The following is a 218813-nucleotide window of genomic DNA, read 5'->3' as shown; positions in this document are numbered from 1 at the left end:
CGGTCGTACGCCGAGTTCGTTGTACTCGACGAGACTGATTTCCTCGTCCTCCCAGGCCTCAATCTGGGTGTGGACTTCTGCGAGCAGACCGTGCAGGTGGATGAGTTCCTGCTTCTTCATGAGCAACCACGGCTTGAGACCGGAGGGATATAGTATTATCTTGAGTCACGTTAGCATCTGACTCCCTTAAACCGCCGATTATGGGGGTCTCAGCGGAAATTTCGTGTTCGACCGTTTTCAATTGGTTTGTTGTTTCGCCCCGTCGCTAGTGAACGACGGCCGAATATCACGAGTGGTTTATATAGCTATGTAGCCCGCGCGCCGAGCGTCGGTCGCGCGCGTCGGGGGGTCGTGAGAATTTTACGCCGCCGCGCGCGTACTGTCGCGCATGGACTACGACGACCAACTGGACCGCGCGCTCTCGGCGTCCCCGGATGTCGCGGAAGGCGACGACCGCTTCAGCGTCCCGGAGCCGACGGTCCGCCAGGAGGGGAACGTCACGGTCTACGAGAACTTCGCGGCGACCCACGACCGACTCGCCCGCGAGGCGACGCACGTCCTGAAGTTCTTCCAGACGGAGTTGGGCACGAGCGCCCAAATCGACGACCGCGGCCGCGCGCGCTTCACCGGCGAGTTCCGCCAGCGCCGCATCGCCGACGCGCTCGACGAGTACGTCGAGTCGTTCGTGCTGTGCAGCGAGTGCGGGTCTCCCGACACGAAGCTCACCACTCAGCGGGGTGCCGACGTGCTGAAGTGCGACGCGTGCGGCGCGCTCTCAGCGATTCCCGATCTGTAAAAACGAACGTCCGGCGGGGACAGCCCCGTCCGAGAGACGGGCGCTCTGTTCTCTCGCTACTCGAACTGCTTGAGCGTCTGGAGGTCGCGCTCCGTCCGCATGAACTCGGCCGTGCGCCGCGTCGCGCCACAGCTCTGACACGAGTAGTTGTCGCGGTGAGCGGGGAGTTCGGTCGGATTCGTCTCCCAGTCCTTTCCACACTCGGGGCACAACAGGCGGACGAACGCTTCAACCATACCCGGTATATGCTCCGGGAGCGCGGATAAATGTTGTTGCGTGATAGCACGGCCGAGAAAAAGCACGGCTCACGATGCGCCGCGCGCCCACCGATGGCTTACGCGAGCAGGGTGCCGTCTTGGACTTCGAGCAGCTCCTTGTACCGGTTGCGGATGGTGACCTCGGAGATGTCCGCGACCGTCGAGACCTCGCTTTGGGTTACCTTCTCGTTGGTGAGGAGGGCGGCGGCGTAGACGGCGGCGGCGGCGAGGCCGACCGGCGACTTGCCCGAGTGGATGCCGGTCTCCTTCGCGTCGCGGAGGAGCTGGCGGGCCTGTCGCTCGGCCTCGTCGGAGAGGCCGAGCTCGCTGGCGAACCGCGGGACGTACTGCTCGGGGTCGGCGGGCTTGATTTCGAGCTTCAGCTCGCGGACGATGTAGCGGTACGTCCGGGTGAGCTCCATCTTATCGACGCGCGAGACCTTCTCCAGCTCGTCGAGCGACCGGGGAGTTCCGGCCATCCGGGCCGACGCGTACAGCGCCGAGGTGGCGACGCCCTCGATGGAACGGCCCGGGAGCAGGTCGTCGTTGAGCGCGCGGCGGTAGATGACCGAGGCGGTCTCGCGGACGTTCTCGGGGAGGCCGAGCGCCGAGGCCATGCGGTCGATTTCACCGAGCGCCTGCTTGAGGTTGCGCTCCTTGGAGTCGCGGGTACGGAACCGCTCGTTCCACGTGCGGAGCCGCTGCATCTGCTCGCGCTGCCGCGGCGAGAGGGACTTGCCGTAGGCGTCTTTGTTCTGCCAGCCGATGTTGGTCGACAGCCCCTTGTCGTGCATCATCTTCGTCGTGGGCGCGCCGACGCGGGACTTGCTGTCGCGCTCGGCGGAGTCGAACGCGCGCCACTCGGGGCCGCGGTCGACCACGGTGTCCTCGACGACGAGGCCGCAGTCTTCGCAGATGGTCTCGCCGTGTTCCTCGTCGGTGACGAGGTGGCCGCTGCACTCGGGGCAGACCTGCGTTTCGTCCTGCTGCGTTTCGTCTCGCTCTGACTCGCGGGGACGGACGTCCCTGCTCTTTGCGTCGGCACTGTACGTTCGGGTGGTTATCGTGTCGCTCATGGTGGGGTGGAAGGCGCGGATACGTCTCGGCCGGGAAGACCTCAGAAGACGAAAGAATAATCCGGCTTGGACTGGCCTTACCAACAGTAAGTTCGAAAGCCTTATAAAGTTTTTGCCGCTACTGTGCGGGTGAATCGCACGATGTGGGCGCTTTGTCGTCACCTCGACAACGGGAATCGGGGTTCCGCGCGATTAATGGGATAGTATAGCTCTTTCGTCGCTCAGAGCCAGTGTTCCCGGCGGAAGTAGACGAGGAGGACCACGGAGACGAGCGCCATCCCGAGCATCGTCGCCGGGTAGCCGTAGGCCCAGCCGAGTTCGGGCATGTTGAACGCCGACGCGCCGGGGTCGAAGTTCATGCCGTAGATGCCGACGACGAGCGTGAGCGGGAGGATGATGGTCGCCACGACGGTGAGCGTCTTCATCACCTCGTTCGTCGACTGCGAGAGGGTGTTAAGGTAGATATCTCGCGCGCCGCGCGCGAGGTCGCGGTACGTCTCCGTCAGGTCGACCAACTCGACGAGGTGGTCGTACACGTCGCGGTAGTACTTCTCCGTCGCCTCGCGGACGTAGTCGGGGTCGCCGCGGGCGAGCACCCCGACGGCCTCGCGCGTCGGCCACACCGTCTTTCGGAACGACAGCAGGTCGCGCCGGACCGCGTTCAGCCCTTCGAGCACCTCCGGGTCGGGCCCCTCGAAGATGCTGTCCTCGATGAGCTCGATTTCCCCGCCGACCTCGTCCAACAGCCCGAAGTACTCGTCGACGATGCGGTCGATGACGCGATAGCCCACGTAGTCCGGCCCGAACCGGAGCATCCGCGGCTCTTCGCGCTCGATGGCGTTCCAGACGTAGTTTATCGGTTCCAACTCCCGGCGCGTCAGCGTCACGAGCCAGTCGTCACCGAAGCAGAGCCCCACGGGTCTGGTCTGGACCTCCTCTTCGAACACCTGCTCGCCGGCGCGGAGCGTCGCCATTCGGACGAGGACGAACGTGTACTCGTCGTACTCCTCGGTCTTCGGTCGGGCGTCGTTCCGCACGTCCTCGACCGAAAGCGAGTGGATGCCGAACGCCTCGGCGACGCGGTCGAACTCCTCGCCGGTCGTCGCGCGAACCCACGTCGTCCCGTCGGCGTCGCGCGCCGCGTCCAGCGCGGTCTCCTCGTAGGCCGACGCGCCGTCGTCGCGGTAGACGAGCGCCGAAATCACCGCACGTCACCCCCGATGGCCCAGAGCGTGATGCCGACCATGACGGCCGTCACCGAGAACGCCCGCCCCGGATAGGCGGCGAGGGTCCCGACGCCGTAGCCGACGACGCCGAGCGCCGTCACCGCGATACCTGCGGTCCGTACGCGAGTCATGGAACCACCGACCCGCGGCGACGAGAAAAAGGCTCCCCCGAGGCGACTCGCCAGAGCGACCTACGCTTCGGACGGGTGTTCGACCGAGCGAATCAGTTCCAAGACGTTCTCCTCCTCGCCGTCGAGCTGTTGGGGGTACAGCCCGATTGCGACGACGAAGTCCTCGTTGTGCTGGACCTTCGTCACGTGGACGTACACGTCGACTTCGTCCCCGCCGAACCGCGCGGTGGCGCTGTACTTCGTGACGTTGGCCGTCTGTCCGAGCATCTGGACGTTCCGCGAACTGACTTGGTCGACGTCGCTGAGGCCCTGATACCGGTTGTCGACGAGGCGGATGAGGTCGTCGTTCGAGTAGTCGCCGATGGGGCTCCGCGGCTGGCCGGCGACCTCGACCGCGGGCGTCGAGATGACGCTGAACGAACCGAGTTTGGCCTCGCCGAAGAAGCCGAGGTCAAGCGTCTTCTCGTACGTCGTGATGTGGTTGCTGGCGGCGATTTGACGCTCCTGTCCGCCGAACGAGAGCGTGCGGTTCACCGCGAACGTCTCGGTCCCGTTCGTCTCGTAGCCGGCGTTCCCGGCGACGGTCGCGTCCGCCGTGGCCGGCTCGGATTCGAACGTCAGCGTCTCCTCGCCGGTCAGAAAGCCGATACAACCGCTCGTGAGCACGAGTGCGGCGAGCGCGAGCACCGCGACTACGCGTCTGGAACTCATTGCCCCGCCATTTCCCCGCACCCGGCATAAGTTCGGTGGCCGGACGGGTCGGTCTTCGGCGCGGTGCGCGGTGCGGCCCGCGTCGAACGCTGCGGGTTTCGCCTCAGCCGTCGAGGTCCCGCGACTCGTTCTCGCGGCGAATCACGCGGCCGCTGTGGACGTAGTAGGCGGGCGCGACGAACGGGAGCGCGAACGCCGCGCCGAACCAGAGATGTCGGGACGCGCCCCAGTCGATGCCCTGTCCGCGGAGCGACCTGATATCGGCGCGAATCAGCCCCGCGTAGAAGACGTGGGTGACGAGGTAGACTGCGAACGCCGGTTCCGGCCCGATGTACAGCGAGACGACGGTGAACATGACGAAGCCGATGGCGTAGATGACCGGCAGCACCCCACGGTAGCGGCCGCGCGCCGGGCGCTGTTTCCGCTGTCGCTCGCGCTCGACCGCCGTCCCGCGGCGGTACTCGTCGGTGCTCATGTCGCTACGGTGTCCCCCGCGGGGAAAAAGTGGTTCGCTCAGCCGAGGTATTTGACCTCGACCTCGTGCGGGCCGTCGTCTGTCGGGAGCGCGACTGCCTCGCGGAGGTGGTCGCGGACCGCCGAGCGCCACGCTCGAACCGCCTCCGTGTGGCGCTCGTGGTGCGCTTCGACCTCGTACGGGTCCGGTCGCGTCTCGTCGGGTTCGGGGAACGCGGGGGCGTCGTCAGCGACGAAGACCCGCGGCTGGAGGTGTATCGGCTCGGGGTCGGCGTAGTCCGAGGCCTCGCCGCCGGTGCGGTGAATGCGCGCCCGCATCCGCCCGTAGAACGGCGGCGTGACGCGGAGGACGACGGGGTCGTCGCCTCTGCGGTTCGCCTCCAAGGCGGTCACGAGGTCGTCGGTCGTGACTGCGAGCGAGCGGACGGCGGTCGGGTCGGACGACCCGCGCGCGCCGTTCAATCTCCGGCGCGCCGGCGACTCGTCATCGACGTGGGCCGCAGTTCGCCGCTGCACTCGGGGCAGGTCGAACGGTACGACGCGGCGCTCACGGTCGTTTGACACTCACGACAGACGTACGAAGCGCGTTCCATCGAGCATTCGTACGAGATATGGTGTGTTAAAACTTACCACAGAACGACCGGACGGCGGCCCGCGCCCGCGGGTCCGTGCCCTTTTACCCGAACGGGGCGCAATCCGCCAGTATGACAGACGCATGGTTCGCCGGCGCGGACCCCGACGACCCCGAACCCGGGGCGACGCGAGTCCGAACGGGCAGCGCCTCCGCCCCCGCCGACTGGCCGGCCGAGGCCGTCGACGCCGGGTTCGCCGCCGACGAAAGCGATTACTACGCCAAACTCCGCTCGGCGACGCTCGCCGCCGCCAGCGAGGCCGTCGCGGAGCGCGAGCGCGCCGACGACGTGCAGCTCGCCCACGCCGTGCGCGCGATGGACGACGCCGAACGGACCGCGAACGAACTCGCCGAGCGGGTCGTCGAGTGGGCCGGCACGCTCTACGAGGAGGTTCCGCGCGGCCTCGACGGCGTCCGCGACATCGCCGCCCGCGAGCCGAAGACCGCCGCCGAAGAGCGCGTCGTCTCCTACGCCACCCGCGCGGTGGACCTGCTCGACGAGCGCGACGACCTCCGAGTGTTCATCGAGGAGCGCGCGCCCACGACCGTGCCGAACCTCGCCGAGATGGCCGGGCCGGTCCTCGCGGCGCGGCTCATCGCGCTGGCGGGCGGCCTCGAACCCCTCGCCAAGAAGCCGAGCGGGACGGTCCAAGTGCTCGGAGCCGAAGACGCCCTGTTCGCCCACCTGAAGGGCCGCGCCACGTCGCCCAAACACGGCGTTATCTTCACCCACGAGTACGTCCGCGGGACGCGCCCGGAAGACCGCGGGTCCGCCGCCCGCGCGCTCGCCGGGAAACTCGCTATCGCCGCCCGCGTCGACCACTACTCGGGCGACTACCGGCCGGACCTGCACGCCGAACTCACCGACCGGATGGAGACGATTCGCGCCCGCGCCGACGAGGGGGGCGACGAATGAGCGACGACAGTGGCCTCCCCGACGGCGTCGAACGCCGGACGTTCGGCGGCCGCGAGCGCCTCTCGACGCGGGGCGAACCGGTCTACGGCGAACCCGTCGATTCCGACGGCTGGCGCGCGTGGGACGCCGGACGTTCGAAGCTCGGCGCGATGCTCGAACTCGGCATGGACACGGGCCTCGTCGGCGGCGAGTCGGTGCTCTACCTCGGGGCCGCCTCGGGGACGACCGTCTCGCACGTCGCCGACTTCGCCGGGCCGACCTACGCCGTGGAGTTCGCGCCGCGACCCGTCCGCGACCTCGTCGGCGTCGCCGAGGACCGCGACAACCTCTTTCCGCTTCTGAAGGACGCGCGCGACCCCGACTCCTACGCGCACGTCGTCGAAGCCGGCATCGATTGCCTCGTCATGGACGTGGCGACCCGCGGGCAGGCGACCGTCGCCGTCCGCAACCGACAGTTCCTCGCGGACGACGGCCGACTCCTGATGGCCGTCAAGGCGCGCAGCGAGGACGTGACTGCGGAGCCGGACGACGTGTTCGACGACGTGGTCGCTGAACTCGACTCGGCGTACGAACTCCTCGAAACTGCCCGCCTCGACCGCTTCCACGCGGACCACCTCGGTATCGTCGCCCGGTCGAAGTAGGTCGCCGCCGCCGGCTGGCTCCCCGAATCACGGGGGTCGCCGCCGGTGTTGGGCGTCCGCGGAACCATTCGGTCGCTGTCACGTCGTCGGATTCGACCGGCGGCGGTCGTGCGACGCGTTCGCCGGCTCCCACGGTGTTTTTAATTCGGCGCAACTTACGCCGTTGCGATGGAACTAGGGTCGGCGGATGCCTTCGACCGAATGGGGACGCTCGGCGTCGAAGAGGAATTCTACATCGTCGATGCCGACGGCCGCCCCACCTCGGGTATCGACGACTTAGTCTACGGACCGGAACCTCCCGAACCGCTCGCCGGACGGCTCGACCACGAGCTGTTCCAGTTCACTATCGAGACGCAGACGCCGCTCATCGAGGACCCCGACGAGGCCGGCGCGGCCGTCGAGACGGTCCGCGAGGCGCTCGTCGACCACGCCGCGGCCCACGGCTACCGCATCGCCGCGGCCGGGCTCCACCCCGCCGCCAAGTGGCGCGAACTCGACCACGCGACCAAACCCCGGTATCAGGCGCAACTCGACCGGATTCAGTACCCGCAACACCGGAACACGACCGCCGGTCTCCACGTCCACGTCGGCGTCGACGACGCGGACAAGGCCGTCTGGGTCGCCAACGAACTCCGCTGGTATCTCGCGCCGCTCCTCGCGCTCTCTGCGAACTCTCCCTTCTGGAACGGCTTCGACACCGGTCTCGCCTCCGCCCGCGCCAAGGTGTTCGAGAACCTCCCGAACACCGGCATGCCGACCGCCTTCGGCGACTTCGAGGACTTCCAACGCTTCGAGCGCCGGATGGTCGAGTACGGCTCGATAGACGACCGGGGCGAACTCTGGTACGACGTGCGCCCCCACACCGGCCACGGGACGGTCGAAATCCGCACCCCCGACGCCCAGACCGACCCCGAACGCGTCACCGACTTCGTCGAGTACGTCCACGCGCTCGTGTTGGACCTCGCCGACCGCTACGAGGCCGGCGAGTCGGGAACGTCGGTCCGCCGAGAACTCCTCGACGAGAACAAGTGGCGCGCGACCCGCTACGGCCGGGACACGGACTTCATCGCCCCCGACTCCGAGGGCGTGGTGAGCCTCGACTCGTTCGTCGAAACCGAGTCCGACCGCCTCGGCGTCGACGGCCTCCGGTCGCTTCTCGACGCCGAATCCGGAACCGCCGTCCAGCGGCGGATTCACGAGGAATCCGGGCTCGACGGCCTGTGCGAACACCTGACGCTGGACTGAGTCGCACGCCGACGCGCGACAGGAAACATTTTTTAGCGCCCCAGTTTTGACCTTTGCCGTAGCACAAATGTCTGCGGACCAGAGCACAGAGGGGAGCGCGGAGTCGACGGACGAAGACGACTCGGGCGGCGCGGCCGACTGCGCCGTCTCCGAGTTCGACGACGGGTTGGTGGACCTGCTCGCGTGGATTCTCGATACCGAGACCCGCGCGCGAATCTACGTCCACCTCCGACAGCACCCACATTCGACGAGCGAGGAAGTCGCCGAGGGGACCGGCCTCTACCCCAGTACGGTTCGGGAGGCGCTGGCCGAGCTCGCGGACGACGAGACGGTCGAGCGCCGCAAGCGGAAGAGTTCCGGGGCGGGCAACAACCCCTACGAGTACGTCGCCATCGCGCCGAGCGACCTCGTGAAGGGCGTCTCCGGACAGGTGCAGGCGCAGTTGAACGCCGTGTTCAACCTCGACCGACACCTCGGCACCGACCGCTCCGACGAGACCGAACCGGTCACGATTACGGTCCGCGAGGAGTAGCGCGGCGTCCCGACTGCTGCGACGATTCGCGCACCCTCGGAGCCCCCGCTGGCCGCGGGCGTTGGGCCGTTAGGCTAACCCGACCCGCTTAAGTCGCGCCGTACCCACCCCGAGAGTATGCACGTCGCGTTGGGCGGGACGTTCGACCCTGTCCACGATGGACATCTCGCGCTGTTCGAGCGGGCGTTCGAATTGGGTGCTGTCACGGTCGGACTCACGAGCGACGAACTCGCGCCGAAGACGCGACACGTCGACCGCTACGTCCGGCCCTTCGACGACCGCAAGGCCGACCTCGAAGCCGAACTCCGACCGCTCGCCGAGGAGTACGACCACGAGTTCGAGGTCCGCGAACTCGACAAACCGACCGGCATCGCGACCGAGGAAGGCTTCGACGTGCTCATCGTCTCGCCCGAGACGCGGGGTGGCGGCGAGCGCGTCAACGAGATTCGCGAAGAAAAGGGCCTCAAACCCCTCCGTATCGAGGTCGTCGAACACGTCCCCGCCGAGGACGGCGAGCGCATCTCCTCGACGCGCATCGTCTCCGGGGAGATAGACCGCCACGGCAACCTCACGCCCGACCGCGAGGGCCGCGGTCGGACGCCCCCGAGCGACGAATAGTTTTCACGTTTACGGTCGTATCGCCGCCCATGCGACACCCGTTGTTCGCCAGCTTCGCCGTCGGCGTCGTCGCCGCCGTGCTCGTCGGCATCGCCGTCACCGAGGTGGCCTCGCGGTGGATATTCTTCTCGCTTTTCGTCGGTATTCCGGCCGGACTCGTCGCCGGCGTCGTCGCCACCGCGGTGACCTACGCGGTCCTGACTCGTCGGATGGCTCCCGCGCGCTCCTCGGAGTGAGCGCCTCCAAACTACCAGCTCGGCGGTCGGAAGCCGGCCTCCCGGAGGAGGTCCTTCCAGCGCTGTTGGATGCTGAGCCGCGAGACGTCCATCGACTCGGCGACGGCGGTCTGGGAGCGCTCCTCGCCGGCGATGAGCGCGCCGGCGTAGAGGCTGGCGGCGGCGACGGCCTGTTTGGAGCGCTCCTCGTCGGGCAACTGGGTGAGAAACATGTCCGAGGCGTACGAGCGGGCCTCGCTGCCGAGTTCGAGGCCGTCGGCGGCGGCGTCGATGCGGGCCAGCCACTCCCGGTTGTCTCGCTGGTCTCGGGCGCTGTACATGGTCGTCGTTGCGGCCGCGGGAGCATAATCCCCGCGGCGGGCGCTCGTGACGTTTATATATCGTTGCGGGAAATGTGCGGTCGAAGGGCGGGCGTCGCCCGATTGCGCGCGGGTAGCCAAGTGGCCAAAGGCGCAGCGCTTAGGACGCTGTGGTGTAGACCTTCGCAGGTTCGAACCCTGTCCCGCGCACTGAGCGAACGAAGTGAGCGAGGGAGCAGACAGGTTCGAACCCTACGAGACGAGCACCGCGAGTCTCGGCCCGGTTCGAACCCTGTCCCGCGCATTTTCTGTCCGACGCGGACGCGAACGGCGAAGCCGTGAGCGACAGCGAGGACGAAAATCGCCACGGAAGAGTTCGAATCAGGGAGCAACGCGGAGCGTTGCGACCGCGGTTCGAACCCTGTCCCGCGCGTTTCGCGTACTGGACAGTGCTATCCGTCTTCCGTGGCTGCGAACGTGACAGCGAGGAATATCCACCCGAGTGCCATGTAAACGACGAGTTCGAGTCGGAAATAGTCAGAGAGGCGAAAGGGACCCGGCGTAAACAGTGGGGTGTAAATCAGCGCCGAGAGGATGAGAGCGACCCCCGCGATAACAGCGAATCTCGCCGTAGTGTTCACGCCCGAGATACTGACAACTGTGCTATAAATTTGTCCCCGGTCGTATCCCGGAACTCGACGTAGTATCTTGATTCTACGGACTCAGACCCATCTCCGGAGAATTCAAACAGAACTACCGGAACTTCACGTACTCCCACTTCAACTTCCAATCCACTCTTAAATACCCCGCATACGTTCGGAGGAAACCTTACCGTCGTGGTGTCCAACTCCCCGACGAATGCCTGCGCAGTCACTCTACGCTCGCATCGGCGGCCGTGAGGCCGTCGAAGCAGTCGTCTCGGACTTCTACGACCGCGTCCTCGCGGACGATTCGGTCGCCCACTACTTCGACGACATCGACATGGTCGAACAGCGCGCCCATCAGGTCAAGTTCATCAGCGCCGTCGCGGGCGGTCCCGTCGAGTACGACGGGGCCGATATGCGGGCGGCCCACGACCACCTCGACCTCTCCGGTGAGGACTTCGACGCCATCGCCGAGCACCTCGCGGCCGCGCTCGACGAAAACGGCGTCGCCCCGGAAGACGCCGACGCGATTCTCGACGAAGTCGCCGCGCTCAGAGCCCCGATTCTGGGGCAGTAGGTCCCGTTCGACCCCCTTCCGGGAGACTCAGTCGCCGGTTTCGACCGGCCGAATCGCGCACGCCACGCGTCAGACGCGACACAACCCTTTTTCTCACCCGGTGTCTCTCTCCACCAATGGCGGCGTTATCCGAATTATTGGGCGACCTCGTGGCGGACGTCGATGGGTTGTTTCTGTTCACGCCGAGCAGCTCCCACTACGAGCAGTTCGCCGAGACGGACGTTCCGACGGTGGTCATCGCGCCGGAGAACACGGTCGAAGCAGAGACGTTCGTGGAGTTGCCCCTGCAGTTCCAGAACGTCAAAGACCGCATCCGCTTCGGCGTCGAAGGCGCGATGGAACAGAGCATCGTCGAGGCCGGCGACACCATCGCCTGCAACGTCGGCATCTTCGGCGGCGACCCGGACTCGCTCGTCCGCGTCCGCGTCGAGGAGAACATGCGGTCGGGCATCTACGACCTCTTTGCGAACTCGCGGGCGGACCCCGGCGTCATCCGCGATGTGTTCGAGGTGGCCATCGAACTGGGCAAGAAAGGGCAGAAAGGCGAACCCGTCGGCGCGCTGTTCATCGTCGGTGACGCGGGCAAGGTGATGAACAAGTCGCGGCCGCTGTCGTACAACCCCTTCGAGAAATCCCACGTCTACGTCGGCGACCCCATCGTCAACGTGATGCTCAAGGAGTTCTCGCGGCTCGACGGCGCGTTCGTCATCTCCGACTCGGGGAAAATCGTCTCGGCGTACCGCTACCTCGAACCCTCGGCGGAGGGCGTCGACATCCCGAAGGGGCTGGGCGCGCGCCACATGGCCGGCGGCGCTATCACCCGCGACACCAACGCCACGGCCATCGTCCTCTCGGAGTCCGACGGGCTCGTCCGGGCGTTCAAGGGCGGCAAGATGATTCTCGAAATCGACCCGGAGGCGTACTGAGATGCCGGGGTTCGCTTCGGCGTCCCTCATCCACTCGTCGGTCGGTTCCGCGTCCACAGCCGCACTCACATCCGCATCCGCATCCGCGTCCGCATCTACCGCCCCGCTTCAGACGGTCGGCGGCGTCGTCGACGACATCGTCAGAATCGCCGGCCTCCGGTTTCTCGGCGTGCTCGCCATCCTCCTCCTCGGGCTGGTGCTCGCGTACGTCGCGGGGACGCTCGTCCATCGGCTGCTCGTCAGCGTCGGCGTCCCGGAGGCTATCGAGGGGACCGCGTTCGAGCGGACCGCCCGCGACTTCGACACCTCGACGGTCGAAATCCTGTCGTGGCTGACGCGGTATTTCGTCCTCGGCATCAGCATCTTCGCCACCCTCTCGTTCGCCGGGGTCAACTACGCCGACCGGTTTTGGGGGCTCGTCATCGCCATCCTCCCGCAGTTGTTCATCGCCATTCTGGTCCTCATCATCGGGGTCGTCGTCGGCGACAAGGTCGAACTGCTCGTCGCCGAGCGACTCCGCGCGGTCAAACTCCCGCAGGTGAACATCCTCCCGGCGCTCGCGAAATACACCGTCTTCTTTCTCGCCACCCTCGTCGCGCTCTCGCAGGTCCGCGTCGCCACGCTCGCGCTCATCGTCCTCCTCGGGGCGTACCTGCTGGGACTCATCGTGTTCGGTGCCGTCGCGTTCCGCGACCTCCTTCGCTCGGGCGCGGCGGGGACGTATCTCCTGTTCACTCAACCGTACAGCATCGGCGACGAGATAGTCGTCGGCGAGGTTCGCGGCGTCGTCCAGGAGTTCGATATGTTCGTCACCCACGTCGAATCCGAGGATACGGAGTTCGTCATTCCGAACGCGCGCGTCCTCGACAAGGGCGTCGGGCGCGTTCGGTAGGCGCTCGGAACCGAGGCCACTGTCGTCGTTCGGACCGATTCCGTGCGGTTCGGTGCCGGGCCGGCGGTCGCCGCGTCTCGAACCGCCCACTACGACGACCGATTACTGCCCGTCGGTCTCGCCGCCGGACATGGGTCTCGCGGGCACGCCGGCGACCGTCTCGCCCGCGGGCACGTCGCGCGTGACGAGCGAGTTCGCCGCGACCTGCGCGCCCTCGCCGATGCGGACGCCCGGGAGAATCGTCGCCTTCGCGCCGATCATGGCGCGCTCGCCGACGACGACCTCGCCGGTTCGGTACTCGTCCTGCAAAAACTCGTGGCAGAGGATGACCGCGTCGTAGCCGATGATAGCGTCGTCTTCGATGGTGACGAGTTCCGGCCAGAACACGTCGGGCGTCGCTTCGAGGCCCCACGAGACGCCCGCGCCGACGGTGACGCCGATGCGTCTGAGCGCCCAGTTTCGAAGTTTGAGCGACGGCGCGATGCGCGCCACGAGGACGAACACGTAGTTGAGCATCACGCGCCAGACGGGTTTGGCGTCGGTCCAGTACTGCAACGAGTTCCGCGGGCCGGGCGTCGGGTGGTGCTGGATTCGGTCGTGTCGGCGGGCCTCCGCGTCCGCCGGTGCGGCATCGTCGTCGGTCACGTCCGCCGATTGGACCGCGGGGGTAAAAGCGCCCTCGGCGCGGGGGCGACGAGAGAAACAGAAACGCGGGGTCGCGGAACCGCGTCCCGCTTACTCGCCGCGGAGTTCGGCCATGTGGTCGATGCGGCGCTGGACGAGCGCCGCCGTGCCGATGTCGTGGCGGATGTGGAAGCCCTCGCCGGCGTCGGCGAGCGCGTCCTCCGCGAGTTCCTCAGCCTCGGTGATGCTGTCGGCGACGCCGACCACGGCGAACGACCGGGAGGTCGTCGTGTAGAGGCCGTCCTCGCGGTCGTCGACGCTCGCGTAGAACAGCAGCGCGCCGGCGTCCTCGTCCACTTCGACCGTGATTTCCGCGCCGGCCTCGGGGTCCGTCGGGTAGCCCTCGGGGACGGCGTACTTACAGACCGTGGCGGCCTCGGTGAAGTCGAGTTCCGGCAGGGATTCGCCCTCGCGGGCTGCGGTGAGCACGTCGATGAAGGGCGTTTCGAGGACCGGTAGGGTGTTCATCGCCTCGGGGTCACCGAAGCGGGCGTTGAACTCGATGACCTTCGGCCCCTCGGTCGTGAGCATGAACTGGCCGTAGAGGATGCCCTTGTACTCCGGCAGCGCCTCCACGACGGCCTCGATGACTTCGACGGCGGCCTCGTAGTCGCCGTCGGCCATGAACGGCAGGGAGGGAGACACGTCGGTGTAACTGCCCATGCCGCCGGTGTTCGGTCCCTCGTCGCCCTCGTAGGCGCGCTTGTGGTCCTGCACGGCGGGGCTGACGCGGAACTCGCCGTCGGCGACGAACGCCTGAATCGTGAACTCCTCGCCGACGAGGCGCTCTTCGAGGACGACGCGCTCGTAGTCCGAGTCGCGGAGGTACGCCTTCGCCTCCGCGGGCGTCACCTGGTCGCCGATGACCTTCACGCCCTTGCCGCCGGTGAGGCCCGCGGGCTTGACCGCGAGGTCGCCGTCGTAGTCGTCGATGTAGTCGCAGGCGGCCTCCATGTCGTCGAAGGTGGCGAAGTCGGGGTTGCCCGGAATCTCCTCGTCGCGCATGAACTGCCGCTGGAACGCCTTGTCCGTCTCGATGCGCGCCTCGGCGGCCTGCGGGCCGAAGGTGTAGATACCCGCCTCGTCGAGGGCGTCGGCGACGCCGGCCGCGAGGCCGGACTCGGGGCCGACGACCGCGAGCGTCGCGTCGACGGACTCGGCGTAGGCGACGATGTCCTCGGCGGCGGTCTCCGAAATCGTCTCGAAGCCCTCCGCGAGGGCGGCGATGCCGGGGTTTCGGTTGCTGGCGCAGGCGTACAGGTCGCAGTCGGGGGCCAGCGCGCGGGCAATCGCGTGCTCGCGGCCGCCGCCGCCGACGAGGAGGACGGTCTCGCTCATGGTCGCATACCATGCGCACGGGAGTGTAAAGATTGCTCTTTATCTTCGACGAAATAGGCACGATTGTGGTCATAGACGGTCGCCAGCGAGGGTGACTCGCCGTCCGACCCACACCCCGCGCCACACCCCGAGTCGGCCACGACGGCCGTCTCCACGCCGCTTTAGTTCCCGGAGCGCCGACTCCGACGCATGTCCGACCCGGTGGGACGCAACCGACTCGACGAGGAGCAGAGCCCGTACCTCCGCCAGCACGCCGACAACCCGGTCAACTGGCAGCCGTGGGACGAAACGGCCCTCGAAGCGGCCCGCGAGGCGGACAAGCCCATCTTTCTTTCAATCGGCTACTCGGCGTGCCACTGGTGTCACGTCATGGCCGACGAGAGCTTCTCGGACCCCGACATCGCCGAGGTGCTCAACGAGGAGTTCGTCCCGGTCAAAGTCGACCGCGAGGAGCGCCCCGACCTCGACCGCATCTACCAGACCATCTGCCAACAGGTCACCGGCGGCGGCGGCTGGCCGCTTTCGGTCTGGCTCACGCCCGAGGGCAAGCCCTTCTTCGTCGGCACGTACTTCCCACCCGAACCCCGCCGCGGCGCGCCCGGCTTCCGCGATGTCGTCGAGAGCTTCGCAGAGTCGTGGCGGACCGACCGCGACGAGATAGAAAACCGCGCCGAGCAGTGGACGAGCGCCATCACCGACCGACTGGAGGAGACGCCCGACGTTCCCGGCGAAGCCCCCGGCTCGGAAGTGCTCGACACGACCGTGCAGGCCGCGCTCCGCGGCGCCGACCGCGACCACGGCGGCTTCGGCGGCGACGGGCCGAAGTTCCCCCAACCCGGTCGCATCGACGCCCTGCTCCGCGGCTACGCCGTCTCCGGCCGCCGCGAAGCGCTCGACGTGGCGCGGCAGAGCCTCGACGCGATGGCCAACGGCGGCCTCCGCGACCACCTCGGCGGCGGCTTCCACCGCTACTGCGTCGACCGCGAGTGGACCGTCCCGCACTTCGAGAAGATGCTGTACGACCAGGCCGGCCTCGCCTCGCGGTATCTCGACGCCGCCCGACTCACCGGCAACGACTCGTACGCGACCGTCGCCGCCGAGACGTTCGAGTTCGTCCGCCGCGAACTCACCCACGACGACGGCGGCTTCTTCGCCACCCTCGACGCCCAGTCCGGCGGCGAGGAGGGGACCTTCTACGTCTGGACGCCCGACGACGTGCGCGACCTCCTCCCCGAACTCGACGCCGACCTCTTTTGCGACCGCTACGGCGTCACGCCCGGCGGCAACTTCGAGAACAAGACGACCGTCCTGAACGTCTCCGCGACGACCGCCGACCTCGCCGACGAGTACGACCTCGACGAGTCCGAGGTCGAGGACCGACTCGAAAAGGCACGGAAGGCGCTGTTCGCCGCCCGCGAGGGGCGCGAGCGCCCCGCCCGTGACGAGAAGGTGCTCGCCGGCTGGAACGGCCTGATGATTTCGGCGTTCGCGCAGGGGTCGGTCGTCCTCGAAGACGACTCGCTCGCGGCCGACGCCCGCCGCGCCCTCGACTTCGTGCGCGAGCGCCTCTGGGACGACGAGACCGAGACGCTCTCGCGGCGCGTGATGAACGGCGAGGTGAAAGGCGACGGCTACCTCGAAGACTACGCCTTCCTCGCGCGCGGCGCGTTCGACCTCTATCAGGCGACCGGCGACCTCGCGCCGCTCTCGTTCGCGCTCGACCTCGCGCGGGCGACCCGCCGCGAGTTCTACGACGCCGACGCGGGCACGCTCTACTTCACCCCCGAAAGCGGCGAGTCGCTCGTCACCCGCCCGCAGGAGCCGACCGACCAGTCCACGCCGTCGAGCCTCGGCGTCGCCACGTCGTTGTTCTTGGACCTCGAACAGTTCGCGCCCGACGCGGGGTTCGGCGAGGTCGCGGACGCGGTCCTCGGGTCGTTCGCCAACCGCGTCCGCGGCAGTCCGCTCGAACACGTCTCGCTCGCGCTCGCCGCCGAGAAGGCCGCCAGCGGCGTCCCCGAACTCACCGTCGCCGCCGACGAGGTTCCCGACGAGTGGCGCGCGACGCTCGCCTCGCGGTACTTCCCCGGTCTCGTCGTCTCCCGTCGCCCCGGCACCGACGAGGAACTCGACGCGTGGCTGGACGAACTCGGATTAGACGAGGCTCCGCCAATCTGGGCCGGCCGCGAGGCCGCCGACGGGGAGCCGACCGTCTACGCCTGCGAGAACTTCACCTGCTCCGCGCCGACCCACGACCTCGACGAGGCGCTGGCGTGGTTCACGGCGGGCGAAGGTGCGTAACGGCGGGAGCGACTGCGAGAGAATCGGCGTCGGCGCTCAGTTCGACAGTTCGTCCGCGAGGTAGACCGCAATCGGAACGTCCTCTTCTTCCACGAAGCGGGCGACCTCCTCGCCGTCGAGTTCGACGACGACCGTCGGGATGAGTTCGATGTCGTACTCCTCGACGAGCGGGCCGACCTTCGAGCCGTCGTCGGCCTTCTCGACGGGGTAGTGGTCGATTCGCTCGGCGGGGACGCCGGCGGCGTCGAGCGCCGCCGCGAAGTCGGGAAGCTGTCCGCGGCAGTCGCCGCACCAGTCGCCGCCCCAGACCTTGAACGTGTAGTCCGCGGCCGCGAGAGTGTCGACCACGTCGGGGTAGGACGCCGCGTCCCACGCGGGGTTCGGTTGCATCGTTTCGAGCGTCTCGGCTTCGGCCATGCGCCGGTGTACCGGCTGCGCGGATTTAACGGGTGCGCTCGCGGCGGGGCTCGCCGCCCGCGCTCGTCGCTGTCTCCCCCCGAGACGGTGGCCGTATCGTCCGCCTCCGCCAGTCGTTTAGTGTCGCACCGTCAACGGAGGGTCGATGGACGACAGTATCCTCGACGCTATCGGGTCGCCGCTGGTCCGCGTCGACTCCCCCGAGGGGTCGACGGTCGCGGCGAAGATAGAGTCGAAGAACCCGGGCGGGTCGGCGAAGGACCGCCCCGCGTTGGCGATGGTCGAGGCGGCCGAGGAGGCGGGCGACATCTCGCCGGGCGACCGCCTCGTCGAACCCACGTCCGGGAACACCGGTATCGGACTCGCGGTCGTCGCGGCGGCGAAGGGCTACGACCTGACCATCGTCATGCCGGACTCGATGTCGCCCGAGCGCCGCGAAATCATGCGCGCCTACGGGGCGACCATCGAGCTCGTCGACGGCGACATCTCCGCCGCGAAAGAGCGCGCGGACGAACTTGAAGCCGAGGGCATGTACCAGCTCCGACAGTTCGAGAACCCCGCCAACCCGGAGGCGCACTACCGGACGACCGCCGAGGAGGTTCTCGAACAGGTGGGCGACCGCCGCATCGACGCCCTCGTCGCCGGCATCGGCACCGGCGGCACGATTTCGGGCACCGGCCGCCGTCTCGTCGAGGAGTTCCCCTCGATGCGCGTCGTCGGCGTCGAACCCGCCGAGAGCGCCGTCCTCTCGGGCCGTGAGGTCGGAAACAACGACTTCCAGGGGATGGGCCCGGGCTTCGTCAGCCCCAACCTCGACACCGACCTCCTCGACGACGTGGAAATCGTCGAACTCGCGGACGCCGAGGCCGAGTGTCGCCGCCTCGCCCGCGAGGAAGGCATCCTCGTCGGCCAGTCGTCCGGCGCGTCGCTCCTCGCCGCCAAGCGCGTCGCCGAGCGGCTCGCCGCCCCCGACGCCGACGAGGAAGACCAGCCGCTCGTGGTGACGGTCTTCTGGGACTCCGGCGAGCGCTACATGTCGACCGGGATGTTCGACGCCGAAGAATAGCGGTCGCCCCGGGGCGGCGCTCACCGACCGAACTCGTCTTCGCCCACTCTGACGACGAGCGTTCGCTCCACGTCTCTGAGGTCGTAGTCGGGCACCGAGCCGTCGACCCGCGTCACGAACATCGGCTCGACGAGGCGGCCGTCTTCGACGCCGTAGATGGCGAGGTGGTCGCCCGTGTCCTCGGGCTGAACCTTCCCGTCTCGAATCCGTCGGGCGAGGTCGCGGGAGAGCCACTCGTCGGCCGAGACGGAGGGCTCGCGGACCAACGAGAAGTCGGCGAACCGGACGAGATACCAGTTGAGGTCGTTGAGAAGCGAGACGGCCGCGCCGAGACTCACCGTGTCGACCGAAAGCGAGTTGTCGAACGGTTCGGAGATATCGTAGGTCGAAAGCGCCGCGCGCGCGGTGTCGCGCGACAGCAGTTCGTACTGGAGGTGGACGTCCTCCGCGCCGACGATACAGACCTGCGTCACGTCGAGAGGGAGGGACCGGATTCGGTAAAGCGGTTCCGGTACTCAGGCGGTCGACTCCCACTCGGCGGCGCAGGACTCGTCGCAGAACACGACGCGCTCGCGTTCGAGCGTTATCTTGCCGGGCTTGTCGATGTCTCGTTCGAGGAGGACCTGGTAGTGCGCTTCGCTCATGTCGACGCGGGCGCGGCACGCCGCGCACCGCTCGACGGCGTCGCTCCAGTCGGTCCGCGACGCCCGGTGGCTGACGCGCCACTCGGGACCGGGGTGTCCGCGACCGGGATGCGATGTTTTCGACATGGGAGAACACTAGCGCTCACGGTAAATAAAGCCATTTTTGTGCAATTGTTCATTCGAAACGAATCTAAACGTTTGGAGAATCGTGACTGTGATGGTGGTTTGCACTGTTCGTGTGGGCGTCGGTACCGCACCTCGGAGGGGTCGCCCCGGCGTTCTTTCTCGCAGTCGGCCGTCGTCTCGCGTTCCCTCTCCCGCGCTCTCTCACTCACTCACTTACTCACTCACTCGCCGTCGGGCGAGACGACGACTCGCTCGCGGGCGGCCTCGACTGCGAGGTCGAACAAATCGTCGGGTTCCGCGGCCTCGACGGCCGACAGCGAGGCGTTCGTCTCGGGGAAACTCGGCGCGACGCGCTCGCAGCCGACGGGGAGCGTCGAGTCGTCGTAGGTGCCGAGGTCGCGGGCGGCCGCGACGATGTCGGTCTTGTCGCGGGTCAAAAGCGGGCGGTGGACGGGGTAGTCGACCGCGGCCTCGGTGACGGCGAGGTTCTCGCCGGTCTGACTCGACTTCTGACCGAGCGACTCGCCGGTCACGATTGAGTGGGCGTGCTCGTCGGTGGCGACCTCGGCGGCGATGGCGAGCATGGCGCGCCGCAGCGAGAGCATCCGGGTGTCATCGACGGACTCCATCAGTCGCTCGACCACGTCGCCGGCGGGGACGACGTGGACTCGCATGTCCGCGTTCGGGGCGCGGCGAGCGATGGTCCGCACCGTCTCGATGGCCCGCGCGCGGTGGTCAGCGCCGCCGTAGTCGCCCAAATCGACGTAGACGGGGACGATTTCGCAGCCCCGGCGCATCAGCTCCCACGTCGCCACCGGCGAGTCGATGCCGCCAGAGACGAGCGAGACGGCCCGCCCCTGCGTTCCGAGCGGGAGGCCGCCGGGGCCGTCGAACCGCCGGACGGAGAGATACGCCGTCTCCTCGCGGCACTCGATGCGGTAGGTCCGGTCGGGGTCGTCGAGGTCCACGGGCGCGCCGGTCGCCTCGACGACGGCGCTCCCGGCCTCGCGTTCGAGGTCGGAACTCGTGAACGCGTGTTGGTCGGCGTCGCCGACGCGGTCGGCGTCGACGGCGAACGCCGCCCCGTCGGGGTGGTCGGACGCGAGACTTCGACAGGCCGTGACGATGTCGTCGAGGACGGGGTCGCAGGCGACGCAGGGGCGCGCCCAGACGACGCCCGGCACCTCGGCGCAGGCGGCCGCGACGGCCTCGGCGTCGGCGGCGTCGCGGACGAGCAGGCGGGACCACTCCCGCTCGACGCGGCCCGGGAGCGAGCGGTCGTCGAGGACCGCCTGGAGGTTCGTCCGCAGTCTGGCCTCCATCTTCGCCCGGACGCTCGAACTCTTCGTGCCCACCTCGCCGTAGCCGACGAGGACGACGTGCGCCGTCTGATTCACGGTCGACGTTCTCCGCCGGCACCCTTCAGCGTCTCGTTTCGAGGGGCGTCCGCGCCCGACACGGCACGTCGCTCTCCGCTGCTATTAGTGTTATATATTTGTAAATAGTACAATTTACTGAACCGTAGACAGACGGCGAAACAATATAAACCGCTTAATAGATTTCACGCCGTTTTCGACTCGTACAACCACCGAACGACCCGTCGTCGCGCCCGACGCTTGCCCGACGTTCGCCCGACCCCACTCGATGCCCACTCGATGCCAATGACCGACGAGTTGCCAGCCGACATCGACCTCGCAGACCCGCAGTACTATCTCAACCGCGAGCTGAGCGAACTTGAGTTCCAGTCCCGCGTGCTCAACGAAGCGCTCGACGACCGGAACCCGCTTCTCGAACGGGTCCGATTTCTGTCCATCTTCACGAAGAACTTAGACGAGTTCTTCATGAAGCGCGTCGGCGGCCTGAAACAGCAGATAGACGCCGGCGTGACAGAGCGGACGACCGACGGCCGGACGCCCCTCAAGCAGTGGGAGGAGGCCATCGACAAGGCCCGGCCCATGTTCGAGCGACAGGCCGAGTGCTACCGCGAGGAGATTCGCCCGGCGCTCGCCGGGGAGGGCATCCACATCTGTGACTACGACGACCTGACGCCCGACCAGCGGGCGGAGATGCGGGACTACTTCGAACTCTCGGTGCTGCCGACGCTGACGCCCCTGTCGTTCGACCCGGCCCACCCGTTCCCGTTCATCTCGAACCTCTCGCTGTCGCTCGCGGTGGTCACCCGCGACGACGACGGCGACCAGACGTTCACCCGGGTGAAGATTCCGCAGAACCGCCCGCGGCTCGTCGAGGTCGAGACCGACGGCGACGAGGTCCGGTACGTCCTCTTGGAGGAGGTCATCCGCGCCAACCTCGACCTGCTGTTCCCGAACGTCGAGGTCGTCGACACCGCGGTGTTCAAGCTGACGCGAAACGCCGAGGTCCGCCGCAACGAGGAGGTCGCGGAGGACCTCATCGACATGATAGAGGAGGTGCTCGAACAGCGCCGCTTCGCCACCGTGGTCCGCCTCGAAATCGAGGCGGACGCGCCCGCGGCCGCGAGGGACCTCCTCGTCGAGCAGTTGGACCTCGACGACCGCGAGGTGTTCGAACTCCGCGGGCCGCTCGACTACCGCGAACTGATGGACCTCACCGACCTCGACCGCCCGGACCTCTCGCTGGAGTCGTGGACACCCCAGCCGCACCCGCGGTTTTCGGACCTCGACGCGGCCGACGCGGGGCTCGGCTCGGGCGCGTCGTCCCCCGAGGCGGCCGGCGACGACGGCGACACCATCTTCGACGCGATTCGCCGCAAAGACGTGCTGTTGCACCATCCGTACCACTCGTTCGGTGACACCGTCCAGCAGTTCCTCGACGCGGCCGCCAACGACCCCGACGTGTTGGCCATCAAGGCCGCCATCTACCGGACGGCCTCGGACTCGCAGGTCATCGAGGCGCTCATCGACGCCGCCGACAACGGCAAACAGGTCGCGGCGATGGTCGAGCTCAAAGCGCGGTTCGACGAGCAGAACAACCTCGAATGGGTCCGTCGCCTCGAAGAGGAGGGCATCCACGTCGCCTACGGAACCATCGGCCTCAAGACGCACACGAAGACCGCGCTCGTCGTCCGCGAGGAGGAAGACGGCGTCCGCCTCTACTCCCACGTCGCCACGGGGAACTACCACTCCGGGACCGCGAAGGGATACGTCGACCTCGGCGTCCTCACCGCCGACCGCGACATCGGGCAGGACCTCGTGAAGGTGTTCAACTTCTTCACCGGCCCCTCGCTCGACGAGGAGTTCCGGAAGCTCCTCATCGCGCCCGTGACGATGCGAAACGAGTTCACGAAGTGCATCCGGCGGGAGGCCGAACACGCCCGCGCCGGTCGCGACGCCCGCATCGTCGCCAAGATGAACGCCCTCGAAGACCCCGGCATCGTCGAGGAACTGTACGAGGCGTCGATGGCCGGCGTCGACATCGACCTGCTCGTCCGCGACATCTGTCGGCTCCGCCCCGGTCTGGAGGGCGTCTCGGAGACCGTCACGGTCCGGAGCGTCGTGGACCGCTTCCTCGAACACTCCCGCATCTTCTACTTCGAGAACGCGGGCGACCCCGACTACTACGTCGGTTCGGCGGACTGGATGACCCGCAACCTCGACAAGCGCGTGGAGGCCATCGCCCCCGTCGAAGACCCCGACATCCGCGAGCAGTTGCGGTTCGTCCTCGAACTCGGCTTCGCGGACAACCGGAAGGCGTGGGAGATGAACGCCGACGGCAGCTACGACCAGCGCGACCCCGGCGACGGCCACGAGATTAGCATGCAGAAGATTCTGATGGACCAGACGCTCGCGGCGTCGAACACGCCCGGCGTCCACCGCGGCATCTCGGCGTCGCATCCCGACGTGCCCGAGACGCTCCTCGTGGAGTCCGACCCGTCCGTGATGGCTCCCAGAGACGAGGCAGAGACGCAGGAAGGTGACGAGGACGAGAGCACCGACCCCGCCGTCGAATCGGGCGCGGGCGCGCCGACGAACGGCGACCCGCGGCACGTCCTCGACGATTTCCCCGAGAAGTGGTACGTGCCGAGCAGTCGGCACTACGAGTACGCGGTTCGGACGCCGGACGGCGACCGCGACTACCGGAAGACGGCCGAGGCGGCCGCGCGACTGGTCGAGAAGTACTACGGCGAGGAGTAGCGTCGTCGCCCGCGCCGGCGACGCGGCGGTCGGTGTTCTGTTTTGGTTTCGACCCGCCGCGAGGCGACGCCTCAGAACGTGCTGAGTTCGCCTTCGATGGTCCGGCGGGTGATGTCGGTCACGTTCGCGAGTTCGCGGTCGATGATGGCGATAACCTCGTCTTCGATGTCAGCGATGGTGACGCCGTCGTCCGTGATGACCTTCGCGTCGGCGACGTGGGGTTCGTCGATGGGGCGACCGATTTGCGAGAGCAGGCGGACCTGGAGGTCGCGGATGCCGTCGACCTCGTCGACGACCGTCTCGGCGATGTGGGTGGAAAGCAGGTTGTAAATCTTCCCGATGTGGTTGACGGGGTTCTTGCCGGAGGTCGCTTCCATGCTCATCGGGCGGTTCGGCGTGATGAGGCCGTTGGCGCGGTTGCCGCGGCCGACGGAGCCGTCGTCGCCCTGCTCGGCGGACGTGCCGGTCGTCGTGAGGTAGATGGAGCCTTCGTCGTAGTCGTCGGCGGTGTTGACCTCGACGTTGACCTCGCGGTCGGTGTAGTCGGTGGCGAGGTCGGAGACGAACTCGCGCACGTCGTCGACGGCGGCGACGTAGTCGTCGATGTCGTCGAGGTGTTTGTCGACCATCGCGGCGGCGACGGTCACGTCGATGACATCGCCCTCGCGTTTGCCCATGAGCTTGATGTCCTGTCCGAGTTCGGGGTGGTCGTCGCCGTAGGCCGGGCCGTTGAGGGCGCGCTCGGCTTCGAGGACGATTCGCTCCGTCTCGGTCAGGGGGGCGTGGCCGACGCCGAAACTCGTGTCGTTGGCCATCGGGACCTGCTGGGTCTCCTCGCCGAACACGTCCTGGAGGTCGCCGGAGCCCTCGCCGAGTTTCACGTCGACGATGATGTCGGTGCCCACGTCGAGCCCGGGGATGTTCTCGTTGAGGTACTCGCGGGCGGCCCGGAGCGCCGTCGAGTCGACGGGAATCTTCTCGCCGTCGTACTCCTTCGTGGCGCGGCCGACGATGAGGAGATAGATGGGCTCGATGACCTCGCCGCCGCCGAAGGCGGGCGCGGCCGTGCCGGCGACGAGCTGGGTCTCGTCGGTGTTGTAGTGCAGCACTTTGCCGACGCGGTCGAGATAGAGGTTCGAGAGGGCGCGGGAGACGCTCTCGGCGATGCCGTCGGAGATGGAGTCGGGGTGCCCGATACCCTTTCGCTCGACGATTTCGACCTCTTGGTCCTCGACCGCGCGCTTGTCGGCGGATTCGAGGCGGATATTTCGGTCGTTCATTGGCGGGACGTACCCGGCGGGCGGTTCTATAACTTGCGGAAACCTTTGGCCACACTCGTATTACCTGAGAGTATGCTCGGGCAGTATCTGCCGAGGTTGCGGACGCCCGCGGGGGTCGATAGTCCGTCTATTCTTCGGGCGACCCGAGCAGCATCCCGAGGTAGGAGGTCCGAATCTGGTCGTCGGGGTCGAGGCCGAGGTCCCGGAGGACGGCGAACGCCCCGTCGCGGGCGTCGTCGACGCCGGACTCGACTTCGATTTCGACCTCCACGAACTCGCCGAGTCCGGACACCGAATCGAGCGAGACGGTGTAGCCGTCGAGGGCGAACCGCTCGCGCTCTTTCTCGACGGTCGCGGCGGGTTCGAAGCCGACCGCCTCGCAGATAGCGTTCATCGTTTCACCGTCTTCGACGCCGGTCTCGTACTCCCGGCGGGTCTTCGACGACTCGTCCACGAGCGGTCCCTTGTAGGTGACGACGGTCTCCTCGTCGGCGAGTTCGCCGCCCTCGTAGCGCGACTCCCGGCGGAGTCGGAGCGCCTCGTCGGTCTCTGCGAAATCCCTGTGCGGGGCGTCGTAGTAGGTGTCCGTCTGGGCGACGCGGTTAACCTGTTCGCCCCCGGCCGCGTCGAGTCGCTCGCGAACCGCGCCGTGGTCCGCGCGGACCTTGACCTCGACTTCGTACATGGTCTCACGGGCGCGTCCGGAGGGCAAAAACCTCGGTGACTCGCGCCGGCGACCCCTCAACACTACGGCATTTGTTATCTTTTATCATGAAAGAACCCGTAGTATGACGGGAGTATGAGTCAAGAGACGCCGAACCCGGCTACCGCGGTCGAACAGCGCGCCGGCGAGACCGCCGACTACGACATCACGGGGAACGTCATCCTCACTGCGATGGCAAGCGGCTTCGTCGGGACGGTGTTGATGCTGCCCGTCCTCGTCGGCATCCCCGAACTCCTCGGTCTGTTTACGACCGAGCCGATTACGCGGTTCGCCGGTGTGGGGGCGTTCTTCGGCTACGAACCGACGCTCGCCCTCGGAGCGTTCCTCTTCGGCATCGGCGGGGTCGTCGTCCTCCCGGTGACGTTCGTCGTCGTCGGCGCGTTCCTCCCGCCGGAGTCACCGAAGTACCTCCGCGGCGTGTCGTTCGCGACGCTCTACTGGGTCGGGTTCGTGCCGGCGTTCTGGCCGCCCGCGGACGCGTTCGTCATCGCCTCGTTCCTCGTGTTCTCGCTTCTGGCTCACTGGGTGTACGGCCTCTCGCTCGGCTACCTGCTCGAACTGTTCGCGGACATCCCGCAACACGAAGTCTGACCGAGCGCCATGGCGGGTAGCGGCCGCCGCCACCCGTCCGCCGTCACTCGCCGTCGCCCGCGACTTCGCCCGTTTTCCACCCCGCCTTCGCCCCGCGAGCGACACGAATCGGCCGCTCGACACCATCTGCCCCGGCTTCTCCGAAACAATAATCATCACGAACGTTAATTATCTTATTTGGGTGGTGTTATCAATGGTCACGGAACTCGCACTGACGGCCGCGTTCCCGCTCCAGTCGGGGTTGGTTCCGCGGGGGACCCGCGCGTTCGTCTTCGAGAGCATCTTCGAGGTGTTCCTGCTCTTGGGGACGCTCGTGGGCGTCGTCGTCGTGGGGTATATGCTCTACAACGCGTACAAGTATCGCTCCGGCTCCGGAAACGGCCACATCGACGACGGGGACCGCCTCGTCCTCGGTGAACTCCCGTCGGGGAGCGGCGGGGGCCGAAAGCTGTTCACCTCGTTTTTCATGAGCATGGTCATCGTCGTCTCGCTGGTCTCGTGGACGTATCTGACGCTCCTGTACGTCGAGGAAGGCCCCGCCGACGACGAGTCGCTCGACGTGGCCGTCGAGGGCTACCAGTTCGGCTGGCGCTTTACCTACCCGAACGGCCACACCACCGACGGCGTGCTCCGTGTCCCCGCCGACCGGCCCGTCCGACTGACGATTACCACCGCGGACGTGTTCCACAACTTCGGCGTCACGGAGTTACGCGTCAAATCCGACGCCATCCCCGGTCAGGAGACGGAGACGTGGTTCACCGCCGACGAACCGGGGACGTACACCGCGCAGTGTTACGAACTCTGCGGGGCCGGCCACTCGTATATGTCCGCCGAGGTCGTCGTGATGCCGCCCGACGAGTACGAGGCGTGGTACGCGAACACGACCGCGGACAACGCGACCGCGGACAACGCGGCAGCGAACGAGTCGAGCGCCGATGAATCGGTCGCCGCGCGATCGAACCTCCGACCGGCGGTGGTTCCATGACCGACGCGTCTCCCGAACGGGACGCCGCGGCCGACGGCGGCCACGAGGTCGCTCGCGGCGGCGACGACCACGGCCACGACTTCCCCGGCACGGGGAGCATCAAGCGCTGGTTCGTCACGACGAACCACAAGGACGTGGGCATCCTCTACGTCGTCACGTCGCTTTTCTTCCTCGTGCTCGGCGGCGTCCTCGCGTGGCTGATGCGCATTCAACTGCTCGCTCCGCGCGCGCTCGGCGAGGGGATTCTCTCGCCCGTCGCGTACAATCAGGCCGTCTCGGCCCACGGGCTGTTGATGGTGTTTTGGTTCCTCTCGCCGTTCGCGTTCGGCTTCGCCAACTACGTCGTCCCGCTCCAACTCGGCGCGAAGGACCTCGCGTTCCCGCGGCTCAACGCGCTGTCGTACTGGCTCTACCTCTTTTCGGGCATCCTGTTCGGCGTCTCGTTCTTCCAAGGGGGGACGTTCTCCGGCGGGTGGACGATGTACGCCCCGCTGAACGTCCCGACGTTCACGCCGGACGTGGGGGCGTCGACGGCCGTCTTGGCGCTCGTGCTGTTCGTCGCCTCCGTCACCGTCTCGTCGGTCAACTTCCTGACGACGATGCACCGGATGCGCGCCGAGGGGCTGACGCTCCGGAACCTCCCGCTGTTCAGCTGGACGATTCTCCTGACCGCGTGGATGATGCTGTTCGCCTTCGCGGCGCTTCTGGCGGCGCTTCTGGTGCTCTCGTCGGACCGCCTGCTCGGGACGACCTACTTCGCCATGGAGTCGCCGGCGGGGGCGCTCCTGTGGACCCACCTGTTTTGGTTCTTCGGCCACCCCGAGGTGTACATCGTCTTCTTCCCGGCGCTCGGCGTCATGGCCGAGGTGTTCCAGACGTTCACCGGCCGCCGCATCGTCGGCCGCAAGTGGTTCATCCTCGCGATGGTGCTCGTCGCCATCCAGAGCTTCGCCGTCTGGATGCACCACATGTTCCTGACGAGCATCAACCTCCAGGTGAAGACGCTCTTTATGATTACCACCATCGGCATCTCCCTGCCGTTCGACCTGATGGTGTTCGCGCTCATCTACACGATGCTGAAGGGGAAGATACGCTTCACGACGCCGTTCCTGTTCGTCTTCGGGGCGCTCCTGCTGTTCATCATCGGCGGCATCACCGGCGTCTTCCTCGGCGCGGTCGTCCTCGACTACGAGTTCCGCGGCACCTACTGGGTCGTCGCCCACTTCCACTACGTGATGGTCGGCGGGGTGACGGCGCTCGTCGGCGGCCTCTACTACTGGTTCCCGAAGATGACCGGCCGGATGTACGACGAGTTCCTCGGCAAACTCCACTTCGCCGTCTACTTCGTCGGCTTCAATCTGCTGTACTTCCCGCTTTTCGTCGCGTGGGAGACGCCCCGGCGCGTGTTCGACTACGCGCCCGAACTCGCGCCGTGGCACCAGCTCGCCACCGTCGGCGGGTTCGTCCTCGGGCTGTCGTTTCTCATCATGTTCTACAACCTGTTCAAGAGCGCCTTCGCCGGCGACCCCGCGCCAGACAACCCGTGGGAGTACGCGACGACGGCCGAGTGGGCCGTCCCGTCGCCGCCGCCGCTGGAGAACTTCGACGGGACGCCGACCTACCGAAACGGACACCTCGAATTCCTCGACGCCGGCGAGGCCGCGCCGAGCGAGGACCGCTCTAGCGGGCCGACCGGCGCGGCCGTCTCCGACGGCGGCGTCACCGCGTCGGCAACGACGGCGGTCTCGTCCGCGCTCCCGACCGCCGAAGCGACCGAAGTCGAGGGGCCGAGCCACGCGAGCATCTGGCCGTTCGTCCTCTCCGCCGGCGCGTTCCTCGTCCTCCTCGGCCTCTCGCCGCTTCAGGACGCCGCGTTCCCCGCGGGGATGGTCGGGGCCGCCTACGCGACGACGGCCGTCGCGGGCGGCGTCGTCACCCTGGGGTCGCTCGTCGCCATGGGGCTCGAACCGTTCCACGGCCCGGTCTTCGAGGAGGGCGAGGCGTGGCCCTTCGCCGGCATCGACAACGGCAAGGTCGGGATGTGGATATTCCTCGCGTCCGACGTGGTGCTGTTCGGGGGCTTCATCGGGGCGTACGTGTTCACCCGCGTCGCCTTCGGCTGGACCGGCTGGGAGCCGATTCCGTCCGACCCGATTCCCGGACTCGTGAACACGTACATCCTGCTCACGAGCAGTTTCACGGTCGTCCTCGCGCTCGTCGCGGCCGAGAAGCGACACAAGTGGGGCCTCGTGACGAGTCTCGGGGCGACGTTCGTCCTCGGCATCGGCTTCCTCGTCAACAAGGGGCTGGAGTGGCAGCACCTGTTCCACGAGGGGCTGTGGCTCTCGACGAACGTCCGCGCCTCGACGTTCTTCCTCACGACCGGCCTGCACGCGGCCCACGTCATCGCGGGACTCGTCATCGCGCTGTACCTGACCGCGCGCGCCTGGCGGGGCGCGTACCTCGAAGACAGCCGCTCGGTGGAGTACTTCGGCCTCTACTGGCACTTCGTCGACATCGTTTGGCTGTTCCTGTTCCCGCTGTTCTACATCCTGTGAGGTGACAAAGATGGTATCAACGAAACTCTATACGGCGATTTACGTGGTGTTGTTCGTCTCGGCGACCGTCCAGGTGCTGGTCGAGTTCGCCGGGCTGAGTTACTGGCTGGCCTTCGGCGTCATCATGGTCCTGTCGGCCGCGAAGGCGGTGTTGGTCGCGGCGTACTTCCAGCACCTCCGGTTCGAGCCGCGGTCGCTGACGTATCTGGTCGGCATCGGCCTCGCGGCCGCGCTGGCGCTCACGCTCGCGGCGTCGTACTCGCTCCTCTGACCGTGCGAGCCGACTCCCATCCCCGCTGGCGCTCCCGCGAAACCCTCGTCGCGGTCGGCTACGCGCTCCTGTTTTCGGTCCCCGTCGGCGTCGGCGTGACCGTCATGATGACCCGCGTCGCCCCCGGCAGGCTCACAGACCCGCTCGTCGTCGGTCCGGGTCTCGTGCTCGCGGTGGCCGTCTTCGCGCTCGTCGTCGCCGCCGCGACGACCGGCGAGAACGCGGCCTAACTGGAACGTTGTTCGTCCCCTTCTGAGGCCCTGTGAATCCGTTAGAAACTGACAGAACCCGTGTGAGGCGGGAGGGTGTATCCAGCGAAGTATCTGTGATAACGGCGAGCGTCACGAGAGATGGTTCGGCCGGTAAGTAGGGTAGCGCCAACCTGAACGACCGGTCTCCGGTCGCGTGGAGAAGATTCATTGCTTCGTCGTCCGTGACCGCAATCTGTGTCTGAACAGCCCTCCAACACCGAACCGTCTCTTGGACTGGTCGTCCAGACCATCTTTGTTCTCGCGGTGGTAATCGGCATCCCCTCGGTGTTTGCGCTCGGTGGACGGCTCCGCTTTCTCGCCCTCGCGGCTGTCAGCATCTTGCTGCTCGCGGGCTTCCTCGTCGTCGGTTACCGTCACGCACGCCGACGGAAGTCCCTGCACCAACATGTCGCGTTCTTGGTGGTCTGGTTCGGCGGCATCGTTCTGGCGGACCGCCTTGCTCGCGTGGCGAGCGGTCGCCTCCCGGAGCCGGGTCCCTACCTCGTGGCGGTGGGCGTCACCCTCGGCGCGCTCTGGCTCGGTTCGCGACTCGCCTACGGTGGCGCACTCACGCAAGCGCTGTTTGGCTCCGACTGAGACCTCACGGTAGGCGGGTACGGGTCAGTCGAGGTGGAATCGCTCGCAACGTCTCACTTCGTGCCGTATTCGCGCACTCCATTCAGTCCGACCGCAGAACCCCATCCGTAACTGAGGGCTTCAACAGCGTCTTTCTTTCCGTCGCCGCACTCGCACGTACCTTCTTTGACTTCGGTGTGGTAACAGTACGCATGAATCGGACTACTGTCGCCCTCGTGGCCGCCTTCGGGGCCGTCGTCCTCGGACTCGCGATCCTCCTCGTCTCGGAGGCCGTCGGCGCGAGCGAATCGTTCGTCGTGGTCGGCGGCGTCGTCGCGCTGGCGGGCGTCGGCGTGCTCACCGGCGTCGTGATGCGTCTGCCTGACCCCGGCGAAGGCGAACACGGCGGCGACCATGCCTGAGCCTGAGCCCCGTCCGCACTCCTCTCACAGGCTAAAACCGACGACCGCGAGCAGGAACAGCGCCGTGAAGACCACGCCGAGCGCGCCGGCGACCTTCAGGTGATAGACGAACAGGTCTTCGGCTTCGGCCTCGACAGCGGCCTCGTACGCCGCGGTTTCGCCGTCGCTCAGGTCCTCGTGCGCGTCACCGACGTGGAGGTCACGGAGTCGCTCCCGGCGGAACGGGCGGTCGCAGTACGGACACGTCGCCGCCGCGGTCTCGCCGTCGGGGACGGCGGTTTCGGGGACGACGACGGATGCTTCGCGGCTCATCCCGTGACTCGCTCTGCGACTCATCCGGCGACACCTCCGACCGTCGGTTGGGCGACGACCCACAGGCTCGCCATCGTGTAGCCGACCGTGACGGCGACGAAGGGGTACTCGCTCCGGAGCGGTTGCAGGCGACCCGGAAAGAGGTCGAACGCGCGGGCGTGGGCGACCCACACCGAAAGCAGGTGGCCGAGGACGACGAACGCCAACTGGAGGCCGCTGAACCACGCCGGAACGGCCAGCACCGAGGGGTTCGCGGGCGGCGACAGCGGCGAGGCCGCGACCGCGACCAGCGCGGGCGCGAGGCCGACGACGTAGCCGAGGAAGTGCGCGAGGTGGTAGCCGGCGGCGATGGGGACCAACGCGGGCGCGAACCAGCCGGCGACGAAGCCGACGGTCACGTACGTGTCCGCGGTTCCGCGGGCGATTCTCGCGGCCAGTCGGTAGCCGCCGAGGAAGACGAGAAAGCCCGCGACGATTCCGACGAGGTTCGCGAGCCACGCGGGGACCGGAGCCGCGGCGGCGAGGACGCCCCCCCACGCGACGGTGACGACGAGGCCGTCGAACGTCGTCACCCAGAGGAGCGCGACGACGAACGCCACGTCGTCGGCGCCGAGTCGCTCGCGGCTGCGTGTCAGCCCCGCGCCGGGAACCGAAATCGAGAGGCCGCCGCCGTCGCCCCGCCGGACCGGCGCGAGCAGGCCGTACAATCGGAACACCCGCGCGACGGGGTCGGCGCGGCGGAACCACGCGTCGCCGTAGACGACCGCGCCGCCGACGGTGACGAGGCTGTACGCGACGACCACGACGGCGAGCGCCCGCGGGTTCGCCGCGAGCGGACTGACGACCTCCAGCCAGACGAGTCCGAGCAGACCGGCGACGCTGGGCCACGACCCGAGTCGGTCGGGGTAGGGCCGCGATAGCCTCCCTCCCGCCGCGAATCGACCCCGAAGCGCCGCGCCGAGCGTCCGCCACGGATTCACCAGCGGCCACGCGTTCCCGACGAGGTAGGCGGCCATCGTGAACCCGGCCCACCAGCCGACCCACACGAGCAGGACGCCGAGGTTGGCGATGCCGACGGGCGGCCCGAACAGCCCGAAGGCGACGACGAGGACGAGCGCGGCGACGCCGAGGAGCTTGAGCGCGGCCTCCGCGGTTGCGACGGCTCCGGCGAGCCCTCCGATACGGACGCCCGCGCGCTCGAAGGCGTCCAGCGTCTCGTCGTCGGTGACGAACGCCGACAGCAGAAAGGAGACGCAGACGACGCCGCCGCCGGAGACGACGACGAGCCAGAACGGGGCCGGGACCGAGCGGAGCGACCCGGCCAGCGAGCCGGCGTGCGCGAGCGCCGAAGTCGAAAAAGTGACCGAGGCGACCGCGAACGTGGCGAACCAGACTGCACCGCGCCGAACCGCGGAACCGACCATGCTTCCGGCGCGTCGGCTCATCGCCGCGCCCGCGCCGCCAGCGACGGTCCGAACGCGAGCAGGGCCACGGCGACGACGAACACCAACGTCGAGATGTCGACCGAGAGCGCCCGGAGCGCGCTCACGACGCCGGTGCCCCCGGCCGCGCCCGCGGTGAGGCCGCCGACGAGCGGGACGGTACAGCCGACACAGGAGACGAGTCCGAGCGCTCCCGAGAGCGCGCGCCTCGCCGCGTCGAGGACGGCGGCGTAGACGAGGTACGCGAGCGCGAGGGAGCCGGCGACGCGGTACGGGACGAACGTCGCGGAGACGGCGTCGCCGGCGTAGCCCACTCGCGGCCCCCAGCCCGGCGCGGCGAGCGAGAACTGCCAGCCGGTCGGATAGTGCGCGGCGGCGTGCCCGTGGCTCCCGCCGAAAAGCGCGACGAAGTCCACGGACACCAACCCGGCCAGCGCCGCGAGGACGAGGAAGTACGCGGCGGCGACCGCGCCGGCGACGACTCGCGCCCGGGCGCTCGCCCGCGGTGGCTCGGTCCAGAGGACGGCCGCCGCGCCGACGGTTATCCAGACGAACGGATAGAACAGGTACCGGAGGCTCTCGACGCGCTCCGGCGCGGCGGAGAGGTACGCCCCGACGGCGAGCGCCTCGACCCAGCAGAGCGCCGCGAGCCACCACAGCCGCGGCGCGTGCCGTGGGTCGAGTCGCCCCGCGTACGAGGTCGCCATCTCAGAGGAGGCCCACCAACCTGAGCGCGACGCCGACGACGAACAGCAGGCCGAGCACCCACGACCCGAGAAGCGCCGCCTGCGACCGCTCCAGCCCGCGCCCCCGCGCGGCGTGGTACGTCCCGTAGAACAGGTACGTGACCACGACGGTGAGCGTCCCGGCGACGAGCACCGGCCCCGCGGCGTCCGACACGCCCTCGGGGATGGTGCTGCCGCCGACGAACAGCACCGCAACCGCGCCGAAGCCGAGCGCCGCGAGGAGGAAGACGAGCGACAGCACCGTCGGGTCGTCGGCCCAGCGGCGCGCGGCGGTCCCGCTCCCGCGCTCGCGCTCGCTTTCGCCCGCGTTCCCCGACGATCCGCCACCGGTCGGCGTCGGAACGCTCGTGACGGAGTACTGTCGCCAACCGCGTCCGGTCAGAAACACGGTGAGCGCCAGCAGTGCGACGCCGAGGACGAACCCGAGGAACAAGCCAGTTTGTGCCATGTGAACACGCCTCGTTTTCTATAACTATCGACAATGATATAAGAGATTCGACCCCGCAGCGGCCCTCGGGGTCGAGTTCCCGGTCGTCGGCCGCCTCGAACGCGTCGCGACGGCGAAACGTGATTCTTAAGGGTCGCACGAGTCACGTAGCGTGTATGAGCGACGAACAGCAGGCGGAGGCCGAGCAGGTCGATGAAGAGGTCGAGTCCGGTATTCAGGACGGCGACTTCGTCCGCCTCGCGTACACGGTGCGAACGATCGAGGACGGCGACGTCGTCGACACGACGGACAAAGAAGTGGCCGAAGAGGCCGAGATCGACGTCGAGGGCTACGAGTTCGAGCCCCGCGTCGTCATCGTCGGTGCCGGCCACGTCTTCCCCGAGGTCGACGAGGCTCTCATCGGTGCCGAGGCGGGCGACGAGGACACCGTCGAGATTCCGGCGGTCGACGCCTTCGGCGAGTACGACGAGGACGAAGTGCGCACGGTCAGTGCCAACAAAATCGACGAGGACGACCGCTACCCCGGCGCGCAGGTCACTATCGACGGCGACCAGGGCCGTCTGGAGACCATCATCGGCGGTCGCGCCCGCGTCAACTTCAACCACCCCCTCGCCGGCGAGGACCTCGAATACGAGTACGAAGTGCTCGAACTCGTCGACGACCGCGAGGAGCAGGCCTCCGGCCTCCTCGGCATGTACCTCCAGCAGGCCCCCGAAGTCTGGATTCAGACGGACGAGGTCGAAGAGGAGCAGGTCGTCGAGTCCGACGACGACGAGGACGAAGACGCCGAACCCGAGACGGAGACCGTCACCGTCGAGAAGGACACGCTCTACATCGAGGCGACGCCGCAGATGACGATGAACCAGCAGTGGATGTTCTCCAAGCAGCAGATTGCGCAGGACATCATGCAGCGGCTGGACATCGACCGCGTCATCGTCCAGGAGACCATCGAGGGCGGCATGGGCGGCATGGGCGGCCTCGGCGGCATGATGGGCGGCGCGGGCGGCGCCGACATCGAAGAGGCAATCGAGGACGTCGACATCGACGCCGACGAACTCGCCGCGGAACTCGACGCCGACGAAGAGTAAGCGACTCCGCCGCCCTCGCCGTCCCGGCGAATCGGCGGCTTCTTGATACTCGCCTTCCGACCGCCTCGTAGCCATGGCTTCGCCAGACGACGCCGCGACGGACCAGTTCCGCGACCTCACAGACGTGAAAGTCGCGCTCGTCGCCGGGGTCTGCACCGTCGCACTGACGCTCTCGCTCGAATACGGCGCCGGTATCGAGGTGCCGTTCGTCTACCGCCTCTCGCCGCTCGCACCGTACTTCGCCTACGTCTTCTCCCGCGGCGCGGCGCTGTCCGCCCGAACGTGGATGGCGCTCATTGCGGTCGTCACGCTCGGCACGTTCGGCTTCTTCGTGTTCTAACCGCCCGCCGTCCGGCCTGATTTGACCCGGCTTGACCCGGCCCGACTCGCCGCCGATGCGACGCTCAGGCGATGTCGCGGCTGGTGTCGACGCTGACGCGCTCCGCGAGCCGGAGTTTGATGGTCTCGTCGAGCGCGCGGCCGCCGCGGAACTTAGGGACCGCGAGCCGATTGACGATTTCCGAGCCGTCTATCTTCGTGTCGAGGTCGAACACCACGTCGGCCATGTGTTCTGTCAGGTCGCGGTTGTCCGGGACCGACTCGCCTTTCAGCCCGTGGAGGACGGTCAGGCCGCGCGTGTTGACCATGTGGGTCTGGAGGTCGTTGAGGAACTTCCGGTAGCGGGCGCTCTCGTTGCGTTCGAGCACGTCCGCCACGTCGATGATGAGATTCGCGCCCTCCGGCAGGTCACGGACCAGGCTGTTCGCCGTGTCGAGCGGCGCGTCGCCGCCCACGTCGCGGACCGTGGGGGTTCCGGTCGGTCCGGGACTTCGGTCGAGCGCGTCGGAGACGGCCTCGGCGGAGCGAATCGTCGTCAGCCACAGCGTCCCTCGCGTGGTCGTCAGTTCGTGTAAAAACAGCTCTGACTGGCTGGCCGGGTCGGCGGCGAGGAGGACGATGCTCCCCGCGGGAATGCCCCCGCCCAGTTGGCGGTCGAGCACGTCGATTCCCGTCGCCAGTCGAGACATAACCGTGTGTAAGGGGGTCGCTCATATTACTTCTTCCCCGGTATCTTGTCGGCTATCCGACGGTACGCGGCCCGAACTGTCGGCCGAGTGAGTACTGGCGACGACTCCTCGGGAACGGTCCCGAGCACCGGCGCGCCCACGAGGTCGGACACCGCCTCGGGAGCCACTCGTGACCGAGATATGACACATCCGACGACCGGGGTGCCGAGCGCCCGCGCCATCGCGGCCGTCTTCGCCGCGTCGCGGAGCGCCGGCGCGCACAGCGGCGACACGACGACCACGCCGTCGGCGACGCGGAGCGGGACGGCGGCGTCGGGGCCGGCTCCCGCGGGACAGTCGACGACCGCGCGCCGCTCGTCGCCCGCGGCGGTTCGGAGCCACCGCTCGAAGGCGTCGTCGTCGGTCCCGGCGGGTGCCGGCAGCACGGAGACGGTCGAGTCGGTCGGATGCGACCGAACCGACGGCTCCCGTACGGGTGCGCCAGAGGCGGCGTCCACCGGTCGTCCGACGCCGGCCATCGTGTGGAGGTTCGGCATGTCCCTGTCGGCGTCGACGGCGAGCACCGGGCCGTCGAGCGCGCTCGCCAGTCCGAGGGTCGTCGTGGTCTTCCCGCTGCCGCCCTTGCCGCCCGCGATTGCCAACATAGCCGGGGTTGGCCCCGGCTTGGTACTTGAACCTGCGGCGAAAACGAGTCGAGCGAGCCGGGTCGAGCCGAACTTAGTCGTTACAGCAACCGCCGGCCTCGCCGCCGAAGTCGACCGCGAGCGGCTCCGAGATGGCCTCGTTAATCTTCTCTAACTCGCCGACGAGTTCGGCCTGCGCGAGGAGGTACTCCTCCATCACGGGCTCGGAGTGGAGCTCTTCCTGTGCCGCTTGGACCTTCCGGAGCCCCTCTTGGGTCGCTTCCCCCATCTGCCGGGACACGTTGAACTCCTCGCGAAGCTGGTTGAACTCCGTGATGAGCTCCTGCACGTCGTCGTCGGCTTCGACGGCGGCTTTCGCCTCCTCGTAGGCTTCGTACTTCGGATGGTCGGCGATGGCTTCGCCGAGTTCGCGCCCGAGTTCTTCGAGCCGCGTCGTCTGCGTGCTCATAGCCGCGCGTTGGGGTGCGAGCGGTTTCAACCTGCCGAACGGGGAAGGCAACGGTGCGAGCGTTTCGAGCGTCAGGCGCGCTCAGACGTGGGCGTCGACGAACGCGGCCACGTCCTGCAGTTCGTCCGGGCCGACGCCGTGGGGCGCGTTGTAGACGTTCGCCGTCACGTCAGCGCCGAGTTCGCGGAGGCGCTCGGCGGCGCGTTCGACCCGCGAAGTCGGGATGATCTGGTCCATCGACCCGCCGCCGACGAACACCGGTTTTCCCGCGATGCCGTCGGGGTCGAGGTCGGCGTGGGAGTCCGCGAGGTAGCCGTGGAGCGCGACGACCCACGCGTAGTCGTCGGGGTCGTCGAGGAGGAGCGACAGGCTGGTAATCGCGCCCTGACTGAAGCCGAGGAGGCCGATTCGGTCGGGGTCGATGTCGTACGCTTCGACCGCGCCGGCGATGGCCTCGCGGACGAGATTCCGCGAGCGTTCGAACTGCTCGGCGTGGGGTTGGCTCTCGTGGAGACCGCCCCCCGAGAGGTCGAGTTCGTACCAGGTGTAGCCGCCTTGCAGACGGTCGGGCGCGCGGAGGCTCACGACGTGGACGTGGTCGGGGAACTCCTGTGCGATAGACAGGAGGTCCTGTTCGTTCGAGCCGCGGCCGTGGAGCAAGACGACGGCGGGAGCCGGCCCGTCGCCCGGTTCCGACGGTTCGACGTGGACGTGTTCGAGGGGGATGTCCGACATGGACACCGGTAGGCCGCCGCGAGCCTTGAATCCCCGAGTGACGGGCGGGTAACCGGGTGACACCGTCGCGGGTGCCGCACCGCCGGTCGACTCGCGTGTGGGTGTGTGACGCTCGCTCGTGGGGAAGCGCGGTGGTTAAACGGCTCCGTCCGCAACGATGGGGCAATGAGCCAGGACGTCACCTCGGAGGGAGACCTTCGAAACACCGGGATGTCGCTCAAGCACGACCGGGAGTGGGACTACGAACTCGAACAGATCGTCGAAGCCATCGAGGAACGCGACGCCAAGCGCGTCGGCCTCCAGTTCCCCGAGGGGCTGAAGCGCCGCGGCCCGGCGGTCGCCGACGACCTCCGTCAGCTCTGCGACGACGACGTGACGTTCATGCTCTCCGGTCAGCCGTGTTACGGCGCGTGCGACCTCGACACCTACCTCATGCGCCGAACCGACGTGTTCGTCCACTTCGGCCACTCGCCGATGAAGGAGTCGGACAAAATCATCTACGTCCCGCTGTTCTCCAACGTCGACCCGTTCCCCATCATGGAGGACGCGCTCGACGACATCGAGGGCGACGAGGTCGGCCTCGTCACCACCGCCCAGCACATGAACCGCTTCGAGGACATGTGCGACTGGCTCGAAGAGCGCGGCTACACCGTCCAGACGCGCAAGGGCGATGACCGCCTCACCTACGAGGGACAGGTCCTCGGCTGCAACTACGCCTCCGCGGACATCCCGGCCGACGACGTGCTCTACGTCGGCGGCGGCAAGTTCCACCCGCTCGGCCTCGCGATGGAACACCCCGACAAGAACGTCGTCATCGCCGACCCCGTCAACAACGTCGTCACCATCGCGGACACGCGGAAGTTCATGAAACAGCGCTACGCCTCGGTCCACAAGGCGATGGACGCCGAGAAGTGGGGCGTCATCTTCTGTACGAAAATCGGTCAGGGCCGCATGGAAATCGCCGAGAAGATTCTGGAGGACAACGAGAACGCCTACCTCATCACGATGGACGAGGTGACGCCCGACCGGCTCCGGAACTTCGACATGGACGCGTTCGTCAACACCGGCTGCCCGCGCATCACGACCGACGACGGTCCGCGGTTCCACAAGCCGATGCTGACGCCCCAAGAGTACCGCATCGCCGTCGGCGACGAACCCCTCGACGCCCTCGAGTTCGACACGTTCCACGGTACCTGGTAAGCCGAGTAGCCGAGTCGCTCCACGACCCCCGTGAACGCCCCGCGCGACCCCGCCGCGTGTCGCGTCCTGTCTCGATGCTCTCGTCGCGCCTCGTCTCGGATATGTTCGATTTCTAGATTGTCGCCCCAGAATACCTATACGGGCCGCCCGTTCACGGACACGTATGGTCCCTCCACGAACACGAACTACCCTCCTGAGTCTGCTCAGCGTCCTCGCTCTCGCGGGAACCGCGGCCGCGCAGAACTTCGACTCCGCACCGCAGCTTTCACCGGTGTTCCGCGCCGGCGGGAGCTTCCTCATCGACCTCGTCGTCGGCGGCATCCTCGTCGCTGTGGCCCCAGCGTACACCAGAGACGCCATCGCCGAGATTCGAGACGACCCCGGCGGGTCGTTCCTCTGGGGCCTCGGCGTCAGCATCGGCGGCGTCATCGTACTCGTCCTCCTCGCAATCACCATCATCGGCCTCCTCGTGGCGATTCCGGGGTTCCTCGCGCTCGTCCTCCTCAGCATCGTCGGCGGCGCGGTCTCGACGGTCTTCCTCGGCTCGCTCGTCACCGGCACCGCCTCCGGCGGGTCGCCCCCGCTCGGCGTCTCGGTCGCGGTCGGCGCGCTCGTCGCGGCGATTCTGTCGCTCGTCCCCATCCTCGGTAGCGTCATCCTGTTCGTCGTCGACATGCTCGGCCTCGGCGTCGTCGGCCGCAACCTCGTCCGCTCGTGGACCTGACGCCGCGTCGGCGCGACTGACGGGCGGCTCTCACGAGCACCACAACATTCAGGGCACAGGTAGCGAATTGGTCAGACAGATGTCGACGACCCACCTCTCCGTTCTCGGACTCGACGTGCAGCGGGTCGTCACCCCGCTCGAAGCCGCTGTCGCCGACGCCGACCGGGTTCGGCTGGTCCGCGACGAGGCCGACCCCGAGCAGGGTCGCGACCCGGACGACTGCGCCCCCGGCGCGCCGCGCGCGAGCGCCCACGCCGCGAAAGCCGTCTCCGAACGGCTCGCGGGCCGGGGGACGCTCGACGAAGCGAGACTCCCCTTCACCGCGTCGTTCGAAGAACTGTACGCCGCGACGGCCGACCTGCTCCGCGAGGCCGCCGCGGACGGCGACGTGCAGGTGAACCTCGCCGGCGCGCCCCCGCAGGTCGCCGCCGCGTTCTACGCCGCGCGGACCGCCCTCGTCGACGGCGGCGAACTCGACCGCGGAACCGTCTCGCTCCTGACCATCCCCGCGACCGACCGCCCCGACCTCGCCGCTATCGACGACCTCCGGTCGCTCGTCGGTGATGTCGAGGCCGCCTCCGACGCGTTCGACGAGTTCCGCCGCGTCTCCGACGGCCCCGCGGCCGCGGCCGTCGCCCGCCCGCTCCGTATCGCCCTGTCGGACCTGCGCGACGCGCTCGCCGACGCCAGCGGGGAGTCCCGTCCGAACTCCCGCGCCGGCCGCACCGCGGGCGCTCGCGGGGCGCGCTCCGGCAGCGACTCGCCGCTCGGCGCGATGAGTTCCTACGTCGGCCGCGCCCGCGAACAGCTCGCGGACCTCGTCGAGTCCGAGGACCCCCGCCCGGACCCCGAAGACACTCGCGACCCGAACGCGGTCCTCGACGCGCTCGACGTGTGGCTCGACGGCGAGAGTCGCCTGCTCGCGTCGGTCGAAGACGACCCCCACGAACTGGTCGCCCGCTTCCGAACGAGCTGCGAGGCGCGCTTCGGGAAGTTCGAAGACCGAGCGACCGTCGAGCTGTTCGAGTCGCTCGACCGCTTCGAGGCGCACCTCGACGCCTACCTCGACGCTCGCTCGCAGCTTTCGGCCGCTGCCGGCCCGGTTGCCGAGCGGACGACCGAACTCTCCGAGCGGGCCGCCGAGGCCGCGACGAGCCTCTCGGCCCTCGACGATTCCGGTCCCGCAACGGGCGAGTCAGCCCTCGAACTCGACGGGCACGCGCTCTCGCCGCTGGGCGACCTCGAAGCGGCGGTGCTGTCCGTCCTCGCTGCGGGGCCGCCGCGCTCTCGCCCGCGGACGCGCCGCGGGGTCGCCGCCGAACTCCGCGAGCGCGCCGAACACCACGGCATCGTCGCCGGCGCGCGCGACGAGGAGACGTGGTCGGCGTTCGATTCGTTCTGCGTGGGCGTCGCTCGCGACAGCGTGGCGGGCGACCGATTCGAAAAGCGACTCTCGAACGCGCTCGCTCCGCGGCTCGACGTGGCGGTCGAGGGACTCACCGCGAACGGATTCGTCACGACGCGCGAGCGCGAACGCGGCCGCGACGCGCTCGAACCCACGGACGCGGGTCGGCTCTGGGCGTCGACGACCGACTGGGAGTCGTTCCGAGAGACCGTCATCGACGACCTGCTCCGCGACTGCGTCGAACGCGACGAGGGCGCCGCGGACGCGTAGCGCGGCGCGACCGCCCGCTCAGACCGCGTCTTCGACGAACGCGACGGCCGCTTCCGGCGAGTCGCACGGCTCGAAGCCCTCTAGCGAGCCGACCTGTTGGGTTCTGATGCCGGCCGTCGGGCGGTCGAAGACGTTGGCGTAGCCGATTTCGGAGAGCGTCCCGCCGCCGCCGTCGACGGCGATGACGGCGTCGCCGTTCATCGCGACGAGCGCGTTTCTCGCGTGGCCGAGCCCGGTCGCAATAGGGATGTCGACGTAGGAGTTCGCATCCTCGCGGTCCTCGCCCGGCAGGACGCCGATAGTCGTGCCGCCGGCGTCTTTCGCGCCGCGACAGGCCGCCTTCATGACGCCGCCGAGGCCGCCGCAGACGACCGTGTGGCCGCGCTGGGCGAGCAGGCGACCCAGGTCTTCGGCGATGGCTTCGACCGGGTCGGGGACGACGCTCCCGCCGACGACGCTCACGCGCACGGCGAAGTCACTCCTCGGCGTGCTGTGGTGTCGCCTCGGCACTCGACGCGACCGAGACTGGCGTCTGCGTTCATGTGGTATCGGACCGCGTCGAAGATGATAAGTGCGGGGCCGCATCGCCCGACCGAAGCCGGACTGCCGTTCTCAGTTGCGTCAGAACTCGTCCGGTCGCCGCGAGTCGTCGTCCAGCGGGGAAACCGCTTCCCACGCGCCGCACGCGCGCATCGTCCGAGCCATCGAAGAGAAGTTCGCCGTTTGTTTGTGGGTTCCTGACATGGTATCAGATACCATGGGTTGGTGCATTAAATATCTTGTCAGGGTAACACCTTATACACCACATATGTCTCTATTTTCTATTGTAGGCTACAATTTCGTCCACAAATATGCGCGGGTTGTCTGCGTATTGCTAGTCGTTGTTGTCGGGTCGTCGGGACGCGTCGGACGAGAGAGCGCAACGCTTAGTCCCCCGGCGGGAGGACACGTCTCTATGACAGTCAGCGACTGGAGCGACTGGCTCCCGCGCGCGGTCGAGTCGGCCGACCCCGAGACGGTTGCCATCTGGTATCTGGGCTGCAACGGGTTCGTCATCAAAGGTAGCAAGGGGACGACCCTGTTCGTCGACCCGTACGTCGGCATCGGCGACCCGCCGCGGACGGTCCGTATGATTCCCGTCCCGTTCGACCCCGAGGACGTGACCGAGGCCGACGCGGTTCTCGCCACGCACGAGCACACGGACCACGTTCACGGGCCGAGTCAAGCGCCCATCCTCGAAAACACGGGCGCGACGTTCGTCGCCCCCGACGACTCGCTTTCGGTCGCCTACGACGACGAGGCGTGGTTCGACGACTACGACCTCTCCGAGGACCAGTTCGAGGAGGTCGCGGAGGGCGACAGCGTCGACATCGGTGAGTTCACCGTCCACGTCGAACCCGCCTACGACCCCGACGCGTCCCATCCGGTCGCCTACGTCTTCGAACACGAGTCGGGGACGTTCATCCACGGCGGCGACACCAAGCCCGCCGAGGAGTTCGCCGGCATCGGGGAGCGCTACGACCTCGACCTCGGCATCCTCGCGTTCGGAACCGTCGGCAACATCCCCGACAAGGAGACGGGCGAGCCGGTCCGCACGACGTGGTACAACGACGAAAACCAGATTATCGAGGCCGCGAGCGACCTCGACCTCGACCGCCTCGTCCCGACTCACTGGGACATGTGGAAGGGCATGACCGCCGACCCGAAGGTGCTGCACCACCACGCCAAGAGCTTCGAGGCCCCGCGCTCGCTCGACCTCGTCGAAATCGGTGACCGCGTCGACCTCTGAGGTCGCGTTCGAACCGCCTTTTCGGGGCGGCCGTTCCGCGCCGGTCATCGCCGGCTGACAGCCGCCGAATCGAAACCGTCGAATCGGGAGACGACGGCGAGGCGACTTCGCGGCCCCGGTTGTTTTATAATGGATGTCGGGAAAGTGGCGGCCATGAGCCGCGAGTCCGAAGGGGTTACATCGGTTTCCGACGGCGAGGTCACGGTCGACAAGACCTTCGCAGCCGACGAGTTTCCCGTTCCCGCCATCAAGTTCGTCATCAGTTCGACGCGAGACGAGGCGACCCGAATCCGAGTCATCGACCGCATCCCGGAGTCGTTCCCGATGGAGAGCGTCGGGTTCCACCCCGACTTCGAGAGCGACAACTGGACGGCCTACAAGGACCACCGCGTCGAGTACGAGCGGACGCTCGACCCCGGCGAGGAGCTCGTAACGGTCTACGGCATCCGCATCACCGACGGCCACGACCAGACGGATTTCCTCGAAGAGCCGACGCTCGAACGCATCCCGGTCGACGGCGGCATCGACCCCGACGACATCGACGACATCCTCGGGGAAGACCGCAGTCAAATCGTTCGAGACGTGCTCGCGGGCAACCGCGACCCGCCCCGCGACGAGTCGGACGCCGACGACGCGGACCCAGAGGACGAGGGGGAAGTCGTCCTCGACGCGCCCGCCGACCCCGACTCGGAGGCCGAAGCAGCCGACGCCGCCGAGACGGACGCGACCGCCGCAGATACCGCAGACGCCGCCGGCGACGAGCCGAGTGACGGCGACCTCGCGGCCGCCTTCGCTGGCGGAGACGACGGGGAGACCGACTCCGAGGCGGCCGAGGCGCAGGCGGCCGACGACGGCGACGAGTCGGTCTCCACGCCCTCGCCCGACGACGACGTGCTCGGCGACGACGGGGAAGCCGATGACGGGGAAGCCGACGACGAGTCCGCCGAATCGACCGGCCCGCGCGCGGTCGCCACCGACACCGCGCCGGCCGTGACCGCGCACCTCGAACAGCCCGATGTCGATGTCGAGGCCGAGGCTGAAGACGCCGAAGACGCCGATGCCGAGGCGGACGCCGACACCGGCGCGACCGGAAGCGCGCCCGCACCTGACGCGGACGGCCTCGTCGGGGCGCTCGCCGCCGAGATTCGCTCAGGCGCGGCCGACGAAGACGACCTCGAAGTCATCCGCGAGGCGGTCGACGCCGAGACGCGACGGAGTACCGACGTTCGCATCCGCCGCCTCCAGTCGCAGATGGAGGACCTCGCGGCGTACTCCGACGCGCTCGCGGAGTTCATCGACGAGGAGGGGACCGGGAGCGACCTCGTCTCCGAGTTCCGCGCCGAGATGACCGCGTTCCGCGAGGACCTCGACGCCCTCGACTCGATGGTCGACGGCGCGGTCGAGTCGGTCGATGACGCGACCTCACGGCTCGACGCGGCCGAAGAGACCATCGCCGCGGTCGACGACCGCTCCGACCGCGTCGCTACCCGAGTCGCGGACGCCGAGAGCCGCCTCGACGACCACGACGGCAGGCTCGAAGGCCTCGCGTCCGACCTCGACACCGCCGAAGACACCCTCGACGACTACCACGGCTGGCTCGAATCCCACAACGAGCAGTTCGAGACCGTCGAAGGCCGGCTCGACGACCACGACGAGCGGCTCGAGACCGCCTCGCGAAACATCGACGCCGGCTCCGACCGCCTCGACAGCGTCGAGGAGACGCTCGCCAAGCGCGAGGAGGAACTCGTGACGGTCCGCGAACGCCTCGACGACATCGCCGGTCGGCTCGACGAGACCGTCGACCGACTCGAAGGGGCCGAATCCAGCGCCGCCGAAGCGACAGAGCAGGCTTCGACGCTCCACGACGAAGTCGGGGACATCCGCGAGGACATCGCCGACCTCGACGGGGACATCGTGGAGACGCGGGAGGCCCTCGACGACCGCCTCGCGGAGATTCAATCGCGGGTCGAAGACGCCGCGGCCGACGAGGAAATCGAGGCGCTGCGCGACGACATCCGCGAACTGGACGACACCGTCGCGGAACTCGAAACCTTCCGCGAGCGCCTCGCGGGGGCCTTCGGTACCGGCATGGGCGGCGGCCCGGCCGCCGGCGACGACGGCGACGGCGACACCGACGAGGCGGAGTAGTCCGACCGAGCGCGCTCCCGAGAGACGTTTTCCCGAAGCGCAACCTGTTTAGCGGGCCGCCCCGACGTTCCGATGATGACAGAGACGGTGCGCGTCGCTGTTCCGCGAAAGGGTCGCCCCCTCGAAGCGGTGCTCGAACGGTTCGCCACGACCGAGAGCATCGCCGAGGTGGCGGACGAAATCACCTCGACGCTCCGATACGAGAAGTCGGTCACGAAGGGCCATACCCGGCCGGAACACGACGTGTACGAGCGACTCGCGGATTACAGCGACCTCTCGGACCCGGCCGCGCCGGAGTACACGCTCCTGCGCGACGACCGGGACGGGATGCCGCGGCGCATCGTCTTCGACAGCGTCGTCCTCGAAATCGACGGGGTCGACATCCACCTCGTCGGGCGCGAGGAGCCGTTCCGCGCCCTGCGGACCCACGAGTTCGGCCTCGGCTTCGACAGCGCCGACCTCGTGCTCGAAGAGGTCGTCAAGCTTCGCCCCGAAGGGCTCGGGAGCATCGAGGACGTGAACGCCCGCATCGACCCGATGGACACCGACGTGCGGGTCGTCTCCGGCCTCGGAGACACGGTCTACCACACGCTCATGGCCGACCCCGAACTCCTCCCGCCGGGCTCCGAACTCGACCGCGACTTCGTCGCGGACTACGCGGGCGACCTGTGTATCTCGCCGCGCTACGAGCGCCTCGTGGAGGCGGTCCTCGGGACGCGGTGTCTCGACGACGTGACGTTCGCGTACCCGGACGACGCGCCGGAAGAGGAGGCCGCCATCGCGGAGACCGGCATCGGCGTCTACCTCACGATGACCGGGTCGACCGCGCGCGAACACGGCCTCGTGCTCGGTGAACACCTGTTCCCGAGCGAGACGGTCCTGATGGAGAACGTCGCGGAGGCGACGCCGGCCGCCGAAACCGTCAAGCGGGCCATCGCGTCGCCCGAGTTAGAGACCGAACTGAAGGTCTGACTGCCGACCGACGCCCTCCGCCGACGACTCGTTTTTCCGCTCCGCGTCGCCGCAGAACAGCAGCGTCGAGAGCGTCCGCGCCTCGAAGCCGCCGTCGTCGGTGAGCGAGACGGTCGTGTTCGACGCGTTGCAGTCGAACTGCGATTTGTCGACGGTGACCGCCTCGGTCGTCCCTTCGCCCGATTCGTCCCGCCGAGCGACGCGAAGCGTGACCTCGCGGACCTCGGTCAGCGACGCGCCGACCCGCGCGCCGGGTTCGAGGCGGTACGCGCCGCCGAAGGCGACCGCGCCCGCGGGCGTCTCGTAGGCGAACTCGACGACTTCGGCCACGTCGGTCGGGTTCGCGACGGCGAGACCGTGGGGCTTCGTGGCCTCGGTGGGGAGCGACCCGTCGCCGAGCGCGACCGTGACCGCGTCGTCGGCGTCGACGACGTGGGAACCGCAGGCCATTCGGGTCGACCCGCCGGAGACCGAGACACCGCCGTCGCCGGGCGAGAACGCGGTCCACGAGCGGTTACAGTCGAAGTCGTCGGGGCCGACCGATTCAGTCGCCACGGCGTCCGAGTCGATGTCGGTCACGGTCACCTCGTAGGCGGCGGGAACGCGGAGCGAGACGTTCACGGTCGCGTCGGCGTCGAGTTCGTAGGTCTCCGCGTGGCCCGCGCCGAGCGGGCGCGAAACGTCGATACGAGCGGTCCACGACTCGCCGGTCGGGTTTTCGAGGCGGATGTGGTGGGGTTTTAGCGCCCCGCCGTCGCCCGCGGGACCGTCGCCGACGACTGTCGTGAGTCGCTCGCCGGATGCGACCGAGACGGTATCCACCGGTTCGGGCGTCGGGTCGGGGGTCGATTCGGTCGTCGAGTTTCCGTCGTCAGCGTCGTCAGCGCCGTCGCCGGCACTCGCGATACAGCCCGTCAGCGCCGCCGCGAGGCCGGTTCCGGCCGCGGCGAGGAGGGTTCGTCGGTGCACACCTACTCCAACGCGTCGGGGTCACTTTCGCCTGTGTGTGGCTCAAGCGCGCCTTTGAGTCCAGGCGACGCCGAGGCTCACGAGGACGGCGAGGGCGACGCCGACGAGGAACACGAGCGCGCCGGGGCCGGCGAGGAAGGCGGAGACGAACTCCGCGACGCCCGGTTCGGGGGCGGGACCGGTCGGAGCCGGCGCGGCGTACCTGACCTGTGGCCGTCGCGCGGTCCACAGCGTCTGCACGGCGACGCTTCCGACTAGCGTGACACCGACGCCGGCGACGAGCGTCCGAAGCCCCGAGGAGAGCTTCGATTCGGTTCGCTCCGCGCCCGCGAAGAGAACGACGGCGGAGCGGGTCGGGCCGTAGACGGCCATCTCGCGGCCCTGCGCGGAGACCCACGTCGTCACGGGCTCTATCAACTCGGCGTCGACCAGTCGCTCGACGTGGTAGCCGACGGTCTGGAGCGTCGTGTCGAGCGCGTCGGCCAGTTCGGAGGCGGGGCGCGGATCGTCGTAGACGGCGGCGAGGAGCCGCCTCGCGGTGGCAGACGACAGCGCCGACAGGACCTCGTCCGCGTCGTCGTCGTCGAGTGCGACGAGAAGCGGGCTCAGCCCCCGGTCTCGAACCGATGCGGCGGCGGGTTTCAACGGGAGCAACGAACTCACGGTTTCGACCGTCGTTCTCGCGCTACGGATAAAGAGGGCGGTATGAGTCAAGCGCCCGTTTGAGCCTCGCTCCGTCGGGTAGAACGAACGTCTGTGTAGATTAGTACATGCTAGCGACACGGCGATGGCCGCTCGCGGAGTAGTACGACTGTGAACCAGATTCGAACGAACCCCGCGGAGGCACAGCGATGAACGGCGATGCGGTCCGATACGAGAGCGACCACTACAAGGCGACCGCCGGCTTCGGAGCCCAGAAGCGGGACCTGCAACTCGTCTTTTTCGACGCGCAGTACCCGCAACCGGACCCGACGGCGGCCGACCACCCGTCGGTCGAGAGCCAGACGATGAACGCGCTCGAACGCGTGGAAGCGGCCGTCGGCCGCTCGGGACTCGACTTGGACGACGTGCTCCGAACGACGGTCTACACGACGGACCTCGACCGAATCGACGCCGTCGAGTCGGCCTACGACGCCTACTTCGACGACCGGCGACCGGCAATGACCGTCGTCGGCGTCTCCGAACTCCCGAACGACGCCGCCGTCCAAATCGAGGCGACGGGCGTCAAACGATAGGTCGCGCACACGCAGATTCAATATAGCGAGATACAGTTTACGAGTCGCGCTCCGAACAGCGGCCACGCTTCTCAGCGGAGCGAGTAAATGTTGGATTCGTACGTTTCGCGCACTCTGTCGCCCCAGTTGTGGGTGTACGTGTCGATGATGTCGCCGGCAACGTCGCCGCGGAGGTACTTGACGATGCCGCGGTCGCCGGTGCGGTCCCGAAGGTGGGTGGTGAAGAAGTGCCGGAAGTAGTGGGGCGTGACGTTCTCCTCGCGGTCGCCGCCCGCCCGGTACCAGCCGGCGTCGGCGGCGTGGGCGGTGACGACGTGGTGGACGGCGTCGGGTTCCAAGCGCCGGCCCCACCCCGAGGCGGTGCCGACGAAAAGCGGTTCGGCCGGTGACGGCGAATCCGGACGAATCGCCAGCCAGCGCAGGAGGACGGCCTCCAACTCGTCGTCGACGGGGACGACCGTCGACCGCTTTCGCTTGTTCGAGGCGGTTCGCTCCTCGCCGTTCGTGACGCTTCCGACGCTCGGGTCGGCGGCGACGTATATCGACGGCCCGCGACCGTCGAGGGCGGCGCGGGTCGATACATCGTCCAGAGGTGTCTCCGCCGACAGCGACACGTCTCGAAGATCGAGGTTGCACAGTTCGCCGACGCGCATCCCGGTCTTGAGGAGGGTGACCACCAGCGCGTGGTCCAGCGGATGGGCGATGTCCCGGACGAACCCCCGCATCTGCGGGACCGAAAGCTCACGTCGAGCGGGGTTGGTGTCGATGCGCTCGTCCATCTCCTCCATCACGAGGCTCATCGGGTTGGAGTCGAACGCGCCGACCTGCGCCATGTAGGCGTAAAACCGGTGGAGGTAGGAGGCGTACGTCGCCACCGTGCTCGGCGCGACATCGCGGTTTCGAAGGGTGTGTATCCACGCCATGCAGTCGCGGTGAGTCGCGTCGTCGACCGACCGGGCCGTCCCGGCGGGGTTCCGCGAGGGGTCGCCGAGAAACGACTCGAACGCCCGGAGAACGCGCTCGTAGGCGTCGCGGGTCCGGTCGGTCTTCCCGTGATAGGTCATATCCTGCAGGAAATACCCGACCGGGTCCTCCGCGTCGGCGGGTCGCTCAGCGGCCATCGCGCTCCGCCAGCGTGTAACCGCCGTGTCGCCCGCTGTACACGACTCGGCCCTTCGATTGGAGCTCCTGAAGCGTCGATTCGAGGCGGTCTTCGATGTCGTCGGTCAGCGCCGCGACGAGGTCGTCCCACGACCGGTGCGAATCGGCCGCGAGCGCCTCGACGATTCGGGCCTCGAACCCGCCGTTATTTTCACTCTCGACATCCTGATTTGAACCGTCGTTCTGGTCCCCCGTCTTTCCCCCGTCAACCCCCGGGGTTGTCGCCGCTTCGTCGCCCCTCGACGGAACGTCGAAATCGCGCCGACCGGCCTGTACCATCGTTCTGACAAATTCGCTCTGGCTCATCCCGAGTCGGTCCGCGTGGTCCTTCCAGACGGCCTTCTGGTGGGCCGGGAGGTAGGTTTGCACCGTCGCACGGTCGACCTCGTCGCTCATGGACGGTCCGACACGGGGGTCGATATTCAATCTACCGGCACAGTCCAGAATAAGAGAAGTTATCCTGAGCAGTGCATGCGGATTTTCGGCGGCGAGTCTGAGTTATCCCGAATACTGCAATCGTATTTTTGGCAATTTGCATGCAGTATTCAGGATATTAGATTCTCCCGGAGAACGCCGATTTTGGCCGTTTCGAGCGAATCTGAGACTCGGCCAATTTCTGTCGCTTTCGAGAGGTCGAATATCACGCAGTACCGTCTCTTTTCTGTGATGACACCCGATTTTTGGATGGTACTCCTCCAACCAATTACTCCCGGAGTAATGCATGGAGAACCCACTTACACGGGTTTCGTTATTTCACAACTGATGTTACTGAATTATTATAAAAACTCGATAACGGTGATTTTGTCTCCACTTTATTTCTCCCGTCATAGTGTGAATACTCACCCATATATTTCTGTCTATTTTCACAGAAATATATTTGCGGAGCGACGCACCATCCGTGTTCTCTCGAACGGCTATATTTCAACCCAAATTAACTCGGTATTTTCACTGATTATATCAGCCATTCATCTCTGAATATATGTCGCCGGACGGAGTTTCGTTTCGAATCGGCTCTGTCTGTTATTATGTGGGGCGTCGTCTCGAAGAACTCTGATGAATGTTGTCTGATTCGAACACGCAACCACCCGGGTGACTCCGTTCCGAGCCCACCCGAAGACGAACCAACTGAGGTCTTTGGCGGCTCGATTCGGCCTCTGTTGACGCCTTCACAGCCCTCGTCTTCGCGGTGAGAACCGTCACTCGGGGCGTGGCCCCCGCTCAGATGGAGCGGCGCTCAAGCGCGCTGTGGCCGTCCTGACGGGATTGCGTGAATCCGAGGGTTCGGGTCTCGCTCACGGCCGGATGCCGACGACTCACTCGCTCGGCGGTGACGACCCGTTCGAGACCATCTCTCGGCTGGTGGCTCGCTCGGGCGGACCGTCTCGAATTTCGAATGCGACGCCGCACTCCGTCTGCACGACCGGACTCGCGGCCGCGTCCCCGCAACCGCTGTACTTCCGACTGCGATACGAACCACCCGAGCCGCGAGCGCGACGTGGCTGTCACTTGCGGCGTTGACGACCCAAGCACTATCGTCCCTTGGAACTCCGATTTTCCTCGTTAGCGCGACTCAATCCCCCGATTCTCTGAACGCTTCGGTCGCTGGCGGTTTGTCCGATTCGAGACTCGTATATTGTATTTCGCTATATACAATTCTGGTTCTCGGGTTCGACCGAGCTCGGGAAATTCGAGGTCCCGTCGAACCCGGCCGGTTCGCGTCGAAGTCACTGAGACGACCGGATGCCAACGACTTCACCCGCGCTACGCTTCGACTCGCTCTATCAGGTCGGGGCCGTCGTTGGCGGGGCTGTTCACCCGCGTCGAGACGGGGTACGCCGTGAGTTCGTCGTCGGGGTAGGTGTCGAGGAGCGCGGCCGCCTCGTCGGGGTCGCCGTGGAGCCACGTCTGCTCGTCTTCGGGCGCGAGGACGACCGCCATCCGGTGGTGGAGCTCCGAGACGAGGTCGTTCGGTTCGGTCGTGACGACGGTGAACGTCTCAAGCGGTTCCTGCTCGCGCGAGGGGCCGCCGCTTCCGAAGTCGCCGAGCCCGGTCTGTTTCGTGGAGGGCGTCCACCGCTCCCAGAGGCCGGCCATGGCGAACGGGCGGTCGTCCTCGAAGGCGACGCGATAGGGCTGTTTGCGTCCGCCGCGGTCGACCCACTCGTAGAAGCCGTCCGAGGGAACGAGACATCGGCGGGCCTCGTAGGCGTCGGCGAAACTCCGCTTCTCGCGGACGGTCTCCGCGCGGGCGTTGATTCGGTCGTTGCCGACACTTGCGCTGTCGGCCCACGAGGGGACGAGCCCCCATTTCAGAAAGCGGAACTCCTCGGGTGCGTCGTTGGTCACGACCGGGAGTTCCTGACCGGGCGCGCAGTTGTACCGCGCCGAAAGCGGGCGCGTCGGCGTCGCGTCGAACCGCGTTTCGAGTTCCTCGGGTGGGGTAAACAGCGTGTAGCGGCCGCACATATCTCCGGCTTCGCGCTCTGCGGGTAAAACGCCCGCGGCGGGGGAAGTGCGGAAGCGTTCTGAGAGCGTGGCGGCCGGCCCACGACGACGCATTTAGGGTTGCCGACGCCCCCCTGTCGGACATGCGAATCGAGAACAGCTTCATCCCCGTCCGCGGCGTGGGCGAGCGGACGGAGCGGAACCTCTGGCGGGCCGGGTCGACCCACTGGGACGAGTTCGACGCCTCGCTCGTCGGCGCGAAGACGGGCGACCGAATCGAGACGTTCATCGCCGACGCCGCCGCCCACCTCGACGACGGTAACTCGCAGTTCTTCGACGACTGCTTCCCCTCGGGCGAACGCTGGCGACTCTACGAGAACTTCCGCGACGAGACGTGCTTTTTCGACATCGAGACGACCGGCCTCTCGCCCGAGCGCGACTCGGTGACGACCGTCTCGTTCTATCAGGACGGCGAGACCACGACGCTCGTCAGCGGCGAGGACCTGACCGCCGACGCCCTCCGCGAGCAGTTCGTCGACGCGAAACTCATCGCGACGTTCAACGGCGCGCGCTTCGACGTGCCCTTCCTCGAAACCTCGTTCGACGTCTCCATCGACGTGCCGCACGTCGACCTCATGTATCCCTGCCGCACGCTCGACCTCACTGGCGGACTGAAGGAAATCGAGAAAGACGTGGGCATCGACCGCGACCGCCCCGACATCTCCGGGCGCGACGCCGTCCGCCTCTGGCGGGAATACGAGCGCGGCGACCAGTCGGCGCTCGACACGCTCGTCTCCTACAACCGCGAGGACGCGGTCAACCTCGAACGCCTCATGGAGACGGTCACCGGCCGACTCCACGACCGCGCCTGCGAGGGTCTCGACGCCGACCTCGCCTGAGTCGAGCGAGAAGTTGACCCCGCGCCCGCGCGAGCGCCGCCGACTCGTGCGGGCGTGCCGGAACCCCGCGCTTTTTTCATCCCCCGAAGCGACGCGCCGCACATGACCGACGACCCCGAGGCGGACGACTCCGCCGATTCGACCCCGTCGTCCGACGACGCGACCGAGGCAACCGAGGCGACCGACGGCGACGAGCCAGTCGACGCCGACGCGACCGTCGAAGCGGCGGACGGCGGCACCGACGAGCGCGACAACGGTAACGGAAACGGCGACGAGACCGTCCCGCACGTCGAACTCGACCTCTACGAACTCTCTGTCCGCGTCAGCGGGCAGTCCAGCGACGAACTCGACGACGTGGAGGCGTCGGCGACCCGCCTCATGGACTACCTCGTCGACCACGCGAAAGAGCTGGAAGACCAACCCGACAGCCGCGGACTGAGCTAACTCCGGCGCTCGCGTCCCTCTCCTCGGTTTTGGTAAACCTAAAAGTTCAAGAGCGGCCGTCAATAACCCCGTCCAATGACCGAGTACACCTTCGACGACCTCGCGGTCGTGATGGGGACGTACAACGAAGAGCAGGCCATCGGGTCCGTGTTGGCCGACATCGACCGGATTACCGACGGGCGCGCCGAAGTCGTCTGCGTGGACGGCTCGGACGACCGGACGCCCGAAATCGCCCGGAAGATGGGTGCGCGCGTCATCGAACAGGAGCCGCAGGGGTACGGCGTCGCGGTCGAGGCCGCGGTGCTCGCGCCCGACCGCCCGGTCGTCGTCACCACGGACTGCGACGACACTTATCCGATGGAGTATCTGCCGAAGTTCCTCGACCTCATCAACGACGGCTACGACGTGGTCTCCGGCGACCGAATCACGAAGGGCGCGGAGACGATGCCCCGACTCAACCGCGCGGGCAACATCGCGTTCGCCCGCCTCGCCAGCTTCCTCATGGGCGCGACCGTCCACGACACGACCACCGGCATGCGGGCGTACCGCCGCGAACTCCTCCACGACATCGAGTGGACGGAGAACACCGGACTGTCGGCCGAACTCCTCATCCGCCCCGCGATGCGCGGCTACAACATCGCCGAGGTTCCCATCCCCTACCGCGAGCGCGCCGGCGAGACGAAACTCGACCCCTTCGCCGGCGGCGCGGCCATCGGGAAATCCATCGTCAAAGTCTGCCTGGAAGAACGGCTCCGACTCTGAACGGGCGGTTCGTTCGGTTTCTCCGCCGTTCTGACTCCGAACCGACGTGGCCCCCGACGGTCGTGCGCTTCGATACCATACCGCACATCGCTCATACGTGGCTCGGCCGAATATCCGGCATGGCTTCGACCACGAACCGCCGTCGCTTCCTCGCGCTCGGCGTCGGCGCTGCCATCGCCGGCTGTCTCGGGAGCGAGCCACCCGTCGCGGACGACGATGCCGCGAGAGCCGACGACGCGCCCGAGTCCGCCGAGTCCGCCGCCCCCGCCGACTCGACCGACGCCGCCGCGGGCGACTACTCGGGACCGTTCGAGCTTCCGGTCCCCGAGGGCGAACTGCGTCGAGGCGCGCCGAGAGACGCCATTCCGGCCATCACCGCCCCCGTCTTCGCAGACGACTGGGCCGGGTTCGACGAAGTGGACGCGACGCTCGACGACGGCGACGAGGTGGTCGGCGTCGAACTCGACGGCGTCGCCCGCGCCTACCCGCTCGCCGTCCTGAACTGGCACGAAATCGTCAACGACGAGTTCGACGGCCGGCCCGCGGTCGTGACCTACTGCCCGCTGTGCGGGAGCGCCGTCGTCGCCGACGGGGTCGCCGGCGGCGAACCGACGTACTTCGGCGTCTCGGGCCTGCTGTGGATGTCCGACCTCGTGATGTACGACGACCGGACGAACTCGCTGTGGAGCCAGGTGCTCGCGACCGCGATTCGCGGGGAGTTGACCGGCGAGACGCTGTCGCTCCTCCCTTCGACTATCTCCACGTGGGGCGAGTGGCGGGCGGCACACCCGGAGACCGAGGTGTTGGTCCCGCCGCCCGTCTCGGGGACGATTCGCGGACGGCAGACCCGCCGGTACGACGTGAACCCCTACACGAGCTATCAGCAGTCCAGCGACATCGGTATCGGCTTCAACGACGCGGCGGACGACCGACTCCATCCGAAAGCGTCGGTCGTCGGCGTCGCCGCCGACGGGGTCGCCCGCGCCTACCCGCTCGACGCGGTCGAACGCGCGGACGTCGTCAACGACACGGTGGGCGACCTGCCGGTCGTCGTGGCGGCCTCCGCCGAGGGGAGTCTCGTCGCCTACGTCCGCCGGGTCGACGGCGAGACCGTCGAGTTCGACCGCGACGGGTCGGCGCTCGTCGCCGCCGGCTCGCGGTGGGACCTCCTCACCGGCCGCGCGCTCGACGGCCCCCACGAGGGCGCGGTCCTGACGCGCGCGAACGACCGCTCGCCGATGTTCTGGTTCGCGTGGGCCGACTTCAACCCGGAGACGGAGATACACGGGTCCTGACCGGGCGGCCGGGGCTGCGGGTTCTGAAGAGTCTGAGGGAGTCGGTCGCGCGGCGAGCGCGCGTGATTCGAGGGCGATACGCGGGGAAAACGAGGGATTCGGTCGTTGTTTCGGGCGGCGATTACGACGAGTTCAGGATGTCGCGGACGCGCCGGGGTTCGCCGGAGAGCGCGGGTTGCTTCTCGACGATTTTCAGCACTTCGTGGTCGGTCACGTCGGGGTAGGATTTCCCGATTGCCTCCTCGATGAGGGCCTTTTCGAGGCGGAACTCCGTTCCCTCGTAGACCACGTCTACGCCGTCGTCGTCGAAAGAGAGAATCGTCATACCTCTCGTTGTTTCCCGCGAGTAGTTAAATACACGTCGTCACCGGGAAACCGACTGCCCCGTCGTGTCTGACGGTTGTCTTGCGGACGGTTTATTACGGCACGGGTGTTGGTTCGGAGCGTGTCACTGGGTACGGACCCGCTCGATGCGCTCGAAATCCCCGACGGGACGACGGTCGAGGAACACGACCTCGTCACCGACGGCGACGTCGTCGTCGGCGGGCAGAGCACCGTCGAGTTCGGCGTCCGCGGGCGGAACGTCCTCGCGGGCGAGCGCGTCACCTTCGGCGGCGACATCGAGGCCGAGGCCGACTGCCGACTCGACATGCTCGACGACGTGGCCGGCAACGTCCTCGTCGGCAACGACGCCTACCTCGGTGAGCGCGTCCACATCGCCGGCCGCCTGATGGTCTCTGGCGACCTCGACATCGGGGACGACGTCGATATCGAAGAGGGGTTCGAGGCCAACGGCTGGATCGTCATCCGCAACCCGATTCCGACGCTCGTGTTCTACTTTATCGTCCTCTCGCAACTCCTCCGACTCGGTGAGGACGAGGCGGCCGACGAACTCGCAGAGACCCTCGCGGGCGAGTCGCCGCACGACCCGCTCGTGATTCCACGGAACGCCACCGTCTCCGACGACGCGTGGCGCGTCTCGACGCCCGCGCACGTCGGTTCGGACTGCCGGATTCACGGCAACATCCGCGCGAAGTCCATCGACCTCGCAGAGGACAACAACGTCTTCGGGAGCCTCCGCGCCCGCGACGATATCGTCGTCGGGAGCGGGACGCGCATCCACGGCGACGTGACCACCCGAAACGGCGAGGTTCGCATCCACGAGGGCGCGCGCGTCCTCGGCGACGTGTCCTGCAACGACCTCGTGCTCGAAGCCGGCGCGCACGTCGACGGCACGATGCGCGCCCGCGGCGAGATGCGTATCCACCGCGACAACCTCCCACGCGAGGCCGAGTAGTCGGCGTCGCGTCCGACCGCCCGCCCGACCGAGCGACCGCGACCACCCGCGCGCCGCGATAGCAACAGTCGCCGTTTGTGCTTACCCAACGATTAATCCTTCACGTCGAGAGTGTCGTCTATGGACAACCGACTGAAACTTCTCTCGGTCGCCCTCCTCGTCGTCCTCGCCGGCTGTTCCGGCGGCGCGGCGGACGGCGGTGCCGGTAGCGCCGGCGGTGCGGAGAGCGTCTCGCTCACCGCCGACGCGTCCGGTTCCGCCGAGGCCGAACAGACGGGCGGCGACGACCTCCCGCAGGCCCAGCGGCGGGCGGTCATCAAGAACGGCCGGATAGAACTGACCGTCGACGAGTTCAACGAGTCGCGCGACGCGGTCGAATCGACCGCCGAATCCTACGGCGGTTACGTCAGCGACTCCAACGAGTACGTCAACCGCCGGAGCGGCGGCACCTACCGCTCGGGCCAACTCGTCGTGCGCGTCCCCTCCGAGGACTTCTCGGCGTTTATGACCGACATGAAGGCCCTCGGTGAGGTCGAGCGCGTCGAGACGAACTCCGAAGACGTGACCGACCAACTGGTCGACATCGAAGCGCGACTGAGCAATCTCCGCGCCCAGCGCGACCGCCTGCGCGACCTCTACGAGTCGGCCAACACGACCGAGGACGTGCTCGCGGTCGAAGAGCGCCTGACGGACGTCCAGACCGAAATCGAGCGACTCGAAGCCCAGAAGCAGTCGCTCGAAGACCGCGTCGCCCTCTCGACCGTCCGGGTCTCGCTGTCCGAACGACCGCCCGGCCCGGCGCAGTGGTACGACACGCCGGTCTTACAGGCGTTCTCCGAGTCGGTCAACGGCGCGTTCGTCGCCCTCCGGGCGCTCGTCGTCGCCGTCGCCTACGCTGTCCCGTACCTCGTCGTCTTCGGCGGCCTCCTCGCGATTCTCGGGAGCGGCGTGGTGCTCGCCGGCCGCGCCGCGTTCAGGCGACTGACGGACTGACCTCGTTTCGCCCGCCGCTCCGTCGTCGCTCGCGCTTCCGCACACGCGAGCGTTTTTCCGCGTCCGCGACCATCGTCGACCCATGCTCTCTCTCGCGTTAGCCGGCAAGCCGAACGCCGGCAAATCGACGTTCTACACGGCCTCGACGCTCGCCGAGGTCGACGTGGCGAACTACCCCTTCACGACTATCGACGCGAACCGCGGCGTCACGCACGCTCGCACCCGCTGTCCCTGTCTCGACCGCGACGAGCGCTGCGGCAACTGCGAGGACGGCATCCGCTACGTCGCCGTCGAACTCGTGGACGTGGCGGGGCTCGTCCCCGGCGCGCACGAGGGTCGCGGCCTCGGCAACCAGTTCCTCGACGAGCTGACGAACGCCGACGCCATCGTCAACGTCGTCGACGCTTCCGGGGGGACGAACGCCGAGGGCGAACCCGTCGAGGTGGGGAGTTTCGACCCCGTCGAGGAGGTCGACTTCATCGAGGAGGAACTCGAACAGTGGCTCGCGGGCATCGTCCACAAGAACTGGGAGTCCGTGGTTCGCAAGTCGCGGTCGCCCGACTTCGACATGGACGACGCGCTTTCGGACCTCCTGACGGGCGTCGGCGCGAGCGAGTACGACATCGCCGCGGTCCTGCGACAGCTCGACTACTCGCCGAACCCACGAGACTGGGACGACGCGGACCGCGTCGAACTCGCCCGCGCGATTCGCCAGCGGACCAAGCCCATCGTCCTCGTCGCCAACAAGGTCGACGTCGCACCGCCGGAGAACCTCGACCGACTCGCCGAGACCGGAAAGCCCGTCATCGCCGCGACCGCGGACGGCGAACTCGCGCTCCGGCGGGCCCGCGGGGCGGGCATCATCGACTACCACCCCGGCGACGACGACTTCGAACTCGTCGGCGACGTGAGCGGCGCACAGGAGCAGGGCCTCGAACGCATCCGCGACCTGATGGGCGAACACGGCGGCACCGGCACGCAGGAAGCCATCGACACCGCCGTTTACGACGTGCTCGACCGCATCACGGTCTACCCGGTCCAAAACGAGTCGAAATGGACCGACGGTACGGGCAACGTCCTCCCCGACGCCTTCCTCCTCCCGCGGGGGTCGACGCCGCGGGACCTCGCGTACGCGGTCCACTCGGACATCGGTGACGGCTACCTCCACGCGGTCGACGCGCGAGCGAAACGCCGCATTGCCGAGGACCACGAACTCGAAGAGGGCGACGTCATCAAAATCGTCTCGACGGCGAAGTAGCTGTCAGCAGTTCGTCTTTTCCGCGCGTTCTCGTTGCTTTCGATTGGTCAGGAATCCGTCCGCCACGCCACACGTAAACCAAAATTCGCTATACAGAATTAGTCCGCTCACATCCTCCGAGAGAGGACGAACACAGAAAGCGGAATCGCGCCGCAAGGTCGACTGTCGTGCGACTCACGCGTCGTGATTTGCGGCGGAAAACAGCGATTCGTCGCAGGCGGGGCTCAGAGGTCCTTGGCGACGCGAAGCTCCGAGTCGGTGACCGTTTCGACCGACTCGGCCGGCACCTCGATGTCGTCGCCGTCGGCGTCACCGAAGCCGAGGCCCTGCAGGACTGCCTCGGCGATGTCGGGGTCGGGTTCGACGTACGCGATTTGGGCGTCCGTGTCGACTTCGGTCACGATTCCGATCTGTTCGGCCTCCTCGTCCATGAGGAACTTTCCTTCGTCGGCGGTCGAGAGAACTGACATTCGACCAATCGTTATACCGGGATGACATAATATCCTGTGGCCGGCACGAACGCTGATACGCGTTGCCCGCGTACGAGAGGCATGACAATCAGTCCACAAGTCTCCGAGGCCGGCGCTCGTCGGCTCCCACTGTCGGAGACGCGGGTGCTTCTCGGCGTCGGGCTGGCGATTGCCCTCGTCGCCGGTCTCGTCTTTCGCGTCGTCGGCCAACTCGTGTTGGTGCCCTCCCGGCCGCTGGTCACGGCCGCGGTGTTCGCGCTGACGGTCCCCGCGATGTGGGCGCTCGCGGTCGGAATCTTCCGGTGGCGCGGGCTGTCCAGTGGCGCGCGGCGGGAGGCCGCGGTGCTGCTCGTCGTTCCCGGGATGCTCGTCGACGCGGTCTCGACGGCGCTGTTCTCGGTCGTCTACCCGAACATGGGCCTCGAAGCCGCGGGGCTCTTCGGGGGGCTGTTGCTCTTGGCGTACGCGACGGTGCTGGTCGCGGGGTTCGTCAGTCGATGAAAAATCGCGGTCGGTCGGGGTTAGTCGGACGACGACCCGAACGCGTTCGGGACGCTCACGTCGGCGTGTTGGGAGAGGTAGTAGGCGGCGACGAAGAGAATGAGGACGCCGACGCCGAGGAGCGCGAGCGGTCCGACGCCGTAGCCGGAGACTGTGAGCGAGCTTACGCCGTAGCCGTCCGCGAGGAACAGTCCCGTGGCGACAGTCCCGCTGAGCAGCGCGTACGGAATCTGCGTGTTCACGTGGTCGACGTGGTCCGCGCCGGCGAACATCGACGAGAGGACCGTCGTGTCGCTGATTGGCGAACAGTGGTCACCGAACAGCGAGCCGGTGAGAATCGCGCCGATGGCACCGGGGAGCGGCGCGCCGAGCTGGTAGGCAAGCGGCACCGCGACGGGGAACATGATTCCCATCGTCCCCCACGACGTGCCGATGGAGAACGAGATGATGGCCGCGGCGAGGAAGACGACCGCGGGCAGGAGTTCGGGCGTGATGACGCCCTGGGCGACGCTGACGACGAACGGACCCACGCCGAGCGCCTCGCTGACGCTCCCGATGGTCCACGCCAGCGAGAGGACGGCCACGGGGAACATGACCATCTTGAAGCCCTCGAAGATGGCGTCGCTGACGGCTTCGAGTTCGACGCGGGCGTGGCCGACGAGGATGGCGAGCAGCAGCGCGCACGCCGAGAAGACGCCCCAGAGGATGGCGTCGGCGGTGGCCGCGTCCTTCAGCGCCTCGACGGGTACCTGCCCGGGCCAGCCGCCGGAGTACAGCAGGCCGAAGCCGGTGACGGCGACGAGCGTGACGATGGGTGCGGCGAAGTACCACCAGCGCGAATCGACGTAGTCGGGCGTGACGATGTCCTCCTCGCGCGTCTCGATGAGGGGGTCGGCGTCGTCGCCGAGGACCTTCCCCTCCTCTTTCGCGCGGCGCTCGGCGCGTTGCATCGGCCCGAAGTCCCAGTCCATCACGACGAGGATGAACACGAGGGCGACCGCGAGCAGGCTGTAAAAGCGGAACGGGATGCTCTGGAGGAACACCACGAAGGCGCTCTGGTCGATGCCGAGCGAGGCGAACTGCTCGCGGATGAGACCGACCTCGAAGCCGACCCACGTCGAGACGACGGCGACGCTCACCACGGGCGAGGTGGTCGAGTCGAGCAGGTACGCGAGCTTCTCGCGGCTGATGTCGAACTTGTCGGTGATGGGCCGCATCACCGAGCCCGTAATCATCGTGCTCGCGTAGGAGTCGACGAAGATGAGCATCCCGAGGACGCTCGTCCCCAGCGCGGCCTGTTTACGGGTCTTGATGCGGGCGATGATGCGCTGTGCGAGCGCGTTCATCCCGCCCGAGAGGAATATCATCCCGAGCATCGCGCCCGAAAGGAAGGTAAACAGGAGGAGTTTGCTGTTGAACGACTCGGTCACGTTGTTGATGACCAACTGGAGGGAGTACGCCGCCCCGCCGATTGGGTTCCATCCCACCAGGATGGTCGCACCGATCCAGATGCCGGTGAACAGTGAGAGGAGCACCTGCCGACTGGCCAGCGTCAGCACGATTGCGAAGAGTGCCGGCAGCAGGCTGATGACTCCCTGCGTCTCTGCGGGCATGACAAACGTTTCGTCACCGGCTCCCGAATTTAAGGGTTTTCACTTCGAGACCTGAGAATAAGACGCATCGGATGCCGTGAGTTGTCGTAGTTCGGTCGACGAATCGACCGACTTCGGGCGTGTTGCGGGCTCAGACGACCGCGTCGTACGCCTCGCCCATTATCTCGATGGCCTCGCGGAGCGACTCGGTGTCGGTCGCGTACGACAGTCGGGCGTAGCCGTGGCCGTGTTCACCGAACGCCTCGCCCGGCACGATAATCACGCCGCGGTCGATGCACTCGTCGACGAAGCCCTCGGGCACCTCGGGCATGACGTAGAACGCGCCGCCCGGCGACGGGACGGTGAGGCCGATGTCCTCCAGTCCCTCGACGACGAGGTCGCGGCGCTCGCGGAACGTTTCGGTCATCTCCTCGATGCGGTCCTGCGGGCCGCTGAGCGCGGCCTCGGCCGCGAACTGCGCCGGCGCGGAGGCGCACGCCTGCACGTACTGGTGGACGCGGAGCATCCGTTCGACCCGGCGGGTGGAGCCGTACACCCAGCCGAGTCGCCAGCCGGTCATCGAAAACAGCTTCGAGGCCGAGTTGACGACGACGACGTTGTCCGTCTCGGCGAACTCGATTGGCGAGCGGTGTTCGCCTTCGAAGACGGTGTACTCGTACACCTCGTCGGAGATGCAGAGCACGTCGTGTTCGTCGGCGATGCGGGCGAACTCCGCGATGTCGTCGGGCGGCGACACCGCGCCCGTCGGATTGCCGGGGCTGTTGACGACGAACGCCGCGGTGTCCTCGGTGATGGCGTCTTCGACCGCCGCGGGGTCGAGCGTCAGGTCGTCGCGGAGCGGGACCGGCACCGGTTCGCCGCCGGCGAGTTTCGTGAGCGCGTCGTAGGAGACGAAGCCGGGGTCGGGGATGATGACCTCGTCGCCCTCGTTCACGTGCGCCTCGATGGCGATGTGGAGCGCCTCGCTCCCGCCCGCCGTTGCGATGACGTCGTCGGGGTCGAGGTCGACGCCCTGGTCGCGGCGGTGCTTCTCGGCGATGGCCTCACGCAGGCTCGGGAGGCCCTTGTTCCCGGTGTAGCCGTCGGCCTCGCCGGCTTCGATGGCCTCGACGGCCGCCTGCCGGGCGTGGTCCGGGGCCGGGAAGTCGGGCTGACCCAGCCCGAGGTTGATAGCGTCTTCGCCAGCCGCCTCGAACACCTTGCGAATGCCGCTGATGGAGATGCGCTCCACCCGGTCGGAGAACTGCGTCATATCCTATCCGGTGTCGCCGTTCGGGATAGTTCTTCCCACGCACGGCCGCGGTCGACCAATCGGCTCGGTGACGTGACTGGCGGTGTTTAGCGGCCATTCATGCCGCTATCTCGGAGTCAACAGTTCAGCGAAACCGACGGTTCAAACCCCGAATGCGGTCGTAGAACGGGAATAACTCGGTTTCAATGCGTCATCTACCGCGTCTATCGTTACCGGGTACGCGCCCCGAATAAGGCGCTGATTCGTAACGAGGGCAATGACAGAGGCACCACGTTCGACGTCGATTAGCCGTAGACGATTCCTGCAAGGGTCCGGCCTCGCAGCGACCGCCGGCCTCGCGGGTTGTCTCGGCGGGTCCGGCGGAAGCGGGCTGGACGAACTCAACGTCGCCTACATGCCCATCTACCCGGATATGCAGTACTTCGTGCTGGAAGAAGAGGGACTGTTCGACCAGCTTTCGGTCCCGGTCTCGGGCAAGAAGTTCTCCGACGGCCCGAGCATCGTCCAGGCGTCCGCGACGGGCGACTTCGACGTGATGATGTTCGGCATCGTCCCGGCGATGATCGTCATGGACAAGGGCATCCCCGCGAAGATTACCGCCGCGAACATCAAGAACGCGATGCAGATTCTCGCCACCGACGAGTTCGCCGCGCTGTGGGAGGAACACGGCTCGGACGCCTTCGCGGAGTTCGAGGCGGAGAAGGGTCGTAAGTTCACGTTCGGCACGTTCCCGCCGGGGTCGGTCCCGGACATCCTGCTCCGCTACTGGGTTCAGAACACGCTCGGGCTCGACCCTGAGGAGGACGTGAACATCAAGGGCCTCGGCGGCGCGGCCGCGGTCCAGCAGGCGCTCCTCTCGAACAACGTCGACGGCACGAGCATCATGGAGCCCGTGCCGACGGTCATCGACGCCAACGACGCGCCGTTCCAGTCCATCGCGTGGGCGGGCGACTTCATGCCCGGCCAGCCCGCGGCGGTCACGCTCATGCACGACCGCCTCCGGCAGGACAACCGCGACCTCGCCACGGAGTTCGTCGAACTCCACCGGCAGGCGACGAACTTCGTCGCCGACGACCCCGACACGGCCGCCCAGCACGCGAGCACGGTCATCGGGGAGAGCGCGCTCCCGGTCGAGACCGCCCGCGCGGCGCTCGATTCGCCCGCCTCGGACTTCATCACAGACCCCCACGACATCGAGGGCGGCGCTGAAATCTTCGCCGACTACGCCCAGACGCTCGGGAAGACGGAGGCGCAGTTGACCGTCGACGAGATGTTCGACTACGGTATCTACGACTCGCTATGAGCAACGACGAAGTCGGCAGCGGCGTCGCCCTCTCGGAGACCGAGGCGGACGAGCGACTGCTCGACCGGCTCGCGGGGTTCTCCTCGGAACGGACGGGGCTCGCGGTCGCCGGCTTCGCGGGCTTTCTCGCCGTCTGGCACGTCGCCGCGCTGTTCCAGCCGACGTACCTCCTCCCCTCGCCCGTCGAGGTGCTCGCGGCGTTCGTCGTCGAACTCACCGCGCCGGCGTCGCTTTCGATTCCCTTCACCGGCGCGGAACTCCCGGCGACGCGGCTCCTCGTCAAATTAGTCCAGAGTCTCTACCACTACGTGCCGGGCCTGCTCATCGGGACCTCGCTCGGCGTCTTCGCGGGCATCGCCATGGGCTGGAACACCCGCGTCGACAGCGTCTTCACGCCGGTCACGCGCCTGCTCCGGCCGATTCCGCCGCTGGCGTGGATTGGGTTCGCAGTCATCTGGCTCGGCGTCAACCACCAAGGCGCGACGTTCATCGTGGCCATCGGCTCCTTCTGGATTAACTTTTACAGCGCCTACGGCGGCGTCGAGGGCGTCTCCGAGGACCTCAAGGAGGTCGCGGCGACCCTCGGCGTCGACGACGACTGGACGATGATTCGGAAGGTCGTCATCCCGGCGGCCAGCCCCTCCATCATGACCGGCATCCGGACGAGCATCGGCCAGTGTTGGATGATCGTCGTCGCGGCCGAACTCATCGTCGGCGTCGGCGTCGGCTACGAGATTCTCAACACGGCGCAGAACCTCGCGATGGACGTGTCGGTCGCCTACATGCTCGTTATCAGCATCGTCTTCCTCGTGAGCGACGGCCTGTTCCGCCGGGTCGAACGGCGGGTGCTGGAGTGGAGAGCATGAGCGACGACGCGAACGCGGATGCGGGTGCGGCCGGGGACACGAGCGCAACCGCGGCCGACTCCGACGAGGCCGCGACGGTCAGCGTCGACTCGCTCGGCAAGACCTACGCGTCCGACCGGCGGACGGTCGAGGCGCTGTCGGACGTGGAGTTCGCCGTCGAGGACGGCGAGTTCGTCTGTATCGTCGGTCCCTCGGGGTGCGGCAAGACGACGCTGTTCCGCATCATCGCCGGTCTCGAAGACGCCACCTCGGGCGCGGTCACCCTCGACGGCTCGCCCGTCACCGGCCCCGGAACCGACCGCGGGATGGTGTTCCAAGAGTACGGGCTGTTCCCGTGGCGGACCGTCAGCGAGAACGTCGCCTTCGGGCTCGAAGAACAGGGCGTCGAGGAGCCGGCGCGCTCGGAGCGCGTGACGGAGATGCTCGAACTCGTCGGCCTCGACGGCTTCGCCGACGCCTATCCCAAAGAGCTGTCCGGCGGGATGAAACAGCGCGTCGGCATCGCCCGCGCGCTCGCGGTCGACCCCGAACTGCTCCTCATGGACGAGCCGTTCGGCGCGGTCGACGCGCAGACCCGCGACATGCTCCACGGCGAACTGCTCGACATCTGGGCGGAGACGGACAAGACGGTGCTCTTTGTCACCCACGACGTGGAGGAGGCGGTCACGCTCGCAGACCGCGTGGTCGTCATGGCCGCCAACCCCGGTCGCGTCCGCGAAATCGTCTCGGTCGATATCGACCGCCCGCGCGAGCGGACCGAAAGCGAGTTCGCGGTATACGTCGAGCGGATTCGCGGGCTCATCGGGGAGTAAGTTTTTCGCCCCCCGGTTCGGTAGCCCAGTTTATGATGTCTAGACGACAGATGGTCGCTGGCGCAGTTGCCGGACTCGGTGGCATCGGCCTCGTCGGAAACGCGGTGTATCAGGAACACAGGCCGAAGCTGTCGCTCTCGGTGATGAACTTCCACGACCAACCGCACTCCGTGACCGTGCAACTCGTTCGCCGCGGTGCCGACGAGTGGAGCGAAGGACTCGCGTGGATGGAGTATATCGACATCGAGGCGCAACCCGAGGACGGGGACGTTCCGAGACTGAACTTTCCGGCGGTTGCTCCCGCTCGGCCGTACATCGTCCGCATCGAAGCCCTGAGCCACAATATCGGCGACCGAGAGTTCACGTACCTGCCCGACTGTTCCGGGTACGACTCACCAACACCCAGCATGTACATCGTCATCTCCACGGACGCGGAGATTAAACTCAAAGGGACCGGGTGTAGCGATGATTCGCTGTGGTACTGAACTACTCCCGCGCCGCTCGCAATTCGTCGATGTGCGCGTCGATGACCGACAGCGTCGCGTCGGCGTCGACGTAGCCCTTCTCGTACTCCTTCATCGCGCTGTTGTAGTCGCTGAGGAACTGTGCGACCGCGTCGTCGAGGTCGTCGCTCATACACGTCCGTAGCCCCGTCATCGGATTTGAACCTTCGGCCCGCGGGCGGCGGGCGGCGGGGCGGAACCCCGCGACACTCCCGCCCGGCTCGGCCCGCGTGTCCACCGCGGGACCGTCGATTTATCACCGCGCCCCGCCAACGCGCCGGTAGTGACGACCCTCCGATTCGAGGACGGAACCGTCCACATCGGCACTGACGGCGACAGCGCTGCGGGCGACGACTCCGACGTTCGGGCCGCCCTCGCCGACGTACCGAGCGTCGAAGCCGACCCCCGAAGCGGCGGCTATCGCGCCCCTGCGATTCGGTACGCCGCGGTTCGGGACGCGCTCGACGCGGCCGGCGTCGACTCCGACGACCGGGTCGCGGCCGCCCTCGACTCCCCGCTCTCGCTTTCGACGACCTACGACCTCCGCGACTACCAGCGCGCCGCCCTCGACGCGTGGCTCGATGCAGACGCAGCGGGCGTCGTGGAACTCCCGACCGGCGCGGGCAAGACTGTGCTGGCGGTCGCCGCGATGGTCGCCCGCTCCGTGCCGACGCTCGTCGTCGTGCCGACCATCGATTTACAGGACCAGTGGATACGCGAACTCGAAACCGAGTTCGACGTGCCGGTCGGGCGGTTCGGCGGCGGCGAACAGACGCAGGAGGCCATCACGGTCTCGACGTACGACTCGGCGTACCTCCGCGCCGACGACGTGGGGGGCGACTTCGGCCTCGTCGTCTTCGACGAGGTGCACCACCTCGGCGGCGAGGGATACCGGGACATCCCGCGGTTCCTCGCCGCGCCCGCCCGCCTCGGCCTGACGGCGACGTTCGAGCGACCGGACGGCGCGCACGAGCGCGTCGAGGAACTCGTCGGCCCGCGGGTGTACCGCCTCGACGTGGACGATTTGGCGGGCGACCACCTCGCTGATTACGAGGTCCGTCGCATCGAGGTCGAACTGACGGCCGACGAGCGCGAGACGTACGACCAGGCCCAGGAGACGTTCGTGAACTACCTGCGCACCTCGGGGCTGTCGATGCAGTCTGGCAGCGACTACCAGAAGCTCGTGATGCGGTCGGGCAACGACCCGCGGGCGCGGGAGGCACTGCTCGCCAAGCAGCGCGCCCGCGACGTGATGATGAACTCCGAGGCGAAAGTGGACAAACTGGCGCGACTGCTCGCGCGACACCGCGAGGACCGCGTCATCGTCTTCACCGCCTCGACCGACCTCGTCTACCGCATCTCGCGGCGCTTCCTCGTCCCGCCGATAACCAACGAGACCGGGACGAAAGAGCGCCGCGAAATCCTCGACCGCTTCCGCGACGGGACCTACGACACCGTCGTCGCGGCCAACGTGCTCGACGAGGGCGTGGACGTGCCCGACGCCAACGTCGGCATCCTGCTTTCGGGGTCGGGGTCGGAACGCGAGTTCACCCAGCGACTCGGCCGTATCCTCCGGCCGAAGACCGACGGCTCGACCGCGACGCTCTACGAACTCGTGAGCGTCGAGACGGCGGAAGAACGGGTGGCGGCCCGGCGTCGGTGACGCGGAAACCCCTCTCAGACCAGCGAGACGTTCAGGTCGCCGTCGTCGGAGAAGGCGTCGTATTCGACGTCGAACTCGATTTCGAAGTCGGCGGTCCCGCCGGCCGGCACGGTGAGTTCCCGCGACTGCGTCGTGCGTTCGCCGCCGACGGTGACCCGGACTTCGACCGTGGTGAGTCGCTCGGCCCCGCCGTCGTTGAGAACCGACCCGAAGACCCGGAGACGGCCGTCGTCGGTCGCCTCGTAGTCGATATCTTCGATGCGGACCGGGGAGACCTCGGGCGTGTCCCGGGGGTTGCCCGCCGGCGCCGCCGGTGGGTTTCGCGGCCCCGTCGCTCCCGGTAGCGACCCCAGACAACCCGACGACAGGCCGACCGCGACCAGTCCGAGGAGGCGTCGTCGCTCCATACGGTGGCGTCCGCCGCGGACGCAATGAACCTTGCCGTCCGCGTCGTCGGTCGCGTCTCACTCACCGTCGCGCGCGCGTCTCCCCGCCGCCCGAGTCGCTTTTGTCCCGCGACCCCCTCGTTGCGAGCGTGCTGACGAAGGACCTGCTTCGGGTGTCGCGGGCGGGCGGCGGCTACCACCCGCAGTTCGCTGACCGGGGCGACCGCCCGCTGGCCGCGAAAGCCATCGGCGTCTTCCGGCGACACGTCGGCGACGCGCGGGCCGCCCTCGACGACGCCCTCGCCGACCTCGAAGCCGAGACCGACGACTTCAAACTCGCCCGCGGGTTCGCGTCGCTGCTCGACCGCGAGGCGGTGTTCGAGACGGCGGCTCCCCTGCCGCCGGTCCGCGCCCGACGCGCCGCGTTCGAGGCCGCGATGAGCGTCGGCGGCGTGGCGACCGAGGAGGAACGGGCCGCGGCGCTCGACCGCGCGGCGTCCTCGCTCGGGTCGTCGCCGGCGGCGGTCGACGAGTCGCTCACGGCCGACCGCGAGGTCGAACAGGTGCTCTCCGAGTTCGACCCGCGGTGGACGCCCGACGAACTGCTCGCGCAGTACAACCTCTCGCTCGCCCAGACCGCCCTGTTCGACGCGACCGAGGTCCGGGTCCGAAGCTCCGACCCGAAGGCCGTCGTCTCGGCGGTCAAGCGCCTCCGCCTGATGTACGAGATTCGGAAGACCGACGCCGGCCGCGAGGTCGTCGTCACCGGCCCCGACGCGCTCTTTCAGCGAACCCGGCGGTACGGGACCGCCTTCGCCCGCCTGCTCCGGTCGGTCGCCACCGCCGGCGACTGGCGACTCGCGGCGACTATCGACGACCGCGGGACCGAGCGCGAGATGACGCTCACGAGCGACGACGTGTCGGTTCCCGGCGTCGAGCCGATGGCCGAACCCGGCTTCGACAGCGGCGTGGAGGCCGACTTCGCCGCCCGCTTCCGCGGCCTCGACCTCGACTGGTCGCTCGTCCGGGAGCCGGAACCCCTCGAAACGGGGACGAGCGTGATGATTCCGGACTTCGCGTTCGACTACGCGCACGCCGACTTCCGCGTCTTCTTCGAGATTATGGGCTTTTGGACGCCCGAGTACGTCGAAAAGAAACTGGGCCAACTCGCCGACGTGGAGGACGTGGAACTCGTCGTCGCCGTGGACGACTCGCTCGGCGTCGGCGAGGACATCGCCGCCCGCGACCACCGCGCCGTCCCCTACGCAGGCTCCGTGCGCGTGAAGGACGTGGTTGACGTGCTGCGCGACTACGAGTCCGACCTCGTCGCCGACGCGGCGTCGTCGCTCCCCGCCGAACTCGCGCCCGACGACGACGTGGTGACGCTGTCGGGCCTCGCGGCCGCCCGCGGCGTCTCGGTCGACGCGCTCGACGACGTGGCCTTCCCGGAACACGAACTCGTCGGGCGGACGCTAGTTCGGCCCGCCGTCCTCGACGCGGTCGCCGGGGAAATCGAGGCTGGAATGTCGCTGTCGGCGGCCGAGTCCGCCCTCGCCGACCGCGGCCTCGACGACGCGAGCGCGGTCCTCTCGCGGCTCGGCTACCGGGTCGAGTGGGAGGGACTGACCGGCGGGGCGGTCAGAGAGAAGTAGCGGGGCGCAGCACCGCGACCCGGTCGCTGCCGGCTATTCTGGTTTGACGAGGTCCTCCTGCCGGCCCTTGGGGACGGTCGAGCGGAGCTCCCCGTGGAGGTAGAGGCCGACGCCGAGGGGTTCGAGTTCGCCGGCGATTTCGTGGGCGGCGGTGAGGTAGCCCCAGTCGCCCTCCCACCGGTCGAGCTGTTGGTCGTGGCCGTCGACGAACGCCTGCGCCTCGCTCGGACTCAGTTCGATGACGTTCTTCGTCGCGTCGCCGCAGAAGCGCTGGACCGCGTTGGTCGAGGGCTTCCAGTGGCGCTGGCGGGTCCGCAGGATGCGCATCCCGAGCCCCTCGACTTCGATGGGGTCGACGACCTCGCCGTGGAACGCCCAAATCTTGCCCGCGCCCTTCTCCCAGAACGTGTACCCGTCGAAGACGGCGGGGTCGACGCCGAACCGCTCGCCCCACCAGTCGATGACCTCCTCGCGGGAGGGTCGACCCTCGACGACGCGGTCGTCGGCCGTCGGCGGCAGGCGGTCGAACTGCTGGCCCCAGTTCTCGTCGGGGGCGGTGTCGTCGCTCATGCGGTCACCTCCAGTTTGGCGGTGAAGAAGCCGCCCGTGTCGTTGTGGTGCGGGTAGACGCGGCGAGCCTTGGTCACCGACGGGTCGTACTCGTCGCCCTCCCACTCGGTGATGCCGGGCGCGGTCTCGAAGCCGCCGGGCACGTCCCATTCGACCACCTCGCAGTCCTCGCGGTCGAGGACGAAGTCGAGGACGGCCTCGTTCTCCTCGGGCGCGAAAGTACAGGTGGAGTAGACGACGGTGCCGCCGGCTTTCGTCACCTGCACGGCCCGTCGGAGGATGCCCTTCTGGATGCCGGCGACGCTCTTGACGTGGTTCATCGTCCACTCGTCGAGCACGTCGGGGTTCTTCCGGCAGGTGCCCTCGCAGGAACACGGCGCGTCGACGAGGACGCGGTCGAACTGCTCGAACGACGCGTCCCTCTCGGGGGTTCGCTCCCCGTAGGGCTTCATCGAGAAGTTGCGGGCGTCCTGATTCGACACGACGAGGTTCGTCACGCCGAGGCGCTCGGCGTTGTGGCGGAGCGCCGACAGCCGACCGAGGTTGTTGTCGTTGCCGACGAGGACGCCCTCGTCGTCCATCATGGCGGCTATCTGGGTCGTCTTCGACCCCGGCGCGGCGCAGGTGTCCCAGACGCGCTCGCCCGGCTGCGGGTCGAGGGCGATAGCCGGGAGCGCCGACACCTCCTCTTGGCCGTGGAGCCAGCCGTGGAAGTACGGCCAGTTCGTCCCCGGACTGCTGTCTTCGAGCTTGAGGATGCCGGGGTGCCAGTCGGTCGGTTCGTAGGCGACGCCCTCGTCGTCGAGCGCCTCGCGGGCGCGCGCCACCGTCGTCTTGATGGTGTTGACGCGGACGACGGAGGGAAGCGGCCGCTCGCAGGCCGCGAAAAAGGCCTCCTCGTCGTCCACGAGCGGCGCGTACCGCTGGAGCGGGTTCATGACACTCGATTCCGCGCGGGCGCGCTTGTCGGTTTCGGAGTCGCCGGCGGGGTCGCAGGCGCCGTCGCCGGGAGACGCCACCGGCCGAAGCAGTCGCGCCGGGGCGAGGCCGGCAGGCGATGACCGCACAGTCGCCCGTCGGATTTACCTCGCCCCGGCGACCATGTTCACGTATGGCACGCATTCGCGTCCTCGCGGAGGAACTCACCGACGAACTGGAGTCGCCGACGCTGGTCGAAGGGCTGCCGGGCGTGGGGTTGGTCGGCAAAATCGCGGCCGACCACCTGGTCTCGGAGTTCGACATGACCCACTACGCCGACGTGTTCTGCGAGGGCGTCCCGAAGGTCGCGGTCTACATGAAGGACGACCCGGCGTTGCACCCGCCGGTCAGGCTCTACGCCGACGCGGAGCGGGACCTGCTCGTCCTCCAGAGCGACATCCCCATCCGGCCCGAGGCGGCGACCGAACTCGCCACCTGCCTCGGCCCGTGGTTCGAGGAACTCGACGTGCTCCCCGTGTTCCTCTCGGGCATCGCCCGCGAGAAGTCCGAGGACGTGCCCGCGCTCTACGGCGTCGGCACCGACGGCGCGGCGTCGCGGCTCGAAGCCGCCGATATCGACAGTCCGACGGAGACCGGCCTCGTCTCGGGGCCGACGGGCGCGCTCCTGAGCAACGCCGTCTCGGTCGGCCGGCCGGCGCTCGCGTTGGTCGTCGAGTCGGACCCGCAGTTCCCCGACCCCGAGGCGGCCCGCGTCGTCATCAAACACGGCATCGAACCGCTCGTCGGTATCGAGGTGCCCGTGGACGACCTCGTGAACAGCGCCACCGAGATACGGCAGGCCAAAGAGCAGTTGGCCCGGCGGATGCAGCAGTCCGACGAGGAGAGCACGCAGGCGCGACCGCTCGGGATGTACCAGTAAGCGGAGTGGACGGCGCTGGCCGTCGGTCGCGGGGAGTCTCGGCCCGCGCGACGGTTCCGCCCTGAGAAGCGTTTCGGCCGACCCGCAGTCTACACGTTTAAGCCGCGTCGGACACTTCTCCCGCCCATGAGCGACGACCCTGCCGAGTCGGTCACGGACGCGAACGCAGACGCCGAGACTGACGCGGCATCCGACGCAGCGGCGCAGACGGCCGAAGACGCGGCGACGGACGCCGACGGCGAGGCGTCGAGCGCCGAGTCGGCGGCCGAGGAATCCGGCGCGACGGGCGACGGGCCGACCGTCGCTGACCGCGTCGCCGAGTACGACGACGACCTCGCGGCCGAGGTCGCGGCGCTCGAAGCCCGCGTCGACGACCTCGAAGCCGAGCGCGACGAGGCGGAAGCGACGGCCGAGGAACTCCAGTCGCGTCTCAAGCGGACGCAGGCCGACTTCCAGAACTACAAGAAGCGCGCGAAGAAGCGGCAGTCCCAAATCAAAGACCGCGCCACCGAGGACTTCGTCGAGCGCGTCGTCACCGTCCGCGACAACCTCGTTCGCGCGCTCGACCAGGACGAGGACGCCGACATCCGCGGCGGCCTCGAATCGACGCTCAAGGAGTTCGACCGCATCCTCGAAGACGAGAACGTCGAAATCATCGACCCCGAACCGGGGACCGACGTGGACCCGAACCGCCACGAAGTGATGATGCGCGTCGACAGCGATCAGCCGGCGGACACCGTCGCCGACGTGTTCCAGCCCGGCTACGAGATGGCCGACAAGGTCATCCGCGCCGCGCAAATCACGGTCAGTAAGGGCGAATAGCGCGCCGTCGACCGGGCGCTCGCCGTCGCCGGGAGCGGTCTCGCCTCCCCGACCCGGCGAGGACTTTTGTTCTCACCTCGCTATCACTACGCCATGCGACTTCGTTCCCGTCGGCGGCGGCCGACCGTGCGCGTCACCCAACACGGCGACCCCGGCGACGACGACCTGCTTTTCGTCCTCGGGTGGGGCAACGAGCCGGGTCACCGGAGCGTCGAGTGGCTCCTCGACCGCCTCACCTACGAGGGCTACCACGTCCACGCCGTCGAACTGCCGACGAACGGCTGGGAGTTCGAGCGCCAGTACGTGAGTCCGGTGCGGGCGTACGCGGTCGACCGCGACATCGACCTCGTGCTCAGCCACAGCACCGGCGGCCTCGTCGCCGCCCACCTCGACCTCGCGGTTCGGAACGTCTTTCTGAGCCCGTGGTGGGGAACGGCCGTCTCGGGGCTCGCCGCCCTCCTGTTTCCCCTCGTCAGTCGGCTGCCGACGACCAAACCTATCGTCCCGTCCGGCATCTCCCGCGAGGACCTCGGCGAACTGAAACTCGCCGCCGAACTGGCCGACGTCCCGGCTAACGCCTCGCCCGCCTTTCTCCGCATGATTCGCGGCGCGCAGGCGTCGCTGCCGCCGTTCCGCCCCGACGACGTGGTGTTCGCCTCGCTTTCGGACCGGGTCGTGGACGTTCGCGCAATCGGCGACCGGACGCCGGCGTCGAACCTCGTCCCGTACGACGGCGGTCACGAGTTCTTCGCCAGCGAGGGCCGCGAACGGACGCTTTCCACGGTGCTCGACGCCCTTGACGGGGCCGACGCGTCGTCGCTCCGGGCGAACGGCGCTGACGCGGCCGACTCGGCCGACGGAACCGAACGCCCGCAGCCGACGGACTGACGAGCAACGAGGTCGCACGGTCGGTCGGGTGCCGGGTCGCCGCCGGGCGACCACGCTCGGAGCGTCGCCGCGACGCGGTCGGCGGTTCTACATAAATCGACCGACCTCTTTCGACGCGAGAATAGAAAATCGCAAGACGGCGTCGACCTCGGTGCACGCCGTGTGTCGCAGTATCTAGTAACCTTTAACCGGCAAAAGACGGTATTTGCGGGCAAGATGGCGAGCAACAAGATTCTGGGTATCGACCTCGGCACCACGAACAGCGCGTTCGCGGTGATGGAGGGCGGCGACCCGGAGATTATCGTGAACGCAGAAGGCGACCGAACCACCCCCTCCGTCGTCGCGTTCACCGACGACGGTGAGCGGTTGGTCGGCAAGCCGGCGAAGAACCAGGCCATCCAGAACCCGGAGCGCACGATTCGGTCCATCAAGCGCCACATGGGTGAGGACGGCTACACCGTCGATATCGAGGGTGAGGAGTACACGCCGGAGCAGATTTCGGCGATGATTCTCCAGAAAATCAAGCGCGACGCCGAGGACTACCTCGGCGACGAACTCCAGAAGGCCGTCATCACCGTCCCCGCGTACTTCAACGACAAACAGCGGCAGGCGACGAAGGACGCCGGCGAAATCGCGGGTCTCGACGTCGAGCGCATCGTCAACGAGCCGACCGCCGCGTCGATGGCCTACGGCCTCGACGACGAGTCGAACCAGACCGTGCTCGTCTACGACCTCGGCGGCGGCACCTTCGACGTGTCCGTCCTCGACCTCGGCGGCGGCGTCTACGAAGTGGTCGCCACCAACGGGGACAACGACCTCGGCGGCGACGACTGGGACGAAGCCATCATCGAGTGGCTCGCCACCGAGTTCGAAAACGACCACGGCATCGACCTCCGCGAGGACCGACAGGCGCTCCAGCGTCTCAAGGACGCGGCCGAGGAAGCCAAAATCGAACTCTCCTCGCGCAAGGAGACGACCATCAACCTCCCCTTTATCACGGCGACGGACTCCGGACCGGTCCACCTCGAATACGACCTGACCCGCGCGAAGTTCGAGTCGCTCACCGCTGACCTCATCGACCGCACGGTCGAGCCGACCGAGCAGGCGCTCGAAGACGCCGGCTACGACAAAGGCGACATCGACGACGTCATCCTCGTCGGCGGCTCCACCCGGATGCCGCAGGTCCGCGACAAGGTCGAAGAACTGCTCGGCTCCGAGCCGAAGAAGTCCGTCAACCCCGACGAGGCCGTCGCGCTCGGCGCGGCCATCCAGGGCGGCGTCCTCGGCGGCGAGGTCGACGACATCGTCCTCCTCGACGTGACGCCGCTGTCGCTCGGTATCGAGGTCAAAGGCGGCCTGTTCGAGCGCCTCATCGAGAAGAACACGACGATTCCGACCGAGGAGTCGAAGATATTCACCACCGCGGCCGACAACCAGACCACGGTGCAGGTCCGCGTCTTCCAGGGCGAACGCGAGATGGCCGAGGACAACGAACTCCTCGGCGAGTTCACGCTCTCCGGCATCCCGCCGGCCCCCGCGGGCACGCCGCAGATCGAAGTCGGCTTCAACATCGACGAGAACGGCATCGTCAACGTCTCCGCCGAGGACAAAGGCTCCGGCAACGCCGAGTCCATCACCATCGAGGGCGGCGCGGGGCTCTCCGACGACGAAATCGACCGCATGCAACAGGAGGCCGAACAGCACGCCGAAGAGGACAAAGAGCGCCGCCGCGCCGTCGAGGCCCGCAACGAGGCCGAGGGCGCGGTCCAGCGCGCGGAGACGCTCCTCGAAGAGAACGAGGAGAACGTCGACGACGAACTCCGCGCCGACATCGAGGCCGCCGTCGAGGACGTGGAAGCGGTGCTCGAAGACGACGACGCCTCCACGGACGAACTCGAAGACGTGACCGAGGAGCTCTCGAAGGAACTGCAGGAAATCGGCAAGCGCATGTACCAACAGCAGGCGCAGGCGCAGGCCGGCGGTCCCGGCGGCGCTGGCGCTGGTGCGGGCGCGGCGGGCGGCCCCGGCGGTGCGGACCCCGAGGACTTCGTCGACGCCGACGCGGACTTCGACGAGGACGACGAGGACAACTAACCACAGGTGGACGGTCGGGTCGCAGAGAGACCCGACGCCGGCGGTCGAATCCGGGCGAAACCCCCGGTTTGACCCCGTTCGCGCTCGCCGCGATACGAGAGACGGACTTTTCAAATACCTTCACCGGCTACAAGAGAGCAACTGATGAGCGAGGACTTCTACGACGTACTCGGGGTCTCGCGGGACGCCTCGAAAGACGAAATCAAGAACGCGTACCGCAAGAAGGCCGCGAAGTACCACCCCGACGTTTCCGACGAGGACGACGCCGAGGAGAAGTTCAAGAAGGTCCAGAAGGCCAAGGAGGTGCTCACGGACGACGAGAAGCGGCAGATGTACGACCAAGTCGGCCACGAGCGCTTCCAGCAGTCCCAGAAACGCGGCGGCGGTGGCGGCGGCCGCGGACAGGGCAATCCCTTCGGCGGCGGCGGCAACCCGTTCGGCGGCATGGGCGGCGGTGGCGGCGGCTTCGAGGACATCTTCAACAACCTGTTCAACGGCGGCGCGGGCGGCCAACAGCGCAACCGTCCCCAGCAGGGCCGCGACGTGGCCCAGCGCATCTCAATCGACCTCGAAGACGCCTACCACGGCGTCGAGCGCGACGTGACGATTCGCCGCCGCGAGATCTGTCCCGAGTGCGACGGCGAGGGTCATCCCGAGGACGCCGACGTGAACACCTGTTCGGAGTGTAACGGCTCGGGCCAGCAGACGACGGTCCAGCAGACTCCCTTCGGCCGCGTCCAGCAGACGACGACCTGTCGCGCCTGCGGCGGCGAGGGCGAGACGTACAGCGAGGACTGTTCGGAGTGCCGCGGGAGCGGGCGCGTCCGTCGCACTCGCGACGTGACCATCACCATCCCCGCCGGCTTCCGCGACGGCCAGCGCCTCCGCTACCGCGGCGAGGGCGAACCCGGCGAGAACGGCGGTCCCAACGGCGACCTGTTCGTCGAGGTCAACGTCCGCGACCACGAGGAGTTCGAGCGCGACGGCGACGACCTCCGGTACACCCATCCCATCTCCTTCCCGCAGGCCGTCTTCGGCGCGACCGTCGAGGTGCCGACCCTCGACGGCGAGGAGGAACTGAAGGTGCCCGCGGGCACCCAAAGCGGGTCGACGTTCACCGTCTCCGGCGCGGGGATGCCCCACCTCGACGGCCGGGGCCACGGCGACCTGCACGTCGAGGTCCACGTCGTCACGCCCGAGGACCTCAACAGCGAGCAGCGCGAGGCGCTCAAAGAGTTCGCCGAGGCCGGCGGCGAGGAGGTCAAAGAGGGCCTCTTCCAGAAGCTGAAGAACTCGCTGTGAGCGATTTCCGACACCGCCACGCTCTCGTGTGTGGCGGCCGTCAGTTCGGCCGATGTCCTACACGAAAGCGAACTACGAGGACGTAGACGCGGTCGGCGGCGGGCTCCACTTCCTGCGAGACGAACTCGACTGCGTCGAACTCGGCTTCAGCGTGTTGGAGGCCGACCCCGACTGGTCCGGCAAACCCCACGACCACGCCGAACAGGGCCACGAGGAAGTGTACTACCTCGTCTCCGGCGGGGCCACGCTCGTCGTCGAGGACAAGGAACTCGACCTCGAACCCGGCGACGCCGTGCGCGTCTCGCCTGAGGACACGCGCGAACTCCGAAACGGCCCCGAGGAGAGCACGTTCGTCATCGCGGGCGCGCCCTGAGTCGTCGCGCCGGCGTCGTCTCGGCGCTGCTCGCCCGGACTCCCCACGCGTTCTCGAACCGCGAGCACGCCTCGGGGGCTTTTTTCGCGCCGACTCCCTACGACCGGCCATGGACGTTATCGGTGACCTCATGGCCCGCGACCGGCGGAGCGACCGACTCGCGCTCCGGGTCGACGGCCCCGGCCGGACCTACACGTACCACGACCTCATCACGACCTCGTACAAGGCCGGGAACGTCCTCCGCTACCTCGGCGTCCGCAAGGGCGCTCGCGTCGCGGTCGACCCGGCGCCGCTCCCCGAACCGCTGTTGACGTTCCTCGGGGCGGCCCAACTCGGCGCGGTGACGGCGTTCGACCCCGCAGTGGAGGCGCGGGCGACCGTCGTTCCCGTCGACAGCGAGGAAGCATTCGAGGACCTGCCGCCGGGGCAGAAACTCGCCGTGTTCGGCGGCCCGCCGAGTTCGCCCGCGACGACCCACTGGGAACAGGAGGTCTGGAGCGAGAACCCCGCGGTCCACCCGGAAGTAGTCTCGCCCGCCGACCCGGCGCTCGTCGCTGACGACCGCGAGTTCACCCACGGCGACCTGCTCGACGCGGCCCGCGAGGTCGTCGCTGACTTCGACCTCGAAGCGGGCGACACGGTCGCGGTCCGGTCGTCGCTTTCTCACCCCGGAACCGTCGTCGCCGGCGTGCTCGCGCCGCTTTTGGCCGGCGGCACGGTTCGGATTCCCGTGGACGACGAGGCGGTCGAAGCGGCCCTCGCAGTCGGTAACGGGGTTCCCGAGTCGGTCGCGCTCGCGCCCGACGACGTGTGGTGACCACGACGCGTAGGGTGGAGAGACGTCACCGAACGCTCCAACTATTAATTCGGATTTGAGATTGAATTCTACCTCGGTGTTAAATTCGGGATTTTCACCGCTATATTTATAGTCCGGCTGTATCGTTAGTGCAAACACGTTACATGTCATAGTCTGGCATCGTATCTCTCTGGAACCGGTATCGTTCGGTCGGCATCGTCTACCGAATCGGGGTCGCGTTCGTCCTCGGGTCGCTCGTCGGCCTCGTCGTCGGCGAACCCGCGACGGCCTTGAAACCGGTCGGTGACCTGTTCGTCCGACTGCTGGAGATGCTCATCGTCCCCATCGTGGTGTTCACGCTCCTGATGGGCGTCCGGCAGCTCTCGCCGTCGTCGCTCGGTCGCGTCGGCGCGCAGGTCGTGGGGCTGTACGCGCTCACGTCCGCGTTTGCGGTCGCCATCGGACTCGGGGTGAGCAACCTCGTCTCCCCCGGCTCCCGCGGGCTCGAAGAACTGCTCGCCGGTGCCGAGGCACAGAGCGCCGAGGCCCCCGACGCCGTCGAAGTCGTCCTCAACGTCGTCCCGACGAACCCCGTGGGCGCGATGGCCGACGGTGGCGTGTTGCCGACCATCTTCTTCGTCGTCGTGTTCGGCCTCGGCCTCACGCTGGCGTGGGAAGAGACCGACGACGAGCAGGTCAAACGCGGCATCGAGACGTTCTTCGACCTCGCCGACGCGGGCGCAGAAGCGATGTACAAGGTCGTCTGGGGGGCGATGGAGTTCGGCGTTCTCGGCGTCTTCGCGCTGATGGCCAACGTCTTCGGCACCGCCGGCGTGGACGCAATTCTCCCGTTCGCGCTCCTCATCGGAACGATGCTCCTCGCGGCCGTCGTCCACATCGGGCTCGTCTACCTCGGCACGTTCGTCGTCGGCGTCGCGGGGCGGTCGCCGGTCGCGTTCCTCTCCGGAGCGCGCGACGCGATGGTGACCGCGCTGAGTATCCGGTCGTCGTCCGGGACGCTCCCGGTGACGATGTCCGACGCGGACGAGAACCTCGGCATCGAAGAGCGCATCTACGGCTTTACGCTCCCGCTCGGCGCGACCATCAACATGGACGGCACGGCGATGTACCAGGGCGTCGCGGCCATCTTCGCGGCGAACATCGTCGGCGTGAACCTCTCTCTGGTCGACCAGTTCGCGGTCGTCGCGGTGGCCGTGCTGGCGAGCATCGGCACCGCCGGCGTGCCCGGGTCGGGGCTCATCATGCTCACGCTCGTCTTGACGCAACTCGGCCTGCCGCTCGAAATCGTGGGGCTCGTCGCCGGCGTCGACCCAATCCTCGACCGCATCCGGACGATGGTGAACGTGACCGGCGACCTCGCGGTGACGACGGTCGTCGCCACGTGGAACGACGCGGTCGACTTCACCGCCGACGCGTGGAACGACGGCGTCGGCGCGGCGCTGTCCGACTGAACGAAGGCGGAAAAACCGCTTCAGGACGCGTTTTCTATCTTTTCGAGCGACTCGGGATTCTCGATACTGCTCATGTCGCCGAGGTCCTCGCCCGCGTAGATGGAGGCGATGGCGCGGCGGATGATTTTGCCCGACTGCGTCTTCGGGAACTCGTCGACGAACAGGATTTCCCGTGGGCGGAACGGCTTGCCCAACTCGTCGCCGACGACGCCCCGAAGCTCCTCGCGGAGGTCGTCGTTCTCGTCGATACCGTCTTCCAGGACGACGTAAGCGACGACGGCCGTCCCGGTGGTATCGTCGGGGACGCCGACCGCGGCGGCTTGGTTCACCGCGTCGTGTTCGATGAGCGCGCCTTCGACCTCGGCGGGGCCGACCTTGCGGCCGGCCACGTTGAGCGCGTCGTCGGCGCGGCCGTGGAGGAACCAAAAGCCGTCTTCGTCTTTCTGCGCCCAGTCGCCGTGGTCCCAGAGGTCGTCCCACGACGACCAGTAGGTGTCGAGGTAGCGGTCGTCGCCCTCCCAGAGGCTCTTGGTCATCGACGGGCAGGAGTCGCGGGCGACGAGGAAGCCCCGCTCGTGGCTGTCGGCGATGGACTCGCCCGAGGAGTCCACGATGTCGATATCCATCCCGAGGCCGGGGCCGCCGAGCGAGCAGGGCTTGAGCGGTTGGGTCGGCATCGGCATGAGGAAACAGCCGCAGATTTCGGTGCCGCCGGAGATGTTGATGATGGGGGCGTCGCCGCCGCCGACGTGTTCGTAGAACCACTGCCACGACTCGGGGTCCCACGGCTCGCCGGTCGACCCGAGCAGGCGGAGGCTCGACAGGTCGTGTTTCTCGACCTCCTCGTCGCCGTACTTCCGCAGGGCTCGGATGGCCGTCGGCGAGATGCCGAAGGTGGTGATGCGGTGGCGCTCTATCATCTCCCAGAAGCGGTCCGGGTTCGGGTAGTCGGGCGCGCCCTCGTACATGAAGATGGTGCCGGCGAAGGTGTGGTTCCCGATGAGCGTCCACGGGCCCATCATCCAGCCGATGTCGGAGACCCAGAAGAAGCGGTCTTCGGGCTTCTGGTCGAAGCCGAAGTGAATCTCCTTGGCGGTCTGCATCTGGACGCCCGCGTGGGTGTGGACGATGCCTTTCGGCTTGCCGGTCGTTCCCGAGGAGTACAGCAGCATCGACTCGGCGTCCGACGGCAGGCGTTTGGTCTCGTACTCGGAGTCGGCCGCGCCGACGGTGTCGCCCCACCACTCGTCGCGGCCCTCGGTCCACGGCACGTCGGCGTCGCTCTCATCGCTCTCGTCGCCGAACCGCCGGTAGACGACGACGTTCTCGACGCAGCCCGCTTCCTCGATGGCCTCGTCGGCGGTCGGTTTCAGTCGGACCTCGGAGCCGCGGCGGTAGAAGCCGTCGGCGGTGAAAAGCACCGAGCACTCGGGGTCTTCGAGGCGGGTCGCGGTGGCGTCGACGCCGAAGCCGGAGAAGATGGGGACGGCTACCGCGCCGACCTTGAAACAGCCGTAGAGGATAGAGATGACCTCGGGGACCATCGGCATGTAGAGCCCGACGGTGTCGCCGGTCTCGACGCCGTACGATTCGAGGACGTTGGCGACGCGGTTGGCCTCGCGGTAGAGGTCGTGGTAGGTCCGCTGGACGACCTCGCCGCCTTCGCCCTCCCAGATGCAGGCGACGCGGTTCCGGTTCCCGGAACCGACCGCGGCGTGGCGGTCGAGGGTGTTGTGGGCGACGTTTATCTCGCCGCCGGGGTACCAGCGGGAGAACTGCGGCCCCTCCGAGTCGTCGCGGACCGCGTCGTACTCCTCGTAGAACTCGACGTCGAGGTAGTCGACGAGCTCGTCCCAGAACCACTCGACGCCCGAGGCACCGACGCCCGGCACCTCGGTCGTCGTTCGCTCGATGAGTTCGTCGTAGTCCTCGATGTCGTGTTCCCGCATGAAGCGGGTGACGTTGGCGTCCTCGACGAACGCCGGGTCCGGTTCGTGCACCACGGTGTCGGTGTCGGGTACGTCCATGAACCGAGCTACCGCGACCGGAACCATGAATCTTTACTGTTCTTTCGTTGGGTTCGACGGACGCGACGGCCATCGGCGGCCCGGCCCGAGGCGTTTTTGTCGGCCGGTGTGCTAGGAGTAGACATGTACGTCCGAGACGCGAAGAACCGAGACGAGGTCTGGTTGCTCGACTCGCTGGACGAACTCGGACTCGACGACGGCTCCTTCCGGTCCCGCGATTACGTCATCGCGCTCGACGAGGAGTCCGGCGAGAAGGCGGGCTTCGGGCGCATCCGGGTCCACAAGACCGACGAGCCGTTCTGCGAACTCACCTGCGTCGGCGTCTCGGAGCGGTGGCGCGGACAGGGCGTCGGCGCGCACGTCGTCGAGCGACTGGTCGACCGCGCCGCCGCCGAAGACTTCGACACCGTCTACGGCTTCACCTCGGACCACGGCTACTGCGCGCAGTTCGGCTTCGAGGCGGTCGACGCCGAGGACCTCCCCGAGGGGCCGCGGCAGCGACTCGACCGGGTCAGGGAAGCCGACGGCGACGCCATCGCGCTCCGACTCGACCGCGAGGCGTTTTCGATGCCCGAGCGCCTCCGCGAGCGGTTCAAGGCCGCCGCGCCCGCGAGCGCCGGGGACGCCGAACCCGAACTGACCGCCGAGGACTTCGGCTACGACGAGGAGACGCCGACGAAGTACTCGACGAATCTCCGGCGCTGAGCCGGGTCCGACTCAGGTCCGGTCGTCGAGGAAGTCGGTGCTGAAGACGATCCAGGTCAGCACGCTACAAAACAGAATCGGCGGGAGGATGGCGAAGCCCCAGAGCGGTTCGAGCCCTTGCAGGAGGATGAGTACCACGTCGGCCAGTCCGAGCGCGAGGAACGGCGCGGTCGCCAGCGCGGCGCGCTTGCGGTTCTTGCCGCCCGTCTCTTCCGGGAGCGGGCCGGGTGAGGCGTCGCCGGCCGAGGCGTCCGAGGTCGAGGTCGACGAGGGCGCGTCCATGCGGGTCCGTCGGGGCCCGACGAGCAAAAACGGTCCGCCTTCCGGTCGGGGTTCCACGGTCGATACGCCCCCGCGTCCGCGGCGAGCGACGCCGACTTACCGCGCGTTCTCCACGCGCGAGGCGTACTCGACGAGTCCGAACAGCACCCCGAGGAGAGCGGCCGAGAGCACCATCCCGTAGAGGCTGAAGGCGAGGGGACTTGTCGGCAGCGAGAGGACGCCGAACAGCGATATCTCGGCGGCGACTTGGCCGCCGTTCTCACCGATGAAGAGGCCGAGGATGCCCGAGATGACTACGACGCTCGCGCCGACGAGGAGCAGGATTCGTCGTCCGCCGGATGTGTCGTTCACGACGCCGCGTTAGGGCCGCGCCGTATAGTCGCTTGCGGGACGACGCGATTGGCGGTGCCCCGCGGAGCCGCCGCCAGCGTCTGCCGGCCGAGGCGACAGTCTCGGGGAGCCGAACGAACTAAGCCACCCCACGCGAATGAGCGCCCAATGCCCGAAGCACTCGTCGAACGCGCCCGCGAAGCGCTCGACAACGCCTACGTTCCCTACTCTGAGTACACCGTCGGAGCGGCGCTCAGGACCGCCGACGGCGAGGTCTACGTCGGCTGTAACATCGAGAACGCGAACTACTCCAACAGCCTCCACGCCGAGGAAGTCGCCGTCGCGGAGGCCGTGAAGAACGGTCACACCGAGTTCGACCGCCTCGTCGTCACCTCGGGGGCGCGCGACGGCGTCACCCCCTGCGGGATGTGCCGCCAGACGCTCGCGGAGTTCTGCGACGAGGACCTCCCGGTCGTCTGCGACCTCGGCGGCGACGACGTGGCCGAGTACACGCTGGGCGAACTCCTCCCGAACACCATCTCGCTGGACACGCTGGAAGCCGCCGCGGCGAAGCGCGACGCCGACGAGTAACGTGTCGCCCGCCGCCGACCGCGGAATCGCCCCGCTCGCGCTCGCGCTCGTCCTGCTCGTGGTACTCTCGGGGTGTACGTCCTCATCGCCGTCACCGCCGGTCGTAGACGCTGCTCTCGGTGCCCCGTCGGCCGACGCGAGCGACGGCGACGACGGAGCCGTCTCGGCCGCCGTCGGCGGAACCGGGTCGTCGGCGTCGGAGACGCGCCCCGCCGACACACCGCCGACAACCCGTGGGGGCACGCGCCCGTCGTCGTCGGCGTCGACGCGCCCGCGGACGGCCGCGACTACGCCTCGCTCGTCGAATCGGCGGTCGACTACTGGCGGGCGAACGCGTCGGCGGTCGCCTACGACCCGGCGTTCGTCGTGAGACCGAACAGTTCGGACCCGGACGTGACCGTCTCGGTCGTCGAGCGAATCGACGGCTGCGGCGACGACGCCGGCGCGGACGCGGTCGGCTGTGCGCCCCTCTTGGACGGCGACGACCCGACCGCGCCGACGGAGCCGGTCACGGTGGTCGTCGCCGCCGGCTACGACGACGAGACGACCCAGATGGTTCTGAAACACGAGTTCGGCCACCTACTCGGGCTGACCCACGACGACGCCGACGCGTTTCCCGTGCTGTCCGAGCGCGTCGAGACGACGCGACTGCCGGAACCGGACGCCGCCGAGCGGGAGTCGCCCTTCCGCGAGCGAACCGTCGCGGTCCACGTCGACCTCTCGAACGTCTCGCCCGGCGAGCGGGCGACCCACGAGGCCGAAATCGACCACGCGCTGTCGTACTACGAGGGCGGGGCCGACGGCGTCGCGCCCGCGAACCTCTCGTTCGAACGCGTCTCCAACCCCGAGATGGCGGACGTGACGCTCTCGGTGTCGGCGTTCCGCGACGGCGGATCTGGCGTGCGCTGGCGGCGGACCGGCGTCGACGCCGACGACGACGCGGCGCTGGAGTGGTACACCGGCGGCGACCTCGTCGTGGACGCCGACCTCGCCCCGTCGCTGGTCGACTGGTACGTCGGCGCGGGACTCGGCTACCTGTTTGCGGCTGACGAGAGAGCCGACCTCCCGCCGCCGTTCCGCGACGGCGACCCCGCCGACGACCGGGCGTGGCGCGGTCTCGCGGGCGAGACGGCGGGAAACGCGACGACGCCCGCGATGACCCCTCGGAGAACGCAAGAATTTCCATCGGTGGCCCGCGAGTAGTGCCATGAACGACAGTGAGGACCCGAACGACGAGGTCCAGTACCACCTCGAAGTCGGTCCCGCGGACCTCGCCGACGCGGTGTTGCTCCCGGGGAACCCCGAGCGCGTGGACAAGGTGACGGCGCTGTGGGACGACCACGAGGAGAAGGCCTCCCACCGCGAGTACCGGACCGCCACGGGCAGCTACGACGGGACGCCGATTTCGGTTACCTCGACGGGCATCGGGAGTCCCTCGGCTGCCATCGCCGTGGAGGAACTCGCCCGCGTCGGCGCGGACACCTTCATCCGCGTCGGCTCCTGCGGCGCGATTCAGCCCGAGATGGGCGTGGGCGACCTCGTCATCACCTCGGGCGCGGTCCGACAGGAGGGCACCTCCAAGGAGTACGTCCGAGAGGACTACCCCGCCGTCGCCGACCACGAGGTCGTCTCGGCGCTCGTCGCGGCCGCGGAACGACTCGGCTACGACTACCACGTCGGCCTCACGATGAGCGCCGACTCCTTCTACGCGGGGCAGGGTCGCCCCGGCTTCGAGGGCTTCCGCGCCGCCGGCTCCGACTCGCTGGTCGAGGAACTCCGCGAGGCGAACGTGAAGAACATCGAGATGGAGGCCGCGGCGCTCCTGACCATCGCCAACGTCTACGGCCTCCGCGCGGGGGCCGTCTGCTCGGTGTACGCGAACCGCGTCACCGGCGAGTTCCGCACCGAAGGCGAATCGCGCGCGGCCGAGACCGCCAGCCTCGCGGTCCACCTCCTCGCGAAGATGGACGAAGTCAAGCGTGAGGCGGGCGTCGACCGCTGGCACGCGGGCCTCAGTCTCGACTAATCCGACAACCGTCGAATCCGTATTTCGACGCTCTGGGGGCGTAGCGGCCAAAATTACCCCGGCTGTGGAGACGGTTTCAAAGCCCCTTTATCGGATGACTGCGCATCCGACGACATGAGCACGCAGGTCGTCGTTCTCGGCTCGGGGTACGCCGGGGCCGGCGCGGTTACAACCCTCGAAGAAGAGCTCGGTCCGGACGCGCAACTCACGTGGGTCGCCGAACACGACTACCACCTCGTCCTCCACGAGGTCCACCGCTGCATCCGCGACCCGAGCGTCGAGTCCAGCATCACCATCCCGGTCGACGACATCAAAGACGACTCGACGGAGTTCGTCAAGGGTCGCGCGACCGACGTGGACGTCGACGAGCGCGCAGTCGAGCTCGAAGGCGGCGACACCGTCGACTACGACTATCTGCTCGTCGCCATCGGCTCTTCGACCGCCTTCTTCGGTATCGAGGGTCTCGAAGAGTTCGCCCACCAGCTCAAAGGTCTCGACGACGCCCGCGAGATTCACCAGGACATCAAGGAGGCGGCCGCCGACGCCTCCCGCGACGACCCCGCGCAGGTCGTCATCGGCGGCGCGGGTCTCTCCGGCATCCAGACCGCCGCCGAGGTCGCGGAGTACCGCGACACGAACCGCGCGCCCATCGACATCAAGCTCGTCGAGGGGATGGACGAAATCTTCCCCGGCAACGACCCCGAACTGCAGGGCGCGCTCCGGCGTCGCGTCGAAGACCTCGACATCGACATCCTCACCGGCGACTTCATCTCGAAGGTCGACGAGGAGACCGTCTTCATCGGCGGCGGCGAGGACGAAGCGCCCGAGGAACTCGACTACGACGTGCTCGTCTGGACCGGCGGCATCACCGGCCAGCCCGAGGCGTCCGACGTGGAGCTCGAACAGGACGAGCGCTCCCATCGCTTCTTCGCTGAGGAGGACTTCCAGACCAGCGACGACCGCGTCTTCGCGGTCGGTGACTGCGCCCTCGTCGAGCAGGGCCCCGACAACGTCGCGCCGCCGACGGCGCAGGCCGCCTGGGACGCCGCTGACGTGGCCGGCGAGAACATCGCCCGGGCCATCGCCGGCAAGCCGCTCAAGCGCTGGACGTTCACCGACAAGGGGACGGTCATCTCCATCGGCCACGACGCCGTCGCCCACGGCGTGAAGTTCCCCGTCTTCGGAGAGTTCCCCGTCAACGTCTTCGGCGGCCCGCTCGCGCGGACGCTGAAGAAGGGCATCGCCGCGAACTGGATTGCAGACGTCACGTCGCCGAAGCGCGCGCTCTCCGCCTGGAACGACCTCTAACTCGGAACACGCGCCCGACCGCCGGGTGACGCGGCACCCGCCGCCCGACGCTCGTCGACTCGGTTTCGATTTCTCCGGCTCTGTCGCACTCCCCGAGTACTGACGAGTCGCGTCGCCGTTCGCCGGGGTCAATCGGTGGCGCGAACCGTATCACCAAGCCGAACGGACCGCTTCGCCGTCCGAACGCCGGTCCCGCCGGTCGGAGTGCGCGGAGAGTGCCCGGAAAAAGACGGAAAGTAAAGCGTGGTTAGTGCTGGGGTTCGCCGACGGGTGCCTGCATGTCGTCGATGCGGAGGATGAGGATGTTGCTCGTGTCGTCCTTGCCGTCGAGCGTGCCGTCGATGACGAGCTTCGAGAGGGGCGTCGGACCGACGCGAATCTTGTCGCCCTCGTGGAACTCGCGGACCGAGCCCTGCACGTGAATCTCGGCGCGGCACAGCTCGGGGTGGTGGACGCTGGAGAGGTCGATTTCGTCGACGTTGACGCCTTCGACTTCCTCGTCGTTGTGGAACAGGGGGACGAACGCGGGCTCGTCCATCTTGTCCACGTCGAGCGCCTCGTAGGCGTTCGCGGTCGGCTTGTAACCGCCCTTCGGACCGGGGACGCCCTCGACCAACTGGAGCGCCTTCAGGCTCTGCATCTGGTTTCGGATGGTGCCGGGGTTTCGGTTGACTTCGGTCGCGATATCCTCACCTTTTACGGCGTCTTCGGAGTCCCGATAGAGGTTGATGAGTGCAGTCAAGATAGTTTTCTGACTCGACGTGAGCTCGATTGATGACATGGAGAATGGTTCGCTACATACGTCCTTAAATCCGATGGATGACGCCTCGAATCTGCCGTTCGTCTACTTTGTAACCGTATCACACTCATGAATGTTCATTCCGAACCTCGATTCGGCCTCGATGCTGTCGATAGCACTATACGGCTCACGAGACTCCGGTAGCACATGAACGGGAAACGAGTCCTCGTGACCGGCGGTGCCGGCTTCATCGGTTCGAATCTCGCGAACCATCTCGCCGACGAAAACGAGGTCGTCGCCGTCGACGACCTCTACCTCGGCACGCCCGAGAATCTCGACGACGCCGTGGAGTTCCACGACGCGAGCGTGCTCGACGACGACCTCCCGACCGACGACGTGGACGTGGTGTTCCATCTGGCGGCGCTGTCGTCGTACAAGATGCATGAGGAGAACCCGACGAAGGGCGCGCGCGTCAACGTCGAAGGCTTCGTGAATACGGTCGAGCAGGCGCGAAACGACGGCTGTGACACCGTCGTCTACGCCTCAACCTCCTCGATTTACGGCTCGCGGACCGAGCCCTCGCCGGAAGAGATGCCGGTCGAGGCGCGCACGGGCTACGAAGCGTCGAAACTCGCCCGGGAGCGCTACGCGGAGTACTTCCACCACCACTACGATATGCGGACGGCCGGGCTCCGGTTTTTCTCGGTGTATCAGGGCTTCGGCGGCGCGGAGGAACACAAAGGCGAGTTCGCCAACACGGTCGCGCAGTTCACCGACAAAATCGCGGCCGGCGAGTCGCCGGAGCTGTTCGGAGACGGCACCCAGACCCGCGATTTCACCCACGTCGACGACATCGTTCGCGGCATCGAACTCGCCGCCGACCACCGGCTACAAGGCATCTACAACCTCGGCACCGGCGAGAGCTACTCGTTCAACGAGATGGTCGACATGATAAACGAGGCGCTCGGCACCGACGTCGAACCCGAATACATCGAAAACCCCCTCGACGTGTACGTCCACGACACGAAAGCCGACTGCACGAAGATACGCGAGGCGACCGGCTGGGAACCCAAAATCTCCTTCGAGGAGGGCCTCCGGCGCGTCTGCGAACCGTATCTCGACGAGTAGCCCGTGCGTTCCGCCGGGCGACGGCCTCCCCGGTGGTGACAGATAGCATTATCAATAAGGGTGTTTTTCCGATGCCACTAAACGGCCCGAACGAGTGGGTCATCTATGGAACGGAACGTCAGAATTCTGGGTGCACCGACGGACTACGGTGCCAATCGACGCGGGGTGGACATGGGTCCCTCCGCGATTCGATACGCTGGACTCGCGGGGGAACTGGAGTCCGCGGGCGTCTCGCCGACTGACGCCGGCGACCTCGCGGTGCCGCACCACGCGACGCGGGACGCCGACGCCGGGGCGACGAACGCGAAGCACGTCAAGGAAGTCGAAGAGGTGACGCGGAGCCTCGCCGACGCCGTCTCGACCGCGCTCGCCGAGGGGACGACCCCGCTCGCGCTCGGCGGCGACCACTCCATCGCCATCGGCTCGCTGGTCGGCAGCGCCCGCGACGCCGACATCGGCGTCATCTGGTTCGACGCTCACGGCGACTTCAACACGCCGAGCACCTCGCCGTCCGGCAACGTCCACGGCATGCCGCTGGCCGCCGCGCTCGGCATCGGTGACTTCGCGGGCGTCGAGTGGGCGAACGCCGCCGGCCTCAAAGAGGAGAACGTCGCTATCGTCGGCTTGCGCTCCGTCGACGACGCGGAGGCCGAGGCGATTCGCGACAGCGACGTGACGGTGTACACGATGTCGGATATCGACGAGCGGGGCGTCACCGCGGTGACGAACGACGCCCTCGACGTGGCGACCGACGGCACCGACGGCGTCCACGTCAGCCTCGACCTCGACTGGCTCGACCCCCGCGAGGCCCCCGGCGTCGGGACGCCCGTCCGCGGCGGCGTGACCTACCGCGAGGCCCACGCGGCGATGGAACTCGTCGCCCGCTCGGAAGCCATGCGCTCGTTCGAACTCGTGGAGGTCAACCCCATCCTCGACGAGCACAACGAGACCGCGACGCTCGCGACCGAACTCGCCGCAAGCGCCTTCGGCAAGCGCATCCTCTGATGTCGACGCCGAGAGAAGCCCCCGCGCCGCACGACCTCGCCGCCGGCGTCGTCGTCCTCCGGGAGAACTCCGTGCTCGCGGTCTACGAGAAGGACCGCTGGGGACTGCCGAAAGGCGGCTCCGAACCCGGTGAGTTCTTCTTCGAGACCGCCGCCCGCGAGGCCGCAGAGGAGACCGGCGTCGAAGTCGAAATCCAGTCGCTCGCCTTCACGAGCGAGATTCGCGCTCCGGACCACCGCATCTATCTCCAGCGGTTCTACCACGCGACGCCCGTCGCCGACGATCCGACGCCGTCGCCGAGCGACCCCGACGACGAAATCGAGGCGGCGAAGTTCCTCCCGCTGACCGCCCTCGGGTCGACGCTCACCTACCGGCCGCGGGTCGAACCGCTCCGCGACTGGCTCCGGGACCGCAAGCCGCGACACTACACCTACGACCTGACCAGAGAACCCTCGGACGTGGAGAAGTAGCCGACTACGAGGTTCGACCGATGGCGGTCCCGTTTTTTCGCACGACTCGGACGACGTAGCCGACGGCCGCGCCGACCCCACCGACGGCGAGCGCGAGCGCCGCGCCGGCGACGAGCGGGTACGCGACCCACAGCGGCGACTCCACCGTCGACACCGGGACGAACAGGTTGGCCGCGAAGCCGAGACACGGGCCGAAGGCGAGCACGATACCCTCGCCGGCGCGCGTGCCGATATTCTCGCCGCGGGCGACGTGTGCCGCGACGCCGGCGACGACCAGTACCGCGCCCGCGTCGACGACGAGCGACTGCACGCCCGTCGGCGGTTCGAGGTTCCACGCCCGAAGCGCGGTCAGGCCGCCGAGGACGACGACGAACGCGAGCGCCGAGACGCCGACGATTCTCGACCGCGGTCGCACGCTCATACCGGTAGGACCTCCGGCCGAGATAAATGTCTTCGGGGAGCGACGGTCGGAGCCGCGGCTCTCCGGCGGGAGTCCGCAAAAAGAAATCCGTCGTCGGGAGCGCCGACTTACTCGTCGTCCGCGTCGGGTTCGGCGTCAGCTTCCGCGTCGCCTTCCACGTCGTCGAGTTCCTCGTCTTCGGTCGTCATCGCGGCGGGAATCACGTCGACGGAGGCCACGTCGTCGCCGTCGTCGAGGTCCATCACGATGACGCCCATCGTGTTGCGGCCGACCGTCGAGATATCCTCGACGGGGGTCCGGAGAATCTGCCCCTCGTCGGACATGACGACGAGGTGGTCGCCCTCGCCGACGGTGTTGATGGCGCAGACCGGGCCGTTCCGCTCGTTTGCCTTGATGTCGATGAGACCCTTGCCGTTTCTGGACTGCGTGCGGTAGGCGTCGAGGTCCGTGCGCTTCCCGTAGCCGTTCTCGGTGACGGTGAGAATCCAGCTGTGGTGGTCCTCGTCGATGGCTGCTACGCCGGCGACCACGTCGTCGCCTTCGAGTTTGATGCCGCGGACGCCGCGGGCCGAGCGGCCCATCGCACGCACCTCGTCCTCGTCGAAGCGGATGGACATTCCCCGTTCGGTGCCGATGACGAGGTCGCTTTCGCCGTCGGTGACCTCCACGTCGACGAGTTCGTCGCCCTCGTCGAGTTTGGTGGCGATGATGCCCGTCGAGAGGATGTTCTGGAAGCGGTCGGTGCCGGTCCGCTTGATGTAGCCGTTCCGGGTCACCATCGTTAGATATCCCTCGATATCTTCGAGGTCGTCGCAGTTGACGACGGCCGTAATCTCCTCGCCGTCGTCGAAGTCGAGCAGATTGACCGCCGACTTCCCGCGGGCGGTCCGCGACATCTCGGGGACCTGGTAGGCCTTGAGTTGGTAGACCTGCCCGTGGTTGGTGAAACAGAGCAGGTCGTCGTGGGTGTTCGTGACGAACACCGACGAGACGTTGTCGCCTTCCTTGAGGTCCGTCCCGATGATGCCCTTGCCGCCGCGGTGCTGGGCGCGGAACCGGGAGACCGGCATGCGCTTGATGTAGTCGTCCTCGCTGACGACGACGACCACGTCCTCCTCGGGGATGAGGTCGGCGCGGGTGACCTCGCCGGTGTTGGCGACGAACGAGGTCCGCCGGTCGTCGGCGTACTCGTCTTTGATGTCGAGCAGTTCGGACTCGATGACGGCGTCGAGTTCCGACTGGTCGCCGAGGATGGTTTCGAGGCGCTCGATGGTCGCCTGCACGTCCTCGTACTCGGCTTCGATTTCGGCCGCCTCCATCGAGGTGAGCGACCCGAGCTGCATCGAGACGATGTGGTTCGCCTGCTCCTCGGAGAAGTCGAACGTCGGCAGCGGTTCACCGTCGACTTCGACTTCGACCTCGCCGCGGAGCGCGGCCTTCGCGTCGTCGCGGCTCTCGGAGTTGCGGATGGTCTCGACCACGTCGTCGATGTTGTCGAGGGCCTTCAGGCGGCCGTCGAGGATGTGCGCGCGGTCTTCGGCCTCGGCGAGTTCGTACTCGGAGCGCCGGCGAACCACGTCGCGTCGGTGGTCGAGGTAGTGTTCGAGCGTCTCCTTGAGCGTCAGCACCTGCGGCTGTCCGTCGACGAGCGCGAGGTTGATGACGCCGAACGTGGATTCGAGGTGGTTGTCGAGCAGCTGGTTCTTGACGACCTCGGCCATCGCGCCGCGCTTGAGTTCGATGACGACGCGGATGCCGTCGCGGTCGGACTCGTCGCGGATGTCGCGGATGCCCTCGATTTTGCCCTCGTTCACGTCGTCGGCGATGCGCTCGATGAGGCGGGCCTTGTTCTCCTGATACGGGAGTTCGTTGATGACGATGCGGCCCTCCTCTTCGAACACGTCGTAGTCGGCGCGGACGCGGACGCGACCGCGACCCGTCTTGTACGCCTTGTGGACCGCGTTGCGGCCGACGATGTTCGCGCCGGTCGGGAAGTCCGGCCCCTTGATGTGTTCCATCAGGTCCGCGACGGTCGCGTCGGGGTTCTCGATGAGTTCGACGGTGGCGTCGACGACCTCACCGAGGTTGTGCGGCGGGATGTTCGTGGACATCCCGACCGCGATGCCGGACGACCCGTTGACGAGCAGGTTCGGGAACGACGACGGCAGCACCGTCGGCTCCTGCTTGCGGTCGTCGTAGTTCGACTGGAAGTCGACGGTGTCCTTGTCGATGTCGTCGAGGAGTTCCTCGGCGATGGGGGACATCCGCGCCTCCGTGTAGCGCATCGCGGCCGGCGGGTCGCCGTCGACGGAGCCGAAGTTACCCTGGCCGTCGACGAGCGGGTAGCGCATGGAGAAGTCCTGCGCCATGCGCGCGAGGGTGTCGTAGATGGCGGAGTCGCCGTGGGGGTGGTAGTCACCCATCGTCTCGCCCACGATGGACGAGGACTTGCGGTGCGACGAGTTGGAGGTCACGCCGGCCTGATGCATCGCATACAGGATGCGCCGGTGGACCGGCTTCAGGCCGTCGCGTACGTCGGGCAGCGCCCGCCCCGCGATGACCGACATCGCGTAGTCGATGTACGACTGCTCCATCTCGTCTTCGATGCGCGCGTTCTTGACTTCGGCCGCGATACCCGCGCCCGGTTCGAACGAATCTGGTGCGTCAGAACTCATATTAGATGTCTACCCATTCGGCGTCGTTCGCGTGGTCCTTGATGAACTGCTTTCGCGGCCCGACGGCGTCGCCCATCAGGATGTTGAACATCCGGTCGGCGGCGGCGGCGTCCTCGACGGTGATGCGCTTGAGGACGCGGTTTTCGGGGTTCATCGTCGTGTCCCACAGCTGGTCGGGGTTCATCTCACCGAGTCCCTTGAACCGCTGGACCTGCGTGGGGTTGCCGTTGCATTCCTCCTCGATGATGCGGTCCCGCTCGGCCTCGTCCATCGCGTCGTAGGTGTTGCCGCGGTAGCGGACGCGGTACAGCGGCGGTTGGGCCGCGTACACGTAGCCGGCCTCGATGAGCGGGCGCATGTGCCGGTACAGAAGCGTAAGCAGCAGCGTCCGGATGTGCGCGCCGTCGACGTCGGCGTCGGTCATCAGGATGAGCCGCTGGTAGCGCGCCTTCTCGATGTCGAACTCGTCGCCGACGCCGCCGCCGATGGCGGTGATGAGCGCCCGTATCTCGTCGTTTTCGAGGATGCGGTCGAGGCGGTGTTTCTCGACGTTCAGAATCTTCCCCTTGAGGGGCAAAATCGCCTGGAACTTGCGGTCGCGGCCCTGCTTGGCCGAGCCGCCCGCGGAGTCGCCCTCCACGATGAACAGTTCGGACTCCGAGGGGTCGCGGCTCTGACAGTCCGCGAGCTTCCCCGGCAGCGAGGTAGATTCGAGCGCGGACTTGCGGCGGGTGAGCTCCTCGGCCTGCTTCGCGGCCTTGCGGGCGCGGGCGGCCTCGACGGCCTTCGAGATGATGGCCGTCGCCGTGTCCGGGTTCTCCTCGAAGAACGTCCCGAGCTGTTGGTGGGTGACGCTCTCGACGATGCCGCGGACCTCGGAATTCCCGAGCTTGGTCTTCGTCTGGCCCTCGAACTGCGGGTCGGGGTGCTTGACGGAGATGACGGCGGTGAGTCCCTCGCGAACGTCCTCGCCGCGGAGGTTGTCGCCGTCGAGGTCGTCGAGCATGTCGTGGCTGTTCGCGTAGTCGTTGACGACGCGGGTGAGCGCCGTCTTGAACCCGGTCAGATGCGTGCCGCCCTCGCGGGTGTTGATGTTGTTGGCGAAGGCGTGAATCGACCCCTGGAGCTCGTCGGTCGCCTGCATGGCGATTTCGACCTCGATGCCCTCCGACTCGTCGTCGTAGTAGATGACGTCGTCGTGGAGCGCCGTCTTGGTCTCGTTGAGGTACTCGACGAACTCGCGGATGCCGCCCTCGAAGAGGAACGTGCTCGACTCGTCGGTCCGCTCGTCGGAGAGCGAAATCTCGACCCCGGAGTTGAGGAACGCGAGCTCTCGCAGGCGGTTTTCGAGCGTCTTGAAGTCGAACTCGGTCGTCTCGAAGATACCGTCGTCCGGCCAAAAGCGGATGGTCGTCCCGGTGTCTTCGCCGGGTTCGAGGTCGCGCACGCGCTCGAACTCCTCGACCTGCGGCTCGCCGACCTCGAAGCGGTGTGTCCACACCGCGCCGTCGCGTTTGACCTCGACTTCGAGTTCGCTCGACAGCGCGTTGACGACGGAGACGCCGACGCCGTGGAGGCCGCCGGAGACTTGGTAGGACTTGTTGTCGAACTTCCCGCCGGCGTGGAGGACGGTCATGATGACCTCCAGCGCGGGTCGGTCGTACTGTTCGTGCGTATCTACCGGAATCCCGCGGCCGTTGTCGGTGACGCTGACAGAGCCGTCCTCGTGGAGGGCGACCTCGATGGCGTCGCAGTGGCCCGCGAGCGCCTCGTCGATGGAGTTGTCGACGACTTCGTAGACGAGGTGGTGGAGCCCGCGAGAATCGGTGGACCCGATGTACATCGCCGGACGCTTTCGAACGGCTTCAAGCCCTTCGAGGACCTGAATCTGTCCGGCCCCGTACTCGTTATCCTGAGACATCTGAACAGGCCTAGGATAGCCCGTCCCTTAAAGGCTCGCACGCGCGGGCGCGTACTACTTACTGGAGTCCCGCGTAGCGGTTTCCGACATCGGAGACGCCGACCGACCGACCGACCCGCGTTTCGTGGGTGACTCTGTGTATCATGATTCGGCGTTCCGGCGCGAACGCCCCTCGAAGCGCGTCAACGCCCCGAGTTCACTTTCACTCCGCTGCCGGTGAGTACTTAACGCGGGACTGGGTAGATGCGCATCAGGAAATGACCTCGTTCCAGTCGACACTCGGTGACGAGCCGGGGATCGCAGAGGAGCTGGCGAAGGGCCAGCGGGAGATCTCCATCGCCGAGTTCTTCGAGAAGAACAAGCACATGTTGGGCTTCGACAGCGGAGCCCGCGGGTTGGTCACCGCCGTTAAGGAGGCGGTGGACAACGCGCTCGACGCCACGGAGGAGGCGGGAATCCAGCCCGACATCTACGTGGAAATCGCCGAGGCGGGCGACTACTACCGCCTCGTCATCGAGGACAACGGGCCGGGCATCACGAAAGAGCAGGTGCCCAAAGTGTTCGGGAAGCTCCTCTACGGCTCTCGCTTCCACGCGCGCGAACAGTCCCGCGGGCAGCAGGGTATCGGTATCTCCGCGGCGGTCCTCTACTCGCAGCTGACGAGCGGCAAGCCCGCCAAGGTGACGAGCCGGACGCAGGGCTCGGAGGACGCCGAGTACTTCGAACTCGTCATCAACACGGACCAGAACGAACCCGAGATTCGCACCGAGAAGACGACCTCGTGGGACCGCCCCCACGGCACGCGCATCGAGTTGGAGATGGAAGCCAACATGCGCGCCCGCCAGCAGCTTCACGACTACATCCTCCACACGGCGGTCGTCAACCCCCACGCCCGCATCGAACTCCGGGAACCCGGCCTCGACGAGCCGATGAAGTTCGAGCGGGCGACCGACCAGCTTCCGAAACAGACGAAGGAGATTCGCCCGCACCCCCACGGCGTCGAACTCGGGACGCTCCTGAAGATGCTCTCGGCGACCGAGTCGTACTCCGTGTCCGGCTTCCTCCAAGAGGAGTTCACCCGCGTCGGCGCGAAGACCTCCGACAAGGTTCACGACGCCTTCCGCGACCGGCACTTCGGCCGCGAGATGACGTGGCGGACGCCCGACGCGTCCGAGGCCGACGACCTCGTCGCCGTCGTCGAGGACGCCGTCGCCAACAAGGGCAAAGAGGCGACCGCGGCGTTCGCGGACGAACTGGTCGATATCGTCGTCGGCAAGGACCGCATCGCCCACGGCGAACTCGTCACTATCGTGGAAAACGCCGCCGAGACGGTCGGTGAGGACACCGACACCTCGTTCGGTGAGACGGTCCGCGAGAACGTCGTCGAGGCGCTGTGGCCCGCCCTCACCGACGACCGCGAGGGCGACGCGTACGCCATCGTCGACGACGTGACCACCACGCAGAAAGACGACGCCGGCAAGCTGTCGATGGCGCGCTCCATCGCCACGCAGTTCGCCGAGACGACCGGCCCGGCCGACCGCGCCACCCGCGACGACGTGGCCGAGTTCGTCTCGTGGGCCGCCGACCGAACCAAAGAGCGCGAGGACGAGACCTACGGCGAGACTGCACAGGAGAACATCGCCGACGCCATCTGGTCGCGGATGCGAACCGTCTCCGACGAGGTGCCGAAGGTCCGCGAGGTCGCCGACGACCGCGACGTGGCCCGCGACCTGCTCGACGCGATGCGCGAGACGGACATCCTCGCGCCGCCGACGGACTGTCTGTCTCCCATCTCGGCGGAACTCGTCGAAGCCGGCCTGAAAAAGGAGTTCGACGCCGACTTCTACGCCGCGGCGACCCGCGACGCCGAGGTCCACGGCGGCGACCCCTTTATCGTCGAAGCCGGCATCGCCTACGGCGGCGAACTCAAGTCCGAGGGGAAAATCGACCTGCTCCGCTTCGCCAACCGCGTCCCGCTGGTCTACCAGCAGGGCGCGTGTACCATCACCCACGTCGTCAAGGACATCGGCTGGCGGAACTACGGCCTCGACCAGCCGGGCGGCAGCGGCATGCCGAACGGCCCCGCGGTTCTGATGGTCCACGTCGCCTCCACGAACGTCCCCTTCACGAGCGAGTCGAAGGACGCGCTCGCGGACGTGCCGGCGATTCAAGACGAGGTCGAACTCGCCATCCGCGAGGCGGCCCGCGACCTCAAATCCTACCTGTCGAAGCGGCGGTCGCTCCAGAAGCGCCGCGAGAAACAGGACGTGCTCGGCCGCATCCTCCCGCAGATGGCGACGAAGCTCTCGGAGGTCACCGGGCGACCCGAGCCCAACATCGACGGCGCGCTCGGCCGCATCATGAACAACCTGACCGTCGAGCGGGCCGTCGACGACGGCGAGGTGACGCTCACGGTGACGAACCACTCCAACACGAACGAGTCGCCGGACATCACCGATATCGTCTCGGCCGAGCCGGGCGGTCTCGACGGCGAGGCGACGGTCGTCGACCTCGACGGGGAGTGGTTCGTCAAGTGGAACCCCGAGGTGTCGTCCGGTGAGACGGCGACGCTCACGTACTCGGTCGCACAGGACGCGTCGTTCGACATCAACGTCGACGGCGTCGAGACGGAGAAACTCACGGTGAACGTATAATGGCATCCGACCAGCAGACATCCGAGGAACGCGCCCGCGAGCGTCTCATCGACCTCGCGGCGGAGTTCTACGACCAGTTCGACGCGGGGGAGATTCCGCACATGACGCTCCCGACGCGGACGAAAAGCAACATCGAGTACGACGAGGACGCCAACGTCTGGGTGTACGGCGACCGGACCTCGAAGCGCTCTGCGAACAGCGTTCGGGGCGCGCGAAAGCTCCTGAAGGCCGCCTACACCATCGAGTTCCTCGCGCGCCAACTCGACGAGGACCGCTCGTCAACCCTGCGTGAGCTGTACTACATCTCCGAGTCGTGGGACAACGAGGAGGCGCACTTCTCCGACCAAGACGAGTCAAACAAGCTCATCGAGGACTTGGAAATCGTCAGCGATGTCAAGCGCGAGGACTTCCACATGCGCCCGGAGGAGTCCGGCGCGAAGCTCATGGGTCCCCTCAAAATCCGCGAGCAGACGAACCGCGGCGACCGCGAGATTCACTGCCAGTTGGACGTGGGACAGGGCGGCTACCAGATTCCGAACAACCCCGACACCATCGAGTTCCTCGAACACGACATCGAGTTCGTCATGTGCGTCGAGACCGGCGGGATGCGCGACCGCCTCGTCGAAAACGGCTTCGACGACGACTACAACGCGCTCGTCGTCCACCTCGGCGGCCAGCCGGCGCGCGCCACCCGGCGTATCACCAAGCGCCTGCACGACGAACTCGACCTGCCGGTCGTGGTCTTCACCGACGGCGACCCGTGGTCCTACCGCATCTTCGGCTCGGTCGCTTACGGCTCTATCAAATCCGCGCACCTCTCGGAGTACCTCGCCACGCCCGACGCGAAGTTCGTCGGCATCCAGCCGCAGGACATCGTTGACTACGACCTCCCGACCGACCCGCTCGCGGACTCCGACATCAACGCGCTCCAGTCCGAACTGGAGGACCCGCGGTTCATGGGCGACTACTGGACCGAGCAGATAGAGCTCCAACTCGACATCGGCAAGAAGGCAGAACAGCAGGCGCTTGCCTCCCGCGGTCTCGACTTCGTGACCGACGAGTACCTGCCGACGCGCCTCGACGAGATGGGTATCATCTAACCCCGCTCACTCCCGGTCGCCGTTTTTCTACCTCGTTTCGGTCAGATTGAACAGCGCCACGATAGTGAACCCGCCGTAGAAGCCGAGGGTGTGAATCGCCAGCTCGGTCGCGAACCCCGCGGTGGTTTGGATGGGTTTGATGTGAAAAAACAGCGCGTCGGTCGTCAGGACGACGAGCGTGGCGGCGAGACAGATGAAGAGCCGACGAACACTGAAAAGCGGGCTCGACCGGAGGGCGTCGCGCATGGCGGTTCGACGGTCGCCCGCTGTATGAGCCTGTTGCCGCGCGGAGGGTTCGGATTCGGTGGCGTCGCGGCTCGCGGTTCGCGCTTACGGATACAGCCCGTCGCCGCGGAATCCGTCGAAATAGCGTCTGACCACGCCGTTCAGTGTTCGCGGCTCGCTCGTCGCGAGGTCGTGACCCGCCCCGGAGAACAGCGCGAGCGTCGCGTCCGCGACGCCGCCTTTGAGTTCTCGAATCCGCGGTTCGGGGAACAGTCGGTCTGCCTTCCCGGCGGCGACGAGCGTCGACGCGTCGATGTCACCGAGTATCTCTCGGGAGTCGTGTTCGAGACAGGCCGTACAGGAGACGACCGCGTCGGCGGGGACGGCGGGCCGGAAGTCTACGACCCGGCCGGCCGCCTCGATGAGCGCCGGGGCGACCGTCGCTTCGAGGCCGGTCGCGGACTCCCGCTCCGCGTCCGCGACGACCTCGGCCCACCGGCTCTTGCCCGCCAGCGAGCGCCAGCGCGTCACGACGTTCTCGCCGTGGCCGCCGAGTCGCGTCCCGGCGGCGACGACCGCCAGCGAGTCCACGTAGTCGCCGTAGTCGGCGGCGAGATACTGGGCGACGAGGCCGCCCATCGAGACGCCGATAACGTCGGCCGGCCAGAGGTCCTGTTCGTCGATGACGCCGGCGTAGCCCGCGGCCATGTCGCGGGTGGTCGAGCCGACCGGGAGGTGTCGCGGGCGGCCGACCACCCACACGTCGCGGTCGTCGAACTCGCGGAACAGGCCGGCGAGCGCCGCCGCAGTCCCGCGGTTCGGGTCGATGCGCTGGAAGGCGTCGGAGAGGCCGGGAAGCACCACGAGCGGGTCGGCGTCGGCGTCACCGAAGCGGTAGTAGGGCCGCCGGCCGCCGAGCATGCCGTAGTCGAGGTCCATACGCGAACCGACGGCCCGACGCGGCAAAATCGTTCGGTCCATTCGCCAGTCCGTCTGGTTGTCTGTCTGCCCGGCTGTCGGTCCCGCCGTCGCCGCCTCAGACCTGGTCGGGGTCGTCGAGGACGACCGGGATACCGCGGTTCGCCACGTCCACGACGAAGGCGTCCGGGTCGGTTTCGAGAAGCGGAATCGTGTCGTAGTGAATCGGAAGCACGAGGTCCGGGTCGAGCGTCTCCGCGAGGTCGGCGGCCTCGCGGCGGTCCATCACGACCGAGCCGCCGATGTTGGCGAGAAACAGCGACACTTCGAGATGTTTGTGGCCTTCGAGCACGTCGGAGTCGCCGGGCCAGAAGACGGTTCGGTCGGCAATCGAGATGTGGAAGCCGCAGCCGAACCCCTGCGGGTGAACCACGTCGCCGTCGCGGAGATGCGGGCCGTCGGGGTCGTTGAACGCCGGGAGCGACCACACGTCGACCTCACCGACGGTGAGGTGGGCTTCCTCGTCCACGCGGACCGTCTCGTAGGGGAGGTCCTCGACCGGCACCACGTCGCGGTCGATAGTCGCCGCGTCGACCCCCTCGAACGCGACGACGGTCGCGTCGGCGGCTGCGACCTGCTCGATGGCGTCGGAGTCGTAGTGGTGGTTGTGCGTGACCAAAATCAGGTCGCCGTCGCGGGCGTAGTAGTCGTCGAGGACGCCGTAGCGGCCGGGGTCGAAGTAGACGACGAAGCCGTCGGGCGACTCGATTCTGACGGTCGCGTAGCCGAGCCACGACACGTCGAGGCCGTCGTGTTTGATGGTCATACGCGATACCTCGGACCGAGGGGTAAAAAGCGCGGCTCTCGGTGAGAGTCGGCCGGTGCGGACGGGCGGCGGGTGGCGGTGGCGGGTGACGGGTGGCGAGCGACAGTGGCGGATTCGCGGGGTCCCGCTCAGACGAGCGTGTCGCGCAGGACGCCGAACACGACGAGGCTCCACAGGAACACGCCGGCCCCGTAGCACAGGAGGGCGAGTCGGAGCGACGTGTCCGTCTCGACGGGCGACCACAGCCCCGCGTTCGAGACGACCCTGTTCGTCCCGCCCTTCTCGCCCGCGTGTTCGACGTTGCTCGGACCCATCTGCCCGACTGCGCCGCCGCCGAGCACGACGAGGAGCACGCCGGCCCCCGTCAACGCCAGCAGGTACAGCCCCGAGTGCGTGGCGAGATACACCGCACCGACAGTAACCAGCCCGAGGAGCCCCGTATAGAGCGCGAGCGGCTTCAGGAGGGCGTTAACGTCCGTGGAGGGCATTTGTGTGAACCTGTGGATTTTAGCACAGTATATCTCTTTGGGCGCGACCCGCCGCGAGCGTCGCTCACTGCGAGTCGGCCAGTCGCTCCACGCGGTCCAGCGAGTCGGCCGTCTCGGCGGTCTTGTCCTCGCGGACGGTGACGAACCGCGGGAACCGAAGCGCGTAGCCCGAGGAGTACGTCGGCGAGGCCTGAATCTCCTCGTAGCCGACTTCGAAGACGACCGACGGGCGGATGTCGACCTCCTTGCCCGCCTCGCGTTCGATTTCGGGTTCGAGGAGGTCGGTCAACTCGGCCAACTCCTCGTCGGTGATGCCCGTGGCGACCTTGCCGATGGTCTCGAAGGCGTCGTCCCCGGACTCGGCTTCGACGCGGGCCGAAAGCAGGAACGTCCCGAGGAACTCCGCGCGGCGACCCTCGCCCCACTCCGCGCCGGTGACGACGAGGTCCAGCGTCTCCACGTCGGGCTTGCGCTTCAGCCAGTTCTTCCCGCGGTCGCCCGGCGAGTACGGCGCGTCGGGGTTCTTCAGCATGATACCCTCGTGGCCGGCGTCGAGGGCGTCGGCCTCGTAGGCGGCGATTTCGTCGGGGTCGTCCGAGAGGAGCAGGTCCGAGACGGCCGGTGAGTCGTCACCGAGGAGCGCGGTCAGTCGGTCGTGGCGGGCGGCAAGCGGGTCGGCCAGGAGGTCGTCGCCGGCGGCGTGCAGGCAGTCGAACGCCCGGAGTTCGACCCGGACCTCCTCGCGCATCCGTCCCACGTCGTGTTTTCGGCGGAAGCGACGGAGAATCTCCTGAAACGGCAGGGGCTCGCCGCCGTCGTCCATCGCCACGACCTCGCCGTCGAGGATGACGGGGTCGTCGACCGCGCCGGCGACGAACTCGACCACCTCGGGGAGCGCGTCGGTCACGTCCTCCATGTTGCGCGAAAACAGCGACACCTCGCCGTCGGCGTCGCGGTGGACCTGCACGCGCGCGCCGTCGAACTTGGTCTCGACCGCGGCGGTTCCCCACTCGTCGAGCGCGTCGGCGGCGGTGCCGGCCTGTGCCAGCATCGCCTGCACGGGGCGGCCGACTTCGAGGCGAACCCCGTCGAGCCCGGTTTCGCCCTCGTCGCGGGCGAGTCCGGCGACCATGCCGTAGTCGTTCGACACCTGCAAGGCGCGGGCGACGGCGGCGATGGCCTCGTTTCGGCGCTCCCGGGCGGCGGCTTCGGTCTCCGAGTCGGCGTCGTCGTCGCGGATGGCGGCGGCGTCCGCGGGGGCGACCAAGAACGCCTCCGCGACGGCGTCGCGGACGGTCCCCTCGCCGACGCCGATGCGCATCTCGGAGAGGACGAGCCGCGCGAGGAAGCGCGCCTCGTCGGGGTCGGTCCGGTTGAACAGGCCGTAGAGCGTCTTGAGCTTCGTCTCCTCGCTGCCGGAGCCGGAGGCGGCCGCGAGGGCGCGGAGCTCCGAATCGACTTCGGCGACGGTCAGGCCGTCCTGTTCGCCCGAGCCGAAGGCGGCGAGGCCGCGCTGGCCGCCGAAGTCGTAGCTCGCGGCGACCGCGCCGATTTCGCCGCGGTCGGCGAGGCGGTCCTCCACGTCGTCGGCCGAGACGTTCGGGCCGGCGGCGCGGGCGATGGCCTCGTGGCAGAGCCGCGGGCCGATGTCGAGCGTGGTCGAGTCCCACGCCGGGAAGACGCGACCTTGGACGAACCGGGCGACCGTCGGGAGGTCGTCGCCGGCGTCCGAAAAGAGGTCTGAGAGGAGCGAGACGACCGCGAGGTCCGCTGGCTCGGCTTCTATCTCGGCGGCGCGGGCGGCGAACTCGGCGAACTGCATCGTCCGTGGGTATCGCCGCGCGGGGCAAAAGCGTCTCGACAGTCGTCGGGGATGTGATTCGCTGTCGAACGTCCGGAGTGCCGGGAAGTTGAAGGCGTTCGACGCCAGAACGCCGGGTATGAGCGACGACCTCGCAGAGCGCGTCGAAGACGTGCTCGCGGTCGACGCGGCCGAGTTCGAAGCGCAAGCGAAAGCCGACGCCGAGGTGCTCAAGCGCGAACTGCGCGAGGGGACCTTCGATAACCACCAGTCAATCGTCGGCTTGGAGTACGAGTTCTACGCCGTCTCCGACGGTCGCTGGTCCGCGAGCGAAGACGACGTGCACGCGCTCATGCGGGTCCCGCGCCGCCTGCTCGGCCTCATGGGCTTCGAGAAGGAACTCGGACTCCACAACGCCGAGATGACCACGAGCCCCCAACCGCTGAACCCCCACGGCCTCCGCGCGCAGGAATCCGAGGTCCGCGCCCGACTCGACGCCGCGCTCGACTGCGCCGCCGCCGAGGGGATGCGCCTCGTCTCCGACGGGATGTGGAGCATCCCGCCGGCCGGCGAGAGCGCCCGCGAGTACCTGACCGACTCCGTCACCGACGGAGGCGTCCGCCTCGCGACGAACATGAGCAACTCCGTGCGCTACCACGCGATGGCGAACGGGCCGACCGCCCCGGCGTCGTTCACGCTCGACGCGCCGCACGTCTCGCTGAAAGCGGACACCGTGATGCCCGAGGCGCTCATCACGTCCATCCAGCCGCACTATCAGGTCCCGCACGCCGACGACCTGCCGTACCACTTCAACTACGCGCTCCGGGTCGCCGGGCCGCTGCTCGCGCTCGGCGTCAACTCCCCGTTCTTCCCCGCAGACCTCTACGACGAGGACGCGACGGCCGACGAAATTCTCGACGACGGGTGGGACGAAAACCGCATCGCGGTGTTCGAGTCGGTGCTCAACTCCGGCGACCACGAGAAGGTCGCCTTCCCCGGCGACCTCGACACCGTCGAGGACGCGGTCGACCGCGTCGTCGAGGACTCCACGATGGTCCCCATGTCGGTCGAACGCGGCGACCGCTTCGACGACGACTTCGCCACGCTCCGCCGGAAACACGGCACCTACTGGCGGTGGGTCCGCCCGGTGTTCGACGGCGCGTCCCGGTCGTCGGCCAACGCCCGCATCGAGTTCCGACCCATCGCGGGCCAGCCGACCGTCCGCGACTCGGTGGCGTTCCAAGCGGCCTTCGCCGGGCTCATGGAACGGCTCCCTCGACTCGACCATCCCGTCATCGGCCTCGACTGGGAGACCGCCGAAGAGAACTTCTACACCGCGATGCGCGAGGGGCCGCACGGCGACCTACGGTGGATAGACGTCGACGGCGACGACGTGACCGGCGCGGAGCTCTACGAGGACCTGCTCGTCCACGCCCGCGACGGGCTTCGGCTCGCGGGCTGTTCCGAGGAGGAGGCCAACTACTATCTCGAACCCCTGCGAAAGCGCGTCGAGACGGGCGTCACGCCGGCCGACTGGAAGCGCGCCCGCGTCCGCGACGCCCTCGACGGCGGCGGCGACTTCGGGGCGGCGCTCCGCGAGATGCAACGCGAGTACGTCGAACGGCAGTCCGAATCGCTGCTCGAAGGCGCGTTCTCGGACTGGTTCTGACGGCGCGAGCGCCCGCGTCCGCGACGACGCTCGCGGCCGTGCTCGCCGGCCGCCGACGCTCTCACGTCTTGTCGGAGAAATAACTATTACTGCGTCCCGCGAAGACCGCGTATGGTCTCCCGTCGGACGAAAGCGGTCGCTCAACTCGGTATCGCAGTTCTCACCGCGCTCTGGATGGTGTCGATGCGCCGTCTGCTCCGCTCCAGTGACGACGAGTCCCACGAGCCGACGCCGCTGTCGCCGGGCGGACTGGCCGTCGGCGGAGCGTGGGGAGTCGGACAGGTGTGGGCGTACGACCGCGATTGCTGGAAGGTTCGGTCGAATCGGCGTCGCGGGCTGGTCGTCAGCCTCGTCGGCCTCGCGGTCGAGCGCCGACTGCTTCCCCGCACCGAGTCGTTCACGTACAGCCTCGGCTTCGGGCGCGTCCTCGGCGTGGTCGTCTACCGGGCGTGGTACGGGCTCTTGCGGCCGCTTCCAGGCGGCGACTGAGCGAGGGATTCGGCCGCGGGGATTTCGTCGCGGGCTCCGTTACGGCGGTTTCGTCGCGGGGCTCCCACCGCGGGAGTTCCGGCCAGTCCCGCCGGTCACGAATCGCGAAAATGGAGAGAAACCGCCGACTGCGGGCGACTTATTCGAGGCCTTCGAAGTTCTGGTGGCGCTGGATGTCGACGCCGTCCTCGGTGACGACGGCGATGTTGATGCCGTTGCCCGAGGCGAGGTCGCGCTCGACCGCCGAGCGGATGGCCTTCGTGGCGACTCCCTTCGCCTCCTCGATGCTGAGGCCGTCTTCGAACTCCTGTTCGAGCACACCGAGGGCGTACTGGCTGCCGGAGCCGGTGACGGTGTACTCCTCTTCGAGGATGGAGCCGGCGGGGTCGATGCTGTAAATGTGCGGGCCGGTCTCGTCGACGCCGCCGAGGATTGGCTGGACGACGTAGAACCCGCCCGAGCGGAGGAAGTTGCCGACGAGCGTCGACAGCGCCTGCATGCTCATGTCCTCGCCGCGGCGAGCCTCGTACAGGCGGACCTCGGCGCGGAGGGAGCTGATGAGCGACTGGGCGGCCGAGACGGAGCCGGCGATGGTCAGCGCGCCCGTCGGGTGAATCTCTTCGACCTTCTGGACGTCCTTCGAGGAGACCATGTAGCCCATGCTCGCGCGCATGTCGGTCGCGAGGACGACGCCTTCTTCGGTCTTGATACCGACGGTGGTCGTTCCGGTCTTCGTCTCTTTGTCACCGAGTTCGTCGGCGCGGCGGTCGGCGTTCGAGAACTCGCCGAGCTCGGGGCCGAACACGTTCGAGCGGTCGCCGTTCAGCGAGTCGAGACGGCCGGAGAACTCGTCGTGAGTCGGGGTACGCATTGTCAGCGATTGCACTTCGGCGCTGATAAATGCAACCCTTCACCTCTCCGTTGCCGGTGCCAAAGCGTCAGACGCGTGTCGGCGGCGGCCGCGCGAGGCGGTCGCTCGCGGTGAGCGGCGTCGGAAGGAGGGAGTCGCCCGAGTCGCGTTAGCGAGCCGCGGCGCGTTCGTAGGCGGTTCCGGTCGTCTCCACGAGCCGGCGAATCGGCAGGGTCACGCCCATCCGACGGGCGGCGAGCGCGACGGGGAGCAGCGCGATGCCCATCGCGACCGATAGCTGGTAGGCGGCGAACAGGACGTACTTGGTTAGGCGGGGAATCATCACCGTGTCCTCAGTCGAGGCTCGGGCGGTGCCAGTATATAAATCTTCTCTCAATCCGACGCGGAACACCCCGACGCTGTCTGTCGATTAAAGCGAACTTGTCTCTAGACCAACTAGACCGACTATTCGGCGTGGGTCGCGCGTGACCCGCGGAGTGCTTTTCTATAAGTTATAGCGATAATCACCGTGGCATGCGCGGGTCGTGCGCGCCCCGGTCGGGCGGCGGGAGCGTCGCGAATTCGGACGCATCGCGGATTCGGTCGCGTCGCGGTCGGTGCGCGCGTCGGGCGTGTGAATCCCACGCGCCCCGACACTCGAACCACAAGACACGAAACCCCACCGGCGCGTAACGTATGTATGAGCAACTATCTCGTCGCGATGGAGGCGGCCTGGTTGGTCCGGGACGTAGAAGACATCGACGACGCCATCGGCGTCGCGGTCAGCGAGGCCGGCAAGCGACTCAACCAGAAGGACAAGGAGTACGTCGAGGTCGAAGTCGGCGCGACGCCCTGTCCCGCCTGTGGCGAACCGTTCGACTCCGCGTTCATCGCGGCCAACACCGCGCTCGTCGGCCTGCTCCTCGAAATCAAGATTTTCAACGCGGACGGCGAGAAGCACGCCTCCCGCATCGCCAAAAGCGAGGTCGGCGGCGCGCTCCGCGACGTTCCTCTCGACGTCATCGACATCCGCGAGTTCGACTCCGACGAAGAGCAGTAACGCGGCGACTCCCATCTCCGGTGGGCGACCGGAACACTTTTTCATAACTACGGGTTATCACTCCGGCATGGAACTCCCCACGCCGCAGGACCTCAGGGAACGGCGGAACTCCTTGGAGTTGACGCAGAGCAAACTCGCCGACATGGCCGGTGTCTCACAGCCGCTCATCGCCCGCATCGAAGGCGGCGACGTCGACCCGCGCCTCTCGACGCTCCGGCGCATCGTCGAGGCGCTGGACGAGGCCGAGGGTCGCATCGTGCGCGCGGAAGACATCATGAACACGACCGTCCGGAGCGTCGCCCCCGACAACTCCGTCCGCGAGGCGCGCGACATCATGCTCGACGCCGGCTTCTCGCAGTTGCCCGTCATCGAGAACGGCCGCCCGCTCGGCATCATCTCGAACGCCGACATCCGCCACGTCCAAGAGGACGACGTCACCGACCGCCCCGTCAACGAGGTCATGTCCGAGGGCGTCACGACCGTCGAACCCGAGACGACGCTGGACGAAATCGGCGTCTACCTCGACCACAACTCGGCCATCATCGTCGTCGAAAGCGGCGAGACGGTCGGTATCATCACCGAGGCCGACATCGCGGCCCACATCTGAGGCGGCCCCGAACCGACGGTCGGTCCCCGACAGCCCGCCGCTGCGGACTCACCGCCGCCGGACGACGAGCGGCGTTTCTCCCTTCGGCTGGGTCGTCATTTCGGGCGTGATTGCTAACGCTCCGTCGCCGCCCCAGTCGAGGTCGAAGTCGCGGAGGACGGTCGCGAGCACGATTTTCGCCTCCGTGAGCGCGAACGCTCGCCCGAGACAGCTCCGCGGTCCGGCCCCGAAGGGGAGATAGGCGTAGGCGGGTCGGTCGGTGTCGTCGTCCCATCGCTCGGGCCGGAACGCGAGCGGGTCGTCGTACCACCGCTCGTCGCGGTGGATGCGGATGATCGAGAGGTGGATGTCCGTGCCCGCCGGGATGACCCGGTCACCGGTCGGAAACGGTTTCGCCGTCTCTCGCGGGAGCGTGTGGACCGGCGGATAGAGCCGAATCGTCTCCTTGATGACGCGTTCGAGCACCGGAAGCTCCCGGGTCGCCTCGGCGGTCACGGGGCCGTCGCCGACGACGCGGTCGACCTCGGCGGCGGCGCGCTCGCGGGTCTCGGGGTGGGTCGCGAGCAGGTACAGCGCGTAGGTGAGCGCGAGCGCGGTCGTCTCGTGGCCGGCGAAAATCATGCCCACGAGCTGGTTCTCCAGCGACTCGACGGTCGTCGGGTAGTCTGCGTCTGTTCCGAGCGCGTCGGCGAGGCGGCGAGTGAGGCTCTCGTCGTCGGCGGTCTCGACCAGTTCTCGGACCTCCTCGCGGAGGACGCGGTCGGCGCGGTCGAACCGGCGTCGACTCGGCGTCGGCACCCACGACGGCAGCACCCACGACGCGGGCGCGAAGCGGCCGTTGAGACCGTCGGCGGCCGACCGAATCCGCTCGTCGCCGTCGCGGTCGAGTTCCCGGCCGAGGATGGTGGCGAAGATGATGTCCAAGGTGACCGCCTTCATCTCGGATTCGAGCGACAGCGTTCCCGCGTCGGGCCACGTCCGCAGGCGGCGCTCGACCTGTCGGCGCATCACGGACGCGTAGTCGTCGACCCGGTCCCAGCGGAAGAAGGGGTCTAGCTCGTCGCGCTGTCGCCGCCACTCGTCGCCCTCGGCCGCGATGACGGCGTCGCCGAAGGCGGCCTCGAACTCGCCGCCCTTGACGATTGAGTCGCGGTCGGTCACGAACGCCCGCTCGAAATGGTTGGGGTGGGCGAGGACGTACAGCTCGTCCATCCCCACCACGTCGAGTCCGACCGCGTCCTCGACGCCGTGGTCCGCGAGGAGGTCGGCGACGAAGCCGAACGGGTCGGCCGCGAAGCCGACGGTGTGGCCCACGAGCGGGAGGCCGCTCGGAGTCGGTGGCGGTGAAGTCACACCACCACTATGGCGAACATCGATAAAATAGTGCTTCTCATCGAACAGTTCGATTCGGCGCTCGGTCCGGCCTCAGAGGTCGAGGCCGCGAATCGAGACGCCGTCGCCCGCCTCGACGCGCCCGATGACGCGGCCGTCGGTCGCCTCGACCAGCGCCTCGGCGTTCTCCTCGGGGACGGCCGCGACGAAGCCGGTGCCCATGTTGAACGTCGTGTGCATCTCCTCGTCGGAGACGCCGCCGCGTTCTTGGACGAACTCGAACACCGGCTGGGGGTCGAACGCGTCGTCGACGACGTAGCGGAACTCGCCCATGCGTTCGAGGTTGGTCCACCCGCCGCCGGTGACGTGGGCCGCGGCGTTGGTCTCGGCCGCGCGCAGGTCGTCGAGCAGGTAGGTGTAGAGCCGCGTCGGTTCGAGGAGCGCCTCGCCGACGGTGTCGTAGTCGTCGCCGTCCCAGTCGTCGTCGTAGTCGCCGTCGGCCGTCGCGGCCTTGCGGGCGAGCGTGAGACCGTTCGAGTGGATGCCGGACGACGGGAAGCCGACGAGCGCGTCGCCTTCCTCGGCCTCGCCGGGGAAGATGGCGTCTTTCTTCGCCAGTCCCGCGCAGGTGCCGGCGAGGTCGAGGCCGTTGATGACCTCGGGCATGACGGCGGTTTCGCCGCCGACGAGTTCGATGTCGGCCTCCTCTGCGCCCGCGGCGAGGCCCTGTCCGACCTGCTCGGCGAACGTCTCGTCGGGGGCGTCGACCGCGAGGTAGTCCACGAACGCGACGGGCCGAACGCCGGCCGCGACGAGGTCGTTGGCGTTCATGGCGATGCAGTCGATGCCGACCGTCGAGTAGTCGTCGAGCGCCTCGGCGACGAGCAGTTTGGTGCCGACGCCGTCGGTGGCGAGTCCGAGGTAGCGGTCGCCGATGTCGAGCAGGCCGGCGTAGTCGCCCGACCCGCCGCCGACCTGTGCGACGAGCGCGGCGGTCGCGGCCTCGCTCGCTTCGATGTCGACGCCCGCGTCGGCGTAGGTCATCCCGTCGGAGTCGTCGTTTGTCATGTTCGTGTACGAGATAGGCCGAAATATAAAATCACAGGGTACGAATCATACACGATCTCGCATAGATGAGCGTTCGCCGGCGACCCGACCGACGACGGATAGACGGTGGGCCGGCGTCGCCCCCTTCGGTTACCCACTTCCTGCCGAGCGTGCGCGCTCCGAGACGCCCCCCGCTACGACCCTCCTAATCGCCCGCTTCCGAGCCAATGTTATTGAATAATAGACCGCTATTGCAATATTTGCGAAAAAGCACGAGACGAGCGGATAAATATTCTCGGTCGATTTGAGACGTTTGTAAAACGTTACGAAAAGAGAATGTCTCCCGTAACCCGGCCTTGAACGGTCGAAAAAGGACCCGAATTCACGGTAACGCTCGGTCCCTTATATTATGGTCCCTGTCGTATGCAGAAGTGACGATGTCCGGAATCCCCTCCACGAACGACTCGATCGCGCTCGACTTCGCATCGACCGTCGGTCGCCTCGCGTACGCCCCCCTCGAAACCGTCGCCTTCTGGTCGGCAGTCGCGCTGCCCCTCGCGTACCTGCCCGTCCTCAGCGGCGGCCTCTCGACCGGCGAACTCCCCCTCTTCGTCGGCCTCATCGCCCTCCACGCCGTCGCGCTCGTCCTCGGGCGCGACCACGGCCAGCAGTAAACCGCGGTCCTCGACGCGGACGACCAACCCGGATTCGTCTCGGTTCCCCGCCGACGCAGGCCTCTCTCACGGCGCGCCTGCCCCTGCCCGACCGCGAACCGCCCGCAAACCAGTCCACCTGCCCGACTCCAACCGGAACACCGACCTCAGCCAACCTCTGCCCACCCCAACTCACCCCTGCCAACTTCAGCCAACCTCTGCCCACATCAGACACAGCCCAATCCAACCCCGCGTCTCGAACTGCACTCCACGGCCGCAAGCGTCCCCGAATCTCGACCTCGACGACCGGTCCCCGCCGCACTCGTGCGGTCCCCTTCTCCCCGCATTCGTCCTCGTAGCGCCCCGAGTACCGACTGCGCCCCGAGTCCTTCGAGTGCTCTCTGTTCTCCCGTCCGACGCTAGCGGTCGCTCGCGACTTCGAGAACGAGACGAGCCAGAAATAGCGCGATTGGGGTTGTCCGAAACCCCCGTCGGGTCAGAACCCGACGAACAGGAACAGGCCGACGGTGAGGAGAATCGACAGGACGAGGACGCCGGCGAACACCGGCGTGCTCCACGACTGGACCGTCTTACCGTCGAGCGAGCCGAGCGGGAGCATGTTGAACGCCGCGAGGAAGGCGTTGATGATGAGCCCGCGCGAGCCGACGAGCTGGATTACGTCGGAGCCGACGAGGACGCCGACGACGAGCACCGGCGCGAACGCGACGAGGAGCAGCAGGTTCGTCACCGGTCCCGCGAGGGCGATGAGGCCGTGTTCGCGCTCCGTGAGCACGCCGCGGTGATAGACCGCGCCGGGCGCGGCGAAGATGAACCCGACGAGCGCGCTCATGATGGCGACCGCGAGCATGCCGTAGTCGGCGCGGAACTCGGCCACCTGATTGAACCTGACGGCGACGACCTTGTGGGCGACCTCGTGGAGGAGAAAGCCCACGCCGGCCGTCAGGAGGCTCACGACGAGCGCGAGACCGAACGACCCGTTCGTCAGCAGTTGGATGGTGCGGTTGCCGCCGCCGGCGAAGAAGATGGCGAAGGCGAGGCCGAGCGCGACCCACGCGACGAGCAGGTCGCGGAGCTCGCGCGAGGAAAACGAGACGTTCACGTCAGGGACCTCCAGATGAGGTCGGCGCTGTTGCGCGCGCCCTCGAACATCAGGTTCGTCACGCCCGCGACGCCGCCGAGGTCGGAGGCGATGACGGGGATGACGTAGGTGACGAAGAGGAAGCTCGCGACGATGCTCCCGATGTTCGTCATGGCGACGACCATGATGAGCTTGAACAGCGGCACGTCGAACATCTGGCCGACGAGTTCGACGATGGGCGTCTCCTCGTCGGAGAGTAGTTCGTTCAGTTTGCCGATGTCGCCGACGTTGACCGGCGTGTGCCGGAGTTCGACGTAGCCGGTGAACCAGCCGGGCGCGAGAAGCGGGTTGATGGAGGTCATCCACGCGACGAGGCCGCCGACGAGGGCGGAAGTCCACCGCGCGCCGGCGACCTTGGCGAGCGCAGCGGCGAACACGCCGTTGATGAGGAACCACGCGCCGAAGATGGTCAGGAGTCGTTCGTTGCCGACGCCGGCCATCGCGAGGAGGACGAAGAAGGCGATGAACACGGCGGTAACGCCGAACCCGAGCAGCTTGCCCCACGGGAAGCCGTCTTTTTCCGCGACGCCGACGAGCGACTCCATCGGCGGGAGCGTCTCGGGGTGTTCGAGGTAGTTCTCGATGCCCTCGCGGTGGCCCGCGCCGACGACGGCGACGACGTGGCGGCCGGACTGCCGGAGCGCGACGAGCTGGTGGGCGATGTAGGCGTCGCGCTCGTCGATGAGCGCCTCCGCGCCGCCGGGACTGAACCGGCGGAACTCCTCCATCATCGCCGAGACCACGTCGCCGTCGGTCAGTTCGGCCATGTCGAACTCCTCGTAGTCGGCGTCGGCGTCGCCCTCGACGGGCGCGAACAGGCCGAAGGCGTTCAGGACCGCGCCGACGGTGACGCCCACGACGACGCCCGCGAGGACGCCGATGACGAGGCTGCCGACGATGGCGGTGCCGAGGCTCCCGAGGAGTCCGGAGACGAAGCCGGTACCGACTCCGAGGCCGAAGCCGGCGACGATACCGATTGCCGCGCCGCCGCCGAGGCCGGCGAGAATCGCGTCGTCGCCGTCGAGAGAGAACGAGGCGACGGTGTAGAGCAGATACGCGGCCACGCCACCGAAGACTGCGGCCGTGGCCGTGCGCGTCAACAGGAGGTCGGTGACGCCGACCGCGCCCCCGAACAGGCCGACGAGCGGCCCGAGGACGACGCCGACGGCGATGCCGAACACCGCGCCGACCCCGCGGGCGTCGGCGACCCCGAACAGGAGGTCGCCGGCCATGCGCATCTTTTCGAGCGTGCCCATCCGCTGCCAGAAGCGCTGGATGGTCACCTGGATGTCGCGGTCGACGAGCGCCACGTCGAGACCCTCTTCCTCGGCGGTCTCGACCGCCGCGAGCATGTCCGCGCCGGGCTTCACGTCGAACTTGTCTCCCATCCGCGACTGGACGTACGACAGCATCCAGTAGGCGATAAACTGGAAGACGGTGTTGCCGCGGAGCAGGTCGCGCGCTTCGATGTCGTCGGGCGTTCCGCCCTTCAGCTGTCGGTAGCGCCCCTCGTCGAGTTCGACCGCGACGACGTCGGGACGCTCCTCTCTGACGGTCTCTTCGACCTCTCTGACGCTGTCGGCCGAGACGTGGGCCGTGCCGACGACGCGGACGTGGCCCTCGCCGGGCGACGAATCGTTCATCGCCGGGTTTACCGCCCCACGGTTTTTATCCGTGTCGGCATCTCCCACGAACTATGCAGGAGTTCGACGCGCGAACCCCGACGCCCGCCCACGAGACGGCCATCGACTGCCTCCGCGCCGGCGTCGAGGCCGTCCTTCCCGACCGCGTCGTCCGCGAGTCGGTGTCGCTCGACGGCGACGCGCTGACCGTCGCGGACGAGACCTACGACCTGAGCGCCTACGACCGAATCCTCGTCGTCGGCGGGGGCAAAGCCGGCGACGGCGTCGCCGACGCCCTCGAAGCCGTCCTCGGCGACCGCATCGACGACGGCGTCGTCGTGACGCCCGACCCGACGCCGAGCCCCGACGGACGCATCGAGCGACTCCCCGGCGACCACCCGGTCCCCTCCGCGCGCGGCGTCGAGAGCACCCGGCGACTCGTGGACCTCCTTTCGGACCTCGACGACCGGACGCTCGTCCTCGCGGCCATCACGGGCGGCGCGAGCGCGGTCCTCCCGGCCCCCGCCGAGGGCATCTCGCTCGCCGAGTTGCAGGAGACGACCGACAGACTGCTCGAAAGCGGCGCGGAGATTCACGACCTCAACGCGGTCAGAAAGCACGTCTCGACGCTGAAAGGCGGCGGTCTCGCGCGACTCGCCGCGCCCGCGACGGTCGTCGGCCTCGTCCTCTCGGACGTGGTCGGAAACGACCTCGGCGTCATCGCCTCCGGCCCGACCGCGCCAGACGAGACGACCTACGACGACGCCCTCGACGTGCTGGACCGCTTCGACCTCGACGTGCCCAAACCGGTCCGCACGCGCCTCGCCCGCGGCTCCGCGGGCGACGTGCCGGAGACGCCGAAGCCCGGCGACCCGGTGTTCGACCGGGTGACGAACCACGTCCTCGCGGACACGTTCACCGCGCTCGACGCCGCCCGCGAGGTGGCCGACGACCGCGGGTACGAGTCGCTCATCCTCTCCTCTCGCGTGCGCGGCGAGGCGCGCGAGGCCGCGAAGACCCACGTCGCCGTCGCGGAGGAGTCGCTGGCGACCGGAAACCCGATCACCGCGCCCGCTGTGGTCCTCTCGGGCGGCGAGTGCACCGTGACGGTCCGCGGCGACGGCGACGGCGGGCCGAACCTCGAATTCTGCCTCGCGGCCGCCGCGGAACTCTCCGACGGGACCGTCCTCGCCAGCATCGACAGCGACGGAAAAGACGGCGGGACCGAGGTCGCGGGCGCGGTCGTTGACGCCTCGTCGGTCGCCGCGGGCGACGCCCACGCCGCGCTGGCGAGAAACAACGCGCTCCCGGTGCTCCGAGAGGCCGGCGCGCTCGTCGAGTCCGGCGCGACGGGGACGAACGTCAACGACCTGCGCGTCCTCGTGGTCAGCGAGGGCGTCTGAGCGCCGGCGATTTTCGGCTGGCGGGACAACAGGTTTGTATCCTCCGGCGGAGTACTCCACGCCATGGCCGGTTTGTTGCCCTCCACCCCCGACACCTCCGCCGCGGACGAGTCCTCCCCGCGGGTCATCGGACTCGAAGACGACGAGGCGTCGGACCTCCTGTCGGCGCTCTCGTCGGGGACGGCCCGCCGCGTGCTCGCCGCGCTCCACGAGGAGCCGACGAACGCCGCGGAGCTCGCGGAACGCGTCGACACGTCGCTCCAGAACGTCCAGTACCACCTCCGAAAGCTCGACGACGCGGGCCTCGTCGAGGTGGTCGACACCGTCTACTCCGAGAAGGGCCGCGAGATGAAGGTGTACGCGCCCGCCGACAGGCCGCTCGTCGTCGTCGCCGCGGGGGAGGAAACCCGGACGGGGCTGGCGTCCATGCTGACGAGCCTGCTCGGGGGCGTCGCCGTGTTGGCGCTGCTGTCGGCGCTCGTCCAGTGGGTCGCCACGCGCGGGGTCGGCGTCCTCGGCGGCGGTGGCGGTGCCGCGGAGTCCGCCGACGCCGGGGCGGTCTCGACGATGGCCGCGGAGGCCGCGCCCGCGGCGGCGCAGGTCGTCCCGCCGGGGCTCGCCTTCTTCGCCGGCGGCCTCGTCATCCTGCTCGTCGTCGCGGCCGTCCAGTTCGCCCGACGGTGAGGCCCCGCGGGGGCCGACGGCGACCGGGCCGGCCATTCGCGCTGGGGTAACTATTCGTACTCCCCCCAACTACAACGTAGCATGAAACACCGTGCCGTGGTCCGCGGTATCGGGGTCGGCGTCGGCGAAGACGGCTCGAACGTCCCGGCGGTCGTCCTCGAAGCGCGCGACGAGTTCCTGCCCATCGTCATCACGTCGGACCAGGCTCAGGCCATCCAACTCGGTCTCTCCGGCGAGCAGTTCGAGCGCCCGCTGACCCACGACCTCCTGGTCGAGATGGTGACGGAGTTCGGGGGGGCAATCGACAGCATCCGCATCGACGACCTCTCGAACGGCACGTTCCTCGCCAAGGTCGACGCCGAGCGCTACCACGACGGAGAGGCGCGGTCGGTCGTCTTCGACGCGCGCCCGAGCGACGCCATCGCCCTCGCCATCCGCGTGGACTGCCCGATTCTCGTCTCCGACGAAGTGCTCGACGCCGCCGGCCAGTCGCCCGAGGCGTTCGACGCCGACTTCGACGAGTGACCCGGGGCCGTCGCCGCCGCGCCCCACGATTTCAAGCCCCCTCGGCGTGACCCTGCTCGCATGAGCGAACCCACCGCGACGCTCGACGAGTCGCGCACCGAGATGACCGAACTCCTCCTGCCGAACGACACCAACAACCTCGGGCGAGCCCTCGGTGGCGCGGTCCTCCACTGGATGGACATCTGCGGGGCCATCGCGGCGATGCGCTTTTCGAACCGCCAGTGCGTCACCGCGTCGATGGACCACGTCGACTTCATCAGCCCCATCGACCTCGGTGAGGTGGCCGTCATGGAGGCGTACGTGTTCAACGTCGGTCGGACCAGCGTGGACGTGAAAGTCGACGTGCACGCCGAGAACCCGAAGACCGACGAGCGACGGAAGACGACCACGTCGTTCCTGACGTTCGTCGCGCTCGACGACGACGGGAAGCCGACGCCCGTGCCCCGCCTCGTCTGCGAGACCGACGAGGAAGAGGAACTCCGCGCCGAGGCGGTCGCCGCCCGCGCCGACCAGCTCGAATCCGTCATCGAGCGCATGGAGTAGGGCGGACGCTCCCACCGACGACAGCGCCGAACTCTTTTCCCCCGCGGCGACCGACTGGCGACCATGCTCGACGTTCCCGTCCCGGCTCCGCCGTCGCTCCCGACCGTCGACCCGAACCAGTACGACGACGCGCAGGTGGCGGCCGACGCCGACTTCAAGCGCGCCGAGTTGGAGGAGTTCCTCGAAGCCGGCGCGTGGGCCGACGCCTTCGAGGCGTGGGCCGCCGAGACGCCCGTCACCGAGGCGCAGTGGGAAATCGTCCTCGACCTCGACCTCCTCTCCCACTTCGACTTCTTCTGGGACGACTTCGCGGACCGCGTCGGCTACCACGCGCCGGGCATCCCCGAGGACTGGAAGGAGCGCGAACTCCACCCCGAACTCACCTCGTGGGGCGAGGTGTCGTCCATCAACGCCGGCCTCACCGAACTCGGACAGGACGTGTGCGACGTGCTCAAAGACGACTACATCGACTGGGAGTCCGAGTACGAAGCGCCCGACGACCTGCCGGACTTCGGCTGAGTCGCCGCATCTCTCCCCGTCCGTCGTTTTTCTTGGCACGGCCTCTCACGACCTCCGAAAACCGTTGGGAATATTCTTTTATTCGTGGTATTCCCGTCGAACGTACTTATTTATGGGGATATTCTGGTCAGATTTGGGAAAACGGTGATGTCCCAATCGCCGCTCTCATCTCCTGTCGCTATGACGAACATGAAACGCCGCGACGTGCTCCGTGGATTCGGTGGCGTCGCCATCGCGGGCGGACTCGCAGGATGTATGGGCGGCGGCACGGCCGACGACGAAACCGAGACGACCACGACGGCGACCCCCACGCCGACGCCGACGCCGACCTCGACGCCGACGCCGGAGCCGGAAATGGCGATGCTCCGCGTGGCGCATCTCTCGCCGGACGCGCCGAACGTCGACGTGTACGTCGACGACGCGGTCGCGCTCTCGGACGTGCCGTTCGGCGCGGTCAGCGACTACCTCTCGGTGCCCGTCGGGACCCGAACGGTGAAAGTGACCGCCGCCGGCGACGAGTCGACCGTCGCCTTCGAGGGCGACCTCGACGTCGCCGAGGCGACCTACACCGTCGCCGCGGTCGGCGAACTCTCCGAGGAGACGTTCGAACCGCTCGTCCTCGAAGACGACGTGTCGCTCCCGGCCGACGACACGGCCCGCGTCCGGGTGGTCCACGCCTCGCCCGACGCACCCGCCGTCGACGTGACCGCCGGCGATACGGTGCTTTTCGACGGTGTCTCCTTCACCCAGTCCGGGAGCGTCGAGGTGCCGGCCGATACTTACGCGCTTCAGGTCCGGGGCGACACGGAGTCGAACGACGGCGACGCGGTCGCGGAGTTCGACGTGGAACTCGCCGGCGGCACCGTCTACACGGTGTTCGCGGCGGGCTATCTGACGCCCGACGACGAGCCGGCCGACGCGGGCTTCCGGCCCGTCGCGGTCGTCGACGCCGGGTCCGGTGGCGGCGGACTCGTCCAGCGCGACGTGTCGCTCCGCGCCGCGCACCTCTCGCCTGACGCGCCGAACGTCGACGTGCTCGTCGACGGGGCGGTCGCGCTCTCGGACGTGCCGTTCGGCGCGGTCAGCGACTACCTCGCGCTGACCGCCGGCTCGCACCAAGTGACGATTCGCGCGACCGACGCGCCCGACACCGTCGTCTTCGACGAGATGCTCGACCTCGCGGCCGGCGCGTACACCGCCGCGGCGCTCGGCGAACTCGACTCGGCGGCCGACAACGGCTTCGCCGTCTCGCTCCTCGAAGACGACCGCTCGGCCCCCGCGGACGACATGGCCCGCGTCCGGGTGCTTCACGCCTCGCCAGACGCGCCCGCAGTCGACGTGACCGTCGCTGGCTCCGGGGACGCCCTCGTCGACGGCGCGGCCTTCGGCGACGCCGCGACCGTCGAGGTCCCCGCGGGCGAGTACACGCTCCAGATTCGGGGCGATACGGAGTCGAACGACGGCGACGTGGCCGCCGAGTTCGACGTCGCGGTCGAGGGCGGCCGCGCCTACACCGCCATCGCGCTCGGCTACCTGACGCCGGACGACGAGCCAGCCGACGCCGCGTTCGACCTCAGCGTCGTCGCGGACAACTGAGCCGGGGCGAGTCATCCGACCGCCCGGCGGTCGGCCTCGCTCAGCCCCACGCTTCCCCTCCGAGCGACCTCCTCTCCAACGAATGACGACGACACGACCCCGACGATTCGGACTGCCGCGCGCCCAGCGGCGGCCATGAGCGTCTGGGTCGACGCCGCGCGGCTCTCGCTCGGCGCGAGCGTCACGTTCCTCGTCGTCATGCTCGGCATCTGGGCGCGGAACTACCTGCTGTTCCGGTCGAAGCACGCGCTCGGTCTCGTCGTCTTCGGCGTCTTTCTGCTCGCACAGAGCCTCTTCGCGCTCTACTACTACCTCGTCGACCCGGCGCTGTCGGTCTGGTTCGCCACGGCCGTCCCCGCCGCGGCGTGGCGGGTGCTGATGGGAATCCACGTCCTCCAAGCGGTCGCGCTGGGGGTCCTCCTGTGGATTACGTGGGATTAAACGTTAACCCGGAGGCCTCCGAGCCTCCTTGCATGGACCGCCGAGCCCTCCTTTCGAGCGCCGCCGCGCTCTCGCTTGCCGGCTTCTCTGGCTGTCTCGCCGACGCCCGACGAACCACCAGCGGTCGAATCCGCGCCGACACCGGCCACTCGAAACTCCACCCGGCAGACGAGCGGTACGTGACCGGGTCGTTCCCCGACGACGCCGATTTCCGCGGGTGGCTCTTTTCGGACCCGCCGGCCGACCAGCGGGACGTGTTCACCGACCGCGCGATGCAGGGGCAGTACTCGAACGACCTGCTGGAAGCCGACGGCGACTCGTTCGTCCTCCTGTTCGAGGTCCGGATGCCCCGCGAGGACGCCGCGTTCTACAACGTCGCGCAGTCGCCGTCGTGGACCGGGTGGCGCGACGCCGACATCCCGATTCGGCGGTCGCCGCCCGCCGACCTCGAACCGTTCGAGGCCGACACGCTCGTCTGCACCCACCTCTCGACGTTCGACGTTGCGAGGGGGGCGGCCCCGACGAACGCCGCGCTCCGGGTGTTCGAGCGCGACGACGAGTCCGGCACGACCCACGGGTCCGACCCCGAACAGACTGTGGCGACCTACCGCGTCGGTCGCTGGGCGGACCGATAGCGTCGGCGTCGCGGTCGGCCAGTTCCGACCTCGGTCGTCGCTCCGTCGCCCAGTATTGCGGGGCGGTAGCCTCCACATCTCTCATCCCCGACTCCCGCCCGTATCGACTTCCGAGCGACAGCGGTCTCTCGTCCGGTGTGACCTGACCACGACCACGGAACCCCACATGGAGCGACACACGACTCGCACCCGACAGGCGTCTCGACAGCGACCAACAGGCCATCGGCAGCGGCCAGCAACCCGGCGACTGCGCCCGCGAGCGCGGCGGGCCGCCCCTCGACGGCGGAGTGTCGTCCATGTCTGAGTCCGACCCGGCGGCACGTCCCGCCGACGCGGACCAGACCCGCCGTTTTGATATATATCCGCGAGAAGGACGGGGTATGGAAGACATCGCAGACCAGTACACGCCGTCGGACGTGGAGTCCGTCGTCGACGAGTACTGGGACGAGAACGACGCGTACGAGGCGACGAAGGAGGCACACGCCGACGACCCGTCGTTCTTCTTCGTCGACGGCCCGCCGTACACCTCCGGGCAGATGCACCTCGGCACGGCGTGGAACAAGACCCTGAAGGACGCCGTCATCCGGCACAAGCGCATGACGGGGCATCAGGTCACGGACCGCCCCGGCTACGACATGCACGGCCTCCCCATCGAGGTCAAAGTCGAGGAGGAACTCGGCTTCACCTCGAAGCGCGACATCGAGGAGTTCGGCATGGAGCAGTTCATCCAGAAGTGCAAGGAGTTCGCCGTCCGCAACCGCGAGGCGATGGACGAGGACTTCCAGTCCATCGGCGCGTGGATGGACTGGGACAACCCCTACCAGACGCTGTCGCCCGAGTACATGGAGTCCGCGTGGTGGGCGTTCTCGAAGGTCGCCGAAAACGGACTCGTCGAACAGGGCAAGCGCAGCGTCAACTACTGCCCGCGCTGTCAGACCGCCATCGCGGCCAACGAGGTCGAGTACGACGAAATCACCTCGCCGTCCATCTACGTCAAGTTCCCCCTGAAGGGCCGCGAGGGCAACCTCGTCATCTGGACGACGACGCCGTGGACCATCCCCGCGAACACGTTCGTCGCCGTCGACGGCGAGATGACGTATCAGGAGGTCCGCGCCGAGAAGGACGGTGAGAGCGAAGTGCTGTACCTCGCCGAACCCTGCGTCGAGGAAGTCCTGAAGAAGGGCCGCTACGAGGACTACGAGGTGCTCTCGGAGGTCACGGGCGAGGAGATGGTCGGCTGGGAGTACGACCACCCGCTCGACGGCGTGGTCGACGAGTACGCCGACTTCGAGGGCGCGGGACAGGTGTACACCGCCGACTACGTCGAGGCCGACCGCACGGGCCTCGTCCACTCCGCGCCCGGTCACGGGCAGGAAGACTTCGCCCGCGGGCAGGAACTCGGCCTCGACGTGTTCGTCCCCGTGGACGACAAAGGCGAGTTCACCGAGCAGGGCGGCGACTACGCGGGCACCTTCGTCCGCGACGCCAACCCGGAGGTCATCGAGGACCTCGACGAACTCGGCCACCTGCTCCACGCCGGCGAGCACGACCACCGCTACGGCCACTGTTGGCGCTGTGACACGGACATCATCTTCCTCGCCACCGACCAGTGGTTCATCACGGTCACCGACGTGAAAGAACAGCTCCTCGACAACATCGAGGTGTCCGAGTGGCACCCGCAGTGGGCCCGCGACAACCGCTTCCGCGACTTCGTGAGCGACGCGCCCGACTGGAACGTCTCCCGGCAGCGCTACTGGGGCATCCCGCTTCCCATCTGGGTTCCGCAGGACGCCGACGCCGAGGACGCACAGGAGATGATTGTCGTCGGCACGCGAGAGGAACTGGCCGAGCGCGCCGACCAGGATATCGACCCCGAGACGGTCGACCTCCACCGGCCCTCGGTCGACCCCATCACCATCACCGAAGACGGCGTCACCTACGAGCGCGTCCCCGACGTGTTCGACGTGTGGATAGACTCCTCGGTCGCCACGTGGGGCACGCTCGACTTCCCCGGCGAGACGGACGCCTACGACGAACTGTGGCCCGCCGACCTCATCATCGAGGCGCACGACCAGACCCGCGGCTGGTTCTGGTCGCAGCTCGGTATGGGCACCGCCGCGACCGGCGAGTCGCCGTACAAGGAGGTCATCATGCACGGCTTCGCCAACGACAAGGACGGCCGCAAGATGTCCAAGTCCGTCGGCAACATCGTGACGCCCGAGGAGGCTATCGACCGCGCCGGCCGCGACCCGCTTCGCGCCTACCTCCTCAGCCACGACCAGCAGGGCGTCGACCTCTCGTTCGAGTGGGACGGCCTCGCGGACACCCAGTCGACGCTCAACATCTTCTGGAACGTCTTCCGCTTCCCGCTTCCGTACATGGACCTCGACGGCTACGACCCCGCCGAGGCCGACCTCTCTGCGGGCGAACTCACCGTCGTCGACGAGTGGGTGCTCTCGCGGCTCCAGACCGTCGAGGCCGAGATGGCCGACGCGTGGGACGATTACGAGGTCTCCACTGCGCTCAACACGCTCCTCGACTTCATCACGAAGGACGTGTCGCGCTTCTACGTGAAGGCCATCCGCGAGCGCATGTGGGACGAGGAGGATTCGGCGTCGAAGCTCGGCGCGTACGCCACGCTCTCGACGGTGCTCTCGGAGTCCATCCGGCTCATCGCGCCCTACGCGCCCTACATGGCCGAGCGGATGTACCAGCGGCTCGACGGCTCGGAGACGACCGTCCACATGCTGTCGTACCCCGAGGCCGACGAGGAGCTCCGAAACGAGGAACTGGAGGCCAACATGGCCGTCCTCCGCGACGTGGAGGAGGCCGCGGCGCACGCCCGCCAACTCGGCGGCCGCAAGCTCCGCTGGCCCGTCTCGCGAATCGTCGTCGAATCCGACGACGAGGACGTCGCCGAGGCGGTCGACGCCCTCTCGGACCTCCTCGCGGAGCGCGTGAACACCCGCGACGTGCAGGTCGTCGAGATCTTCGACGAACTCGTCGAGACGGCCGAGCCGCAGATGAGCGTCATCGGGCCGGAGTTCGGCGCTGAGGCGCAAAAAATCATGGAGGCCGTCGAGGGGCTCTCGCGCGCCGCGGTCGAATCAGGCGTCGAAGTCGACGGCGAGACGTACGACCTCACCGACGAGATGGTCTCGTACCGCGCGGAACCGCCGGAACACGTCAGCGGTGCCGACTTCGAGGGCGGCACGGTCTACGTCGACACCGAACTCACCGACGACATCGAGTCCGAGGGCTACGCCCGCGACGTCATCCGCCGGATTCAGGAGATGCGCAAACAGCTCGACCTCGACGTGGAGGCCGAAATCGACGTGTCGCTCGCCGTCGACGACGAGCGCGTCGCCGGCTTCGTCGAGGAGAACAGCGACCTCATCGCCGAGGAGGTCCGCGCCCGCGAGTTCGACCTCGGAAGCGCCGAGGGCGAGACGGTCGAGACGTGGGACGTCGAAGACGTGTCGGTGACTATCGCGGTCACCCAACTCGACTGAGGCGGTCGCGCGTTTCCGTCCCTCCCCGGTCGCCGCCGGCGTTCGGCCGCCGCCGCGACCCGCGAAATGGAGGGTGCTTACCACCGATTTTTCGCAGACGGCGACCGCCTCGACTTCCGACTGACCAACACTTTTGGCCTCATCGAACGTGAGGGACGGTGAGTCATGAAGAAACTCATCAACGAACCCGGAGCGGTCGTAGACGAGATGCTCGACGGGATGGTCGCGGCGCACCCCGAACTGCGCCGGCTCGACGGCACGAACGTTCTCGTCCGCGACGACGCGCCGGTCGAGGGGAAGGTCGCGGTCGTCTCCGGCGGCGGGTCGGGCCACGAGCCGACGCACGCGGGCTATCTCGGCGACGGAATGCTCGACGGCGCGGCGGCCGGTGAGGTCTTTACCTCCCCGACGGCCGACCAGTTGAACGAGATGATTCAGGCGACGGACGCGGGCGAGGGCGTCCTCTGCGTCGTCAAGAACTACGAGGGCGACGTGATGAACTTCGACACCGCCGCCGAGATGGCCGGCATGGAGGGCGTCGACGTCGAGCAGGTCGTCGTCAACGACGACGTGGCCGTCGAGGACTCGCTGTACACCTCGGGTCGCCGCGGCGTCGCGGGCACCATCTTCGTCCACAAGTGCGCGGGCGCGAAGGCCGCCGCGGGCGGCGACCTCGGTGAGGTCAAAGCGGTCGCGGAGAAGGTCGTCGACAACGTGCGGACGATGGGGATGGCGCTCACCTCCTGTGTCACCCCGGAGAAGGGCGAGCCGACGTTCGACCTCGGCGAGGACGAAATCGAACTCGGCATCGGCATCCACGGCGAGCCGGGCACCGAGCGCGCCGACGTCATGAGCGCCGACGAGATTACCGAACACCTGACCGAGAACGTCCTCGACGACCTCGACCTCGACGAGGGCGAGGAGGTCGTGACGATGGTCAACGGCATGGGCGGCACGCCGCTGTCGGAGCTGTACATCGTCAACCGCAAGCTCCAGTCCATCCTCGACGACCGCGGCGTCGAGACGTGGGACGCGTGGGTCGGCGACTACATGACCTCGCTCGACATGATGGGCTGTTCGGTCTCCGTGCTCCGCGTCGACGACGAGCTCAAGGAACTGCTCGGCGCGCCCGCGGAGACGCCCGGCCTGACCGTCACCGAGTAAGCGACGCGCCGCGTCGTCGGTCGCCGCGAACTCGCGCCGGCGACCCCCGACACGTCACCGATTTTTCGCGGCAGAACAGTCCCGCGGGACAAGGGATTAACCCCCGGCCGACGAAGGTCAGCCATGGCTGACGCAGAGACACAACGCGAAGCGGTGCTGGACGCGCTCGACAACGTCGCGGAGCGCCTCGCCGAGGAGAGGGAGTATCTCACGGACCTCGACTCCGCCATCGGCGACGCCGACCACGGCGCGAACATGGAACGCGGCTTCGGCAAGGCCGCCGACAAGCGCGAGGAGTTCGTCGAGATGGAGCCGAACGAGGTCGTCAAAAACGTCGGGACGACGCTCATCTCGAACGTCGGCGGGGCCTCCGGCCCCCTCTACGGCGGCTCTATCATGTTCGCTAGCCAAGAGCTCGAAGACGGCATCACCGCCGAGTCGTCGGTGGCGTTCGCCGAAGCGTACCTCGACAAGGTCAAGGACCGCGGCGGCGCGCAGGTCGGCGCGAAGACGATGGTCGACGCGCTCGTGCCCGCCGTCCACACCTACAAGAAGTCTATCGAGCAGGACGACCTCCCGCCGCTGGAAGCCCTCGCCAAGGCCGTCGACGCGGCCGAGCGCGGCGTCGCCTTCACCGTCCCCATCAAGGCGATGAAGGGCCGCGCGTCGTTCCTCGACTGGCGCTCGGTCGGCCATCAGGACCCCGGCGCGACGAGCACGCTGTTCATCCTCGAAGAGCTCCTCGAAACGGCCGAGGAGTACCTCGACGGCGAGGTCGACCGCGACGCGCGGGCCGAAGACGCGGTCGGGAGAGGCGAATGATTGGCCTCGTCGTCGTCTCGCACAGCGCGAAGGCGGCCGAGGGAATCGCGGAGGTCGCGGCGCAGATGGGCGGCGGCAACGCCCGCATCGTCCCCGCCGGCGGCGACGAAGACGGCATCGGAACCTCGCCGGACCGCATCCGCGAGGGCATCGAGGAGGCGGACGACGGCGACGGCGTCGTCGTCCTCGTCGACCTCGGCAGCGCCGTGATGAACGCGGAGCTCGCCATCGAGATGGCGATGGACTCCGAGGCGGTCATCGCGGACGCGCCGGTGCTGGAGGGGACGCTCAACGCGGCCGTCGAGACGACGAGCAAGAAGGCGACGCTCGACTCGGTCGTCGAGCGCGCCGAGGACGCCCGCGACTACCGGAAGCTGAACTGATCTGCGCTGAACCGGCCGAACTGAGTCGGTTCGTCGATTCGTGCCGGTAAAACACCGACGCGGGAGCGGCGGGCCGTCGGTTCTTATTCTTCGTCGCCGGATTCGGGCGTCGAGAGCACTGCTTCGAGCGCGTCGAGCGCGGCCTCCGCGTCGTCGCCGTCGGCGACGAGGCGAATCTCCTCGCCGTGGCCGACGCCGAGGCCGGTGACGGCGAGCATGCTGGCGGCGGGGACGAGGTCGTCCTCGTCGGCCCGGCCGAGTTGGACGTCGGCGTCGAAGGAGTTCGCGGTCTCGACGAACTGGGAGGCGGGACGTGCGTGCAGGCCGTCTTTCGGGACGACGGTGACGATGCGTTCCATACGTCGGGTATCGACCGCGGAGCGTTATCGCTACCGGTTGCGGAACGCAGCGCAGAAAAATCGTGAACGACGGGTGCGGGGCCGGAGGCGTCCGGGTTTAGAGCCCGAGGTACGCCGAGTTCGGGATGACCCCGAGCAGGAACAGCACGCCGATGAGCAGCGAATAGATGGTAATCGACATCGCCGGCGGGTCCACGTGCGTCCCGGAGTGCGCGTAGGCGATACGCTGGGTGAGTTCCCCGAGGAGCGCACCGATGACGCCACCGACCGCGGCGGCGACGATGATGAGCGGTTCGTTACCGCCGACCATCGGCGCGGCGACGCCCGCGAACGCCGACCCACCGAGGGTGATGTGGTGGGTGACGGGAATCTTCTCGACGCCGAGGTTCAAGAACAGCAGGCTGGCCGCCGAGATACCGTAGGCGAGGAAGAAGCTCCCCGTGATGAGCCACGCCCAGCCGCCGAGAATACCGGCCCCGAGGCCGATAACGACGATGTTGACCCACTTGTACTGGTGGGGGAGCCACGGCTCGGTCGCGGGCCGACCGCTACCGTCGCCGCGCATCTCGCCCTTCTCGAACGGCGACATGTCGAGGAGGCCGCTGCCGGCGGGCGAGCCGATGAGCGGGTAGTCGAAGGCGACGCGTGCGATGAGCGCCGTCGTCATGACCGACAGCGCGACGCTGTCGAGCGGGAGGCCGATACCGCCGGCGACCCGGGAGATGAGGAGCCCGAGGACGCCGAACAGGCCGCCGACGGCGAGGATGTCGGGCTTCGTGCCGAAGGCGTACGTGATGTCCTTCCCGAAGTGGTAGCCGCCCTCGCTGGGGTTCATGTCGGCGTACCGCTTGCCCGCGTAGGCGCTGGCGGCGACACCGCCGGCGAAGGCGATGTGCGGGCCGACGAACGGACCGAACCCGATACTGCCGGTGATACCCGTGCCGAGCTCGCCGGCGGTGACGAGGTCGGCACCTTCGAACTGTCGGATGACGATGCCCGCCGTCTCGCCGAGCAGCACGACGAAGCCGGTGAAGATGAACGACGGCAGCGCGCCGAGCGCCGCGCCGAACATGCCGCCCGCGAACGCCGCGAGCAGGAGGACGATGAACCGCTCGGTACTGACGCCGATGACCGGAATCTGGAGTGCGAATGCTTCGAACACGTGTTATTCCTCCCGTGCCCAGTCGAGCGAGCGGTCGACGGCCTCTTTCCAGCGGCCGTAGCGGTGCTCGACGTTCTGTGGGTCTTTCGGCTCGAACTCGCGGTCCACCTGCCAGTTCTCGCGGAGTTCGTCGAGCGTCTCCCAGTAGCCGACGGCGAGGCCGGCGGCGTAGGCCGCGCCGAGGGCGGTCGTCTCGTCGACCTGCGGGCGGACGATTTCCGTGTCGAGGATGTTCGACTGGAGCTGACAGAGGAAGTTGTTCTTGACAGCGCCGCCGTCGACGCGGAGACTGGAGAGGTCGATGTCGCTGTCGGACTCCATCGCCTCGGCCACGTCGCGCGTCTGGAACGCGATGGATTCGAGCGTCGCGCGGACGATGTGCTCACGGCGGGTGCCGCGGGTCATGCCGACGATGGTACCGCGGGCGCGCTGGTCCCAGTGGGGCGCACCGAGGCCCGTGAACGCGGGGACGAAGTAGACGCCGTCGGTGGATTCGACCGACCGAGCGAGCTTCTCGGACTCGGCGGCGTTGTCGATGAGCGTCATGTCTTCGAGCCACTCGATAGCCGCGCCCGTGATGAAGATGGAGCCTTCGAGGGCGTACTGGACCGGCTCACCGGAGCGCTGGAAGCCGACGGTGGTGAGGAGGCCGTGTTCGGACATGACCGCCTCGTCGCCGGTGTTCATCAGCATGAACGAGCCGGTGCCGTAGGTGTTCTTCGCGTCGCCGGCGTCGAAACAGGTCTGGCCGAACAGCGCGGCCTGCTGGTCACCGAGCGCGCCGGCGACGGGGACTTCCGCGCCGAGGAAGCCGTCGGCGTCGGTCGTGCCGTAGTAGTCGTCGTCGGACGACGGGCGGACCTCGGGGAGGAGTTCGCGCGGGACGTTGAACTCGTCGAGGAGTTCGTCGTCCCACTCCATGTCGTGGATGTTGAACAGCATGGTCCGCGACGCGTTCGTCACGTCCGTGATGTGGTTCCCCGTCAGATTGTAGATGAGCCACGTGTCGATGGTCCCGAAGGCGAGTTCGCCGTCGGCGGCGCGGTCTCGGATATCTTCGGGTCGGGAGCGCTGGAGCTTGATGGGGTCGGAGTTGTCCAGCAGCCACTCGGCTTTCGTCGCAGAGAAGTACGCGTCGGGTTCGAGCCCCGTCTTCGCGCGCACGTCGTCGGTCTTGCCCTCCGCTTCGAGCGTCTCGATGCGGTCGGTCGTCCGACGGTCCTGCCAGACGATGGCGTTGTGAATCGGCTGTCCGGTCTCACGGTCCCAGACGAGCGTCGTCTCGCGCTGGTTCGTGATGCCGATGGCTTCTAACTGCTCGGCGTCGAGCCCGGCGCTCGAAAGCGCCGCGTCGATGACCTGCTTCGTGTTGTCCCAAATCTCGTTTGCGTCGTGTTCGACCCAACCGGGCTCCGGGTAGATCTGTTCGTGCTTCTCGTAGGCGTTGGCGACCACCTTGCCGTCGTGGTCGAACACCATGAACCGCGTGCCTGTGGTACCTTGGTCGATGGCACCGACGTAAGTTTCTCCTGACATTTCTAACCAACCTCGATACGAACTCTCGGTGTGAGAGTCCTACCACTACAAACGTGTACAAATTATATGATAAATGTTTCTTTACTACTGCCCCGCATACTGTGGCGTTTGTATTCGGGGTAGAGGGCTTGTACCCACTGTATTCGGGAGTTTTATTTCACACGGGCGCTTTTTTCGACCGTTTTAACCATCGGGTCGGTCCGGCGAACAGAACGACCGCGTCCGCCGATTAACGGGGAAAAACGGCGATTAACCGGCAACACGGTCCTCTAAACCGCCGCCGAACCGGCGCGCGCGCCGAGCGCGACGCGGCCCGAGTGGTGCGGCGCTCGAACGCGTCCCGTCCGTCAGTTGTGCGCGCGAGTCAGACCAGCGCCTCTTCGAGGAGCTGGAGCGGGTGCTTGATGTCGTAGCCCGTGCCGTGTTCCATCTGCATCGAGCAGGTGGGGCACTCGGTCATGCCGACGCTCCCCTGGGCGTGCTCCATGTGGTCGAACATGTCCGCGCCGATCTGCATCGACTTGTCGTACTTCTCTTCCTTCCAGCCGTAGGTGCCGGAGATGCCGGAACAGGAGTCGCCCACGTCCTCGATTTCGACGCCGTCGAGCTGGCGGAACAGCTCGACCGCCTGCCGGTCGAGGCCCTGATTGCGGCCGTGACACGGCGCGTGGTACGCGAACGCCTGGTCGTCGACCGAGGCCTCGCGAACCGCGCCTTCGAGGTCCTCGTGGATACGGAGGTACTCCAGCGCCTCGTAGGTGTGCGCCGAGAGGTCCTCGATACCGTCGATGTCGAACAGTTCGGGGTACTCCTGGCGGAGCGACATCGAACAGGAGGTACACGACGCGATGATGTCGTAGCCCTCGGGGATGAGCCCCGCGAAGTTGTCGACGTTGATGCCGGCGGCGCGCTTGGCGTCGTCGAGCATCCCGTTTGCGAACATCGGCGTCCCGGAACAGCGCTGCTTGGGGACGACGACCTCGTAGCCGAACGACTCGAAGACGCGGACCATCGCCTTGCCCACCTCGGGCGTGTTGTAGTTGGAGTAACAGCCGTGGAAGTAGGCGACGCGCTTTTCCTCGGAGCGGACCTGCGGGCCGCCGCGTTCGTTCCACCACTCGCGGAACGTCTGGGTGGCGAACTCGGGGAAGTCGCGCTCGGCCGTGATGCCGAGCACTTTCTCGTTTATCCGCTGGACGACCGAGTTGCCCATGACGGCGTTCGCCAGCCGCGGGAACATGCTGCCCAACTGGGCGAGCGTGCCGTAGTTGGCGAGGATGCGGTTGCGGATGTACTCCCGCGAGAGCTTGTCCATCTGCTCGTCGACGTACTCGCCGCGGGCCGTGTTGTGCATCTGGCTGAGCGGGACGCCCGAGGGACAGGCGTCGTCACAGCGCATGCAGTTCGAACACGACATGATGGAGTCGTCGACGGCCTCGTCTTCCTTGCGCTTGAGCCGCCACTGCTCCGGTCCCTGGAACTTCGGCCCGGGGAACTCGTCGTCGACTTCCGCGACCGGGCAGGACACGTCGCAGGCGGTGCACTTGTAACAGTTGTCCGCGCCGGGACGGAGGTCCATATCGGTGCTGTCGGGGAACACCTCGACGGCCTCGAAGTCGTCTGTCTGTGCGTCGGGGGTCAAAGTCGGGTTGCCTGGGGATTCTGCGTCACTCATCTGGTTGCCTCCTCGCCCGCGAGTCGGCCGGCGACGGCACCCGTCGCCAAGGAGACGCCGCTCGCGGATTTCTCGCGCGCCACGTCGGCACCGCCGACGACGCCGCCCGCGGCGCGCAGGTTCTCGAAGTGCGGTTCGCCGTCTTCGTCGGTCGGTCGGAGTTCGTCGTCGGGGACGACGCCGAAGCGCGCGAACGCGTGGTCGCCGAACGCCTCGGGGGCGGACCAGTCGTAGCGGTCCTCGGGGTGCGGGACGTGACAGCCGAAGACGGGCTCCGTGACCGATTCGCGGTCGGAGTCGAGGCCCTTGCCGACGAGGCCGCCCGTCGCGAGGACGACCTGGTCGGCCGAGTAGGGCGTCGGTCGGCTCTTCTGGTCGACGACGACGGTCTCGACGCGGCCGGCGTCGGCCTCGAAGTCGACCGCCGGGTTGCCCGCGGAGATGCGGACGCCCGCCTCGTCGAGCGCGTCGAACAGGATGTCTTCGAGCTTGAGTCCGAGCAGGCTCGGCGGCCCGGTCGGCACCTCGAAGACGGGGACGCCGAGTCGGTCGGAAAGCTCCGCGCGGACGTCCTCGTCGTGGTCGTCGCCGAGCATCGCCGGGAAACCGACGCGCGACTCGCCGTCTAACTCGTCGGCGACGGTGTCAGCGAGGACGGAGCGGACCGTGCCGCCGTCCACGTCCTCGTCGCGGTCGAGCGCCTTGGCAAACCGGGTCACCTTCGCGTCGGCGCGGAACCGCTTGGGGAACTCGACGGTGACGCCGCGGGCCGAAAACGGCACGCCGGCGGCCGCGAGGTGGTCGGCCGCGACGGGCGCGTCGAAGTCCGTGAGACCCGCGAAGCCGACGAGCAGCGTGTCGCCCGACGAACTGGCGAGGCCGGGCGCGACCGACGCGGGATACCGAGCGGTCGGCTTCACCGCACCGCCGTGGGTCATCACGAGCGCGTTCGAATCGGTGTGGCCGCCGCGGTAAGCGTCACCGACCGCCTCGTCGAAGATGCGGAGACCGGCGCGGACGCCGTCCTCGCCGACGACGCGGTAGGGGTGGCCCTCCGGGAGCGCGTCGAGGCCGGCGTAGGGGTCCGAGAGGGGACCGTCGCCGCCGGCGTAGCCGAGCACGTCCACGAGGCCGCTGGCCTGTCGGAGCGTGCTCTTCTTGTGGGCGAGCAGGCGCACGCGAGCGCCCGTCTCCGCGGCCGAGAGCGCGGCCGTGCAGGCGGCGATGCCGCCGCCGATGACGAGCACGTCGTCAGTTATCGCCATCTGCACCTCCGAGCGCGTCGTCGTCCGCGCGGTCCGCGGCCCGTTCGCGGCCGCCGTCTGCCACCGCGCCGCCGGACGCGACGCCCGAGGCGTCGCCCTCCGACGCGCCGCCGTCGTCGAAGGCGGCGAAGTCGATGTCGGCGTCGGCCGCGGCGGGGTCCTCGTCGCGGTTCATCGTCGCCGCGTGGAGCATGTGCTTCAGCGCGGTCTGGGAGAGCTGCGTGCCCCACATGGCGTGGCGCTCGCCCTTCCAGCGCTCCTGATAGAGGTCGTCGAGGGAGGCGCGGACGGTCTTTTCGTCGTACTCGGGCGCGAGTTCGTTCGCCATCCGGTGACAGCAAATCGCGCCCTGACAGTTGCCCATCGAGGCGCGCGTCTGGATGCGCACGGAGTTGAGGTCCGTGCCCGCGGTGTCGAGGGCGTCCTGAATCTCCGCGCGGGTGACGGCCTCGCACTCGCAGACGACCGGGTTGGGGTCGACGCTGTTGAGGACTTCGTCGGCGCGCGAGCCGAGGCGCTGGGCCGACCGGCGGCCGATGGGTGACCGCAGGCCGAAGTCGTCCATGTAGTCGCGGAGGACGGTGAAGTCCTCGCTGCCCGGTAGCGGCTCGTCGGCGGTGCGGCACTCGGCGTCGACGCCGAGCTTCTCGCAGATGTGGTCAGAAATCTGTTCGGCCATCATCCGGTAGGTCGTGAGCTTGCCGCCGACGATGCTCGTCATGCCCGGCAGGTCGTCGCGGTCGGCGTGGTCCAACAGGAAGAACTCGCGGGTGATGTCCGTCGGGTCCTCCGTGCCGGTGCCCGGCGGCTCGTACAGCGGGCGGACGCCCCAGAAGGAGCGAATCGTCCGCGCGTCGGCCAGCATGGGCACGAGCTCCGAGAGCGTCTCTATCATCAGGTCGACTTCCCAGCCCTCCTCGGGGTAGTCCTCGGGGTCTTCGACTTCCTCGTCGGTCGTCCCGAGGATGCACGTCGTCTCGTGGGGGACGATGATGTCGGCGTCGCCCTTCGGCCGACAGCGGTTGACGACCGTGTCGACCTGCCGGGTGTTCATGATGGTCATGACGCCCTTCGACGGGCGGACCTCCACGTCGACGCCCGCGAGGTCACCGATTTGGCCGGCCCACGCGCCCGTCGCGTTGACGACGTAGTCGGCGCGGATTTCCTCGACCTCGCCGGGTTCGCCGTGGACGTACGGGCCGGTGCCGGTCTGGTGGGTGACCTCGACGCCGACGACCTCGCCGCCCTCGACGAGCACGTCCGTGACCTCGGAGTGCGTCTCGATGCGCGCGCCGTGTTCGACGGCGCTCGCGGCGTTCGCCACGCAGAGGCGGAACGGGTCGACCGCGCCGTCGGGGACCTTGATGGCGCGCTTGATGTCCTTCGCGAGGTACGGCTCTATCTCGCGGGCTTCCTCGGCGGACAGCACTTCGGCCGGAATACCGCACTCGCGGCAGCCCTCCAGTTTCTTCTCGAAGTACTCGTCGGAGTCCTCGGGGCGCTGGACGAACAGCCCGCCCGTCATCTCGACGCAGTGGCCCGCGATACGCCGCAGGACGCGGTTCTCTTCGATACACTCCTTGGCGGACGGCTGGTCCGACACCGCGTACCGGCCCCCGCTGTGGAGGAGTCCGTGCATCCGCCCCGTCGTCCCGTGTGTGAGGTTCCCCTTCTCGACGAGGGTCACGTCCAGCCCGCGCATCGCGAGGTCGCGCGCGATGCCCGTGCCGGTCGACCCCCCGCCAATGACGAGGACGCTCGGCGATTTTTTCATCTGTCTTTCGTGAGGTAGGACCGACGGCACTTTATTTTACCTTCACTCGTCTCGCGCCCCGTTCGTCTCACAGAACGGACCACTTCACAGACCGGAATGCCATCGTAGTGGTCGTAGAATACCGTATCTCGGCGTTTCTACGCCGAATCAAAACGACGGCAATAATTCAAAATTATTGTTACTATTAGTTACGATTGCTTCGAGCTCGGCGGTCGTCACGAACCTCTCAACTGCCTTTGAAGCGCTCCGAACGGCCGATTTTAGTGTTTCGTGTTCTCATTCCACACGGCGGCTGTCGGTAGTGGTCGGTTTTTAGGCGTGCGCCGGATACCGTCAGCCACGGAACGTTCCACGCCATGCGCCTCGAAGACAGAATCACCAGGCGGCGTCGACGCGGCAGGAAGAGACGGCGGCTCGTCCGAGACCTGAGCGCGCTCGACCCGACGGCTCATCCCCGAGAGCCGACCGGCCGCGGTCCGACGCTCGAACGCATTCTCGACCATCTCGACCCGGTGTTCGACGGCGAGTTGCCGCCCGACGCTCACGTCCACGGGCCGAAGGGCGTCGGGAAGTCGGCGGTCGTCGCGGCGCTGTTCGAGCACCTCGCCAGCGCCCTCCCCGCCCGACGGTCGGTCATCCACACCGCGACGCGGACCGCCGCCACGCCGACGACCTCGTTCGCCTACGTCGACGCCCGGGACGCTCCGACCGAGTTCGCGCTCCTTCACGCGGCGCTCGAAACGCTCTCGAAGGAGCCGGTGCCCTCGCAGGGCGTCGGCGCCGAGGCGCTCCGCGAGCGGCTCACGGCGCGGGTCGCCCACGACGAACACGCGGTCGTCGCCGTCGACCACGTCGGCGAGCCGGAGACCGTCTCCGCGGCGACGGCGGTCGAGACGCTTTCTTCGGTGTCGCCGCACGTCTCGGTGCTCACCGTCGGCCGTGACCCGCGGAGCGACGCGACCGAAGCCGGTGATGACGACGACGTAACCGACGTAACCGACGCGGCGTCCATCGCCGTCCCGGCCTACGAGCGCCACAGCCTCGTGGACATCCTCGTCGCGCGCGCGTCCGACGGCGTCACCCGCAACGCGCTCCCGCACGAGGCGACGCGCGAGGTGGCCGAGTGGGCCGACGGCGACGCCCACGACGCGCTCTCGGCGCTCTACGGGGCGGCGACGCTCGCCGCGGCCGACGGCGCGGACACAATCGACACCGAGTACGTCTGCGCCGGCATCGACGCCGTCCCCGACGGCGGCTGTTCGCTCGGCCGCGTGTTCGCGCTCCCAGAGAGCCGCCGGCGCGTCCTCCGGGCGTTCGTCGCGCTCGACGACGAGGAGACGGCCTCGGTCTCGACGGCAACCGAGCACATCGCCGCGTCGCCGCGGGTGTCGCTGTCGCCGGCGACCGTCCGGCGCGTCCTCTACGAGCTTTCGGACCTCGGCATCGTGCGCCGGGTTTCGGACTCCGACTCCACCGACGGCCCGGGCAGACCGGCGACGCGACCCGTCCCGAACTTCTCGACGCTGGCGTTCCGCGGGCTGGACGACGCCGAGCGCTGAGGCGTCGGCGCTCGCCGCCACGAGTTCGTCGTCGGCGTCGAGAGCGCAGGCCGCGGCGCGGTTCTCCCCGACCGCTGAACCTTTTTCCCCCGTCGCCCAACTCCGGGTATGGTTCCGCCGCTCGTACTCGACATCGACGGGACGCTCACCGACGCGGACGGACGTCTCGACCCCCGCGCGTTCGAGGTGCTCCCGGCGTGGGACGCGCCCGTCATCCTCGCCACCGGCAAGGCGTTTCCGTACCCGGTATCGCTGTGTCACTATCTCGGCCTCCCACAGACCGTCATCGCGGAGAACGGCGGGGTCGTCCTCGCAGACGGCGAGGTGACGTTCACCGGCGACCGCGAGGCCGCGCAGGCCGCCGCCGACGAGTTCGTCGCCCGCGGCGGCGACCTCGGCTGGGACGCCGCGGACACCGCGAACCGCTGGCGCGAGACCGAAATCATCGCCCGTCTCGACGCCGACGAGGCGCTCCTCCGGGCAGTCGCAGACGAGTTCGACGTCGAGGTCATCGACACCGGCTTCGCCTACCACATCAAGACGCCGGGAGTCGAGAAGGGCGTCGGCCTCGAACGCGTCTGCGAGACGATGGACTACGACCCCGAGGACTTCGTCGCCGTCGGCGACAGCGTCAACGACGCCTCGACGTTCCGGGTCGCGGGGCGGTCGTACGCCGTCGCCAACGCGGACGACGTAGCCAAGGAGGCCGCCGACACGGTGCTCGACCGGTCGTACATGGACGGCACGCTGTCGGTGCTCGACTCGCTCCGGGAAGAAGACGCGGCGTAACCGCCGACCGCGCGCCGCTCGTCGGCGTCTCAGGCCGGTTCCTCGAAGGGAGCGAAGCGGCCGTTGATGTCCCACTCGTGGATGCAGTAGGGGCTTCCGACCCGTTTCTCGCCGTCCGTCTCGGCGACGAGCCACGTCGCGGCGTCGTCGTCCCAGCGTTCCACCCGACCGCAGCGCTCGCAGGCGCGTCGCGTCGGCCGTCGAAGTTGGGGTTCCATACCTGTGAGACCGACTGCCGGGCAAAAAAGCCCATCGCCGTCGGCAGTTTCGCGGGCGGTCGCTCGGACTCGCGCCGACTCGCGCCGACCCGCTTCGACCCGGTGGCGGACTGACTCACCGGCGGCTATGCACGAGACAAACACGACTCGGGGAGGAACCGATGGGACTTACGGCTCGGGACGCGGAGTGAATCGCATGGGCTTTCACACCTTCGACGCCGACAGGGCGGCGAAACTGGACGACCCCGCGAGATTCCGGTTCGTCTCGCGGGAGGAACTGCTCTCGCACCTCGGCGTCGCGCCCGAACGCGTCGTCGCCGACCTCGGAAGCGGCACCGGTTTTTTCACCGACGAGGTCGCCCCGCACGTCGGCACGCTCTACGCAGTCGACGTGCAGGCGGTCATGCACGACTACTACCGCGAGAAGGGCGCGCCCGACAACGTCGAGTTCGTCACGGCCGACGTGGCGTCGCTCCCGTTCGACGACGACCACCTCGACGCCGCCTTCTCGACGATGACCTACCACGAGTTCGCCACCGACGAGGCGCTCGCCGAACTCGCTCGCGTCGTCCGTCCCGGCGGCACCGTGGTCGTGGTCGACTGGTCCACATCCGGCTCGGGCGAAGACGGCCCGCCGCGAGACGAGCGATTCGGCCTCGGCGACGCCGTCTCCGCGCTCGAAGCGGCCGGCTTCACCGTCACCCACGGCGAGACCCGACGCGAGACGTTCGTCTGCGTCGCCCGGCGCTGACGCGAACGAACCCGTGAAGTGACCCCGTTAGAATTGAACAGTGAGCCGTGCCGAAGTTGATTCGCTTCTCGTTCGAGTGTCCATACCGGCGTAGAATATTAATGTACTAGAGTAATTTGGTGAATATCAGGACAACGCTTACCACGAAAACCATGGTATAGTATATCATGGTGTTACATAACTCAGTCATCGACGACTATCACCCGACCGAGGGGTATTACGAGTGTCGTTCCTGTCGGACTCGGACCGTCAGCGCGAGCCACCTGTCGGAGTGTCCCGACTGCGGCGGGTCGGTTCGAAACATCGCCGTCGCCCGCGAGTGAGGCGCGAGTCGCGCGATTCCGCACGTCATCGATTCGGACGATGACCGACTTCCTTCTCACGGGGCGTCGGAGCACCCCGCTTCGATGCGCCGCTCCGATGCGCGCTCACGACTCGATGACGTCCGTGTACCGGTCGACGAGTAGGACGACCGCCGCGCCGACGACCGCGGCCACGGCGAACGAGGCGTAGAGCTCCGTCGTCCACGACCGTCCCGCGTCGACGAGCGCGGCGGTGCTCTCCACCACGGGCGCGCGGAGCGCGCCGACGATGAGGCTCACGAGGAACGCCAGCGTCGCCCGGCGGTAGTGTTCGAGCGCCCAGCGGACGACGTGCGCGATGCTGAACAGGCCGACGACGGCTCCGACCATGAACGTGACGACGACCGTCCCCGGTTCGACGACGACCGACAGCGGTGCGCCGCCGGCGACGTCGAGGAGGCTGTCGATGAACGCGTTGAGCGCCGCGTTCATGTACTCGTACTGCCCGAGAATCAACAGGATGAGCGACCCGGAGACGCCGGGGAGAATCATCGCGCTGACGGCGATGCCGCCGGCGACCGCAATCGCGGGCAGCGAGTGTCCGAACGCGCCGCCGCTCCCGCCCGAGGCGACGAACGCGAGGCCGAACCCGGCGACGGCCGCCGCGATTTGACGCGGGCCGTCGAGCGAGACTTGGGCGTACAGCACGACCGCCGACGCGGCGATGAGCCCGAAGAAAAAGCCGTAGGTGGGCACCGGCGCGTCGTTGAGCGCGATGTGGAGCACGCGCATCACGGTCACGATTGCGGTGGCGATACCCGCGCCGAGGGCGAGCAGGAAGCCGACGTCGACTTCGCGCATCGCCGCGACCGCGTCGGCCCGGCGTCCGGGGACGACGACGCCGAGGGCGCGCTTGATTCGGCCGGGTGTGATGGCCGTCACCGCGCTGATGAGCCGCTCGTAGATACCCGTGATAAGCGCGATTGTGCCGCCCGAGACGCCCGGCACGGCGTCGGCGGCACCCATGCAGACGCCCTTCAGGTAGATGAGAAGCCACGAGAGCCGGGGAGCGTCCCCGTCTGAGTTCCTCGACATTTCGTTGTCGGACCCTCTCTCGGGGAGGATATCAGTCCACCGCTACGTGATTCCGGCTGTTTCCTCAGTGAACTACGGGACTCGGAAAGAATCAAACCACCTGGCATTCACAACTCTACCAATGGAACTCAGTATCATCGGGAGTGGGTACGTCGGCACGACTATCGCGGCGTGCTTCGCTGAACTCGGACACGACGTCGTCAACGTGGACATCGACGAAGACATCGTCGCCTCACTCAACGATGGGCAGGCCCCGATTCACGAGCCCGGACTGGCCGAGCTCGTCGAACGGTACGCGGGAGACCGACTCCGAGCGACGACCGACTACGACGAGATTCTCGACACGGACGCGACGTTCCTCGCCCTGCCGACCCCGTCGAACGACGACGGCAGCATCGACCTCGGCGCGATGAAAGCCGCGGCGACCTCGCTCGGTGAGACGCTGGCCCGGAAAGACGATTCGCACCTCGTCGTCACCAAGAGCACGGTCGTTCCGCGGACGACGGTCGACGTCATCGGGCCGCGAATCGAAGAGGCCTCGGGGAAACGCGTCGGCGACGGGTTCGATATCGCGATGAACCCCGAGTTCCTCCGCGAAGGCACCGCCGTCGACGACTTCCTTTCGCCGGACAAAATCGTCCTCGGCGCGCAGACCGACCGGGCGTACGAGACGCTAGCCGAGATTTTCGCCCCGCTCGTCGAACGCGCCGGGAACCCACCCGTCGTCAAGACCGGTATCAGCGAAGCCGAGATGATAAAGTACGCCAACAACGCCTTCCTCGCGTCGAAGATTAGCCTCGCCAACGACCTCGCGAACATCTGCAAGGAGTTCGGCGTCGACTCCGCGGAAGTGTTGGAGAGCATCGGCCTCGACTCCCGTATCGGGTCGGCGTTCCTCGGTGCGGGTCTCGGCTGGGGCGGGTCGTGTTTCCCGAAGGACACGGCCGCCATCATCGCCGCCGCCCGCGCTCAAGGCTACGAACCGCGTCTGTTGCAGGCCGCCGTCGACGTCAACGACGGCCAACCGGAGCGTATGCTCGACCTCCTCCGCGAGCGATTCGACCTCGACGGCAAGCGCGTCGCCGTGCTCGGACTCGCGTTCAAGCCCGGCACCGACGACATCCGGAAATCCCGCGCGATTTTACTCATTCAGGCGCTCCTCGACGCAGGGGCCGACGTCGTCGGCTACGACCCCGTCGCCACCGAGAACATGCGGGAGCGGTTCCCCGACATCGACTACGCCGACTCCGCCGCCGACGCGCTCGCAAACGCCGACGCGGCGCTCGTCGCAACCGACTGGGACGAGTTCGCGGCGCTCGACGACGAGTTCGACGCCATGCGCGAGCGCATCGTCATCGACGGCCGCCGCATCGTCACCCGCCGCGAGGGTCTCGACTACGAGTCGCTCGTCTGAGCCGGAACCGGAGTCGGAGCCGGACCGGAACCGAAGCCGAAGACTGCTTCCGAGCGGCTTTCGCTCGGCACTCGCTTTTCGACCGTCGGCGGTTGTTCTGAACTGCGTGTGGAAAATGAAACTGCGACCGCGAGAGTCGTCGCCGTCTCGGCTCGTGTTACGCGGCGGCCGAGACCGCGCTGGCGTCGACCGACGCCGAGGTCGATGTCGACGCCGACTCGTTCGTCTGCGAGTCGTCGGACGTGCCGTCCTCGGACGAGCTATCCTCGGACGAAGAATCGCCCGGCAGGTCGAGTTCCTGTTCGTTCCGTTCGAGGGTGACCTGCACGGTACCGTCTTCGGCACCGTTGACGAGGCCCTCGTCGACGGCGACGTTCTCCGCCTGGTAGCTGACGATGGTGCTGTTCCCGGTGACCGAGGTCGGCCCGGTGAACGCGTAGCCGCCCGCCGCGCGGACGCTGACGTTCGTGTAGCCGTTGTCCGGGCCGTACTCGTCGTAGCCGGTCGTGGAGTACGGGAGCGTCATCGTGAACTCACCGTCGGCGTCGGTCTGGGCCTGCTGCGTGTAGGTGAAGTTCGTGCCAGTCGTCAGGTCGCGCATCTGGACGCGCGCGGTCACCGTCGTGTTGGCCGGGGCACCGCTGCCGTCGACCGTCGCGCCGGGGACGCGCTCGAACGTCTTGACCCACGCGGGGTTGTTGGGGACGAGCGCCTGCGGCTGGAGGCCGTAGGTGTTGCCCTCGCTGATGAGCGACCGCTGGTAGGACCCCGAGCGGAGCGCCGAGCTGTTCGAGGACTTCACGAGGCGGTAGTGTTCGAGGGCGGACACGCGCTCCTCGGGGAACGTACCGATACCGCCGATCTGGGAGGTCGGGTCGTTCGCGACGTACTCCTCCGCGGCGCTCATGTTGTCGAACGTCCTGACCGCCTGCCCGTCCGAGGGCGTCACTCTGAACGTGGTCGAGCCGTCGGCGGACGTACGTTCTTCCCAGTCGACGACGATTGGCGACGCCTCGCGGGCGCTGCCGTGGTACGCGTAGAGCCGGACCATCAGGCTCTCGTAGTACCGCTGGTCCTTGAGGCTCGACGCGGCGGCGACAGTCGTTTGCTCGCCCTGTTCTTGCAGGCGGAACATCGGGTTGTAGAAGTCCGACCTGGAGATGTTCGACTCGTCGTAGAAGACGGTCGGCGCGCTGAACTTCGCGTCGGTCGAAGCCATCTGCCAGTCGACCATGACGTAGCGGGTCTGGTCGCCTTCGCCGTCGTCACCCATCGAAGTGAGAACCGACTCAGCCTGCTGTTCATCTTCGGCGAGGAGGTAGTTCGCTGCCTCGGTGGCACCTCCTTGGAACGGGTTCGCGTTCGGGATGCGCTCGCCGAGGACGGTGATCCAGTGACCGTAGTCCCACCAAGACATGACGCCGTACGCACCGTCCGGATAGTCGAAGTCGTCCGTGTACTCGTACGTCCCGTAGTACTCCATCCGGTTCGATTCGCCGCCGAACTCACCTTCTGCGGGTGTGTTGTTCTGCATCCAGGTGAGGCTCCCGTCCCACTGAGTGACCGTTCCTGGACCGGTCTGGGACGCTTGCATGGCGGTCTGAGACACGCCGCCGTTGCCGAGTTGAATCGGGATGATGAGAACGGGCGTGAGGATGAGGAGGACGGCAATCACGACTGCTGCGACCTGCCCATACGAGATGTCGTCGAAGCGCTCGACGTTCGCGAGGCCGACGAAGTCGATTCCGAGGGCCTCTCGGAGGAGGTAGGCGTTCATCACCGCGACGACCACCGCGAGGTAGTAGTTGAAACGAACCTGCGTGAACGCTGCCGACGTGATGATGGCTGCCCACACGAGGACGAACAGACGTTCGCTCTCGTAGTCGGCTTGCATCACTGCGCCCACGATGAGTGCGGTGACGATGGTGAGGCTAACGAGCGACGATTCGACGCCCAGGGCACTGCCGATTCCTGCTGGAAGCGCCGGTATCAAGAAGAGTACTCCGATGAGGGCGAGACTCCCGACAGCGTATCCGATCTTCCGCGAGTTTCCACCCTTGACAAGCGGCTTCGCGACGAGCCACACTGCCGCGAGAGCACCTGTGAAGAAGGTGAAGCCGTACTCGGACATGATACGGCCGACAGCAGTCTGACCGTTCGACTGGAGTACGTTTGCTGCGAGGAACGGCTGGGCTTCACTGATGGTTCGGGTCGCAGCGCCGGCGCTGAACCCAACCGTACGGAGGAAGTTGCGTGCGATCGAATCGAAAACACTCGGAAGGACGAGAGAAAACAGCACTATCCCGACAAGCATGGTTCCGCCAACCACCGCAGGATAGTACCGCTCGTCGACGTCGTTCGATTCCCACCACCGGGCGAGTGCGGCGAGGAACACAGCACCGAGGGCGACGCCGAGTGAGAACAGCGGCTGCAAGAAGCCGAAGTCGGTCACCCCGAATCCCGGTTCCTCGATCGGGATGAACATCAGTAAGCCGGTGACCGTCATCGAGATGGCACCGACGAACGCCGTGTGTTCAGGCGACCGACCGCGGACGTAGTCGGAAGCCATCTTCAGGACCAAAAAGAGGCCAAAGATACCGACGAGAAGGATTCCCGGTGGCCACGACCACATGTAGATGGCCGTTGCGACACCGGCGAGAACGGACCACTTCAGGGGTTCACGGAGCGCATCGAGGTCGCGTGCCGCAACGAGTTCCCAGACGGGTTTCTCTCTGTCGGCAACCGTGAGGGCGATCATGATCGCGAGGACGGCAAAGCCCATGAAGAACGGCTCTACGATATTGTGATCTGCAAACCCAACGAGCCCACGTTGGAGGAACGCTCCTGGGAGAAGCATCAGAATAACCGCACCGAAGAGCCCACCGAGACGGCCGCCGAGACGCTTCCCGATAAGGTAGGTTGGGATAACGGTTAACGCACCGAAGACGGCCGGCGCGACCAAAAGCGACTTGGCTACGAGGTCTGATGACGGGCTTCCCAGACCGACGACGAGCGCCGCGGTCGCGACGAGTTGGTCGTAAATTGTCCCGAACTGACCTGCGGTCCGGCCGAACGGGAATTCGGTCCACGGATCGAACGGCATCGTCGCGGGCCAGTTCCGGACGGTGTATTCCACCTGGCGAAGATGATACCAGGCGTCGTTTCCTGAGAAGAACACTGTGCCCTCTCGAATGAATGCGTCATAACTGCGGAGGCGTATCCACAGCATGACGAGAATAATAGTCGAGAGGACCGGTATGTGATACCAGTCGCGAGCGAGATCCGCTATGGAGGGCGAATACTTTGTTTGCTCGTCACTCATTGTGACCAACAACCGCCAAGCCGTTCATAAGCCTTGTGATAGTCTGTGTCGGTAGAAATAGCTAGTTACAAATCGAAGGACAATGCTTATTCGGGACTCCTCGGTAACTCCGACTTATGAAAGTCTCCGTCGTGGTCTGTACGTACTCGATGGAACGGTACGAGTCATTCTCCGAGACCGTCGAGAGTGTCCTCGCACAGACCTACGAACCCCTCGAACTCGTCATCGTTGTCGATGGAAACGAAGAGGTGTTCGACCGCGTGCAAGACGACTTCGGTGACATCGACGATGTCGTTCTGCACTGTAACGACGAGAACCGCGGTATCTCGTACAGTCGGACCAAAGGTGCTGAGCTCGGAACCGGCGACGTCGTCGCGATGATTGATGACGACGCAACGGCAGAACCCGATTGGATTGAGACGCTCGTCGACACCTATGAAAACAATCCGGATGCGGTCGCTGTCGGCGGTACCGTCGTCCCCGACTGGGTCGCTCGCAAACCAGAGTTCTTTCCAGAAGAATTCTACTGGCTCGTCGGGTGTGACGAACGTGGGTTCGGCGAGCACATGGAGGAGGTTCGGAACACCTACGGCTCGAACATCTCCTTCAAGCGCGACGTTTTTCTCGAAGTGGGCGGCTACGACACGAACACCGGTCGAAAAGGAGACAAACACGTCCAGGCGCACGAAGCACCCGTCTGCATTCGTATCTACGAACAGACGGGCGAGCGCGTCATCTATAACAAACAAGCGCGCGTGAATCACAAACTCTTCGAATATCGAACTGAGTTTGACTGGCTCGTCTTTCGTTCGTTCTGGCAGGGCTACTCGAAGCGCGTGATGGACTTGTTGTATCCACAAGCGTCAGACGATAAAAACGCGTATCTGAAGGACTTGATGCTCGTCTACGTTGTTGACCGACTCAAGAATCTCGTCGAAGACCCGTCGCTGGCGCAGGTCCAACAATTGATCGCTATCTTCGTTTTCACTGCGGCGGTTGGATTTGGATACGTCTACGGTCTGTTGACGCCGAACCTCGTCGAGAAGACGAATAATTAGTTGGCGTTTCAGCGGGTGTTCCCGCGAACGTATCGGACGTACTCACGATAATACCCGAGGGCGCGAACTCCTGTCATCACTACCGAGAGAACGCCGAAGAGCAGTCGCTCGAAATCGAGACCGGACGACTCCTCATCGGGCGACTTCACGCCACTCGGACGTGGCGGAATCCCGGGACGGCCGAACCGCTCGGCGTAGTACTCTTGCCGCTGACACAAGCCGCGGCCGACGCGAAGTTCTTTTTTCACCAGCGACGAGAACGAATCTCGAACTGGGTGGTACAGTGTCGCCGCCGGTGCAAACGCTTGCCTGTACCCGGCGTTTGCGACTCGACTGCCGAACTCCGAGTCACCGCCCGACACGAGACGCTCGTCGAACGGACCGACATCGTCGACGACCTCTCGACTGACGAGGAGCCCGCACGTCGGGGCGTACTGCTGCTGACGAATATACTGCGCTATGGGAAAGGCGGTCTGTGCGTCAAACCTTGCTGCGAGCGTGTCTTCCCCATTGGTAACCAGTTCGACGTCGCACCCGACGTACGCTGCCTCGTCCATCGCGTCAACCGCCGTTTCGAGCCACGACTCGTCCATGTACATGTCGGCGTCGACGAACGCAAATATCTCTCCCGTCGCCTGTTCTATGCCAGCGTTTCGGGCCGCGTACGACCCCTGGATTTCGTCTTCGACGACGAGTGTGACGTTCTCGTGCTCGCGTTCGAACTGACGAATCACGTCGCGCGTCTCGTCTGTCGACCCGTTGTCGATGGGGAGTATGTTTACTCTCTCCGTCGGGTACGTCTGTTTGGTCAGCGCAGTCAGTGTGTCACGTATACCTGTGGGGTCGTTATAAACTGGAACGATTACAGAGACTGTTGGAAGGGGTGAATCACCTGTCATTTTATTCTGTATATCCGAGCGCAGTCAGACGATCCTCAACGACTGACCCATCTATTTCCGTGTCTCCGACCGGTTCCTCAGTAGTCACGTCGCGACGATCCCCTTCGACGATGAGCCACGGAACATCAACAAGTGGCGAACTTCGTATTCCGGCTGGGTGCCCGTAAACTCTTATCGGAATTGGTTTAATTCGCTCTCCAAGGAGGTTTCCATGGTCTGAAGTGACAATGCTCTTGCCGTTGAGTTCGCCAAGTAGCTTTTCAGCGTGCGCTAAAACTATATCAAGGTTTTCTTCATAAGCTTCGATAACTTGTGTGAGGTTATAATCTGCGACACCATATTGTAACTCATCCCACACAGAAAAGCTATGTTTCCGTCCCTCTTTCGTCGGGCTGTACCCTCTATGCGAGAGTTCTTTACCTTTCTCCCCAATAAATGGGTAATGTGGCTGCATGAAATGAATAAGTAGACGTTTATCAGGGTACTCCTGAGAAATCTGCAACGTGGACTCAACGACAGTCTCTGGCTTGACTGTTTGTAATTCTTCATTCCACTGATCTAATAAATTAACAACTTTGTAGAATGTCCCTGATTTAATCTCAGTCGAGAATGGATTTGCAGTAATATAAATTGTGTCGTGAAATTCTCTTTCAAAAAAGTTGCACTTCATGAACTCTAAACTTTGAGAGGCAGGGGAAGTTTGCCGTTTCAGAGTACCATCAATAGTATTTCGTTTCTTAAATATGTCGTATCGGCAGCCATCGAGAATAAGTAAGTTGTCCCAGTCTTCAGCCATAACATCAAAACGACTATCTGATGCTGCCATAGAGTGTATCTTTTTATTCACAAACAAACATGTCTTTGAAACCTCTCCCTTAAGCAGCTGTGGATTGTCTAACACTCTTCGAAAGTTCTGAACAGATAGTTTGCTTAACATCGTAAATCCATTGTTGAGGTATGGCGTTCACTTCCATATAACCGTTTATCAACCCTAGGCTACTCAACTAGCAGATCACGAATATCCGAAATCTGTTCTAGGTTAGTTTGGAAGAATTCATGGTTCTTCCGTAACTTCTCTGCATCCCATTCCCACCACTGCGTTTCAAGCAGTTGCTCCCGTATCTCTTCACCAAACCTCCATCCCTTATGAGTTGCCGGGACACCAGCCACAATTTCATACGGTTGCACATCCTTCGTTACAACTGCCCCTGCGCCGATTATAGCACCGTGACCGATATTCACACCAGATAATATAGTAACATCTGTCCCTATCCATACATCGCTTCCAATCTTTGTTCGCCCCTTCGAAACGTGCGGGAGTGATGAATCAAGATATTCTTGATAGAATCGCATTTGGATACTCGGACGTGATGTCAAGTGATCCCGTGCCTGTACTGTTACGTCTCGCGCAATTGCGCAGAAGTTACCAACAGTGATGTCACCAATTAGCTCATCTTCCCGAACTAGGTTTGTCCCTCTACCAACCTCAATGTCTCCTTCTAGATGGCTGTCTCGTCCGATCGTGACATCCGGCCCAAGCCGTACGTTACCAATAAATGTACATCCACGTTCAACGGATACTGACTGTGACTTCTCAATATTAGTCTTCACCGGCAAATTATTAATCACTTTGACAATTGGTTCAGGATACTTGGTCTGTCGAAGAAGCAATATGGCTATACGTTTAGAGTATTTACCTAACATGTTCTATTGGCAATATTCGCGTTATCATGCTTATACTGGTACCGGGGTTTGACTACACCTTTGTATACAAGATAGACAAATATAGATTTCGTGGGACCGTAGCGGTATTTATGCATCTCCTGCGCCAAGCGTCTCGAAAAGTAAGCCATGACGGTGTAGGTGCGCTCTTCAGCGAAATTCACGAGCGAGTGTTCCGTGAGAAAGTACTTCGCTACTATGTTGACGCTTCACTTGATTACGATGAAGATGTAGTCAGTGTTGAATCAATTATTAGTAATGGTTCTTTCTCGTATTTGGATTCCATAGTGACAGAAAGGAATCACATACCACGAAAAACGCGGGTCGGGGATGATGACAATATAACAAACGTTAGCCATGGTCAGGTAGTACCTCAACAATGTGCTCAGTTTGTTGATGCAACTGTTTTCCAACCAACTGGCCTTATTCGAACCCAAGACGGCCGATTTATATCAGATTCTGTCGGACCACCTCACCTTTCTTCACGGCGTGTGAGCGTTGCTCTTTCGATGTTTGGTTACGAGTGTGGTTTTAATCAACTCCGGTCAGTATTTGCAGGTGAATCTCCAGATCCCATTACACATGTTGACGAAGCAATTGTTTTGATGCCGCTCTGGCCAAATTACTTCCATTGGACAATAGAATGCCTATTGAAGCTTCACTGGGTAGAACGATATATCGACTCAACTGGAAACGAACCAACAATTCTTGTTCCTCCAGATCTTTCATCTTGGATGGCTGAATCGCTATCTCTACTTGGGTACGATGACAATGGTCTCTGGGCGCTAGAATCACCTGCCGTCCACGCTAACAGAATCCTCATCCCATCACAGATTGAACCGGTTCCCAAGCATAGTGGTTGGCTCCGGAACAAAATGATTGAGAATATTGATGAGCTAAAAGGGGATGAACGAATTTACATTTCTCGAAAAAATGCAACAAAACGCCAGGTTATAAATGAAGAAGAACTCATTAGTGCTCTCAAAACCCGAGGTTTCAGACCATATGTATTAGAAGAACTTTCTGTGAAAGAACAAGTTTCATTGTTTGCGGAGGCTGAAGTTGTAGTAGGACCACATGGAGCAGGATTCGCAAATCTAATTTATGCCTCTGACCCACTCGTAGTTGAGTTATTTGGACAAAAACGATTAAATACGTATCACCGACTTGCTACCTCTTTGGAACATCAATATGAGCCGATATACTGTGATGCTGAGGGTTCTGACCTGCGTGTTGATATAACTAAAGTGATTAACAAGTTAGATGAATATATTATCTCGTAGTGTGTTTTGTCTTTTTATTAGACGTAGCCAAGGTCTTCGAGTCGCTGTTCAGTCGCGTTACTAACGTCACGTCGTGATTTTTCAATGTCATATCTCTCCATCTCATTGAATACTTTAGAGACGTAATCGCCATCTGAATCTTTGATTTTGTATGCCATTTGTGCGTTAGGGACTTCTAATTTTACTGAATCCTCACCTCTGTCTGCATATTTGAATACAGTTCCATCTCTGAGTTGATAGACCGCTCGCCATGGTCCTCGGAACCGGTCCTTGTCTGCAACTGTATCTGGGAGTTTTTCTGGATCAGCCATTCGGAATGTAGAGACCACCACTTGCCCGTCACTTGGACAGAATGAGTCGGCACACGCGTCTCCTGTCTGAACTGATCGAACAACTTCTGGGAATTTAGACAGCGTAGCGAGATTTGAAATACGCCTCCCTGTTGGTCCGTCTGGATATCTAACGACTAACGGCACGTGCGTTTGGATTTCTTCGATACCCCAGCTATGATCAATAATCGGTGTTCTAGGGTCAAGAAGACTGTGTTCACCAAATCCCTCTCCGTGGTCACTCGTTATCACGAGAAGAGTATTGTTGAGGGCTCCAGACCGCCGCAGTTCTCCGATGAGGTTTCTTAATGCATGGTCCATCTGCCGAATTCCCCCATCATACAGGTTCTCAAGTGCCTCTAGTTGCCACATTGGACACTCTCCAGTGAGAAATGTCCGTGTGAGCGGTCCTTTGGGGAGATCTTTATGGATCTTTTGGAGTTGTTTCCCCCCCCATTCGTCAAACTCATCTTTTGGAAGATACGGATAATGAGCGTCCATGAGATTAAGGCACGCAGCCCACGGTCCATCACGTTCGGTGAACCAATTCAGAAAGTCGTCTACATAAACGTTTGCAGCTTCTCGTTTGGGGGAATGTGCATTTGATGGTTTAAAGTACGTTTCAACACCGTTCAGAAAGCTTTGCAGTGGGCGCTCGTCCTTGATACACTTCCGTACATACTCTTGTATTGAGATGTTCCCTACGAATTCATCTGGACTCATTGCCTCTGGAAACAATCGCTTCCCACCTTCAATGACATCGAAGCAATCAGCCAAGTTTGACGCCTCACCAACAACGATATTTGGTGTAAACAGACCAGTTTCGTACCCCTTTGCTGAAAGCTCAGCCCAAATAGTCTCTGACGGATCGATAGTGGATGTGTGTCCGAATACACCATGTTCAGCGACTTCATACCCCGTGAAAATACTCACATGGCTTGAGATACTATGAATTCCCGGAGACCGTGCTTGATCATACACCACCGACTCAGATGCGAATTCATCTAGGAACGGTGTTGTGTCATGTTTGTGTCCATGAAGAGATGTATTCTTTGCTCGGACACTATCGAGGATGACGAGAAGAACGTTTGTGTCACTCATTGTCTCTAGTACACAGCTATTCGTCTTCGATCATATACTATCTTAATCGCTTCGCTCCTCTTGAACCGATGGCTTATTTTAGGATCCAATACTTCTACGTGAAGTACCCGCATATGAGGCTTGGACAAACATCAATCGTTTTTTACATATCTAACCTGCTCGCGTCCGTGCTTGGTTTTGTTGCGACGATCTATTTTACCCGACTTCTTGGTCCTAGCGTTTTTGGAACATACTCGCTTATTATCGTGGTTGTTGCGTGGCTTCAATTTGGAAGTGAGCTTGGTATTACGACTGCATTGAAAAAACGGGTGAGCGAGTCCGCGGATGGTGTTCCGTATCTAATTGCTGGGTTTGCCACCATGTCCACATTCTTTACATTGACTGCGTTAGTGATTGTTGCAGTCTCACCACAACTCACAGGCTATCTTGGTGTAGACATGACGGCGTTGTTATTGGCTCTGTTGGGTGTGAGAGTAATCTTCAGGTTCGTTAGAGTTGGTCTCGAAGGACAGCGACGCGTTCATATCTCAGGGGGATTAGAGCCGATTCAACGTTTATGTCAAAGTACGTTTCAAATTAGTTTATTAGCATTAGGGCTTGGACTGTGGGGGATGTTAGCTGGTGCTATAATAGGGACATTCCTAACAGCACTATTTGGTGTGACGCAGCTTCGACTTTCGCTTAAATTACCGCAAAAAAAGCATTTTCGCTCAATACTCTCATTCGCGCGATTTTCTTGGCTTGACTCTCTACGAGGGAGGTCATTTACTTGGATGGACATCTTTGTGCTCGGTCTTTTCGTCCCATCCTCGTTTGTTGGATTTTATAATGCAGCATGGAATGTCGCTTCGTTTCTTGCCTTCGGAAACGCTGTTAGTTCGGCTTTTTTCCCGGAGATAAGCGAAATATCCTCTAATGGAAATTTAGACGAGATTGGGTCTCTTGTCTCTGACACACTTGCATTTAATGGGCTCTTTCTTATTCCGGGTCTCATTGGTGCTTCTCTCCTTGGTGATCGAATCCTCTTGGTGTATGGTTCAGACTTTTCAGAGGGGTACCCCGCACTCGTCCTACTTATTGGCTCACTTCTCATTTATGGATATTTCAAGCAGCTACTTAACACATTGATGGCTATTGATCGTCCAGACCTGGCGTATTGGTGTAATATTTCATTTGTAGGGAGTAATACGGTCCTCAATGTAGTTCTAGTCTGGCAATTTGGGTGGTTAGGTGCTGCTGTCGGTAGTCTTATTGCATCGGCGGCAGCGTTTGTTATCTCATACCACTATCTTAGTTCACTAGTTTCCTTTACAATTCCAATACGTGAAATATTTGAACAAATGATAGCCGCTACTGTAATGGGAGTCGTTATTCTAATTTCTTTGCCGGTTGAGGAGTTCTTTCCTCCGATTCTACCTTCACTAGTTGCTACTCTCTGTTTCATTGGCCTCGGTGGAATTATCTACTTCAGTTGCCTCATCGGAATCTCTCCACGCTTTCGAGGTATTCTCAGAAATAATGTATCCTTCATTGGATGATACATTCCAGGGCACCGAGCCAAGAGATGAACTGGTTGAAGAGCTAGTTTCCTATGCTGCTCGAAGACCTGCTTAACGAGAGTTTGGACACAGCGCACGCTTGAATGTTACAGTGGGAGCGGACGGTGACGCCCGTCAGGGCGTTCGCCGTCCGACTCCGTGCTGCCGGTCTTCCACTTAGAAAGATAAAAGCGATTCTTCGGTTACTTGGCATAGAACGCTCGTTTCAAGCAGTCTTTCAGTGGGTACATCGGCTGGCTAACAGTGTGTCAGACCCGTCGAAGGGGCAGCCGAGGTGGGTCATGCTTGACGAGACCGCTGTCACAATCAATGGCGAGTGGTCTTGGTTGTACGCTGTAATAAATATTGACACGAAAGTGATCCTTGAGGTCGCACTGTTCAAGCACCATAGAACTAATCTGGCGGCTGCATTTATCTACGGGGTCTGTGAGAAACACGACTGTTCAGAGACGGCGCTTCTGGCTGATACTTTCGGATACTAGACTGCCTTCTCTCGGTTAAGGTTGAACGCTAGGTCGACTACACAGACCGAAACCTGATTGAAAGGTGGTTTCAGACGTTCAAAATGAGGGTTTACCGTTTCCACAACTCATGGGGTGACTGTCGGCTGAGTGTCCGTGGATGACTTGTAGTAGCTGTTCATTACCATAACTTTCAGCGACCGCATTAATCGCTCAACGGACGGCCGCCAGCTCAGGAGGTTGACTAGACAGTGTCCCAAATATAATCTTATCAATCTAATATGATGTTAAAAAATCATACACACAAAAGATATTTGTGTCGGCACAGGTCTCGAAGAATCATGCAAGCAGTCATACTCGCCGCCGGAAAAGGAACTCGCCTAAGACCCCTTACTGAAGACAAACCTAAGGGAATGGTAGAGGTTGCAGGTAAACCGATTTTAACACATTGCTTCGAGCAGCTAGCTGCCCTCGATGCTGAAGAGTTCGTCGTCGTTGTCGGGTATCGAAAGCAGGATATTATCAGCCACTACGGAGATGATTTCGATGGGATTCCAATCACCTACCGTCATCAACGTGAGCAAAACGGTCTCGCGCATGCGTTGTTGACCGTAGAGAATGATGTTGACGGAGACTTCATGCTAATGCTAGGTGATAACATATTCAATGCAAATCTTTCTGATGTCGTTAATCGTCAACGAGAAGATCGGGCAGATGCAGCATTCCTAGTAGAAGAAGTTCCTTGGGAAGATGCATCTCGATTTGGGGTCTGCGAAACAAACAAATATGGTGAGATTACAGATGTTGTAGAGAAGCCAGAAGAGCCTAATTCAAACTTAGTAATGACTGGTTTCTATACTTTCTCTCCAGCGATATTCCACGCCTGTCATCTCGTCCAGCCATCAAACCGTGGAGAATACGAGATAAGCGAGGCTATCGATTTACTCATTCGGTCTGGCCGTACAATTGATGCAATCCGACTTGAAGGATGGCGGATTGATGTCGGTTATCCGGAAGACCGTGACGAAGCCGAACGCCGAATTCTCGAGGCCAAAGAGAGCGAAAGTACAGAGAAACAAGACTGAACTAGTCCTTCGTCCATGCAGGTGACCTAGTTCTTTTTTGAACTGATTTGGCAGTATTGAATACGAAGCATTTTTGCAGTCAACTTCTCCTTATGTTTGGCAATGGATTACGGCGACACCTGCGTTCTCGTCCCAACTTACAACGAGGCGGAAACAATCGCTGATGTCATCTCAGATTACCGAGATGAGGGATTCGCCAACGTCCTCGTCATCGACGGCGGCTCCACAGATGGGACACGGGAACTCGCCGAAGACGCCGGTGCTCATGTCGTCGTCCAGTCGGGGTCCGGAAAAGGCCAGGCTGTCAGAGAAGCCGTTGAAGACCACATTCAAGCGCCGTACGTCCTGATGCTCGATGGCGACGGGACCTACGAAGCGACAGACGCCACCAAGATGCTCGACCCGCTCACCGAGGGGTACGACCACGTCATCGGCGACCGATTCGCCGATATGCGGCCGGGCGCGATGACGCGGCTCAACAGAGTCGGAAACCGCATCATCAACCGGGCGTTCGCGTTTATTCACGGTCAGGACTTTCGTGATATCCTCAGCGGCTACCGGGCGTTCACCCGCGAGTCGTTTCTCGACATGACGCTCACTTCCGACGGCTTCGGCATCGAGACGGAGATGGCCGTCGAGTGCGCGAAGCGTGGTATCAAGACGACGGTCGTGCCCACGACCTACTACCCGCGGCCCGACGGCTCGGATACGAATCTCGACCCGATCCGCGACGGTGGTATCATCTTCCTGGAACTGTATCGCCGCGCCAAGACCAACAACCCGCTTTTCTACTTCGGCAGCGTCGGGTTTGCGTCGACCGCGACCGGGCTCGGGCTCGCCCTGTACGTCGCCTACGAGTGGGTCGTTCGCTCGATTTCCCACGAGGTCATCGCCGTCGTCTCTATGGCAGGTATTCTCTTCGGGGTACAACTGCTGATGTTCGGCGTGCTGTCGGATCTCATCCTCTCGCTACACCGCGAGCAGATGAAACGAATCGAAGAACTGGAGTGAGTCGGTTCGAACCGGGCCGTCGGGACTGGAGGACGCCAACCGAGACCGCCTTCAGAACGGGACGAGCGAACGAAGCCGACCCATCAGGCTCTTCGAGGCCTTCGCGCGGAACTCCTCGAACACCGGGTGAAGCGTCTCCAAGAGGTCCCGGCGAGAGTCGAATCGGTCTTTCGGCGCGGCGGCGAGGGCGTCGCTTATCGCGACCGTATTGCCCGCGGCGTCAATCGGCACGGAAACGTCGTCGAGCGCCCGTGTGATCTCGGTCGCGTCTGCCGGGTAGTCGATGTCTGCGGTGTCGACGTCATCGGCGAGCGCGGCGATACCGAATTCGATTGAGTCCGGCTCCGACGTATCGTTCTGCGGCGGTCTCGCGGCCATCGAACGTGTATAGTACGCCCCGCATGGAAAAACCCCCGACCTCCGGCGAAATCGCCAGTGAACGCCGGGAAACCGCGCCGGACGGTCCCGGTCGCCACCGTTGGGGTTAACCTCGCCCGGTGCCACGGTCGACCCATGACCGAGTACACGACGGTCTCGATTCCGAAGGAGTTGGCCGCTCGCGTCGACGACACCATCGAAGGAACCACCTTCTCGAGCACGAGCGATCTCGTCCGGTTCCTCCTGCGCAGCATCGTCATCCAGCACGAGCGCTCCGGCGGCGATCTCTCGGAGGCGGAGTTCCAAGAAATCGCGGAGCAACTGACCGACCTCGGCTACCTGCGGTAGTCGACCGAGGCGAGCGGCCGCCGCGCGCGGGCCGGCAGCGCCGGGCAGCGGAACGCGGTCGGCTCAGTCGAGTTCTTCCTGCGGTGGCTCGGCGTCGAGGACGGCGAGTTCTAACTTCCGACCGGCGCGGTCGAACGCGGCGAGCGTCCGCCGCTCCCACGGGGGGACCGCGAGGAGCACCACGGCCGCGAGGTCGTCGCGCTCCGTGAGTTCGAACGGCCCCTGCGGGTGCGTGAGAAAGCGGGCGCGGCCGCGCCCGGCGGGCGTTCCGAGGTCCATCCCGAAGACGGCGCTCACGGACTGGCCGGCCTCGGCCATGTAGAAGTGTGTGAGCACGGGCGTCTCAGGGTCGAGGCCGAGGTCCGCGTCGAACTCGCCCGCGGGTGTCGGAGCGAGCACGAGGTTCACCGACGACGGCTCGGCGTCTTCGGCCATATCGAGCAGCAGGTCGACGAGTCCGCGCGTGACGTGAACTCGTCGGCGCTCGGGTTCGGCGGTCTCGCTCGGTCGGGGTTCGGCGGTCTCTCCTTCGGTCGTGCGCTCGGGTGTCGCCTCCGCGTCCAGTGGATTCTCGTCGTCGTCGGCCGTCTCGTTGGGCATCAGTTCGAGAGCATCGAGGAGAACGCCCGGACGTAGGCGCTCGGGAGGTTTCGGCGGGCGTTCCCGAGAGCGGTTCGGAGTTCGTCGCCCGCGTCCACCGGCACGCCCGCGCCGTGGCCGACGAGCAGTCGGTCGGGATCGTACCGGGAGAGCACGCGCCGCGGCGGGAACGGCCGGACCATCGGGTGGACGCCGAGGTGCTCGCCGCGGGCGCAGAAGTAGTCGACGGTGCCGACCGACTCGGGGACGACGAGCAGGTCGTACGCGTCGTGATAGAAGCCGACTTCCTGCCACGGCGGGACGGCGCGGTCGATGATGCGAAACGCCTCGAAGCCGGAATCAGCGAGGTCGGCGCCGAAGCGCTCGACGGGCGCGTCGAGGTCGTCGGCCACGTCGGTCATCCACGAGGCGACGTAGACGGGGACCTCGTGGCGGTTAGCGATGGCGGCCGCGTCGCGTTTGTGCCGGTCGAGTCCGACGACGACGCCGGCCACGTCGTCGAACTCGGCGAACAGGTCGTCGACGCCGTGGGCATCGACGGGGTCGAACACCCACACGTCGCCGTCGATTTCGACGGCGTGGCTGGCGCGCTGCATGGTCTCGTCGGGGTGTGCGAGCCAGCCGACGCCGTGGTCCCATCGGTCGATTTCGCGGAGGTCGGACGTGCCCTGACCTTTCATCGGCATGCCAGTATGCTGGGGCGCGCGGCGCATAAGGACTCTCCCCGCGGCCGATGCGCCCGGTTCTCGCGCCGCTCCTCGCCGGTCGCCGGTCGTCAGTCGCTGGTAGCCGGTAGCCGATTGCCGATTGCCGATTGCTGGCCGGCCGCGACGACCGCAACACGGGCCGCCCGGTCAGAGGTTGTCGGTGTTGATATCGACGCCGGGCGGGGAGACGACGAGGAACTTCCGGAAGTGCATCAACTGGCCGTCCATATCCTTGATATCGCGTGCGAAGCCCGACGCGAGCTTGTTGAGGTCGCCCTCGATGGCGAGAAAGAGGACGTTGCCGCGGGCGACGGACTGGACCCACTCCTCCGGCGGGGTCGAGCCGTCGAGGACGCCGAGGACGACGTCACCCTCGGCGTCGTCCTCGTCGAGGTGTTCTTCGGCCGTCTGCAAGTTGAGATTGAAATCGCCCATACCCGCCCGGTTGTCGAGCGACGAGAAAAGGGTTCGGTCGGGGCATGCGTTCGCCTCCGAGTGCGCAAAGCGAGCATTGTTATCACGTTTCACACGACAGTCGCGTTTCGATCCACGTTTGTCCAGTCGTCGGTGCGCGCACCGGGTGCTAAATTTTGTTTCTAAACTCTATTTAGTTGTATTATCGTTCCGTGGCTATCGAACGGTGAGCTCACGTATCAAGTCAATATATGTCATGAAATCATATAAGGCCGTTTAGGTACTGCGATTACCCCCGAGAGAGGTTGTCACGTAACACCCACTGAACGTTCGTGATACTGTCGGGGAGAAACGTTTAAATAGGAGTTCGAGCACGTGACTGACACGATGTCTCACAAAGACACGGAGGATTCGTCGGGTTCCCCGGCGGGTCGAGTTCTTCCAGGGCACATTAGCCCAACAATCTGAAATCGAAGACGTACGAATCTTCGACACGACACTCCGCGACGGCGAACAGTCACCGCGAACCTCGTTCAGTTACGAGGAAAAGCGCGACATCGCCGAGACCCTCGACGACATGGGTACCCACGTCATCGAGGCCGGGTTCCCGGTGAACTCGGAGGCGGAGTTCGAAGCAGTCGCAGATATCGCTGCTTCGACGGACGCGACGACGTGCGGGTTGGCCCGCGTCGTCGACAAGGATATCGAAGCCGCGCTGGATTCCGGCGTGGACATGGTGCACACGTTCGTGAGCACCAGCGACGTCCAGTTGGCCGACTCGATGCACGCCTCCCGCGAGGAAGCCGTCGAGCGGGCCGTCCGCAGTGTCGAACACGTCCGCGACGCGGGCGTTGAAGTAATGTTCTCACCGATGGACGCCACCCGGACGGACGAGGACTTCCTCATCGAAGTCGTCGAAGCCGTCTCCGAGGCGGGCGTCGATTGGATCAACCTGCCGGACACCTGCGGCGTGGCGACGCCGACTCGCTTCGCCCGCATGGTGGCGACGGTCAGGGAACACACCGACGCGAGAATCGACGTGCACGCGCACGACGATTTCGGTCTGGCGTCGGCGAACGCGATGGCCGGCTTCGAGGCCGGCGCGGCACAGGCGCAGGTGTCGGTCAACGGCATCGGCGAGCGCGCCGGCAACGCCGCCTACGAGGAGGTCGTCATGGCGGCCGAATCCCTCTACGGCGTCGACACCGGCATCGACACGACGAAGATAACCGAGCTGGCTCGCGTCGTCGAGGCGGCGTCCGACATCCCGGTCCCGGCGAACAAGCCGGTCGTCGGCCGCAACGCCTTCTCTCACGAGAGCGGCATCCACGCCGCCGGCGTCATCGAGAACGCCGACACGTTCGAACCGGGCGTCATGACCCCGGAGATGGTCGGCGCGACCCGCGAGTTCGTACTCGGCAAGCACACGGGGACGCACTCGGTGCGAAAGCGCCTCGCAGACATCGGGTTCGACCCCTCGGACGCCGAGGTCCGGGAGGTCACCCGCCGCGTCAAAGACCACGGCGCGGAGAAAGAACGCGTCGACGATTCGACGCTCGAGGTGTTCGCCCGCGACGTGGGTATCACCCACGAGGACGACACGGAGGAGGAGGTCCGGGCCTGATGGCGCCGGGCTGTGGCCCTACGGGGCGACCGCCCTGCACGCGTCCGACCTCCCGACCGGCGTGCAATCGTTGCCCGCCGCGAAAACATTATTACCGACGGGACGGACGTGTTGCATACGATGACCTCGCACGACGAACACGCGGTTCGCGCGACCCCGGACGCCGGGGCCAGCGCCGCCGCCGTCGCTGCGATTCGGTCGCTCATTATTGTAGGGGCATAGCCCCCTACCACACCATCTCTCCGTCCCGCGTATTCGCACCGTTTTCAGACACGTCCGCAGTCCCTACAATGGCGCACCAGCACCACACGCAGTCACCAGACAGCCCGTATCGACGACCGACCACACACCACGGAGCCCACACATGAGCGAACGAACCGCAGCCACGACCGACCCCGACGCGACCGACGCCGCCGACGACGCGGCCCAGACGCCGACCGAAGTCACCTCGGGTTCGACGGCCGTCGTCCGCGCCCTCGAAAACGCCGGCGTCGAGACCGCCTTCGGCGTGCAGGGCGGGGCGATAATGCCCATCTACGACGCGCTGTACCACTCCGACATCCGTCACGTGACGATGGCCCACGAGCAGGGCGCGGCGCACGCGGCCGACGCGTACGGCGTCGTTCGCGGCGACCCCGGCGTCTGTCTCGCCACGTCCGGTCCGGGCGCGACCAACCTCGTGACCGGCATCGCCGACGCGAACATGGACTCCGACGCGGTGCTCGCGCTCACGGGACAGGTCCCGTCCGACATGGTCGGCTCCGACGCGTTCCAGGAGACCGACACCACGGGCGTCACCGCGCCCATCACGAAGCACAACTACTTCGCCTCGTCGCCCGACACCGTCGGCGACACCGTCGGCGAAGCGTTCGCGCTCGCCGCCGAGGGCCGACCCGGCCCGACGCTCGTCGACCTCCCGAAGGACGTCTCGCTCAACGAGACCGACACCGAGCCGGGGCCGGCACAGCCCCCCGAGACGTGCCGCGCCCGCACCGACCCGGCCGACTCGCAGGTCGAGGCCGCCGCGCGCGCAATCGAGCGCGCGGAGAAGCCCCTCCTGTTGTTCGGCGGCGGCGTCGTCAAGGCCGACGCGACCGAGGTGGCCCGGCAGTTCGCGACCGAGCACCGGATTCCGGTCGTCACCACGATGCCCGGAATCGGCGCGATGCCGGAGGACCACGAACTCTGCCTCTCGTGGGCGGGGATGCACGGCACCGGCTACGCCAACATGGCCATCACGCACACCGACTGCCTCATCGCGGTCGGCACGCGGTTCGACGACCGCCTGACCGGCGGCATCGACACGTTCGCGCCCGAGGCCGAAGTCGTCCACATCGACATCGACCCGGCGGAAATCTCGAAGAACGTCCACGCGGACTACCCGGTCGTCGGCGACGCCGGCCGCGCCATCGAGCGCGTCGACGCCGAACTCGACGAGGGTCCCGACGCGCGCGAGTGGGTCGACCAGTGTCTCGCGTGGAAAGACGACTACCCGATGGACTACGCGGCCCCGGACAACGAGCCGCTGAAGCCGCAGTTCGTCGTCGAGGCGCTCGACGAGGCCACGCCCGACGAGACCATCGTCACGAGCGGCGTCGGTCAACACCAGATGTGGGCCGCCCAGTACTGGACGTTCACCGAGCCGCGGCGGTGGGTTTCGTCCCACGGTCTCGGCACGATGGGCTACGGCCTGCCCGCCGCAATCGGCGCGCGGGTCGCGGCCGACGACGACGAGACGGTCGTCTGCGTCGACGGCGACGCCTCGTTCCTGATGACGATTCAGGAGCTGTCGGTCGCCGTCCGCGAGAACCTCGACATCACGGTCGCCATCCTGAACAACGAGTACATCGGGATGGTCCGCCAGTGGCAGGACGCCTTCTTCGAGGGCCGACGCATGGCCGCCGGCTACGACTGGTGTCCCCAGTTCGACAAGCTCGCCGAGGCGTTCGGCGCGCGCGGCTGGACCGTCGACTCCTACGAGGAGGTTCCCGACGTCATCGAGGAAGCGCTCGCGTACGACGGCCCCTCGGTCATCGACTTCCACGTCGACCCGGCGGAGAACGTCTATCCGATGGTCTCCTCGGGCGGCGCGAACGGCAAATTCGCACTCTCGGAGGACCAGTTATGAGCGACAATCGGACAGGACTGCAAGGCCCCGCGCCCGACGAGCGGCCGCACCCCGACGGCCGCCGCAACGCGCAGGGCATCCGCATCGACCCCGAAGCGGAATCGGAACACGAACCGCGGCGCGCGGTCTTTTCGGCCATCGTCGAGGACGAACCCGGCGTGCTCTCGCGCGTCGCCGGCCTCGCCGCCCGCCGTCAGTTCAACATCGAGAGCCTCACCGTGGGCCCGACGACAGTCGAGGACCACTCCCGCATCACGATGGTCGTCGAGGAGCCCGAACCGGGCATCGACCAGATCGAAAAACAGCTCGCGAAGCTCAAGCCCGTCATCTCCGTCGGCGAGCTGGACGACGACGCCGTCCGCGCGGAACTCGTCCTCCTGAAGGTCCGCGGCGAGGACCCCGACAAGGTCCACGCCATCACGGAGATGTACGACGGCCGCACCCTCGACGCCGGGCCGGAGACCATCACGGTCCAGCTCACCGGCGACGAGCGCAAGATAGACGACGCCGTGGACGCGTTCCGACGGTTCGGTATCATCGAAATCGCCCGGACCGGCCAGACCGCGCTCGCCCACGGCTCGAAGAAGACCGTCCCCGGAGAGGAACCCGGAACCTCCGGCGAACCCACCAAACCCAACACCAACACGCAATGACAGAACTCACCACCGAAGTGTACTACGACGACGACGCCGACCGCTCCCAAATCGACGACAAGACCGTAGCCGTCATCGGCTACGGCAGTCAGGGCCACGCCCACGCGCAGAACCTCGCGGACAGCGGGGTCGACGTGGTCGTCGGCCTGCGCGCGAACTCCTCGTCCCGAAGCGCCGCGGAAGCCGACGGCCTCCGCGTCAAAGAGCCCGCCGCGGCGGCCGCCGAGGGCGACATCGTCTCCGTGCTCGTCCCCGACACCGTCCAGCCGGCGGTGTTCGAGGAGATTCGAGACTCGCTGGACGCCGGCGACACGCTCCAGTTCGCCCACGGATTCAACATCCACTACAACCAGATTCGACCCCCGGAGGACGTCGACGTGACGATGGTCGCGCCGAAGTCGCCGGGCCACCTCGTCCGCCGCAACTACGAGTCCAACGAGGGGACGCCGGGTCTCATCGCGGTCTACCAGGACGTGACGGGCGACGCCAAGGAGGAGGCGCTGGCCTACGCGCACGGCCTCGGCTGCACCCGCGCTGGCGTCATCGAGACGACGTTCCAGGAGGAGACCGAGACCGACCTGTTCGGCGAGCAGGCCGTCCTCTGCGGCGGCGTCACCTCGCTCGTCAAGCAGGGCTACGAGACACTCGTCGACGCGGGCTACTCCCCCGAGATGGCCTACTTCGAGTGCCTGAACGAACTGAAACTCATCGTCGACCTGATGTACGAAGGCGGGCTCGGCGAGATGTGGCACTCCGTCTCCGACACCGCCGAGTTCGGCGGGCTGACCCGCGGCGACCGCGTCGTCGACGAGCACGCCCGCGAGAACATGGAGGAGATTCTGGAGGAGGTCCAAGACGGCACCTTCGCCCGCGAGTGGATTCTGGAGAACCAGGCGGGCCGCCCGTCGTACTCCCAGCTCAAGGACGCAGAGGAGAACCACCACATCGAACAGGTCGGCGCGCCGCTGCGCGATCTGTTCGCGTGGGCCGACGAGGAAGACGAGGCGGACGCGGAGAAAGCCGAAGCGCCGGCGGACGACTGAACACGACACCAATGACACGCGACGACACGACCGACCGAATGCGAGACATCAGCCACACCAACCCCTATACGGGCGAGACGTTCACCACGGTCTACGAGCGCGGCCCGGCCGTCACCGACGGCGGTCGGAGCGACGCGACGCCCGCGACCACGGAGCCGACCGAGACGGAGACGATGGGCGACGTGGACCACACGCCCCGCAACGGCGAGGGCGCGAACCAGGTCTGGGAACGCGGCCGCGACGACCGCGTCGTACCGGGTGACGGACATGAGTGAGGGAACGCTGTACGACAAGGTCTGGGAGGAACACACGGTTTCGGAGCTGCCGACCGGCCAGACGCAGCTGTTCTGCGGCCTGCACCTCATCCACGAGGTGACGAGCCCGCAGGCGTTCGGCATGTTGCAGGAGCGCGACCTCGAAGTCGCCTACCCGAACCGGACGCACGCGACGGTCGACCACATCGTCCCCACGTCGGACCAGTCGCGGCCGTTCCGCGACGACGCCGCCGAGGAGATGATGGCCGAACTGGAGCAGAACGTCCGCGAAGCGGGCATCAACTTCTCGGACCCCACGTCGGGCGAGCAGGGTATCGTCCACGTCATCGGGCCCGAGAAGGGACTCACTCAGCCCGGCATGACCATCGTCTGCGGCGACAGCCACACCTCGACCCACGGCGCGTTCGGCGCGCTCGCGTTCGGTATCGGGACGAGCCAGATTCGCGACGTGCTGGCGACCCAGACCGTCGCGATGGAGAAGAAGAAGGTGCGGAAAATCGAGGTCACGGGCGAACTCGGCCCCGGCGTCGAAGCGAAGGACGTCATCCTCGAAATCATCCGTCGCCTCGGCACCGAAGGCGGCGTCGGCTACGTCTACGAGTACGCCGGCGAGGCCATCGAGAACCTCGACATGGAGGGCCGGATGAGCATCTGTAACATGTCCATCGAGGGCGGCGCTCGCGCGGGCTACGTCAACCCCGACGAGACCACCTACGACTGGCTGAAAGAGACCGAGTACTTCCAGGAGAACCCCGAGCGGTTCGACGAACTCAAGCCGTACTGGGAATCCATCCGCTCCGACGAGGACGCCGAGTACGACGACGTCGTCACCATCGACGGCTCCGAACTCGAACCCGTCGTGACGTGGGGGACCACGCCCGGACAGGGCGTCGGTATCACCCAGCCGATTCCGGCCCCCGAAGACCTGCCCGAGGAGAAGCAGGACACCGCCCGGATGGCGCAGGAACACATGGGCGTCACGCCCGGCGAGACGATGGAGGGCTACGAAATCGACGTGGCGTTCCTCGGCTCGTGTACGAACGCTCGCCTGCCCGACCTCCGCCGCGCGGCGGGGGTCGTGAAGGGTCGACAGGTCGCGGACAGCGTCCGCGCGATGGTCGTCCCCGGCAGTCAGCGCGTCAAGGCCGCCGCCGAAGCGGAGGGCCTCGACGAGATATTCAAGGACGCCGGCTTCGAGTGGCGCGAGGCGGGCTGTTCGATGTGTCTCGGCATGAACGAGGACCAACTGGAGGGCGACGAGGCCTCCGCGTCCTCGTCGAACCGCAACTTCATCGGCCGGCAAGGGTCGAAAGACGGCCGCACCGTCCTGATGAACCCGCGCATGGTCGCCGCGGCGGCCGTCACCGGGGAAGTGACTGACGTACGCGAACTGAAGGAGGTGACCACGGTATGACCGACGAAATCCCCGAAATCGACTCCGCGTCCGGCACCGGCGTGCCCATCCGCGGCAACGACATCGACACGGACCAGATAATCCCGGCGCGGTTCATGAAGGTCGTCACGTTCGACGGCCTCGGCGAGTTCGCGTTCTTCGACCAGCGCTACGACGAGAACGACGAACCCAAGGATCACCCGCTGAACGAGCCGCAGTTCCAGGACGCCTCCATCATGGTCGTCAACGCCAACTTCGGCTGTGGCTCCTCTCGGGAGCACGCCCCGCAGGCGCTCATGCGCTGGGGCATCGACGCCATCGTCGGCGAGTCGTTCGCGGAGATTTTCGCGGGCAACTGCCTCGCGCTCGGCATCCCGACGGTCACCGCGGACCACGAGACGGTCACCGAACTCCAGGACTGGGTCGACGAGCACCCGGACGGCGACATCGACGTGGACGTGGAAAACGAGACGGTCACCTACGGCGACACCACCGTGGACGTGACCGTCGACGACGCACAACGGAAGGCGCTCACCGAGGGCGTCTGGGACACGACGGCGCTCATGAAGTCGAACGCCGACGCGGTCGCCGAGAAAGCCGCCGCCCTGCCCTACGTCGATGACTGAGGAAATCGTCGTCATCCCCGGCGACGGCATCGGCGCGGAGGTCATCCCGGCGGCGGTTGACGTGCTGAAGGCCGTCGGCGATTTCGAGTTCGTCGAGGCCGACGCCGGCGACCACGTCAAAGAAGAGACCGGCGAGGCGCTCCCGCAGGAGACGTACGACCTCGCCGCCGAGGCCGACGCGACGCTGTTCGGCGCGGCCGGCGAGACCGCGGCGGACGTCATCCTGCCGCTTCGGACCGCGGTGGACTCCTTCGTCAACGTCCGCCCGGCGAAGGCCTACCCCGGCGTCGACGCGCTCCGCCCGGAGACGGACCTCGTGTTCCTCCGGGAGAACACCGAAGGCGTCTACTCGGGCCACGAGGACCGCCTCTCCGAGGACCTCTCGACGCTCACGCGCGTCGTCACCACCTCGGCGTCCGAGCGACTCGCCGAGTACGCCTGCGACTACGTCGGCGGCGAGGGCGGCAGCTTCCAGGTCGCCCACAAGGCGAACGTGATGCGCGAGACGGACGGTCGCTTCCGCGACGCCGTCGTCGCCGTCGCCGACGAGCGCGGCGTCGAGACCGAGGAGGTCCTGATGGACGCCTTCGCGACGCGCGTCTGTCTCGACCCCACGCAGTTCGACACCATCGTCTGTCCGAACCTCGCGGGCGACGTGCTGTCCGACCTCGCCGCCGGCCTCGTCGGCGGCCTCGGACTGCTCCCCTCGGCGAACATCGGCCCGGACGCCGCGCTGTTCGAACCGGTCCACGGCTCCGCGCCCGACATCGCCGGCGAGGGCATCGCCAACCCGGCCGCGACGATTCTGTCCGCGGCGATGCTGCTCGACTACCTCGACCACGAGGCCGAAGCCGACCGCGTCCGGTCGGCCGTCGAAGGCGTCCTCGCCGACGGGCCGCGCACGCCCGACCTCGGCGGCGACGCCTCCACGGAGGACGTGACCGCCGCGATTCTCGACCGACTCTGAGCGCCGGCGACCCGCCGAACCGGCGATTCGGCGTTCGTTTCGAACACGCTCGTTTTCGTTTCTGATCGTTTTCTCATCGACGAACACCCCGTTTTCGTTCCTGTGTGGGATTCGGCTGTTTCGAGCAGATACGGTCGGAATCCAACATAAACAATTAACACTACTCCCCGACCTACCTTCCTCGTAACGAGGAATCGCCACCGATGTTACCAGCAGAGCGCAAACGCCGCATCGTCGAACTCGTCTCCGACTCGGACGGTCGGTCGGTCGAGTCGCTGTCAGACCATCTCGGCTACTCGAAGGCGACGATACGTCGTGACCTGCGCGAACTCGAAGACCGTGGGCTCATCGAGCGGTCGCACGGCGGGGCCGTCCCCGTGACCTCCGTCGGGCGCGAGCAGACCTACGGGCAGAAGGAAGTACAGAATCTCGAAGGGAAACGCGCAATCGCGGACCGCGCGGTCGAGGAACTGGCCGAGGGGCAGGTCGTGTTCTTCGACGCCGGGACGACCACGATGGAGGTGGCCCGCAAAGTCCCCAAGGACGGGACGATACTCGGCGTCACCAACTCGCCGCGGCTCGCCATCGAACTGAACGAGGAGGACAACGAGGTCAAACTCACGGGCGGGACGCTCCGCCGGCGGACGAAGGCGCTCGTGGGACCGACCGCGGAGTCGTTCATGGAGCGGACGAACTTCGACCTGCTGTTCCTCGGCACGAACGCCTTAGACGTGGAATCCGGCCTCACGACCCCGAACGAGGACGAGGCGCGGATGAAGGAGTTGATGGTCGAGAAGGCCGCGAAGGTCGTCCTCGTCGCGGACCTCTCGAAGCTCGGTCGACGGAGCTTCGTCCAGTTCGCATCGCTCGAAGAGATTGACCTGTTTATCACCGACGGGACGCTCGACGCCGACTCGCGCGAGGAGATAGAGAGCGCGGGCGTCACCGTCGTCGACGGAGTTGCACGATGATTCTCACAGTCACCCCGAACCCAGCAGTCGACCACACGATTCACTTCGACGAACCGCTTCAGACCGGCGTCGTCCACCGGACCGACGACGCGGTGTTCACCGCCGGCGGCAAGGGTATCAACGTCGCCAAGTACGCCTCGGCGCTCGACGCCGACGTGACCGCCTCGGGCTTTCTCGGCGGCCACTTCGGGAAGTTCGTCCGCGACCGACTCGACGCCGACGGCATCGCCTCGGACTTCGTCACCGTCGACGCGGACACCCGCCTCAACACGACCGTCCTCGCGGACGACGGCGAGTACAAACTCAATCACAACGGCCCGCAGATTCGTGCAGCCGACGTGGACGAACTCGTCGAGACCGCGCAGGCGAACGAGCCCGACACGCTGCTCGTCGGCGGCAGTCTCCCGCCGGGGATGTCGCTTTCCGACGTGGACAGGCTCGCCCGCGCGGGCGACTGGAAAATCGCGGTGGACATGGGCGGCGAGTATCTCGCCGAACTGGACGCCGACTACTACGTCTGCAAACCCAATCGCTCTGAGCTCGCGGCGGCGACGGGCCGGACCGTCGAGACCGAAGCCGACGCCGTCGAGGCCGCCGAGGAGCTTCACGCGCGCGGATTCGAGTACGTGTTGGCGTCGCTCGGCGCGGACGGCGCGCTCCTCGTCACCGACGACGAGGTGCTCTCCGCGCCCGCGCTCGACGTGGAGGTCGTGGACACGGTCGGCGCGGGCGACGCCGTCATGTCCGGCTTCCTCGCCGCGCGCGAACACGGCCTCTCGGACGCCGACGCGCTCCGAATGGGCGTGCTGACCGCGTCCCGCGTCGTCGGCGTCGCCGGGACCCGCGTCCCGGACCTCGAAGACGTGCTGACGAACGAGACGCACGTCGAGGTGGCGACCGTTCGGACCCGGTGACTCTCGGATGAACGTTTGTTAACGACCGAAACACGCAGTAACGTTCATATTCGAAAGGGTTTTTGAGCACATTTGCGTACGTTCTTTCGTAGGGGTGGCAACACTATGGCAAACGACGCAGAAGACGCAGTTCGGTCCTACCTCACTTCGGTGAAGGAGGACCTGATGACCGGGGTATCGTTCATGATTCCGTTCGTGACCATCGGCGGAATCTTCCTTGCGCTGGGCTACGCGGTAGCCTCGCTTTCGAACAACGTACAAGACGTGTTCAACAGCACGGGGACCGCCGGCTGGTTCCTCGCGCAGATCGGGAGCGCCGGGCTGACGCTCATGGTTCCGGTTCTCGGCGCGTACATCGCGTACGCAATCGCCGACCGACCGGGCCTCGCACCGGGCTTCATCCTGTCGTACATCATCCAGCAGGGCAACGTCCTGCAAGCGGCCGGTGACGTCATCGGTCTCCAGGGCGGCTCCGCCGGCGCGGGCTACCTCGGCGCTATCGTCGCCGGCTTCCTCGCCGGTGTCGTCGCGCGCTGGTTCAAGCAGCGCGACGTGCCCGAGTTCATCGCACCGATGATGCCCGTGCTTCTCATTCCGGTGGCGACGACGGCGGTGCTCACGCCCGTCATGTTGTTCGTGCTGGGCGTTCCGATTTCCATCGCCAACGCGGGGCTCACCGAGTTCCTGAGCAATATGCAGGGCGGCGGACAGGCGATTCTCCTCGGGGGCATCCTCGGGGCGATGATGGCGGCCGACATGGGCGGCCCCGTCAACAAGGTCGCCTACGTGTTCTCCGTCGGCCTCATCTCCGAGGGCGTCACCGCACCGATGGCCGCGGTCATGATTGCGGGGATGGTCCCGCCCATCGGTCTCGCGCTGTCGAACTTCATCGCGCCGCAGAAGTACGCGGCCGAGATGTACGAGAACGCCAAGAGCGGCGTGCTCCTCGGCTTCTCGTTCATTACCGAGGGCGCGATTCCGTACGCGGCCGCCGACCCGGCCCGCGTCATTCCCAGCGTCGTCGCCGGGAGCGCCGTCGCCGGCGCGGCCTCGATGGCGCTCGGCGTGAACATGCCGGCTCCGCACGGCGGCATCTTCGTGGTTCCGCTGTCGAACCAGCCGTTCATGTTCATCGCGTGCATCCTGCTGGGCTCCATCGTGACCGCCGTCATCGCGACGGCCATCAAGCCGAACTTCGACGCCAAGATGGCGGCCCAGAGCTCCGACGACTGACCACACCGAACTAATCTTTCCAGACTCGAACGAAGCACAATACAATGGACGTCACTGACATCAGCACCATCACACCGCTCGAACTGATATCGCTCGAAGAGCCGCCGGCGACGAAGGAGGGGGCCATCGAGTTCCTCCTCGACCTCGCGGTCGACGCCGGTCGCGTCGACGACCGCGACGCCGCGCTCGACGCCCTCCTCGAACGCGAGGAGGAGGCGACGACCGGCGTCGGCTTCGGCATCGGCATCCCGCACGCGAAGACCGACGCCGTCTCGAAGCCGACGGTCGCCTTCGCTCGCTCGACCGAGGGCATCGACTTCGACGCCATGGACGACAAGCCGGCGAAGCTCCTCTTTATGATTCTCGTCCCCGCGGCGGGCGGCGAGGACCACCTGCAGATTCTGAGCGCCCTCTCGCGGTCGCTCATGCACGAGGACGTGCGCGAGAAGCTCCTCGAAGCCGAGAGCAAACAGACCGTCCAGGACGTGCTCGCCGAGGTGGTCGAGTGATGGAGCGAACCGTCACGGTCGTCCCCGAAGACGGGCTGCACGCCCGCCCGGCCTCGCAGTTCGTCGAGACCGCAAACGAGTTCGACGCCGACGTACAGCTCGGCCGCGCCGACGAGGACGACCTCGTCCCCGCCGCCAGCATGCTCGCCGTCACCGGCCTCGGCGTCGGCCACGACGAGTCCGTCCGACTCGTCGCCGAGGGCGACGACGCGGAAGCGGCACTCGACGCCCTAGAAGATATCCTTTCCACGCCTGAAGCCAAACAGTAAGCTATGACCGAACGAACCCTCTCCGGCATCGGCGTGACACCGCTTTCGGGCGTCGGCACCGTCGTCTGGTACCGCCCGGACGCGGACCTCCCCGAGCCGCCGGCCCCGGCAGACGTGGACGCGGAGGCCGAACTGGCCCGCTTCGAGGACGCCCGCGCGGCCGCCGAAGACGAACTCGAAGCCGAGCGCGAGCGGACCGCCGAACGCGTCGGCGAGGAGGAGGCCGCGGTGTTCGACGCGCACGTCCAGTTCCTCAACGACCCGCAGATAACCGACGGCGTCTCCGACGCCATCGAGGGCGGGCTCCCGGCCGAACACGCCGTGCAGGAGACGTTCACCGAGTTCGTCGAGCAGTTCGAGAACATGGGCGGTCGCATGGGCGAGCGCGCCGACGACCTCCGCGACGTGCGCGACCGACTCGTGCGCGTCCTCTCGGACGGCGAGCGCGTCGACCTCTCGTCGCTGCCGGAGGGGAGCGTCGTCGTCGCGGAGCGGCTCACGCCGAGCGACACGGCGCAACTCGACCCGGAGCGCGTCGCCGGCTTCGTCACCGTGACGGGCGGCCGCACCTCCCACGCGGCCATCTTCGCGCGCTCGCTCGCCCTGCCGGCCATCGTCGGCGTGGGCGAGGAGCTCCAGTCCGTCGAGGACGGCACCGAGGTCGTCGTCGACGGCGAGTCGGGCGACCTCGTGGTCGACCCGAGCGACGAGCGCAAGGAGGCCGCCGCGGCCGCCGCCGACGTTGACATCCGACACGAGCCGGTCGAGACCGCAGACGGCGTCGACATCGAGGTCGCCGCCAACATCGGTACGCTGGCTGACCTCGGGCCGGCCGTCGACCGCGGGGCCGACGGCGTCGGCCTGTTCCGCACCGAGTTCCTCTTCCTCGACCGCGAGTCGCCGCCGGACGAAGACGAGCAGTACGAGGCGTACGTCGAGGCGCTCGAATCGTTCGACGGCGGGCGCGTCGTCGTCCGGACGCTCGACATCGGCGGCGACAAGCCGGTCCCGTATCTCGACCTGCCGGACGAGGAGAACCCGTTCCTCGGCGAGCGCGGCATCCGCCGGTCGCTCGGCCCGGACGCGGACCTCTTCGAGACGCAGGTCCGCGCGCTCCTGCGCGCGGCGGCCAGCGCCGACGGCGCGAACCTGTCGGTGATGCTCCCGCTCGTCTCGACGGTCGAGGAGCTTCGCGCCGGCCGCGAGCGGTTCGAGTCGGTCGCCGCCGACCTCGACGCCGAGGGCGTCGCAAACGAACTGCCCGAGTTCGGCATCATGGTCGAGACGCCCGCCGCGGCGTTCATGGCCGACCAGTTCGCGCCGCACGTCGACTTCTTCAGCATCGGGACGAACGACCTCGCGCAGTACGTGATGGCCGCCGAGCGCGGCAACGAGCGCGTTTCTGAGCTCGGAGACTACCGGCAGCCGGCGGTCCTCCGCGCCATCGACGCCACCGTCTCGGCGGCCGAAGGCGAGGACTGCTGGGTCGGCATGTGCGGCGAGATGGCGGGCGACCCGGACCTCACCGAACTGCTCGTCGGGCTCGGCCTCGACGAACTGAGCATGAGCGCCGTGACGGTGCCGCAGGTCAAGGCGGCCGTCGCGGAGACCGACACCGCGGACGCCCGCGACCTCGCGGAGCGCGTCCTCCAAGCCGACACGAAGGCTGAAGTCGCGGAAATCCTTACACTAGACCAATGAAACTCGTCGCAGTCACATCCTGTCCGACCGGAATCGCACACAGCCAGATGGCGGCCGAGAACCTTCTGCAGGCCGGCGAGCGCCTCGGCCACGACATCGACGTCGAGGTTCAGGGCGCGATGGGCACGCAGGACGAACTGGCCTCCGACGCCATCGCCGAGGCGGACGCGGTCATCATCACCTCGGACACGTCTGTCAGCCGCGACCGCTTCGACGGCAAGCTCGTCCTCAAGGGGACGGTCAAAGACGGCGTGAACAACGCCGAGGCCGTCGTGCAGAAGGCCGTCGAACTCGCCGAGGCCGGCAAGACGGGCTCGGTCACGTTCGGAAGCGGTGACGACGGCGAGGACGCCGACGCCGGTGCCGACGACTCGTCCGCCGACGCCGACGCCGCGGAGTCGGACGAGCCCGTGCGCCGCGGCGGCGACCCCGAAAAGGGGCTGTTCGCCCGCCTGAAGAAGCTGTTCTCGTAACCCCCGCGACGGCTTTTCCGTTTTTTCGCTCGCTTCCAGCGGCGGCGCTCTGTCGGGCGATGGAAATTAACTCGAACGCGAACAAACGAAAACGTGCAGAATCGAAACTCGCTTCCCATACATTATTAGTCTCGCAGTCGTTGTCGAAACCGAGGTGAACGCATAATGCCGTTCTACGGCGGGGAGGAACTCGCCACAGTGTACGACGAGGCGCTCGACGAAGGATTCGGCCTCATCGCGAGTAACATCGCGGAGCCGAACATCATGATGGGTCTCATGGAGGGGGCCGACCGGATGGACTCGGACCTCCTGTTGCAGATGAGCGGCGGGGCCTGTCGGTTCGCGGGCGACGGCGACGCCGTCGCGGGTCTGAAGGCCATGGGGAACTACATCGAGACCATCGCCGAGCGGTACGACATCGGCGTCTTCCTCAACATGGACCACCAGACGGACCTCGAGTTCATCGAGCAACAGATCGAACTCGACATCCCGTCGTCCATCATGATCGACGCGTCCCACGAGCCGTTCGACGAGAACGTCGCCACGAGCCGCGAGGTCGTCGAGATGGTCGAGGCCGCGGGCTCCGACGTGCTCATCGAGGCCGAACTCGGCCAGATAAAGGGCGTCGAGGACGAAATCGAGGCCGAGGAGGCGTTCTACACGGACCCCGAACAGGCCGTCGAGTTCGTCGACAAGACGGGCGCGGACCTGCTGGCCATCTCCGTCGGCACGCAGCACGGCGTCGCCAAGGGCAAGGACCTCGAACTCCGTCCGGACCTCGCCAACGACATCCGGCAAGCCCTGCGCGACCACGGCCTCGACACGCCGCTCGTCCTCCACGGCTCCTCGGGGGTCCAGCCCGACCAACTGCAAGAGATGCTCAAACACGGCATCTGCAAGGTCAACAAGGACACCCGCTACCAGTACGAGTACACCCGCACCGCGTACGACCGCTACAACGAGGAACCGAACGCCATCGTCCCGCCCGAGGGCGTCGCGGACGCCCGCGACACGTTCTTCAACGAGACCGACTGGTCGCCGAACAAGGACGTGTTCGACCCCCGCGTCGCCGGTCGCGACATCCGCGAGCGCATCGCCGACGTGCACGCCGACCTGACTGAGGTCTCCGGCAGCGCCGGCCAGTCGCTGTTCAAGTAACGCCGCGCGGACGGTGACTCGTTCACCGTCGAGCGCTCGTCGCGTCCGCATCGCGGGCCGACACCGGCCGTCGTCTCCACCCGGCACACCGCCGGTTTTTCGTTTCGTACGTCTCCCCCAGCGGCGACGCTCTCGGGGATGAGGGGGTCGAATCCGACGCCCCCACGTCGCTTAAGGCATCACGCGGCGTGGGTGTAGGTATGCCGCAGATTCACCTCGACGACGAGACGGTCGCCCGACTCGACGCGCTCCGCGAGGACGACGAGGAGTACGACGACCTCATCAACGAACTGATGAACATCTACGAGGCGAGCGAACGGACGCTGTTCCACGCCGGCGACGAGTACTGAACTCGACTCGGCAGCGACGCTCGGGCGTTTTTCTGGCGGTGTCGCGGTGGCCCGTTACAACCCGAGCCATCGCGCGAGCGCTCCCGCGAGGAGCACCAGTGCGCCGGCGGGGTTCCCCGCTATTCGAGGTAGCTGACCCGGACCTGGTTCCACTTGCCTTTCTTTTCGAGGTGGTCTTGGAGCGCGTCGGCGTACTCTTGGGTGAGTCGTTCCGCGGCCTCCAGTTTCTCCTGTTCGCCTTTCTTGCCGCCGCCGCCCATCCCGAGCGCGCCCTTGATGGAGTCGACGATGCCGCCGTCGGACGACGACTCGCCTCCCCCGCCGCCCATCGCGCCCATCTGACTGCGGATGTTGTCGAGTTCGGGGATAATCTGCGGGACCTTCTCGGTGTCGGCGACGATGCGCGCCGCCTCGGGGTCGTCCGCGTTCTCGATTTCGAACTCCGTCGCCGTCATGATGAGCCCCCACTCCTGACTGTTGAACCGGGAGTTCGTCACCTGCTCGTTGAACTCGCGGTCCACCGTCATCCGGTCGCCGACGATGCTGTCGGTCCAATGTGCCATGTGCACACGTCGTCGGCCGGTCGGTATCAGAGTTGCGGGGCAGACCGACCGCGGACGACCGCGACCGACCGACGACCCCGCCCCGACGAGCCGCCGCGAGGCGACCCGCCTCTCACGCGGCTTTAATGCGGTTGGGTGACGACCCCGAGTCATGGAGCGGTACGACCTCCTGTACAGACTGTACGGGAACTTCGACGCGGACGCGGTCCGGGACGCACAGGACTTCGTCGACCTCTTGCCGCCGCTCGGCTCGCCGGTGGCGCTGTCGCACTGGCAGCAGGTCGACGACGAACTCGCGGGGAAGAAAGACCGCATCCGCCGGGCGCTTTCGGACGGCGACCGCTACGCGGAACTCGCCGCGCGTGCGACGCGGGACCAGGCGTTCACCGCCCTCGACCTCTACACGAAGTACGGACGGGCGGTGAACGCGCTCGTCCTCGACGTGGACGAGACGCTGCGCTCTGCGGGCCAGACGGACAACGAGATTCCCCGCGAGGTGCTGCATCTCCTCACGCAGTTCCACGAGCGGGGCGTCCCCATCGTCATCTGCACCGGCCAGACCTTGGAGAACGTCAAGGGCTTCGCAATTCAGGGACTCGGCAACGAACTCGTCCACTCGGGGAACGTGAGCATCGTCTACGAGGCCGGCACCGGCGTCTTCACGCCCGGTCACGGCTCGGACACGAAGCGCCTCCTCTACGAGACGCTCGACGACTCGGTGCAGTCGGTCTTCGAATCGGTCCGCGGACGCGTCATCCGCGACCTCCCCGACGCGCTCCGCGGTGGCGTCCACTTGCAGGGAAACGAGTTCAACGTCACGCTCAAGCCGAACTTCGAGACCGGCAGCGACGACGCCGAGGAAGTCATCGACGGCGCGCTCGTCTACCTGCTGGACCTCCTCGGCGAGGCGCTCACCGACGACCCCGCCGGCTCCGACTGGGCGCGGGCGTACTTCGCGGCGCGCGACCCGGAGATACGCGACGTGCTCGACGCCCGCGACGCGCTTCCCGACTCGGACGCGGAGTCGGAGATTCCGGACCCCGTCGCACAGACGCTCGAACGCGTGACGGTCGCGTACTACCACGCCGACGCCGCGGAGCTCTCGGCGGTCGACCTGAACAAGGCGGCGGGCGTCCGCGCCGCGCTCGACGTGCTCGGGGTGGACGACCCGTTCGTCCTCGTGATGGGCGATTCGAAGTCCGACCTCGACGTGATGCGGTGGGCAGCAGCAAACGACTGCGGGCTCGCGGCGGCTCCCGAGCACTCCTCGCCGGGCGTGCTCGACCACGTCCGCGAGACCGACGAACTGGTGTTTCCCCGCGGCGACGCCGCGTCGGTGCTCCGGACCGCCTACGCCCTCAATCTCCTAGTCGACTGAGGGTGTCGCGTTGCCACGGTGTCCAGAGTTTACACCGTGCACATCCCGATGTCGTCACCCGAGTCGCCACCGCTCGAACCGTCGCCCGAGTCGTCGCCAGTGTCGTCACCGGCGTCGTCGGTCGAGTCGTCCGATGACGAGCCGGTGTCGTCGGTGTTCGAGTCTTCGCCGTTCGAATCATCGGTGTTCGAATCATCGGTGTTCGAGTCTTCGCCGTTCGAATCATCGGTGTTCGAATCATCGGTGTTCGAATCGTCGTCGCCCGAATCGTCGGTGCTGTCGTCGGTCGAATCGTCCGAAGACGAGTCGTCGGACGAGCCGTCGTCACCGTCATTGTAGTCCGAGACGCCGACCGGACTGCCACGCGGTCTGGTCGTCCTCGTCGGCGAGTCGGTGTCGTCGTCGCCGGTCTCGACCGTCTCGAACGTCCCGCTCTCGCTTCCGCTCTCGTTTGCGGTGCCGTCGTCGCCCGCGTCGTCGGCCCCGTCGTCGTCAGCGACGACGGGCTCTTGTTCGGTTCCGGGGTCGGAGTCCTCGGGCGGCGCGTCGTCCGCGTCGGGCTCTGTCACGTCGGCGCCGATGCTTCTGTCGGCGTCGTCGGCCGGGGCGGGCGTCTCGGGCGTGTTCACCCCGCCGGAGAGGAGCGCGAACACGACGATGACGAGGACGACGACGCCGACGCCGAGCTGGCCGAGATTCATCTGTCGGCCTCCCGAGAGTCGGGGTCGATTCCCCGCAGTGGTACATCCGTGGGGGTCAGAGACATGGTTCGAACTGTTGTTCGTCTCCCGAGGGTTTCGTTACGACTCGTCTACCGCTCGCCGCCGGCGTGGACCGACGCGCTCCGCGCGGAACCCAGCACCCGCGGTGCTTGCGCGGTCGGAACCCGTCACGGGATGCGAAAATTCGCGTTCCTAACCCGTGTTAATCCGCGAATATCGCGCCGCTCTGAGGGTCTATTTTCGACGTACTCTCTTGGTGAACTGAATGTCCGGAAAGCCTGTGGTTATCGCCCGGGTACGCGATGTCGAACGACCCCAAATGCCAGTCTCTCGCGGGGGTCTGACCCGCTTCGGCTCTGTCGTTATCTTCTCGGAGCGCGTACAGTCGTCGAATGACCGCCGCAATCGACAGAATCGTCTCGCGCGTCTCGCGTTGGCCCGGCGTCGAGACCGCGCCGCATCGCTTCGGAGGGACGGCGTTCGTCGTCGCTGGCAGGGAACTCGGTCACGTCCACGACGCCGGCGTCGTCGACCTCGCGCTCACGAGGCGCGTCCGCGACGCGCTCCTCACCGACGGCCTCGCGGACCCGCACCGCGTGGTGCCCGAGTCGACGTGGGTGACCTACCGCGTCAGAAGCGACGCCGACGTGCCGGACGCGATGCGCCTGCTCAGATTCGCGTATCTCTGGCGACTCCTCGCGGTCCGACGCCGCGGAATCGACCTCGACCCCGAGACGGACCCCGACACCGACCTCCGCCGACTCGAACTCCCCGCCGACCTCGACGCGCTCCTCAGAGCGACGTTCCGCGACTCGCTCGACCGGCGCGCACCGGTCTGACTTCGCGTCCCGTCCCCCCGAGACCCGAGCGGAGAGCTGTCCCGGTCGGGAAAACTTTACTAACGTCCGAGTAAACCACCCTTCATGGGTAAGAACTACGCGGACTTACACGACCCGAACGCGGAGTACACGATGCGAGAGCTGTCGGCGGAGACGATGGGCGTGACGGCGAAGCGCGGCGGCGGCCGCGACGTCGAAATCACCGACGTGCAGACGACGATGGTCGACGGCAACTTCCCGTGGACGCTCGTCCGCATCTACACCGACGCGGGCGTCGTCGGCACCGGCGAGGCCTACTGGGGCGCGGGCGTGCCCGAACTCATCGAGCGCATGAAGCCGTTCGTCATCGGTGAGAACCCCCTCGACATCCACCGCCTGTACGAGCACCTCGTTCAGAAGATGTCCGGCGAGGGCTCCGTCGAGGGCGTCACCGTCACCGCCATCGCCGGCATCGAAGTCGCGCTCCACGACCTCGCGGGCAAGATTCTCGACATCCCCGCCTATCAGCTTCTCGGCGGGAAGTACCGCGACAAGGTGCGGGTCTACTGCGACTGCCACACCGAGGAGGAGGCCGACCCCGAAGCGTGCGCCGACGAGGCCGAGCGCGTGGTCGACGAACTCGGCTACGACGCGCTGAAGTTCGACCTCGACGTGCCCTCGGGCCACGAGAAGGACCGCGCGAACCGCCACCTGCGCCCCGGCGAGATTCGGCACAAGGCCGAAATCGTCGAGAAGGTCACAGAGCGCGTCAAGGACAAGGCGGACGTGGCGTTCGACTGCCACTGGACGTTCTCGGGCGGGAGCGCCAAGCGCCTCGCGGCTGAGTTGGAAGACTACGACGTGTGGTGGCTCGAAGACCCCGTCCCGCCGGAGAACCTCGACGTGCAGGAGGAGGTCACGAAGTCCACGCTCACGCCCATCACGGTCGGTGAGAACCGCTACCGCGTGACGGAGCTTCGCCGCCTCATCGAGAACCAGGCCGTTGACATCGTCGCGCCGGACATGCCGAAGGTCGGCGGGATGCGCGAGACGCAGAAAATCGCGGACGTGGCGAACCAGTACTACGTGCCGGTCGCGATGCACAACGTCTCGTCGCCGGTCGCGACGATGGCGTCGGCGCACGTCGGCACGGCGATTCCGAACTCGCTGGCCGTCGAGTACCACTCCTACGAGCTGGGCTGGTGGGAAGACCTCGTCGAGGAGACGGTCATCGAGGACGGCTACATCGAGATTCCGGAGAAGCCGGGCCTCGGCGTGACGCTGGACATGGACACCGTCGAAGAGCACATGGTCGACGGCGAGACGCTGTTCGACGAGGCGTAAGCCGAAGTCGAATCAGTCGAGCTTCGCTCGACACTATTCGACGAGGAGTGAAACGACTCGTCAAGCCGGTGAATCTCTGATTCACCTCGTTCGACGAGGCGGAAGCCGAAGCAGAATCCAACCCCGAACTCACGGCCCCGCGTTCGATTTTTCACGAGACACCGCGCGGAGCCGTCGGCTCGCGCTCACTCCTCACCGACCAGTCGAACGCCGGCGGAGGGGCGGCAGGCGAACACGTCGGCGTCGGGGCCGACGCGCTCGGGGGCGGCGTCTCGAATCGCGCGCTCGGCTCGGTCGAGCGCGTCGTCATCGACTAACGCGACCGCGCTTCCACCGAAGCCGCCGCCGGTCATCCGCGCGCCGTAGACCCCCGGCGTCCCGGCGGCGAGTTCGACCGCCGCGTCGAGTTCCGGACAGCTCACCTCGTAGTCGTCGCGCAGGCTGTCGTGGGCCGCGAGCATCGCGTCGCCGACGCGGTCGAGGTCGCCCGCGGCGAGCGCGTCGCGGGCGCGACGGACGCGCTCGTTTTCGGTCACGACGTGCCGGACGCGGCGGAAGTGAACCGGGTCCAGCGCGTCGGCGTGGGCGTCGAGGAGGTCGCGGTCCACGTCGCGCAGGGAGTCGAGGTCGCGGTCGGCGTCCTCGCGGAGGGTATCGAGCGCCGCCGCGCACTCGCGGACGCGGTCGTTGTAGCCCGACTCGGTCAGTTCGTGGGAGACGCCGGTGTCGATGACGAGGACGCCGACGCCGTCGCCGAGGGGGACCGGCTCGGTCTCGCGGCTCCGGCAGTCGAGAGAGAGCGCCGAATCGGCCTCGCACAGCGCCGCCGAGAACTGGTCGAGGATGCCGCATTCGACGCCGACGCCCTCGCGCTCGGCCCGCCAGCACGCCAGCGCGAGGTCGGCGGCGGGGAGGTCGCGGCCGGAGACCGCGAGGAGCGCGCGGCCGACGGCAAGTTCGAGCGCGGCCGACGAGGAGAGTCCCGCGCCCGTCGGCACGTCGGATGCGATAGCGAGGTCCGCGCCGCTGATTGGGTCGTCCTCGCGGAGGACGCGCGCGACCGCGGCGACGTAGGCCGCCCAGCCCTTGGGGTCGTCGTCGGGGGCGAGTTCGGCCGTCTCGTCGAAATCGGCGGCGCGGACGCGGAGCAGGTCGTCGCTTCGGGGACGGGCCGCGACCGCGACGTGGCGGTCGACGGCCATCGGGAGGCAGAGGCCGTCGTTGTAGTCGGTGTGCCCGCCGACGAGGTTCACGCGGCCGGGGGCGACGGCGACCGTCGGGGCCGTCGTCGACCGCGAACGCCGACTCGGGGCGTCGCCGTCGGCTCCGAGCGCCGCGAGCGCGGCCTTCGCGCGCTCGACCGGGGTTCCGGCGGCCGTATCGTCGCCGCCGCCGGTCATTCGTTGTCGTCTCCGCGTTCTCCGTGGTTCGCCGCGGCTTCGCCGCCGTCTTCGACTCGCTCGCCGCGGAGTCGCTCGGCTAGCTGGCGGCCCATCTCCCGCGGGTTCGCCTCGGTCACGCGGAGGTCGTCGTCGACGGCGACCCGGCCGGGAGAGAGCACGTCCGCGCAGATGCCGCCCCGGGACTCGCGGAGCGCCTCGCCCACGTCGTCGTCGCCGACGAGGTCCGCGAGATACGCGCACGGCGGCCTGAGCTTCGTCCCGCGGAGTTCGGCCCCGCCGAGTTGGAACGTCGCGTCGAGCAGGGCGTCGAGGTCGACGCCGCGGACGACGACGTTACGGCGGTGTTGGCCGTCTGCGAGGTCGAGGCCGTACTCGCGGGCCGCGTCGTCCAGCACCGCGGCGTCGACGAGCGTCACCTGACAGCCGTCGGTCGCCGAGTAGAAGCCGTCGCCGTCGAAGTAGCGGTCGCCTTCGATGCCGCCTCGCGCGACCGAGACGGCCTCGTGGGAGACCATCGGCTCACCCTTCGACGGCGCGGTGTAGAGCGCCTCGACGCGCCCGCGAACCTCGGAAGTCATACCATCGGCTACCACTCGGGGACACGAATAGATTGGGTCGGCGGTGCGGGGCTGGGCGGTGCGGGGCAGTGCGGGCCGGGCGTCGCGGCGTCGACTCAGCAGAGCGGCTTCGGGTCGACGCCGAGTTCGGCGAGGCCGTCGGCGTAGTCGTCGTACGCCAGTTGGACGACGTACTCTGCGACCATCCGGGCGCGCTCCCAGTCGTCGTCGGTCGCACAGCGGTCGGCCAAGAGGTCGAGGCCGGTCGCAAGCGTCTCTTCGGTCTCGGCTTTCAGGTCGCGAAAGAGGTCGGCGCGGGGCTCGTCCGCCTCGTTGACGAAGAAGCCGATGACCTGCGTGTGGGTCCGAATCGAGACGAGGCCGCGGCCGACCATGCCGGCGGCGACCCGCTCGATAGCGTCCTCGCGACCGCGGAGGTACGCGTGCATCACGCCGGGTTCGTCGGGAAGGTCGACCGCCTCGTCGAGCGCGCCGAGGACGCGGTCGAGGTGCTCGGCTTCCTGCGCCGCGGCGGCCTCGAACGCGGCGCTCGCTTCCTCGTCCGTCTCGTCTTCGGCCCACGCCGCGAACGTCCCGCGGGCCGCGTGCTCGGAGTACGCGGCGGCGCGGAGCACCGCCGGCTCGGAGAGGTCCGCCTCGGTCAGCGCCAACAGGAGCTTCGACGAGCCGAGCCGGTCGAGTTGGGTTCGCTTCGCCGTCTCGACTGACTCGCGGAACGAATCGGCGTCCATACCGCCTCTCGGTCCGCCAGCGACGTGAACGTTCGGTCCGGCCCACGAGAACGAGATTCTCACGGTTATCCCTCTCTCCCCGCTCTATCATTCGTGATACTCCGCGGAGAGGGTTGAAATACCGGTGTCTGTTGAGAGAGGTATATGACAGACTCCTCGGGGCAAGTCGACGCCAACGCGCGAGCTCGCGTCGACGGAGACGCGCTGCTCTCGCAGCTGGATATCGACGCGGCGGAAATCGACCGCCGGAAATCGTTCGTTCGCCTCTCGGACGCGGACGAGCGCCGCCTGAGCGACCTCGAACCGCTCTTGGACGAGTTCGCGGACGAGTTCGCGGCGGAGTTCTACGACCACCTCGGCGAGCACGCGACGACGAAGTTCTTCGGTCGCTCGACGAAGACCACGGAAATGCTGCGGGCCGACCAGGCGACCTACCTCCGCGAACTCGGTCGCGGCGAGTACGGCGAGGACTACTTCGCGAAGCGGGCGCGTATCGGGAAGCTACACGATATGATAGACCTCGGGCCGAAGTTCTATCTCGGCGCGTATTCGGTCTACTACGAGGGCATTCTCGGTGCCGTCGCGGACGAAGTGAAAGCGGAGTTCACCGGCGGCGACACGGTCGGGAGCGACGCCGACACCGAGTTCGAAGGCGACACGGCCGGCGATACCGACGCCGATAGCGGCCTGCTCTCGGGACTTCTCGGCGGCGCGTCCGGCGTTTCGAGCGGCCTCCGCGGCGGCGACGACCGGGTCGAAGCCGCCGTCGACGAGGTCGTCGAGCGCTTCCTCCCCGTGTTGAAGCTCCTGTCGCTCGACCAGCAGGTGGCGATGGAGACGTACATCCACTCGTACAGTCAGGCGGCGCGCGAGGCCGCCGAGCGTCGGCGCGCCCTCGCACACGAGGTCGAAGCCGACGTGAGCGACCCCGTCGAGTCGCTCCTGCGGAGTTCCGAGGAGGTCACCGAGCGGACCGACGACATCGAGACCACGGCGCGGGCGCAGGCCGACGACATGGCGACGGTCGCCGCCGAAGTGTCGGAGCTAAGCGCGACCGTCGAGGAGATTGCGGCGACCGCGGAGGAGGTCGAGCGGACCAGCGCCGACGCCGCAACGCGCGCAGCCGAGGGCGAGGACGCGGCCGACGAGGCCATCGACGTGATGCGCGACGTGAGCGAGGCCGCGGAGACGGCTTCGGAGGACGTCCAGCAACTGCACGACCAAATCGCGGAGATCGACGAGGTGCTCGACGCCATCAACGACATCGCGGAGCAGACGAACCTGCTCGCGCTCAACGCCTCCATCGAGGCCGCCCGCGCCGGCGACGCGGGCGAGGGCTTCGCCGTCGTCGCCAGCGAGGTGAAGAATCTCGCCGAGGAGTCGCAGGCCCGCGCCGCCGAGGTCGAAGGCACGGTGGGCGACATCCAGTCCGAGGCCCAGGAGACCATCGACAGCCTCTCGCAGACGACCGAGCGACTCTACGACGGCATCGACCGCGGCGAGGACGTGATGCGGAGTCTCTCGGACATCTCTGCGGCGGTCGAACAGGCCACCGTCGGCGTCGGCGAAGTCGCCTCTGCGACCGACGACCAGGCCGAAAGCGCCGAGCAGATTGCCGGCATGGTCGACGACGCGACGGAGCGCGCGACCACCGTGTCGGACCAAATCGGCGAAATCGCAGACGCGAACCGCTCGCAGACCGAGCAGGTGCTTTCGATTCGCGACGCGGCCGAACGCCTCGGCGGCGAGACGGGCGACGCCACCGGGCCGAACACGCTCCCGGAGACGGGAGCCGACGCCCCGCCCGCCGGCGGCGTCGACGGCCCACCGGAGGGCGTCCTCGGCGACTTCGATTTCGACGAACCGCCCTCGGGCCGACTGAGCAACGACGGCGGAACGACCGAGTAGCGCGGGCCGCTGCTCGGGCCGCTGTTCTCTTTCCGACCCGCGGAGCGTTCTTCCGCCCGGCGCGCGTATCGTGTGCGTATGACTCCCGAGGAACTGGCGACCCGACTCGCCCGCGGCGACCCCACGGCGGTGCTCGACGTGCGCGACCGCGACGAGTTCGCGGCGTGGCGCGTCGACGGCGCGGCCGTGACCGCGACCCAGATTCCGGCGATTCGCTTCACGCAGGCCGAGATTCGCGGGACGGTCGACGAACTCGCCGCCGAGTTCCGAGACGCCCCCTCGCCGGTGGTCGTCGTCTGCGCGGAGGGCCGGTCGAGCGCGCACGTCGCCGGCCTGCTCTCCGAGGCCGGCGTCCCCGCCGAGAACCTCGAAACCGGCATGGACGGCTGGGCGCGCGTCTACCGCGCCCGCGACCTCCCCGTCGGAGACACGGACGGGGACAGGGACGCGACGGTGCTCCAGTACGACCGCCCCTCCAGCGGCTGTCTCGCCTATCTGGCCGTCGTCGGCGACGAGGCCGTGGTCGTTGACCCCCTTCGGGCGTTCGCGGACCGATACGTCGCAGACGCCCGCGAGCGCGGCGCTGAGGTCGTCGCCGCCGTCGACACGCACGTCCACGCCGACCACGTCAGCGGCGTCAGAGCGGTCGCGGAGCGCACCGACGCGACGCCCGTCCTCCCGGCGGGCGCGGCCGACCGCGGCCTCGACTTCGACGCGCGACTCGTCGCTGACGGCGAGACTATCGGCGTCGGCGGCGCGGAACTCGTCGCCGTCCACGCGCCGGGGCACACGACCGAGATGACCGCGTTCCGCCTCGGAGACCTGCTCGTTGCGGGCGACAGCCTCTTTTTAGCGAGCGTCGCCCGCCCGGACCTCGAAGACGGCGACGAGGGGGCGCCCGACGCCGCGAGACGGCTCCACGCGACGCTCACGGAGCGGTACGGCGAGTTCGCGGACGACACGCTGGTCGCGCCCGCCCACTACGGCCCGCGGACGGCCCCGGACGAAACCGGCGCGTACGTCGCGGAACTCGGGGCGCTCCGCGAGCGGCTCGGGGCGCTCTCGATGGACGAGGCGGCGTTCGTCTCGTTCGTCTGCTCGGATATGCCGCCGCGGCCGGCCAACTACGAGCGCATCATCGAGACGAATCTCGGTCGGAACTCGCTGACCGACGAGGAGGCGTTCGAAGTCGAGTTGGGGCCGAACAACTGCGCGGCGACGAGCGAGGCGTGAGGCGCGGTTCGCGGGCAGATTGCGGGTCGAGCGACTACGTCGGGCCAGCGCGTCGGCTCGGCGGCGCGATGCGGAACTGAGAACGTGGGTCGGCGGCCGCGGGGCCGCCCCCGGAGAGTACCCGTCGTCAGTCGTCGTCTGCGGCGGTGCCGGCGGCCGCGGCGTCGTCCTCGATGCTCGGCGGGTAGACGCCGCGGTCGAGTTTGAGGTCGCTCTGCGGGCGGGCCATGCAGGTGAGCGCGAAGCGCTCGGCCTCCTCCTCGGTCAGCCCGCGGGCGGCGGGCTGGGTGACGTCGCCTTCGAGAATCTCGGCGGAGCAGGCGAGGCACATCCCGACGCGGCAGGAGTACTCCTGTGCGATGCCCTCCTCGATGCAGGCCTTGAGAATGGTCTGCTTGTCGGAGACGGTGATGGTCTCGCCCGTGCCGACGAACTCGACGGTGTACTCGGTCATACCGCGGCGTATGCGCGACCGCACCAAAACTGTTTATCAAAGCCGCGGCGACCCCGTCACCGACCGCGCCGGCCGAGGCTGTGTCTTGACTCCCCGAAACTGTCGGCCTACTCCTCGGCGTCGGCGTCCGTCGCTTCGTCCGCGGCGTCCGCCTCGTTTTCTTCGTCGTCGTCCAGTCGGATGGTGAGCACCGGCACCGGTGAGGTGCGGACGACGCGCTCGGTGACGCTCCCGAGCAGGTAGTGGCTCAGGCCCGTGCGCCCGTGGGTACCCATGACGACGAGGTCGATGTCGTGGCCGTCGATGTACTCCCGGATGGAGCGGTAGGCGGTTCCGGTGACGACCTCCGCCTGCACGTCGATGCCGGCTTCCTCGGCGGCTTCGCGGACGTGTCGGGTCGCGGCGTCGCCCTCCCGTTCGAGGGCGTCGATGACCACGTCCGCGCCGGCGTCGAGCGAGGTGTAGATGCTGGTATCGACGACGTACAGCGCGTGAATCCGCGCGCCGTAGGTCTCTGCGAGGTCGAGCGCGTGGTCGATGGCGCGTTCGGCGGCCTTGCTGCCGTCGGTCGGGACGAGGATTTCGCGGTACATGACAAATTATACTTAGTTCGGAACAGGGTTAATACTACTCCTCGTTCCCGTCGTCTCGGAACGACAGAATGGCTTCCTCGCACGCTTGCAGGCCGTCGATTCGCTCGGTCTCGTCGTCGAGTGCGACCGTCTCGACGACCGACCAGCCGGCGCCGTCCTCGTGGGCGATAGCCTTGACCCACCCCTCGGTGGCGACGAGCAGACTGCGGGCGGGGCCGTCGTCCTCGACGGCGACGACGAGGTCGAACGCGTCGGCGCGGTTCAAAGACGTGAGTTCCTGCGGTTCGAGCGGGCGAGCGGGCAGCGACTCGATGAGCGACATATCCGAGTGCTACCGGTCGGCGGGGATGACGCTTTCGAAGGGGCGGGCCGGCGGCCGTCCAAGTCGTAACCTTTCTGCCGCCCGGCGCGCCACGTCACCCCATGATTCCCTCCCGCGCCGGGCGGCGACCCGACCGAACGACGCTCGCCGTCGTCGCGCTCGCCGCCGCGGCACTCGTGGTCCGCCTCGTCGGCCTCGGCGACCGGCCGCTCCACTGGGACGAGGCCCGCGTCGGCTACTGGAGCCTCCGGTCGCTCGAAACCGGCTTCTTCTCGTACCGCCCCGTCGCCGGCGGCCCGCTGGTCTATCACCTCTCGCGGCCGTCGCTCGCGCTCGTCGGCGCGACCGATTTCGCGCTCCGCCTCCCCTTCGCGCTGTTCGGCGCGGCCCTCCCGCTCGCGGCGCTCCTCTTCCGCGGCCGCCTCGCTGACGACGAGGTTCTCGGGCTTGCGGCCGTCCTCGCGGTGAACCCGATTCTCGTCTACTACGGCCGGTTCGCCCGCGGCGACGTGCTCGCGGTCGGCTTCGCGCTCGTCGCCTTCGGCTTCGCGCTCCGCCTCGTCGACGGCGCGGGGCGGCGCAACGCCTACGGACTCGCCGCGGCTCTGGCGCTCGCCGTCGCCTCGTCCGGACTCGGCGTCGTCGCACTCTGCTGTCTCGGCGTCGCCGGGTTCCTCGTGTTCGACCACGCGGCGCTCCTCCCGTCGGCGCGCCCGGCCGCGATGCGCCTCGGTGAGTACGCCGCCCGAGTCCGCGGCGCGGCGACCCCCGCGGCTCGCGCGCTCCTCGTCTTCGTCGTCGTCTACGTCTTCGCGTTCGCGCCGCGGGCGGGCGACACCGACGGCGCGGGCCTCTACACGCCGGGGACGGTGCTCGGCGCAGTCGACGCGGCGCTGTTCGACTCGGTCCGGCGGTTCGTCGGCGTCCGCGTCGTCGACCGCTACCCCGACGGGACCCACGAGTACCTCCCCTATCTCGGTGACCTCCTCGGCGCGCTCGCGCTGGCGGCGCTTCCGGTCGTCCTCCTCGGCGCGGCGGTGTTCCTCGTCGACCGCTACACGGCCGGCGGGCCGCGCTCGGAGGTGTCGGCGGCGGTGTACTGGGCCGGCGCGTCGCTGGTGTTCGTCCCCATGCTGACCGAGGTGTCCGCGCCGTGGCTCGGCGTCTACGTCGTCGTCCCGCTCGCGCTCCCGGCGGGAATCGGCCTCGCGGCGCTCGTCCGCTGGGGGCGGCGCGCCTTCGACGGCCGGGACGCGCCCCGCGTCGCGGCCGCGGTCATCGTCCTGCTCGCGCTCGTCGTCCAGACCGGGGCGGTGGCGTCGAGCGAGGTGTACGGCCCGAGCGACCGCGACGCCGAACTCGCGCAGTTCGCCCAGCCGTCGGCGGAGTTCTCGTCGTTCCGCGACAACCTCTCTGCGTGGGTCGGGCCGACCGACGACGAGAGGCCGGACGTGCTCTACTACGGGAGTTCGATGTACGTCGCTGACGGCGCGGCCGACTCCCCGCCGGTGCCCGAGTCGTGGGGCGAGCGACTCCCGATGGCGTGGTACGTCGAGCGAATCGGGGCCGACACCGCGTCGGCGGCGACGCCGGAGGCGCTCGAATCGCGGTCGTCGATGCCGCCGGTGGTCATCGCGCCCGCCGACGAGCGCGGGACGGTCGCGCCGCTGCTCGACGGCTACGTCGCACACCAGTACGACACCGGCCTCTGGGGGCGGCCGGTCGTGGTGTTCGTGGAAAACTGAGTGTCGCGGGCGGTCTCAATCGGTGACGGCGAGCCGGGTCGCGGGTCGGGTCTGCGGGCCGACGCTCAGCGGAAGCCCATCGCTTCGATCTGTTCTTGGTAGCGGTTGCGGATGGTGACCTCCGTCACCTGCGCCACGTCCGCGACCTCGCGTTGGGTCTTCTTTTCGTTGCAGAGAAGCGACGCGGCGTAGATGGCGGCGGCGGCGAAGCCGGTCGGCGACTTGCCCGACAGCAGGCCCTGCTCGGCGGACACGTCGATGATTTCGGTCGCCTTCGCCTGGACCTCCTCGGAGAGGTCGAGCGCGGAGGCGAACCGCGGGACGAACTGCTTGGGGTCGACGGGCTTGAGTTCGAGCCCGAGTTCCTGCGAGATGTAGCGGTACGTACGCCCGATTTCCTTCTGCGGGACGCGCGACACTTCCGCGACCTCGTCGAGCGAGCGCGGGATGCCTTCCTGACGGCAAGCGGCGTACAGCGCCGAGGTGGCGACGCCCTCGATGGAGCGGCCGCGAATCAGGTCCTCGTTGAGCGCGCGTCGATAGATGACCGACGCGACCTCACGGACCGACCGGGGGACGCCGAGCGCCGAGGCCATGCGGTCGATTTCGCTGAGGGCGAACTGGAGGTTGCGCTCGCCGGCGTCCTTGGTTCGGATGCGCTCTTGCCACTTGCGCAGGCGGTGCATCTGCGAGCGTTTCTCGGACGAAAGCGAGCGACCGTAGGCGTCTTTGTCCTTCCAGTCGATGGTCGTCGTCAGCCCCCGGTCGTGCATCGTTTCGGTGATGGGCGCACCGACGCGCGACTTCGACTGCCGCTCGGAGTGGTTGAACGCCCGCCACTCCGGACCGCGGTCAATCTGTCGCTCGTCGAGGACGAGTCCGCAGTCGTCACACACCAGCTCCCCCTGGTCTGCGTCCGTGACGATCTGGTCAGAGCCGCACTCCGGACAGTTGACTTGCTCGTCCTCTTGTGCCGTTGCCTCCTCCTCTCGTTGACGCTGCCGGCTCGGACGTTCCATTAAAAGGTTTCTGGTGGAGCGTGAATTTAAACCTTTGTAACAGAAATATGATACAGGTCGCTGTCTGTCGATTCGTCGCGTTCGGGTTCGGGCAATCGGGACGCACCTACTTATACAGTTCCCTGACTAACGGTGAATCGAATGGTCAGACGTGCTACCGCGACACTCGTTGTCGTCGCGCTCGCGGTCCTCGCGGGCTGTCTCGGCGGGGGCGGCGCGGGGGCGGCGACGACGGTCGAATCGACCGCGACGGAGACGGCGGCGACGACGTCGCAGTCGGGGTCGCCGGCGACCGCGGCCGCCGCGGGCGACGTGACAGTCGAGGTGGTCGAGGTGGTCGACGGCGACACCATCAAGGTCGTCATGCCGGACGGCGCGCGCGAGACGGTGCGACTCCTCGGCGTCGACACGCCGGAGGTCCACGCCGAGAACACGCCCGACGAGTTCGAGGGCGTCCCCGAGACGGCGGCCGGGCGGACCTGCCTCCGGGCGGCCGGCGAGGACGCGAGCGCCTACGCGAAATCCCGGCTCGCCGACCGGACCGTCGAACTCCGGTACGACGAGAAGGCGGGCGAGCGCGGCTACTACGGCCGGCTCCTCGCGTACGTCGTCGTCGACGGGGCGGAGTTCAACTACGACCTCATCACCGAGGGCCACGCCCGGCTCTACGAGAGTTCGTTCGAGGAGCGCGAGCGCTACGAGCGCGCCGAGCGCGACGCCAGAGAGCGCGGGGTCGGCCTCTGGGCCTGCGCGACCGAGGGCGCGGCCGCGGGCGGCGCGGACGCGACCACCGACGACGGCCTCTCCCTCTCGATTGTCGCCGACGCGCCGGGCAACGACAACGACAATCTGAACGAGGAGTACGTCACGCTCAGGAACGACGGCGACGCCGCCATCGACCTCTCCGGGTGGACCGTCTCCGACGCGGCGGGCGCGACCTACACGTTCGCCGGGGGAACCGAACTCGACCCCGGCGCGTCGCTGACGCTCCACACGGGGTCGGGAACCGACACCGATGAAGACGTCTACTGGGGTCGCGGCGGCGCGGTGTGGAACAACGGCGGCGACACGGTCACGGTTCGGGACGCCACCGGCGACGAAGTGCTCGCGTACACGTACGAGTAGCCGCTGTTCGGGGAGACACTGTCTAGGTAGAACCTCGTGGGGCCGAGAGAACCGCCCGCGCGGCGTCAAGGGGAATGGGGGTGGAGCGTGCTCCCCCCAACGGCGGTACGACACCTTCCATCATTAGTCTCTAGGTTGTCACGTTCGCGGGGATATCCGCGGGCCACCGGCGAATCCACCCGCTAGATTACTACTGCGCATTTACAAAGATATATACATAACTAGAGAAAATGTGTGTGCAACATGAGCACGCACGAATCCTCGTCCGTCGAAGCCGCCGTCGCCGCCGGTCGTCCCGCCGACCTGACTCCCGTCGTCCTCGATGCCGCGGGGCTGGAGTCGACCGCTCCCTCGCACCTCCGCGACCTGAAGGCCGGACTCGCCGAGGAGGGCTACCTCCCGGCCGAACTCACCGTCGAAGCCCGCTTCAGCGACGACGCCCCGCTCGCGGTGCAGTCGGAGTCCGACCGCCTCCGCGAGTACGTGCGCGCCGCCGCGTTCCTCGGCGTCGGGCGCGTCGCCGTCGACGTCGCGGAGTGCTGTCGCCCCGACGACGCCGAGTCGGCGCTCGCGGCGCTGGGCGAGCGCGCCCGGCGCGAGGGTGTCGCTTTTGAGCTTCGAGGTTCCATCGACGGCTGATGGCAACCAAGGCCGCGCTGGAGGCGCAGTTGGCGGTGGTCGCCGGCTTCGAGAACCCGAAGGTCTCGCTCGAACAGTACCCGACGCCGCCGGACCTCGCCGCGCATCTCGTCCATCTCGCGGACCTCCGCGGCGACATCGAGGGCGCGACGGTCCTCGATTTGGGCTCCGGAACCGGGATGCTCGGACTCGGCGCGGCGCTCCGCTCGCCCGCCCGCGTCGTCGGCGTCGAACTCGACGACGACGCGCTCGCCACCGCGACTGACAACGCCCGCCGGGTCGGCGCGAGCGCCCCCATCGACTGGATTCGCGCCGACGCCACCCGCCTGCCGCTCTGTCTCCCCGACGACCGGCAGGTCACGGTGCTCATGAACCCGCCGTTCGGCGCGCAGCGTGGCAACGAACACGCCGACCGCGCCTTCCTCGACTCGGTCGCGTCGGTCGCCGACGTGTCCTATTCGGTCCACAACGAAGGGAGCAAGGAGTTCGTCGAGTCGTTCGTCGCCGACGCCGGCGGCGACCTCACCGACGCCTTTCGGGCGACGTTCGACCTCGACCGCCAGTTCGACTTCCACGACGAGGACCGCCGACAGCTCGACGCCGAAGTGTTCCGCATCGAGTGGTGAGCCGGCGGTCGCGCCGCCGACCACTCACCGCGCGAACCGCCCGCCGACACCGCGTGAATCGCCCGCCGACCGCGCCCTAATTGTACGTCTCCTGTCGCGCGATGCGGACTTTCGTCCCCCGGGATTCGGCGAAGACGAGGGAGTTCTCGCGGACGAACCGAATCCCGTCGAGCGTCGTCGTCGTGTTCTCGGTCGGCATCGGCCCCCTGACGGTCCCGCTGTCGGACGACACCTGCACGTCGTAGCCCGTCGGCGTCGGCACGACCGAGACGTTCCGCCGGGCGACGACGGGTTCGGCCCGGACCGGACCGGTCTCGTACGCCAGCCGCGCCTCGCCGTCGGCGACGAGGAACACCCGGTAGGCGACCCCCGCGCCCGTGACGACGTAGCCGTCGCGGACCGCCGTCACCCGGTCGCGCCAGCCGAGACCGCCGACTCTGACCGCGGACTCGCCGTCGAACGCCAGCCGACTCGTCGAGACGGCCGTCGTCCAGATGCCGCGCCGCTCGCTTTTGACGATGACCCCCGAGGTGTTGGTCGTCGTCGACTCGCCGAACAGTTCGACGTCGAAGACGGCGGTCAGCCCGTTCGGCACGTCCTCGGCGTACGTCACCTCGTAGTCCCTGACCGTGACGCTCTCGCCCGGCAAGTCGTCGCCGCTCGCGGTGAACGTGTTGTACAGCATCGCCGGCCCCGACAGCGCCGCGACGACGACGAGGAGCACGGCGAGGCCGGCCTGCCAGCGACGGGCCGAAAACAGCGAGTTGTCGGGTGCGTACGCCCGAAGCGGCTTGTCGGATGCCGCGACCGTCAGCGCGACGATGGTCGCGAGCGCGACGACGAGCGCGAACCCGACCGCGCGGAACAGCACGTAGGTCTCGCCGCCGCGGTACCAGTACACCGCCCACAGCGACTCGCTGACGGCAAACAGGAGGACGCCGGCGAAACTGCGGAACGCGGGCGGGTTCGAACCCCCGCGGCGGTGACTGAGCCACGCACCGAGGAGGACGCCGAACAGGAAGCCGATGGCGTGGCCCTGAATGGCGATTTGGGACCACCACGGCGTCGAGAAGACGGGGCGGGCCGACGAGACGACCTCGGGCGAGAGCATCGCGTTGTAAAACAGGCTGACGACGCGCCCGGAGACGAACGCCAGCACGGTCGCCAGCGGCCGGAAGACGAGCGCGAAGCCGGCGAACGCGAACACCACGCCGGAGAAGCCGACGACCGGGCCGAGCGCGAAGACGGAAGTCAGAAGCCCCACGCCGAAGACGACCGCCGGGAAGACGACGAGCGACCGGACGTAGGGGTTCTCGCGGGCCGACCCGAACGACGTGGACCCGCGGCGCGTCGGGTAGTGGCTCCACGCGTACTCCGCGACGGGGGCGAGGGTGAGCGTGCCGACGAGGTTGCCGACGAGGTGCCCGGGGCTGGAGTGGGCGAACGCGGCGGTCAGCATCCCGGACGGGTAGACGTACGACCACGCCCGGAACGGGATGACGACGGGCCGGTACCACGACGACCAGCCGTCCTGCACCACGAGATAGACGAGGAGGACGCCGCCGGCGCTGGCGAGCGTTCCGAGCGGGAGACCGAACAGGAAGCGCCGCCGAAGCGCCGCCGAGAGCCGACTCGGTCTGTCGACGACGGCGAGCGCGACGGCGGCCGCGAGAAGCGCGAGGAGCGCGGCGAGCCGCTGGAACGGTATCCAGCCCGGTATCTCTAGCATGAGCTACCTGTGTCGTGCGAACGGGTGATAAAGAAACCCGCGGAGAACTGCTTGAGTAGTGCTAGCGAACGACACGAACGCGGCCGTCATCGACGACTCCGCGTCGGTCGGTCAGGAGGCGCGTCGCGGTCGACGGCCGCTCAGATTTTGCCTTCGGCGTCGTCGGCCAACTCCTCCATACGCTTGCCGATACGGCCCGCGCTGGAGAACTCGTCGTCGCTCATCGCGGTCGCGAGAGCGTTGCCGAGCACGAACACGGCGTGTTTGTGTTCGCTTTTCGATTTGTGGACGTGGGAGGGCTCGACCGCAAGCTCGTCGTAGGGGTCGAACAGGCTCGAATCGACGTGGTCGCGGGCCGAGAAGTGGTCCTTGATGATAACCATCTGTTCGTGCAGCTCCAGCAGTTCGTCCTTGTGCATGAGCGTTGGGTAGGTGCGAGGGCGGTTTAAGCGTTATTGGGGGATACTGTCACTCGGCTCAGAAGACGTACTCGTCTTCGTGGCCCATCATTCCGTCGTCTTCGTACGCGCGGTCCTCGTCGGACATCGGACCGCTCGTCTTGTACGCGCGGATACCGGTCGACAGCAGGTCCTCGATGGCCTCGTCGCGGTTGACGAACTCGCCCTGCTCGACGAGTTGGACGATCTGCATCTCCAGGTGTTCCGGCACGGTAATCTCTACTTTGGGCATCTGAACGTCCGTCGCTTTGGAAGGGCCGTATATAACTCTACCGGGGGAATAATCGGGTTTTCCGAAGGTCGTCCGGGCGAACGCGAGTTCCCGCTTACGTTCGGTTAGTGCGGCCGTCGCCCCGGTCGCCTGCGGGTGTCCGGAGTCGTTAGTGATAGGTGCGTCGGGCCGAAGATTCGAGCATGGCCAACGACGTGACCCACCTCTACGAGGAGTTCGGCGACGACCGGCTCCCGCCGGGCCAACGCGAGACCCAGCGGTTTCCCGTCCTCTCCAAGAGCGGCACGCCCTCGTGGGACCCCGAGACGTGGTCGTTCGAGGCGTGGGGCGCGGTCGACACCGAACTCGACCTCTCGTTCGACGAGTTCCGCGACCTCCCCGCCGAGACGCAGGTACAGGACTTCCACTGCGTCACCGGCTGGAGCAAGTTCGACTGCGAGTTCGAGGGCGTCACGTTCCCGACGCTCGCAGACGCGGTCGGCGTCGACGACGACGCGGTCCACGTGATGTTCCACGCGATGGACGGCTACACGACGAACCTGCCGCTCGACCAGTGCATGCGCGACGAGGTCATGTTCGTCTGGGGCTACGACGGCGAGGACCTCCCCGCCGACCACGGCGGCCCCCTCCGGGTCGTCACCCCGCACAAGTACGCCTACAAGGGCGCGAAGTGGGTGTCGGGCGTCGAGTTCCTCACCGAACCCGAACGCGGCTACTGGGAGAAACGCGGCTACTCGAACACGGCGAACCCGTGGAACGAAGAGCGGTACAGCTGAGCTGAGTTTTCGGTCCGCCGACGCTGCGTTTTCGGCGTGTTCGGCGGTCGCTTCGCGTCCCGTCCGCCAGCGTTGTCGCTCGGTGGACAGATGTGCACATCCCACCGGAGTCGCCCGACCGGGGTGCGGGACAGAAGGGAGAGTTTCAAGCGTCCCCGGTCCTGAGCCACGGTCGATGGAACCGTTGCGGACCGACGAGGTGGGGACCCACCTCGTCAGCAGGTCGGTTCGACTGTCTGCGCCGCCCGTGTCGGCGTCGCTCGCGGCGATGCAGCGCCCGCGGGCGCTGTGGACCGCCCCCGACGAGCCAACCGTCGTCGGCGGCGGCGTCGCCGTGGCCGTCGAGGCCGACGGTCCCGAGCGACTCGCGCGCGTCCGCCGGGCGGCCACGGCGCTGTTCGACGGCGCGGACGTGGACGGCCCCGGTATCGCCCGCCCGCGATTCTTCGGCGGCCTCGCCTTCCACGAGGAGGCAACCGGCCGCGACCCGTGGGCCGACTTCCCGGCCGCGCGCTTCGTCGTCCCCGAGGCGCAGGTCGCCTTCGACGGCGACGACGCGTGGCTCACGGTCACCGCCGTCGACGCCGAGGCCGACGCCGAGACCGTCGACGACCGACTCGACGACCTCCGCGAGACGCTCGAATCGCTCGACGACGCGCCCCTCGAGGGGCCGCCGGGCGTCTCGGACCGCCACCGGACGACCTCGGTCGAGGCGTGGCACGAGAGCGTCGACGCCGCGGTCTCGCGCATCCGGGCCGGCGACCTTCGGAAGGTCGTCCTCGCGCAGGCGCTCGAAGTCGAACTCGACCGCCCCGCCGCCGCGCCCGACCTGCTCGCCCGCCTCGGGGGGACGTACCCCGACTGCCACCGCTTCCTCGTCGAGCCGAACGGCGGGGCGAGCTTCCTCGGCGCGACGCCCGAGCGACTCGTCTCGCTCCGCGGCCGCGAGGTCGAGACCGGCGCGCTCGCCGGGACGACCGGCCGCGGCGACACCGACGACGAAGACGAGTGGCTGGCGAACGAACTGCTCGGAAGCGAGAAGGACAACCACGAACACGAACTCGTCGCGGAGACGATTCGGGAACAGCTCGCGCCGCTGTCGGCCGAGATTCGCGTCGGTGACCGCGGGGTTCGGAAGCTCGCGACCGTCCAGCACCTCTGGACGCCCATCGACGCGACGCTCGAACGCGACGAGCACGTCCTCTCGCTCGTGGACGCGCTCCACCCGACGCCCGCGGTCGGCGGCCTCCCGCCCGAGGCCGCCCTCGGCGTGATTCGCGACACCGAGCCGTTCGACCGCGGCTGGTACGCCGCGCCCGTCGGCTGGTTCGACGCCGACGGCGACGGCAGTTTCGCGGTCGCCCTCCGCTCGGCAATCGTCGAGGAGACGCTGGCGACGCTGTTCGCGGGCGTCGGCCTCGTCGCCGACTCCGACCCCGACGCCGAGTGGGACGAGGTGCAACTGAAGTACCGTCCCATCCTCGACGAACTCGAACGCGACGACTGAGCTCGGGACCGACGACCGACTCCGATTCGACTCGATTCGACTCGACTCCGATTTGCCCCGACTGGATTCCACGACGACACAGACGAGATGACAGCACCGAACCGAAACGCCCTCTGGGCACGGACCTTCGCCGACGAACTGGCACGCACCGGCATCGACGCGGTGTGCACCGCACCCGGCAGTCGCTCGACGCCCCTCACGGAGGCGTTCGACCGCCACGACGACATCGAGACGTTCTCGCACCTCGACGAGCGCTCGGCGGCCTACTTCGCGCTCGGCCGCGCCCGGCGCACGGGCGAGGTGACGCCCATCGTCTGCACCTCGGGCACCGCCGCGGCCAACTTCCACCCCGCGGTCATCGAGGCGTCGCAGGCCCGCGTGCCGATGCTCGTCCTCACGGCCGACCGCCCGCCGGAACTCCGCGACAGCGGGGCCAACCAGACCGTCGACCAGGAGAAGCTCTACGGCGGCGCCGTCCGCTGGTACAAGGACATGCCCGAACCGGAGGCCACAGACAGGAAACTACGGAGCCTCCGGACGACCGCGGCCCGCGCCGTCTCCGAGGCAACGGGCGTCGACGCCGGCCCCGTCCACCTCAACTTCCCCTTCAGAAAGCCGCTCGAACCGACGTACGTCGAGGGCGACGTGCCCGCCGACCTCGACCCCGAGGCGCTCGACGGCCGGAGCGGGAGCCGCCCCTACGTCAAGACGACCGCGGGCGCGCCGGAACTCTCCGACGACCACCTCCGAAAGCTGGCCGACGACCTCGCGGTCGACCGGGGGCTCGTCGTCGCCGGGCCCGCCGACCCGCCGGGATTCAACGCCGAGGCCGTCGCCGCGTTCGCCCACGCGACCGGCTTCCCCGTCGTCGCCGACCCGCTTTCGGGGCTCCGATTCGGCGGCCACACCCGGACGACGACCGTCCTCGGCGGCTACGACGCCTACCTCGACGAGCGCGTCACCGCCGACTGGGCCGACCCGGAAGTCGTCGTCCGCATCGGCGCGTCCCCGACCTCGAAGGCGCTCCGGAAGTACCTCGCGCGCACCGACGCCCGGCAGTATCTCGTCGACCCGACGGGTCGCTGGCGCGAGGCCGAGTTCGGCGCGACCGACCTCGTGGAGGCCGAGCCGTCGGTGCTGGCGTGGCGGCTCTCGCAACTCATCCGCAACCGGCCCGACGAGTCGTGGAACGCGCTGTGGACCGACGCGGAAGACGCCTACTGGGACCTCGTCGACGACGAGACCGACACGTTCGAGGGCCGAGTCGCCGCCGACGTAGCCGACCTCGCGCCCGAGCCGTCGACGCTGTTCGTCTCGAACTCGATGCCCGTCCGCGACCTCGACCGCTTCGCGCGCCCCTCGACGAAGTCCCGGACGGTCCTCGGCAACCGCGGCGCGTCCGGCATCGACGGCATCGTCTCCTCGGCGCTCGGAGCCGGCTCCGCGGCGACCGACCACCTGACGCTCCTGACCGGCGACCTCGCGTACTACCACGACATGAACGGCCTGCTCGCGCTCGGTCGCCTCGGCGTGGACGCGACCATCGTCCTCGTCAACAACGACGGCGGCGGCATCTTCCACATGCTCCCCATCGAGGAGTACGAGCCGCCCTTTACGGACCAGTTTAAAACGCCCCACGGCCTCGACTTCGCGGCCACCGAGGACCTCTACGACCTCTCGTTCGCGTCGGTCGACCCCGACGACTTCCGCGACGCCTACGCCGAGTCGGTCGCCACCGACGGCACCGACGTCATCGAGGTCTGCACTGACGCCGAGTCGTCTCATCGCGTGCGCGAGCGCATCGCCGAGCGCGCCATCGAGCGACTGTCCGAGTCCGACTAACCGACTGAATGACCGACTGAGCGACTGCCCGAACCGGTCGACCGACTGACTTTTCTCCCGCGCTCCGAATCGTGACGACATGTCCTCCAGACTCTTCCGCCAGTACCGCGGCAGCGTCTACGCCGTCGCCGGGTTCCTCGGCGTCCTCGTGTTCGCCTACGCGGCCGTCGTCGCCTACGAACCGCTCGCCGGGTTCTTCGCCGGCGGCACCGTCGTCTTCGGCGCGGTACTCCTCTCGGATATCGCTGAGCGCGGCTATCCCCCGGCGCTCGGCCGCCGCGGAACGCTCGCGCTCGTCACGGTCGTGGTCGCCCTTCCTGTCTTCTGGTTCGTCGTCCAGCGACCCCTGATGGGCCTCGGTCTCGCTCCGCTCGTCGCCGTGGTCGCGTGGGGTCTCGCGCGGTTCAAGGCCACCGGCTACCCCGAGTCGATGGGTCGCCGTCGGTCGCTCGCCACCGCGTTCGTCGGGACCGGACTCGTCGCGTACGGGTCGTTTTCCGGGGCGACCGCCTTCCTCGTCGGCATCGCGGCCGCGGTACTCGTCGGGCTGGCGTCGTGGCTGACGAGTCCGCGCGGGCCGCTTCGGGGCAGACTGACTGACTGACTCCTCACTCATTCCCCGTCGGCGGCCCGCCCCGAGCCGTTCGACTCCGCCCACCGCCCGACCAGCCGGCCGGCCGCCCAGTAACAGCCGGCGTCGAGGACGACCGACAGAGCACCGATGACACCGCCGACGACGCTCGCGGCCGCGACGCCGATGAGCGCGATGAGCGCCAGCGCGACGAGTGGCGCGCCGTTCAGCATCGCGCCGACGAGGACGACGCCGAGGAGGAACGCCGCCCCGATGAGCGCGCCCGCCGCGAACCCGCGGAGGACGAGTCGCCACAGGCCGTTGAGGCCGGTTCGCAGGTCGGCCAGCCCGCCGTCCGCCAGCGCCCACCGGGTCGCGGCCGCGGTGAGGAGCCACAGGTACGCGAAGACGGCGACGCCCGGAAGCGTCCCGAAGTTGGCGAGTTCGCCTTCGAGCGTGCCGCTCGCGTGGGCCGCGAGGAGTCCGACGAGGCTCAGCGCGACGAGGTTGAACGACGAGACGACCCACGTCTCGAAGCGCCCCCGCGGCCCGACGCCGCCGGCGGCCTCACCCATGCGCCAGCACCTCCGCGAGCGCGACGAGGACGAGGAGCGCGGCGGCTGTCGCGCCGTAGCTCTTGGCGAGAAGCGAGCGCCCCAAACCAGTCGGGCCGCTCCGCCGGAGCCTGAACACGACGAGCGTCCGGACGAACGACCCGAGGACGAACGCGGTCACCGCGAGGAGTTTCGCGGTCAGGAGCGACCCCCAGCGCCCGGAGGGTCCGGGCGGGCCGAGCGCGCCGAGGTTGCCGACGCCGGTGACGACCATCGCGCCCATCGCCGCCCAGAAAACCGACTCGTAGAGGGCTGCGAACGGGGTCTGGTCGCCGCCAGAGGCGGTCGAGCCGCCGGCGTCCGCGCGTCCGGGACCGCCGGCTCTGAGCGTCGCCCACGCGAACGCCGCGCCGCCGAGGACGAGCGCCATTCCGACGACGTGGACGAGTCTGACGAGGAGGGTGGTCGCGGCCGACATACGCGAGAGTCGTTCACGCACTGACAAATAGCTCCGGGCCGTGGGGGCGGTCAGGCGGCGGGCCGTCCCCCGAACCGCGGCCGCAAGCGAATCTTTTTGCGCCGCCCGCGCCGCCTCTCGGTATGGTCTCGGAGATTTTCGACCCCGACCGCTGGGAGCCAGTCCCGGGGTCCGACGAGTTCGACGACATCACCTACCACCGCGCCGTCGACGTGCCGGCGGTCCGCATCGCGTTCGACCGCCCCGAGGTCCGAAACGCCTTCCGACCCGGAACCGTGGACGAACTCTACGCCGCGCTCGACGACGCCAGAAAGCGCGCGAACGTCGGGTGCGTCCTGCTCACCGGCAACGGCCCCTCCGAGAAGGACGGCGGCTGGGCGTTCTGCTCCGGCGGCGACCAGTCGGTTCGCGGCGGCTCGGGCTACGAGTACCGCGACGACGACGAGGCCGACGCCTCCGACGACCCGCTCGTCCGCGAGGCGAAGGCCGGTCGCCTGCACATCCTCGAAGTCCAGCGGCTCATCCGATTCATGCCTAAGCCCGTCGTCGCCGTCGTTCCCGGATGGGCCGTCGGCGGCGGCCACTCCCTGCACGTCGTCTGCGACATGACGCTCGCGTCCGAGGAGCACGCGAAGTTCCTCCAGACCGACCCCGACGTGGCCTCCTTCGACGGCGGCTTCGGCTCCGCGTACCTCGCCAAGCAGGTCGGCCAGAAGAAGGCCCGCGAGGTGTTCTTCATGGGGAAGACCTACTCCGCCGAGGAGGCGGTCGACATGGGGATGGCGAACGAGGCGATTCCCCACGAGGACCTCGAAGACGTGGCGCTGGAGTGGGCCGACGAGATGACGAAGAAGTCCCCGACGGCCATGCGGATGCTCAAGTACGCCTTCAACATGACCGACGACGGCATGGTCGGCCAGCAGGTGTTCGCCGGCGAGGCGACCCGACTCGCCTACATGACCGAGGAGGCACAGGAGGGCCGCGACGCCTTCCTCGAAAAGCGCGAACCGCGATTCCGCGACTACCCGTGGCACTACTGAGGCGCTGACGCCGCCGGCGGCGAACCGTCCTCCCGTCGGAGCGCCGAAACACGTCGCTCCGCCAATGTTTAGGCACGCCGAAAAATAGCAACGCTCTTGTGCGTTTAGGGTAGCCTAAATCCTATGGACGACAACTCCACCGGGAACGACGGACTCACGCGACGCAGTTACATTCGGTACGGCGGCACGGCGCTCGGGGCCGGGATGCTCGCCGGCTGTGCGTCGGACTCGTCGGGAAGCGACGAGACGACCGCCGCGGCCGAGACGACGACCGAGGCGGCCGCCGAGACCACCACCGCGGCCGACACCGAGACGGAGACCGACACGGCCGAGGCGGCCGACTCGTACTCGGTGACGATGGAGCCGATGGGCGAGGTCACGTTCGACTCGGTTCCCGAGTCGTGGGCCGCCTACGACGGCGGCTACGCGGACATGGCCGTCGCGCTCGGCGTCGGCGACGGGGTGACCGGCGTCGGCGGCGCGGGTCGGTACTACACCTACGTCTACGACGAACTCCCCGGCGTGAGCGTCGACCGCGAGCAAATCGAGGCGTACCCCGAGGTCAGGACGAAAGAGGAGTTCTACGAACTCGACAACGACGTCCACCTCTACGACCCGAACATGCTCATCAACTGGTTCGACTGGGACCAGGAGGACGTGGACGAAATCGCGGAGAACGTCGCCCCGTTCGTCGGCAACCTCATCTTCCGCCGGTCCGACGGCTGGCACGACTACCGCTACTACACGCTCTACGAGGCGTTCGAGAAGGTCGCGCAGGTGTTCCAGCGCGAGGACCGCTACGAGGCGTTCGCGGCGCTCCACGACGAGTTCATCGCGGAGATACAGTCGCGGCTGCCGCCGGCGGACGAGCGCCCGAACGTCTTTCTCACTTACGAGGGGACGACCGAGCCCGAGACGTTCTCGCCGTACCGCCTCAACGACAAGGGCACGAGCAAAAAGCAGTGGAACGACCTCGGCGTCACCGACGCGCTCACCGGAACCGACATCGAGAACCTCAGCACGACCAACCGCGGCGAACTCGACTACGAGAACCTCCTCGAAGTCGACCCCGACGTGATTCTCATCCGCGGTCACGAGCGCAAGACGGCCGCTGAGTTCCGCGACACCGTCCTCGCGTACATGGAGGACCACCCCGTCGGCGGCGAGCTGACGGCCGTCCAGAACGGCCGGGTCTACCGCGGCGGCTACCTCAATCAGGGCCCGATTCACAACCTGTTCCTGACCGAGCGCGCCGCGAAGCAGCTGTTCCCCGACGAGTTCGGTGAGGTGACGGGCGACGCGGAACTGTTCGACCGCCAGCGCGTCGCGGACATCGTCAACGGGGAGTTCTGAGATGGCGGACGCCGGGCGCTCCGAGGAGGCGGAGACCGCGACGGAGTCGCAAGCGGCGGCGTTCGACTACGACGTGGCCATCGTCGGCGGCGGGCCGACGGGCTGCTCGGCGGGCGTCTTCACCGGCCGGTACGGCCTCGACACCGTCGTCTTCGACCGCGGCCGGTCGTCGCTCCAGCGCTGTGCGTATCTGGAGAACTACCTCGGCTTCCCCGGCGGCGTCGACATCGAGACGTTCTACGGACTCATCCACGACCACGCCGAGGCGGCCGGCTGCGACCTCGTTTCGGAGCTCGTCGAGGCGGTCGAACCCGCCGGTGGCGACGGGGGCGACCCGGACGCCGACGACCCCGCCGCCACCCGCCCCGGCTTCGCGGTCACGACGCAGAGCGGCGAGACCGTCACCGCGAGGCGGGTCGTTTCGGCGGCCCGCTACGGCGGCGACTTCCTCGAACCGCTCGGTGACGACGAGATGTTCGTCACCTACGAGCACGACGGCGAGACGCGGACGAAGTTCGACCGCGACTACGCCGACATCGAGGGCCGGACCGCAATCGACGGGCTGTACGTCGCCGCGCCGGTGAGCGAGGTCAACCTTCAGGCCATCATGTCGGCCGGACAGGGCGCGCGAGTCGGCCGGTCGGTCATCACCGACCACCGCCTCGAACGGGGGTATCCCGAAGCCCTCGCGCGCCACTGGGACTGGATACGCCCCGAAGCGGAACTCGCGGGCGACGCGGCCGCCCGCGACGACTGGCGCGAGCGGTTCGACAGCCGGGTTCCCGACGACTGCGACCTCTCCGAAGCGCGACTCCGCGAACTCCGCGAGGCCGACGTGGAGCGCCAACGCGAGATGTACGTCTCCGAGGAGGCGGTCGAAGCGCGCGCCGAACGGGGCCGCGAGCGACTCGCCGCCCGTCTCGGCTTCGACGCCCGGCCCGCCTCTGATTCCGAGTCCGACGCCGGTCCCGAGTAGCGAGGAACCTCCATCCCCGTCGGCCGACGGCGGTGACCACGTCGTCGCTGACGCCGGGGAGCGCCGCGCTGGGTCGCGCCGCGCGCCGGGCCACCGTGTTCTCCCACCCACCGCCTCGGCGTCGCGCGCTTTCGGATAGGAACTTACTCACTGCTCCGGCACTCGTATGCAGACAATGAGCACGCAGGACATCTCTCGCAGGCGGGCGTGGGTGATGGCGTCGCGGCCGCAGACGCTTCCGGCGGCCGCCGCGCCGGTCGTCGTCGGCACCGCGGTGGCCGTCCACGCCGACCTGTTCGCCCCGCTGCCCGCCTTCGCGGCGCTCGTGGGCGCGCTTCTCATCCAAGTCGGGACCAACTTCGCCAACGACTACTACGACGCGGTGCAGGGCGCTGACACCGAGGCCCGAGAGGGCTTCACCCGCGTCACCGCGGGCGGGCTCATCCCTCCGTCAGAGGTCAAGCGGGCGATGTATCTCACCTTCGCCGCCGCCGTCCTCCTCGGCACCTATCTCGTCTACGTCGGCGGCGTGCCCATCCTCGTCGTCGGCCTGCTTTCGGTCGCCTCGGGCATCGCCTACACCGGCGGCCCGTACCCCCTCGGCTACCACGGTCTGGGCGACCTGTTCGTCTTCGTCTTCTTCGGCCTCGTCGCCGTCGTCGGCACGTTCTACGTGCAGGCCGCGAGCGTCCTCGCCGCCCCGCTTTCCGTCGGGATTCCGGCGGGAACCGTCACGCTCGTCGCCGTCCTCGCCAGCCTCCCCATCGCCGCCATCTCCACGAACATCCTCGTCGTGAACAACGTCCGCGACAAGGAGGAAGACGCGACCACGGGCAAGCGGACGCTCGCGGTCCGGTTCGGCTACGGCTTCGCCCGCGCCGAGTACGTCACCATGCTCGCGCTCGCCTACGCCGTCCCCGTCTACCTCTGGACCCGCGCCGGCTTCGACTGGTACGTCCTGCTGCCGGTGTTCTCGATGCCCGTCGCGGCCCGAATCGCGCGGACCGTCGTGACCGAGACGAAAGGCGAGAAGCTCAACCCCGCGCTCGAAGACACGGGGAAACTCCTCGCGCTCTACGCCGTCCTCTTTTCGGTCGGCCTCGTGCTCGCGTGACGATGCGCGTCCGCGAGTTCGCCGTCGACCTCCGAACGCCGCTTTCGACCGCCGCGGACGACATCGAGCGCCGCGAGGGATTCCTCGTCGCGGTCGACGTCGCGGGCGAGACGGGCGTCGGCGAGGCGACCCCGCTTCCGGGCTGGACCGAGTCGCTCGAAGACTGCCGCGACGCGCTCGCCGGTCTCACGGAAGGCGATGCCGAGGGGGCTGCCGCGGGCGACCCCAAATCGGCGCTCGAAGACGGGGCGCTCGCGGACGCGCCCGCCGCGAGACACGCCGTCTCGCTCGCCGTCGCTGACGCCCGCGCTCGCGCCGCCGGCCGGCCGCTCGCCGCGTCCCTAGCCACCGACCCACACACCTCGCTTCCGGTGAACGCGACCCTCGGCGACGACGACCCCGAGGCGACCGTCGAAGCCGCCGAGACCGCCGTCGAGTCGGGGTACGACTGTCTCAAACTGAAGGTCGGCGCGCGGGACCCGGTCGACGACGTGGCGCGCCTGCGGGCGGTCCGCGAGGCGGTCGGTCCCGGCGTGGCGCTCCGGGCCGACGCGAACGCCGCGTGGGACCGCTGGACCGCCGACCGATTTCTGAACGCGGTCGAGGCGTCGGGCCTCGACCTCGATTACCTCGAACAGCCGCTTCCCGCCGACGAACTCGACGGCCACGCCGTCCTCCGACGACTCCACGACACGCCTATCGCGCTCGACGAGTCGCTTTCGGCGGTCCCGCCGGAGCGGACCATCGCCTCGAACGCGGCGGACGTGCTCGTCTGCAAGCCGATGGCGCTCGGCGGCCCGGACCGCGTCCGCGACCTCGCCGCCCGCGCCCGCGACGCCGGCGTGGCGGTCGTCGTCACGACCACCATCGACGCCGTCGTCGCCCGACTCGGCGCGCTCCACGTCGCGGCGTCGCTCCCCGGCGACCGGGCCCACGGGCTGGCGACCGCCTCGCTCCTCGACGCCGACCTCGCGGCCGACCCGGCTCCCGTGCGCGAGGGCCGGATGCGCGTCCCCGAGAGTCCGGGCCTCGGAATCGACGCGGACGCGCTGTTCCGCTGAGCGCAGTGGCAATCAACTCTCCACGAGGCAAACGTTTTTCACGATTCTGCACGTCGAACCGGGAGATGACCGAGGTCGAACTCGACTCCGACGCGGTACGGCTCTCGCTCGACGACGGCGTGGCGACGGTGACGCTGGACGCCCCGGCGGTTCGGAACGCGCTGACGGTCGAGGTGACCGCGGGCGTGCGCGAGGCGCTGGACTCGCTCCCCGACGCGGCGCGTTGCGTCGTCGTCCGCGGGAGCGACGAGGCGGGCGCGTTCTGCGCCGGCGGCGACGTGAACGCCATGCGTGAGCTCCAGGCCGACGCGATGACGCTCCCCGAGGCGGTCGACCACGTCGTCCGCGACACCGCCGACTGCGTGCGCCGCGTCTACGAGTGCGACCTACCGACGGTCGCGGCCATCGACGGCCCGGCCGTGGGCGCGGGCGCTGCGCTCGCCATCGCCTGCGACCTCCAACTCCTCCGCGAAGACGCCTTCATCAGCTTCGGTTTCCGCCGGGTCGGTCTCGCGGTCGACTCCGGCGTGTCGTATCTCCTTCCCCGGCTCGTCGGGCGCAACGTCGCCATGGAACTCGTCTACACCGGTGAGGAACTCGGTCCCGAGCGGGCGCTGGAACTCGGCGTCGTGAACCGCGTCGCGGACGAAGACGAGTTCGAGGCCGAACTCGCCGCCCTCGCGGAGCGCATCGCCGGCGGCCCGACGAAGGCGCTCACCGCCTCCAAGCGCCTGCTCCGCCGCCCCGACGACTCCATCGAGGCGGCCATCGAACACGAGGCGTCGGCGCAGGCAGTCATATTCGAGACCGACGACCACGCCGAGGGCGTGGCGTCGTTCACGAGTCGGCGGGAACCGGAGTTCGAGGGGACGTAGCCGGGCCGTCGGGCGACCGCCACGGGCCGGCTTCGGGTTCGGTGCATACTTGTCGCCACCCGGCGACGCCGGGAGTATGGTCACCGTCACCGTCTGGAACGAGTACCGACACGAGAAGGAAGACGACGAGGTCGCCGCGGTCTACCCCGACGGCATCCACGCGACGATTGCCGAAGGACTCCGCGAGGCCGGCTACGACGTGCAGACGGCCACGCTGGACGACCCCGAACACGGACTCACCGAGTCGGTCCTCGACGACACCGACGTGCTGGCGTGGTGGGGCCACAAGGCCCACGACGAGGTCGAGGACGCAATCGTTGACCGCGTTGTCGACCGCGTCCGCGACGGGATGGGACTGCTGGTGCTCCACTCGGGGCACTACTCCAAGCCGTTCAAGCGCCTGATGGGGACGACCTGCTCGCTGAAGTGGCGCGAGTCGGGCGAGAAAGAGCGCGTCTGGGTCGTCGAGCCGGGCCACCCCATCGCAGACGGGCTTCCCGAGTCGTTCGAGGTCCCCCGCGCCGAGATGTACGGCGAGCGGTTCGACATCCCCGCGCCGGACGAACTCGTCTTCACGTCGTGGTTCGAGGGCGGCGAAGTGTTCCGCTCGGGCTGTTGTTACACCCGCGGCAAGGGCCGCGTCTTCTACTTCCGGCCGGGCCACGAGACCTACCCAATCTACGAGCAGGCGGAGATTCGGACCGTCCTCGACAACGCCGTCGAGTGGGCGGCCCCCGGCGACGGTCCCGACCCGTACTTCGGCAACGCGGACCCAATCGAAGACTTCGACTGAGACGGGGGTGGACCCCCCAGCGGGACCGACCGGAGCGCCGACTATCATAAGTGGGTGCAGTCCGGAGAACGTCCATGGCACAACCGACGAGCGGGCAGCGGCGACTCATGTTCGCGCTGTTCGCGTTCGCGACGCTCGTCTTCCTCCTCGGCATCGTCGTCATCGGCTACCTCGCCGGCGCGTTCTGAAATCGCTCGGAGGCGGCCGCCCAATCGCCCGATCGCCCGGTCGCCGCGCCGGTGAGCCCCGCCCTCAGCGGGTCGCGTCGTCGGGGTGGTAGGTCTTCCCGCGCGACCCGTCGGCGGTCATCCGGCGGAGCGTCGCGGCGGCGTTGCTCGCGTCGTAGCCGAACAGCACGTCCTTCGCGTACTCGTCTGCGACCTCGATAGCGTGGATGAGGTCGTCGACGTCAACGTTCACGGCGTACAGTTCGAGCGAGAAGTCGGCGTCGTACGGCTCCAGAAGCGAGACGAAGCCGCGGGCGATGGTTTCGAGCCAGTAGGTCGTCCCGTAGTTGGTGTCGTACAGCGGGACGACGAACTCGTCGACGTGCGCCGAAAGCGCCTCGATGTCGAGGCCGGCGCGGCGGTAGAGATGGCCCGGATAGGGGTCGGGATACAGCGTGAGATACAGGCGGCCGGGGACGCGCTCGGCGGCGTCGGCGACGAAGTCGGTGATGACCTCGGCGCGCCACTCGAACCACGCCTCTTCGTCGTCGGCGTCGCGGCCGCGGTCGTCGGCCCACGCCTCGAACTGCGAGGTACACCGCTCACAGAGGCAGTACTCGTCGCGCGGGAAGCCCACGTCGTCGAGGCGCACGTCGCCGTTGGCCGCGGCGGCGTCTTCGACGATTTCGAGCAGGCCGGCGCGGTACTTCTCGTTCGTCGGGCAGATGTACGCCCAGTCGAAGTACGTGCGGTCGCGCGTCGCCGGGTTCCCCTCGCCGTCGACGGGGACCAACTCGGGGTTCTCGTTGGCGGCGGCGTTGTCACCGAAACACGAAATCATGTTGACGGCGTTCGAAAGCGGTTCGGCCGCCCGGCCGGTGACGTCTTTGACCTCGTAGAACCCGCGGTCGAACTCCGGCCAGTCGACTTCCTCCTCGTTGCGCGTGACGACCCCGTACATGGCTTCGCCTTCGCGCGGGCGTCGGGTAAGTCGTTCGCTCTCGGGCGTGGGGCCCGCTCCGGCGCGGCCGCTGGACGGGCGGGAGTGGGGCTGACTCGGTCGGTGGCGACCGAGCGCCGAAAAGCGGTTACTCTTCGATTTCGACTTCGACGGTCTCTCCGCTGCCGGAGAACACGGTGTAGAGGACCGCGACGAGCGCCAGTACCAGGACCAGTTTGGCCTTCTTGGACATACCGAGGACTTCGACCGCACCGCACTAAGTGATTACGACACCGGGGCATTCGCGGACGCCGACGGGAAACTGGATACACGTTTCCTACTTGCGTTGATTAAGTGACAATTGTCACAGAAACGTTATGGTATCAGAGACCATCCTGTCGGTCGTTCAGTTCGTCCCCTTCCGCCCGATGCAACCCGATTCCTCGATTCGCGTCCTCTCCGCCGACGGCGACCGCGCGATTTCCCGCGCCGTCCAGCGGGCGGTCTCGGAGGCCGTCGTCGATGAAGCCGCGACGCTCGACGCCGCCCGTCGCGCCCTCGACGGCGACGCGTACGACTGTCTCGTCCTCGGCGCAGGATTCTCCGACGGCGACGGCGTCTCGCTGCTCCGCGAGGTTCGCGCGACCGACGACGACCTCCCGGTGGTCGTCCTCGCGCCCGGCGACGCCGACCACGCCGTGACGGAACTGGTCGATTTGGGTATCGACGCCTACCTCGACCGTGCGGCGGTCCTGCGGAGGGCGGCGCGCGCCGACGGTGACGATAGCGACGATAGCGACGACACCGACGACACCGACAGCGACACCCCCGCGGGCGCATCTCCTGACGACGAACTCGGGTCGCGCGTCCGGCGACTCGCCTGCGAACACCGCAAGGCGCGGGTCGCCATCGACGCGCTCAATGGGGACCCCCCGGCCGACGCGAGTTGGTTCATCGAGGACGCGCTCGACGCGCTCGACGACGTGTTCTACGTCTACGACGGCGAGGGACACCTCGTCTCGTGGAACGAGCGGCTCTCGGAGCTCACCGGCCTAACGGACGCCGACCTCGCCGGGATGTCGGCCGACGCGTTCTTCCACGAGGCCGACCGTCCGGCGGTCAAACGCGCCGTCGAGGAGGCCATCCGAACGGGGACGACGGTCGTCGAAGCGCGGTTGCCGACCGACGACGGCATGCTGTTGTTCCAACTCACCGGCCGTCGGCTCACGAAACCGAACGGCGAGGTCGTCGGCTTCTGCGGCGTCGGGCGCGATATCACGACCCACCGACAGCACGAAGAACAGCTCGCACAGCAAAACGAGCGACTGGGCGAGTTCGCGCGAGTTCTCTCGCACGACCTGCGAAACCCGCTTTCCGTCGCAATCGGCTTTCTCGACCTCGAACGAGAGACCAACGACTCCGAACATCTCGAACGGGTCGCGACCTCGTTGACCCGCATCAGCGACATCGTCAACGACGTGCTGACCGCGGCCCGCCGCGGAACGGCGGTCGTCGAGTTCACGCCCGTCGCCGTCGAGGCGGTCGCCCGACGCGCGTGGGACACGGTCGAGACGGGCGACGCGGCGCTCGTCGTCGAGTCGACCGCGACGATTCACGCCGACCCCGGTCGGCTCCAGCGACTGTTCGAGAACCTGTTTCGGAACTCCGTGGAACACGGGACTGCGGACGGCCGAACCTCGCCGCTGGCCGTCCGCGTTACCGCGTCGCCGGCAGACGGGACGGTCGCGGTCGAAGACGACGGGACCGGCATCGACGCCGCCATCGTCACGCGGGTGTTCGAACGCGGCTTCACTACCTCGGCCGAGGGGACGGGCTTCGGCCTCGATATCGTCCGGTCGCTGGCGGAGGCCCACGGCTGGTCGGTCTCCGTCGGATCGGCGTCGACAGGCGGCGCGAGATTCGAGTTCGCGGGCGTCGAGTTCGCGGGCGAGGACCACCGCTGTCCGGCGAGCGCCGCGCGAAAAAGCGGGTCGGACGACTCCTAACGCGGTCAGTTCACGTCGAGGTTGGCCGCGACTTCGTCCTCGCGGACGATGGTCTCGCAGTAGTCGCAGCGCACGCCGTCCGAGAGGACCGTAAAGCGGGACTGAATGGGCTCGTCGGCGTTCGAGATGCAGTTTCTGTTCGGACACGAGATGATGCTCGCGACGGCGTCGGGGCGGACGACCCGGTTCTTCTCGACCACGTCGTAGTCGCGGACGATGTTGATGCTCGCCGCGGGCGCGATGAGCGACAGCACGTCCACCTCGGACTGGCTCAGTTCGCGGCCCTCGACCTTCACGATGTCCTTGCGGCCGAGGCGGTCGGAGGGGACGTTCATCCCGACCGAGACCGCCTCTCCGCTGGTGCCGTCGATGCCGAGGATGGCGAGGACGTTGAGCGCCTGCCCCGCGGCGACGTGGTCGATGACGGTGCCGTTTCGAATCTTCGAGACGCGGAGTTGGTGGTCGTCTGTCATCGGTCTTGGGAGAGGAGGATGTCCAGAAGCGCCATCCGGACCGGGATGCCGTTGTGAGCCTGTTCGAAGTACGTCGCGTGGTCGGTGTCGTCGATGTCCGGAGAAATCTCGTCCACGCGGGGGAGCGGGTGCATGATAGTGAGGTCGTCCGCCGCCGCGTCCAGCGTCTCCGAGTCGATTTGGTACTGTCCCGCGACCTTGCGGTACTCGTTTTCGTCGGGGAAGCGCTCGCGCTGGATGCGCGTCACGTAGAGCACGTCGAGTTCGGGGAGCACCTCGTCGAGTTCGGTGTGTTCTCTGACCTGCGCGCCCGAGGCGTGGAGGTCGTAGCGGACGTTTCGGGGGAGTCGCAGGCTCTCGGGGCTGATGAAGTGCTGGCTGGCGTCGAAGTTCGTCAGCGCCTCGGCCAGCGAGTGGACCGTCCGGCCGTACTTCAGGTCGCCCATGATGCCGATGGTGAGGTCGTCGAGGCCGGCGTTCTCCCGGATGGTGTAGAGGTCGAGGAGGGTCTGGCTCGGGTGCTGGCCCGCGCCGTCGCCCGCGTTGACGAGCGGCACGTCGACGAACTCGGCGGCCATCGTGGCCGCGCCCTCGCTCGGGTGGCGGAGCACGAGCGCGTCGGCGTAGCCCTCGACCACGCGGACGGTGTCGGCGAGCGTCTCGCCCTTCTTGACCGACGACGACTCGACCGGTCCCATATCGACGGTCTGGCCGCCGAGGCGTTTCATCGCGGAGTCGAAGCTCATCCGAGTTCGCGTGCTCGGCTCGAAGAAACAGAGCCCGAGAACCTTTCCGGCGTGTCGTTGCCGGAACGCGGCCGGGTCGGCGTCGATGTCGGCCGCGCGGTCGAGCACCGCCTCGATGTCCTCCCGCGAGAGGTGCGACGCGGAGATGAGGTGGTCCTGACGCATCGATGAATGACGCGACCTACACCGACTTGAATCCCCCGGCATCGGACGCTTCGAGTGATATTCACCACCATGCATAGAATCGGCAGCGTCTGCGACCGCGCCGGCGGTCGCGGCGGACACAGAAGCGGGGCGAACCGGTCGAACAACGAGGCGACGAGGCGGCAGGGCGAAACGCGAGACGGCACGACGAAACCGCTGAGACGGCACGACGAAACCGCTGAGACGGCACGACGAAACCGCTGAGACGGCACGACGAAACCGCCGAGGCGACGACCGGCTCCGACGCTACGGCCAGTTGCCGGCTGAGTCGTAGGAGTCCACGACGCGGCGGATGGCGACGACGTAGGCCGCGGTGCGGAAGTTCGGCAGGTCGTGGGTCTCGTAGGCGTCGACGAGTTCCTCGAAGGCGTCGACGATGACGCGCTCCAGTTCGTCGTTGACGCGCTGTTCGGTCCAGTAGAACCGCTGGCGGTTCTGGACCCACTCGAAGTACGAGACGGTGACACCGCCGGCGTTGGCGAGGATGTCGGGGAAGACGTGGACCTCGCGCTCGGTGAGCACGTCGTCGGCGTCGGGCGTGAGCGGGCCGTTGGCGGCCTCGACGATGACGTCCGCCTTCACGTCGTGGGCGAGTTCGCCGTCGATGGCGTTCTCCAGCGCGGCGGGGACGAGCAGGTCCACGTCGAGGGTGAGCAGCTCTTCGTTGGTGATGGCCTCCGTGCCCTCGTAGTCCGAGACGGTGCCCGTCTCGTTTTTGAACTCCTTGACCGCGCGGGTGTCGAGGCCGTCGGGGTCGTAGATGCCGCCGGAGGAGTCGGAGACGGCGACGACCGACGCGCCGAGGTCCTCGACGAGCCTCGCGGCGATGGAGCCGGCGTTCCCGTAGCCCTGGACGGCGACGGTCGCGCCTTCGATGTCGCGGCCGAGGTAGTCGAACGCCTCGCGGGCGGTGAGCATCGTCGAGCGGCCCGTCGCCTCGACGCGGCCCTCGCTCCCGCCGTTCGAGAGCGCCTTGCCGGTGATGACGCCCGGCGCGGTGGTGTTTTCGAGGGTCTCGTAGGTGTCCTTAATCCAGTTCATCTCGCGCTGGCCGGTGTTCACGTCGGGCGCGGGGATGTCGCGGCTCTCGCCGATGAGGGGGCGAAGCTCCTTGGCGAACGACCGGGTGATGCGTTCGAGTTCGGATTCGGAGTACGCCTTGGGGTCGATGACGATACCGCCCTTGCCGCCGCCGTAGGGGATGTCGACGACGGCGCACTTGTACACCATCCAGCCCGAAAGCGCCTTCACCTCGTCTCGGCTGACGTTCGGGTGGTAGCGAATCCCGCCTTTGTACGGGCCGCGGTCGCCGTTGAACTGCGAGCGGTAGGCGCGAAACAGCTCCACGTCGCCGTCGTCCATCTCGACGGCGAGGTTCGTTTCGAGGACCCGCTCGGGGTTCTTCAGCCGCTCGATAACGTCGTCGCGCACGTCGAGGTAGGCGGCCGCGTCGTCGATTTGCTCCTGCAGACTCTCGAAGGGATTCGCCTCTTGTGCCATGCCCTAATACGGTCCGGGCATCCGGTTAAGCGTAGCGGGGATTGTAGCATACCACAGTATTGAGACACACACCCATTGCTAAAAGGTGACAGTCGTCGGGCGTCCGGCCGAGTCGGCATCGGGCCGGGCCGGTCTCGCGCCGGCGCGTCGGTCCGGGTGCGCTCAGTACGACTCGCCGGCGCGGTCGAGGATGTTCTCGGCCTGTTTGACGAGCGGGGCGTCTATCATCTCGCCGTCGACGCCGAAGACGCCCCGACCCTCCCTCGCGGCCTCGTCGCGGGCGCGGAGCACCTTTTTCGCCCACGCCACGTCCTCGTCGTCGGGGGAGAACGCCTCGTTGATGACGGGCACCTGCGCGGGGTGGATGGCGAGTTTCCCGTCGTAGCCGAGTCGCCGGCCGAACGCGGCGTCCTCGCGGAGCCCCGCCTCGTCCCGATAGTCGACGTGGAGCGTGTCGATGGCGTCGACGCCGGCGGCCGCGGCCGCGACGACGACGCGCTCGCGGGCGTACAGCACTTCGGTTCCCTCCTCGGACCGGGTCGCGCCCACGTCGGCGGCGAAGTCCTCCGCGCCGAAGACGACCGCGGCGGCGTCGGGCGCGGCCGCGACCTCGGGGGCGGCGAGGACGCCCGCCGCGCTCTCGACGATGGCGATGACGGGGCAGTCCGCGCCGACCTCGCGAGCCGCGCCGGCGACGCTCGTCACGTCGTCGGCGCTCGTCGCCTTCGGGACGACGAGCGAATCTGGCGGGTGGGCGGCGCAGACGGCGGCGATGTCGTCGCGGCCGGCGTCGCCGGGGTTGACGCGGACCGCGACCTCGGCGTCGGGGTCGAACTCGGGGTCCGAGAGGACCGAAGCGACCGCCTCCCGAGCCTCGGCTTTCCTGTCGGGCGAGACGGCGTCTTCGAGGTCGAAGACGAGCACGTCAGCGCCCGAGCTGGGGGCTTTCCGCAGGAGTTCGGGTCGGTCGCCGGGGGAGAACAAAACGCTTCGTCGGGGCATAGAGTGTGTATCGAGGTGGACGGTGAAATATCGACGCGTCGGCGACCCGGCTCAGGGCCAGAGGCCGCGGTGTTCGTGCGCCTCGGAGACGCGTTCGAGCGCGACCATGTAGGCGGCGTCGCGCCACGTCACGTCGTGTTCTTCGACGCGCTCGCGGACGGCGGTCCACGCGCGGAGCATCTCGGTCTCCAGTTCGTCGTGGACGCGTTCGAGCGACCACGAGCGGTGGTTGAGGTCCTGCAACCACTCGAAGTACGAGACGGTGACGCCGCCGGCGTTGGCGAGGATGTCGGGGACGACCGGAATCTCGCGCGTCTCGAAGACCTCGTCCGCGGCCGACGTGGTCGGGCCGTTCGCGCCCTCGACGACGAGGTCAGCCCGCACGTCGTCGGCGTTCTCGGCGGTCAGGACGTTGCCGACGGCGGCCGGGATGAGCACGTCCACGTCGAGTTCGAGCAGTTCCTCGTTCGAGAGCTTCCGCGGCGCGTCGTACTTCATGACGGCTTCCGGCTCCTCCTCGTGGGTCGGCACGTCGTGCGTGTCGAGGCCGTCGGGGTCGTAGATGGCCCCGTTCACGTCGGAGACGGCGACGACCGTCGCGCCCTCGTCGTCGAGGAGTCGCGCGGCGGGCGCGCCGACCGAGCCGAACCCCTGTACCGCGACGGTGGTGTCTTCGATATCCCAGCCGAGGTAGTCGATGGCCTCGCGGGCGATGATGGCGACGGAGCGTCCGGGCGCGGTGTCGCGGCCCTCGCTCCCGCCGACGACCGGCGGTTTGCCCGTCACGACGCCCGCCTTCGTCTCGCCTTCCTGCATCGAGTAGGCGTCCATGAACCACGCCATCGTCTGGGCGTCGGTTCCCATGTCGGGCGCGGGGATGTCTTTCGTTGGACCGATGAAGGGGCGAAGCTCCTCTGCGAACCGGCGGGTGAGCCGCTCTTTCTCGTCGGTCGAGAGGTCCTTGGGGTCGACGACGACGCCGCCTTTGCCGCCGCCGAACGGGAGGTCCATCACGGCGCACTTCCACGTCATCCACATCGAAAGGCCGATGCACTCGGCTTCGGTCACGTCGGGATGGAACCGGAGGCCGCCCTTGTAGGGGCCGCGGACGCTGTCGTGTTGGGCGCGGTAGCCGGTGTAGACCGCGGTCGAACCGTCGTCGCGTTCGAGGGGGACCGAGACGCGGTGGACCTGATTCGGGTGTCGGAGCCGCTCGATGACGCCGGGGTCGACGTCGAGGTGCGCCGCCGCGCGTTCGAGCTGTCGGCGGGCCGTCTCGAGGGCTGTCTCTTCGGTCGGTTCGTCGTCCGTCGCGGTGGATGGTGCTGCGGATGCCATGATTGGTCGTGCCGGCCGAGCGCCGGCTGAGCCGAGGGACAGACGCGCCGTCCCGCGCCCGCAGTGACGGCCGAATCACCGACCGAACGGCCGACCGAATCGGCCGTCATCGGGCGCTTTCGCAATCCTCTATTGTGGATAATTATAATGGTTGTTATCTAGTTTCGTTCGGGGCAATAGTTGTCACACGAGGCGGTCGACCGGCACGATTTTATCACGGTCTATCACACGATTCACCATGACCGGTCTGTACTACGAGGAGTTCGAGGTCGGCCGGACCATCGAACACGAAAAACGCCGCACCGTCTCGGAGTCGGACAACCAGCGCTTCTGCGACATGACGATGAACCAGCAGCCGCTCCACCTCGACGCCGAGTTCGCGGCCGACTCGCAGTTCGGGGAGCGACTGGTCAACGGCCTCTACACGATGAGCCTCGCGGTCGGGCTCTCGATTCCCGACACGACCGACGGGACCATCGTGGCGAACCTCGGCTACGACGACGTGTCCCACCCGAACCCGGTGTTCCACGGCGACACGCTCCGGGCGCAGACGACCGTCCTCGACAAGCGCGAGACCTCCGACGGCGAGCGCGGCGTGGTGACGATGAAAGTCGAGGTGTTCAACCAGGACGACGACCTCGTCTGCGAGTTCGAGCGGACGGCGCTGTCGCTGAAACGCGAGTTCGCCGCCGACGCTGACGACGCCTGAGCTGGGTCGGGTTGTGCCACGGCGCGTCGCCCCGCGTCTCCGCGCCCACCCGCACCGTTTTCTCCCCGGCGTCGCTAGGCCGGACATGGATTTCGACGGCCTCTCCGCGCGGACCGCGTCGGTCGCTGACCGGGCCGCCGCGGTCGCCGCCCGCGCCCCCGAACCCACGACCGTCGCTCGGGTCGGCCTCGGCGCGATGGTGTTCGCCGCGGGCGTCCACAAGCTTCTGGACCCGCTTTCGTGGTCGGCGTACGTCGTCCCGTGGCTCGCGCCGCTTTTCGTCGTCTCGCCGGTGACGTTCGTGCTCGCAAACGGCGTTCTCGAAGTCGGCTTCGGCGCGGCCATCGTCGCGGACCGCTACACCGCCCTCGCGAGCGCCGTCGCTGCCGTCTCGCTGTCGACGACGTGTCTCTACCTCGCGGTCGTGTTCGTCGTCGAAGGCGGCCTGTTTGGTGACGTGCTCGCCCGCGACATCGGACTGGCGGGGCTCGCGTGGGCCGTGCTTATCGACTCGCTCCGGCGGCCTACCCGAACACCGTAACGAGGATGAGTTGCGTGTTCATCAGCCCGGCGACGCCCCACGGGACGGCCACGCCGATGGGAATCGCCCCGCGGTAGCGACTCGGGAGGACGCGCCACGCGACGACCGCGACCGCGAGGACGACGAGTTTCAGCGAGATGAGCGCGCCCACCGGCCCGAACGCGGGGATGAGCGCGAGAACGACGGGGTTGAGCTCGGCCAGCCCCCGGCCGAGGCCGTAGAGCGTCGTCAGCACGTCGAGGACGAACGCCAGCATCGTCACGGTCCAGAGGACGTGCTCGTCGCTCACCGCGTGTGCGAGTGCCGCGCGGGGCGTCTCGGGAAGGGGGAGTTCGTGGCTCATGGCGGGCTATCGGCAAGCGACGATTCCCGATGTCGCGGCGAGACGTGACGACGCGATGGGCGGAACGGGCGGGAGTCGGCCGACGATGGGGTCCGTACCACCCCCGCCGTCCTCAGTACGAACCGCTTAGGTCAGTTACCGTGAGATTACCCGCCGGAAAAACGGAGCATTAACCCCCGACTCGGCTCAGATGACGGTCCCGTGCTTCTTGTCGGGGAGCGACTTCTCCACGTCGGCGTAGAACTCGAAGCGGGCCGCAAGCTCGTCGCGGAGGGTCGACGGCGGGACGATTTCGTCGATGACGACCTCGCTCGCCATCCGGTGGGCGTCGATGTCCTCGCGGTACTCCTCGCGGAGTTCGTCTTCCATCCGCGCCCGTTCTTCGGGGTCGTCGACGTCGGCGAGCTTGTTCGCGTACACCGCGTTGATGGCGGCTTCGGGGCCCATGATACCGATTTCGCCCGAGGGGAGCGCGATGACGCTCTCGGGGTCGTAAGCCGGGCCGCCCATGGCGTAGATGCCCGCGCCGTAGGCCTTCCGCACGATGACGGTCTGCTTGGGCACCGTCGCCGACGACGTGGCGTAGATGAACTTCTTGCCCTTCTCCAGGATGGCGTCCTTTTCGACCTGCGACCCGGCCATGAAGCCGGGCGTGTCACAGAGGTAGAGGAGCGGAATCTCGTAGGCGTCGCAGGTCCAGATGAACTCCGCGGCCTTCTCGGCGGCGTCGGGGAAGATGGCTCCCGACCGCTCGGTGGGCTGGTTGGCGACGATGCCGACCGGCCGACCGTCGATGCGGGCGAACGCGGTGACGATTTCCTTCCCGTAGTCGGGCTTCAGTTCGAACACCGATTCGGCGTCGACGACGCGCTCGATGAGGTCGTGGGCGTCGTAGGGGCGGTTCGGTGACTCGGGGATGAGTTCGTCGATGCCGTCGGGGGAGTACCGCGGCGGTTTCGACTCGGCGCGCGGCGGCTTCTCGCCGGCCTTGTCGGGGAGGTAGGTGATGAGCTGAGAGACGAGTTCGCGGGCGTGCGCCTCGTCGCGGGCGACGAGGTCGGCGCTCCCGGACTCCTCGGCGTGCATCCGCGCGCCGCCGAGGTCCTGCATGGAAATCTCCTCGCCGGTGACCATCTTCACCATGCGCGGCGAGGCGATGGCCATCGCGGACATCCCCTCGACCATGACCGTGAAGTCGGCGAAGACGGGCGTGTAGGCCGCGCCGGCGATACACGGCCCGTAGAGGACGCAAATCTGCGGGACGTACCCCGAGAGCATCGAGTGGTTGTAGTAATATTTCCCGATGCCCTCGCGGTTGGCGAAGAAGCCGGTCTGCTGGTCGATGCGGCCGCCCGAGGAGTCCATCAGGTAGAGCACCGGCTTGCCGGTCTTGAGGGCGCGCTGCTGCATGCGGAGGAACTTCTCGACGCCGCGGCGGGCCATCGACCCGGCCTTGACGGTGAAGTCGTTGGCCATGACGTGGAGGTCGCGGCCCTCGAACTCGGCGGCTCCCGTGAGGAGGCCGTCGCCCGGCAGGCGAGTGTTCGGGTCCGCCTCGTCGACCTCGGGAGAGTTCTCGTGCCACGAGTCGAAGTTGGCGAACTTGCCGTCTTCGAACGCCAGCCCGTCGGGGAACCAGAGTTCGAGACGGTCGCGGACGAACAGCTTTCCCGACTCCGGCAGGCGCTGTTTGTACTTCTCGGGGCCGCCGCCGAGGATGTCCGCGATTTCCTCGCGGAGTTGCTCCTCGCGCTCGGTGGGACCCATGTCGTCGTCCAGCGGGAAGGTGTCCGCGGGCGGTTCGGCGTCCGCGACGGCCTCCTCGCCGTCGCCGACGAAGACGTTCACGTCCGTCCCGAGGTGTCGCGCCAGCGCGTTGGCGATGGCCTCGGCCTCGTCGCCGGTCGCGCCGTCGCCGATTCTGACCTTCATACTCGGTGATGCACCACCGTATTCAAAATGGTTTTCCATGCACGATTTGCCGGTCGGTCGAACGGGGGCGGCGGCAGTCCGGCCGTCGTCCGTTTGGAGACCGGTCGCTATCGACTGCGGAGTTCGGAGAAAACGAGGTGCCCGGTCGGTTCGGTTCGCTCAGTCCAGCGCGGCTTCGAGTTTCGCCACGAGTTCGGTGTTGCCGACGTACATCGGGGTCCGCGCGTGGAGTTCGTCCTTGTCCACGTCGAGGAGCGACTTCGTGCCGTCGGAGGTCGCGCCGCCGGCCGTCTCGATGACGTAGCCGATGGGGTAGCCCTCGAACTGGACGCGGAGTTTGCCCTCGGGCGCGGACTCCAGCGTCGGATACGCGAAGATGCCGCCGTAGGTGAGAATCTGGTTCACGTCGCCGATCATCGAGCCGCCGTAGCGGAGCTTGCGCGAGGCGTCCTGTTCGACCTCGCGGGCGAACGCCTCGAAGTCGTCGGTCCAGTCGGGGACGCGGCCGCCGAAGCCGTACACCGACCCCTCGTCGGGGAGCGAAACGTCCTCGCGGACGAGTTCGTGGCTCGCGTCGTCGTGGATGACGTACTCGTCGACGGTGCCGTTGCGGGCGACAATCATCGTCATGACGGGGCCGTAGAGGACGTAGCCGGCGGCGACGAGGTCGCGCCCGTGGGCCGGTAGCGGGCCATCGTACACCGCGAAGATGGTCCCCATCGTGTTGTTCGGCTTCAGGTTCGACGAGCCGTCGAGCGGGTCGACAGCGACCGACAGCCGGCCGGTGCCCACGTCCACGGACTCGGGGCGCTCCTCGCTGGCGTACTCGCCGACGCCGTCGAGCGCGCCGATGCGCTCGCAGAGGAGGTCGTCGGCGAACACGTCGGCGGCCATCTGCGTCTCGCCGCTCGGGTTCTCGTCTTCGGCGGTGACGCGGCGACCGGGGAGGCCGGTTCGAATCTCGGGCGCGGTGCTCGCGATGATGT

228 protein-coding genes, 1 tRNA gene and 1 pseudogene (2 of these 230 only partly in view) are annotated in these 218813 nt (G+C 67.1%); 131 read left to right on the top strand and 99 right to left on the bottom strand.

The window, feature by feature from the left end:
- A protein-coding gene (locus tag DVK03_RS08315) for a UPF0058 family protein (RefSeq protein ID WP_004041569.1) crosses the window boundary here: on the bottom strand, nt 1-120 show its 5' portion. 117 nt of this gene lie to the left of the window's left edge; the window shows 120 of its 237 coding nt (coding positions 1-120); it begins with the start codon at nt 118-120; its stop codon lies beyond the left edge, outside the window.
- A 268-nt stretch (nt 121-388) separates the two neighbouring features.
- On the opposite strand from DVK03_RS08315, the gene DVK03_RS08310 reads away from it, so the two are divergent.
- Nucleotides 389-796 (top strand): translation initiation factor IF-2 subunit beta, encoded by a 408-nt coding sequence (locus DVK03_RS08310; protein WP_004063154.1) that lies wholly within the window; start codon nt 389-391, stop codon nt 794-796.
- A 56-nt stretch (nt 797-852) separates the two neighbouring features.
- Here the strand turns inward: DVK03_RS08310 and DVK03_RS08305 are convergent, their stop codons facing one another.
- The 8 genes from DVK03_RS08305 to DVK03_RS20510 all read right to left on the bottom strand — a co-directional run bounded on the left by DVK03_RS08305 (nt 853) and on the right by DVK03_RS20510 (nt 5264).
- The gene (locus tag DVK03_RS08305) at nt 853-1032 is read right to left on the bottom strand and encodes a hypothetical protein (protein ID WP_004041567.1); all 180 of its coding nucleotides are present in this window, start codon (nt 1030-1032) and stop codon (nt 853-855) included.
- Between the two features lie 98 nt (nt 1033-1130).
- Entirely contained in the window at nt 1131-2129 is a 999-nt protein-coding gene (locus DVK03_RS08300) for a transcription initiation factor IIB family protein (protein WP_004041566.1), read from the bottom strand.
- Nucleotides 2130-2350: 221 nt separating this feature from the next.
- Nucleotides 2351-3334, bottom strand: a complete 984-nt coding sequence (corA, locus tag DVK03_RS08295) for a magnesium/cobalt transporter CorA (RefSeq protein WP_006600226.1) — start codon at nt 3332-3334, stop codon at nt 2351-2353.
- The gene (locus tag DVK03_RS20045; protein ID WP_004041564.1) at nt 3331-3486 is read right to left on the bottom strand and encodes a hypothetical protein; all 156 of its coding nucleotides are present in this window, start codon (nt 3484-3486) and stop codon (nt 3331-3333) included. Before DVK03_RS20045 ends, corA begins: the two co-directional genes overlap by 4 nt.
- A gap of 60 nt (nt 3487-3546) precedes the next feature.
- Nucleotides 3547-4173: a DUF6517 family protein gene (locus DVK03_RS08290; protein ID WP_004041563.1), complete on the bottom strand. Its 627-nt coding sequence runs from the start codon at nt 4171-4173 to the stop codon at nt 3547-3549.
- A gap of 127 nt (nt 4174-4300) precedes the next feature.
- Nucleotides 4301-4672, bottom strand: coding sequence for a hypothetical protein (locus DVK03_RS08285; protein ID WP_004041562.1), 372 nt, complete (start codon nt 4670-4672; stop codon nt 4301-4303).
- Between the two features lie 38 nt (nt 4673-4710).
- Nucleotides 4711-5133: a hypothetical protein gene (locus DVK03_RS08280; protein WP_004063157.1), complete on the bottom strand. Its 423-nt coding sequence runs from the start codon at nt 5131-5133 to the stop codon at nt 4711-4713.
- The gene (locus DVK03_RS20510; protein ID WP_115802679.1) at nt 5130-5264 is read right to left on the bottom strand and encodes a rubrerythrin-like domain-containing protein; all 135 of its coding nucleotides are present in this window, start codon (nt 5262-5264) and stop codon (nt 5130-5132) included. The genes DVK03_RS08280 and DVK03_RS20510 overlap by 4 nt, the downstream gene beginning before the upstream one ends.
- A 111-nt stretch (nt 5265-5375) precedes the next feature.
- On the opposite strand from DVK03_RS20510, the gene DVK03_RS08270 reads away from it, so the two are divergent.
- From DVK03_RS08270 to DVK03_RS08245, 6 genes are all read left to right on the top strand, one after another.
- Nucleotides 5376-6218, top strand: a complete 843-nt coding sequence (locus tag DVK03_RS08270; RefSeq protein ID WP_115802678.1) for an NOP5/NOP56 family protein — start codon at nt 5376-5378, stop codon at nt 6216-6218.
- The gene (locus DVK03_RS08265; RefSeq protein WP_115802677.1) at nt 6215-6859 is read left to right on the top strand and encodes a fibrillarin-like rRNA/tRNA 2'-O-methyltransferase; all 645 of its coding nucleotides are present in this window, start codon (nt 6215-6217) and stop codon (nt 6857-6859) included. Before DVK03_RS08270 ends, DVK03_RS08265 begins: the two co-directional genes overlap by 4 nt.
- A 168-nt stretch (nt 6860-7027) precedes the next feature.
- Nucleotides 7028-8104: a glutamate--cysteine ligase gene (locus tag DVK03_RS08260; RefSeq protein ID WP_115802676.1), complete on the top strand. Its 1077-nt coding sequence runs from the start codon at nt 7028-7030 to the stop codon at nt 8102-8104.
- A gap of 67 nt (nt 8105-8171) precedes the next feature.
- A complete protein-coding gene (locus DVK03_RS08255; RefSeq protein WP_004041557.1) occupies nt 8172-8636 on the top strand; it encodes a winged helix-turn-helix domain-containing protein in 465 nt (154 codons plus the stop codon).
- Nucleotides 8637-8753: 117 nt separating this feature from the next.
- A complete protein-coding gene (locus DVK03_RS08250) occupies nt 8754-9254 on the top strand; it encodes a phosphopantetheine adenylyltransferase (RefSeq protein ID WP_115802675.1) in 501 nt (166 codons plus the stop codon).
- A 29-nt stretch (nt 9255-9283) separates the two neighbouring features.
- Entirely contained in the window at nt 9284-9490 is a 207-nt protein-coding gene (locus DVK03_RS08245) for a hypothetical protein (protein ID WP_115802674.1), read from the top strand.
- 11 nt (nt 9491-9501) lie between these two features.
- Here DVK03_RS08245 and DVK03_RS08240 read toward each other — a convergent pair whose 3' ends face one another.
- Nucleotides 9502-9810, bottom strand: a complete 309-nt coding sequence (locus DVK03_RS08240) for a cyclin (RefSeq protein WP_004041554.1) — start codon at nt 9808-9810, stop codon at nt 9502-9504.
- Nucleotides 9811-9916: 106 nt separating this feature from the next.
- Between DVK03_RS08240 and DVK03_RS08235 the strand changes: the two genes are divergently transcribed.
- From DVK03_RS08235 to DVK03_RS08215, 4 genes are all read left to right on the top strand, one after another.
- Nucleotides 9917-9999: transfer RNA gene (locus DVK03_RS08235), tRNA-Leu, on the top strand.
- Between the two features lie 648 nt (nt 10000-10647).
- Complete coding sequence (locus DVK03_RS08225) at nt 10648-11010, top strand: group 1 truncated hemoglobin (RefSeq protein WP_004063165.1); 363 nt, start codon at nt 10648-10650, stop codon at nt 11008-11010.
- A gap of 116 nt (nt 11011-11126) precedes the next feature.
- Nucleotides 11127-11936 carry a diadenylate cyclase gene (gene dacZ / locus DVK03_RS08220; RefSeq protein WP_004063166.1) on the top strand — a complete coding sequence of 270 codons (810 nt, stop codon included), beginning with the start codon at nt 11127-11129 and terminating at the stop codon, nt 11934-11936.
- 1 nt (nt 11937) lies between these two features.
- Nucleotides 11938-12828 (top strand): mechanosensitive ion channel domain-containing protein, encoded by an 891-nt coding sequence (locus DVK03_RS08215; protein WP_115802672.1) that lies wholly within the window; start codon nt 11938-11940, stop codon nt 12826-12828.
- A gap of 102 nt (nt 12829-12930) precedes the next feature.
- Here the strand turns inward: DVK03_RS08215 and DVK03_RS08210 are convergent, their stop codons facing one another.
- Together DVK03_RS08210 and purD are read right to left on the bottom strand one after the other, a co-directional pair.
- Nucleotides 12931-13473, bottom strand: a complete 543-nt coding sequence (locus tag DVK03_RS08210) for a DapH/DapD/GlmU-related protein (protein ID WP_004063168.1) — start codon at nt 13471-13473, stop codon at nt 12931-12933.
- A gap of 90 nt (nt 13474-13563) precedes the next feature.
- Nucleotides 13564-14850, bottom strand: coding sequence for a phosphoribosylamine--glycine ligase (gene purD, locus DVK03_RS08205; RefSeq protein ID WP_004063169.1), 1287 nt, complete (start codon nt 14848-14850; stop codon nt 13564-13566).
- A gap of 189 nt (nt 14851-15039) precedes the next feature.
- Here purD and DVK03_RS08200 point away from each other — a divergent pair, with 189 nt between their 5' ends.
- A complete protein-coding gene (locus tag DVK03_RS08200; protein WP_115802671.1) occupies nt 15040-17151 on the top strand; it encodes a thioredoxin domain-containing protein in 2112 nt (703 codons plus the stop codon).
- Nucleotides 17152-17187: 36 nt separating this feature from the next.
- Here the strand turns inward: DVK03_RS08200 and DVK03_RS08195 are convergent, their stop codons facing one another.
- Nucleotides 17188-17568, bottom strand: a complete 381-nt coding sequence (locus DVK03_RS08195; protein WP_115802670.1) for a thioredoxin family protein — start codon at nt 17566-17568, stop codon at nt 17188-17190.
- Nucleotides 17569-17713: 145 nt separating this feature from the next.
- On the opposite strand from DVK03_RS08195, the gene DVK03_RS08190 reads away from it, so the two are divergent.
- Entirely contained in the window at nt 17714-18634 is a 921-nt protein-coding gene (locus DVK03_RS08190; RefSeq protein ID WP_115802669.1) for a PLP-dependent cysteine synthase family protein, read from the top strand.
- A 20-nt stretch (nt 18635-18654) separates the two neighbouring features.
- Here DVK03_RS08190 and DVK03_RS08185 read toward each other — a convergent pair whose 3' ends face one another.
- The 3 genes from DVK03_RS08185 to thiI all read right to left on the bottom strand — a co-directional run bounded on the left by DVK03_RS08185 (nt 18655) and on the right by thiI (nt 20801).
- Nucleotides 18655-19107, bottom strand: coding sequence for a DUF5804 family protein (locus tag DVK03_RS08185; protein ID WP_004063174.1), 453 nt, complete (start codon nt 19105-19107; stop codon nt 18655-18657).
- A 42-nt stretch (nt 19108-19149) separates the two neighbouring features.
- Nucleotides 19150-19404 carry a hypothetical protein gene (locus DVK03_RS08180; protein ID WP_004063175.1) on the bottom strand — a complete coding sequence of 85 codons (255 nt, stop codon included), beginning with the start codon at nt 19402-19404 and terminating at the stop codon, nt 19150-19152.
- A 221-nt stretch (nt 19405-19625) separates the two neighbouring features.
- A complete protein-coding gene (thiI, locus tag DVK03_RS08175; RefSeq protein WP_115802668.1) occupies nt 19626-20801 on the bottom strand; it encodes a tRNA uracil 4-sulfurtransferase ThiI in 1176 nt (391 codons plus the stop codon).
- A gap of 264 nt (nt 20802-21065) precedes the next feature.
- Between thiI and ppk1 the strand changes: the two genes are divergently transcribed.
- Nucleotides 21066-23537 (top strand): polyphosphate kinase 1, encoded by a 2472-nt coding sequence (gene ppk1 / locus DVK03_RS08170; RefSeq protein ID WP_115802667.1) that lies wholly within the window; start codon nt 21066-21068, stop codon nt 23535-23537.
- 71 nt (nt 23538-23608) lie between these two features.
- Here the strand turns inward: ppk1 and DVK03_RS08165 are convergent, their stop codons facing one another.
- Together DVK03_RS08165 and cyaB are read right to left on the bottom strand one after the other, a co-directional pair.
- Nucleotides 23609-24817, bottom strand: a complete 1209-nt coding sequence (locus DVK03_RS08165) for a methionine adenosyltransferase (protein WP_115802666.1) — start codon at nt 24815-24817, stop codon at nt 23609-23611.
- A 127-nt stretch (nt 24818-24944) separates the two neighbouring features.
- The gene (cyaB, locus tag DVK03_RS08160) at nt 24945-25502 is read right to left on the bottom strand and encodes a class IV adenylate cyclase (RefSeq protein WP_006600237.1); all 558 of its coding nucleotides are present in this window, start codon (nt 25500-25502) and stop codon (nt 24945-24947) included.
- Nucleotides 25503-25616: 114 nt separating this feature from the next.
- On the opposite strand from cyaB, the gene DVK03_RS08155 reads away from it, so the two are divergent.
- The 7 genes from DVK03_RS08155 (at nt 25617) to DVK03_RS08125 (ending at nt 31195) form a co-directional block, all read left to right on the top strand.
- On the top strand, nt 25617-26132 hold the full coding sequence (locus tag DVK03_RS08155) for a DUF6789 family protein (protein ID WP_115802665.1): 516 nt from the start codon (nt 25617-25619) through the stop codon (nt 26130-26132).
- Between the two features lie 193 nt (nt 26133-26325).
- The gene (gene coxB, locus DVK03_RS08150; protein WP_115802664.1) at nt 26326-27117 is read left to right on the top strand and encodes a cytochrome c oxidase subunit II; all 792 of its coding nucleotides are present in this window, start codon (nt 26326-26328) and stop codon (nt 27115-27117) included.
- Complete coding sequence (locus tag DVK03_RS08145; protein WP_115802663.1) at nt 27114-29675, top strand: cbb3-type cytochrome c oxidase subunit I; 2562 nt, start codon at nt 27114-27116, stop codon at nt 29673-29675. Before coxB ends, DVK03_RS08145 begins: the two co-directional genes overlap by 4 nt.
- A 10-nt stretch (nt 29676-29685) precedes the next feature.
- Nucleotides 29686-29946, top strand: coding sequence for a cytochrome C oxidase subunit IV family protein (locus tag DVK03_RS08140; protein WP_049913451.1), 261 nt, complete (start codon nt 29686-29688; stop codon nt 29944-29946).
- Complete coding sequence (locus DVK03_RS08135; RefSeq protein WP_049896063.1) at nt 29943-30176, top strand: hypothetical protein; 234 nt, start codon at nt 29943-29945, stop codon at nt 30174-30176. Before DVK03_RS08140 ends, DVK03_RS08135 begins: the two co-directional genes overlap by 4 nt.
- A gap of 216 nt (nt 30177-30392) precedes the next feature.
- Nucleotides 30393-30794: a hypothetical protein gene (locus DVK03_RS08130; protein ID WP_004041533.1), complete on the top strand. Its 402-nt coding sequence runs from the start codon at nt 30393-30395 to the stop codon at nt 30792-30794.
- 191 nt (nt 30795-30985) lie between these two features.
- Complete coding sequence (locus DVK03_RS08125; protein WP_115802662.1) at nt 30986-31195, top strand: hypothetical protein; 210 nt, start codon at nt 30986-30988, stop codon at nt 31193-31195.
- 24 nt (nt 31196-31219) lie between these two features.
- Here the strand turns inward: DVK03_RS08125 and DVK03_RS08120 are convergent, their stop codons facing one another.
- The 4 genes from DVK03_RS08120 to DVK03_RS08105 are packed head-to-tail and all read right to left on the bottom strand — an operon-like array spanning nt 31220 to nt 34143.
- Nucleotides 31220-31507 carry a hypothetical protein gene (locus tag DVK03_RS08120; RefSeq protein ID WP_008608866.1) on the bottom strand — a complete coding sequence of 96 codons (288 nt, stop codon included), beginning with the start codon at nt 31505-31507 and terminating at the stop codon, nt 31220-31222.
- A 20-nt stretch (nt 31508-31527) separates the two neighbouring features.
- Nucleotides 31528-32952, bottom strand: coding sequence for a hypothetical protein (locus tag DVK03_RS08115; protein WP_115802661.1), 1425 nt, complete (start codon nt 32950-32952; stop codon nt 31528-31530).
- The gene (locus DVK03_RS08110) at nt 32949-33656 is read right to left on the bottom strand and encodes a hypothetical protein (protein ID WP_115802660.1); all 708 of its coding nucleotides are present in this window, start codon (nt 33654-33656) and stop codon (nt 32949-32951) included. Before DVK03_RS08110 ends, DVK03_RS08115 begins: the two co-directional genes overlap by 4 nt.
- A 1-nt stretch (nt 33657) precedes the next feature.
- The gene (locus DVK03_RS08105; RefSeq protein ID WP_115802659.1) at nt 33658-34143 is read right to left on the bottom strand and encodes a hypothetical protein; all 486 of its coding nucleotides are present in this window, start codon (nt 34141-34143) and stop codon (nt 33658-33660) included.
- A 155-nt stretch (nt 34144-34298) separates the two neighbouring features.
- On the opposite strand from DVK03_RS08105, the gene DVK03_RS08100 reads away from it, so the two are divergent.
- Together DVK03_RS08100 and DVK03_RS08095 are read left to right on the top strand one after the other, a co-directional pair.
- The gene (locus DVK03_RS08100) at nt 34299-35231 is read left to right on the top strand and encodes a peptidylprolyl isomerase (RefSeq protein ID WP_115802658.1); all 933 of its coding nucleotides are present in this window, start codon (nt 34299-34301) and stop codon (nt 35229-35231) included.
- 73 nt (nt 35232-35304) lie between these two features.
- Nucleotides 35305-35571, top strand: coding sequence for a hypothetical protein (locus tag DVK03_RS08095; protein ID WP_004041526.1), 267 nt, complete (start codon nt 35305-35307; stop codon nt 35569-35571).
- A gap of 64 nt (nt 35572-35635) precedes the next feature.
- Here DVK03_RS08095 and DVK03_RS08090 read toward each other — a convergent pair whose 3' ends face one another.
- The 4 genes from DVK03_RS08090 to DVK03_RS08075 all read right to left on the bottom strand — a co-directional run bounded on the left by DVK03_RS08090 (nt 35636) and on the right by DVK03_RS08075 (nt 38086).
- Nucleotides 35636-36259: a hypothetical protein gene (locus DVK03_RS08090; protein ID WP_004063190.1), complete on the bottom strand. Its 624-nt coding sequence runs from the start codon at nt 36257-36259 to the stop codon at nt 35636-35638.
- A gap of 26 nt (nt 36260-36285) precedes the next feature.
- Complete coding sequence (locus DVK03_RS08085; protein WP_004041524.1) at nt 36286-36903, bottom strand: CDP-4-keto-6-deoxy-D-glucose-3-dehydrase; 618 nt, start codon at nt 36901-36903, stop codon at nt 36286-36288.
- Nucleotides 36904-36976: 73 nt separating this feature from the next.
- On the bottom strand, nt 36977-37351 hold the full coding sequence (locus tag DVK03_RS08080; protein ID WP_004041523.1) for a YlbF family regulator: 375 nt from the start codon (nt 37349-37351) through the stop codon (nt 36977-36979).
- Between the two features lie 81 nt (nt 37352-37432).
- Nucleotides 37433-38086, bottom strand: coding sequence for an alpha/beta hydrolase (locus tag DVK03_RS08075; protein ID WP_115802657.1), 654 nt, complete (start codon nt 38084-38086; stop codon nt 37433-37435).
- Between the two features lie 165 nt (nt 38087-38251).
- On the opposite strand from DVK03_RS08075, the gene dph2 reads away from it, so the two are divergent.
- From dph2 to DVK03_RS08060, 3 genes are all read left to right on the top strand, one after another.
- Complete coding sequence (gene dph2, locus DVK03_RS08070) at nt 38252-39286, top strand: diphthamide biosynthesis enzyme Dph2 (RefSeq protein ID WP_115802656.1); 1035 nt, start codon at nt 38252-38254, stop codon at nt 39284-39286.
- Between the two features lie 163 nt (nt 39287-39449).
- Nucleotides 39450-40010 (top strand): hypothetical protein, encoded by a 561-nt coding sequence (locus DVK03_RS08065; RefSeq protein ID WP_115802655.1) that lies wholly within the window; start codon nt 39450-39452, stop codon nt 40008-40010.
- A 79-nt stretch (nt 40011-40089) separates the two neighbouring features.
- Nucleotides 40090-41685, top strand: a complete 1596-nt coding sequence (locus tag DVK03_RS08060; protein WP_115802654.1) for a hypothetical protein — start codon at nt 40090-40092, stop codon at nt 41683-41685.
- An 18-nt stretch (nt 41686-41703) separates the two neighbouring features.
- Here DVK03_RS08060 and DVK03_RS08055 read toward each other — a convergent pair whose 3' ends face one another.
- Nucleotides 41704-42153 (bottom strand): TIGR00725 family protein, encoded by a 450-nt coding sequence (locus tag DVK03_RS08055; RefSeq protein WP_004041518.1) that lies wholly within the window; start codon nt 42151-42153, stop codon nt 41704-41706.
- A 153-nt stretch (nt 42154-42306) separates the two neighbouring features.
- A complete protein-coding gene (locus tag DVK03_RS20425) occupies nt 42307-42429 on the bottom strand; it encodes a hypothetical protein (protein ID WP_013035294.1) in 123 nt (40 codons plus the stop codon).
- A gap of 211 nt (nt 42430-42640) precedes the next feature.
- Between DVK03_RS20425 and DVK03_RS08050 the strand changes: the two genes are divergently transcribed.
- The 3 genes from DVK03_RS08050 to DVK03_RS08040 all read left to right on the top strand — a co-directional run bounded on the left by DVK03_RS08050 (nt 42641) and on the right by DVK03_RS08040 (nt 46594).
- A complete protein-coding gene (locus DVK03_RS08050; protein ID WP_115802653.1) occupies nt 42641-43474 on the top strand; it encodes an MBL fold metallo-hydrolase in 834 nt (277 codons plus the stop codon).
- Between the two features lie 153 nt (nt 43475-43627).
- Nucleotides 43628-45622 carry a hypothetical protein gene (locus tag DVK03_RS08045; protein WP_115802652.1) on the top strand — a complete coding sequence of 665 codons (1995 nt, stop codon included), beginning with the start codon at nt 43628-43630 and terminating at the stop codon, nt 45620-45622.
- A gap of 75 nt (nt 45623-45697) precedes the next feature.
- On the top strand, nt 45698-46594 hold the full coding sequence (locus DVK03_RS08040) for a hypothetical protein (RefSeq protein ID WP_004063197.1): 897 nt from the start codon (nt 45698-45700) through the stop codon (nt 46592-46594).
- On the opposite strand, the gene DVK03_RS08035 is transcribed toward DVK03_RS08040, so the two are convergent.
- Together DVK03_RS08035 and DVK03_RS08030 are read right to left on the bottom strand one after the other, a co-directional pair.
- Nucleotides 46571-47563 (bottom strand): hypothetical protein, encoded by a 993-nt coding sequence (locus tag DVK03_RS08035; protein WP_115802651.1) that lies wholly within the window; start codon nt 47561-47563, stop codon nt 46571-46573. The two genes, DVK03_RS08040 and DVK03_RS08035, sit on opposite strands and share 24 nt — an antisense overlap.
- A gap of 42 nt (nt 47564-47605) precedes the next feature.
- A complete protein-coding gene (locus tag DVK03_RS08030; RefSeq protein WP_115802650.1) occupies nt 47606-48226 on the bottom strand; it encodes a transcriptional regulator in 621 nt (206 codons plus the stop codon).
- A gap of 188 nt (nt 48227-48414) precedes the next feature.
- Between DVK03_RS08030 and DVK03_RS08025 the strand changes: the two genes are divergently transcribed.
- Nucleotides 48415-48798 (top strand): RidA family protein, encoded by a 384-nt coding sequence (locus tag DVK03_RS08025; protein WP_115802649.1) that lies wholly within the window; start codon nt 48415-48417, stop codon nt 48796-48798.
- A 71-nt stretch (nt 48799-48869) separates the two neighbouring features.
- Here DVK03_RS08025 and DVK03_RS08020 read toward each other — a convergent pair whose 3' ends face one another.
- The 3 genes from DVK03_RS08020 to DVK03_RS08010 form a co-directional block, all read right to left on the bottom strand.
- Nucleotides 48870-49919 carry a tyrosine-type recombinase/integrase gene (locus tag DVK03_RS08020; RefSeq protein ID WP_004041510.1) on the bottom strand — a complete coding sequence of 350 codons (1050 nt, stop codon included), beginning with the start codon at nt 49917-49919 and terminating at the stop codon, nt 48870-48872.
- Nucleotides 49909-50355 carry a DUF5805 domain-containing protein gene (locus tag DVK03_RS08015; protein WP_115802648.1) on the bottom strand — a complete coding sequence of 149 codons (447 nt, stop codon included), beginning with the start codon at nt 50353-50355 and terminating at the stop codon, nt 49909-49911. Before DVK03_RS08015 ends, DVK03_RS08020 begins: the two co-directional genes overlap by 11 nt.
- A gap of 1365 nt (nt 50356-51720) precedes the next feature.
- Nucleotides 51721-52425: an SOS response-associated peptidase gene (locus DVK03_RS08010; RefSeq protein WP_115802647.1), complete on the bottom strand. Its 705-nt coding sequence runs from the start codon at nt 52423-52425 to the stop codon at nt 51721-51723.
- 122 nt (nt 52426-52547) lie between these two features.
- Between DVK03_RS08010 and DVK03_RS08005 the strand changes: the two genes are divergently transcribed.
- The 4 genes from DVK03_RS08005 to DVK03_RS07990 all read left to right on the top strand — a co-directional run bounded on the left by DVK03_RS08005 (nt 52548) and on the right by DVK03_RS07990 (nt 55804).
- Nucleotides 52548-53303 carry a ribonuclease H-like domain-containing protein gene (locus DVK03_RS08005; protein WP_115802646.1) on the top strand — a complete coding sequence of 252 codons (756 nt, stop codon included), beginning with the start codon at nt 52548-52550 and terminating at the stop codon, nt 53301-53303.
- A gap of 102 nt (nt 53304-53405) precedes the next feature.
- Nucleotides 53406-53747: a hypothetical protein gene (locus DVK03_RS08000; protein ID WP_115802645.1), complete on the top strand. Its 342-nt coding sequence runs from the start codon at nt 53406-53408 to the stop codon at nt 53745-53747.
- 75 nt (nt 53748-53822) lie between these two features.
- Nucleotides 53823-54509 (top strand): dolichyl-phosphate hexose transferase, encoded by a 687-nt coding sequence (locus DVK03_RS07995; protein ID WP_004041505.1) that lies wholly within the window; start codon nt 53823-53825, stop codon nt 54507-54509.
- A gap of 119 nt (nt 54510-54628) precedes the next feature.
- Entirely contained in the window at nt 54629-55804 is a 1176-nt protein-coding gene (locus DVK03_RS07990) for a DUF3179 domain-containing protein (protein WP_115802644.1), read from the top strand.
- A 121-nt stretch (nt 55805-55925) separates the two neighbouring features.
- Here the strand turns inward: DVK03_RS07990 and DVK03_RS07985 are convergent, their stop codons facing one another.
- Nucleotides 55926-56129 carry a DUF5800 family protein gene (locus DVK03_RS07985; protein WP_004041503.1) on the bottom strand — a complete coding sequence of 68 codons (204 nt, stop codon included), beginning with the start codon at nt 56127-56129 and terminating at the stop codon, nt 55926-55928.
- A 120-nt stretch (nt 56130-56249) separates the two neighbouring features.
- Here DVK03_RS07985 and DVK03_RS07980 point away from each other — a divergent pair, with 120 nt between their 5' ends.
- From DVK03_RS07980 to DVK03_RS07970, 3 genes are all read left to right on the top strand, one after another.
- Entirely contained in the window at nt 56250-57101 is an 852-nt protein-coding gene (locus tag DVK03_RS07980) for a polymer-forming cytoskeletal protein (protein WP_008607667.1), read from the top strand.
- Between the two features lie 120 nt (nt 57102-57221).
- Nucleotides 57222-58094 carry a DUF4349 domain-containing protein gene (locus tag DVK03_RS07975; protein ID WP_115802643.1) on the top strand — a complete coding sequence of 291 codons (873 nt, stop codon included), beginning with the start codon at nt 57222-57224 and terminating at the stop codon, nt 58092-58094.
- An 82-nt stretch (nt 58095-58176) separates the two neighbouring features.
- A complete protein-coding gene (locus tag DVK03_RS07970) occupies nt 58177-59352 on the top strand; it encodes a redox-regulated ATPase YchF (protein WP_115802642.1) in 1176 nt (391 codons plus the stop codon).
- A 224-nt stretch (nt 59353-59576) separates the two neighbouring features.
- Here DVK03_RS07970 and DVK03_RS07965 read toward each other — a convergent pair whose 3' ends face one another.
- On the bottom strand, nt 59577-59822 hold the full coding sequence (locus DVK03_RS07965) for a hypothetical protein (RefSeq protein WP_004041499.1): 246 nt from the start codon (nt 59820-59822) through the stop codon (nt 59577-59579).
- Nucleotides 59823-59903: 81 nt separating this feature from the next.
- Between DVK03_RS07965 and DVK03_RS07960 the strand changes: the two genes are divergently transcribed.
- Entirely contained in the window at nt 59904-60323 is a 420-nt protein-coding gene (locus DVK03_RS07960; protein WP_013035489.1) for a DUF5367 family protein, read from the top strand.
- Nucleotides 60324-60343: 20 nt separating this feature from the next.
- On the opposite strand, the gene DVK03_RS07955 is transcribed toward DVK03_RS07960, so the two are convergent.
- Nucleotides 60344-61936: a Na+/H+ antiporter NhaC family protein gene (locus DVK03_RS07955; protein ID WP_004063209.1), complete on the bottom strand. Its 1593-nt coding sequence runs from the start codon at nt 61934-61936 to the stop codon at nt 60344-60346.
- 130 nt (nt 61937-62066) lie between these two features.
- Nucleotides 62067-63188: a pyridoxal phosphate-dependent aminotransferase gene (locus DVK03_RS07950; protein ID WP_115802641.1), complete on the bottom strand. Its 1122-nt coding sequence runs from the start codon at nt 63186-63188 to the stop codon at nt 62067-62069.
- Nucleotides 63189-63444: 256 nt separating this feature from the next.
- On the opposite strand from DVK03_RS07950, the gene DVK03_RS07945 reads away from it, so the two are divergent.
- Genes DVK03_RS07945 through DVK03_RS07930 form a run of 4 tightly spaced genes read left to right on the top strand, consistent with a single transcriptional unit; the run spans nt 63445 to nt 66654 of the window.
- On the top strand, nt 63445-64491 hold the full coding sequence (locus tag DVK03_RS07945; protein WP_115802640.1) for an ABC transporter substrate-binding protein: 1047 nt from the start codon (nt 63445-63447) through the stop codon (nt 64489-64491).
- A complete protein-coding gene (locus tag DVK03_RS07940; protein ID WP_004063212.1) occupies nt 64488-65357 on the top strand; it encodes an ABC transporter permease in 870 nt (289 codons plus the stop codon). The genes DVK03_RS07945 and DVK03_RS07940 overlap by 4 nt, the downstream gene beginning before the upstream one ends.
- Entirely contained in the window at nt 65345-66169 is an 825-nt protein-coding gene (locus tag DVK03_RS07935) for an ABC transporter ATP-binding protein (RefSeq protein WP_115802639.1), read from the top strand. The genes DVK03_RS07940 and DVK03_RS07935 overlap by 13 nt, the downstream gene beginning before the upstream one ends.
- 32 nt (nt 66170-66201) lie before the next feature.
- Nucleotides 66202-66654: a hypothetical protein gene (locus DVK03_RS07930; RefSeq protein WP_233521757.1), complete on the top strand. Its 453-nt coding sequence runs from the start codon at nt 66202-66204 to the stop codon at nt 66652-66654.
- A 1-nt stretch (nt 66655) separates the two neighbouring features.
- Here the strand turns inward: DVK03_RS07930 and DVK03_RS20040 are convergent, their stop codons facing one another.
- Complete coding sequence (locus tag DVK03_RS20040; RefSeq protein WP_004041491.1) at nt 66656-66805, bottom strand: hypothetical protein; 150 nt, start codon at nt 66803-66805, stop codon at nt 66656-66658.
- Between the two features lie 150 nt (nt 66806-66955).
- On the opposite strand from DVK03_RS20040, the gene DVK03_RS07925 reads away from it, so the two are divergent.
- A complete protein-coding gene (locus DVK03_RS07925; protein ID WP_004041490.1) occupies nt 66956-68335 on the top strand; it encodes a DEAD/DEAH box helicase family protein in 1380 nt (459 codons plus the stop codon).
- A 14-nt stretch (nt 68336-68349) separates the two neighbouring features.
- Here DVK03_RS07925 and DVK03_RS07920 read toward each other — a convergent pair whose 3' ends face one another.
- Nucleotides 68350-68742 (bottom strand): transcriptional initiation protein Tat, encoded by a 393-nt coding sequence (locus DVK03_RS07920; RefSeq protein WP_115802638.1) that lies wholly within the window; start codon nt 68740-68742, stop codon nt 68350-68352.
- 128 nt (nt 68743-68870) lie between these two features.
- Here DVK03_RS07920 and DVK03_RS07915 point away from each other — a divergent pair, with 128 nt between their 5' ends.
- Nucleotides 68871-70373, top strand: a complete 1503-nt coding sequence (locus DVK03_RS07915; RefSeq protein WP_115802637.1) for a DUF790 family protein — start codon at nt 68871-68873, stop codon at nt 70371-70373.
- A gap of 33 nt (nt 70374-70406) precedes the next feature.
- Here the strand turns inward: DVK03_RS07915 and DVK03_RS07910 are convergent, their stop codons facing one another.
- Together DVK03_RS07910 and DVK03_RS07905 are read right to left on the bottom strand one after the other, a co-directional pair.
- Nucleotides 70407-70943 carry a hypothetical protein gene (locus tag DVK03_RS07910; protein ID WP_115802636.1) on the bottom strand — a complete coding sequence of 179 codons (537 nt, stop codon included), beginning with the start codon at nt 70941-70943 and terminating at the stop codon, nt 70407-70409.
- The gene (locus DVK03_RS07905; RefSeq protein WP_004063220.1) at nt 70940-71881 is read right to left on the bottom strand and encodes an RsmB/NOP family class I SAM-dependent RNA methyltransferase; all 942 of its coding nucleotides are present in this window, start codon (nt 71879-71881) and stop codon (nt 70940-70942) included. Before DVK03_RS07905 ends, DVK03_RS07910 begins: the two co-directional genes overlap by 4 nt.
- Before the next feature lie 173 nt (nt 71882-72054).
- Between DVK03_RS07905 and DVK03_RS07900 the strand changes: the two genes are divergently transcribed.
- The 8 genes from DVK03_RS07900 to DVK03_RS07865 all read left to right on the top strand — a co-directional run bounded on the left by DVK03_RS07900 (nt 72055) and on the right by DVK03_RS07865 (nt 80548).
- Complete coding sequence (locus DVK03_RS07900; RefSeq protein ID WP_115802635.1) at nt 72055-72801, top strand: proteasome assembly chaperone family protein; 747 nt, start codon at nt 72055-72057, stop codon at nt 72799-72801.
- 126 nt (nt 72802-72927) lie between these two features.
- A complete protein-coding gene (locus DVK03_RS07895; RefSeq protein WP_004041484.1) occupies nt 72928-73623 on the top strand; it encodes a nucleotide exchange factor GrpE in 696 nt (231 codons plus the stop codon).
- A 126-nt stretch (nt 73624-73749) separates the two neighbouring features.
- Nucleotides 73750-74511: an alpha/beta hydrolase gene (locus tag DVK03_RS07890; protein WP_188148666.1), complete on the top strand. Its 762-nt coding sequence runs from the start codon at nt 73750-73752 to the stop codon at nt 74509-74511.
- Between the two features lie 216 nt (nt 74512-74727).
- Nucleotides 74728-76605, top strand: a complete 1878-nt coding sequence (gene dnaK / locus DVK03_RS07885) for a molecular chaperone DnaK (protein ID WP_115802633.1) — start codon at nt 74728-74730, stop codon at nt 76603-76605.
- Between the two features lie 144 nt (nt 76606-76749).
- A complete protein-coding gene (dnaJ, locus tag DVK03_RS07880; RefSeq protein ID WP_115802632.1) occupies nt 76750-77907 on the top strand; it encodes a molecular chaperone DnaJ in 1158 nt (385 codons plus the stop codon).
- A gap of 52 nt (nt 77908-77959) precedes the next feature.
- On the top strand, nt 77960-78280 hold the full coding sequence (locus DVK03_RS07875; RefSeq protein ID WP_007273624.1) for a cupin domain-containing protein: 321 nt from the start codon (nt 77960-77962) through the stop codon (nt 78278-78280).
- A gap of 109 nt (nt 78281-78389) precedes the next feature.
- Entirely contained in the window at nt 78390-79097 is a 708-nt protein-coding gene (locus DVK03_RS07870) for an AMP-binding protein (protein ID WP_115802631.1), read from the top strand.
- A gap of 158 nt (nt 79098-79255) precedes the next feature.
- Complete coding sequence (locus DVK03_RS07865; protein WP_115802630.1) at nt 79256-80548, top strand: dicarboxylate/amino acid:cation symporter; 1293 nt, start codon at nt 79256-79258, stop codon at nt 80546-80548.
- 20 nt (nt 80549-80568) lie between these two features.
- Here DVK03_RS07865 and DVK03_RS07860 read toward each other — a convergent pair whose 3' ends face one another.
- On the bottom strand, nt 80569-82575 hold the full coding sequence (locus DVK03_RS07860; RefSeq protein ID WP_115802629.1) for an AMP-binding protein: 2007 nt from the start codon (nt 82573-82575) through the stop codon (nt 80569-80571).
- A 123-nt stretch (nt 82576-82698) separates the two neighbouring features.
- Between DVK03_RS07860 and DVK03_RS07855 the strand changes: the two genes are divergently transcribed.
- Nucleotides 82699-83280, top strand: a complete 582-nt coding sequence (locus tag DVK03_RS07855) for a GNAT family N-acetyltransferase (RefSeq protein WP_004041468.1) — start codon at nt 82699-82701, stop codon at nt 83278-83280.
- Nucleotides 83281-83292: 12 nt separating this feature from the next.
- Here the strand turns inward: DVK03_RS07855 and DVK03_RS07850 are convergent, their stop codons facing one another.
- Nucleotides 83293-83562 carry a hypothetical protein gene (locus tag DVK03_RS07850; RefSeq protein WP_004063229.1) on the bottom strand — a complete coding sequence of 90 codons (270 nt, stop codon included), beginning with the start codon at nt 83560-83562 and terminating at the stop codon, nt 83293-83295.
- Nucleotides 83563-83658: 96 nt separating this feature from the next.
- A complete protein-coding gene (locus DVK03_RS07845; RefSeq protein WP_004041464.1) occupies nt 83659-83913 on the bottom strand; it encodes a hypothetical protein in 255 nt (84 codons plus the stop codon).
- A gap of 147 nt (nt 83914-84060) precedes the next feature.
- Here DVK03_RS07845 and cdd point away from each other — a divergent pair, with 147 nt between their 5' ends.
- From cdd to DVK03_RS07825, 4 genes are all read left to right on the top strand, one after another.
- Nucleotides 84061-84483, top strand: a complete 423-nt coding sequence (cdd, locus tag DVK03_RS07840; RefSeq protein WP_004041462.1) for a cytidine deaminase — start codon at nt 84061-84063, stop codon at nt 84481-84483.
- A 72-nt stretch (nt 84484-84555) separates the two neighbouring features.
- Entirely contained in the window at nt 84556-85686 is a 1131-nt protein-coding gene (locus DVK03_RS07835) for a hypothetical protein (protein WP_233521756.1), read from the top strand.
- A 4-nt stretch (nt 85687-85690) separates the two neighbouring features.
- Nucleotides 85691-86509, top strand: coding sequence for a nucleoside phosphorylase (locus DVK03_RS07830; protein ID WP_115802628.1), 819 nt, complete (start codon nt 85691-85693; stop codon nt 86507-86509).
- A 114-nt stretch (nt 86510-86623) separates the two neighbouring features.
- Entirely contained in the window at nt 86624-87817 is a 1194-nt protein-coding gene (locus tag DVK03_RS07825; protein WP_004063232.1) for an NAD(P)/FAD-dependent oxidoreductase, read from the top strand.
- 247 nt (nt 87818-88064) lie between these two features.
- Here the strand turns inward: DVK03_RS07825 and DVK03_RS07820 are convergent, their stop codons facing one another.
- Nucleotides 88065-88598, bottom strand: coding sequence for an Rrf2 family transcriptional regulator (locus DVK03_RS07820; protein WP_004063234.1), 534 nt, complete (start codon nt 88596-88598; stop codon nt 88065-88067).
- 165 nt (nt 88599-88763) lie between these two features.
- Here DVK03_RS07820 and DVK03_RS07815 point away from each other — a divergent pair, with 165 nt between their 5' ends.
- The 3 genes from DVK03_RS07815 to DVK03_RS07805 all read left to right on the top strand — a co-directional run bounded on the left by DVK03_RS07815 (nt 88764) and on the right by DVK03_RS07805 (nt 91159).
- Nucleotides 88764-89684, top strand: a complete 921-nt coding sequence (locus DVK03_RS07815) for an NAD-dependent epimerase/dehydratase family protein (protein WP_115802627.1) — start codon at nt 88764-88766, stop codon at nt 89682-89684.
- Nucleotides 89685-89789: 105 nt separating this feature from the next.
- Nucleotides 89790-90689, top strand: coding sequence for an arginase (gene rocF, locus DVK03_RS07810; protein ID WP_115802626.1), 900 nt, complete (start codon nt 89790-89792; stop codon nt 90687-90689).
- Entirely contained in the window at nt 90689-91159 is a 471-nt protein-coding gene (locus DVK03_RS07805) for an NUDIX domain-containing protein (protein ID WP_004041454.1), read from the top strand. The genes rocF and DVK03_RS07805 overlap by 1 nt, the downstream gene beginning before the upstream one ends.
- A gap of 4 nt (nt 91160-91163) precedes the next feature.
- On the opposite strand, the gene DVK03_RS07800 is transcribed toward DVK03_RS07805, so the two are convergent.
- The 3 genes from DVK03_RS07800 to gyrB all read right to left on the bottom strand — a co-directional run bounded on the left by DVK03_RS07800 (nt 91164) and on the right by gyrB (nt 96176).
- Nucleotides 91164-91580: a hypothetical protein gene (locus DVK03_RS07800; protein ID WP_115802625.1), complete on the bottom strand. Its 417-nt coding sequence runs from the start codon at nt 91578-91580 to the stop codon at nt 91164-91166.
- Between the two features lie 107 nt (nt 91581-91687).
- Complete coding sequence (gene gyrA, locus DVK03_RS07795; protein ID WP_115802624.1) at nt 91688-94255, bottom strand: DNA gyrase subunit A; 2568 nt, start codon at nt 94253-94255, stop codon at nt 91688-91690.
- Between the two features lies 1 nt (nt 94256).
- Nucleotides 94257-96176, bottom strand: coding sequence for a DNA topoisomerase (ATP-hydrolyzing) subunit B (gene gyrB, locus DVK03_RS07790; RefSeq protein WP_004063239.1), 1920 nt, complete (start codon nt 96174-96176; stop codon nt 94257-94259).
- 257 nt (nt 96177-96433) lie between these two features.
- Between gyrB and DVK03_RS07785 the strand changes: the two genes are divergently transcribed.
- Both DVK03_RS07785 and DVK03_RS07780 read left to right on the top strand, forming a co-directional pair.
- Nucleotides 96434-98830, top strand: coding sequence for a DNA topoisomerase VI subunit B (locus DVK03_RS07785; RefSeq protein ID WP_115802623.1), 2397 nt, complete (start codon nt 96434-96436; stop codon nt 98828-98830).
- Nucleotides 98830-99930: a DNA topoisomerase IV subunit A gene (locus DVK03_RS07780; RefSeq protein ID WP_115802622.1), complete on the top strand. Its 1101-nt coding sequence runs from the start codon at nt 98830-98832 to the stop codon at nt 99928-99930. The genes DVK03_RS07785 and DVK03_RS07780 overlap by 1 nt, the downstream gene beginning before the upstream one ends.
- 27 nt (nt 99931-99957) lie before the next feature.
- Here the strand turns inward: DVK03_RS07780 and DVK03_RS07775 are convergent, their stop codons facing one another.
- The 5 genes from DVK03_RS07775 to ligA form a co-directional block, all read right to left on the bottom strand.
- On the bottom strand, nt 99958-100176 hold the full coding sequence (locus DVK03_RS07775) for a hypothetical protein (RefSeq protein ID WP_004041448.1): 219 nt from the start codon (nt 100174-100176) through the stop codon (nt 99958-99960).
- Nucleotides 100177-100260: 84 nt separating this feature from the next.
- Entirely contained in the window at nt 100261-101094 is an 834-nt protein-coding gene (locus tag DVK03_RS07770; RefSeq protein WP_115802621.1) for an alpha/beta fold hydrolase, read from the bottom strand.
- Between the two features lie 97 nt (nt 101095-101191).
- The gene (locus DVK03_RS07765; RefSeq protein ID WP_115802620.1) at nt 101192-101899 is read right to left on the bottom strand and encodes an MBL fold metallo-hydrolase; all 708 of its coding nucleotides are present in this window, start codon (nt 101897-101899) and stop codon (nt 101192-101194) included.
- A 128-nt stretch (nt 101900-102027) separates the two neighbouring features.
- Nucleotides 102028-102387: a hypothetical protein gene (locus DVK03_RS07760; RefSeq protein ID WP_115802619.1), complete on the bottom strand. Its 360-nt coding sequence runs from the start codon at nt 102385-102387 to the stop codon at nt 102028-102030.
- 64 nt (nt 102388-102451) lie between these two features.
- Nucleotides 102452-104209: an ATP-dependent DNA ligase LigA gene (gene ligA, locus DVK03_RS07755; protein ID WP_115802618.1), complete on the bottom strand. Its 1758-nt coding sequence runs from the start codon at nt 104207-104209 to the stop codon at nt 102452-102454.
- Between the two features lie 118 nt (nt 104210-104327).
- On the opposite strand from ligA, the gene DVK03_RS07750 reads away from it, so the two are divergent.
- A complete protein-coding gene (locus tag DVK03_RS07750) occupies nt 104328-105857 on the top strand; it encodes a hypothetical protein (RefSeq protein ID WP_115802617.1) in 1530 nt (509 codons plus the stop codon).
- A gap of 111 nt (nt 105858-105968) precedes the next feature.
- Nucleotides 105969-106346, top strand: a complete 378-nt coding sequence (locus DVK03_RS07745; protein ID WP_004041441.1) for a hypothetical protein — start codon at nt 105969-105971, stop codon at nt 106344-106346.
- A gap of 139 nt (nt 106347-106485) precedes the next feature.
- On the opposite strand, the gene psmB is transcribed toward DVK03_RS07745, so the two are convergent.
- Both psmB and DVK03_RS20035 read right to left on the bottom strand, forming a co-directional pair.
- Nucleotides 106486-107217 (bottom strand): proteasome endopeptidase complex subunit beta, encoded by a 732-nt coding sequence (gene psmB, locus DVK03_RS07740; protein WP_004041440.1) that lies wholly within the window; start codon nt 107215-107217, stop codon nt 106486-106488.
- 148 nt (nt 107218-107365) lie between these two features.
- The gene (locus tag DVK03_RS20035; protein ID WP_004063248.1) at nt 107366-107539 is read right to left on the bottom strand and encodes a hypothetical protein; all 174 of its coding nucleotides are present in this window, start codon (nt 107537-107539) and stop codon (nt 107366-107368) included.
- A 357-nt stretch (nt 107540-107896) separates the two neighbouring features.
- Between DVK03_RS20035 and DVK03_RS07735 the strand changes: the two genes are divergently transcribed.
- Nucleotides 107897-108256, top strand: coding sequence for a DUF555 domain-containing protein (locus DVK03_RS07735; protein WP_004041438.1), 360 nt, complete (start codon nt 107897-107899; stop codon nt 108254-108256).
- A 67-nt stretch (nt 108257-108323) separates the two neighbouring features.
- On the top strand, nt 108324-108863 hold the full coding sequence (locus DVK03_RS07730) for a CBS domain-containing protein (RefSeq protein ID WP_004041437.1): 540 nt from the start codon (nt 108324-108326) through the stop codon (nt 108861-108863).
- Nucleotides 108864-108911: 48 nt separating this feature from the next.
- Here the strand turns inward: DVK03_RS07730 and DVK03_RS07725 are convergent, their stop codons facing one another.
- Together DVK03_RS07725 and purM are read right to left on the bottom strand one after the other, a co-directional pair.
- Nucleotides 108912-110216: a cytochrome P450 gene (locus DVK03_RS07725; RefSeq protein ID WP_115802616.1), complete on the bottom strand. Its 1305-nt coding sequence runs from the start codon at nt 110214-110216 to the stop codon at nt 108912-108914.
- A gap of 72 nt (nt 110217-110288) precedes the next feature.
- A complete protein-coding gene (gene purM / locus DVK03_RS07720) occupies nt 110289-111263 on the bottom strand; it encodes a phosphoribosylformylglycinamidine cyclo-ligase (RefSeq protein WP_115802615.1) in 975 nt (324 codons plus the stop codon).
- Nucleotides 111264-111679: 416 nt separating this feature from the next.
- Here purM and DVK03_RS07715 point away from each other — a divergent pair, with 416 nt between their 5' ends.
- Entirely contained in the window at nt 111680-111916 is a 237-nt protein-coding gene (locus DVK03_RS07715) for a hypothetical protein (protein ID WP_115802614.1), read from the top strand.
- A 475-nt stretch (nt 111917-112391) separates the two neighbouring features.
- On the opposite strand, the gene DVK03_RS07710 is transcribed toward DVK03_RS07715, so the two are convergent.
- Nucleotides 112392-113015 (bottom strand): hypothetical protein, encoded by a 624-nt coding sequence (locus DVK03_RS07710; protein ID WP_004063252.1) that lies wholly within the window; start codon nt 113013-113015, stop codon nt 112392-112394.
- Nucleotides 113012-114697, bottom strand: coding sequence for a TraB/GumN family protein (locus DVK03_RS07705; RefSeq protein ID WP_115802613.1), 1686 nt, complete (start codon nt 114695-114697; stop codon nt 113012-113014). The genes DVK03_RS07710 and DVK03_RS07705 overlap by 4 nt, the downstream gene beginning before the upstream one ends.
- A 53-nt stretch (nt 114698-114750) precedes the next feature.
- Between DVK03_RS07705 and DVK03_RS07700 the strand changes: the two genes are divergently transcribed.
- The 12 genes from DVK03_RS07700 to dhaM all read left to right on the top strand — a co-directional run bounded on the left by DVK03_RS07700 (nt 114751) and on the right by dhaM (nt 126903).
- Nucleotides 114751-116079: a glycerate kinase gene (locus DVK03_RS07700; protein ID WP_115802612.1), complete on the top strand. Its 1329-nt coding sequence runs from the start codon at nt 114751-114753 to the stop codon at nt 116077-116079.
- Nucleotides 116080-116142: 63 nt separating this feature from the next.
- The gene (locus DVK03_RS07695; RefSeq protein ID WP_115802611.1) at nt 116143-116763 is read left to right on the top strand and encodes a winged helix-turn-helix domain-containing protein; all 621 of its coding nucleotides are present in this window, start codon (nt 116143-116145) and stop codon (nt 116761-116763) included.
- Nucleotides 116764-116844: 81 nt separating this feature from the next.
- Nucleotides 116845-117288, top strand: a complete 444-nt coding sequence (locus DVK03_RS07690; RefSeq protein ID WP_004041429.1) for a bifunctional nuclease family protein — start codon at nt 116845-116847, stop codon at nt 117286-117288.
- 60 nt (nt 117289-117348) lie between these two features.
- Nucleotides 117349-117831 (top strand): acyl-CoA thioesterase, encoded by a 483-nt coding sequence (locus DVK03_RS07685; RefSeq protein WP_004063256.1) that lies wholly within the window; start codon nt 117349-117351, stop codon nt 117829-117831.
- A 63-nt stretch (nt 117832-117894) separates the two neighbouring features.
- Nucleotides 117895-118350, top strand: a complete 456-nt coding sequence (locus DVK03_RS07680) for a hypothetical protein (protein ID WP_004063257.1) — start codon at nt 117895-117897, stop codon at nt 118348-118350.
- A gap of 180 nt (nt 118351-118530) precedes the next feature.
- The gene (locus DVK03_RS07675; protein ID WP_115802610.1) at nt 118531-119946 is read left to right on the top strand and encodes a DUF4397 domain-containing protein; all 1416 of its coding nucleotides are present in this window, start codon (nt 118531-118533) and stop codon (nt 119944-119946) included.
- Between the two features lie 135 nt (nt 119947-120081).
- Nucleotides 120082-120387 (top strand): hypothetical protein, encoded by a 306-nt coding sequence (locus DVK03_RS07670; protein ID WP_115802609.1) that lies wholly within the window; start codon nt 120082-120084, stop codon nt 120385-120387.
- Between the two features lie 32 nt (nt 120388-120419).
- On the top strand, nt 120420-121022 hold the full coding sequence (locus DVK03_RS07665) for a hypothetical protein (RefSeq protein WP_115802608.1): 603 nt from the start codon (nt 120420-120422) through the stop codon (nt 121020-121022).
- A 380-nt stretch (nt 121023-121402) separates the two neighbouring features.
- Nucleotides 121403-124534: an isoleucine--tRNA ligase gene (ileS, locus tag DVK03_RS07660; RefSeq protein WP_115802607.1), complete on the top strand. Its 3132-nt coding sequence runs from the start codon at nt 121403-121405 to the stop codon at nt 124532-124534.
- A 165-nt stretch (nt 124535-124699) separates the two neighbouring features.
- Nucleotides 124700-125698, top strand: a complete 999-nt coding sequence (gene dhaK, locus DVK03_RS07655; RefSeq protein WP_115802606.1) for a dihydroxyacetone kinase subunit DhaK — start codon at nt 124700-124702, stop codon at nt 125696-125698.
- A 123-nt stretch (nt 125699-125821) separates the two neighbouring features.
- A complete protein-coding gene (gene dhaL, locus DVK03_RS07650) occupies nt 125822-126520 on the top strand; it encodes a dihydroxyacetone kinase subunit DhaL (RefSeq protein WP_004041423.1) in 699 nt (232 codons plus the stop codon).
- Nucleotides 126517-126903: a dihydroxyacetone kinase phosphoryl donor subunit DhaM gene (dhaM, locus tag DVK03_RS07645; protein WP_004063261.1), complete on the top strand. Its 387-nt coding sequence runs from the start codon at nt 126517-126519 to the stop codon at nt 126901-126903. Before dhaL ends, dhaM begins: the two co-directional genes overlap by 4 nt.
- A gap of 83 nt (nt 126904-126986) precedes the next feature.
- On the opposite strand, the gene ptsH1 (DVK03_RS07640) is transcribed toward dhaM, so the two are convergent.
- From ptsH1 (DVK03_RS07640) to glpA, 6 genes are all read right to left on the bottom strand, one after another.
- Complete coding sequence (ptsH1, locus tag DVK03_RS07640) at nt 126987-127262, bottom strand: phosphocarrier protein HPr (protein WP_004063262.1); 276 nt, start codon at nt 127260-127262, stop codon at nt 126987-126989.
- A 97-nt stretch (nt 127263-127359) separates the two neighbouring features.
- Nucleotides 127360-128424, bottom strand: coding sequence for a hypothetical protein (locus DVK03_RS07635; protein ID WP_004063263.1), 1065 nt, complete (start codon nt 128422-128424; stop codon nt 127360-127362).
- A 3-nt stretch (nt 128425-128427) separates the two neighbouring features.
- The gene (glpK, locus tag DVK03_RS07630) at nt 128428-129960 is read right to left on the bottom strand and encodes a glycerol kinase GlpK (protein WP_004063264.1); all 1533 of its coding nucleotides are present in this window, start codon (nt 129958-129960) and stop codon (nt 128428-128430) included.
- 364 nt (nt 129961-130324) lie between these two features.
- On the bottom strand, nt 130325-131635 hold the full coding sequence (locus tag DVK03_RS07625; protein ID WP_049896069.1) for an anaerobic glycerol-3-phosphate dehydrogenase subunit C: 1311 nt from the start codon (nt 131633-131635) through the stop codon (nt 130325-130327).
- Nucleotides 131632-132900 (bottom strand): glycerol-3-phosphate dehydrogenase subunit GlpB, encoded by a 1269-nt coding sequence (gene glpB, locus DVK03_RS07620; RefSeq protein WP_115802731.1) that lies wholly within the window; start codon nt 132898-132900, stop codon nt 131632-131634. The genes DVK03_RS07625 and glpB overlap by 4 nt, the downstream gene beginning before the upstream one ends.
- Nucleotides 132887-134674, bottom strand: coding sequence for an anaerobic glycerol-3-phosphate dehydrogenase subunit GlpA (glpA, locus tag DVK03_RS07615; protein WP_115802605.1), 1788 nt, complete (start codon nt 134672-134674; stop codon nt 132887-132889). Before glpA ends, glpB begins: the two co-directional genes overlap by 14 nt.
- A 356-nt stretch (nt 134675-135030) precedes the next feature.
- Between glpA and DVK03_RS07610 the strand changes: the two genes are divergently transcribed.
- Complete coding sequence (locus DVK03_RS07610) at nt 135031-136233, top strand: Cdc6/Cdc18 family protein (protein ID WP_115802604.1); 1203 nt, start codon at nt 135031-135033, stop codon at nt 136231-136233.
- Nucleotides 136234-136341: 108 nt separating this feature from the next.
- Nucleotides 136342-137022 carry a phosphoglycolate phosphatase gene (locus tag DVK03_RS07605; protein WP_115802603.1) on the top strand — a complete coding sequence of 227 codons (681 nt, stop codon included), beginning with the start codon at nt 136342-136344 and terminating at the stop codon, nt 137020-137022.
- 29 nt (nt 137023-137051) lie between these two features.
- On the opposite strand, the gene DVK03_RS07600 is transcribed toward DVK03_RS07605, so the two are convergent.
- Complete coding sequence (locus DVK03_RS07600) at nt 137052-137240, bottom strand: HEWD family protein (RefSeq protein WP_013035288.1); 189 nt, start codon at nt 137238-137240, stop codon at nt 137052-137054.
- 196 nt (nt 137241-137436) lie between these two features.
- On the opposite strand from DVK03_RS07600, the gene DVK03_RS07595 reads away from it, so the two are divergent.
- Together DVK03_RS07595 and DVK03_RS07590 are read left to right on the top strand one after the other, a co-directional pair.
- Nucleotides 137437-137991 (top strand): class I SAM-dependent methyltransferase, encoded by a 555-nt coding sequence (locus tag DVK03_RS07595; RefSeq protein ID WP_004041412.1) that lies wholly within the window; start codon nt 137437-137439, stop codon nt 137989-137991.
- A gap of 167 nt (nt 137992-138158) precedes the next feature.
- Nucleotides 138159-138314 (top strand): rubrerythrin-like domain-containing protein, encoded by a 156-nt coding sequence (locus DVK03_RS07590; protein ID WP_004041411.1) that lies wholly within the window; start codon nt 138159-138161, stop codon nt 138312-138314.
- A gap of 105 nt (nt 138315-138419) precedes the next feature.
- Here the strand turns inward: DVK03_RS07590 and DVK03_RS07585 are convergent, their stop codons facing one another.
- A complete protein-coding gene (locus DVK03_RS07585; RefSeq protein WP_004063270.1) occupies nt 138420-139388 on the bottom strand; it encodes a DUF368 domain-containing protein in 969 nt (322 codons plus the stop codon).
- A gap of 121 nt (nt 139389-139509) precedes the next feature.
- On the opposite strand from DVK03_RS07585, the gene aglM reads away from it, so the two are divergent.
- On the top strand, nt 139510-140802 hold the full coding sequence (gene aglM, locus DVK03_RS07580; RefSeq protein ID WP_115802602.1) for a UDP-glucose 6-dehydrogenase AglM: 1293 nt from the start codon (nt 139510-139512) through the stop codon (nt 140800-140802).
- A 157-nt stretch (nt 140803-140959) separates the two neighbouring features.
- Here aglM and DVK03_RS07575 read toward each other — a convergent pair whose 3' ends face one another.
- The gene (locus DVK03_RS07575) at nt 140960-144124 is read right to left on the bottom strand and encodes an oligosaccharyl transferase, archaeosortase A system-associated (protein WP_115802601.1); all 3165 of its coding nucleotides are present in this window, start codon (nt 144122-144124) and stop codon (nt 140960-140962) included.
- A 116-nt stretch (nt 144125-144240) separates the two neighbouring features.
- Between DVK03_RS07575 and aglG the strand changes: the two genes are divergently transcribed.
- A complete protein-coding gene (gene aglG, locus DVK03_RS07570; RefSeq protein WP_004063273.1) occupies nt 144241-145182 on the top strand; it encodes a glucosyl-dolichyl phosphate glucuronosyltransferase in 942 nt (313 codons plus the stop codon).
- 8 nt (nt 145183-145190) lie between these two features.
- Here the strand turns inward: aglG and aglI are convergent, their stop codons facing one another.
- The 3 genes from aglI to DVK03_RS07555 form a co-directional block, all read right to left on the bottom strand.
- Nucleotides 145191-146081, bottom strand: coding sequence for a glycosyltransferase AglI (gene aglI / locus DVK03_RS07565; protein WP_049916540.1), 891 nt, complete (start codon nt 146079-146081; stop codon nt 145191-145193).
- Nucleotide 146082: 1 nt separating this feature from the next.
- Nucleotides 146083-146907 carry a hypothetical protein gene (locus tag DVK03_RS07560; RefSeq protein ID WP_199505979.1) on the bottom strand — a complete coding sequence of 275 codons (825 nt, stop codon included), beginning with the start codon at nt 146905-146907 and terminating at the stop codon, nt 146083-146085.
- Nucleotides 146908-147077: 170 nt separating this feature from the next.
- Entirely contained in the window at nt 147078-147710 is a 633-nt protein-coding gene (locus tag DVK03_RS07555) for a CatB-related O-acetyltransferase (RefSeq protein ID WP_004063275.1), read from the bottom strand.
- A gap of 185 nt (nt 147711-147895) precedes the next feature.
- Here DVK03_RS07555 and DVK03_RS07550 point away from each other — a divergent pair, with 185 nt between their 5' ends.
- Nucleotides 147896-149086, top strand: coding sequence for a DUF563 domain-containing protein (locus DVK03_RS07550; RefSeq protein ID WP_158545158.1), 1191 nt, complete (start codon nt 147896-147898; stop codon nt 149084-149086).
- A gap of 17 nt (nt 149087-149103) precedes the next feature.
- Here the strand turns inward: DVK03_RS07550 and DVK03_RS07545 are convergent, their stop codons facing one another.
- Nucleotides 149104-150516, bottom strand: coding sequence for a sulfatase-like hydrolase/transferase (locus DVK03_RS07545; RefSeq protein WP_004063276.1), 1413 nt, complete (start codon nt 150514-150516; stop codon nt 149104-149106).
- Between the two features lie 113 nt (nt 150517-150629).
- Here DVK03_RS07545 and DVK03_RS07540 point away from each other — a divergent pair, with 113 nt between their 5' ends.
- The 4 genes and pseudogenes from DVK03_RS07540 to aglJ all read left to right on the top strand — a co-directional run bounded on the left by DVK03_RS07540 (nt 150630) and on the right by aglJ (nt 154632).
- On the top strand, nt 150630-152054 hold the full coding sequence (locus DVK03_RS07540; RefSeq protein WP_004063277.1) for an oligosaccharide flippase family protein: 1425 nt from the start codon (nt 150630-150632) through the stop codon (nt 152052-152054).
- Nucleotides 152055-152158: 104 nt separating this feature from the next.
- A pseudogene (locus tag DVK03_RS07535) lies at nt 152159-152745 on the top strand (IS6 family transposase).
- A gap of 132 nt (nt 152746-152877) precedes the next feature.
- Nucleotides 152878-153621: a UTP--glucose-1-phosphate uridylyltransferase AglF gene (gene aglF / locus DVK03_RS07530; RefSeq protein ID WP_004063279.1), complete on the top strand. Its 744-nt coding sequence runs from the start codon at nt 152878-152880 to the stop codon at nt 153619-153621.
- A gap of 102 nt (nt 153622-153723) precedes the next feature.
- Nucleotides 153724-154632, top strand: a complete 909-nt coding sequence (gene aglJ / locus DVK03_RS07525; protein WP_049916542.1) for an S-layer glycoprotein N-glycosyltransferase AglJ — start codon at nt 153724-153726, stop codon at nt 154630-154632.
- Nucleotides 154633-154683: 51 nt separating this feature from the next.
- Here the strand turns inward: aglJ and DVK03_RS07520 are convergent, their stop codons facing one another.
- The gene (locus DVK03_RS07520; RefSeq protein ID WP_004063281.1) at nt 154684-155010 is read right to left on the bottom strand and encodes a hypothetical protein; all 327 of its coding nucleotides are present in this window, start codon (nt 155008-155010) and stop codon (nt 154684-154686) included.
- Between the two features lie 135 nt (nt 155011-155145).
- Between DVK03_RS07520 and DVK03_RS07515 the strand changes: the two genes are divergently transcribed.
- Entirely contained in the window at nt 155146-155358 is a 213-nt protein-coding gene (locus DVK03_RS07515; protein WP_004063282.1) for a ribbon-helix-helix domain-containing protein, read from the top strand.
- A 63-nt stretch (nt 155359-155421) separates the two neighbouring features.
- Here DVK03_RS07515 and DVK03_RS07510 read toward each other — a convergent pair whose 3' ends face one another.
- The 3 genes from DVK03_RS07510 to DVK03_RS07500 all read right to left on the bottom strand — a co-directional run bounded on the left by DVK03_RS07510 (nt 155422) and on the right by DVK03_RS07500 (nt 157100).
- Nucleotides 155422-155958: a hypothetical protein gene (locus tag DVK03_RS07510; RefSeq protein WP_115802599.1), complete on the bottom strand. Its 537-nt coding sequence runs from the start codon at nt 155956-155958 to the stop codon at nt 155422-155424.
- Nucleotides 155958-156644 (bottom strand): hypothetical protein, encoded by a 687-nt coding sequence (locus DVK03_RS07505; protein WP_115802598.1) that lies wholly within the window; start codon nt 156642-156644, stop codon nt 155958-155960. Before DVK03_RS07505 ends, DVK03_RS07510 begins: the two co-directional genes overlap by 1 nt.
- A 168-nt stretch (nt 156645-156812) precedes the next feature.
- Entirely contained in the window at nt 156813-157100 is a 288-nt protein-coding gene (locus DVK03_RS07500) for a DUF5779 family protein (protein ID WP_004063285.1), read from the bottom strand.
- Between the two features lie 358 nt (nt 157101-157458).
- On the opposite strand from DVK03_RS07500, the gene DVK03_RS07495 reads away from it, so the two are divergent.
- The 17 genes from DVK03_RS07495 (at nt 157459) to DVK03_RS20030 (ending at nt 173366) form a co-directional block, all read left to right on the top strand.
- Nucleotides 157459-158703: a LeuA family protein gene (locus DVK03_RS07495; protein ID WP_206043199.1), complete on the top strand. Its 1245-nt coding sequence runs from the start codon at nt 157459-157461 to the stop codon at nt 158701-158703.
- A 364-nt stretch (nt 158704-159067) separates the two neighbouring features.
- Nucleotides 159068-160831 (top strand): biosynthetic-type acetolactate synthase large subunit, encoded by a 1764-nt coding sequence (gene ilvB / locus DVK03_RS07490; RefSeq protein WP_004063286.1) that lies wholly within the window; start codon nt 159068-159070, stop codon nt 160829-160831.
- Nucleotides 160828-161484 carry an acetolactate synthase small subunit gene (gene ilvN / locus DVK03_RS07485; protein ID WP_004043428.1) on the top strand — a complete coding sequence of 219 codons (657 nt, stop codon included), beginning with the start codon at nt 160828-160830 and terminating at the stop codon, nt 161482-161484. Before ilvB ends, ilvN begins: the two co-directional genes overlap by 4 nt.
- Nucleotides 161481-162527 carry a ketol-acid reductoisomerase gene (gene ilvC / locus DVK03_RS07480; protein WP_004043429.1) on the top strand — a complete coding sequence of 349 codons (1047 nt, stop codon included), beginning with the start codon at nt 161481-161483 and terminating at the stop codon, nt 162525-162527. The genes ilvN and ilvC overlap by 4 nt, the downstream gene beginning before the upstream one ends.
- Nucleotides 162528-162538: 11 nt before the next feature.
- Nucleotides 162539-162802, top strand: coding sequence for a hypothetical protein (locus DVK03_RS07475; protein WP_004063287.1), 264 nt, complete (start codon nt 162539-162541; stop codon nt 162800-162802).
- Nucleotides 162795-164216: a 3-isopropylmalate dehydratase large subunit gene (leuC, locus tag DVK03_RS07470; RefSeq protein WP_115802597.1), complete on the top strand. Its 1422-nt coding sequence runs from the start codon at nt 162795-162797 to the stop codon at nt 164214-164216. Before DVK03_RS07475 ends, leuC begins: the two co-directional genes overlap by 8 nt.
- Nucleotides 164213-164821: a 3-isopropylmalate dehydratase small subunit gene (gene leuD, locus DVK03_RS07465; RefSeq protein WP_004043432.1), complete on the top strand. Its 609-nt coding sequence runs from the start codon at nt 164213-164215 to the stop codon at nt 164819-164821. Before leuC ends, leuD begins: the two co-directional genes overlap by 4 nt.
- Complete coding sequence (gene leuB / locus DVK03_RS07460; protein ID WP_004063291.1) at nt 164814-165788, top strand: 3-isopropylmalate dehydrogenase; 975 nt, start codon at nt 164814-164816, stop codon at nt 165786-165788. The genes leuD and leuB overlap by 8 nt, the downstream gene beginning before the upstream one ends.
- A 203-nt stretch (nt 165789-165991) precedes the next feature.
- The gene (glpR, locus tag DVK03_RS07455) at nt 165992-166759 is read left to right on the top strand and encodes an HTH-type transcriptional regulator GlpR (RefSeq protein WP_004043434.1); all 768 of its coding nucleotides are present in this window, start codon (nt 165992-165994) and stop codon (nt 166757-166759) included.
- Nucleotides 166756-167673, top strand: a complete 918-nt coding sequence (pfkB, locus tag DVK03_RS07450) for a 1-phosphofructokinase (protein ID WP_115802596.1) — start codon at nt 166756-166758, stop codon at nt 167671-167673. Before glpR ends, pfkB begins: the two co-directional genes overlap by 4 nt.
- Nucleotides 167674-167778: 105 nt before the next feature.
- Nucleotides 167779-168906, top strand: a complete 1128-nt coding sequence (ptfC, locus tag DVK03_RS07445) for a fructose PTS transporter subunit IIC (RefSeq protein WP_004063295.1) — start codon at nt 167779-167781, stop codon at nt 168904-168906.
- 44 nt (nt 168907-168950) lie between these two features.
- Nucleotides 168951-169415: a fructose PTS transporter subunit IIA gene (gene ptfA, locus DVK03_RS07440; RefSeq protein ID WP_004970773.1), complete on the top strand. Its 465-nt coding sequence runs from the start codon at nt 168951-168953 to the stop codon at nt 169413-169415.
- Nucleotides 169415-169684, top strand: coding sequence for a phosphocarrier protein HPr (gene ptsH1 / locus DVK03_RS07435; protein WP_004970774.1), 270 nt, complete (start codon nt 169415-169417; stop codon nt 169682-169684). Before ptfA ends, ptsH1 (DVK03_RS07435) begins: the two co-directional genes overlap by 1 nt.
- Before the next feature lie 3 nt (nt 169685-169687).
- Complete coding sequence (gene ptsP / locus DVK03_RS07430; RefSeq protein ID WP_008606248.1) at nt 169688-171385, top strand: phosphoenolpyruvate--protein phosphotransferase; 1698 nt, start codon at nt 169688-169690, stop codon at nt 171383-171385.
- Nucleotides 171382-171858, top strand: coding sequence for a fructose PTS transporter subunit IIB (gene ptfB, locus DVK03_RS07425; RefSeq protein ID WP_008606247.1), 477 nt, complete (start codon nt 171382-171384; stop codon nt 171856-171858). Before ptsP ends, ptfB begins: the two co-directional genes overlap by 4 nt.
- 165 nt (nt 171859-172023) lie before the next feature.
- Complete coding sequence (gene fba, locus DVK03_RS07420) at nt 172024-173016, top strand: class II fructose-bisphosphate aldolase (RefSeq protein ID WP_004043441.1); 993 nt, start codon at nt 172024-172026, stop codon at nt 173014-173016.
- Nucleotides 173017-173216: 200 nt separating this feature from the next.
- On the top strand, nt 173217-173366 hold the full coding sequence (locus DVK03_RS20030) for a hypothetical protein (RefSeq protein WP_004043442.1): 150 nt from the start codon (nt 173217-173219) through the stop codon (nt 173364-173366).
- Nucleotides 173367-173485: 119 nt separating this feature from the next.
- On the opposite strand, the gene DVK03_RS07415 is transcribed toward DVK03_RS20030, so the two are convergent.
- Nucleotides 173486-173929, bottom strand: a complete 444-nt coding sequence (locus DVK03_RS07415) for a DUF5799 family protein (protein ID WP_004063306.1) — start codon at nt 173927-173929, stop codon at nt 173486-173488.
- A gap of 151 nt (nt 173930-174080) precedes the next feature.
- Here DVK03_RS07415 and DVK03_RS07410 point away from each other — a divergent pair, with 151 nt between their 5' ends.
- Complete coding sequence (locus DVK03_RS07410; protein WP_004063308.1) at nt 174081-175307, top strand: HAD family hydrolase; 1227 nt, start codon at nt 174081-174083, stop codon at nt 175305-175307.
- 29 nt (nt 175308-175336) lie between these two features.
- On the opposite strand, the gene DVK03_RS07405 is transcribed toward DVK03_RS07410, so the two are convergent.
- Nucleotides 175337-176008: a hypothetical protein gene (locus DVK03_RS07405; RefSeq protein ID WP_115802595.1), complete on the bottom strand. Its 672-nt coding sequence runs from the start codon at nt 176006-176008 to the stop codon at nt 175337-175339.
- 413 nt (nt 176009-176421) lie between these two features.
- Here DVK03_RS07405 and DVK03_RS07400 point away from each other — a divergent pair, with 413 nt between their 5' ends.
- Together DVK03_RS07400 and DVK03_RS07395 are read left to right on the top strand one after the other, a co-directional pair.
- Nucleotides 176422-176868: a luciferase family protein gene (locus DVK03_RS07400; protein ID WP_115802594.1), complete on the top strand. Its 447-nt coding sequence runs from the start codon at nt 176422-176424 to the stop codon at nt 176866-176868.
- An 84-nt stretch (nt 176869-176952) separates the two neighbouring features.
- Nucleotides 176953-178191 carry a mandelate racemase/muconate lactonizing enzyme family protein gene (locus DVK03_RS07395; protein ID WP_115802593.1) on the top strand — a complete coding sequence of 413 codons (1239 nt, stop codon included), beginning with the start codon at nt 176953-176955 and terminating at the stop codon, nt 178189-178191.
- 185 nt (nt 178192-178376) lie between these two features.
- Here the strand turns inward: DVK03_RS07395 and galK are convergent, their stop codons facing one another.
- The 3 genes from galK to DVK03_RS07380 all read right to left on the bottom strand — a co-directional run bounded on the left by galK (nt 178377) and on the right by DVK03_RS07380 (nt 180903).
- Nucleotides 178377-179591 carry a galactokinase gene (gene galK, locus DVK03_RS07390; protein WP_115802592.1) on the bottom strand — a complete coding sequence of 405 codons (1215 nt, stop codon included), beginning with the start codon at nt 179589-179591 and terminating at the stop codon, nt 178377-178379.
- Nucleotides 179588-180172 (bottom strand): MOSC domain-containing protein, encoded by a 585-nt coding sequence (locus tag DVK03_RS07385; protein ID WP_115802591.1) that lies wholly within the window; start codon nt 180170-180172, stop codon nt 179588-179590. The genes galK and DVK03_RS07385 overlap by 4 nt, the downstream gene beginning before the upstream one ends.
- Nucleotides 180173-180267: 95 nt before the next feature.
- Entirely contained in the window at nt 180268-180903 is a 636-nt protein-coding gene (locus DVK03_RS07380) for a hypothetical protein (protein WP_004063320.1), read from the bottom strand.
- A gap of 144 nt (nt 180904-181047) precedes the next feature.
- Here DVK03_RS07380 and DVK03_RS07375 point away from each other — a divergent pair, with 144 nt between their 5' ends.
- Both DVK03_RS07375 and DVK03_RS07370 read left to right on the top strand, forming a co-directional pair.
- The gene (locus DVK03_RS07375) at nt 181048-182811 is read left to right on the top strand and encodes a globin-coupled sensor protein (protein ID WP_115802590.1); all 1764 of its coding nucleotides are present in this window, start codon (nt 181048-181050) and stop codon (nt 182809-182811) included.
- Nucleotides 182812-182889: 78 nt separating this feature from the next.
- Nucleotides 182890-184044, top strand: a complete 1155-nt coding sequence (locus DVK03_RS07370) for an MBL fold metallo-hydrolase (protein ID WP_115802589.1) — start codon at nt 182890-182892, stop codon at nt 184042-184044.
- 127 nt (nt 184045-184171) lie between these two features.
- Here the strand turns inward: DVK03_RS07370 and DVK03_RS07365 are convergent, their stop codons facing one another.
- The 3 genes from DVK03_RS07365 to DVK03_RS07355 form a co-directional block, all read right to left on the bottom strand.
- On the bottom strand, nt 184172-184498 hold the full coding sequence (locus DVK03_RS07365; RefSeq protein ID WP_004043453.1) for a 2Fe-2S iron-sulfur cluster-binding protein: 327 nt from the start codon (nt 184496-184498) through the stop codon (nt 184172-184174).
- A gap of 107 nt (nt 184499-184605) precedes the next feature.
- On the bottom strand, nt 184606-185091 hold the full coding sequence (locus DVK03_RS07360; RefSeq protein WP_115802588.1) for a universal stress protein: 486 nt from the start codon (nt 185089-185091) through the stop codon (nt 184606-184608).
- 34 nt (nt 185092-185125) lie between these two features.
- Complete coding sequence (locus DVK03_RS07355) at nt 185126-185413, bottom strand: hypothetical protein (protein ID WP_115802587.1); 288 nt, start codon at nt 185411-185413, stop codon at nt 185126-185128.
- Nucleotides 185414-185514: 101 nt separating this feature from the next.
- Between DVK03_RS07355 and DVK03_RS07350 the strand changes: the two genes are divergently transcribed.
- A complete protein-coding gene (locus DVK03_RS07350) occupies nt 185515-187158 on the top strand; it encodes a flippase activity-associated protein Agl23 (protein ID WP_115802586.1) in 1644 nt (547 codons plus the stop codon).
- A 65-nt stretch (nt 187159-187223) separates the two neighbouring features.
- Here the strand turns inward: DVK03_RS07350 and DVK03_RS07345 are convergent, their stop codons facing one another.
- On the bottom strand, nt 187224-188177 hold the full coding sequence (locus DVK03_RS07345) for a transcription initiation factor IIB family protein (protein ID WP_004043457.1): 954 nt from the start codon (nt 188175-188177) through the stop codon (nt 187224-187226).
- A gap of 141 nt (nt 188178-188318) precedes the next feature.
- Here DVK03_RS07345 and DVK03_RS07340 point away from each other — a divergent pair, with 141 nt between their 5' ends.
- The 3 genes from DVK03_RS07340 to DVK03_RS07330 all read left to right on the top strand — a co-directional run bounded on the left by DVK03_RS07340 (nt 188319) and on the right by DVK03_RS07330 (nt 190567).
- On the top strand, nt 188319-189302 hold the full coding sequence (locus DVK03_RS07340; protein ID WP_115802585.1) for a lamin tail domain-containing protein: 984 nt from the start codon (nt 188319-188321) through the stop codon (nt 189300-189302).
- Nucleotides 189303-189545: 243 nt separating this feature from the next.
- The gene (locus tag DVK03_RS07335) at nt 189546-189941 is read left to right on the top strand and encodes a hypothetical protein (protein ID WP_115802584.1); all 396 of its coding nucleotides are present in this window, start codon (nt 189546-189548) and stop codon (nt 189939-189941) included.
- Nucleotides 189941-190567, top strand: coding sequence for an METTL5 family protein (locus DVK03_RS07330; protein WP_004043460.1), 627 nt, complete (start codon nt 189941-189943; stop codon nt 190565-190567). Before DVK03_RS07335 ends, DVK03_RS07330 begins: the two co-directional genes overlap by 1 nt.
- Nucleotides 190568-190643: 76 nt before the next feature.
- On the opposite strand, the gene DVK03_RS07325 is transcribed toward DVK03_RS07330, so the two are convergent.
- The 3 genes from DVK03_RS07325 to DVK03_RS07315 all read right to left on the bottom strand — a co-directional run bounded on the left by DVK03_RS07325 (nt 190644) and on the right by DVK03_RS07315 (nt 192986).
- Entirely contained in the window at nt 190644-192296 is a 1653-nt protein-coding gene (locus DVK03_RS07325) for a rhomboid family intramembrane serine protease (RefSeq protein ID WP_115802583.1), read from the bottom strand.
- A gap of 140 nt (nt 192297-192436) precedes the next feature.
- Nucleotides 192437-192715: a UPF0058 family protein gene (locus DVK03_RS07320; protein ID WP_004043462.1), complete on the bottom strand. Its 279-nt coding sequence runs from the start codon at nt 192713-192715 to the stop codon at nt 192437-192439.
- Between the two features lie 58 nt (nt 192716-192773).
- Nucleotides 192774-192986, bottom strand: a complete 213-nt coding sequence (locus DVK03_RS07315; protein WP_004043463.1) for a ribbon-helix-helix domain-containing protein — start codon at nt 192984-192986, stop codon at nt 192774-192776.
- 182 nt (nt 192987-193168) lie between these two features.
- On the opposite strand from DVK03_RS07315, the gene DVK03_RS07310 reads away from it, so the two are divergent.
- The 4 genes from DVK03_RS07310 to DVK03_RS07295 all read left to right on the top strand — a co-directional run bounded on the left by DVK03_RS07310 (nt 193169) and on the right by DVK03_RS07295 (nt 197715).
- Entirely contained in the window at nt 193169-193762 is a 594-nt protein-coding gene (locus DVK03_RS07310; RefSeq protein ID WP_004063338.1) for a sulfite oxidase-like oxidoreductase, read from the top strand.
- A 175-nt stretch (nt 193763-193937) separates the two neighbouring features.
- Nucleotides 193938-195269 (top strand): isochorismate synthase MenF, encoded by a 1332-nt coding sequence (locus DVK03_RS07305; RefSeq protein WP_115802582.1) that lies wholly within the window; start codon nt 193938-193940, stop codon nt 195267-195269.
- 87 nt (nt 195270-195356) lie between these two features.
- Nucleotides 195357-197111, top strand: coding sequence for a 2-succinyl-5-enolpyruvyl-6-hydroxy-3-cyclohexene-1-carboxylic-acid synthase (gene menD / locus DVK03_RS07300; RefSeq protein ID WP_115802581.1), 1755 nt, complete (start codon nt 195357-195359; stop codon nt 197109-197111).
- A 79-nt stretch (nt 197112-197190) separates the two neighbouring features.
- Nucleotides 197191-197715: a hypothetical protein gene (locus DVK03_RS07295; RefSeq protein ID WP_115802580.1), complete on the top strand. Its 525-nt coding sequence runs from the start codon at nt 197191-197193 to the stop codon at nt 197713-197715.
- A gap of 8 nt (nt 197716-197723) precedes the next feature.
- Here DVK03_RS07295 and DVK03_RS07290 read toward each other — a convergent pair whose 3' ends face one another.
- Together DVK03_RS07290 and DVK03_RS07285 are read right to left on the bottom strand one after the other, a co-directional pair.
- A complete protein-coding gene (locus DVK03_RS07290) occupies nt 197724-198257 on the bottom strand; it encodes a hypothetical protein (RefSeq protein WP_115802579.1) in 534 nt (177 codons plus the stop codon).
- Entirely contained in the window at nt 198250-198714 is a 465-nt protein-coding gene (locus DVK03_RS07285; protein ID WP_115802578.1) for a hypothetical protein, read from the bottom strand. The genes DVK03_RS07290 and DVK03_RS07285 overlap by 8 nt, the downstream gene beginning before the upstream one ends.
- Before the next feature lie 122 nt (nt 198715-198836).
- On the opposite strand from DVK03_RS07285, the gene DVK03_RS07280 reads away from it, so the two are divergent.
- The 7 genes from DVK03_RS07280 to DVK03_RS07250 all read left to right on the top strand — a co-directional run bounded on the left by DVK03_RS07280 (nt 198837) and on the right by DVK03_RS07250 (nt 205926).
- Entirely contained in the window at nt 198837-199754 is a 918-nt protein-coding gene (locus tag DVK03_RS07280) for a 1,4-dihydroxy-2-naphthoyl-CoA synthase (RefSeq protein ID WP_004063346.1), read from the top strand.
- A gap of 123 nt (nt 199755-199877) precedes the next feature.
- Nucleotides 199878-201107 carry an ABC transporter substrate-binding protein gene (locus DVK03_RS07275; protein ID WP_006600295.1) on the top strand — a complete coding sequence of 410 codons (1230 nt, stop codon included), beginning with the start codon at nt 199878-199880 and terminating at the stop codon, nt 201105-201107.
- A gap of 1 nt (nt 201108) precedes the next feature.
- A complete protein-coding gene (locus DVK03_RS07270; protein ID WP_115802577.1) occupies nt 201109-202083 on the top strand; it encodes an NAD(P)/FAD-dependent oxidoreductase in 975 nt (324 codons plus the stop codon).
- A gap of 214 nt (nt 202084-202297) precedes the next feature.
- Complete coding sequence (locus DVK03_RS07265) at nt 202298-203197, top strand: 1,4-dihydroxy-2-naphthoate polyprenyltransferase (RefSeq protein WP_233506015.1); 900 nt, start codon at nt 202298-202300, stop codon at nt 203195-203197.
- Between the two features lie 2 nt (nt 203198-203199).
- A complete protein-coding gene (gene menC / locus DVK03_RS07260) occupies nt 203200-204258 on the top strand; it encodes an o-succinylbenzoate synthase (RefSeq protein WP_199505978.1) in 1059 nt (352 codons plus the stop codon).
- 65 nt (nt 204259-204323) lie between these two features.
- Nucleotides 204324-205133 (top strand): enoyl-CoA hydratase/isomerase family protein, encoded by an 810-nt coding sequence (locus tag DVK03_RS07255; RefSeq protein WP_115802574.1) that lies wholly within the window; start codon nt 204324-204326, stop codon nt 205131-205133.
- Between the two features lie 76 nt (nt 205134-205209).
- Nucleotides 205210-205926 carry a ThuA domain-containing protein gene (locus DVK03_RS07250; RefSeq protein ID WP_115802573.1) on the top strand — a complete coding sequence of 239 codons (717 nt, stop codon included), beginning with the start codon at nt 205210-205212 and terminating at the stop codon, nt 205924-205926.
- 252 nt (nt 205927-206178) lie between these two features.
- On the opposite strand, the gene DVK03_RS07245 is transcribed toward DVK03_RS07250, so the two are convergent.
- Nucleotides 206179-207054, bottom strand: coding sequence for a hypothetical protein (locus tag DVK03_RS07245; protein WP_115802572.1), 876 nt, complete (start codon nt 207052-207054; stop codon nt 206179-206181).
- A gap of 407 nt (nt 207055-207461) precedes the next feature.
- Between DVK03_RS07245 and DVK03_RS07240 the strand changes: the two genes are divergently transcribed.
- Entirely contained in the window at nt 207462-209039 is a 1578-nt protein-coding gene (locus DVK03_RS07240; RefSeq protein WP_115802730.1) for an ATP-binding protein, read from the top strand.
- A 5-nt stretch (nt 209040-209044) separates the two neighbouring features.
- Here the strand turns inward: DVK03_RS07240 and pyrI are convergent, their stop codons facing one another.
- The 5 genes from pyrI to gdhB all read right to left on the bottom strand — a co-directional run bounded on the left by pyrI (nt 209045) and on the right by gdhB (nt 214302).
- Nucleotides 209045-209512: an aspartate carbamoyltransferase regulatory subunit gene (gene pyrI, locus DVK03_RS07235; RefSeq protein ID WP_004043480.1), complete on the bottom strand. Its 468-nt coding sequence runs from the start codon at nt 209510-209512 to the stop codon at nt 209045-209047.
- Nucleotides 209509-210423 (bottom strand): aspartate carbamoyltransferase, encoded by a 915-nt coding sequence (gene pyrB, locus DVK03_RS07230; RefSeq protein ID WP_004043481.1) that lies wholly within the window; start codon nt 210421-210423, stop codon nt 209509-209511. The genes pyrI and pyrB overlap by 4 nt, the downstream gene beginning before the upstream one ends.
- A gap of 285 nt (nt 210424-210708) precedes the next feature.
- A complete protein-coding gene (locus DVK03_RS07225; RefSeq protein ID WP_115802571.1) occupies nt 210709-211962 on the bottom strand; it encodes a Glu/Leu/Phe/Val dehydrogenase in 1254 nt (417 codons plus the stop codon).
- Between the two features lie 162 nt (nt 211963-212124).
- Nucleotides 212125-212964 (bottom strand): CoA ester lyase, encoded by an 840-nt coding sequence (locus tag DVK03_RS07220; protein ID WP_115802570.1) that lies wholly within the window; start codon nt 212962-212964, stop codon nt 212125-212127.
- Between the two features lie 51 nt (nt 212965-213015).
- Complete coding sequence (gdhB, locus tag DVK03_RS07215) at nt 213016-214302, bottom strand: glutamate dehydrogenase GdhB (RefSeq protein WP_006600300.1); 1287 nt, start codon at nt 214300-214302, stop codon at nt 213016-213018.
- 208 nt (nt 214303-214510) lie between these two features.
- Here gdhB and DVK03_RS07210 point away from each other — a divergent pair, with 208 nt between their 5' ends.
- Entirely contained in the window at nt 214511-215011 is a 501-nt protein-coding gene (locus tag DVK03_RS07210) for a MaoC family dehydratase (RefSeq protein ID WP_342764783.1), read from the top strand.
- Nucleotides 215012-215096: 85 nt separating this feature from the next.
- Nucleotides 215097-215552, top strand: a complete 456-nt coding sequence (locus DVK03_RS07205; RefSeq protein ID WP_115802569.1) for a DoxX family membrane protein — start codon at nt 215097-215099, stop codon at nt 215550-215552.
- Here the strand turns inward: DVK03_RS07205 and DVK03_RS07200 are convergent.
- The 3 genes from DVK03_RS07200 to DVK03_RS07190 all read right to left on the bottom strand — a co-directional run.
- A complete protein-coding gene (locus DVK03_RS07200) occupies nt 215536-215895 on the bottom strand; it encodes a DUF5658 family protein (RefSeq protein WP_115802568.1) in 360 nt (119 codons plus the stop codon). The two genes, DVK03_RS07205 and DVK03_RS07200, sit on opposite strands and share 17 nt — an antisense overlap.
- Before the next feature lie 186 nt (nt 215896-216081).
- The gene (locus DVK03_RS07195) at nt 216082-217827 is read right to left on the bottom strand and encodes an acyl-CoA carboxylase subunit beta (RefSeq protein ID WP_006600303.1); all 1746 of its coding nucleotides are present in this window, start codon (nt 217825-217827) and stop codon (nt 216082-216084) included.
- A 159-nt stretch (nt 217828-217986) separates the two neighbouring features.
- Nucleotides 217987-218813 carry the 3' portion of a class 1 fructose-bisphosphatase gene (locus DVK03_RS07190; RefSeq protein ID WP_004063380.1) on the bottom strand. It continues 67 nt past the right edge of the window, so the window shows 827 of its 894 coding nt (coding positions 68-894); the start codon falls outside the window, past its right edge; it ends in the stop codon at nt 217987-217989.

This window comes from Haloferax sp. Atlit-109R (assembly GCF_003665865.1).
GTDB classification, from domain to species: Archaea; Halobacteriota; Halobacteria; order Halobacteriales; family Haloferacaceae; genus Haloferax; species Haloferax volcanii.
Note: the sequence above shows the minus strand (reverse complement) of the source record. Positions and strands in the feature narration are given on the sequence as shown.

What these genes read in the sequence shown, in the direction of transcription:
- DVK03_RS08310 (WP_004063154.1), top strand. Translation starts at nt 389, where the DNA reads ATGGACTACGACGACCAACTGGACCGCGCGCTCTCGGCGTCCCCGGAT.
- DVK03_RS08305 (WP_004041567.1), bottom strand. Translation starts at nt 1,032, where the DNA reads ATGGTTGAAGCGTTCGTCCGCCTGTTGTGCCCCGAGTGTGGAAAGGAC.
- DVK03_RS08300 (WP_004041566.1), bottom strand. Translation starts at nt 2,129, where the DNA reads ATGAGCGACACGATAACCACCCGAACGTACAGTGCCGACGCAAAGAGC.
- DVK03_RS20045 (WP_004041564.1), bottom strand. Translation starts at nt 3,486, where the DNA reads ATGACTCGCGTACGGACCGCAGGTATCGCGGTGACGGCGCTCGGCGTC.
- DVK03_RS08285 (WP_004041562.1), bottom strand. Translation starts at nt 4,672, where the DNA reads ATGAGCACCGACGAGTACCGCCGCGGGACGGCGGTCGAGCGCGAGCGA.
- DVK03_RS20510 (WP_115802679.1), bottom strand. Translation starts at nt 5,264, where the DNA reads ATGGAACGCGCTTCGTACGTCTGTCGTGAGTGTCAAACGACCGTGAGC.
- DVK03_RS08270 (WP_115802678.1), top strand. Translation starts at nt 5,376, where the DNA reads ATGACAGACGCATGGTTCGCCGGCGCGGACCCCGACGACCCCGAACCC.
- DVK03_RS08265 (WP_115802677.1), top strand. Translation starts at nt 6,215, where the DNA reads ATGAGCGACGACAGTGGCCTCCCCGACGGCGTCGAACGCCGGACGTTC.
- DVK03_RS08260 (WP_115802676.1), top strand. Translation starts at nt 7,028, where the DNA reads ATGGAACTAGGGTCGGCGGATGCCTTCGACCGAATGGGGACGCTCGGC.
- DVK03_RS08255 (WP_004041557.1), top strand. Translation starts at nt 8,172, where the DNA reads ATGTCTGCGGACCAGAGCACAGAGGGGAGCGCGGAGTCGACGGACGAA.
- DVK03_RS08250 (WP_115802675.1), top strand. Translation starts at nt 8,754, where the DNA reads ATGCACGTCGCGTTGGGCGGGACGTTCGACCCTGTCCACGATGGACAT.
- DVK03_RS08245 (WP_115802674.1), top strand. Translation starts at nt 9,284, where the DNA reads ATGCGACACCCGTTGTTCGCCAGCTTCGCCGTCGGCGTCGTCGCCGCC.
- DVK03_RS08240 (WP_004041554.1), bottom strand. Translation starts at nt 9,810, where the DNA reads ATGTACAGCGCCCGAGACCAGCGAGACAACCGGGAGTGGCTGGCCCGC.
- DVK03_RS08225 (WP_004063165.1), top strand. Translation starts at nt 10,648, where the DNA reads ATGCCTGCGCAGTCACTCTACGCTCGCATCGGCGGCCGTGAGGCCGTC.
- dacZ (WP_004063166.1), top strand. Translation starts at nt 11,127, where the DNA reads ATGGCGGCGTTATCCGAATTATTGGGCGACCTCGTGGCGGACGTCGAT.
- DVK03_RS08215 (WP_115802672.1), top strand. Translation starts at nt 11,938, where the DNA reads ATGCCGGGGTTCGCTTCGGCGTCCCTCATCCACTCGTCGGTCGGTTCC.
- purD (WP_004063169.1), bottom strand. Translation starts at nt 14,850, where the DNA reads ATGAGCGAGACCGTCCTCCTCGTCGGCGGCGGCGGCCGCGAGCACGCG.
- DVK03_RS08200 (WP_115802671.1), top strand. Translation starts at nt 15,040, where the DNA reads ATGTCCGACCCGGTGGGACGCAACCGACTCGACGAGGAGCAGAGCCCG.
- DVK03_RS08195 (WP_115802670.1), bottom strand. Translation starts at nt 17,568, where the DNA reads ATGGCCGAAGCCGAGACGCTCGAAACGATGCAACCGAACCCCGCGTGG.
- DVK03_RS08190 (WP_115802669.1), top strand. Translation starts at nt 17,714, where the DNA reads ATGGACGACAGTATCCTCGACGCTATCGGGTCGCCGCTGGTCCGCGTC.
- DVK03_RS08180 (WP_004063175.1), bottom strand. Translation starts at nt 19,404, where the DNA reads ATGTCGAAAACATCGCATCCCGGTCGCGGACACCCCGGTCCCGAGTGG.
- ppk1 (WP_115802667.1), top strand. Translation starts at nt 21,066, where the DNA reads ATGACCGACGAGTTGCCAGCCGACATCGACCTCGCAGACCCGCAGTAC.
- DVK03_RS08165 (WP_115802666.1), bottom strand. Translation starts at nt 24,817, where the DNA reads ATGAACGACCGAAATATCCGCCTCGAATCCGCCGACAAGCGCGCGGTC.
- cyaB (WP_006600237.1), bottom strand. Translation starts at nt 25,502, where the DNA reads ATGTACGAAGTCGAGGTCAAGGTCCGCGCGGACCACGGCGCGGTTCGC.
- DVK03_RS08155 (WP_115802665.1), top strand. Translation starts at nt 25,617, where the DNA reads ATGAGTCAAGAGACGCCGAACCCGGCTACCGCGGTCGAACAGCGCGCC.
- coxB (WP_115802664.1), top strand. Translation starts at nt 26,326, where the DNA reads ATGGTCACGGAACTCGCACTGACGGCCGCGTTCCCGCTCCAGTCGGGG.
- DVK03_RS08145 (WP_115802663.1), top strand. Translation starts at nt 27,114, where the DNA reads ATGACCGACGCGTCTCCCGAACGGGACGCCGCGGCCGACGGCGGCCAC.
- DVK03_RS08140 (WP_049913451.1), top strand. Translation starts at nt 29,686, where the DNA reads ATGGTATCAACGAAACTCTATACGGCGATTTACGTGGTGTTGTTCGTC.
- DVK03_RS08125 (WP_115802662.1), top strand. Translation starts at nt 30,986, where the DNA reads ATGAATCGGACTACTGTCGCCCTCGTGGCCGCCTTCGGGGCCGTCGTC.
- DVK03_RS08120 (WP_008608866.1), bottom strand. Translation starts at nt 31,507, where the DNA reads ATGAGCCGCGAAGCATCCGTCGTCGTCCCCGAAACCGCCGTCCCCGAC.
- DVK03_RS08115 (WP_115802661.1), bottom strand. Translation starts at nt 32,952, where the DNA reads ATGAGCCGACGCGCCGGAAGCATGGTCGGTTCCGCGGTTCGGCGCGGT.
- DVK03_RS08110 (WP_115802660.1), bottom strand. Translation starts at nt 33,656, where the DNA reads ATGGCGACCTCGTACGCGGGGCGACTCGACCCACGGCACGCGCCGCGG.
- DVK03_RS08105 (WP_115802659.1), bottom strand. Translation starts at nt 34,143, where the DNA reads ATGGCACAAACTGGCTTGTTCCTCGGGTTCGTCCTCGGCGTCGCACTG.
- DVK03_RS08100 (WP_115802658.1), top strand. Translation starts at nt 34,299, where the DNA reads ATGAGCGACGAACAGCAGGCGGAGGCCGAGCAGGTCGATGAAGAGGTC.
- DVK03_RS08095 (WP_004041526.1), top strand. Translation starts at nt 35,305, where the DNA reads ATGGCTTCGCCAGACGACGCCGCGACGGACCAGTTCCGCGACCTCACA.
- DVK03_RS08090 (WP_004063190.1), bottom strand. Translation starts at nt 36,259, where the DNA reads ATGTCTCGACTGGCGACGGGAATCGACGTGCTCGACCGCCAACTGGGC.
- DVK03_RS08085 (WP_004041524.1), bottom strand. Translation starts at nt 36,903, where the DNA reads ATGTTGGCAATCGCGGGCGGCAAGGGCGGCAGCGGGAAGACCACGACG.
- DVK03_RS08080 (WP_004041523.1), bottom strand. Translation starts at nt 37,351, where the DNA reads ATGAGCACGCAGACGACGCGGCTCGAAGAACTCGGGCGCGAACTCGGC.
- DVK03_RS08075 (WP_115802657.1), bottom strand. Translation starts at nt 38,086, where the DNA reads ATGTCGGACATCCCCCTCGAACACGTCCACGTCGAACCGTCGGAACCG.
- dph2 (WP_115802656.1), top strand. Translation starts at nt 38,252, where the DNA reads ATGAGCCAGGACGTCACCTCGGAGGGAGACCTTCGAAACACCGGGATG.
- DVK03_RS08065 (WP_115802655.1), top strand. Translation starts at nt 39,450, where the DNA reads ATGGTCCCTCCACGAACACGAACTACCCTCCTGAGTCTGCTCAGCGTC.
- DVK03_RS08060 (WP_115802654.1), top strand. Translation starts at nt 40,090, where the DNA reads ATGTCGACGACCCACCTCTCCGTTCTCGGACTCGACGTGCAGCGGGTC.
- DVK03_RS20425 (WP_013035294.1), bottom strand. Translation starts at nt 42,429, where the DNA reads ATGTCAGGAACCCACAAACAAACGGCGAACTTCTCTTCGATGGCTCGG.
- DVK03_RS08050 (WP_115802653.1), top strand. Translation starts at nt 42,641, where the DNA reads ATGACAGTCAGCGACTGGAGCGACTGGCTCCCGCGCGCGGTCGAGTCG.
- DVK03_RS08045 (WP_115802652.1), top strand. Translation starts at nt 43,628, where the DNA reads ATGAGCCGCGAGTCCGAAGGGGTTACATCGGTTTCCGACGGCGAGGTC.
- DVK03_RS08040 (WP_004063197.1), top strand. Translation starts at nt 45,698, where the DNA reads ATGACAGAGACGGTGCGCGTCGCTGTTCCGCGAAAGGGTCGCCCCCTC.
- DVK03_RS08025 (WP_115802649.1), top strand. Translation starts at nt 48,415, where the DNA reads ATGAACGGCGATGCGGTCCGATACGAGAGCGACCACTACAAGGCGACC.
- DVK03_RS08020 (WP_004041510.1), bottom strand. Translation starts at nt 49,919, where the DNA reads ATGGCCGCTGAGCGACCCGCCGACGCGGAGGACCCGGTCGGGTATTTC.
- DVK03_RS08015 (WP_115802648.1), bottom strand. Translation starts at nt 50,355, where the DNA reads ATGAGCGACGAGGTCGACCGTGCGACGGTGCAAACCTACCTCCCGGCC.
- DVK03_RS08010 (WP_115802647.1), bottom strand. Translation starts at nt 52,425, where the DNA reads ATGTGCGGCCGCTACACGCTGTTTACCCCACCCGAGGAACTCGAAACG.
- DVK03_RS08005 (WP_115802646.1), top strand. Translation starts at nt 52,548, where the DNA reads ATGCGAATCGAGAACAGCTTCATCCCCGTCCGCGGCGTGGGCGAGCGG.
- DVK03_RS08000 (WP_115802645.1), top strand. Translation starts at nt 53,406, where the DNA reads ATGACCGACGACCCCGAGGCGGACGACTCCGCCGATTCGACCCCGTCG.
- DVK03_RS07995 (WP_004041505.1), top strand. Translation starts at nt 53,823, where the DNA reads ATGACCGAGTACACCTTCGACGACCTCGCGGTCGTGATGGGGACGTAC.
- DVK03_RS07990 (WP_115802644.1), top strand. Translation starts at nt 54,629, where the DNA reads ATGGCTTCGACCACGAACCGCCGTCGCTTCCTCGCGCTCGGCGTCGGC.
- DVK03_RS07985 (WP_004041503.1), bottom strand. Translation starts at nt 56,129, where the DNA reads ATGACGATTCTCTCTTTCGACGACGACGGCGTAGACGTGGTCTACGAG.
- DVK03_RS07975 (WP_115802643.1), top strand. Translation starts at nt 57,222, where the DNA reads ATGGACAACCGACTGAAACTTCTCTCGGTCGCCCTCCTCGTCGTCCTC.
- DVK03_RS07970 (WP_115802642.1), top strand. Translation starts at nt 58,177, where the DNA reads ATGCTCTCTCTCGCGTTAGCCGGCAAGCCGAACGCCGGCAAATCGACG.
- DVK03_RS07965 (WP_004041499.1), bottom strand. Translation starts at nt 59,822, where the DNA reads ATGTCAGTTCTCTCGACCGCCGACGAAGGAAAGTTCCTCATGGACGAG.
- DVK03_RS07960 (WP_013035489.1), top strand. Translation starts at nt 59,904, where the DNA reads ATGACAATCAGTCCACAAGTCTCCGAGGCCGGCGCTCGTCGGCTCCCA.
- DVK03_RS07955 (WP_004063209.1), bottom strand. Translation starts at nt 61,936, where the DNA reads ATGCCCGCAGAGACGCAGGGAGTCATCAGCCTGCTGCCGGCACTCTTC.
- DVK03_RS07950 (WP_115802641.1), bottom strand. Translation starts at nt 63,188, where the DNA reads ATGACGCAGTTCTCCGACCGGGTGGAGCGCATCTCCATCAGCGGCATT.
- DVK03_RS07945 (WP_115802640.1), top strand. Translation starts at nt 63,445, where the DNA reads ATGACAGAGGCACCACGTTCGACGTCGATTAGCCGTAGACGATTCCTG.
- DVK03_RS07940 (WP_004063212.1), top strand. Translation starts at nt 64,488, where the DNA reads ATGAGCAACGACGAAGTCGGCAGCGGCGTCGCCCTCTCGGAGACCGAG.
- DVK03_RS07930 (WP_233521757.1), top strand. Translation starts at nt 66,202, where the DNA reads ATGATGTCTAGACGACAGATGGTCGCTGGCGCAGTTGCCGGACTCGGT.
- DVK03_RS20040 (WP_004041491.1), bottom strand. Translation starts at nt 66,805, where the DNA reads ATGAGCGACGACCTCGACGACGCGGTCGCACAGTTCCTCAGCGACTAC.
- DVK03_RS07920 (WP_115802638.1), bottom strand. Translation starts at nt 68,742, where the DNA reads ATGGAGCGACGACGCCTCCTCGGACTGGTCGCGGTCGGCCTGTCGTCG.
- DVK03_RS07910 (WP_115802636.1), bottom strand. Translation starts at nt 70,943, where the DNA reads ATGAGCGACGACACCGCCCCCGACGAGAACTGGGGCCAGCAGTTCGAC.
- DVK03_RS07905 (WP_004063220.1), bottom strand. Translation starts at nt 71,881, where the DNA reads ATGAACCCGCTCCAGCGGTACGCGCCGCTCGTGGACGACGAGGAGGCC.
- DVK03_RS07900 (WP_115802635.1), top strand. Translation starts at nt 72,055, where the DNA reads ATGGCACGCATTCGCGTCCTCGCGGAGGAACTCACCGACGAACTGGAG.
- DVK03_RS07895 (WP_004041484.1), top strand. Translation starts at nt 72,928, where the DNA reads ATGAGCGACGACCCTGCCGAGTCGGTCACGGACGCGAACGCAGACGCC.
- dnaK (WP_115802633.1), top strand. Translation starts at nt 74,728, where the DNA reads ATGGCGAGCAACAAGATTCTGGGTATCGACCTCGGCACCACGAACAGC.
- dnaJ (WP_115802632.1), top strand. Translation starts at nt 76,750, where the DNA reads ATGAGCGAGGACTTCTACGACGTACTCGGGGTCTCGCGGGACGCCTCG.
- DVK03_RS07875 (WP_007273624.1), top strand. Translation starts at nt 77,960, where the DNA reads ATGTCCTACACGAAAGCGAACTACGAGGACGTAGACGCGGTCGGCGGC.
- DVK03_RS07870 (WP_115802631.1), top strand. Translation starts at nt 78,390, where the DNA reads ATGGACGTTATCGGTGACCTCATGGCCCGCGACCGGCGGAGCGACCGA.
- DVK03_RS07860 (WP_115802629.1), bottom strand. Translation starts at nt 82,575, where the DNA reads ATGGACGTACCCGACACCGACACCGTGGTGCACGAACCGGACCCGGCG.
- DVK03_RS07855 (WP_004041468.1), top strand. Translation starts at nt 82,699, where the DNA reads ATGTACGTCCGAGACGCGAAGAACCGAGACGAGGTCTGGTTGCTCGAC.
- DVK03_RS07850 (WP_004063229.1), bottom strand. Translation starts at nt 83,562, where the DNA reads ATGGACGCGCCCTCGTCGACCTCGACCTCGGACGCCTCGGCCGGCGAC.
- cdd (WP_004041462.1), top strand. Translation starts at nt 84,061, where the DNA reads ATGCCCGAAGCACTCGTCGAACGCGCCCGCGAAGCGCTCGACAACGCC.
- DVK03_RS07830 (WP_115802628.1), top strand. Translation starts at nt 85,691, where the DNA reads ATGAACGACAGTGAGGACCCGAACGACGAGGTCCAGTACCACCTCGAA.
- DVK03_RS07825 (WP_004063232.1), top strand. Translation starts at nt 86,624, where the DNA reads ATGAGCACGCAGGTCGTCGTTCTCGGCTCGGGGTACGCCGGGGCCGGC.
- DVK03_RS07820 (WP_004063234.1), bottom strand. Translation starts at nt 88,598, where the DNA reads ATGTCATCAATCGAGCTCACGTCGAGTCAGAAAACTATCTTGACTGCA.
- DVK03_RS07815 (WP_115802627.1), top strand. Translation starts at nt 88,764, where the DNA reads ATGAACGGGAAACGAGTCCTCGTGACCGGCGGTGCCGGCTTCATCGGT.
- rocF (WP_115802626.1), top strand. Translation starts at nt 89,790, where the DNA reads ATGGAACGGAACGTCAGAATTCTGGGTGCACCGACGGACTACGGTGCC.
- DVK03_RS07805 (WP_004041454.1), top strand. Translation starts at nt 90,689, where the DNA reads ATGTCGACGCCGAGAGAAGCCCCCGCGCCGCACGACCTCGCCGCCGGC.
- DVK03_RS07800 (WP_115802625.1), bottom strand. Translation starts at nt 91,580, where the DNA reads ATGAGCGTGCGACCGCGGTCGAGAATCGTCGGCGTCTCGGCGCTCGCG.
- gyrA (WP_115802624.1), bottom strand. Translation starts at nt 94,255, where the DNA reads ATGAGTTCTGACGCACCAGATTCGTTCGAACCGGGCGCGGGTATCGCG.
- gyrB (WP_004063239.1), bottom strand. Translation starts at nt 96,176, where the DNA reads ATGTCTCAGGATAACGAGTACGGGGCCGGACAGATTCAGGTCCTCGAA.
- DVK03_RS07785 (WP_115802623.1), top strand. Translation starts at nt 96,434, where the DNA reads ATGACCTCGTTCCAGTCGACACTCGGTGACGAGCCGGGGATCGCAGAG.
- DVK03_RS07780 (WP_115802622.1), top strand. Translation starts at nt 98,830, where the DNA reads ATGGCATCCGACCAGCAGACATCCGAGGAACGCGCCCGCGAGCGTCTC.
- DVK03_RS07775 (WP_004041448.1), bottom strand. Translation starts at nt 100,176, where the DNA reads ATGCGCGACGCCCTCCGGTCGAGCCCGCTTTTCAGTGTTCGTCGGCTC.
- DVK03_RS07770 (WP_115802621.1), bottom strand. Translation starts at nt 101,094, where the DNA reads ATGGACCTCGACTACGGCATGCTCGGCGGCCGGCGGCCCTACTACCGC.
- DVK03_RS07765 (WP_115802620.1), bottom strand. Translation starts at nt 101,899, where the DNA reads ATGACCATCAAACACGACGGCCTCGACGTGTCGTGGCTCGGCTACGCG.
- DVK03_RS07760 (WP_115802619.1), bottom strand. Translation starts at nt 102,387, where the DNA reads ATGCCCTCCACGGACGTTAACGCCCTCCTGAAGCCGCTCGCGCTCTAT.
- ligA (WP_115802618.1), bottom strand. Translation starts at nt 104,209, where the DNA reads ATGCAGTTCGCCGAGTTCGCCGCCCGCGCCGCCGAGATAGAAGCCGAG.
- DVK03_RS07750 (WP_115802617.1), top strand. Translation starts at nt 104,328, where the DNA reads ATGAGCGACGACCTCGCAGAGCGCGTCGAAGACGTGCTCGCGGTCGAC.
- DVK03_RS07745 (WP_004041441.1), top strand. Translation starts at nt 105,969, where the DNA reads ATGGTCTCCCGTCGGACGAAAGCGGTCGCTCAACTCGGTATCGCAGTT.
- psmB (WP_004041440.1), bottom strand. Translation starts at nt 107,217, where the DNA reads ATGCGTACCCCGACTCACGACGAGTTCTCCGGCCGTCTCGACTCGCTG.
- DVK03_RS20035 (WP_004063248.1), bottom strand. Translation starts at nt 107,539, where the DNA reads ATGATTCCCCGCCTAACCAAGTACGTCCTGTTCGCCGCCTACCAGCTA.
- DVK03_RS07735 (WP_004041438.1), top strand. Translation starts at nt 107,897, where the DNA reads ATGAGCAACTATCTCGTCGCGATGGAGGCGGCCTGGTTGGTCCGGGAC.
- DVK03_RS07730 (WP_004041437.1), top strand. Translation starts at nt 108,324, where the DNA reads ATGGAACTCCCCACGCCGCAGGACCTCAGGGAACGGCGGAACTCCTTG.
- purM (WP_115802615.1), bottom strand. Translation starts at nt 111,263, where the DNA reads ATGACAAACGACGACTCCGACGGGATGACCTACGCCGACGCGGGCGTC.
- DVK03_RS07715 (WP_115802614.1), top strand. Translation starts at nt 111,680, where the DNA reads ATGTCCGGAATCCCCTCCACGAACGACTCGATCGCGCTCGACTTCGCA.
- DVK03_RS07705 (WP_115802613.1), bottom strand. Translation starts at nt 114,697, where the DNA reads ATGAACGATTCGTCGCCCGGCGAGGGCCACGTCCGCGTCGTCGGCACG.
- DVK03_RS07700 (WP_115802612.1), top strand. Translation starts at nt 114,751, where the DNA reads ATGCAGGAGTTCGACGCGCGAACCCCGACGCCCGCCCACGAGACGGCC.
- DVK03_RS07695 (WP_115802611.1), top strand. Translation starts at nt 116,143, where the DNA reads ATGGCCGGTTTGTTGCCCTCCACCCCCGACACCTCCGCCGCGGACGAG.
- DVK03_RS07690 (WP_004041429.1), top strand. Translation starts at nt 116,845, where the DNA reads ATGAAACACCGTGCCGTGGTCCGCGGTATCGGGGTCGGCGTCGGCGAA.
- DVK03_RS07685 (WP_004063256.1), top strand. Translation starts at nt 117,349, where the DNA reads ATGAGCGAACCCACCGCGACGCTCGACGAGTCGCGCACCGAGATGACC.
- DVK03_RS07680 (WP_004063257.1), top strand. Translation starts at nt 117,895, where the DNA reads ATGCTCGACGTTCCCGTCCCGGCTCCGCCGTCGCTCCCGACCGTCGAC.
- DVK03_RS07675 (WP_115802610.1), top strand. Translation starts at nt 118,531, where the DNA reads ATGACGAACATGAAACGCCGCGACGTGCTCCGTGGATTCGGTGGCGTC.
- DVK03_RS07670 (WP_115802609.1), top strand. Translation starts at nt 120,082, where the DNA reads ATGAGCGTCTGGGTCGACGCCGCGCGGCTCTCGCTCGGCGCGAGCGTC.
- DVK03_RS07665 (WP_115802608.1), top strand. Translation starts at nt 120,420, where the DNA reads ATGGACCGCCGAGCCCTCCTTTCGAGCGCCGCCGCGCTCTCGCTTGCC.
- ileS (WP_115802607.1), top strand. Translation starts at nt 121,403, where the DNA reads ATGGAAGACATCGCAGACCAGTACACGCCGTCGGACGTGGAGTCCGTC.
- dhaK (WP_115802606.1), top strand. Translation starts at nt 124,700, where the DNA reads ATGAAGAAACTCATCAACGAACCCGGAGCGGTCGTAGACGAGATGCTC.
- dhaL (WP_004041423.1), top strand. Translation starts at nt 125,822, where the DNA reads ATGGCTGACGCAGAGACACAACGCGAAGCGGTGCTGGACGCGCTCGAC.
- dhaM (WP_004063261.1), top strand. Translation starts at nt 126,517, where the DNA reads ATGATTGGCCTCGTCGTCGTCTCGCACAGCGCGAAGGCGGCCGAGGGA.
- ptsH1 (WP_004063262.1), bottom strand. Translation starts at nt 127,262, where the DNA reads ATGGAACGCATCGTCACCGTCGTCCCGAAAGACGGCCTGCACGCACGT.
- glpK (WP_004063264.1), bottom strand. Translation starts at nt 129,960, where the DNA reads ATGTCAGGAGAAACTTACGTCGGTGCCATCGACCAAGGTACCACAGGC.
- DVK03_RS07625 (WP_049896069.1), bottom strand. Translation starts at nt 131,635, where the DNA reads ATGAGTGACGCAGAATCCCCAGGCAACCCGACTTTGACCCCCGACGCA.
- glpB (WP_115802731.1), bottom strand. Translation starts at nt 132,900, where the DNA reads ATGGCGATAACTGACGACGTGCTCGTCATCGGCGGCGGCATCGCCGCC.
- glpA (WP_115802605.1), bottom strand. Translation starts at nt 134,674, where the DNA reads ATGAAAAAATCGCCGAGCGTCCTCGTCATTGGCGGGGGGTCGACCGGC.
- DVK03_RS07610 (WP_115802604.1), top strand. Translation starts at nt 135,031, where the DNA reads ATGCGCCTCGAAGACAGAATCACCAGGCGGCGTCGACGCGGCAGGAAG.
- DVK03_RS07605 (WP_115802603.1), top strand. Translation starts at nt 136,342, where the DNA reads ATGGTTCCGCCGCTCGTACTCGACATCGACGGGACGCTCACCGACGCG.
- DVK03_RS07600 (WP_013035288.1), bottom strand. Translation starts at nt 137,240, where the DNA reads ATGGAACCCCAACTTCGACGGCCGACGCGACGCGCCTGCGAGCGCTGC.
- DVK03_RS07595 (WP_004041412.1), top strand. Translation starts at nt 137,437, where the DNA reads ATGGGCTTTCACACCTTCGACGCCGACAGGGCGGCGAAACTGGACGAC.
- DVK03_RS07590 (WP_004041411.1), top strand. Translation starts at nt 138,159, where the DNA reads ATGGTGTTACATAACTCAGTCATCGACGACTATCACCCGACCGAGGGG.
- DVK03_RS07585 (WP_004063270.1), bottom strand. Translation starts at nt 139,388, where the DNA reads ATGTCGAGGAACTCAGACGGGGACGCTCCCCGGCTCTCGTGGCTTCTC.
- aglM (WP_115802602.1), top strand. Translation starts at nt 139,510, where the DNA reads ATGGAACTCAGTATCATCGGGAGTGGGTACGTCGGCACGACTATCGCG.
- DVK03_RS07575 (WP_115802601.1), bottom strand. Translation starts at nt 144,124, where the DNA reads ATGAGTGACGAGCAAACAAAGTATTCGCCCTCCATAGCGGATCTCGCT.
- aglG (WP_004063273.1), top strand. Translation starts at nt 144,241, where the DNA reads ATGAAAGTCTCCGTCGTGGTCTGTACGTACTCGATGGAACGGTACGAG.
- aglI (WP_049916540.1), bottom strand. Translation starts at nt 146,081, where the DNA reads ATGACAGGTGATTCACCCCTTCCAACAGTCTCTGTAATCGTTCCAGTT.
- DVK03_RS07560 (WP_199505979.1), bottom strand. Translation starts at nt 146,907, where the DNA reads ATGGCAGCATCAGATAGTCGTTTTGATGTTATGGCTGAAGACTGGGAC.
- DVK03_RS07550 (WP_158545158.1), top strand. Translation starts at nt 147,896, where the DNA reads ATGCATCTCCTGCGCCAAGCGTCTCGAAAAGTAAGCCATGACGGTGTA.
- DVK03_RS07545 (WP_004063276.1), bottom strand. Translation starts at nt 150,516, where the DNA reads ATGAGTGACACAAACGTTCTTCTCGTCATCCTCGATAGTGTCCGAGCA.
- DVK03_RS07540 (WP_004063277.1), top strand. Translation starts at nt 150,630, where the DNA reads ATGAGGCTTGGACAAACATCAATCGTTTTTTACATATCTAACCTGCTC.
- aglF (WP_004063279.1), top strand. Translation starts at nt 152,878, where the DNA reads ATGCAAGCAGTCATACTCGCCGCCGGAAAAGGAACTCGCCTAAGACCC.
- aglJ (WP_049916542.1), top strand. Translation starts at nt 153,724, where the DNA reads ATGGATTACGGCGACACCTGCGTTCTCGTCCCAACTTACAACGAGGCG.
- DVK03_RS07520 (WP_004063281.1), bottom strand. Translation starts at nt 155,010, where the DNA reads ATGGCCGCGAGACCGCCGCAGAACGATACGTCGGAGCCGGACTCAATC.
- DVK03_RS07515 (WP_004063282.1), top strand. Translation starts at nt 155,146, where the DNA reads ATGACCGAGTACACGACGGTCTCGATTCCGAAGGAGTTGGCCGCTCGC.
- DVK03_RS07510 (WP_115802599.1), bottom strand. Translation starts at nt 155,958, where the DNA reads ATGCCCAACGAGACGGCCGACGACGACGAGAATCCACTGGACGCGGAG.
- DVK03_RS07505 (WP_115802598.1), bottom strand. Translation starts at nt 156,644, where the DNA reads ATGCCGATGAAAGGTCAGGGCACGTCCGACCTCCGCGAAATCGACCGA.
- DVK03_RS07500 (WP_004063285.1), bottom strand. Translation starts at nt 157,100, where the DNA reads ATGGGCGATTTCAATCTCAACTTGCAGACGGCCGAAGAACACCTCGAC.
- ilvB (WP_004063286.1), top strand. Translation starts at nt 159,068, where the DNA reads ATGAGCGAACGAACCGCAGCCACGACCGACCCCGACGCGACCGACGCC.
- ilvN (WP_004043428.1), top strand. Translation starts at nt 160,828, where the DNA reads ATGAGCGACAATCGGACAGGACTGCAAGGCCCCGCGCCCGACGAGCGG.
- ilvC (WP_004043429.1), top strand. Translation starts at nt 161,481, where the DNA reads ATGACAGAACTCACCACCGAAGTGTACTACGACGACGACGCCGACCGC.
- DVK03_RS07475 (WP_004063287.1), top strand. Translation starts at nt 162,539, where the DNA reads ATGACACGCGACGACACGACCGACCGAATGCGAGACATCAGCCACACC.
- leuC (WP_115802597.1), top strand. Translation starts at nt 162,795, where the DNA reads ATGAGTGAGGGAACGCTGTACGACAAGGTCTGGGAGGAACACACGGTT.
- leuD (WP_004043432.1), top strand. Translation starts at nt 164,213, where the DNA reads ATGACCGACGAAATCCCCGAAATCGACTCCGCGTCCGGCACCGGCGTG.
- leuB (WP_004063291.1), top strand. Translation starts at nt 164,814, where the DNA reads ATGACTGAGGAAATCGTCGTCATCCCCGGCGACGGCATCGGCGCGGAG.
- glpR (WP_004043434.1), top strand. Translation starts at nt 165,992, where the DNA reads ATGTTACCAGCAGAGCGCAAACGCCGCATCGTCGAACTCGTCTCCGAC.
- pfkB (WP_115802596.1), top strand. Translation starts at nt 166,756, where the DNA reads ATGATTCTCACAGTCACCCCGAACCCAGCAGTCGACCACACGATTCAC.
- ptfC (WP_004063295.1), top strand. Translation starts at nt 167,779, where the DNA reads ATGGCAAACGACGCAGAAGACGCAGTTCGGTCCTACCTCACTTCGGTG.
- ptfA (WP_004970773.1), top strand. Translation starts at nt 168,951, where the DNA reads ATGGACGTCACTGACATCAGCACCATCACACCGCTCGAACTGATATCG.
- ptsH1 (WP_004970774.1), top strand. Translation starts at nt 169,415, where the DNA reads ATGGAGCGAACCGTCACGGTCGTCCCCGAAGACGGGCTGCACGCCCGC.
- ptsP (WP_008606248.1), top strand. Translation starts at nt 169,688, where the DNA reads ATGACCGAACGAACCCTCTCCGGCATCGGCGTGACACCGCTTTCGGGC.
- ptfB (WP_008606247.1), top strand. Translation starts at nt 171,382, where the DNA reads ATGAAACTCGTCGCAGTCACATCCTGTCCGACCGGAATCGCACACAGC.
- fba (WP_004043441.1), top strand. Translation starts at nt 172,024, where the DNA reads ATGCCGTTCTACGGCGGGGAGGAACTCGCCACAGTGTACGACGAGGCG.
- DVK03_RS20030 (WP_004043442.1), top strand. Translation starts at nt 173,217, where the DNA reads ATGCCGCAGATTCACCTCGACGACGAGACGGTCGCCCGACTCGACGCG.
- DVK03_RS07415 (WP_004063306.1), bottom strand. Translation starts at nt 173,929, where the DNA reads ATGGCACATTGGACCGACAGCATCGTCGGCGACCGGATGACGGTGGAC.
- DVK03_RS07410 (WP_004063308.1), top strand. Translation starts at nt 174,081, where the DNA reads ATGGAGCGGTACGACCTCCTGTACAGACTGTACGGGAACTTCGACGCG.
- DVK03_RS07405 (WP_115802595.1), bottom strand. Translation starts at nt 176,008, where the DNA reads ATGAATCTCGGCCAGCTCGGCGTCGGCGTCGTCGTCCTCGTCATCGTC.
- DVK03_RS07400 (WP_115802594.1), top strand. Translation starts at nt 176,422, where the DNA reads ATGACCGCCGCAATCGACAGAATCGTCTCGCGCGTCTCGCGTTGGCCC.
- DVK03_RS07395 (WP_115802593.1), top strand. Translation starts at nt 176,953, where the DNA reads ATGGGTAAGAACTACGCGGACTTACACGACCCGAACGCGGAGTACACG.
- galK (WP_115802592.1), bottom strand. Translation starts at nt 179,591, where the DNA reads ATGACCGGCGGCGGCGACGATACGGCCGCCGGAACCCCGGTCGAGCGC.
- DVK03_RS07385 (WP_115802591.1), bottom strand. Translation starts at nt 180,172, where the DNA reads ATGACTTCCGAGGTTCGCGGGCGCGTCGAGGCGCTCTACACCGCGCCG.
- DVK03_RS07380 (WP_004063320.1), bottom strand. Translation starts at nt 180,903, where the DNA reads ATGGACGCCGATTCGTTCCGCGAGTCAGTCGAGACGGCGAAGCGAACC.
- DVK03_RS07375 (WP_115802590.1), top strand. Translation starts at nt 181,048, where the DNA reads ATGACAGACTCCTCGGGGCAAGTCGACGCCAACGCGCGAGCTCGCGTC.
- DVK03_RS07370 (WP_115802589.1), top strand. Translation starts at nt 182,890, where the DNA reads ATGACTCCCGAGGAACTGGCGACCCGACTCGCCCGCGGCGACCCCACG.
- DVK03_RS07365 (WP_004043453.1), bottom strand. Translation starts at nt 184,498, where the DNA reads ATGACCGAGTACACCGTCGAGTTCGTCGGCACGGGCGAGACCATCACC.
- DVK03_RS07360 (WP_115802588.1), bottom strand. Translation starts at nt 185,091, where the DNA reads ATGTACCGCGAAATCCTCGTCCCGACCGACGGCAGCAAGGCCGCCGAA.
- DVK03_RS07355 (WP_115802587.1), bottom strand. Translation starts at nt 185,413, where the DNA reads ATGTCGCTCATCGAGTCGCTGCCCGCTCGCCCGCTCGAACCGCAGGAA.
- DVK03_RS07350 (WP_115802586.1), top strand. Translation starts at nt 185,515, where the DNA reads ATGATTCCCTCCCGCGCCGGGCGGCGACCCGACCGAACGACGCTCGCC.
- DVK03_RS07345 (WP_004043457.1), bottom strand. Translation starts at nt 188,177, where the DNA reads ATGGAACGTCCGAGCCGGCAGCGTCAACGAGAGGAGGAGGCAACGGCA.
- DVK03_RS07340 (WP_115802585.1), top strand. Translation starts at nt 188,319, where the DNA reads ATGGTCAGACGTGCTACCGCGACACTCGTTGTCGTCGCGCTCGCGGTC.
- DVK03_RS07335 (WP_115802584.1), top strand. Translation starts at nt 189,546, where the DNA reads ATGAGCACGCACGAATCCTCGTCCGTCGAAGCCGCCGTCGCCGCCGGT.
- DVK03_RS07330 (WP_004043460.1), top strand. Translation starts at nt 189,941, where the DNA reads ATGGCAACCAAGGCCGCGCTGGAGGCGCAGTTGGCGGTGGTCGCCGGC.
- DVK03_RS07325 (WP_115802583.1), bottom strand. Translation starts at nt 192,296, where the DNA reads ATGCTAGAGATACCGGGCTGGATACCGTTCCAGCGGCTCGCCGCGCTC.
- DVK03_RS07320 (WP_004043462.1), bottom strand. Translation starts at nt 192,715, where the DNA reads ATGCACAAGGACGAACTGCTGGAGCTGCACGAACAGATGGTTATCATC.
- DVK03_RS07315 (WP_004043463.1), bottom strand. Translation starts at nt 192,986, where the DNA reads ATGCCCAAAGTAGAGATTACCGTGCCGGAACACCTGGAGATGCAGATC.
- DVK03_RS07310 (WP_004063338.1), top strand. Translation starts at nt 193,169, where the DNA reads ATGGCCAACGACGTGACCCACCTCTACGAGGAGTTCGGCGACGACCGG.
- DVK03_RS07305 (WP_115802582.1), top strand. Translation starts at nt 193,938, where the DNA reads ATGGAACCGTTGCGGACCGACGAGGTGGGGACCCACCTCGTCAGCAGG.
- menD (WP_115802581.1), top strand. Translation starts at nt 195,357, where the DNA reads ATGACAGCACCGAACCGAAACGCCCTCTGGGCACGGACCTTCGCCGAC.
- DVK03_RS07295 (WP_115802580.1), top strand. Translation starts at nt 197,191, where the DNA reads ATGTCCTCCAGACTCTTCCGCCAGTACCGCGGCAGCGTCTACGCCGTC.
- DVK03_RS07290 (WP_115802579.1), bottom strand. Translation starts at nt 198,257, where the DNA reads ATGGGTGAGGCCGCCGGCGGCGTCGGGCCGCGGGGGCGCTTCGAGACG.
- DVK03_RS07285 (WP_115802578.1), bottom strand. Translation starts at nt 198,714, where the DNA reads ATGTCGGCCGCGACCACCCTCCTCGTCAGACTCGTCCACGTCGTCGGA.
- DVK03_RS07280 (WP_004063346.1), top strand. Translation starts at nt 198,837, where the DNA reads ATGGTCTCGGAGATTTTCGACCCCGACCGCTGGGAGCCAGTCCCGGGG.
- DVK03_RS07275 (WP_006600295.1), top strand. Translation starts at nt 199,878, where the DNA reads ATGGACGACAACTCCACCGGGAACGACGGACTCACGCGACGCAGTTAC.
- DVK03_RS07270 (WP_115802577.1), top strand. Translation starts at nt 201,109, where the DNA reads ATGGCGGACGCCGGGCGCTCCGAGGAGGCGGAGACCGCGACGGAGTCG.
- DVK03_RS07265 (WP_233506015.1), top strand. Translation starts at nt 202,298, where the DNA reads ATGGCGTCGCGGCCGCAGACGCTTCCGGCGGCCGCCGCGCCGGTCGTC.
- menC (WP_199505978.1), top strand. Translation starts at nt 203,200, where the DNA reads ATGCGCGTCCGCGAGTTCGCCGTCGACCTCCGAACGCCGCTTTCGACC.
- DVK03_RS07255 (WP_115802574.1), top strand. Translation starts at nt 204,324, where the DNA reads ATGACCGAGGTCGAACTCGACTCCGACGCGGTACGGCTCTCGCTCGAC.
- DVK03_RS07250 (WP_115802573.1), top strand. Translation starts at nt 205,210, where the DNA reads ATGGTCACCGTCACCGTCTGGAACGAGTACCGACACGAGAAGGAAGAC.
- DVK03_RS07245 (WP_115802572.1), bottom strand. Translation starts at nt 207,054, where the DNA reads ATGTACGGGGTCGTCACGCGCAACGAGGAGGAAGTCGACTGGCCGGAG.
- DVK03_RS07240 (WP_115802730.1), top strand. Translation starts at nt 207,462, where the DNA reads ATGCAACCCGATTCCTCGATTCGCGTCCTCTCCGCCGACGGCGACCGC.
- pyrI (WP_004043480.1), bottom strand. Translation starts at nt 209,512, where the DNA reads ATGACAGACGACCACCAACTCCGCGTCTCGAAGATTCGAAACGGCACC.
- pyrB (WP_004043481.1), bottom strand. Translation starts at nt 210,423, where the DNA reads ATGCGTCAGGACCACCTCATCTCCGCGTCGCACCTCTCGCGGGAGGAC.
- DVK03_RS07225 (WP_115802571.1), bottom strand. Translation starts at nt 211,962, where the DNA reads ATGGCACAAGAGGCGAATCCCTTCGAGAGTCTGCAGGAGCAAATCGAC.
- DVK03_RS07220 (WP_115802570.1), bottom strand. Translation starts at nt 212,964, where the DNA reads ATGCCCCGACGAAGCGTTTTGTTCTCCCCCGGCGACCGACCCGAACTC.
- gdhB (WP_006600300.1), bottom strand. Translation starts at nt 214,302, where the DNA reads ATGGCATCCGCAGCACCATCCACCGCGACGGACGACGAACCGACCGAA.
- DVK03_RS07205 (WP_115802569.1), top strand. Translation starts at nt 215,097, where the DNA reads ATGGATTTCGACGGCCTCTCCGCGCGGACCGCGTCGGTCGCTGACCGG.
- DVK03_RS07200 (WP_115802568.1), bottom strand. Translation starts at nt 215,895, where the DNA reads ATGAGCCACGAACTCCCCCTTCCCGAGACGCCCCGCGCGGCACTCGCA.
- DVK03_RS07195 (WP_006600303.1), bottom strand. Translation starts at nt 217,827, where the DNA reads ATGAAGGTCAGAATCGGCGACGGCGCGACCGGCGACGAGGCCGAGGCC.